Origin of the sequence: Sphingobium sp. TB-6, assembly GCF_012927365.1 — a bacterium.
Lineage (GTDB): Bacteria > Pseudomonadota > Alphaproteobacteria > Sphingomonadales > Sphingomonadaceae > Sphingobium.
On record NZ_JABBGL010000009.1, the window covers coordinates 1 to 209,131 of the forward strand.

Annotated in this window: 202 protein-coding genes, 3 tRNA genes, 1 other RNA gene, 5 pseudogenes and 1 riboswitch; of the genes and pseudogenes, 122 read left to right on the forward strand and 89 right to left on the reverse strand. The window is 63.3% G+C overall.

The window, feature by feature from the left end; translation table 11 throughout:
* Nucleotides 1–142: 142 nt before the first annotated feature.
* Nucleotides 143–364 carry a hypothetical protein gene (locus HHL26_RS13590; protein WP_169576134.1) on the forward strand — a complete coding sequence of 74 codons (222 nt, stop codon included), beginning with the start codon at nucleotides 143–145 and terminating at the stop codon, nucleotides 362–364.
* A 50-nt stretch (nucleotides 365–414) separates the two neighbouring features.
* Here the strand turns inward: HHL26_RS13590 and HHL26_RS13595 are convergent.
* Nucleotides 415–1,300: pseudogene (locus tag HHL26_RS13595) on the reverse strand (IS1595 family transposase).
* A gap of 143 nt (nucleotides 1,301–1,443) precedes the next feature.
* On the opposite strand from HHL26_RS13595, the gene HHL26_RS13600 reads away from it, so the two are divergent.
* The gene (locus tag HHL26_RS13600) at nucleotides 1,444–1,602 is read left to right on the forward strand and encodes a hypothetical protein (RefSeq protein ID WP_169576135.1); all 159 of its coding nucleotides are present in this window, start codon (nucleotides 1,444–1,446) and stop codon (nucleotides 1,600–1,602) included.
* Between the two features lie 108 nt (nucleotides 1,603–1,710).
* On the opposite strand, the gene HHL26_RS13605 is transcribed toward HHL26_RS13600, so the two are convergent.
* The 7 genes from HHL26_RS13605 to HHL26_RS13635 all read right to left on the reverse strand — a co-directional run bounded on the left by HHL26_RS13605 (nucleotide 1,711) and on the right by HHL26_RS13635 (nucleotide 7,486).
* The gene (locus HHL26_RS13605) at nucleotides 1,711–2,892 is read right to left on the reverse strand and encodes a molybdopterin molybdotransferase MoeA (protein WP_066555811.1); all 1,182 of its coding nucleotides are present in this window, start codon (nucleotides 2,890–2,892) and stop codon (nucleotides 1,711–1,713) included.
* Nucleotides 2,889–3,374 (reverse strand): cyclic pyranopterin monophosphate synthase MoaC, encoded by a 486-nt coding sequence (moaC, locus tag HHL26_RS13610; protein WP_066555813.1) that lies wholly within the window; start codon nucleotides 3,372–3,374, stop codon nucleotides 2,889–2,891. The genes HHL26_RS13605 and moaC overlap by 4 nt, the downstream gene beginning before the upstream one ends.
* The gene (gene trpC, locus HHL26_RS13615) at nucleotides 3,371–4,162 is read right to left on the reverse strand and encodes an indole-3-glycerol phosphate synthase TrpC (RefSeq protein ID WP_066555814.1); all 792 of its coding nucleotides are present in this window, start codon (nucleotides 4,160–4,162) and stop codon (nucleotides 3,371–3,373) included. The genes moaC and trpC overlap by 4 nt, the downstream gene beginning before the upstream one ends.
* Nucleotides 4,159–5,151: an anthranilate phosphoribosyltransferase gene (gene trpD / locus HHL26_RS13620; protein WP_066561528.1), complete on the reverse strand. Its 993-nt coding sequence runs from the start codon at nucleotides 5,149–5,151 to the stop codon at nucleotides 4,159–4,161. Before trpD ends, trpC begins: the two co-directional genes overlap by 4 nt.
* Before the next feature lie 93 nt (nucleotides 5,152–5,244).
* Nucleotides 5,245–5,841, reverse strand: a complete 597-nt coding sequence (locus HHL26_RS13625) for an aminodeoxychorismate/anthranilate synthase component II (RefSeq protein ID WP_066555816.1) — start codon at nucleotides 5,839–5,841, stop codon at nucleotides 5,245–5,247.
* Between the two features lie 212 nt (nucleotides 5,842–6,053).
* A complete protein-coding gene (wrbA, locus tag HHL26_RS13630) occupies nucleotides 6,054–6,653 on the reverse strand; it encodes an NAD(P)H:quinone oxidoreductase (protein WP_066555818.1) in 600 nt (199 codons plus the stop codon).
* Between the two features lie 113 nt (nucleotides 6,654–6,766).
* Complete coding sequence (locus HHL26_RS13635) at nucleotides 6,767–7,486, reverse strand: pirin family protein (protein WP_066555819.1); 720 nt, start codon at nucleotides 7,484–7,486, stop codon at nucleotides 6,767–6,769.
* A gap of 122 nt (nucleotides 7,487–7,608) precedes the next feature.
* On the opposite strand from HHL26_RS13635, the gene HHL26_RS13640 reads away from it, so the two are divergent.
* Both HHL26_RS13640 and HHL26_RS13645 read left to right on the forward strand, forming a co-directional pair.
* Nucleotides 7,609–8,502 carry a LysR family transcriptional regulator gene (locus tag HHL26_RS13640; protein ID WP_066555821.1) on the forward strand — a complete coding sequence of 298 codons (894 nt, stop codon included), beginning with the start codon at nucleotides 7,609–7,611 and terminating at the stop codon, nucleotides 8,500–8,502.
* A gap of 209 nt (nucleotides 8,503–8,711) precedes the next feature.
* Entirely contained in the window at nucleotides 8,712–9,419 is a 708-nt protein-coding gene (locus HHL26_RS13645) for a response regulator transcription factor (RefSeq protein WP_007688543.1), read from the forward strand.
* Nucleotides 9,420–9,506: 87 nt separating this feature from the next.
* Here HHL26_RS13645 and HHL26_RS13650 read toward each other — a convergent pair whose 3' ends face one another.
* From HHL26_RS13650 to HHL26_RS13660, 3 genes are all read right to left on the reverse strand, one after another.
* Nucleotides 9,507–9,926: a hypothetical protein gene (locus tag HHL26_RS13650; RefSeq protein WP_066561532.1), complete on the reverse strand. Its 420-nt coding sequence runs from the start codon at nucleotides 9,924–9,926 to the stop codon at nucleotides 9,507–9,509.
* A 275-nt stretch (nucleotides 9,927–10,201) separates the two neighbouring features.
* Nucleotides 10,202–10,864, reverse strand: coding sequence for a hypothetical protein (locus HHL26_RS13655; RefSeq protein WP_066555822.1), 663 nt, complete (start codon nucleotides 10,862–10,864; stop codon nucleotides 10,202–10,204).
* Nucleotides 10,865–10,964: 100 nt separating this feature from the next.
* A complete protein-coding gene (locus HHL26_RS13660) occupies nucleotides 10,965–12,257 on the reverse strand; it encodes a S8 family serine peptidase (RefSeq protein ID WP_066555823.1) in 1,293 nt (430 codons plus the stop codon).
* A 91-nt stretch (nucleotides 12,258–12,348) separates the two neighbouring features.
* Here HHL26_RS13660 and HHL26_RS13665 point away from each other — a divergent pair, with 91 nt between their 5' ends.
* Together HHL26_RS13665 and HHL26_RS13670 are read left to right on the forward strand one after the other, a co-directional pair.
* Nucleotides 12,349–12,837: a sigma-70 family RNA polymerase sigma factor gene (locus tag HHL26_RS13665; protein WP_066555825.1), complete on the forward strand. Its 489-nt coding sequence runs from the start codon at nucleotides 12,349–12,351 to the stop codon at nucleotides 12,835–12,837.
* Nucleotides 12,834–13,529, forward strand: coding sequence for an anti-sigma factor (locus HHL26_RS13670; protein WP_066555830.1), 696 nt, complete (start codon nucleotides 12,834–12,836; stop codon nucleotides 13,527–13,529). Before HHL26_RS13665 ends, HHL26_RS13670 begins: the two co-directional genes overlap by 4 nt.
* Before the next feature lie 417 nt (nucleotides 13,530–13,946).
* On the opposite strand, the gene HHL26_RS13675 is transcribed toward HHL26_RS13670, so the two are convergent.
* Nucleotides 13,947–14,699, reverse strand: a complete 753-nt coding sequence (locus HHL26_RS13675) for an NRDE family protein (protein WP_066561534.1) — start codon at nucleotides 14,697–14,699, stop codon at nucleotides 13,947–13,949.
* Nucleotides 14,700–14,722: 23 nt separating this feature from the next.
* On the opposite strand from HHL26_RS13675, the gene ssrA reads away from it, so the two are divergent.
* The 5 genes from ssrA (at nucleotide 14,723) to HHL26_RS13700 (ending at nucleotide 21,986) form a co-directional block, all read left to right on the forward strand.
* Nucleotides 14,723–15,069, forward strand: a transfer-messenger RNA (tmRNA) gene (gene ssrA / locus HHL26_RS13680).
* A gap of 289 nt (nucleotides 15,070–15,358) precedes the next feature.
* Nucleotides 15,359–15,742 (forward strand): hypothetical protein, encoded by a 384-nt coding sequence (locus HHL26_RS13685; protein ID WP_066555834.1) that lies wholly within the window; start codon nucleotides 15,359–15,361, stop codon nucleotides 15,740–15,742.
* A gap of 281 nt (nucleotides 15,743–16,023) precedes the next feature.
* On the forward strand, nucleotides 16,024–17,616 hold the full coding sequence (locus HHL26_RS13690) for a hypothetical protein (RefSeq protein WP_066555836.1): 1,593 nt from the start codon (nucleotides 16,024–16,026) through the stop codon (nucleotides 17,614–17,616).
* A gap of 89 nt (nucleotides 17,617–17,705) precedes the next feature.
* Nucleotides 17,706–20,390 carry a TonB-dependent receptor gene (locus HHL26_RS13695; RefSeq protein ID WP_066555839.1) on the forward strand — a complete coding sequence of 895 codons (2,685 nt, stop codon included), beginning with the start codon at nucleotides 17,706–17,708 and terminating at the stop codon, nucleotides 20,388–20,390.
* Between the two features lie 156 nt (nucleotides 20,391–20,546).
* The gene (locus HHL26_RS13700) at nucleotides 20,547–21,986 is read left to right on the forward strand and encodes a CHAD domain-containing protein (protein WP_066555841.1); all 1,440 of its coding nucleotides are present in this window, start codon (nucleotides 20,547–20,549) and stop codon (nucleotides 21,984–21,986) included.
* Nucleotides 21,987–21,988: 2 nt separating this feature from the next.
* Here the strand turns inward: HHL26_RS13700 and HHL26_RS13705 are convergent, their stop codons facing one another.
* Nucleotides 21,989–22,636, reverse strand: coding sequence for a 2OG-Fe(II) oxygenase (locus HHL26_RS13705; protein ID WP_169576144.1), 648 nt, complete (start codon nucleotides 22,634–22,636; stop codon nucleotides 21,989–21,991).
* Nucleotides 22,637–22,805: 169 nt separating this feature from the next.
* Between HHL26_RS13705 and HHL26_RS13710 the strand changes: the two genes are divergently transcribed.
* The 15 genes and pseudogenes from HHL26_RS13710 to HHL26_RS24250 all read left to right on the forward strand — a co-directional run.
* Entirely contained in the window at nucleotides 22,806–23,636 is an 831-nt protein-coding gene (locus HHL26_RS13710; protein WP_066555842.1) for a type II secretion system protein N, read from the forward strand.
* The gene (gene gspD / locus HHL26_RS13715) at nucleotides 23,633–25,819 is read left to right on the forward strand and encodes a type II secretion system secretin GspD (RefSeq protein WP_066555844.1); all 2,187 of its coding nucleotides are present in this window, start codon (nucleotides 23,633–23,635) and stop codon (nucleotides 25,817–25,819) included. Before HHL26_RS13710 ends, gspD begins: the two co-directional genes overlap by 4 nt.
* Nucleotides 25,816–27,363, forward strand: coding sequence for a type II secretion system ATPase GspE (gene gspE / locus HHL26_RS13720; RefSeq protein ID WP_269465591.1), 1,548 nt, complete (start codon nucleotides 25,816–25,818; stop codon nucleotides 27,361–27,363). The genes gspD and gspE overlap by 4 nt, the downstream gene beginning before the upstream one ends.
* Nucleotides 27,356–28,573 (forward strand): type II secretion system inner membrane protein GspF, encoded by a 1,218-nt coding sequence (gene gspF, locus HHL26_RS13725; RefSeq protein WP_066555848.1) that lies wholly within the window; start codon nucleotides 27,356–27,358, stop codon nucleotides 28,571–28,573. Before gspE ends, gspF begins: the two co-directional genes overlap by 8 nt.
* Nucleotides 28,574–28,583: 10 nt before the next feature.
* A complete protein-coding gene (gene gspG / locus HHL26_RS13730) occupies nucleotides 28,584–29,057 on the forward strand; it encodes a type II secretion system major pseudopilin GspG (protein ID WP_066555850.1) in 474 nt (157 codons plus the stop codon).
* A gap of 91 nt (nucleotides 29,058–29,148) precedes the next feature.
* A complete protein-coding gene (locus tag HHL26_RS13735; protein ID WP_335339801.1) occupies nucleotides 29,149–29,598 on the forward strand; it encodes a GspH/FimT family pseudopilin in 450 nt (149 codons plus the stop codon).
* A complete protein-coding gene (gspI, locus tag HHL26_RS13740) occupies nucleotides 29,591–29,953 on the forward strand; it encodes a type II secretion system minor pseudopilin GspI (RefSeq protein ID WP_082748478.1) in 363 nt (120 codons plus the stop codon). The genes HHL26_RS13735 and gspI overlap by 8 nt, the downstream gene beginning before the upstream one ends.
* Entirely contained in the window at nucleotides 29,953–30,591 is a 639-nt protein-coding gene (gene gspJ / locus HHL26_RS13745; protein WP_066555852.1) for a type II secretion system minor pseudopilin GspJ, read from the forward strand. Before gspI ends, gspJ begins: the two co-directional genes overlap by 1 nt.
* Nucleotides 30,584–31,573: a type II secretion system minor pseudopilin GspK gene (gene gspK, locus HHL26_RS13750; RefSeq protein ID WP_066555854.1), complete on the forward strand. Its 990-nt coding sequence runs from the start codon at nucleotides 30,584–30,586 to the stop codon at nucleotides 31,571–31,573. The genes gspJ and gspK overlap by 8 nt, the downstream gene beginning before the upstream one ends.
* A complete protein-coding gene (gene gspL / locus HHL26_RS13755) occupies nucleotides 31,570–32,688 on the forward strand; it encodes a type II secretion system protein GspL (protein ID WP_066561536.1) in 1,119 nt (372 codons plus the stop codon). The genes gspK and gspL overlap by 4 nt, the downstream gene beginning before the upstream one ends.
* On the forward strand, nucleotides 32,685–33,173 hold the full coding sequence (locus tag HHL26_RS13760) for a type II secretion system protein M (RefSeq protein WP_066555856.1): 489 nt from the start codon (nucleotides 32,685–32,687) through the stop codon (nucleotides 33,171–33,173). Before gspL ends, HHL26_RS13760 begins: the two co-directional genes overlap by 4 nt.
* The gene (gene gspN, locus HHL26_RS13765; RefSeq protein ID WP_087574148.1) at nucleotides 33,170–33,892 is read left to right on the forward strand and encodes a type II secretion system protein N; all 723 of its coding nucleotides are present in this window, start codon (nucleotides 33,170–33,172) and stop codon (nucleotides 33,890–33,892) included. The genes HHL26_RS13760 and gspN overlap by 4 nt, the downstream gene beginning before the upstream one ends.
* Nucleotides 33,889–34,650 (forward strand): A24 family peptidase, encoded by a 762-nt coding sequence (locus HHL26_RS13770; protein ID WP_066555860.1) that lies wholly within the window; start codon nucleotides 33,889–33,891, stop codon nucleotides 34,648–34,650. Before gspN ends, HHL26_RS13770 begins: the two co-directional genes overlap by 4 nt.
* Nucleotides 34,651–34,757: 107 nt before the next feature.
* Nucleotides 34,758–34,834, forward strand: a tRNA-Met gene (locus HHL26_RS13775).
* A 152-nt stretch (nucleotides 34,835–34,986) separates the two neighbouring features.
* Nucleotides 34,987–35,196: pseudogene (locus HHL26_RS24250) on the forward strand (Arm DNA-binding domain-containing protein); the annotation flags it as partial.
* Nucleotides 35,197–35,322: 126 nt separating this feature from the next.
* Here HHL26_RS24250 and HHL26_RS24595 read toward each other — a convergent pair.
* A complete protein-coding gene (locus tag HHL26_RS24595; RefSeq protein ID WP_346765584.1) occupies nucleotides 35,323–35,703 on the reverse strand; it encodes a DDE-type integrase/transposase/recombinase in 381 nt (126 codons plus the stop codon).
* Nucleotides 35,704–36,123: 420 nt separating this feature from the next.
* On the opposite strand from HHL26_RS24595, the gene HHL26_RS13785 reads away from it, so the two are divergent.
* The 9 genes from HHL26_RS13785 to trxB all read left to right on the forward strand — a co-directional run bounded on the left by HHL26_RS13785 (nucleotide 36,124) and on the right by trxB (nucleotide 45,219).
* Nucleotides 36,124–36,540 (forward strand): MaoC family dehydratase N-terminal domain-containing protein, encoded by a 417-nt coding sequence (locus HHL26_RS13785; protein ID WP_169576136.1) that lies wholly within the window; start codon nucleotides 36,124–36,126, stop codon nucleotides 36,538–36,540.
* A 135-nt stretch (nucleotides 36,541–36,675) separates the two neighbouring features.
* Nucleotides 36,676–38,079, forward strand: a complete 1,404-nt coding sequence (locus tag HHL26_RS13790; RefSeq protein WP_169576137.1) for an MmgE/PrpD family protein — start codon at nucleotides 36,676–36,678, stop codon at nucleotides 38,077–38,079.
* 154 nt (nucleotides 38,080–38,233) lie between these two features.
* Entirely contained in the window at nucleotides 38,234–39,244 is a 1,011-nt protein-coding gene (locus HHL26_RS13795; RefSeq protein WP_169576138.1) for a cytochrome P450, read from the forward strand.
* Between the two features lie 161 nt (nucleotides 39,245–39,405).
* Nucleotides 39,406–39,699, forward strand: a complete 294-nt coding sequence (locus tag HHL26_RS13800; RefSeq protein ID WP_169576139.1) for a hypothetical protein — start codon at nucleotides 39,406–39,408, stop codon at nucleotides 39,697–39,699.
* A 316-nt stretch (nucleotides 39,700–40,015) separates the two neighbouring features.
* Nucleotides 40,016–41,425, forward strand: coding sequence for a circularly permuted type 2 ATP-grasp protein (locus HHL26_RS13805; RefSeq protein ID WP_066555861.1), 1,410 nt, complete (start codon nucleotides 40,016–40,018; stop codon nucleotides 41,423–41,425).
* A gap of 136 nt (nucleotides 41,426–41,561) precedes the next feature.
* On the forward strand, nucleotides 41,562–42,494 hold the full coding sequence (locus tag HHL26_RS13810) for an alpha-E domain-containing protein (RefSeq protein ID WP_066555864.1): 933 nt from the start codon (nucleotides 41,562–41,564) through the stop codon (nucleotides 42,492–42,494).
* Between the two features lie 12 nt (nucleotides 42,495–42,506).
* Entirely contained in the window at nucleotides 42,507–43,376 is an 870-nt protein-coding gene (locus HHL26_RS13815; RefSeq protein WP_066555866.1) for a transglutaminase family protein, read from the forward strand.
* A 24-nt stretch (nucleotides 43,377–43,400) separates the two neighbouring features.
* Nucleotides 43,401–44,138, forward strand: a complete 738-nt coding sequence (locus HHL26_RS13820) for a peptidase (RefSeq protein WP_066555868.1) — start codon at nucleotides 43,401–43,403, stop codon at nucleotides 44,136–44,138.
* Between the two features lie 118 nt (nucleotides 44,139–44,256).
* Entirely contained in the window at nucleotides 44,257–45,219 is a 963-nt protein-coding gene (gene trxB / locus HHL26_RS13825; RefSeq protein WP_066555873.1) for a thioredoxin-disulfide reductase, read from the forward strand.
* Between the two features lie 67 nt (nucleotides 45,220–45,286).
* Here trxB and HHL26_RS13830 read toward each other — a convergent pair whose 3' ends face one another.
* Entirely contained in the window at nucleotides 45,287–45,760 is a 474-nt protein-coding gene (locus HHL26_RS13830) for an Lrp/AsnC family transcriptional regulator (protein WP_066555875.1), read from the reverse strand.
* A 203-nt stretch (nucleotides 45,761–45,963) separates the two neighbouring features.
* Here HHL26_RS13830 and HHL26_RS13835 point away from each other — a divergent pair, with 203 nt between their 5' ends.
* The 8 genes from HHL26_RS13835 (at nucleotide 45,964) to HHL26_RS24510 (ending at nucleotide 53,992) form a co-directional block, all read left to right on the forward strand.
* Entirely contained in the window at nucleotides 45,964–47,670 is a 1,707-nt protein-coding gene (locus HHL26_RS13835) for a HAMP domain-containing sensor histidine kinase (protein ID WP_346765581.1), read from the forward strand.
* A gap of 50 nt (nucleotides 47,671–47,720) precedes the next feature.
* The gene (locus HHL26_RS13840; RefSeq protein ID WP_066555876.1) at nucleotides 47,721–48,758 is read left to right on the forward strand and encodes a polysaccharide deacetylase family protein; all 1,038 of its coding nucleotides are present in this window, start codon (nucleotides 47,721–47,723) and stop codon (nucleotides 48,756–48,758) included.
* A 27-nt stretch (nucleotides 48,759–48,785) separates the two neighbouring features.
* A tRNA-Ile gene (locus HHL26_RS13845) sits at nucleotides 48,786–48,861 on the forward strand.
* Nucleotides 48,862–49,296: 435 nt separating this feature from the next.
* Complete coding sequence (locus HHL26_RS13850) at nucleotides 49,297–50,577, forward strand: CmpA/NrtA family ABC transporter substrate-binding protein (protein ID WP_066555878.1); 1,281 nt, start codon at nucleotides 49,297–49,299, stop codon at nucleotides 50,575–50,577.
* A 17-nt stretch (nucleotides 50,578–50,594) separates the two neighbouring features.
* The gene (gene ntrB / locus HHL26_RS13855; RefSeq protein WP_237229984.1) at nucleotides 50,595–51,572 is read left to right on the forward strand and encodes a nitrate ABC transporter permease; all 978 of its coding nucleotides are present in this window, start codon (nucleotides 50,595–50,597) and stop codon (nucleotides 51,570–51,572) included.
* A 17-nt stretch (nucleotides 51,573–51,589) separates the two neighbouring features.
* Entirely contained in the window at nucleotides 51,590–52,393 is an 804-nt protein-coding gene (locus tag HHL26_RS13860; RefSeq protein ID WP_066555882.1) for an ABC transporter ATP-binding protein, read from the forward strand.
* Nucleotides 52,394–52,461: 68 nt separating this feature from the next.
* Entirely contained in the window at nucleotides 52,462–53,745 is a 1,284-nt protein-coding gene (locus HHL26_RS13865) for an alginate export family protein (RefSeq protein WP_066555884.1), read from the forward strand.
* Nucleotides 53,746–53,866: 121 nt separating this feature from the next.
* On the forward strand, nucleotides 53,867–53,992 hold the full coding sequence (locus tag HHL26_RS24510) for a hypothetical protein (RefSeq protein WP_257721809.1): 126 nt from the start codon (nucleotides 53,867–53,869) through the stop codon (nucleotides 53,990–53,992).
* A gap of 164 nt (nucleotides 53,993–54,156) precedes the next feature.
* Here HHL26_RS24510 and HHL26_RS13870 read toward each other — a convergent pair.
* The 3 genes from HHL26_RS13870 to HHL26_RS13880 form a co-directional block, all read right to left on the reverse strand.
* Nucleotides 54,157–54,233 (reverse strand) — tRNA-Pro (locus HHL26_RS13870).
* A gap of 134 nt (nucleotides 54,234–54,367) precedes the next feature.
* Nucleotides 54,368–54,580 carry a hypothetical protein gene (locus HHL26_RS13875; protein ID WP_046762803.1) on the reverse strand — a complete coding sequence of 71 codons (213 nt, stop codon included), beginning with the start codon at nucleotides 54,578–54,580 and terminating at the stop codon, nucleotides 54,368–54,370.
* 156 nt (nucleotides 54,581–54,736) lie between these two features.
* Entirely contained in the window at nucleotides 54,737–56,113 is a 1,377-nt protein-coding gene (locus tag HHL26_RS13880) for a M28 family peptidase (RefSeq protein WP_066555886.1), read from the reverse strand.
* 100 nt (nucleotides 56,114–56,213) lie between these two features.
* On the opposite strand from HHL26_RS13880, the gene ettA reads away from it, so the two are divergent.
* Entirely contained in the window at nucleotides 56,214–57,899 is a 1,686-nt protein-coding gene (gene ettA, locus HHL26_RS13885) for an energy-dependent translational throttle protein EttA (protein WP_066555887.1), read from the forward strand.
* A gap of 382 nt (nucleotides 57,900–58,281) precedes the next feature.
* Here the strand turns inward: ettA and HHL26_RS13890 are convergent, their stop codons facing one another.
* Nucleotides 58,282–58,572, reverse strand: a complete 291-nt coding sequence (locus HHL26_RS13890) for an acyl carrier protein (protein WP_066555889.1) — start codon at nucleotides 58,570–58,572, stop codon at nucleotides 58,282–58,284.
* A 28-nt stretch (nucleotides 58,573–58,600) separates the two neighbouring features.
* Nucleotides 58,601–59,608 (reverse strand): GNAT family N-acetyltransferase, encoded by a 1,008-nt coding sequence (locus HHL26_RS13895; RefSeq protein WP_066555890.1) that lies wholly within the window; start codon nucleotides 59,606–59,608, stop codon nucleotides 58,601–58,603.
* A 49-nt stretch (nucleotides 59,609–59,657) separates the two neighbouring features.
* On the opposite strand from HHL26_RS13895, the gene HHL26_RS13900 reads away from it, so the two are divergent.
* The 19 genes from HHL26_RS13900 to HHL26_RS13990 all read left to right on the forward strand — a co-directional run bounded on the left by HHL26_RS13900 (nucleotide 59,658) and on the right by HHL26_RS13990 (nucleotide 83,464).
* On the forward strand, nucleotides 59,658–61,211 hold the full coding sequence (locus tag HHL26_RS13900) for an acyl-CoA ligase (AMP-forming), exosortase A system-associated (protein WP_197672771.1): 1,554 nt from the start codon (nucleotides 59,658–59,660) through the stop codon (nucleotides 61,209–61,211).
* On the forward strand, nucleotides 61,208–62,440 hold the full coding sequence (locus HHL26_RS13905) for a pyridoxal-dependent decarboxylase, exosortase A system-associated (RefSeq protein ID WP_066555895.1): 1,233 nt from the start codon (nucleotides 61,208–61,210) through the stop codon (nucleotides 62,438–62,440). Before HHL26_RS13900 ends, HHL26_RS13905 begins: the two co-directional genes overlap by 4 nt.
* A gap of 135 nt (nucleotides 62,441–62,575) precedes the next feature.
* Nucleotides 62,576–63,232: an XrtA/PEP-CTERM system exopolysaccharide export protein gene (locus tag HHL26_RS13910; RefSeq protein ID WP_066561541.1), complete on the forward strand. Its 657-nt coding sequence runs from the start codon at nucleotides 62,576–62,578 to the stop codon at nucleotides 63,230–63,232.
* A 1-nt stretch (nucleotide 63,233) separates the two neighbouring features.
* Nucleotides 63,234–64,745: an XrtA system polysaccharide chain length determinant gene (locus HHL26_RS13915; protein ID WP_066555898.1), complete on the forward strand. Its 1,512-nt coding sequence runs from the start codon at nucleotides 63,234–63,236 to the stop codon at nucleotides 64,743–64,745.
* 13 nt (nucleotides 64,746–64,758) lie between these two features.
* Nucleotides 64,759–65,679 (forward strand): AAA family ATPase, encoded by a 921-nt coding sequence (locus tag HHL26_RS13920; RefSeq protein ID WP_066555901.1) that lies wholly within the window; start codon nucleotides 64,759–64,761, stop codon nucleotides 65,677–65,679.
* A complete protein-coding gene (locus HHL26_RS13925; RefSeq protein WP_066555903.1) occupies nucleotides 65,676–67,265 on the forward strand; it encodes a hypothetical protein in 1,590 nt (529 codons plus the stop codon). Before HHL26_RS13920 ends, HHL26_RS13925 begins: the two co-directional genes overlap by 4 nt.
* A gap of 30 nt (nucleotides 67,266–67,295) precedes the next feature.
* Nucleotides 67,296–68,522 carry an XrtA/PEP-CTERM system-associated ATPase gene (locus tag HHL26_RS13930; RefSeq protein ID WP_066555905.1) on the forward strand — a complete coding sequence of 409 codons (1,227 nt, stop codon included), beginning with the start codon at nucleotides 67,296–67,298 and terminating at the stop codon, nucleotides 68,520–68,522.
* A gap of 7 nt (nucleotides 68,523–68,529) precedes the next feature.
* Nucleotides 68,530–69,375 carry an XrtA system polysaccharide deacetylase gene (locus tag HHL26_RS13935; RefSeq protein WP_066555907.1) on the forward strand — a complete coding sequence of 282 codons (846 nt, stop codon included), beginning with the start codon at nucleotides 68,530–68,532 and terminating at the stop codon, nucleotides 69,373–69,375.
* Nucleotides 69,372–70,433: a FemAB family XrtA/PEP-CTERM system-associated protein gene (locus HHL26_RS13940; protein WP_066555909.1), complete on the forward strand. Its 1,062-nt coding sequence runs from the start codon at nucleotides 69,372–69,374 to the stop codon at nucleotides 70,431–70,433. The genes HHL26_RS13935 and HHL26_RS13940 overlap by 4 nt, the downstream gene beginning before the upstream one ends.
* Complete coding sequence (locus HHL26_RS13945; RefSeq protein WP_169576146.1) at nucleotides 70,430–71,659, forward strand: TIGR03087 family PEP-CTERM/XrtA system glycosyltransferase; 1,230 nt, start codon at nucleotides 70,430–70,432, stop codon at nucleotides 71,657–71,659. Before HHL26_RS13940 ends, HHL26_RS13945 begins: the two co-directional genes overlap by 4 nt.
* Entirely contained in the window at nucleotides 71,656–73,182 is a 1,527-nt protein-coding gene (gene xrtA, locus HHL26_RS13950) for an exosortase A (protein WP_066555913.1), read from the forward strand. The genes HHL26_RS13945 and xrtA overlap by 4 nt, the downstream gene beginning before the upstream one ends.
* Before the next feature lie 10 nt (nucleotides 73,183–73,192).
* Nucleotides 73,193–75,088 carry an XrtA/PEP-CTERM system amidotransferase gene (locus tag HHL26_RS13955; protein ID WP_066555915.1) on the forward strand — a complete coding sequence of 632 codons (1,896 nt, stop codon included), beginning with the start codon at nucleotides 73,193–73,195 and terminating at the stop codon, nucleotides 75,086–75,088.
* Between the two features lie 112 nt (nucleotides 75,089–75,200).
* Nucleotides 75,201–76,550 (forward strand): sugar transferase, encoded by a 1,350-nt coding sequence (locus tag HHL26_RS13960; protein ID WP_066555916.1) that lies wholly within the window; start codon nucleotides 75,201–75,203, stop codon nucleotides 76,548–76,550.
* Nucleotides 76,550–77,683 (forward strand): glycosyltransferase family 2 protein, encoded by a 1,134-nt coding sequence (locus HHL26_RS13965; RefSeq protein ID WP_066555918.1) that lies wholly within the window; start codon nucleotides 76,550–76,552, stop codon nucleotides 77,681–77,683. The genes HHL26_RS13960 and HHL26_RS13965 overlap by 1 nt, the downstream gene beginning before the upstream one ends.
* 61 nt (nucleotides 77,684–77,744) lie before the next feature.
* Nucleotides 77,745–78,488: a class I SAM-dependent methyltransferase gene (locus HHL26_RS13970; protein ID WP_066555919.1), complete on the forward strand. Its 744-nt coding sequence runs from the start codon at nucleotides 77,745–77,747 to the stop codon at nucleotides 78,486–78,488.
* Nucleotides 78,489–78,526: 38 nt separating this feature from the next.
* Nucleotides 78,527–79,813, forward strand: a complete 1,287-nt coding sequence (locus HHL26_RS13975; RefSeq protein ID WP_066561542.1) for a hypothetical protein — start codon at nucleotides 78,527–78,529, stop codon at nucleotides 79,811–79,813.
* Between the two features lie 8 nt (nucleotides 79,814–79,821).
* The gene (locus HHL26_RS13980) at nucleotides 79,822–80,976 is read left to right on the forward strand and encodes a glycosyltransferase family 4 protein (RefSeq protein ID WP_066561545.1); all 1,155 of its coding nucleotides are present in this window, start codon (nucleotides 79,822–79,824) and stop codon (nucleotides 80,974–80,976) included.
* On the forward strand, nucleotides 80,973–81,725 hold the full coding sequence (locus HHL26_RS13985) for an FkbM family methyltransferase (RefSeq protein WP_066555921.1): 753 nt from the start codon (nucleotides 80,973–80,975) through the stop codon (nucleotides 81,723–81,725). Before HHL26_RS13980 ends, HHL26_RS13985 begins: the two co-directional genes overlap by 4 nt.
* Nucleotides 81,725–83,464: an MFS transporter gene (locus HHL26_RS13990; RefSeq protein WP_066555923.1), complete on the forward strand. Its 1,740-nt coding sequence runs from the start codon at nucleotides 81,725–81,727 to the stop codon at nucleotides 83,462–83,464. Before HHL26_RS13985 ends, HHL26_RS13990 begins: the two co-directional genes overlap by 1 nt.
* A 6-nt stretch (nucleotides 83,465–83,470) precedes the next feature.
* On the opposite strand, the gene HHL26_RS13995 is transcribed toward HHL26_RS13990, so the two are convergent.
* Both HHL26_RS13995 and HHL26_RS14000 read right to left on the reverse strand, forming a co-directional pair.
* A complete protein-coding gene (locus HHL26_RS13995; RefSeq protein ID WP_197672773.1) occupies nucleotides 83,471–85,174 on the reverse strand; it encodes an amidohydrolase in 1,704 nt (567 codons plus the stop codon).
* Nucleotides 85,171–86,040: an NAD(P)-dependent oxidoreductase gene (locus HHL26_RS14000; RefSeq protein WP_066555925.1), complete on the reverse strand. Its 870-nt coding sequence runs from the start codon at nucleotides 86,038–86,040 to the stop codon at nucleotides 85,171–85,173. Before HHL26_RS14000 ends, HHL26_RS13995 begins: the two co-directional genes overlap by 4 nt.
* A 97-nt stretch (nucleotides 86,041–86,137) precedes the next feature.
* On the opposite strand from HHL26_RS14000, the gene HHL26_RS14005 reads away from it, so the two are divergent.
* From HHL26_RS14005 to HHL26_RS14015, 3 genes are all read left to right on the forward strand, one after another.
* The gene (locus HHL26_RS14005) at nucleotides 86,138–87,385 is read left to right on the forward strand and encodes a threonine ammonia-lyase (RefSeq protein WP_066555927.1); all 1,248 of its coding nucleotides are present in this window, start codon (nucleotides 86,138–86,140) and stop codon (nucleotides 87,383–87,385) included.
* Between the two features lie 121 nt (nucleotides 87,386–87,506).
* Nucleotides 87,507–88,325: an arginyltransferase gene (locus HHL26_RS14010; protein ID WP_066555928.1), complete on the forward strand. Its 819-nt coding sequence runs from the start codon at nucleotides 87,507–87,509 to the stop codon at nucleotides 88,323–88,325.
* 179 nt (nucleotides 88,326–88,504) lie between these two features.
* On the forward strand, nucleotides 88,505–91,027 hold the full coding sequence (locus HHL26_RS14015) for an EAL domain-containing protein (protein ID WP_066555929.1): 2,523 nt from the start codon (nucleotides 88,505–88,507) through the stop codon (nucleotides 91,025–91,027).
* Nucleotides 91,028–91,036: 9 nt separating this feature from the next.
* On the opposite strand, the gene HHL26_RS14020 is transcribed toward HHL26_RS14015, so the two are convergent.
* The 4 genes from HHL26_RS14020 to HHL26_RS14035 form a co-directional block, all read right to left on the reverse strand.
* Complete coding sequence (locus HHL26_RS14020; protein ID WP_066555930.1) at nucleotides 91,037–91,846, reverse strand: RcnB family protein; 810 nt, start codon at nucleotides 91,844–91,846, stop codon at nucleotides 91,037–91,039.
* A 111-nt stretch (nucleotides 91,847–91,957) separates the two neighbouring features.
* Nucleotides 91,958–92,443: a GAF domain-containing protein gene (locus HHL26_RS14025; RefSeq protein ID WP_066555931.1), complete on the reverse strand. Its 486-nt coding sequence runs from the start codon at nucleotides 92,441–92,443 to the stop codon at nucleotides 91,958–91,960.
* 99 nt (nucleotides 92,444–92,542) lie between these two features.
* On the reverse strand, nucleotides 92,543–92,968 hold the full coding sequence (gene arfB, locus HHL26_RS14030; RefSeq protein WP_066555932.1) for an alternative ribosome rescue aminoacyl-tRNA hydrolase ArfB: 426 nt from the start codon (nucleotides 92,966–92,968) through the stop codon (nucleotides 92,543–92,545).
* A gap of 3 nt (nucleotides 92,969–92,971) precedes the next feature.
* On the reverse strand, nucleotides 92,972–93,649 hold the full coding sequence (locus tag HHL26_RS14035) for an RNA pseudouridine synthase (RefSeq protein ID WP_066561549.1): 678 nt from the start codon (nucleotides 93,647–93,649) through the stop codon (nucleotides 92,972–92,974).
* Between the two features lie 64 nt (nucleotides 93,650–93,713).
* Between HHL26_RS14035 and HHL26_RS14040 the strand changes: the two genes are divergently transcribed.
* On the forward strand, nucleotides 93,714–94,676 hold the full coding sequence (locus tag HHL26_RS14040) for an acyltransferase family protein (protein ID WP_066555935.1): 963 nt from the start codon (nucleotides 93,714–93,716) through the stop codon (nucleotides 94,674–94,676).
* Nucleotides 94,677–94,739: 63 nt separating this feature from the next.
* Here HHL26_RS14040 and HHL26_RS14045 read toward each other — a convergent pair whose 3' ends face one another.
* The 8 genes from HHL26_RS14045 to HHL26_RS14080 all read right to left on the reverse strand — a co-directional run bounded on the left by HHL26_RS14045 (nucleotide 94,740) and on the right by HHL26_RS14080 (nucleotide 102,213).
* Nucleotides 94,740–95,600, reverse strand: coding sequence for a sigma-70 family RNA polymerase sigma factor (locus HHL26_RS14045; RefSeq protein ID WP_066555936.1), 861 nt, complete (start codon nucleotides 95,598–95,600; stop codon nucleotides 94,740–94,742).
* Nucleotides 95,600–96,055, reverse strand: a complete 456-nt coding sequence (locus tag HHL26_RS14050; protein WP_066555938.1) for a carboxymuconolactone decarboxylase family protein — start codon at nucleotides 96,053–96,055, stop codon at nucleotides 95,600–95,602. The genes HHL26_RS14045 and HHL26_RS14050 overlap by 1 nt, the downstream gene beginning before the upstream one ends.
* 184 nt (nucleotides 96,056–96,239) lie before the next feature.
* A complete protein-coding gene (locus HHL26_RS14055; protein WP_066555940.1) occupies nucleotides 96,240–99,026 on the reverse strand; it encodes a TonB-dependent receptor in 2,787 nt (928 codons plus the stop codon).
* 180 nt (nucleotides 99,027–99,206) lie between these two features.
* Nucleotides 99,207–99,971: a metallophosphoesterase gene (locus tag HHL26_RS14060; RefSeq protein ID WP_066555942.1), complete on the reverse strand. Its 765-nt coding sequence runs from the start codon at nucleotides 99,969–99,971 to the stop codon at nucleotides 99,207–99,209.
* Nucleotides 99,972–100,015: 44 nt separating this feature from the next.
* Nucleotides 100,016–100,570 carry a dCTP deaminase gene (gene dcd / locus HHL26_RS14065; protein ID WP_066555945.1) on the reverse strand — a complete coding sequence of 185 codons (555 nt, stop codon included), beginning with the start codon at nucleotides 100,568–100,570 and terminating at the stop codon, nucleotides 100,016–100,018.
* A gap of 7 nt (nucleotides 100,571–100,577) precedes the next feature.
* Entirely contained in the window at nucleotides 100,578–101,036 is a 459-nt protein-coding gene (locus tag HHL26_RS14070; RefSeq protein WP_066561551.1) for a cytidine deaminase, read from the reverse strand.
* Complete coding sequence (locus tag HHL26_RS14075; protein WP_082748783.1) at nucleotides 101,033–101,698, reverse strand: GH25 family lysozyme; 666 nt, start codon at nucleotides 101,696–101,698, stop codon at nucleotides 101,033–101,035. The genes HHL26_RS14070 and HHL26_RS14075 overlap by 4 nt, the downstream gene beginning before the upstream one ends.
* A gap of 32 nt (nucleotides 101,699–101,730) precedes the next feature.
* Nucleotides 101,731–102,213, reverse strand: coding sequence for a UPF0262 family protein (locus HHL26_RS14080; RefSeq protein ID WP_066555948.1), 483 nt, complete (start codon nucleotides 102,211–102,213; stop codon nucleotides 101,731–101,733).
* A 135-nt stretch (nucleotides 102,214–102,348) separates the two neighbouring features.
* Here HHL26_RS14080 and HHL26_RS14085 point away from each other — a divergent pair, with 135 nt between their 5' ends.
* Nucleotides 102,349–103,830 (forward strand): replicative DNA helicase, encoded by a 1,482-nt coding sequence (locus tag HHL26_RS14085; protein ID WP_066555950.1) that lies wholly within the window; start codon nucleotides 102,349–102,351, stop codon nucleotides 103,828–103,830.
* A 54-nt stretch (nucleotides 103,831–103,884) separates the two neighbouring features.
* Here the strand turns inward: HHL26_RS14085 and HHL26_RS14090 are convergent, their stop codons facing one another.
* The 9 genes from HHL26_RS14090 to HHL26_RS14130 form a co-directional block, all read right to left on the reverse strand.
* The gene (locus tag HHL26_RS14090) at nucleotides 103,885–104,280 is read right to left on the reverse strand and encodes an MAPEG family protein (protein WP_066555952.1); all 396 of its coding nucleotides are present in this window, start codon (nucleotides 104,278–104,280) and stop codon (nucleotides 103,885–103,887) included.
* Nucleotides 104,281–104,293: 13 nt separating this feature from the next.
* The gene (locus HHL26_RS14095) at nucleotides 104,294–106,186 is read right to left on the reverse strand and encodes a CocE/NonD family hydrolase (protein ID WP_066555953.1); all 1,893 of its coding nucleotides are present in this window, start codon (nucleotides 106,184–106,186) and stop codon (nucleotides 104,294–104,296) included.
* A 105-nt stretch (nucleotides 106,187–106,291) separates the two neighbouring features.
* On the reverse strand, nucleotides 106,292–107,083 hold the full coding sequence (locus HHL26_RS14100) for a phosphoadenylyl-sulfate reductase (protein WP_066555955.1): 792 nt from the start codon (nucleotides 107,081–107,083) through the stop codon (nucleotides 106,292–106,294).
* A complete protein-coding gene (locus tag HHL26_RS14105; protein WP_066555960.1) occupies nucleotides 107,076–107,516 on the reverse strand; it encodes a DUF934 domain-containing protein in 441 nt (146 codons plus the stop codon). The genes HHL26_RS14100 and HHL26_RS14105 overlap by 8 nt, the downstream gene beginning before the upstream one ends.
* Complete coding sequence (locus tag HHL26_RS14110) at nucleotides 107,509–109,140, reverse strand: nitrite/sulfite reductase (protein WP_066555961.1); 1,632 nt, start codon at nucleotides 109,138–109,140, stop codon at nucleotides 107,509–107,511. The genes HHL26_RS14105 and HHL26_RS14110 overlap by 8 nt, the downstream gene beginning before the upstream one ends.
* Before the next feature lie 2 nt (nucleotides 109,141–109,142).
* Complete coding sequence (locus HHL26_RS14115; protein WP_066555963.1) at nucleotides 109,143–109,439, reverse strand: DUF2849 domain-containing protein; 297 nt, start codon at nucleotides 109,437–109,439, stop codon at nucleotides 109,143–109,145.
* Nucleotides 109,436–110,224 carry a uroporphyrinogen-III C-methyltransferase gene (cobA, locus tag HHL26_RS14120; protein ID WP_066561553.1) on the reverse strand — a complete coding sequence of 263 codons (789 nt, stop codon included), beginning with the start codon at nucleotides 110,222–110,224 and terminating at the stop codon, nucleotides 109,436–109,438. The genes HHL26_RS14115 and cobA overlap by 4 nt, the downstream gene beginning before the upstream one ends.
* A 96-nt stretch (nucleotides 110,225–110,320) precedes the next feature.
* On the reverse strand, nucleotides 110,321–111,754 hold the full coding sequence (astD, locus tag HHL26_RS14125; RefSeq protein WP_066555964.1) for a succinylglutamate-semialdehyde dehydrogenase: 1,434 nt from the start codon (nucleotides 111,752–111,754) through the stop codon (nucleotides 110,321–110,323).
* A 27-nt stretch (nucleotides 111,755–111,781) separates the two neighbouring features.
* The gene (locus tag HHL26_RS14130) at nucleotides 111,782–113,176 is read right to left on the reverse strand and encodes a protein adenylyltransferase SelO (protein ID WP_066555966.1); all 1,395 of its coding nucleotides are present in this window, start codon (nucleotides 113,174–113,176) and stop codon (nucleotides 111,782–111,784) included.
* A 40-nt stretch (nucleotides 113,177–113,216) separates the two neighbouring features.
* Between HHL26_RS14130 and HHL26_RS14135 the strand changes: the two genes are divergently transcribed.
* The 5 genes from HHL26_RS14135 (at nucleotide 113,217) to HHL26_RS14155 (ending at nucleotide 117,691) form a co-directional block, all read left to right on the forward strand.
* A complete protein-coding gene (locus tag HHL26_RS14135; protein WP_066561555.1) occupies nucleotides 113,217–114,086 on the forward strand; it encodes an alpha/beta hydrolase in 870 nt (289 codons plus the stop codon).
* Nucleotides 114,087–114,101: 15 nt separating this feature from the next.
* Entirely contained in the window at nucleotides 114,102–115,253 is a 1,152-nt protein-coding gene (locus HHL26_RS14140) for a glycosyltransferase (RefSeq protein ID WP_169576140.1), read from the forward strand.
* 94 nt (nucleotides 115,254–115,347) lie between these two features.
* Nucleotides 115,348–116,751, forward strand: a complete 1,404-nt coding sequence (locus HHL26_RS14145) for a nitronate monooxygenase (protein ID WP_066561557.1) — start codon at nucleotides 115,348–115,350, stop codon at nucleotides 116,749–116,751.
* The gene (locus HHL26_RS14150) at nucleotides 116,751–116,963 is read left to right on the forward strand and encodes a DUF2093 domain-containing protein (protein WP_066555972.1); all 213 of its coding nucleotides are present in this window, start codon (nucleotides 116,751–116,753) and stop codon (nucleotides 116,961–116,963) included. The genes HHL26_RS14145 and HHL26_RS14150 overlap by 1 nt, the downstream gene beginning before the upstream one ends.
* A gap of 572 nt (nucleotides 116,964–117,535) precedes the next feature.
* On the forward strand, nucleotides 117,536–117,691 hold the full coding sequence (locus HHL26_RS14155) for a hypothetical protein (RefSeq protein WP_169576141.1): 156 nt from the start codon (nucleotides 117,536–117,538) through the stop codon (nucleotides 117,689–117,691).
* 91 nt (nucleotides 117,692–117,782) lie between these two features.
* Here HHL26_RS14155 and HHL26_RS14160 read toward each other — a convergent pair whose 3' ends face one another.
* Nucleotides 117,783–118,529: a glutaminyl-peptide cyclotransferase gene (locus HHL26_RS14160; RefSeq protein ID WP_066555974.1), complete on the reverse strand. Its 747-nt coding sequence runs from the start codon at nucleotides 118,527–118,529 to the stop codon at nucleotides 117,783–117,785.
* Entirely contained in the window at nucleotides 118,526–119,263 is a 738-nt protein-coding gene (locus tag HHL26_RS14165; protein WP_066555975.1) for a folate-binding protein YgfZ, read from the reverse strand. The genes HHL26_RS14160 and HHL26_RS14165 overlap by 4 nt, the downstream gene beginning before the upstream one ends.
* A 61-nt stretch (nucleotides 119,264–119,324) precedes the next feature.
* Between HHL26_RS14165 and HHL26_RS14170 the strand changes: the two genes are divergently transcribed.
* Nucleotides 119,325–120,650, forward strand: coding sequence for a dihydroorotase (locus tag HHL26_RS14170; protein WP_066555976.1), 1,326 nt, complete (start codon nucleotides 119,325–119,327; stop codon nucleotides 120,648–120,650).
* Here HHL26_RS14170 and rarD read toward each other — a convergent pair.
* Entirely contained in the window at nucleotides 120,647–121,531 is an 885-nt protein-coding gene (gene rarD, locus HHL26_RS14175) for an EamA family transporter RarD (protein ID WP_254911364.1), read from the reverse strand. The genes HHL26_RS14170 and rarD overlap by 4 nt on opposite strands.
* A 23-nt stretch (nucleotides 121,532–121,554) precedes the next feature.
* Nucleotides 121,555–121,776 carry a hypothetical protein gene (locus HHL26_RS14180; protein WP_066555978.1) on the reverse strand — a complete coding sequence of 74 codons (222 nt, stop codon included), beginning with the start codon at nucleotides 121,774–121,776 and terminating at the stop codon, nucleotides 121,555–121,557.
* A 160-nt stretch (nucleotides 121,777–121,936) separates the two neighbouring features.
* Between HHL26_RS14180 and HHL26_RS14185 the strand changes: the two genes are divergently transcribed.
* The 6 genes from HHL26_RS14185 to HHL26_RS14210 all read left to right on the forward strand — a co-directional run bounded on the left by HHL26_RS14185 (nucleotide 121,937) and on the right by HHL26_RS14210 (nucleotide 126,158).
* Nucleotides 121,937–122,632 (forward strand): hypothetical protein, encoded by a 696-nt coding sequence (locus tag HHL26_RS14185; protein ID WP_066555979.1) that lies wholly within the window; start codon nucleotides 121,937–121,939, stop codon nucleotides 122,630–122,632.
* A 224-nt stretch (nucleotides 122,633–122,856) separates the two neighbouring features.
* The gene (crcB, locus tag HHL26_RS14190) at nucleotides 122,857–123,240 is read left to right on the forward strand and encodes a fluoride efflux transporter CrcB (RefSeq protein ID WP_066555980.1); all 384 of its coding nucleotides are present in this window, start codon (nucleotides 122,857–122,859) and stop codon (nucleotides 123,238–123,240) included.
* Nucleotides 123,237–124,547, forward strand: coding sequence for an RluA family pseudouridine synthase (locus tag HHL26_RS14195; RefSeq protein WP_066555982.1), 1,311 nt, complete (start codon nucleotides 123,237–123,239; stop codon nucleotides 124,545–124,547). Before crcB ends, HHL26_RS14195 begins: the two co-directional genes overlap by 4 nt.
* The gene (locus HHL26_RS14200) at nucleotides 124,544–125,212 is read left to right on the forward strand and encodes an HAD-IA family hydrolase (protein ID WP_066555984.1); all 669 of its coding nucleotides are present in this window, start codon (nucleotides 124,544–124,546) and stop codon (nucleotides 125,210–125,212) included. The genes HHL26_RS14195 and HHL26_RS14200 overlap by 4 nt, the downstream gene beginning before the upstream one ends.
* Nucleotides 125,209–125,466 (forward strand): hypothetical protein, encoded by a 258-nt coding sequence (locus HHL26_RS14205; RefSeq protein WP_066555985.1) that lies wholly within the window; start codon nucleotides 125,209–125,211, stop codon nucleotides 125,464–125,466. The genes HHL26_RS14200 and HHL26_RS14205 overlap by 4 nt, the downstream gene beginning before the upstream one ends.
* Nucleotides 125,463–126,158 (forward strand): ATP12 family protein, encoded by a 696-nt coding sequence (locus HHL26_RS14210; RefSeq protein ID WP_066555988.1) that lies wholly within the window; start codon nucleotides 125,463–125,465, stop codon nucleotides 126,156–126,158. The genes HHL26_RS14205 and HHL26_RS14210 overlap by 4 nt, the downstream gene beginning before the upstream one ends.
* Before the next feature lie 18 nt (nucleotides 126,159–126,176).
* On the opposite strand, the gene HHL26_RS14215 is transcribed toward HHL26_RS14210, so the two are convergent.
* The 3 genes from HHL26_RS14215 to HHL26_RS14225 form a co-directional block, all read right to left on the reverse strand.
* Complete coding sequence (locus tag HHL26_RS14215; protein ID WP_066555989.1) at nucleotides 126,177–126,857, reverse strand: murein L,D-transpeptidase catalytic domain family protein; 681 nt, start codon at nucleotides 126,855–126,857, stop codon at nucleotides 126,177–126,179.
* A 125-nt stretch (nucleotides 126,858–126,982) separates the two neighbouring features.
* Nucleotides 126,983–127,276, reverse strand: a complete 294-nt coding sequence (locus HHL26_RS14220) for a hypothetical protein (protein ID WP_066555991.1) — start codon at nucleotides 127,274–127,276, stop codon at nucleotides 126,983–126,985.
* 4 nt (nucleotides 127,277–127,280) lie between these two features.
* Nucleotides 127,281–128,753, reverse strand: coding sequence for a L,D-transpeptidase family protein (locus HHL26_RS14225; RefSeq protein ID WP_066555993.1), 1,473 nt, complete (start codon nucleotides 128,751–128,753; stop codon nucleotides 127,281–127,283).
* Between the two features lie 58 nt (nucleotides 128,754–128,811).
* On the opposite strand from HHL26_RS14225, the gene HHL26_RS14230 reads away from it, so the two are divergent.
* Nucleotides 128,812–129,735 carry a histone deacetylase gene (locus HHL26_RS14230; protein WP_066561560.1) on the forward strand — a complete coding sequence of 308 codons (924 nt, stop codon included), beginning with the start codon at nucleotides 128,812–128,814 and terminating at the stop codon, nucleotides 129,733–129,735.
* Here the strand turns inward: HHL26_RS14230 and HHL26_RS14235 are convergent, their stop codons facing one another.
* The 7 genes and pseudogenes from HHL26_RS14235 to hisB form a co-directional block, all read right to left on the reverse strand.
* On the reverse strand, nucleotides 129,736–130,317 hold the full coding sequence (locus tag HHL26_RS14235) for a hypothetical protein (protein WP_066555995.1): 582 nt from the start codon (nucleotides 130,315–130,317) through the stop codon (nucleotides 129,736–129,738). It abuts the gene before it with no gap.
* Between the two features lie 77 nt (nucleotides 130,318–130,394).
* A complete protein-coding gene (locus HHL26_RS14240) occupies nucleotides 130,395–130,715 on the reverse strand; it encodes a phosphoribosyl-ATP diphosphatase (RefSeq protein ID WP_066555996.1) in 321 nt (106 codons plus the stop codon).
* A gap of 42 nt (nucleotides 130,716–130,757) precedes the next feature.
* Nucleotides 130,758–130,907, reverse strand: a pseudogene (locus tag HHL26_RS24260) (PEP-CTERM sorting domain-containing protein); the annotation flags it as partial.
* A gap of 69 nt (nucleotides 130,908–130,976) precedes the next feature.
* A complete protein-coding gene (gene hisF / locus HHL26_RS14250; RefSeq protein WP_066555999.1) occupies nucleotides 130,977–131,741 on the reverse strand; it encodes an imidazole glycerol phosphate synthase subunit HisF in 765 nt (254 codons plus the stop codon).
* A 10-nt stretch (nucleotides 131,742–131,751) separates the two neighbouring features.
* A complete protein-coding gene (gene hisA / locus HHL26_RS14255; protein WP_066556001.1) occupies nucleotides 131,752–132,489 on the reverse strand; it encodes a 1-(5-phosphoribosyl)-5-[(5-phosphoribosylamino)methylideneamino]imidazole-4-carboxamide isomerase in 738 nt (245 codons plus the stop codon).
* Entirely contained in the window at nucleotides 132,486–133,103 is a 618-nt protein-coding gene (hisH, locus tag HHL26_RS14260) for an imidazole glycerol phosphate synthase subunit HisH (protein ID WP_066556003.1), read from the reverse strand. Before hisH ends, hisA begins: the two co-directional genes overlap by 4 nt.
* Nucleotides 133,100–133,687 (reverse strand): imidazoleglycerol-phosphate dehydratase HisB, encoded by a 588-nt coding sequence (gene hisB / locus HHL26_RS14265; protein WP_066556006.1) that lies wholly within the window; start codon nucleotides 133,685–133,687, stop codon nucleotides 133,100–133,102. The genes hisH and hisB overlap by 4 nt, the downstream gene beginning before the upstream one ends.
* A gap of 99 nt (nucleotides 133,688–133,786) precedes the next feature.
* Between hisB and HHL26_RS14270 the strand changes: the two genes are divergently transcribed.
* From HHL26_RS14270 to gmk, 4 genes are all read left to right on the forward strand, one after another.
* Nucleotides 133,787–134,263: a ClpXP protease specificity-enhancing factor SspB gene (locus HHL26_RS14270; RefSeq protein ID WP_066556007.1), complete on the forward strand. Its 477-nt coding sequence runs from the start codon at nucleotides 133,787–133,789 to the stop codon at nucleotides 134,261–134,263.
* A 67-nt stretch (nucleotides 134,264–134,330) separates the two neighbouring features.
* Nucleotides 134,331–135,716 (forward strand): class II fumarate hydratase, encoded by a 1,386-nt coding sequence (gene fumC / locus HHL26_RS14275; protein WP_066556008.1) that lies wholly within the window; start codon nucleotides 134,331–134,333, stop codon nucleotides 135,714–135,716.
* Nucleotides 135,717–135,765: 49 nt separating this feature from the next.
* Nucleotides 135,766–136,107, forward strand: a complete 342-nt coding sequence (locus HHL26_RS14280; RefSeq protein WP_066556010.1) for a hypothetical protein — start codon at nucleotides 135,766–135,768, stop codon at nucleotides 136,105–136,107.
* Between the two features lie 51 nt (nucleotides 136,108–136,158).
* Nucleotides 136,159–136,824, forward strand: a complete 666-nt coding sequence (gene gmk, locus HHL26_RS14285; RefSeq protein ID WP_066561562.1) for a guanylate kinase — start codon at nucleotides 136,159–136,161, stop codon at nucleotides 136,822–136,824.
* A gap of 49 nt (nucleotides 136,825–136,873) precedes the next feature.
* Here gmk and HHL26_RS14290 read toward each other — a convergent pair whose 3' ends face one another.
* The 6 genes from HHL26_RS14290 to rpsF form a co-directional block, all read right to left on the reverse strand.
* Nucleotides 136,874–137,941: an SAM-dependent methyltransferase gene (locus HHL26_RS14290; RefSeq protein WP_066556011.1), complete on the reverse strand. Its 1,068-nt coding sequence runs from the start codon at nucleotides 137,939–137,941 to the stop codon at nucleotides 136,874–136,876.
* A complete protein-coding gene (lgt, locus tag HHL26_RS14295) occupies nucleotides 137,931–138,797 on the reverse strand; it encodes a prolipoprotein diacylglyceryl transferase (protein WP_066556013.1) in 867 nt (288 codons plus the stop codon). Before lgt ends, HHL26_RS14290 begins: the two co-directional genes overlap by 11 nt.
* A gap of 87 nt (nucleotides 138,798–138,884) precedes the next feature.
* Complete coding sequence (locus HHL26_RS14300; RefSeq protein ID WP_066556015.1) at nucleotides 138,885–140,324, reverse strand: hypothetical protein; 1,440 nt, start codon at nucleotides 140,322–140,324, stop codon at nucleotides 138,885–138,887.
* Between the two features lie 172 nt (nucleotides 140,325–140,496).
* On the reverse strand, nucleotides 140,497–141,093 hold the full coding sequence (gene rplI / locus HHL26_RS14305; protein WP_066556016.1) for a 50S ribosomal protein L9: 597 nt from the start codon (nucleotides 141,091–141,093) through the stop codon (nucleotides 140,497–140,499).
* 13 nt (nucleotides 141,094–141,106) lie between these two features.
* Nucleotides 141,107–141,331 (reverse strand): 30S ribosomal protein S18, encoded by a 225-nt coding sequence (gene rpsR / locus HHL26_RS14310; protein ID WP_004212076.1) that lies wholly within the window; start codon nucleotides 141,329–141,331, stop codon nucleotides 141,107–141,109.
* Between the two features lie 13 nt (nucleotides 141,332–141,344).
* The gene (rpsF, locus tag HHL26_RS14315) at nucleotides 141,345–141,785 is read right to left on the reverse strand and encodes a 30S ribosomal protein S6 (RefSeq protein ID WP_066556017.1); all 441 of its coding nucleotides are present in this window, start codon (nucleotides 141,783–141,785) and stop codon (nucleotides 141,345–141,347) included.
* 218 nt (nucleotides 141,786–142,003) lie between these two features.
* On the opposite strand from rpsF, the gene HHL26_RS14320 reads away from it, so the two are divergent.
* Nucleotides 142,004–143,407 (forward strand): GntP family permease, encoded by a 1,404-nt coding sequence (locus tag HHL26_RS14320; RefSeq protein ID WP_066556018.1) that lies wholly within the window; start codon nucleotides 142,004–142,006, stop codon nucleotides 143,405–143,407.
* A 48-nt stretch (nucleotides 143,408–143,455) separates the two neighbouring features.
* Here the strand turns inward: HHL26_RS14320 and HHL26_RS14325 are convergent, their stop codons facing one another.
* A complete protein-coding gene (locus HHL26_RS14325; protein ID WP_066556021.1) occupies nucleotides 143,456–143,827 on the reverse strand; it encodes an RcnB family protein in 372 nt (123 codons plus the stop codon).
* A 412-nt stretch (nucleotides 143,828–144,239) separates the two neighbouring features.
* Here HHL26_RS14325 and fabD point away from each other — a divergent pair, with 412 nt between their 5' ends.
* The 7 genes from fabD (at nucleotide 144,240) to metA (ending at nucleotide 150,823) form a co-directional block, all read left to right on the forward strand.
* Nucleotides 144,240–145,175, forward strand: coding sequence for an ACP S-malonyltransferase (gene fabD / locus HHL26_RS14330; protein WP_066561564.1), 936 nt, complete (start codon nucleotides 144,240–144,242; stop codon nucleotides 145,173–145,175).
* Entirely contained in the window at nucleotides 145,172–145,978 is an 807-nt protein-coding gene (locus HHL26_RS14335) for a crotonase/enoyl-CoA hydratase family protein (protein ID WP_066556023.1), read from the forward strand. The genes fabD and HHL26_RS14335 overlap by 4 nt, the downstream gene beginning before the upstream one ends.
* A gap of 1 nt (nucleotide 145,979) precedes the next feature.
* Entirely contained in the window at nucleotides 145,980–146,720 is a 741-nt protein-coding gene (fabG, locus tag HHL26_RS14340; RefSeq protein WP_066556025.1) for a 3-oxoacyl-[acyl-carrier-protein] reductase, read from the forward strand.
* Nucleotides 146,721–146,935: 215 nt separating this feature from the next.
* Complete coding sequence (locus tag HHL26_RS14345; RefSeq protein ID WP_007689016.1) at nucleotides 146,936–147,169, forward strand: acyl carrier protein; 234 nt, start codon at nucleotides 146,936–146,938, stop codon at nucleotides 147,167–147,169.
* Between the two features lie 194 nt (nucleotides 147,170–147,363).
* Nucleotides 147,364–148,623 (forward strand): beta-ketoacyl-ACP synthase II, encoded by a 1,260-nt coding sequence (gene fabF, locus HHL26_RS14350; protein ID WP_066556027.1) that lies wholly within the window; start codon nucleotides 147,364–147,366, stop codon nucleotides 148,621–148,623.
* A 10-nt stretch (nucleotides 148,624–148,633) separates the two neighbouring features.
* Complete coding sequence (gene mltG / locus HHL26_RS14355) at nucleotides 148,634–149,605, forward strand: endolytic transglycosylase MltG (protein ID WP_066556029.1); 972 nt, start codon at nucleotides 148,634–148,636, stop codon at nucleotides 149,603–149,605.
* A gap of 141 nt (nucleotides 149,606–149,746) precedes the next feature.
* A riboswitch (SAM-I-IV-variant riboswitch) is annotated at nucleotides 149,747–149,853 on the forward strand.
* A gap of 43 nt (nucleotides 149,854–149,896) precedes the next feature.
* The gene (gene metA, locus HHL26_RS14360; RefSeq protein WP_066556031.1) at nucleotides 149,897–150,823 is read left to right on the forward strand and encodes a homoserine O-succinyltransferase; all 927 of its coding nucleotides are present in this window, start codon (nucleotides 149,897–149,899) and stop codon (nucleotides 150,821–150,823) included.
* Here metA and HHL26_RS14365 read toward each other — a convergent pair.
* Nucleotides 150,820–151,239 (reverse strand): sugar transporter, encoded by a 420-nt coding sequence (locus HHL26_RS14365; protein WP_066556033.1) that lies wholly within the window; start codon nucleotides 151,237–151,239, stop codon nucleotides 150,820–150,822. The two genes, metA and HHL26_RS14365, sit on opposite strands and share 4 nt — an antisense overlap.
* 103 nt (nucleotides 151,240–151,342) lie before the next feature.
* Between HHL26_RS14365 and HHL26_RS14370 the strand changes: the two genes are divergently transcribed.
* Nucleotides 151,343–151,846, forward strand: coding sequence for a 2'-5' RNA ligase family protein (locus HHL26_RS14370; protein ID WP_237230046.1), 504 nt, complete (start codon nucleotides 151,343–151,345; stop codon nucleotides 151,844–151,846).
* A 12-nt stretch (nucleotides 151,847–151,858) separates the two neighbouring features.
* Here HHL26_RS14370 and HHL26_RS14375 read toward each other — a convergent pair whose 3' ends face one another.
* Together HHL26_RS14375 and htpG are read right to left on the reverse strand one after the other, a co-directional pair.
* Entirely contained in the window at nucleotides 151,859–153,085 is a 1,227-nt protein-coding gene (locus tag HHL26_RS14375; protein WP_066556034.1) for an FAD/NAD(P)-binding oxidoreductase, read from the reverse strand.
* Nucleotides 153,086–153,213: 128 nt separating this feature from the next.
* Nucleotides 153,214–155,097, reverse strand: a complete 1,884-nt coding sequence (gene htpG, locus HHL26_RS14380) for a molecular chaperone HtpG (RefSeq protein WP_066556036.1) — start codon at nucleotides 155,095–155,097, stop codon at nucleotides 153,214–153,216.
* Nucleotides 155,098–155,206: 109 nt separating this feature from the next.
* Between htpG and HHL26_RS24265 the strand changes: the two are divergent.
* Nucleotides 155,207–155,292: pseudogene (locus HHL26_RS24265) on the forward strand (four-helix bundle copper-binding protein); the annotation flags it as partial.
* Nucleotides 155,293–155,344: 52 nt separating this feature from the next.
* The gene (locus HHL26_RS14390; RefSeq protein WP_169576147.1) at nucleotides 155,345–155,998 is read left to right on the forward strand and encodes a protein-L-isoaspartate(D-aspartate) O-methyltransferase; all 654 of its coding nucleotides are present in this window, start codon (nucleotides 155,345–155,347) and stop codon (nucleotides 155,996–155,998) included.
* A 40-nt stretch (nucleotides 155,999–156,038) separates the two neighbouring features.
* Here HHL26_RS14390 and chrA read toward each other — a convergent pair whose 3' ends face one another.
* Nucleotides 156,039–157,430 carry a chromate efflux transporter gene (gene chrA, locus HHL26_RS14395; protein ID WP_066556041.1) on the reverse strand — a complete coding sequence of 464 codons (1,392 nt, stop codon included), beginning with the start codon at nucleotides 157,428–157,430 and terminating at the stop codon, nucleotides 156,039–156,041.
* Complete coding sequence (locus HHL26_RS14400; protein ID WP_066556044.1) at nucleotides 157,427–158,377, reverse strand: chromate resistance protein ChrB domain-containing protein; 951 nt, start codon at nucleotides 158,375–158,377, stop codon at nucleotides 157,427–157,429. The genes chrA and HHL26_RS14400 overlap by 4 nt, the downstream gene beginning before the upstream one ends.
* A 46-nt stretch (nucleotides 158,378–158,423) precedes the next feature.
* On the opposite strand from HHL26_RS14400, the gene HHL26_RS14405 reads away from it, so the two are divergent.
* On the forward strand, nucleotides 158,424–159,767 hold the full coding sequence (locus tag HHL26_RS14405; RefSeq protein WP_066556045.1) for an alginate export family protein: 1,344 nt from the start codon (nucleotides 158,424–158,426) through the stop codon (nucleotides 159,765–159,767).
* Here the strand turns inward: HHL26_RS14405 and HHL26_RS14410 are convergent.
* The gene (locus tag HHL26_RS14410) at nucleotides 159,764–161,008 is read right to left on the reverse strand and encodes a DUF4010 domain-containing protein (protein WP_066556047.1); all 1,245 of its coding nucleotides are present in this window, start codon (nucleotides 161,006–161,008) and stop codon (nucleotides 159,764–159,766) included. The two genes, HHL26_RS14405 and HHL26_RS14410, sit on opposite strands and share 4 nt — an antisense overlap.
* Nucleotides 161,009–161,011: 3 nt before the next feature.
* Nucleotides 161,012–162,004 carry a zinc-dependent alcohol dehydrogenase family protein gene (locus HHL26_RS14415; RefSeq protein WP_197672796.1) on the reverse strand — a complete coding sequence of 331 codons (993 nt, stop codon included), beginning with the start codon at nucleotides 162,002–162,004 and terminating at the stop codon, nucleotides 161,012–161,014.
* Between the two features lie 209 nt (nucleotides 162,005–162,213).
* On the opposite strand from HHL26_RS14415, the pseudogene HHL26_RS14420 reads away from it, so the two are divergent.
* The 3 genes and pseudogenes from HHL26_RS14420 to HHL26_RS14430 form a co-directional block, all read left to right on the forward strand.
* Nucleotides 162,214–164,331, forward strand: a pseudogene (locus HHL26_RS14420) (copper-translocating P-type ATPase); the annotation flags it as partial.
* A 266-nt stretch (nucleotides 164,332–164,597) separates the two neighbouring features.
* Nucleotides 164,598–166,982, forward strand: a complete 2,385-nt coding sequence (locus HHL26_RS14425) for a TonB-dependent receptor (protein ID WP_066556051.1) — start codon at nucleotides 164,598–164,600, stop codon at nucleotides 166,980–166,982.
* Complete coding sequence (locus HHL26_RS14430) at nucleotides 166,982–168,205, forward strand: dipeptidase (RefSeq protein WP_066556053.1); 1,224 nt, start codon at nucleotides 166,982–166,984, stop codon at nucleotides 168,203–168,205. Before HHL26_RS14425 ends, HHL26_RS14430 begins: the two co-directional genes overlap by 1 nt.
* 104 nt (nucleotides 168,206–168,309) lie before the next feature.
* Here the strand turns inward: HHL26_RS14430 and HHL26_RS14435 are convergent, their stop codons facing one another.
* Nucleotides 168,310–168,927: a hypothetical protein gene (locus HHL26_RS14435; RefSeq protein ID WP_066556054.1), complete on the reverse strand. Its 618-nt coding sequence runs from the start codon at nucleotides 168,925–168,927 to the stop codon at nucleotides 168,310–168,312.
* A gap of 183 nt (nucleotides 168,928–169,110) precedes the next feature.
* Between HHL26_RS14435 and HHL26_RS14440 the strand changes: the two genes are divergently transcribed.
* Nucleotides 169,111–169,440 carry a helix-turn-helix transcriptional regulator gene (locus HHL26_RS14440; protein ID WP_066556056.1) on the forward strand — a complete coding sequence of 110 codons (330 nt, stop codon included), beginning with the start codon at nucleotides 169,111–169,113 and terminating at the stop codon, nucleotides 169,438–169,440.
* Nucleotides 169,427–171,136 (forward strand): SulP family inorganic anion transporter, encoded by a 1,710-nt coding sequence (locus HHL26_RS14445; RefSeq protein WP_237229986.1) that lies wholly within the window; start codon nucleotides 169,427–169,429, stop codon nucleotides 171,134–171,136. Before HHL26_RS14440 ends, HHL26_RS14445 begins: the two co-directional genes overlap by 14 nt.
* Before the next feature lie 281 nt (nucleotides 171,137–171,417).
* Here HHL26_RS14445 and HHL26_RS14450 read toward each other — a convergent pair whose 3' ends face one another.
* The gene (locus HHL26_RS14450; protein ID WP_066556058.1) at nucleotides 171,418–172,035 is read right to left on the reverse strand and encodes a TetR/AcrR family transcriptional regulator; all 618 of its coding nucleotides are present in this window, start codon (nucleotides 172,033–172,035) and stop codon (nucleotides 171,418–171,420) included.
* A 134-nt stretch (nucleotides 172,036–172,169) separates the two neighbouring features.
* On the opposite strand from HHL26_RS14450, the gene HHL26_RS14455 reads away from it, so the two are divergent.
* The 4 genes from HHL26_RS14455 to HHL26_RS14470 are packed head-to-tail and all read left to right on the forward strand — an operon-like array spanning nucleotide 172,170 to nucleotide 175,021.
* Nucleotides 172,170–173,336, forward strand: a complete 1,167-nt coding sequence (locus tag HHL26_RS14455; RefSeq protein ID WP_066556059.1) for a thiolase domain-containing protein — start codon at nucleotides 172,170–172,172, stop codon at nucleotides 173,334–173,336.
* 9 nt (nucleotides 173,337–173,345) lie between these two features.
* Nucleotides 173,346–174,053, forward strand: a complete 708-nt coding sequence (locus HHL26_RS14460) for a CoA transferase subunit A (protein ID WP_066556061.1) — start codon at nucleotides 173,346–173,348, stop codon at nucleotides 174,051–174,053.
* Nucleotides 174,053–174,688: a 3-oxoacid CoA-transferase subunit B gene (locus tag HHL26_RS14465; protein ID WP_066561568.1), complete on the forward strand. Its 636-nt coding sequence runs from the start codon at nucleotides 174,053–174,055 to the stop codon at nucleotides 174,686–174,688. Before HHL26_RS14460 ends, HHL26_RS14465 begins: the two co-directional genes overlap by 1 nt.
* 21 nt (nucleotides 174,689–174,709) lie before the next feature.
* Complete coding sequence (locus tag HHL26_RS14470; RefSeq protein ID WP_066556065.1) at nucleotides 174,710–175,021, forward strand: DUF1330 domain-containing protein; 312 nt, start codon at nucleotides 174,710–174,712, stop codon at nucleotides 175,019–175,021.
* A 120-nt stretch (nucleotides 175,022–175,141) separates the two neighbouring features.
* Here HHL26_RS14470 and HHL26_RS14475 read toward each other — a convergent pair whose 3' ends face one another.
* On the reverse strand, nucleotides 175,142–176,662 hold the full coding sequence (locus HHL26_RS14475) for an FAD-binding protein (protein WP_066556066.1): 1,521 nt from the start codon (nucleotides 176,660–176,662) through the stop codon (nucleotides 175,142–175,144).
* Between the two features lie 347 nt (nucleotides 176,663–177,009).
* Here HHL26_RS14475 and HHL26_RS14480 point away from each other — a divergent pair, with 347 nt between their 5' ends.
* The 8 genes from HHL26_RS14480 to HHL26_RS14515 all read left to right on the forward strand — a co-directional run bounded on the left by HHL26_RS14480 (nucleotide 177,010) and on the right by HHL26_RS14515 (nucleotide 184,852).
* Nucleotides 177,010–177,636 carry a TetR/AcrR family transcriptional regulator gene (locus HHL26_RS14480; RefSeq protein WP_169576142.1) on the forward strand — a complete coding sequence of 209 codons (627 nt, stop codon included), beginning with the start codon at nucleotides 177,010–177,012 and terminating at the stop codon, nucleotides 177,634–177,636.
* Nucleotides 177,637–177,811: 175 nt separating this feature from the next.
* A complete protein-coding gene (locus tag HHL26_RS14485; protein ID WP_066556070.1) occupies nucleotides 177,812–178,303 on the forward strand; it encodes a nuclear transport factor 2 family protein in 492 nt (163 codons plus the stop codon).
* 85 nt (nucleotides 178,304–178,388) lie between these two features.
* Nucleotides 178,389–179,603: an acyl-CoA dehydrogenase family protein gene (locus tag HHL26_RS14490; protein WP_066556071.1), complete on the forward strand. Its 1,215-nt coding sequence runs from the start codon at nucleotides 178,389–178,391 to the stop codon at nucleotides 179,601–179,603.
* A gap of 327 nt (nucleotides 179,604–179,930) precedes the next feature.
* On the forward strand, nucleotides 179,931–182,249 hold the full coding sequence (locus HHL26_RS14495; protein ID WP_082748490.1) for a TonB-dependent receptor: 2,319 nt from the start codon (nucleotides 179,931–179,933) through the stop codon (nucleotides 182,247–182,249).
* Between the two features lie 35 nt (nucleotides 182,250–182,284).
* A complete protein-coding gene (locus HHL26_RS14500; RefSeq protein ID WP_158511731.1) occupies nucleotides 182,285–183,040 on the forward strand; it encodes an EthD domain-containing protein in 756 nt (251 codons plus the stop codon).
* A gap of 53 nt (nucleotides 183,041–183,093) precedes the next feature.
* On the forward strand, nucleotides 183,094–183,507 hold the full coding sequence (locus HHL26_RS14505) for a nuclear transport factor 2 family protein (protein WP_066556075.1): 414 nt from the start codon (nucleotides 183,094–183,096) through the stop codon (nucleotides 183,505–183,507).
* A 61-nt stretch (nucleotides 183,508–183,568) separates the two neighbouring features.
* A complete protein-coding gene (locus tag HHL26_RS14510) occupies nucleotides 183,569–183,886 on the forward strand; it encodes a hypothetical protein (RefSeq protein ID WP_066556076.1) in 318 nt (105 codons plus the stop codon).
* Nucleotides 183,887–183,916: 30 nt separating this feature from the next.
* Nucleotides 183,917–184,852 carry a helix-turn-helix domain-containing protein gene (locus HHL26_RS14515; RefSeq protein ID WP_082748494.1) on the forward strand — a complete coding sequence of 312 codons (936 nt, stop codon included), beginning with the start codon at nucleotides 183,917–183,919 and terminating at the stop codon, nucleotides 184,850–184,852.
* A gap of 406 nt (nucleotides 184,853–185,258) precedes the next feature.
* Here HHL26_RS14515 and HHL26_RS14520 read toward each other — a convergent pair whose 3' ends face one another.
* Together HHL26_RS14520 and HHL26_RS14525 are read right to left on the reverse strand one after the other, a co-directional pair.
* Nucleotides 185,259–185,576: a hypothetical protein gene (locus HHL26_RS14520; RefSeq protein WP_066556080.1), complete on the reverse strand. Its 318-nt coding sequence runs from the start codon at nucleotides 185,574–185,576 to the stop codon at nucleotides 185,259–185,261.
* Between the two features lie 101 nt (nucleotides 185,577–185,677).
* Nucleotides 185,678–186,322, reverse strand: a complete 645-nt coding sequence (locus HHL26_RS14525) for a zinc-binding dehydrogenase (protein ID WP_066556082.1) — start codon at nucleotides 186,320–186,322, stop codon at nucleotides 185,678–185,680.
* 231 nt (nucleotides 186,323–186,553) lie between these two features.
* Here HHL26_RS14525 and HHL26_RS14530 point away from each other — a divergent pair, with 231 nt between their 5' ends.
* Genes HHL26_RS14530 through HHL26_RS14545 form a run of 4 tightly spaced genes read left to right on the forward strand, consistent with a single transcriptional unit; the run spans nucleotide 186,554 to nucleotide 189,599 of the window.
* A complete protein-coding gene (locus tag HHL26_RS14530; protein ID WP_169576143.1) occupies nucleotides 186,554–187,288 on the forward strand; it encodes an SDR family NAD(P)-dependent oxidoreductase in 735 nt (244 codons plus the stop codon).
* Between the two features lie 18 nt (nucleotides 187,289–187,306).
* Nucleotides 187,307–188,380, forward strand: a complete 1,074-nt coding sequence (locus HHL26_RS14535; protein WP_082748497.1) for an MFS transporter — start codon at nucleotides 187,307–187,309, stop codon at nucleotides 188,378–188,380.
* A gap of 18 nt (nucleotides 188,381–188,398) precedes the next feature.
* A complete protein-coding gene (locus HHL26_RS14540; protein ID WP_066556087.1) occupies nucleotides 188,399–188,746 on the forward strand; it encodes a hypothetical protein in 348 nt (115 codons plus the stop codon).
* 10 nt (nucleotides 188,747–188,756) lie between these two features.
* On the forward strand, nucleotides 188,757–189,599 hold the full coding sequence (locus HHL26_RS14545) for a fumarylacetoacetate hydrolase family protein (RefSeq protein ID WP_066556089.1): 843 nt from the start codon (nucleotides 188,757–188,759) through the stop codon (nucleotides 189,597–189,599).
* Nucleotides 189,600–189,735: 136 nt separating this feature from the next.
* Here the strand turns inward: HHL26_RS14545 and HHL26_RS14550 are convergent, their stop codons facing one another.
* The gene (locus HHL26_RS14550) at nucleotides 189,736–190,695 is read right to left on the reverse strand and encodes a transporter (RefSeq protein WP_066561570.1); all 960 of its coding nucleotides are present in this window, start codon (nucleotides 190,693–190,695) and stop codon (nucleotides 189,736–189,738) included.
* Between the two features lie 201 nt (nucleotides 190,696–190,896).
* Here HHL26_RS14550 and HHL26_RS14555 point away from each other — a divergent pair, with 201 nt between their 5' ends.
* The gene (locus HHL26_RS14555) at nucleotides 190,897–191,370 is read left to right on the forward strand and encodes a CYTH domain-containing protein (protein ID WP_066561571.1); all 474 of its coding nucleotides are present in this window, start codon (nucleotides 190,897–190,899) and stop codon (nucleotides 191,368–191,370) included.
* 107 nt (nucleotides 191,371–191,477) lie between these two features.
* On the opposite strand, the gene arsH is transcribed toward HHL26_RS14555, so the two are convergent.
* Genes arsH through HHL26_RS14580 form a run of 5 tightly spaced genes read right to left on the reverse strand, consistent with a single transcriptional unit; the run spans nucleotide 191,478 to nucleotide 193,988 of the window.
* Entirely contained in the window at nucleotides 191,478–192,215 is a 738-nt protein-coding gene (gene arsH / locus HHL26_RS14560) for an arsenical resistance protein ArsH (protein WP_066556092.1), read from the reverse strand.
* On the reverse strand, nucleotides 192,212–192,880 hold the full coding sequence (locus HHL26_RS14565; RefSeq protein WP_066556094.1) for an MIP/aquaporin family protein: 669 nt from the start codon (nucleotides 192,878–192,880) through the stop codon (nucleotides 192,212–192,214). Before HHL26_RS14565 ends, arsH begins: the two co-directional genes overlap by 4 nt.
* Nucleotides 192,877–193,311, reverse strand: coding sequence for an arsenate reductase (glutaredoxin) (arsC, locus tag HHL26_RS14570; RefSeq protein ID WP_066556097.1), 435 nt, complete (start codon nucleotides 193,309–193,311; stop codon nucleotides 192,877–192,879). Before arsC ends, HHL26_RS14565 begins: the two co-directional genes overlap by 4 nt.
* Nucleotides 193,308–193,646: a low molecular weight phosphatase family protein gene (locus HHL26_RS14575; protein ID WP_066556099.1), complete on the reverse strand. Its 339-nt coding sequence runs from the start codon at nucleotides 193,644–193,646 to the stop codon at nucleotides 193,308–193,310. Before HHL26_RS14575 ends, arsC begins: the two co-directional genes overlap by 4 nt.
* A 12-nt stretch (nucleotides 193,647–193,658) precedes the next feature.
* Complete coding sequence (locus HHL26_RS14580; RefSeq protein ID WP_066556102.1) at nucleotides 193,659–193,988, reverse strand: metalloregulator ArsR/SmtB family transcription factor; 330 nt, start codon at nucleotides 193,986–193,988, stop codon at nucleotides 193,659–193,661.
* 295 nt (nucleotides 193,989–194,283) lie between these two features.
* Between HHL26_RS14580 and HHL26_RS14585 the strand changes: the two genes are divergently transcribed.
* Both HHL26_RS14585 and HHL26_RS14590 read left to right on the forward strand, forming a co-directional pair.
* A complete protein-coding gene (locus tag HHL26_RS14585) occupies nucleotides 194,284–194,946 on the forward strand; it encodes a peroxiredoxin (RefSeq protein WP_066556104.1) in 663 nt (220 codons plus the stop codon).
* A gap of 1 nt (nucleotide 194,947) precedes the next feature.
* Complete coding sequence (locus tag HHL26_RS14590; protein ID WP_066556106.1) at nucleotides 194,948–195,991, forward strand: MBL fold metallo-hydrolase; 1,044 nt, start codon at nucleotides 194,948–194,950, stop codon at nucleotides 195,989–195,991.
* 233 nt (nucleotides 195,992–196,224) lie between these two features.
* On the opposite strand, the gene HHL26_RS14595 is transcribed toward HHL26_RS14590, so the two are convergent.
* Nucleotides 196,225–196,848 carry a ParB-like protein gene (locus tag HHL26_RS14595; RefSeq protein WP_237229990.1) on the reverse strand — a complete coding sequence of 208 codons (624 nt, stop codon included), beginning with the start codon at nucleotides 196,846–196,848 and terminating at the stop codon, nucleotides 196,225–196,227.
* Nucleotides 196,826–198,445, reverse strand: a complete 1,620-nt coding sequence (locus HHL26_RS14600) for a SulP family inorganic anion transporter (protein WP_066556108.1) — start codon at nucleotides 198,443–198,445, stop codon at nucleotides 196,826–196,828. The genes HHL26_RS14595 and HHL26_RS14600 overlap by 23 nt, the downstream gene beginning before the upstream one ends.
* A 235-nt stretch (nucleotides 198,446–198,680) precedes the next feature.
* Between HHL26_RS14600 and HHL26_RS14605 the strand changes: the two genes are divergently transcribed.
* Entirely contained in the window at nucleotides 198,681–199,394 is a 714-nt protein-coding gene (locus tag HHL26_RS14605) for a hypothetical protein (RefSeq protein ID WP_066556110.1), read from the forward strand.
* Here HHL26_RS14605 and HHL26_RS14610 read toward each other — a convergent pair.
* The 5 genes from HHL26_RS14610 to HHL26_RS14630 all read right to left on the reverse strand — a co-directional run bounded on the left by HHL26_RS14610 (nucleotide 199,385) and on the right by HHL26_RS14630 (nucleotide 208,712).
* A complete protein-coding gene (locus HHL26_RS14610; protein WP_066556112.1) occupies nucleotides 199,385–202,453 on the reverse strand; it encodes an efflux RND transporter permease subunit in 3,069 nt (1,022 codons plus the stop codon). The two genes, HHL26_RS14605 and HHL26_RS14610, sit on opposite strands and share 10 nt — an antisense overlap.
* A gap of 4 nt (nucleotides 202,454–202,457) precedes the next feature.
* Nucleotides 202,458–203,456 carry a hypothetical protein gene (locus HHL26_RS14615; RefSeq protein WP_066556113.1) on the reverse strand — a complete coding sequence of 333 codons (999 nt, stop codon included), beginning with the start codon at nucleotides 203,454–203,456 and terminating at the stop codon, nucleotides 202,458–202,460.
* On the reverse strand, nucleotides 203,453–204,856 hold the full coding sequence (locus HHL26_RS14620; protein WP_066556114.1) for a TolC family protein: 1,404 nt from the start codon (nucleotides 204,854–204,856) through the stop codon (nucleotides 203,453–203,455). Before HHL26_RS14620 ends, HHL26_RS14615 begins: the two co-directional genes overlap by 4 nt.
* Before the next feature lie 204 nt (nucleotides 204,857–205,060).
* Entirely contained in the window at nucleotides 205,061–206,428 is a 1,368-nt protein-coding gene (locus HHL26_RS14625; RefSeq protein WP_066561575.1) for a metallophosphoesterase, read from the reverse strand.
* 28 nt (nucleotides 206,429–206,456) lie between these two features.
* Nucleotides 206,457–208,712, reverse strand: coding sequence for a TonB-dependent receptor (locus tag HHL26_RS14630; RefSeq protein ID WP_066556115.1), 2,256 nt, complete (start codon nucleotides 208,710–208,712; stop codon nucleotides 206,457–206,459).
* Nucleotides 208,713–209,131 lie beyond the last annotated feature (419 nt).

The window sequence follows — 209,131 nt, forward strand, 5'->3', positions numbered from 1 at the left end:
GCGCGGCTATGATGCACGCGGGCGGTCGGGTTCCACATGATGGCTTCCAAGGTTGGTGTCGCAACCCCTCGGAATCATATCGAAACCCGATCGTCCACCATTACGAGACCGTTCTGACACAGCCTCTAAAAGGATGAGTGTCATGAGTGATTGCAATACCTATGATGTGGATTGCATCGAGATAGACCCAAGCAGCCAGTCAAACTTGGCTATTGGATTTTGGGATTGCGACTTTGAAGGTTGTAACTTTTACCACATGACCTTGCTTTTCATGGGTAGATCCAACGACACGTTAAATTGGATAACTCCTGATTTTCGCCAAGGAAATTTGCTAGAGGCTCAAGAGCATGAACAGCAGAGTTAACGATCGCTTCGACCGCCTGCTAGACGCGATGGCCCACGGCCACGCGCCTGTTAGCGGGAAAAAGAAACCATCAGGCGATCCAGCATCAGATGCGGAACGTCGCGCATATTGTGACGAAACTCAAACTCAGCGAGATACTTCGGGAGATGCTTCGCGCTGACATGAATGTGGGTGCCGTTAATCCCGCGCTTTAGCTGCGCCCAGAAGCCTTCAATGCCGTTCACGGTGGTTCCGGTGGCGCTGACATATTGATCGGCGCTGTGGTTCACGGTCTTGTGCCCGTAGCCCTTGAACTCGCCCAGATCGCGATAGCTGATCAGTTCGTCCGTGTGGATTTCGGTATGCGGCTTTACGTTGGCGAAAACATGCGGCTCCAGCGTAGATTTCTTACGGTTCGGAACGACGCGGGTGATCACGTCGCCGTTGCGCTCACGCATACCGATCACAATGGCCTTGTTGTCGCGGTAGTTGCCCGCGCCTTTACCTTCCTGCTTACCGCCGATGTAGGTTTCATCAACTTCCACGATCTTACCGAAGCCCGCCCACCGGATCGTCGCCGTCAACCTGCCCCATATATTCGCGGATCATGTGGCACATGCGCCAAGCGGTCTTGTAGGTCACGCCTAGCTGACGCTCGACTTCCTTGGCGGCAACGCCGTTTCGCGAGGCGCAGAACTGGAACATGACGAAGAACCAATCGCGCAGGCTCGTGCGAGTGCGGTCAAAGGGGGTGCCAGCGGTCGGGTAAATCTGAGCGCCGCAATATTCGCAAGCGTAGGAGCGGCGGCCCTTCACGCGGTAGAAATGGGCCGACTTGCCGCACTTCTCGCAATTATGGCGATCCCCGTAGCGAACGCGCATCAGGTGATCGAGGCAACTATCTTCGGTCGGGAAGCGATCTTGGAACTGGCGCAGCGTGGGGGCTTTGTTGCTCATGCCCATCATATGCCATATTCGGCTACTTGTTTAAAGGGGATAATCACCAAGCGCCTAACGGTTTGCCGCATTTGCGGGAACGTGGCGGCGGGCGGGCCGTTTAAACGGCTGCCTTTCCCGAAGAAGGCGAATAGGAGAGTAAGATGGCCAACCAGAACAAGCAGGGCGGTGATCAACGCCGCGATCAGCAGGGCGGCGACCGGTCCAGCCAGGGCGGACGCCAGCAGCAGCAGGAGAACCGCCAGGGCCAGATGGGCGACGAACGCCGCCAGGACAAGGCGCCGGGCAAGCAGCAGCGCTGAACAGCCTGGCTGCCATTCAGTATATGATCTGAATGCCGCAACTAGTCATCAGGACTGCACTGGAAGGGGTCGCTCGTCGGCCCCTTTCCTTATGCGAAGAGGATGAGCTTAGGCGAGGGGGAGGACCGTGACGGCCTCGCCCGCCAAGGCTGCGGGTGAGCCGGCGGGGCGCAGGATGAGGCAGTCGGCCATCGCCAGGGCGGCCGTGGCGGCGCTGTCCTGCGAGGTCACGGAAACGATGCCCGCTTCGGTGCGGAAGGCGCGCAGATAATCGTCGCGTTCTCCGGTGGCGGGAAGGGGCGCGGCAAGCGTTGCCAGCGTGGTGCGGGGCAGGGGCGATGCGGAGCCCATCAGATGGCGGACCAGGGGGAGCAGGAACAACGTCGCAGTGACGAAGGCCGATACGGGATTGCCGGGCAGGCCGAGGAAGATGGCGGAGCCCAGCGTGCCAGCCATGAGCGGCTTGCCCGGCCGCATGCGGATCTTCCAGAAATCGAGCGAGCCCCCAGCGCGGGCGAAGGCGGGGCGGACGATGTCATGATCCCCCACCGACGCGCCGCCGGTCGAAACGATGATGTCGGCGTCCCCTGCGCGGGTGAAGGCCTGGGTCACGCTGCCGAGATCGTCGGACACGATCCCCAGATCGATAATATCGCAAGGCAGGCCGCCGAGCAGCGCGGCCAGCATGGGGGCGTTGGAGGAAGGGAGTTGGCCTGGCAGCGCAGGCGCGCCGGGCGGGACCAGTTCATTGCCGGTGGAGAGCAGGGCGATGCGCGCACGCCGGGCGACGGGCAAGCTTCCATGGCCGCCCAGCACGGCAAGGGCGATCTGTGCAGGGCCGAGAGCGGTGCCCGTCTTCAGCAGAAGGCCGCCTTTGCCGAAATCGGATGCAGCGGGGCGAACATTGCGGCCATGGGCCAGAGCGTCGCCCAATCCCTGCAGGATCGTTTCTTCCCGGACCGCATCCTCCTGGATCAGAACGCTGTCCGCGCCTTGCGGCAGGGGCGCGCCGGTAAAGATGCGGCAGGCTTCGCCGGGACCGAGCGGTGGAGGAAGCGGGCCGCCAGCCGCGCTTTCGGCCGTGACTCTCCATGGCCCCGGCCATTCGTCCGCGCGGATCGCATAGCCATCCATGGCGGAAAGATCGGCCCAGGGCTGATCGCGCAGCGCGGCGATATCCTCGGTCAGCCAACGTCCGGCGCAGGCGGGAATGGCCGCCTGCTCGGTCGGCAGGGGCGCCGCGAGCGCCATCAGGCGGCTTTGCGCCTCCGCGACCGGGAGCAGGCTCATGCCGCGCGCCCGTCCCCGGCAGTCCAGTCGCCGGACTTGCCGCCGGTTTTGGCGAGCAGGCGGACGTCGCTGATGACCATGGCTTTATCGAGCGCCTTTGCCATGTCGTAGACGGTCAGCAATGCGACCGACGCGGCGGTGAGCGCTTCCATCTCGACACCCGTCTGGCCTGCGGTTCTGGCGGTGGCGGTGACGGTGACGCCGCTGTCGTCGAGGTCGAATGCGATACTGACGGAACTGAGCGGGATCGGATGACAGAGCGGGATCAGTTCGGCGGTGCGCTTGGCGGCCATGATGCCCGCGACACGGGCGACTGCCAGTACGTCGCCCTTTTTCACCAGGCCTTGGGCGATGGCGGCGGCGGCTTCCCCGCTCATGGTGATGCGGCCGGTGGCGATCGCCTCGCGGGCCGTGACTGCCTTGGCCGAGACATCGACCATATGGGCCGAGCCGTCCTTGTCCAGATGGGTGAGCTTGCTCATTGCCCCGTCAGCAGGTTGCGGGTCGCGGTTTCGACATCGGCCTGCCTCATAAGGGTTTCCCCGACTAGGAAGCAGCGCACCCCATGGTCCGACATGGCGATCAGGTCGTCATGGCTGCCGATCCCGCTTTCCGCGACGAAGGTGCAGCCTTCCGGAGCCTGGCCGACCAGTTCATAGGTGCGGGCGAAATCGACGGTGAAGTCGCGCAGGTCGCGATTGTTGACGCCGATCAGGCGCGATCGGAGCTTCATCGCCCGTTCCAGTTCCTGCGCGTCATGCACTTCGATGAGAGCGTCCATGCCGAGGCCGAGGGCAGCGTCCTCGATTTCCGCCATCTGACCGTCGTCCAGCGCGGCGGCGATGATGAGGATGGCGTCGGCGCCCAGCGAGCGGCTTTCCAGCACCTGCCAGGGGTCGACCATGAAATCCTTGCGAAGCACCGGCAGGGCGCAGGCGGAGCGGGCGGCCATCAGATAATCGTCATGGCCCTGGAAATAAGGCTCGTCGGTCAATACCGACAGGCAGGCCGCGCCGCCCGCCGCATAGGCCTGGGCATGGGCGGGGGGGTCGAAATCGGGACGGATCAGGCCTTTGGACGGGCTGGCCTTCTTGATCTCCGCGATCAGGCCGAAGCCGGAGCGGGCGGCATCGTCCAGCGCCTTGCGGAAACCGCGCGGGGGCGTCTGTTCGGCGGCGCGGGCGTGGAGCGTGGAGACGGTGATCGCGGCCTTGCGCCGGGCGACTTCATCCCGCTTCACATCGCAGATTTCGATCAGCTTGTTGGTCATTGATAGGCAATCCAGCAATTGAGGAGCGCGTTGGCAAGCCCGCGATCGATGGTTTCGGCGGCTTCCTCCACACCTTCGCGAAAATCGGATACGGCATCCGCGACGACAAGGGCTGCGGCGGCGTTCAACAGCACGGCATCCCGATACGGCCCCGTTTCGCCTTGCAGCAGGGCGCGGAGCGCGGCGGCATTATAGGCGGGGTCGCCGCCCCTGATCGCTTCCACCGGATGGGTGGAGAGGCCGAGTTCGGCGGACGTCAGGCGGCGCATCGCGATCAGGCTGTTGCCTTTCACTTCCGCCAGATCATTGCCGCCTGCCAGCGACAGTTCGTCCAGCCCTTCGTCGCCGGAGACGATCATGGCATGGTCGACGCCAAGGTCCGCCAGCGCCTCCGCATAGATGGGGACATAGGCAGGGCGGGCGATGCCGATTAATTGGCGGCGCACTTGGGCTGGATTGGCGAGCGGGCCCATCAGGTTGAAGACGGTGCGTTCGCCTATCGCCTTGCGGATCGGACCGAGGCGTTTGAGCGCGGGGTGGTAGTTCTGCGCAAAGAGGAAGCAGATGCCGAGATCGGCCAGAGTCGCTTCGGCTGTCGCGGCTGCGCGGTCGAGGTCGAGGCCGAGCGCTTCCAGCGTGTCGGCAGCGCCTGCCTTGGAGGAGGCGGCGCGGTTGCCATGCTTGGCCACGGGGATGCCCGCGGCTGCGACCACCAGCGATACGGCTGTCGAGACGTTGAGCGTATGGTGCCCGTCGCCGCCGGTGCCGCAGACATCGATTGCGCCCGCAGGAGCGCTGACCGGGATCATGCGGCTGCGCATGGCGCGGGCGGCGGCGGCGATTTCCGTGGCCGTCTCTCCACGGCGGGCCATGGTGACGAGGAAGCCGGCAATCTCCTCTTCAGGGAGGTCGGCGTCGAACAGCAGGTCGAAGGCTTTGGCGGCCTGTTGCGCGTCGAGGGGGCCAGTAGGATCGGGCAGGCGGGTCATCGACGCTGCCTTAATCATGGGATGGCGCCGGAGTCGAGATGGGCAAGCCTGAAATTCACTATGCGAGCGGCATTCAGGGTGACGCAGGTGGCACTATGAAAGCGCGGCGGCGCGTTCCTGAACCGGGATGCCCGCGATCCGCATGAAGTTCGCCAGCATGTCATGGCCATGTTCGGTGGCGATGCTTTCCGGGTGGAACTGGACCGAATGGATCGGCAGGTCGCGGTGGCGGAAGCCCATGACCGATCCGTCTTCGCTGGTGGCGTTGACGATCAGGCTGTCGGGAATGTCCTCGACGATCAGCGAGTGATAGCGGGTCGCGGTGAAGGGCGAGGGGAGCCCTTCGAACAACCCGGTGCCGTCATGGCTGACGGGGGAGGTCTTGCCATGCATCAGGCCGCCGCGCACCACCTTGCCGCCGAAATGCTGCCCGATCGACTGGTGGCCAAGGCATACGCCCAGCAAAGGCGCGCCCGCGTCCGCGCAGGCGGCGACGAGATCAAGGCTGACGCCCGCCTCATTGGGGGTGCAGGGGCCGGGCGACAGCAGGAAGGCCTGTGCGCCGGTGGAGAGCGCCTGACCGGCGGAAATGGCGTCGTTGCGGACGACCTCCACCTGCGCGCCCAGTTCCATGAGGTAATGGACCAGGTTCCAGGTGAAGCTGTCGTAATTGTCGATGACGAGGATCATGGGGAAGCTTTAGCGCGGGATTGGGAGTTGGGGAAGTGGGGGTGGGGCGTGGGATTTGCCCGTTCGCCTATTTGGCTTGAGGCAAAAAAGAAAGGGAGCCGGCGCGCAGTCCATGCGCCGGCTCCCCCGCTTGCGTTGATGCCTGGCGACCCAAGGCTCTCAACGACTGCACCGCTTAGACGGCGCAGCAATGCATTTTCCGTTCGGCTGTCTTAGCCGTGCAGCTTCAGCGCCGTTTCCGCGATGCGGCGGCCCTGATAGCGCGCGCCTTCCAATTCTTCCTCGCCCGGTTGGCGGCTGCCGTCGCTGTCCGCCAGCGTGGTCGCGCCATAGGGCGATCCACCACGGACCTTGTCGACGCCCATCTGCCCGGCAAAGCCATAGTCGAGGCCGACGATCACCATGCCGAAATGCAGCAGGTTGGTGATGATCGAGAATAAGGTGGTTTCCTGTCCGCCATGCTGGCTGGCGGTTGAGGTGAAGGCTCCGCCGACCTTGCCGTTCAGCGCGCCGCGTACCCAGAGGCCGCCGGCCTGGTCCAGAAAAGCCGCCATCTGGCTCGACATGCGGCCAAAGCGGGTGCCGGTGCCGATGATGATCGCGTCATAATCCGCCAGATCCGCGACGGTCGCGACCGGCGCTTCCTGGTCCAGCTTGAAATGCGCGGCCTGCGCGACTTCCAGCGGCGCCGTTTCGGGGACGCGCTTGATATCGACTTGCGCGCCAGCGGCGGCGGCGCCTTCCGCCACGGCCTTCGCCATCGTCTCGATGTGGCCGTAGGAGGAGTAATAGAGAACCAGAACCTTAGCCATGAGTGTCTCCAATCGCGTTAACGTATTGATCGTAAAAAGGTTTCGAAAAAATTTGGCCGCCCGCGCGGGGAGGGGGGATTGCGCGGGTGGCCTTGGCCCCGGGGGGGAGGAGCCTATTCGCTGTCGACCAGGACGATTTCGGCGTCCTCGATCGCCTTGATGGTGATGGGCGCGCCGCCGATGATCGCGGCGCCATCCCGCGCCTCGAAAATCTGGCCTTCGATCTCGATCCGGCCCGTTGCGGGGACCAGATAGAGGTGACGCCCTTCGCCACTCTCATAGGTCACGCTATCGCCCGCCTTGACGGTGCCGCCCAGCAGGCGGGCGTTGGCGCGGATTCGCAGCGCTTCCTTGTCGTCGTCATGGCCGCTGGCCAGCACCACCAGCTTGCCGGACCGGTCGCCCTTGGGGAAAGGCTTGGCGCCCCAGCTCGGCTGGCCGCCCCGGCTGCGCGGAATGACCCAGATCTGGAAGAGCGTCGTCGTCTCGTCCTCCAGATTATATTCGGCATGGCGGATGCCGGTCCCCGCGCTCATCACCTGGACGTCGCCCGCTTCGGTACGGCCCTTGTTGCCCAGGCTGTCCTGATGGGTGATCGCGCCCTTGCGGACATAGGTGATGATTTCCATGTCCGCATGGGGATGCGGCGGAAAGCCGGACCGCGGGCCGATTTCATCGTCGTTCCATACCCGGATCGCGCCCCAGTGCATGCGGGCGGGATCATGATAGTCCGCGAAGGAAAAATGATGCCGCGCATTCAGCCAGCCATGGTCGGCATGGCCGAGCGAGGCGAAGGGGCGGCGCTCGATGCGGCTCCCGACTGTCGTGCTCATATGCTTGCCTTTCTAATATCTTGCCGTCCGCTTCCCAAACGGGCGCTTCCGGCTTGCTTTCCGATAATCTAGCGATCAGGATCGTTTCTTGAATAAGCAGCATTGAAACGGATTGTTTCCTTATGCGTCTTCCCGATTTCGAGGCCTGGGCGATGTTCGCCGCCGTGGTCGAGCATCGCAGCTTCACCGACGCCGCCAAGGCGCTGAGCGTTTCCAAGGCTACCGTGTCCAAGGCCGTGTCCCGGCTGGAGCAGCATCTCGACACCAGCCTGTTCAGCCGCACCAGCCGCCGCCTTGCCCTGACCGAAAGCGGCAAGCGGCTGGCGGATCATGCCGCGCGCATCCTCTCCGAAGGACAGGCGGCGGAGGAGGCGGCGCGGGATGAAACGGCGGAACTTTCCGGCACGGTTCGTCTGGGCGCGCCGATGACCTTCGGCCTGCTCCGCGTTGCGCCGCTGATCGCGGAATTCACCAAGCAGAATCCGCAGGTGGACATTGATCTGCACCTGTCCGATGCGCAAATCGACCTGGTGGAAATGGGGCTGGACGCCACCATCCGGATTGCCGACATGCCCGACAGTTCGCTCCGCGCCCGGCGGCTAGCGGATGTCAAAGTGCATGCCGTCGCTTCGCCAGCCTATCTGGCGGAGCGGGGGCGCCCGACTCACCCGTCGGACCTCGGCGGCCATGACTGCCTGTGCTATTCCAATACGCCGACGCCCGATGTCTGGCGCTTTTCTGGCCCCGGCCAGCAGAATGTCGTGGTGCAGGTCCGCGCCCGCATCACGGTTAACAGCGGAGAGGCGATGCTGCCCGCCTTGCGCGCTGGCGTTGGCATTGCCCGGCTGCCCGACTTCATCGTCGGCGAAGCGATGGCGTCAGGCGAACTGGAAGAGATTCTGGTGGATTGGCGGCCGCCGCTCTTGGGCATTCATCTGGTCACGCCGCCGTCGCGACTGCGGCCCGCGCGGGTCGACGCCGTGCTCGACTTCCTGACCCGCCATCATGGCTGTTGAAGGCTCGTTTCGAAGACGAATCTATATTGACTCTATCTGAATCATTTCGACCTCAAAACATTGCAAACTGATTCAAAATCGCGCGACTCGTGGATTTCTGCCGGTTAGCGAAAAATTAACCTTTGTCCTTCAGAAGTTTTTTGGTTAATGAATTGGAGCGGCTGCCGTTCTCTGGGGGTGAACGGGACTGCTACGCAAAGGGGCTTCACATGCGCGTGCTGCTAATCGAAGACGAACCGACGACCGCCAAGGCGATTGAGCTGATGCTCACGACCGAGGGGTTCAACGTCTACACGACCGACCTTGGCGAAGAGGGTCTCGACCTCGGCAAGCTCTATGACTACGACATCATCTGCCTGGACCTGAACCTGCCGGACATGCACGGCTATGACGTGCTCAAGAAGCTCCGCGCGGCCAAGGTGCAGACGCCGGTGCTGATCCTGTCCGGCGTGGCGGAGATGGACAGCAAGGTCCGTTCCTTCGGTTTCGGCGCCGACGATTATGTGACCAAGCCGTTCCACCGCGAGGAACTGATCGCCCGCATCCATGCCGTGGTGCGCCGGTCGAAGGGCCATTCGCAGTCCGTCATCCGCACTGGCAAGCTGGCGGTGAATCTGGACGCCAAGACCGTGGAAGTGGACGGCAACCGCGTTCACCTGACCGGCAAGGAATATGCGATGCTGGAGCTGCTCTCGCTCCGCAAGGGCACGACGCTGACCAAGGAAATGTTCCTGAACCACCTCTATGGCGGCATGGACGAACCTGAACTCAAGATCATCGATGTCTTCATCTGCAAGCTGCGCAAGAAGCTGGCGCTGGCCTGCAATGGCGAAAATTATATCGAGACCGTCTGGGGCCGCGGCTATGTGCTGCGCGATCCGGACGAGGCGGAAGAGTTCGCCACCAAGGTCGCCTGACGCATCCCACATTCGTCCCGGAAACAGAAAAGGCCGCCGATCCGCAAAGGATCGGCGGCCTTTTCTATTTACCGCCTCAAAATGGGGTCAATCCCATTTGAAGCGGGTGTCCAGGCCCGGCAATCGGGTTCTGAAACCCGGCCTTTTCGTGTCGACCGAGGGTCGGAAGTTTGCGGGAACCCGATAGGATGTCTCAACCGGCTTGTCGGCCGGGGCGGGGCTTTTTACGCTTGCGGGATTGATCGAAGCGTTGAGATGTACGCCGAAGGCCTGACCCTTGCGCCAGACGATCCTGCCCTCCGCAGGCGCGCAATCGGGCAGTTCGATGATCACGCTGTCGTCCAGGGCCAGTTCCAACTCGCATCGTCCGCCGATGCCCAGTTCCGAAACGTCGCGGACCAATATGTCGATTTCGCCGTGACGCGGATGGCGCATGCGCGCCTTCAGCAGCCGGCGCTGCCGGTCATGCAGGCGCTTTGACAGAAATTCCGGATCGGAATCGGGCATGAACTCCCGCAACTCTTCCTTCTTGGCGTCCTGACGACCCCGATTGCGACCTCATTCCGTTCGGGCCGTCGCCCGGCGGAATGCCTATAACTTTGGTTTAACCCTTTTGCAGGGCAATGGAAAGTTGGATGATGACAACCCAATTGACAGGCCGTTTCGGCCCGATCTGACAGGAAAAGGCCGGCCATCCCGATGGGAGGACCGGCCTTTGGATCGAGCGGTGGGGCGGAAGGGGGGTGGCTGAAAGCCGGCTGTGGGGCCGCCCCGTCGGGATGTTATTGGTCCGCTTGATCCGACGTGGAAGAACCGTGCGATCCTGAAGCTTGGCCCGACGCCTGGCCACTGCCCGAAAGCTGCCCAGCGGCATCGATCGAGGCTGCTCCATTGGCGGTGTTCGCGATGCCGCTTGCAGTCCCGGCCGTGCTGCCGGCTGCGTTGGCGGCCCGATCATGGGTCGCGCTGACCGTGGAGTCCGCACGGGCGCGGGTGTTGGCGACGGCGCTGGCGGTGCGTTCCCTCGCTGCGCCCGCCGTGCTGCCGGCCTGATCGCGCACGCCGCCCACGGCGTTGCTGACGTCGCTGGTGCCCAGCGTATCGGCGGTCAGACTGCCGCCGGCCGATCCGCTCGCGGAGCCGGACGCGCTGCCGCTATGGCTCTTGCCATGACGGCTGACCGATCCCGTGGCGGAACCGCTGCCGCTGCCATGACCCGAACCGCTGGCGCCCACGCGGCCATTTTCCAGGTCGATGCTGCGGTCGAGGCCGATGCCGCCCGAACCGCCAAGCGTGCCGCCCAGCGATCCGCCGACACCACCCAGCGCACCGCCAAGGCCGCCGCCGAGCGCGCCGCCACCCCCGCCGCCCAGCAATTGGGCCGAGGCGGGCGCCGCCGTCAGGGCGGCAAGAGCGGCGGTAGCGAGTAGGAATTTGACTTTCATCGATCGTCTCCTTGTTCGTTGTCGATCCGATGAAAGGACAACGGAAGGGCGATTCAATTTAATCCCAATCCGCCGAAAGAATTTTGCAAAACATTGAAATTCAATCAATATTTCTGCATTCGCTGCAAATGACCGCTGGCCCTGCGCCGCTCTTCGCTTCCGAGCGCAGGGCGCGAACGCTGCCGGTGGCGAACAGCCGCCCTGCCACCAGCGGCGCCGCGAAGGAGGTGCCCCGCACCCTGCCTTTGCCGCCATCGGGACGCGCCGCATTCATGTCCGCTCCCGGCGCGGCGAAATCGACATGGCGCGCTCGCCCGGCTTCGGGCAGGACGCGCCCGCGCCCGTCAATGCCGGTGACGGCGATCACGTCGGGATAGGAGGCGGGATAGGCGGGAGGGGCCGCCGGTCCGTCATTGCCGACCGCCGCGACCACGGTCACGCCCTTGTCCCGCGCCAGACGGATCGCGCCCGCCAGCAGCGGATTATCCGGCCCCACCAGACTGACCGTCACCACGCTGGCCCCACGCGCCGCCATCCATCCGAGCGCCCGCGCTATCGCAAAGGCGCCGCCGCCAGCCGGATCGTCGCCATAGACATCGGCCACCAGCAGCGGCACGCCAGGCGCTGCGCCGCGCACGCTGCCCGCCCCGCTGATGAGCGACGCCACCGCTGTCCCATGGGAGCTGGCGCGGGGAGCGCCACGGGCAAAGCCCTGTTGCTCGACCGGGCCGCTTAGCGCCGGGTGGCGCGCTACGCCTCCATCGATCAGTCCCGCTGCCTTGCCCCGCACCGGACCAGCTTCCGCAAGCGCGGGAGCCGTCATTCCGATCGAGGGACCGCTGGGGAAATAGAGATTGTCGGCGCTGGCCTGCGCTTCGGGGGCGATCGACCGCACCTGTTTCAATGCGCGGGACAGGCTGCGGCCCTGCGGCACGATCAGGCGGGCAATGCTGAGGTCGAGCCCCTCAATCGCCGCATTTTCGACCCCATAGCCCGCTGTGCGCAGCGCCTCGATGCTTTTCACTCCCGCGCCGGTCAGCAATATGACGCCCCGCCGTGCCGGTTCGCGCCGGTCGTCCAGTTCCACCGAGTCCGCATGTCGCCGCAGCAGATCATCGATCCGCGCCGCTCGCACCGCCACCAGCCGGTCTGCCAGACGAGCAGGCGACAGCCGGTCCAGGCCGGACTGGTCCAGCGTTCCTTCCACCCGGTTCAGCACATTGGGCACGATGCCGCCCACCTGCCCCAGCGCGTTGCCGGAGGAAGAGAGCAATTGAGCCTGTGCGCCGGGCGCGGTCAGCAGTAGACCGGCGACGATCCATGGTCGTGCGAATTTCATCTCGACCTCTCTACCACCGGCGCGTCCCGTCCTTTCGCTCTCAAAATGATTCATCGCGAAAAAATTTCCGATACAAGATCCATCTTCAGGGATGAAACGGCGGGCGACGCTCGTTTCATCCCTGACGGACAGAAATGGAGACCGGATGTCGTTCGAAAGCGATCTGTTGGCGATCCTGCCCCGGCTGCGGCGCTTTGCCGCCAGCCTGTCGCGGGACCGCGCCGATGCGGACGATCTCTGTCAGGCGGCGCTGGAAAAGGCGCTCAAGGCACGCGATCAATGGCAGCCGGGGACGAGACTGGATAGCTGGATGTATCGGATCATGCGCAATCTCTGGATCGATGAGGGCCGCTCGCGCCAGCGCGCCGCCCGGACTTTCGCGCCGGAAGAAGCGGGAGAGCATGTCGGCCATGCGGGTGACCGCGATATGGAGGCGCATGTCATGCTGTCCGATGTGGATCGCGCCATGCATGCCTTGCCCGACGAGCAGCGGGAGGCGATCGCGCTCGTGCTGGTCGAGGGGCTGTCCTACAAGGAAGCGGCTGATGTGCTGGGCGTTCCCATGGGGACGCTGACGTCGCGGCTGGTGCGTGGGCGCGGGGCGCTGATCGAACTGCTGGGGGAAGCGGCATGACCGACATCGATGAAGCCATGTTGATCGCCTGGGTCGATGGCGAACTGGACGAAGTCACGCGGCGGCGCGTCGATCGCGCCGTGGCGGAGGATCCGGCCCTGGCCGAGCGGCTGGAGATGCACCGTCGCTTGCGGGAGCGGCTGTCGGGCCATTATGCCCCGGTGGAGGCGGAGCCGGTGCCTGCCGGACTGCGAGCGCTGCTGGAGGGGAATGAGAAGGTCGTCCCGCTCGTTCGTCCTACGGCCCCGCGCTGGCGTCATTGGGGAACAGGCGGCGCCATTGCCGCGAGCCTCCTGCTGGGTCTGGGAATTGGGCATTTGTCGGGCGGGCCCGAAGGGCCGGTCGCGGTCGAGAAGGGCGCCATGGTCGCCAGGGGCGAACTGGCGTCAGCGCTCGAAACCCAACTCGCTTCCGCGCAGGAGGACGCGCCGATCCACATCGGTCTCAGCTTCCGGCGCAAGGGGGGCGGCTGGTGCCGCAGCTTCGAAGGGCAGGCAGTTTCGGGCGTCGCCTGTCGCGAGGGGGAAGGCTGGCAAGTGCAACAACTTGTGCCGGGTGCTGGGCAGCAGACGGCCTATCGTCAGGCATCCTCGGGCGATGCGCGTATCATGGCGACGGTCGATGCGTTGATCGATGGCGCCCCGCTCGACGCCGCGCAGGAGAAGGCGGCAAAGGACAAGAAATGGCGTTAGAATAGCGGCTGCTTTTGGGTGGATTTCGGCCCTTACCATAGTCGTCATTCCCGCGAAGGCGGGAATCCATCTCTTGAACTAACCGCTTGATGCCACGTTGGGAGATGGATTCCCACCTTCGCGGGAATGACGGAAGCAGATAGTCCCCTATTGGCCATTTTCAGACCCTCCTTCCCATCATCCGATCCTGAACGTGGAGGACTGGCTAAGGATCATGCGTTGCCCAATGGCTACGGAATCCAAAAAAAACATCCTATTCCGCCGACGGGGCAGGATTGCACCTGTCCTATTCCGCGCCAACGGGTCTATCCGGCATCCCTCTTTGAAACGTCCGACATATCGCGTGACCACGCATACGCGCGCGCAGGCACGCGCGCGCGTACACCGTGAACTTCGGCGTGAAATGGTCGGTTGTCGTTATTTCTCCGCCGCAGGCCATGCGAAGGGGAAGCTGCTCTCTCCCGTTTGCGTACCCTCCGGATCGAAGCGGCGTTCGGTGATGGTTCCATGGCCTTGCGCGTCGATAGCGATGATCGTGCTGCAGAGGGTGCCATAAGCCGGATTGCGGATGAAGATGGGGGAGATCAGGGCTTCGGCGGGAACGTCGGAGGGGCTGTCGGGAGCGATACCCGCGTGGGGCAGGCTTTCCAGGCGGAGGGCATCGAACAGCGTCAGGGGATCAACGGCCTCAGCCATCAACCAGTCGAGCAGGGCCGATTTAAGCGCCAGCGTCTTGGGCCAGGGCGCGTCGAGCGTGCCGTTGGAGAGGCCGTAGAGGCCGGGGGTGAGTTCAGTCCGCAAGGGGGCGGGGCGATTGGTAAGGAAATGGGCCCGATTCCGGTCGAGCAGGATGAGGTTGAAGGGATTGAAATCCTCCAGCGCAACAGCTTCGCGGCCTGCCAGAAGATCCGTCACCAGCGCGCCGCGAGAGGCGCGATCGGGGCGGGGGTCGCCATAGCCGCGCAAATTGGTGACGATAGCGGCGCGGCCTTGCTCCGACACGCCCAGCCAGGTTCCACCCGAAAGCAGGTCGCGGCCCGCGATCAGATGGTTCGGCGGCTCCCAGCGGGCGAGCGGTGCGGCGGGACGGGCGTGCAGTTCGTCGCGATTGCCGATCAGGATCAGCCGCCAGCGCGGATGTGCTTTCCACGCCATTGCCATGATGCACATGCCTTCATCCTCCTGATCTGCGACGGCTTGATAAACCGTCCGCGCCTCTCCATATAGGCCCGTGCCGGGTTCGCCCGGCTATGGTGATAAATCGTGTCGTGCAATAGGCGCAGCGGACCCGGGGGCGGTACCCGGCGGCTCCACCACATATCCCGGCTTTGCGCGGGGTGTTTGACGGGGCCGAACTAGGATCGACGTGTGTTGAAAAGCGATATTTTCACCCGGCCTGAGTACGCCGTAAAAAGGTTCAAAACACGTAAGTGCCAACGATAACGAGGCTCTTGCTCTTGCTGCGTAATTGATGGCCTCACGGCCGGACATTACTCAAAAAGAACGCGGTTGAACCCACCGGGCAACAGAAGGGAATTCAGCGGCCTCCGGAGGGGCCGGGCAACAGAACCCTCCGGACCTTCAGACATTGTTCGGATTTCGCGGCGCGGGCGCTCAATGGGCCTCATGCGCCCTTTTTGCGATTCGAATCGAGCATCGGATAACCTGTTCATTCGATTACATTTTTATGACACTATTGCGTAAAATTTGTAAGTCATTGTTTTAAAATAAGTAAAAATCCTTTTTTAGCCTTTGTTCGTATCTTGTCCCCATGTCATCAAAGTGAAATACTCATCGCTATTATAGAAAGTTTTTTTGGGAGAATCGGGATGAAGATGGTGGCTGCGACTTTCGGTCTGGCGCTGCTTGCGTTTTCGCCGGCCGTGGCTTTCGCGGCACCTGACGAGGTGGTCGTCGTTGGGGTGCCTGATGGCCACTTGGCCGCGGGCGCTCTGGTATCGGGCGATTATGCCCATGCTGCGCAGCGGTTGGCAGTCGTGCGTCCCGACGCAGCCAACGATCCCGCGCGGCTTATCAATCTGGGTAACGCCTATGCCGGCATGGGCAAGATGAAGGCAGCGCGCGCGGCCTATAAGGCGGCCCGTTTCGCGCCGGATTCACTGCTGGTCACGGCCGATGGCAATGAGTCCTCCTCGCGGGATATCGCGCGGCGGGCGATGGGCCGTCTGGAAGCGCAATACGCCATGCGCTGAAACTGCATGGCGAAGCCCTGGGTGCAGGGAGAGGGGGCGTCATCCCAGCATAGGGGTGGCGCCCCTGCTTTATGTTACGCGCCATGCTCTGTCGCAAAAATGAAATAACTGTCTTTAAACTGTCATTTTAAAGACGCCATTTCGTCACTAAATCAAAATCATGCTGTCATGCGCGCGTCCTAGCTGCCCCCTCTGAGGGCGACAGGGGGCGTTGTCCGATTCGAGTTCCCCTTGCGCTCCGCATCCCATCACAAGCCGGCCTGGGCCGGAGCGGAGACGACATGGCCAAGATTAACCGTTTTCAAACGATCCTGATGGCGGGCTGCGCCTGCGCGGCGCTGAGCGCTTGCGGCGCCGACGACATCGCTTCGCCCGGTGAGGGCACGATCGTCCTGCCGACGCCCACCCCCACGCCGACTCCGACCCCCACGCCGACGCCTACACCGACGGCGGTGACGCCGGCTTCGGGTTGCCCGACGATCGCCGGTTCCGACCAGTTGCAGGATCTGGGCACCATCACCGATGGCAGCAACACCTGGCGGAACTGCGGCTTCCCGGCCCGCTTCAACAGCACGACGGCGATCGCCAAGACCACGGGCGTTATCTACTCGCTGCCCGGCCGCGTCGATGTCGGTACTGACCAGGGCGCCGCGAGCACCGGCACCAACGTCACCCTGTCGATCGATCCGGGCGTCGTGGTCTTCGCCAGCACCGGCAACGCCTATCTGGCGGTCAATCGCGGCAACAAGATCAACGCCGTCGGCACCGCCGCCAGCCCGATCGTCTTCACCAGCCGCGAAAACGTGACCGGCGCCGCGACCGACCAGTCGTCGGGCCAGTGGGGCGGCATCGTGCTGCTCGGCCGCGCGAAGATCACCGATTGCGACGCACCGGCCGCCGCGCCGGGCACCACCGCCTGTACACGTGACACCGAAGGCACCAGCAACGCCATTTTCGGCGGCGCGGACGATGCCGACAACTCCGGCCGCCTGAGCTATATCCAGATCCGCTATTCCGGCTTCGTGCTGGCGAACGGCAAGGAATTGCAGGGTCTGACCCCCTCGGGCGTCGGCACCGGCACGCAGATCGACCATATCCAGGTCCACAACAGCTCCGACGACGGTATCGAGGTCTTCGGCGGTTCGACCCATATGAAATATCTGGTTCTGACCGGCAACGAGGACGACAATCTCGACACCGACGTGGGCTTCCGCGGTACGGCTCAGTTCATCATCTCGATCCAGCGCGCCAACGCCAATATCGGTGACACCTTCACCGAGACGGACTCCAACCCGATTGCCGGCGCGGCCAGCAATGCGAGCGAGGACGCGTTGCCCCGCCAATATCTGAAGGTGGCCAACTTCACCCATATCCAGCGGTCGAACACCGGCGACGATGGCGCGGCCATGATGCTGCGCGGCGGCGCCGACCTCGCCATGGTGAACGGCATCATCGTCAGCCCCGACCAGAGCTGCCTGCGCATCAACAGCGCGTCGACCGTGCGGGATGCCGATCCGGCGCTGCAGGACGCCGGCAAGCCGCGCTACCTGTCGGTGGTGATGCAGTGCAACGCCACGCCGTTCAAGGGCACCGGCGGCGCGGACGTGGCGCTGGTCCAGTCGATCTTCACGACCGATCCGAACAGCAGCTTCAGCTACACGCCGTCGCTGACCAGCCTGTTCATCAACGGCGCGACCGAAACCGCCCGCACCGCGATCGACCCCAAGACGATCGACAGCAACTTCACCACCACCAACTATATTGGCGCGGTGAAGGACAGCAACGACACCTGGTATGCCGGCTGGACCTGCAACTCGGTGACGGCGAGCTTCGGCAGCACCAGCAAGAACTGCACGGCCATTCCGACCACCTGATCGGTTCCTGACCTCAACAGGGGCGGGGAAGCGTGCATCCGGCGCTTCCCCGCCTTCTTTGCACTGAATTTCCTTTGGGGGACATTTTCATGTCACAGCCGCTGAACATGGCGCGCCTGCTCCTGATTTCCACCGCGCTGGTCGCGCCTGCGGCCATGGCCCAGAACGCTGCGCCCACGCCGCCTGTCACCTCCGGCACGCCCACGCAATCCGAGGAAGAAGATGCGCAGGCCGGCCGGATCGACGTTTCCATCCCCGGTTCCGACATCATCGTCACCGGCCGCCGCACCAGCAATGTGTCGCAGGCAGCGCCGCAGGTGGTGAACGTGCTGTCCGCCGCCGACATCAAGCGCACGGGCGAGGGCGATATCGCTGGTTCGCTCCAGCGCGTGACCGGCCTTTCGGTCGTGTCGGGCGGCTATGTCTATGTGCGCGGCCTTGGCGACCGCTATTCGCTGGCGCTGCTCAACGGTTCGCCGCTGCCCAGCCCCGAACCGCTGAAGCGTGTCGTGCCGCTCGACATCTTCCCGACCAGCGTCATCGCCTCGACCCTGGTGCAGAAGAGCTATTCGGCCAACTTCCCCGGCGAATTCGGCGGCGGCGTCATCAACCTCACCACCAAGGCGATTCCGGTAGAGAGCTATCTGGAACTGAGCGTCGGCAGCTCGGCCAATACGGAGACGTCGGGTCAGCTCGGCTATACCTATTATGGCGCCAAGTCGGACTGGACCGGCTTCGACGACAGTTCCCGCGACGTGCCGCCGCTGCTGGCGGAGGCGTTCAAGAGCGGCGTGCCCTTCTCGAACATTCCGCGTGGCGACCTGCAGGCGATCTCGATGCAGTTCCTGAACGCCAAGACCTCCGTGTTGCAGCGGACCAACAGCCTGCCGTTCAATTTCTCCGGGTCGCTGAACGGCGGCACCTCCTTCGACGTTGGCAGCGACGGGCGCATGGGCTTGTTGCTGACCGCCTCCTACAGCAACAAGTGGCGGACGCGCGAAACGCTCCAGCAAGCATCGACCGACCTCAGCCAGGCGCCCGGCAAGACCGGCACGCAGGTCAACACGGACAATGAGATCACCGTAAACGCGCTGTTCGGCGTCGGGCTGGAACTGGGCGAGCAGAAGATTCGCTGGACCAATGTCTATATCCGCGACACGCTGAAGCGCGGCGCGCTTTCGCTCGGCCAGAATAATGGCGAGATCGAGGGCGCGGATTATATGAAGCAGAACACCGCCTGGTATGAACGGCAGTTGATCGACACGCAGTTGGTCGGTGAGTTCAAGCTGGGCGATGCCCTGAGCCTGGACATGCGCGGCGGCTATGCCAATTCGCAGCGCGAGGCGCCCTATGAGCGCGAGTTCGAATATGTGCGGACCAACCGCCCCCTTGCCATCGATCCGGTGGGGGATCGCTTCATCAACGCGCTCAACCGCCAGCGGGGCGACGCGTCGATCACCTTCAGCGATCTGACCGAGGATCTGTGGTCGGCGGGCGCTGACCTCAGCTACAAATTCTCGCCTGCCTTGACGCTGACGGCGGGCTATGCCTTTAGCGATACGAAGCGCAGTTCGTCCCGCTATGAACTGCATTTCGATGCGACCAACCTGCCGATCGGGGCGCAGCAGATGCGGCCCGACTATCTTCTGTCGGACGCCGCGATCCAGCTTTACGATATGACGCTGCTCGATTTCTCGGGCAATTATCCGGTCTATGACGCCGCGCTGCGCGTTCATGCCGGCTATGGCCAGGTGAAGGCGGAGCTGGTGCCGGGCGTCACCGTTGATGCGGGTGTGCGCTATGAAAAGGGCAAGCAGTCGGTCACGGGCATCGACGTCTACAATACGGGCGTGACGCCGGTGAACAAGATCGACAAGAGCTACTGGCTGCCCGCCGCGACAGTGACGTTCGAAGCGGCCAAGGGTCTTCAGTTCCGCATCAGCGGGTCGAAGACCATCGCCCGCCCGCAGTTCCGCGAACTGATCGCGCAACCCTATATCGACACGGAATCCAACCGCTTCTATCGCGGCAACCCGTTCCTGCAGGACAGCATATTGTGGAATGCCGAAGCGCGGGCCGAATGGTATATGGGGCGCGACGAGCGGCTGACGCTGGCGGGTTTCTGGAAGAAGATCGACAATCCGATCGAAACCTACACCACGATCAACGACAAATATGACGTGACCACCAGCTTCGCCAATGCGCCCGAAGCGACACTGTATGGCGCGGAGATCGAGGCGCAGAAATATCTGCCGCTGGACGGCTGGTCGGATGCCGCCTTCTTCCAGAGCCGCCGGATCGTGCTGATCGGCAACTATACCTATACCCAGTCGAAGCTGAAGGTCAGCGACGGCGACACCACCATTCCCTATAGCTACACCACCGGCGCGCTACCGGCGGCATCGGACTATTTCCAGGATGGCGTGCCGCTGACCGGGCAGTCGGATCATCTGGTGAACTTCCAGATCGGTCTGGAGGATACCGACAGGCTGTCGCAGCAGACGCTGTTGCTGACCTATGCCAGCCCACGCGTGACCAGTCGTGGGCCGAACCTTCAGCCCGACATCAAGGAAAAGCCGGGCCTGACCCTTGATTTCGTGGCGCGTCAGGCGGTGAAACTGCCGGGCGGGATCAACAGCGAGTTCAAGTTCGAGGCCCGCAACATCACCGGCCGGAAATTCCAGGAGTTTCAGGAACTGGACGGCAACAAGGTGTTCTATAACCGGTATAAGATCGGCACGACCATAGCCGCCTCACTGACGGTCGCTTTCTAGGCGTAGTTCTTACTTCGCTCCCAAGGCATCGAACGGCCGATCCGCGTCTGGCGGGTCGGCCGTTCTGATTCTGGAACGATTCGCCTGCGCAACCGGTTCATGGTAAAGGCTCCGCTCCATCGGTCATGACCATGGAGTGCGCGGAGGCGGCGGCGCGTGAAACGGGAAGTCGAACTGAAGCTGGAACTGGCGCCTGACGCGGCGGACGCGTTCGGACTGTTGGCTTTTCTTCCGGCGGACAGCGACGTGGCGCATTTGCACGCGATCTATTTCGACACAGCCGATCGGGATCTGGCGGGGCGTGGGATGAGCCTTCGCATCCGGCGGGCGGACGGTGCACGGGTCCAGACGGTCAAGGATGACGGGAAAGGCGGGGCGGGGTTGTTCGCCCGAGCGGAGTGGGAAATGCCGGTCGCGGACGACGTGCCCGTTCTGGATGCGCGCACGCCGGTCGCCGCGCTGCTGGGGGAGGCAGTGCATGCCATCGAACCGGCCTTTCATGTCGATGTCGAACGGCGCAGATGGATCGTCGAGCAGGATGGGGCTGTCATCGAACTGGTGCTCGACCGGGGGCAGGCCAGCGCGGGGGACCGGCAGGCGGCGATTTGTGAGGTCGAGCTGGAATTGAAATCGGGCGCGCCGGATGCCCTCTTCCTCCTGGCGCGGCGGATCGATGCCGAAATTCCGGTGCGGCCCGGCGTGCTGACCAAGGCCGAAAGAGGATATCGGCTGCGCGATGCGGTCGCCGCCTCCGTCAAGGCGGAGCCGGTGGCGCTGGACCCATCGATGACGGCGGAGGAGGCATTTTCACGGATCGCCGGAAGCTGTCTGCGCCATTATCGGCTGAACGAGGCGCTGCTGCTCGATCATTATGACGCCAGGGCGCTGCATCAGGCGCGGGTGGCGGTCCGGCGTCTGCGGTCGGCCCTTTGGCTGTTCAGGCCGATGCTGGAGGAGGCGGACGTTGCGCGCTTTCAGGGCGAGTTGAAATGGTTGGCGGCCATGCTGGGCGAGGCGCGCAATCTGGATGTCCTGGCGGATCGGGCGGAGGAGGGCGATCTGCGCGACCGGCTGGATGCCGCGCGGACAGAAGCGCATGGCCGGGTCAGGCAATGGCTTGAATCGGCGCGGGTGCGGACGTTGCTGATCGATCTGGTCGAATGGCTGACATTGGGGATGGGACAGGCTGAGGGCGAGCGCGCTGAGCCGGCCGTGGACTTCGCCGCGCGCCGGTTGCAGCGGCTGCACAAGCGGATCGCGAAGCAGGGCGCGCATCTTGCGAAGCTGACCGACGAGGCGCGTCATGAAGTGCGCAAGGATGCGAAGAAGCTGCGATATGCCTCCGAATTTTTCGCCGGGCTATTCGCGGGTAGGAGACAGCGGCGGCGGCAGGCGAAGTTCATCGCTGCGTTGGAGGAGGTGCAGACAGGTCTGGGCGAACTGAACGATCTGGTCGCAGCGCCGGGGCTGTTGGCGCATTATGGGCTGAACGGCGAGCACGGGATGCAGGCCCGGCCGAAGAAGAAGCGCAAGCTGATTGCCGAGGCGGCCGACGCTCATGAGCAATTGGTGGAGGCTCCGCGTTTCTGGCGCTGAATTCAGGTCCAGCGCCGTTCGCGATACCATTTGGTGATGACATGCTTGACGCCGCTGCGGACCTTCATGCCGTGATGAATGCTGGCGGAATTATATTCGCCCGGACCTAGCCGGTTGTTCCAGGCGAGCAGCTTGCCGGTTTCGGGCTGCACCGTCTTGCCGATCTTGACGAAGCGGGTTGCGCCGCCTGCCGCCGGTTCATTGAGATAGACCATCAGCGTCCAGGTGCGGTTGCCCGCGACCGTGCAAAAGCGTTCGAAATCGGAGCCTTTTGGTTCGAAATAGTCGGTATGCGCCTTGAATTCCTGGCCCACGGCATAGCGCTGGCCCTGGATCGGTTCGCCATGCGCGGGATCGATGCCTGCAAAGGCCGCCAGTTTCGCGTCGATCGTCGCGACGAACGGATCGGCGGCGTCCAGGTCGCATGTCTCGCTGGTGCGGAAATATCCGTCGCCATTGGCGTCCGCGATAGTGGAAGGGCGCCTGTGAGCGTCGATCCGTTCGATCAGCTTCGCGCATTCCTCCGCCGAGAGGAAATTGCGCTGAATGAACAGGGTGAGATCGCGGTTGGGGACGCGCTGGACGCGGGGATGGGCGGCGATCCAGGCCGGATCGGCGTCCGGGGCGGATGGAGGGGGGCTGTTGGCCATCATGGGTCCAGGATGCGGAAACTGCGCCCGTTGCTATCGCTGGCCGCGCGAAATGCAAGCACCGTCGTTTCCGGCGTTGCGATTGTCATTAAAGCGTCACAATAGTGTCATCCGGCAGTAAAACCAATTTTCTAGCAGGCGCAGATATCAAGGGGGATGAACGACGCGCATGCGTGTGGCTTTTGGCGACAATATCCGGACTATGAGCGGGCGGCTGCGGCCCATCGACTGGTTGTCGCTGGTCGAGAAGCTGCTGCTGGGTTTTCTGGCGTTGCAATGTGCGGCGCTGGTCTGGGCGGTGCTGACGCCCGCCGGCAGCTTCGGCCCGTGGGAAGGGCGTCAGGCGCGCTTCCTGTCCGTCGCGGAGCGGCAGGCGCTGTTTTCTGGCTTCGACCCTTTTTATCGCGGCGGCCCGCAGCAGGCCGGCGGGGGCGTCGTGACCTCTCTGGCGCTGACGGTTTACGGCATTCGGTTGAACGAAGGGTCCGGGCTGGGTTCGGCCATCGTCGCCGGGCCGGACGGGGTGCAGAACAGCTTTGCCGTGGGCGAGGAGATCATGCCCGGAGTGGTGCTGAAGGCCGTGGCCTTCGATCATATCACCATCGATCGCGGCGGGGCGGAGGAGCAGGTGTTCCTCGACCAGTCGCAGCCCGCGCCGACCGCCATACCGGACGGTGGAGCGCCCGCGGGCTCGCTGCCCTCGGCGGTGGTGGGGATGGACAATCCGACCGCCGACATATTGAAGCGCGACGTCGGCTACACCCCCCGGATGCAGAATGGGCGCGTCACCGGCCTTATCCTGACCGCCAAGGGGCCGGGTTTCCAGCAGGCCGGTTTCCAGCCCGGCGACATCGTCACCCAGGTCGACGGCCAGCCGGTCGGATCGGTGAGCGATCTTCAGGCGTTGCAAGGCAAGATCATGCCGGGCGCGCGTATTTCCCTGACGGTGGAGCGCGGCGCTGCCACGTCTTCGGTCAATCTGACACTGCAAGGCCAATGACCAGAAAATTGCTTCTTTCCGCCGCCATGGCCCTCGCTCTGGCGGCTCCCATCGCATCGCCGGTCATGGCGCAGCAGACGCTGAACGTGCGCGATGCCGATATCCGGGCCTTCATCCAGGACGCGGCGCGGGTGACGGGGCGGACCTTCATCATCGACAATCGCGTGGCGGGGAAGGTGTCGGTCGTGACTGATCGGCCCCTGTCGCGGTCCGAATATTTCGAGATTTTCCTGTCGACCTTGCGCGCCAATGGGCTGGTGGCGGTTCCGGCGCCGGGCGGAGCCTATCGGATTCAGTCGGCGGATGGCGCGGCGGGACAGCCTAGCGCCGTCGGGCGGGCGGCCAATCGAAACCAGTTCGTGACGGAGGTGTTCCGGTTACGCTCCATCGATGCGGCGAGCGCGCTGGAAACGCTGCGGCCGCTGGTCAGCAAGGACGGATCGGTGACCGCGAACCGGGCCGGAAACAGCGTGGTCGTGGCGGATTATGCCGACAATATTGGACGTATCCGGCAGGTGATTGCGCGGATCGACCGGGATACGGCCTCGACCACCACGGTCGTGCTGAAAAATGCCGGGGCGCGGGAAATTGCGACCTCTTTGCAGGCTCTGGTGATGACGGGTGGAGAGGGGGCGGCGAAGCCCGCGACCATCGTGCCGATCGATAGCAGCAATGCCGTCGCGATCCGGGGCGACGCCGGGACGGTAGCGCGGCTGGCGCAGATGGCGCGGGAGCTTGACCGGCAGGCGGCAAGCGGGACCGAGATCCGGGTTTATTGGCTGGAACATGCCGATGCCGAAAAGCTTTTGCCGGTGTTGCAGCAGCTTGTCGGGCAATCGACCAGTTCGGCGGTGATGTCTTCAACGCCGGCGGCGGGAGGGGCGCCTTCGGCAGTGCCCGCTGCCGCTTCGTCGGTGGTGGCGAGTGCAGGTGGGGCTGGCGGGAGCGGAATTTCAACCCGTGGCCCAGCGATCGTGACGCGCTATGAGGGCGCCAATGCGATCATCGTCGCCGCCAATAGCGACGTGCAGCGGATGCTGGGCGAGACGATCCGCCAGATCGACACGCGGCGCGAGCAAGTGCTGGTGGAGGCGATCATCGTCGAGATCAGTGATGCCGCCGCCAAGAAGCTGGGCGTGCAATTCCTGATCGGCAGCACCAAGACGGGCTTTGCTGCGACCAATTATTCCAATGCCTCGCCCAATATCCTGACGCTGGCGGGAGCGATTGCGGCCGACAGGCTGGGCGAGACGACGACGACCGTCGTGGCGCCGGACGGTACCCGGACGGAGACGAGGACGCGGGAAAATGGCGACCTTGCCAATACGCTGCAACAGGCGGCGGTCGACAGCCTGATGAATGCGACGGGCGGCTTTGGCGGGGTAGCGACCTCGCTGGGCAGGAACGGGATTTTCGGGGCGATCATCAATGCGGTGAAATCCGATACCGACAGCAATATCCTGTCCACGCCTTCGGTGATGACGCTGGATAACCAGAAGGCGTCCATCCTGGTCGGCCAGCAGGTGCCGGTCACGACGGGCGAGGCGCTTTCCCAGAATTTCGACAACCAGTTCCGCACCGTCCAGCGGCAGGATGTCGGCATCAAGCTGGAGGTGAAGCCCCAGATCAACACCGGCGGCGCGATCAAGCTGTTTCTGAAGCAGGAAGTGTCGAGCGTCGCCGGGCCGGTTTCCAACGGCAACAGCGACCTCATCATCAACAAGCGCGAGATCGAGACGACCGTGACGGTCGATGATGGCGAGATATTGGCGCTGGGCGGCCTGCTGGACGACAATGAGCGCAAGACGATCGAGCGGATTCCGCTGCTGAGCGACATTCCCGGCATTGGCGAGCTGTTCAAGTCGCGCAGCAAGAGCCGGACGAAGACGAACCTCATGGTCTTCATCCGGCCTACCATATTGCGCTCCAAGGAAGACGCGCAAAAGCTGACGCAGCAGCGCTACGGCTATATTCGCGGCATGCAGTTGCAGCGCAATCCGGATCAGGAGCCGAGCATCGATGAGCTGGTGCGCGACTATATGGGCGCGACGCCGCCCGCCGCCACGCCGCAACCGGGCGATGCGGTGGTGCAGCCGCCGGCCGAAATCATCGAGCCGACCGCCCGCCAATCGAGCGGCGTCGTGCGTCCGCTCGAACGCCCTGCAGGCGGAGAGAAACGGTGATTGAAGCAGCCGGACAAGAGCCTGATCCCATTCCCCCGCATATGGCGCCGCGTGCGGTCGACATACCCTATGTCTTTGCGCGCAAGCATGGCGTCGTCATGCTGCCGCTGGAGGGAGAACGGCTGACCATCGCGGTACGCGAGGGCAGCGATCCGCGCGTGCTGCTGGAAGTGCGGCGGCATCTGGCGCGCAGCTTCGATGTCCGTTTCGTAGATGCGCCGCAATTCGACCGGCATCTGTCGGATCATTATGCGATGGAGGGCAGCGCCGCCGCCATGGCGGGTTCGCTCGATGTGGGAGCGGATGAACTGGACATTCTCGCCGCCGATATTCCGACCGCCGACGATCTGCTCGACAGCGCCGACGATGCGCCCGCGATTCGCCTGATCAACGGTATCATTGCCGAGGCGGCGCGGCAGGGCGTGTCGGATATTCATATCGAGCCCTATGAGACGGGCCTGATCGTGCGGATGCGCGTCGATGGAGTGTTGCGTGAGACGCTGCGCATGCCGCCGCATGTCGCGCCGGTCGTCGTCAGCCGCATCAAGGTCATGGCGCGGCTCGATATTGCCGAGCGGCGCGTGCCGCAGGATGGGCGGATCGGGCTGACCCTGGGCGGCAAACTGCTCGACGTGCGCGTGTCGACATTGCCGAGCCGGGCGGGAGAGCGGGTGGTGTTGCGCATTCTCGACAAGGAGAATGCGGGCATGAACCTTGACCTGCTGGGCATGACGGGCGCTCCGGACCGGATTTTCCGGGAAGGTTTGCAGGAGCCCAATGGCATCATTCTCGTCACCGGGCCTACGGGGTCGGGCAAGACGACGACGCTTTATGCAGGGCTGCGGCAGCTCAATGACGGGACGCGCAATATCCTGACCGTCGAGGATCCGGTCGAATATGCGATCGAGGGCGTCGGGCAGACACAGGTGAATGCCAAGGTCGGGCTGACCTTCGCGGCAGGGTTGCGGGCGATTTTGCGGCAGGATCCCGATGTGGTGATGGTGGGCGAAATCCGCGATCGCGAGACGGCGGAGATCGCCGTGCAGGCTTCGCTGACGGGACATCTGGTGCTTTCGACCGTGCATACCAACGATGCCGTGGGCGCGATCACCCGGATGCGCGACATGCGGGTGGAACCGTTTCTGCTGGCCTCGACCCTGCGCGCGGTCATTGCGCAGCGGCTGGTGCGGCGGCTCTGTCAGCATTGCCGGGAGCCGGTGCAGGCGGACAAGTCGGCCAGCGCTTTGCTGGGCTTCGATCCCGGCACGATCATCTACCGGGCGCGTGGGTGTGAGGAGTGCAATGGCTCCGGGTACAAAGGCCGGATCGGCGTGTTCGAGGCGATCCGGGTGGATGATACCATCCGGCGGCTGATCAATGACGGCGGCGATGAATCGCTGATCGCGCGCCATGCTTTCCTGAATGCGCCCAATCTGGGATCGGCGGCGCGGGCTTTGGTGCGCGACGGGCAGACCACGGCGGAGGAGGCCATCCGTGTGTCGCGGCGCGATGCGGCGGAGGCGGAAACCATCGCTGATGGCTGAGTTCGATTATATTGCGATCGACCCCGCGGGGAAGGAGCGCTTGGGGCGGGTCAAGGCCGACACGATGGATGATGCCCGTGCCCGGCTGGATGCGCGCAAGCTGTTCATCGTCCGGATTGAGCCGGGAGCAGTCGAGCGGGCGCGCAAGCGGACGGGGTTGTCGCTGCGATCGCCGCGCCTGTCGGCCAAGGAACTGACGCTCTTCACGAGGCAGCTTTCGACGCTGATCCAGGTCAGCCCGCTGGAGGAAGCGCTGCGCACCATCGGGCGGCAGAGCGAGCAGGCGCATGTGCGCGCCATCGTCGCCAAGGTGCATTCGGGCGTGCTGGAAGGGCGACGGCTGGCGGATGCGCTGGGCGCGGAACCAAAAAGCTTTCCGCCGCTCTATCGCGCGATGGTTTCGGCGGGTGAAAGTTCAGGCAGCCTGCCGACGATCATGGAGCGGTTGTCGGATTTGATGGAACGGCAGGCGGTGATCCGGTCCAAGGTGCTGACCGCCATTGCCTATCCCAGCGTGCTGGCGGCCTTTGCGGTATGCGTGGTCGCGGCGCTGATGATCTTCGTCGTGCCCAAGGTGGTTGAGCAGTTCGATACGGTCGGGCAGCAATTGCCGTTGCTGACGCGGATGGTGATGGGGATTTCGGCCTTTCTTGCCGGTTACTGGTGGCTGTTGCTGATCCTGACCGGGTTGGCGGGTTTGGGCTTCTGGCGGGCGTTGAAGGTCGAGAATTTTCGCTATCGCTTTGATTCCATGCTGCTGCGTCTGCCGCTGTTGGGGCGGCTGATCCGGGATCTTCACGCGGCGCGGATGGCGCGGACGCTCTCGACCATGGTCGCCAGTCGCTTGCCGCTGATGGAGGGGCTGTCGCTGACCACCCAGACCGTCCACAACAGGGTGCTGCGTCAGGCTTCGGAGGAGATTGTCGAGGCCATTCGCGGCGGTGGCAGCCTGTCAGCGGCTTTGCGGCGAGGGGGGGTGTTTCCGCCGCTGCTGGTCTATCTGGCGGCGAGCGGGGAGAGCGCGGGGCGGCTGGATACCATGCTGGAGCGGGCGGCGGATTATCTGGAGCGGGAATTCGACAGCTTCACCTCCACCGCGCTCGCCCTGCTGGAGCCGGTCATCATCATTTTGATGGGCGGAATCGTCGCCGTCATCATCCTGTCCATCCTGCTGCCCATCCTGCAATTGCAGAGCCTTACCGGGGCCTGAAGGAGTGTTTATGCGTAAATTCCTCTCTCTCCGTCATTCCCGCCTTCGCGGGGATGACGAAAATGATGGAGAAAGTGGCTTCACCCTTGTCGAACTGATGGTCGTCATCGTCATCATCGGCCTGTTGGCGACGATCGTGGCGATCAACGTCATCCCGGCGACCGATACGGCGCGGGTCGAGAAGGCCAAGGCCGACATCGCCACCATCGAGCAGGCGCTGGAGCAATATCGGCTGGATAATCTGACCTATCCGGCGGGGACCGATGGCTTGCCGGCGTTGATCAGCCCGCCCGCTTCACTCGCCCAGCCGCAGCGTTACCGGCGCGGAGGCTATATCAAGAAGCTGCCGAACGATCCCTGGGGCCGCCCCTATATTTATGCGGTGCCGGGGCGGAAGGGCGCGTTCGACATCAGTTCGCTGGGCGCGGATGGCCAGCCAGGCGGCGAGAATGAGAATGCCGACATCTATTCCAGCGAGCTTTGATCGCTCGCCGTCAGGATTGAAGTCCTTGAGGCGATCCGCCGAACACGGCTTCGGGCCTTTGAGACGTTCCGCCGAACACGGCTTCGAGTCTTTGAGACGCTTCGCCGAACACGGCTTCACGTTGATCGAGCTGATGGTCGTACTGACGATCATCGGCTTCATTTCGGCTGCGGTCGTGCTCGCCATGCCCGATCCGCGTGGCCGGGTGATCGAGGATGCCGACCGCTTCGCCGCGCGTGTTGCCGCCGCGCGCGACGAAGCGGTCGTCACTGCGCGCCCTATGGGGGTGTGGGTTTCGGCTTCGGGTTATGGTTTCCAGCGCCGCGATGGCGCGCAATGGGTGCCGCTGGAGGACAAACCCTTCGTCACCGCCAACTGGAAAGCGGGAACGCGGGCTCTGGTCGGCAAGGATGGGCGACAACAGATCGGTTTTGACGGCACGGGCCTGCCGACCGATCCGATGACGGTGACGTTGGCGCGTGATGGCGAGCGGGTATCGGTGACGGTCGATATGGCCGGGAAGGTGGCTGTCGGTGGGTAAGCGCGCCAACGGCTTTACGCTTCTGGAGATGCTCGTCGCGCTGGCGGTGTTCAGCCTTGCCGCGCTGGCGCTGGTGCGCTTGCAGGGGGTGACGCTCCACACGGCGGCGGACCTCGACAGCAAGGCCATGGGGCAGATCGTTGCCCGCAATCTGATGGTCGAGTTGCAGACCGATCCCGCGCCGCCTTCGCTCGGCAGCGAGGAGGGCGAGGTCGACAATGGCGGGCGGCGCTGGCACTGGACGCGTGAGGTCAAGGTGACCGATGACAAGCGGCTGTTGCAGGTTAATCTGGCGGTAGATGGGCAGGCGGGATCCTCGCCGGTCGTGCTGAGTTTTGTGCGGGTGGTGCAGTGATGCGCACATTCGCTCATGATGGGGCTGGCTTTACGCTGATCGAACTGCTGGTTGCGCTCATGATCTTCGCCATGTTGGCGGCGGCGGGCGTGCTGCTGCTCGGCAACAGCGTGTCGGCGCAGGCGCAGATCAAGCTGCGACTGGACGATATGGCGGCGGTGCAGCGGGCGGGCGGCGCTCTGGCCGCCGATCTGGGGCAGGCGGTGCCACGCATCAGCCGCACCGAGGCGGGGACGCTCGCGCCAGCCTTCTGGTCGCATCGGGAGGGCGAGAGCGTCCCCCTGCTTCAATTCGTGCGCGGTGGCTGGGACAATCTGGGCGATCTGCCGCGCCCTTCCTTGCAGAAGGTCGAATATTGGGTGCGGCAAGGGCGGCTGGAGCGGCGGACCTATGCGCAGGTCGATGGCGCGGCGGGAGATGAACCGGCGGCGCTGCTGGATCATGTCGAAAATGTCGCGCTGCGCTTTCGCGATGCCAAGGGCGATTGGCGAGACGATTGGGCGCCGACCCAGCCCGACCTGATGCCGCGCGCCGTGGAGATGATGGTGACGCGGACGGGCGAGCCGCCGGTGACTTTGCGCTTTCTGGTCGGGCCGGGTCCGGTGGAGAAGCTGGAAGGGGAGGCCGTCGGTGGCTGATCCCCGGAAAGCGAGCGAGCGCGGCGTGGCGTTGCTGACGGTGCTGCTGCTGGTGGCGGTGATGGCGGTGGTCGCAGCGACCGCGCTGGAGCGGCTGGCGCTGGCGACGCGGATGACGGGCAATGGCGGCGCGGTCGATCAGGCGCGCGCCTTTGCCGATGCCGGAGCGGAGATTGCGCGCCTGCGGATCGGTGATCTGGTGGCGGCCAATCCGGGCAAGACGACGCTGGCCGGGAACTGGATGGGGACGCCTCAGGCGATCGCCGTGCCGGGTGGGATGGCGACGGCGCGGGTGACGGACGGCGGCAATTGCTTCAACCTCAACAGCGTGGTCGCTGGCGAGAATGAGGCCGATCTGAAGGTCCGGCCCGTGGGGGTGTCGCAGTTCCAGGCGCTTTTGCAGGCGCTGGGCGTGGATGCGCGGCAGGCGCAGGTGGCGGCGGCTTCGCTGGCCGACTGGATCGATACCGACAGCGTGCCCCAGCCGGGCGGGGCGGAGGATGAGACCTATGCGCGGGCGGCGCGGCCCTATCGCACGGCGAACCGCTTCATGGTCGATCCCAGCGAGTTACGGGCGGTGAACGGGGTGACGCCAGCGATCTACGATCTGGCGCGGCCCTGGGTGTGCGCGCTGCCGACGGCGGATTTGTCGCCTATCAATATCAACACCTTGCTGCCCAATCAGGCGCCGCTCTTCGCCATGCTGATGCAGGGACAGCTCAGCGTCCCGCAGGCGCGGCAATTGCTGGCGCAGAGGCCTGCGGAGGGATACGGCAGTACGGTGGCGTTCTGGGCCGTGCCCGCGCTGGCAGGGTTGAGCCCGCTGGAAGAAGTGGCGAACCAGGTCAAATTGACGACGGGATTTTTCGGAGTGGAAGTGTCGGTGGATGTTGGGGGGACGCAGGTGGTCGAACGGGCGCTGATCGATGCGCGGCAAAGTCCGGCTACGCTGATACGCCGCAATTGGGGGGCCGGCGCGTGAACCAGGCCGAAGGATTGATCGTGACGCTGGCCGGGGAGCCGGGGGGCGCGCCGCTGTGGATGCGGGTAGCGAACGGCGCCGTGGTGCAGACAGGCGAGGGAGCGAACTGGCTGGCGGCCTGCGGGCTGGCGGCGCTGCCGGACGACATGACGGTGATGCTGGTGCCGCCGGCCGCGTTGGTGACGCTGCATGAAGGGCATTATCCCGATCTGCCTGTGCGGCAGGGACGGGCGGCGGCGCGGCTGGCGGCATTGGCGAAGGGGATCGTGCCCTCCGATCAGCTTTTCGCGGCCGCCAATGAGAATGACGATCCGGCAAGGCCGCATCTGGTCGCCGTAGCGGCGCGGGCCGATATGCAGCATTGGCTGCTCTGGGCGCAGCATCATGGGCTGGACCCCGATATCATCGTCCCTGCGCCGCTGCTGCTGCCGGAGTCGCAGCATGGCTTCCTGCGCGGGATCATTGGCGGCGCGCCGGTGCTGCGCGGTATGGATATGGCACTGGCCGGCGATCTGGCGCTGCCGGAGCTGATCGGTGATGCGGTGGTGCGGGATGTGCCGCATGAGCAGATCGATGCGCGGGCGATTGCTGCGCTGCACGCGCCGCCGCTGGACCTGAGGCAGGGTGATTTCGCGAAAAGGGTGCGCCGGTCGTTCGACAAGCGGACGCTGGCACGGATCGTGCTGTGGAGCGGGTTGATCCTTCTGGTAAGCCTGTTGATCGCGCTGGTTGGCCTGACGAAGCAGCATTTCGCGGCGAGCGGGCTGGATGCGGAAAGCCTGGCGCTGGCGCGGCAGGTGGTGCCCGGCGCGACCGAACTGATTCAGGCGGAGGCCGAGATGGACCGCCAGCTCGCCGCTCGCGGCGCGGGAGGCTATGCCTTCACCGCGCCGGTCGCGGCGGTGCTGAACGCGATGCAGGATGTGCCGGGGGTGTCGCTCACTGCTCTGTCCCGTGATCCGGACGGCATGGTCCGGGCGACGCTAGCGGCGGCGAAGATGGATGACATCAACAGCGTGTTGCTGGCTTTGCAGGCGGCGGGCTTCACGATCACGGCGACGCCGTCGCAAGACCCCGGCGGGCGAATGCTGGCTGACATTACGGTGCGATCATGATGGAACGTCTGAAAGTGCTCTGGGGCGAGCGATCCCCGCGCGAGCAGTGGATGCTGGGCGTGATGTTCGGGTTGCTGGCGGTGGTGATCCTGTGGCTGGGGGTGTTTCTTCCGCTCGATGCGGCGCAGCGTTCGGCCCGTGATGCGCTGCGCGAGGCGACTGATCGCAACGCGGTGATCCGGGCCAGGGTGAAGCTGTTGAAATCCTTGCCGCGTGCAGCCGGAATCGCGGATACGGGCGTGCCGCTGGATCAGTTCATCGGGCAGAGCGCGGGCGAGGCCGGGCTGACGCTGGAACGCGCGCAGGCGCAGGGGGCGGATCGGCTGGACATGGCGATCGCTTCGGTGCGCCCGGTGGCGCTGTTTTCCTGGCTGGCAGCGCTGGAGGCGCAGGGCGTGAGGGTCGAAACGATGAGCGCGCGGCCATCACCGACGGCGGGCAGCGTGTCGGTGCAGGCGGTGCTGGTGCGGGGCGGCGGGCAATGATGGGTTTGTCGCTCTCGCGCCGGATACGCATGGCTTTAATCCTGCTCTTTGCCCTGGGCTTCATCCTTTTCCTGCCGATGCGGATTGCGCTTGGCATGGCCGGGCTGGAGCGATTGGGCGTCGCTGCGCGGGAAGTGCAGGGTACGGTGTGGAGCGGCGGGATCGACCGGCTGATGTTGGGGACGACTTCGCTGGGTTCGGTTCATGCCGGCTTGTCGCCTGTTTCCTTGCTGGTTGGACGGGCCCGGTTCGATATCTGGCGGCGCAACGGCGCGGCTGATGATGTGGCGGGCGCACTGACGGTCGGCTTGGGGCGGATCGGCATCGATGACATGACGGGCGCGGTGCCGCTGGGACGGACATTCGCGCCGCTGCCGGTGAACAGCTTCGTCATGGAAGATGTGTCGGCCTGGTTTTCCGGCGATCGTTGCGGCCATGCGGAGGGGCGGGTGCGAGCGCAGATGGCGGGGCAATTTCCGGGGCTTAATCTGTCGCAGGGTCTTTCGGGCGTGGTGAGTTGCGATGGCGATGCGCTCCTGCTGCCATTGGTGAGCCAGTCGGGGTTGGAGAAGGTCAATCTGCGCATCTGGCGCTCCGGCCGCTATGTGGCGGAAATGCGGGTGGAGACGGCGGACACGACCTTGGGAGACGCTCTGGCCAAGGCAGGTTTTGTCGAAGGCGGCGGCGTGCGCGTGCTGAAGGTCGAAGGGACGCTGTGATCCAGGCCTTTCCCGCCCTGCTGGGCGGCATTGCGGGAGCCATTGCCGGGAGCTTCCTGGCCACGCTCATCCTGCGCTGGCCGCGGGGCCGCGGGATCACGCATGGCCGGTCGGCCTGCGACGAGTGCGGGCGGGTCTTGGGTGTGATCGACCTTGTTCCCATGGTGAGCGCGCTCGTGCAGCGGGGGCGCTGCCGGACCTGCGGCGCGCCGATCGATCCGCTGCATGGGCGGGTGGAGGCGGGGTGCGCGATCATCGGTGCGCTTGCCCTGGGCTTTTCGCCTGAGCTTGGCGGGATGGGATGGGCGTTGCTCGGCTGGCTGTTGCTGACGCTGGCGGTGCTGGACAAGCGGCATTTCTGGCTGCCCGATGCGCTGACCTTGCCGCTGGCGTTTCTGGGCTTCACCATCGGGCTTTGGACCACCGGGGCGACGATGGGGGATAGGGCGATTGGCGCTATGGTCGGTTATCTGGCGCTGTTGCTCGTCGCGCTTGGCTATCGGCGGTTGCGGGGGCGTGAAGGGCTGGGGTTGGGAGACGCCAAGCTGCTGGGCGCGCTGGGCGCCTGGTTCGGTTGGCAGGCCTTGCCTTTCATTCTGTTGCTGGCGGCAAGTCTGGGGCTGCTGGCGGTCCTGGCGGCAATGGCGGTGGGCCGGACGGTCGATGGCGCAACGCGGGTACCTCTAGGGACTTTTCTGGCCGCAGCGGCCATTCCGGGCTGGTGGCTTTCGGTGCTGGCCACCGGGGCAGGAGCCTGACCCGCGCAGAGAATTTTCATGATGCGGTGAAACCCCGTTGACCCATAAGCCTGCTCTGCTTATAGCGCCGCCTCACCGCAGGGCGCCGCCCGGCGGGATGCCCATGGGGCGGAGTAGCTCAGCTGGTTAGAGCAGCGGAATCATAATCCGCGTGTCGGGGGTTCAAGTCCCTCCTCCGCTACCATTCCTTTCCCCACCTCGAACGATGTTTTTTTGGCAGATTTCCGCCGGTTTGAGGTGGTGAAGCAGTCACGAATCGCACAAGCAGGCCGCTTGCCGACTTGGACAAATTTGGTCAGTCTGAACCAGATTTGGACGCCTGTTGTGTCATTATTTGTGTTATCGTTTTATCGCCTCGCATTGCCGAGGTTACGATGGCTTTGTGTCATCGTCAGTGGCACCGGCCGAAAAGTCTGGCAATTTCGCCGCCGGGTCGCGAAGTCTGGCGTGGTTATCACCCTGAAGCTCGGAGCGTTTCCGGCCCACTCGATTGCTGCGGCGCGGCAATGGGCTTCAGGCCTGAACGACGCGATTGAGCGTGGAGACGACCCTCGTGTCGGTATCCGAAGCGAAAAGGCGAAGGGGATCACCGTCAACGACGCTCACACCCTATATATTGCGACCATGAAGGAGGGTGAGCGTAAGATCCTTGCTGTGACGCTTCAAAGACTTCTACATGAAAGTCAAAGATGCAGATTTATCCTGTTTTTTCGTAACGTAGGACTCGAGAACTTCACCCTCGTGATCTACGGCGCGCCAAAGATAGACCATCTCTCCGTTCAGCTTGACGTACATTTCGTCGAGGTTCCAACGCCAATACCGGAAACCACGCATGCGACCGATACGCCGTCGCCGGATGTCCGCTGCGAACATCGGTTCGAACCTGTTCCACCACAGTCGCGCCGTCTCGTGGCAGATATCGTAGCCGCGCTCGAATATCAGGTCTTCGACGTTCCGCAGTGACAGCGGATATCGCACGTAAAGCATCACGACCATGCGGATGATGTCGGGTGATGAGTGGAAGTATCGAAACGGATTATCGGCTTCGCTCATGCCGACCGGCCAGCACGTCGTCCCTCACCAGCCATCCCTTTGACACTGCCCTTTTCAGAGACCGCGCTTTCGCGGAGCGGCATGCTGTATCCGCTGCTGCTGCCTGAGATTTCGGGTTCGAGCCTCCGCTCGTCCATTAGCGGATAACCTGGCAATCCCCGAACGCGACCTGGGGTCGCGGGCGAGGCGCTCGGTTAGCTGCAGCCGGTGAGCGTTTTTGCACGCGGTACTTCAGGCAATTAGTGTTAAAAATCCTCTTGACGGACCAAGCACGCACTTCATTCGCTCCCGTCTCCCTGTACTTAATCGTCGGCGTCGACCTCGGTGGACGGCTGGTTGCGGTGCTCTTCCTGCGGGACCTGGGCCGCATGAACCCGCCACGCGTCCGTTGGCGAGCCGCAAAGATACTGGAAGCTGGGAATGGCGACGGAAGGCATGGTCCTCGGGCTGATCACGGACGAGTCGGTCGCGATGATGAGCCGATGCATCGGATTCCCCAATCCGACCCTGCGTCCCGGGTGGCTGAACAAGCCTCATAACATCTATGCTTCCTACGGCGCATTCCGGCGATTCGCAATCCACGGCGGAAGCGACAATCCGTTCTTCATCGACGAGGATTACCCAAAGGGGACGCGCTGGGGCGAGAGCATCGCGCCACTCGGCTTTGAAGGCACGATGGGCCTCAAGCGGCCCAAGAAGATGGAGCCGGATTTCGAGCGCGAGGTGCGGGGCGCCTTGCGCGGCGTTCGGCTTTTCCATTCCGGCGGTGAGAACTTCGCGGCGCGCGAGCTTCGCGCCGGGGCCGTGCTCACCGTGGACAGCGGACAGAGTTTGTGAATTGTAAGCATTGCTAGTGACCGGAACTGGGCGACAGCACTACGGGAATCATTCTGCCATGCCCGTGCGGCTGCGGTTAGAAATCACGAAGCGCGAGTTGCACGACAGGTCTTGATCAGTGAAGGAAGTGTCTAAATGCCCCCTACCGACATGCTGCTTCGCAATAAATTGAGCGGCAGCGAGCCGATGATCGACATTCTGGCTGACTTCGCCTTCGATCTTTCGCTCGACGCCGTCCCTCAGACTGTGGCGCACCAGGCCCCGCTTTCCATCCTCGACACTGTGGGCTGCATCGTTTCCGGCTCTCGCAACGAAGACGCCGCACGCCTCGCTGATGTTGAGATCAGATCAGGTAGGGCGGGGGCCGCTCGGGTGGTCGGACGGCGCGAGCGCCTGACTGCCGAGGCCGCTTGCCGGATCAACGCATTCTCGGGCGATATTTTCGAGCTTAATGACCTTACTGGCGGCCATTCCGGCATCGCCGTAGTGCCTGCCGCGTTAGCGCTTGCGCAAGAGGAGGAGGTAAGTGGCCGGATTCTGCTAGAGGCCGTGATCAGTGGAGTCGAGTGCATCGCCCGATTGAGCAAGGCTATTGAGGGCCGGACCGATGCCTTCCGATCTGGGACCGTCGGGCTGGGTGTGATGTACACGCTCGGTGCGGCGGCTGCGTCTGCCAAAATCCTTGGGTTGGATCGCGAGGAGACGCGGCAGGCGCTGCGTATCGGCGCCGCAATGGGTCCTTGGTGTCCGACTGAGATACATTTCCGAGAGGGAGGGACGGTAAAGCCCCTCTTTTTCGGTTCAATGCCAGGTAGCACCGGTATCACCGCTGCGCGGTATGCACAGGCGGGCATGACAGGGCCAGCCGGAATACTGGACAGCGATATGGGTTTTCTCACGACTATCGCACCGAGCTGGGATCCGACAGCCGTGCGGGGGGACTTGGGCTGGTTCTTGGCCAACCCGAGGCGCAAGCTCCATGCCTGCTGTGGGCGGATCCATTCGGCGATAGACATTGCCATCGAGATGCGGTTCGCCGGAGCGCCGTTTCATCAGGCCCGGCGCGTGCAAGTCTCAGTCGGCCCACAAAGTTTCCCGCTGATCTCGAAGGGGGGGCGGCTGCCCTCTTCGCCGAACGAAGCTCGTTTCAACTTGGAGTATTGCGTCGCGCTTGCGATGCTTGGCGCTGATTTGATCACGCCCGAGGACAGCGAGAAGGTTGCGGCGCATCTCACCCGGAAGACGCTGAGGGAACTGATAGCCAAGATTGAAGTCGTTAGCGATCCCGATCGGGCCGGCTTTTACGACGCCCGGATCGCCATGATGGACCACGACGGGCGAGAGTATGTCGTCGAGGCTTCCGCGGCAAGAGGATCCTGCGAGAACCCGCTTTCCGATGATGATGTGATAGCTAAGTTCCGGCATCTCACTGTGCCACTATTGAGCGCGGAAGTGATCGATCGCTATATCCAACGAATGGGCCGGCTTTCCGATGCGGAGGAGGTGTCTTGGGTGATAGAAGAGGTTGCCGAGGTGTGAACCGGCAATAACTGAGGCTCGTGCTGCGGGACTATCGAGCCTATTCGTGCGCGCCCGACCAGCCCTCGCCAGAAACGCATTACTCGCCGCAGGGTGCTACAGGTAATCCTGAATCAACGTTCGAACTAAGAGAAGCGCCATGGAGAGTCGATTTATGGAAGATGCAGCACTTGATGTCCTGCCGGCGGAGGGCCTCGATGTCAGCGATCCGGCGATCTTCGCTCAGAACCTGCAGGGACCGATCTTCGAGCGCCTCCGGCGTGAGGATCCGGTGCATTATTGCTCTAAGAGTCCCTACGGACCCTACTGGTCGGTGACACGATACAAGGACATTGTTGAGGTTGACAGTAACCACGGTGTCTTCTCCTCTGCGGGAGCCACGTCTCTGGACGAAGTCCGGGCGAAGGGCGTGGGCGACGATGCCACGCCGATCGGCGGTTTCCTGAACATGGATCCGCCTGGTCACGATACGCAGCGAAAGATCGTCACGCCGGCATTGGCGCCGAGCAATCTCGTCAAGTTCCAGGATCTCATCCGCGCAAGGGCGCGAGGCGTGCTCGGCACATTGCCTATCGGCGAGGAGTTCGACTGGGCGAAGACTGTCTCGGTGGAGCTGACGATGTTGATGCTCGCCACGCTTCTCGGCTTCCCGTCGGAGGGACGGCTGCGGCTCAAGCGCTGGTCCGACATCATCGCTGGTGTGCCTGGCGACGGGGTGGTTGATTCCTGGGAGCAACGCGATCAGGAACTGAAAGAGATGGCGCGGACGTTCCTGATGCTCCGGGACGAGCGGAGGGCGCAGGAGCCTGCCTCCGACCTGATCTCCATCATGGCGCACTCGCCCGAAGGGCAGGCGCTGAGCGACATGGAGTTCGCATCCAACGTTTCCCTCCTGATCGTGGGCGGCAACGACACGACGCGCAACAGCATGTCGGCGACGGTGATGTCGTTCCACGACAATCCGGAAGAATGGGCGAAGCTCAAGGCTAATCCGGCCATGATCGATAGCGCCGTCTCAGAGATCATCCGCTGCCATACGCCCATCATGGCGCAGGGTCGGCGCGCCACGCAGGACTACGAACTCGGCGGCAAGACGATCCGCAAAGGTGACAAGGTCATGATGTGGTACATCTCGGGCAACCGGAAGGGATCGGGAAAAAGGTAATCTCGCCAACATGTTCCGATCGTGCGCTTTGTCGTGAGCGGCAGGATTTTTGGTGTCGCTTTGATTTGCCGCGCTGCCGTGTCGAGGGATTTAGGGATACGGGGCCGAAATTCACGATGGAAACGCGTCCGCTCTGACGGACTCAGCGAACCCGGTCCGATATGGAGCGTGCGGGAACCCATCGGCGGCGGCGAGATGATCCTGCCTTATCGCAGCAAATCGCTGAAATACTCGTCAACCGATTTGCCCCGGTCGTATTTGCTGATTTGCTTCAGCTCGATGATCAGGCGGACCTCATCGGATTCCAGCACATAGTCGGCATTCTTCAACCCTTTTGCGATTTGCGCGATATCCGTGACGCGGCGCCCGCCGCTGAAAGCAATGAAGTCATCGAAAACGGCCTCATAGGCATCGATCCTTCGTATCGAGGGATCGATTTCGAGAAGGCAGCGTAACGCGTTCACCATCCAAGCAGGTTATTGATCACATTGTTCTCGGGCAATTCTTTCCTGATTGGTGTCGGCTCTCTGGAGCAGAGCTGATTGCGGGATCATAATCCGCGTGTCGGGGGTTCAAGTTCCTCCTCCGCTACCATTTTCTTCTCATAAATCAGCCGCTTGCGACTTATTCGTTGCCTTGGCATCTGTTTGCGCTGCGAAAAATATGTGTAAGCCCCGTTAACCCGCTATTTTTTGGGCTTGCAATCCCTCGCGTGCGTTGCACTAATGTTGCAATGCACAACCAGCCTTGGGCTGAGGGAGGATCGACACTTTGCCCTTCCACGAAATGTTTGAGCCGGATGGTTCGATACGCCCCTGCTATGCGGAAGTGCAGAATTGGGTGGAGCGGACCGGCATTGCCGGGCTCAATCGTCGGATGGATGAGGCGGAGGCGATCTTCCGGCGCATCGGCATCACCTTCGCGGTCTATGGCGAGGGAGGCGATCCGGAACGGCTGATCCCCTTCGACCTGTTGCCGCGCATTTTCACCGGGCAGGAATGGCGCGTTCTGGACAAGGGCATCCGCCAGCGGGCGCGGGCGCTGAACGCCTTTCTGCATGACGTCTATCATCGCGGGGAGATTGTGAAGGCGGGGATCATGCCCGCCGACATCATCTACCAGAACAGCGCCTATCTGGCGGAAATGGCCGATTTCACCCCGCCGGGGAAGGTCTACAGCCATATCGTCGGCATCGATATCGTCCGCACCGGGCCGACAAGGTTCGAGGTGCTGGAGGATAATTGCCGTACCCCCTCCGGCGTGTCCTATATGCTGGAAAATCGCGAGATCATGACGCGCATGTTCCCCGAGCTGTTCGCGCAGGGAATTGTCGCGCCGGTCGACGATTATCCGGCGGAATTGCTCAAAAGCCTGAAGGAAGTCGCGCCGCCCGCTTGCAAGGGCGATCCGGTGGTGGTCGTGCTGACGCCGGGGTCGCTCAACAGCGCTTATTATGAGCATAGCTTCCTGGCCGACCTGATGGGCGTGGAACTGGTCGAGCCAGCCGATCTGTTTGTCGACAATGACCGGGTGTGGATGAAGACCACGCTTGGGCCGAAGGCGGTGGACGTCATCTACCGGCGCATCGATGACGAATATATCGATCCGCTGGTGTTTCGGCCAGACAGCCTGCTGGGCGTGCCGGGCATTTTCAACGTCTATCGCAATGGCGGGGTGACGCTGGCTTCCGCGCCGGGATCGGGGATAGCGGACGACAAGGCCGTGTACATTTATGTGCCGGAGATGATCCGCTTCTATCTGGGCGAGCAGCCGATCCTGGACAATATCCAGACCTGGCAATGCGGCAAGCCCGATGAATGCGCCTATGTGCTGGAAAATCTGCACGATCTGGTGGCCAAGGAGGTTCATGGGTCGGGCGGTTACGGCATGCTGATCGGGCCGAAATCGACCAAGGATGAGATCGCTGCCTATGCCGATCGGATCAGGGCCAATCCCGCCGAGTTCATTGCCCAGCCGACATTGGACCTGTCGACCGTGCCGACGCTGGGACCGGCGGCGGTGGTCGGGCGGCATGCGGATTTCCGGCCCTATTGCCTGGTAGGCAAGCAGATCAGGCTGGTGCCGGGAGGCCTCACCCGCGTGGCGCTGACCGAGGGGTCGCTGGTGGTGAACTCCAGCCAGGGTGGCGGGGTCAAGGATACGTGGGTTTTGCAGGATTGATGATGGTGGAGTTGAACCTTTTCTTTCCCCGTCATCCCAGCGAAAGCTGGGATCTCGTGAGGCTATGCCGTGTCTTGTCGCCTGCGATCCCAGCTTTCGCTGGGATGACGGGAAAAGGGGGAGGAGTGGTGCCCCCATGCTGAGCCGGACCGCTGAAAATCTCTTCTGGATGGCCCGCTATATGGAACGGGCCGAGGCTACGGCGCGCCTGCTGACCATGGGCCAGCGCATGGCGATCCTGCCGGGCGCGCATCATCGCGACGAGTGGCGATCGGTGGTGCGGGCGACGGGGGCGCTCAATCATTTCCCCGAAGGCGCGCAGGTGACGGAGAGCGACGCCATCGCCTTCCTGATGCTCGACCTCGACAATCCCTCCTCCATCCGGTCCTGTTTGCTCAAGGCGCGGGCCAATGCCAAGTCGGCGCGCACCATGCTGACGCAGGACATGTGGGAGGCGCTGAACGAAGGCTGGCGCAAGCTCGACAGCTATGATGTGGCGGAGGCGCGGCAGCAGCTTCCGGCGCTGATCGACTGGGTGAAGACGCGGGTGATGACCTTTCGCGGTGCGGCCCATTCGGGGCAGTTGCGCAATGAAGGGCATGATTTCCTGCGCACGGGGTCGGCGCTGGAGCGGGCGCAGATGACGCTCCGCCTCCTGGACGTCAAATATTATGTGCTGCTGCCTGAGACGGAGGTGGTGGGCGGCAATCGCGATCATTATCAGTGGACGTCGGTGCTCTATGCGCTGTCGGGCGCGCGGGCCTTTCACCATATTTATGGCGGCACCTATACACCCTGGCAGATCACGGATTTCCTGGTGCTGAACCGGCTGTTCCCGCGCAGTATCGCTTATTGCTACGACCAGCTTGCCTATCGGCTGAACCGGCTGGCGGGATGGCATGATGCGCGCGCCGCCTGCCATGATACCGTGCGGGAGATGGTGGCGGATCTGGAGAAACTCGACAGCGGCGAGATTTTCAGGGCCGGCCTGCATGAGACGGTGCAGAACGGCCTGATGAGCACCAACCGGCTGGGTGTGGAGATCGCCCAGGCCTATCATTTCGGCTGAGGGGAGGACGCGGTGAAACTGCTCGTCCGTCATCAGACGACCTACCGCTATGAGGCTGCGGCGGGGCGGGTGGCGATGCGGCTGAAGCTGATGCCGGTCGATACGCCCGCGCAGAAGGTGCTGGACTGGCAGGTCAGCGTCAATGGCGAGCCGCTGACCAGCTTTCGTCCCAACAGCTATGGCGAGATGGAGGCGATTTGGGTTCGGCACGACCGGATGGACAATGCCGTGATCGTCGCGGAAGGGCTGGTCGAGACGCGGGAAAGCCACGGCGTGCTGGGCTGGCTGGGTGGCCGGGTGAATCCGGGCTATTTCCTGCGGGAGACGCGACTGACCAAGGCATCCGAGGGGATCAGGGCGATGGCCCTGGCCTTGCCTGATGACGATGGGCCGCTGGCACGGCTCCATGCGTTGTCGGCGGCGGTGAGCGATGCCGTGGCCTATCGCGCGGGCGTGACGACAGCCAGCACCACGGCGGCGGAGGCATTCGCGTTGGGGGCGGGGGTTTGTCAGGACCATGCGCAGGTCTTCATCGCCGGGGCACGGGTCTTGGGGATTCCTGCGCGTTACGTATCTGGTTATCTGCTGGCCGATGATGGCGATGTGCTGCACGAAACCCATGGCTGGGCGGAGGCGTTGGTGCCGGAACTGGGTTGGGTGGGGTTCGATCCGTCCAACCGGGTCTGCGTGACGGAGCGCTATCTGCGGATCGCCTGCGGGCTGGACGCTGATGAGGCTGCCCCGATTCGGGGCTCCGTGACGGTGGCGGGCGATATCTGGATTGACGCGGACGTCCGGATCGCGCAGGCGGAGGAAGGGGTGGAAGAGCGGCAACTGCAACGGCAGCAACAACAAAGCACGCAAACCACCGCGCAGGATTGAACAAATACGGGAGCCCGGTGGGCGATGACCTATTGTGTGGCGGTGCGTGTCGACCAGGGGCTGGTCATGCTGTCCGATACCCGTACCAATGCGGGGATGGATAATATCGCCCGCTTCCGCAAGAGCTTCACCTACAGCGTGCCGGGCGAGCGGGCGATCACCATGATGTGTTCGGGCAATCTGTCGATCACCCAGGGGGTGAAGGCGATGCTGGGCCGCGCGATCAAGGATGCAGCGCTCGATCCGGAGGTGGAGACGATCCTGAACTGTCCCACCATGCACCGCGTCGCGCAGATCGTGGGAGAGGCGATGTGCACCATGCAGGGCCGCTATCGCAGCACGATCGAGATGCAGGGGGCGGCGGCGGATGCCTCCATCCTGATTGCGGGGCAGCGCAAGGGCGGGAAGCCGCGGCTTTACCTCATCTATTCGGCGGGCAATTTCATCGAGGCGACCGAGGATACGCCTTTCTTCCAAATCGGTGAGCATAAATATGGCAAGCCGATCCTGGACCGCATCATCAAGCGCGAAACCAGTCTGGAGGATGCGACCAAGGCGGTGCTGGTGTCGATGGACTCGACGCTGCGGTCGAACCTGTCGGTGGGGATGCCTCTGGACCTGACGGTGATCGAGCACGACAGGTTCGACTTCCGTGTGCGGACGCGGATCGAGGCCGATAATGAGGAGTTCCAGCTCCTCTCGCATAGCTGGTCGGCGGCGCTGCGGAAGGGGTTCGAGGATTTGCCCAACGTCATCGACTAGATTGGCTGCGACGGTCTGATCGTTCAGCTTCTCACCCTTCAAGCAAATCCATGACTTGCGTGCGTGCCCGCGCAGCCTATCTCATCCCGACACACGAATCGCAGCCGGAAAGACGTTCATGACCGCAACCCATTCGACTCGCATGCTGATCCTTGGTTCCGGCCCAGCGGGCCTGTCCGCCGCCATTTACGGCGCGCGCGCGGGTCTGGCGCCGATCGTGGTGCAGGGCATGCAGCCGGGCGGGCAACTCACCATCACCACCGATGTCGAAAATTATCCGGGCTTCCGCGACGTCATCCAGGGGCCGTGGCTGATGGAGCAGATGCAGGCGCAGGCCGAGCATGTTGGCGCGCAGATGATGTACGACCAGATTGTGGACGTGGACCTTTCCGAGCGGCCTTTCCGGCTGAAGGGAGACAGCGGCACGCTTTATTATGCCGACAGCTTGGTGATCGCGACCGGAGCGCAGGCCAAGTGGCTGGGCGCCGAGGGCGAGCAGCTTTTGCAGGGCAAGGGCGTTTCGGCCTGCGCAACCTGCGACGGCTTCTTCTATCGCGGCAAGAAGGTGGTGGTGATCGGCGGCGGCAATACCGCTGTCGAGGAGGCGCTTTATCTCACCAACCACAGTCATGACGTCACGCTGATCCATCGCCGCGATTCGCTGCGGGCGGAGAAGATTTTGCAGCAGCGCCTGTTCGCACATCCGAACATCAAGGTGCTGTGGAACCAGGCGATAGAGCGCTTTGTCGGCGGCGGCAGTCCGGAAGGGCTGGTGGGGGTCGACCTGATCGACACGGTGACCGGCCATAAATCGCATATCGAGACGGATGGCGCTTTCGTCGCCATCGGCCATCAGCCCGCGACGGAACTGTTCGTCGACAAGCTGCCGATGGACGAGGGTTATTTGCTGGTCGAGAAGGGCACCACAAAGACCGCCATTCCTGGCGTGTTCGCGGCGGGCGACGTCAGCGACAAGGTCTACCGACAGGCGGTGACGGCGGCCGGCATGGGCTGCATGGCGGCGCTGGACGTGGAGAAGTTCCTGGCCGAAGCGGACTTCGAGGCGGTCGCTGCGGAGTAAGGCGGGTTTTCTTCCAGCCGTAAATGGCTATCCCAAGATGTCCCCTCCCGCAGGAGGAGGGGGCGGCTCAAACCGGCAGGGGCACGCCTGGCAGGTTCTTCGACATCCGGATGGTGAGGGATGTCTTCACGCTCACCACATTGGGGGCAGGCGTCAGTTTCGACGTCAGGAATTGCTGGAAGCTCTGAAGATCCTTCGCCACCACCTTCAGGATGAAGTCGATTTCGCCGTTCAGCATATAGCATTCCCTGACTTCGGGCAGGGTGGCGATATGATCTTCGAACGCCTTGAGGTCCGCTTCGGCCTGGCTTTTCAGGCTGACCATGGCGAACACCGTGATCGTGTAGCCCAGCATCGATGGGTTCACCACGGCGTGATAGGAATTGATGGCGCCGTTTTCCTCCAATGCGCGGACACGGCGCAGGCAGGGGGGAGCCGTCAGGCCCACCTTGCGGGCCAGCTCCACATTAGTCATCCTGCCGTCGCCCTGCAATTCGCCCAGGATCTGGAGGTCGATATCGTCAATATTGGGGCCGGCCATTATTCCGCTTATTTCCTTGCCTGTTAATATGGCGTTATCATAATAATATTTCAGGACAATGCAATTGTCCCACTATGCGACGTTCGCATAAGAACCCATTTGTGGCCCTTCCCCTTTACGCCGCGAAGCATTATCCCTGTGTAACGATCTTTCCGGTTAATGGTTTTTCCGCGCCGCGCCGGGGCCGGAAATGGGGAATTTGGGTGCGCTTCAACGATCTCATGCAGACGGTTCTCGCCGCGGAAGGCCGAAGTGGTCTTGGCGCCGTGACGCTGTGGCGGCAATGCGTGGATCTGCTGGCGCAAAATGACCGGCATGACAGGTCCATCATGTCCGCTGCCGAACGCGCTGCGCTGCTGGAACGGCTGAACGGACTGCTGCCGAAACTGTCGGAAACGCAGCGGATCGCGACTGTCGTTGAACTGGGCGGGCGGCTGCGTTCGCCCGCGCTGGTCGAATTCTTCGCCAACGACCGTCCGGCCATCACGGCTGCGGCCATGTCCCGCGCGCGCCTGTCCGATGCGGCCTGGGTGGAGATGTTGCCGCGCTTGACGCCGACCGCACGCGGGGTGCTGCGGTCGCGGCGTGACCTCGGGACGGCGACACTGCAAGGGCTGGAGGCTTTTGGCGCGACCGATCTGGTACTGACCAGCGATGTCGCGGCCGAGCAGGAAGACATGCTGCTGACCGAGGCGATGATCGTCCATGCCGATCCGTCGGCCGACCTGCCGCAAAGCGAACCTGCCGAGGAAGAAGCGGAGGACCAGAGCCAAATCCGCAATCTGGTCGATCGGATCGCGCGCTTCACCAGCACGCGTCGGACAGGCGAAGCGGAAGAGGCTCAACCTCGCGCTGATATGGTGGGACCGCGCGCCTTCGCCTTTGAAACCGATGCGGCGGGCACCATCGTCTGGATCGACCAGGGGCCACGGGCGGCGCTGATCGGGCTGGCGCTCAATGAAACCGCGCTGGAGGGCGGCAGCGGTCCCGATGGCCATGTCGCGGGCGCCTTCATGCGGCGCAGCGGTTTCCAGAGCGGCCGCTACACGATCGCCGGCGGCACGATGGCGGGCGAATGGCGCATGTCGGCCACGCCCTTTTTCGATCCGCGCTCAGGCCGGTTTCAGGGTTATCGCGGGCAGGCCCGGCGGCCTTATCTGCATGAGGTCGCTGCCGAGCCGCGGGCGGAGCCGGTCTCGATCGCGGGACTGTCCGCCGATTCCATCCGGCAACTGGTGCATGAATTGCGCACGCCGCTGAACGCGATATTGGGTTTTGCCGAGATCATCGAACAGGAGCTGTTCGGTCCGGCGGGGCATGAATATCGGGACATGGCGGGCAAGATCGCGGTGGATGCGCGGCATTTGCTGACGGCCTTCGACGATCTGGACCTGGCGGCACGCGTGTCGAGAGGCGAGGGCAGCGACGCGCCGCGCGCGGTCGATCCGGCGCTGCTGGTGACGCAGGTTTCGGCGCGCTTCCGCGAGCAGGGCGATGGCGCGCAAATCGACATCGCCATGGCGCGTGGCCTGCCGATGGTGCGAATCGACCCGGTGCAGGGCGAACGGATGGTTCAGCATCTGTTGCGCACGCTGATTTCCGTGGCGCCTGCGGGTGAGGCGTTGACCGGGGCTTGCTGGTATCAGCCTGACGGCGCGGATGGGCGGGTCGTGCTGGCGGTCGATCGGCCGTCCTCTTTGGCGGGGATGGAAGAGGATCGGCTGCTCGATCCCGGCTATATGCCGGATGGCAATTGGGCGGACGGTCCGTTGCTGGGGCTCGGCTTTTCCTTGCGGTTGATCCGCAGCCTGGCCGCGGGATGCGGCGGCGCGCTGGAGATCGAGCCGGGGCGCTTTCTGCTCGCCGTGCCCGCAATCGCTGAAACCGGGGATGCGGTCGGCAGCGCCTGACTTGGGTCAGGGAAACCCTATCGCAACCAAATCCGGATAGCGATGGCGGAATGACCATGCTTTCCCATGACGGCAGCCTGCTCCGCGCGCCTGCGGCAGAGGACAGGATCACGTTCGACCCGGCCTTCGGCACGCGCTTCATGCTGTTCGTAGATACGGAGGAGGAGTTCGACTGGAGCGCGCCCTTCCGCCGGACAGGGCATGGCGTGACGGCGCTTGGCGGCATGGCGCGGGGGCAAGCCTATTTCGCGGCAGCCGACGTCAAGCCCGTCTATGTGACCGATTATCCGGTGGTCGAAAGCGATGCGGCGGCGGAGATGATGGGCCGCTGGCTGGCCGACGGCGCGGCGGACATCGGCGCGCATCTCCATCCCTGGGTCAATCCGCCCCATGTCGAGGAAGTGTCGGCGGCCAACAGCTATGTCGGCTTTCTATCGGAAGCGGTGGAACAGGCCAAGCTGGAGGCGTTGTGCCAGCGGATCGCGGAACGTTTCGGCAGGCGGCCGATCGCTTATCGGGCGGGACGCTATGGCGTGGGGCCGAACAGCGCGCGCTTGCTGGAGGAGGCCGGGTTCCGGCTCGACAGTTCGGTGCGCAGCCGCTTCGATTATAGCGGGCAATATGGACCGGATTTTCAGGGCTTGCCGCAATATCCCTATTGGGCGGGGCCGACGCGTAGCCTGGTGGAACTGCCCTTGTCGACCGCCTTTACCGGCTTGCTGCGCGGGGGCGGGGAGCGGCTTTACCGGGCAGCGCAGCGCATGGGGCCAGTGGCCGGCGCATTGGCGCGGGCGCGGGTGTTGAGCCGGATACCGCTGACGCCCGAGGGGATAACTACGCGCGAGGCGATCGTTGCGATCGACGCGTTGATCGAGGAGGGGGCGCCCGTGTTGAATTTCAGCTTCCATTCTCCCACGCTGGAGCCAGGCCACACGCCCTATGTTCGGGATGATGCCGATCGGACCGCCTTCTATCGCTGGTGGGATACGGTGTTGAATCATCTGGACCGGCGGAACGTTCGGCCTGCGACGCTCGATCAATTACTTGGCGCAGTGCAGGTGCGCGGACGGGCTTGCCAAGCGGCTTGATGCTGCCTATCCGGGCAAAACAAGGTGGGGCCTGTAGCTCAATGGTTAGAGCTGGCCGCTCATAACGGCTAGGTTGCGGGTTCGAGTCCTGCCGGGCCCACCAATTTCCTTTCCTCTTCCCAATCAGGCTGCACATCAGATTCTGCATGATAGTGCACGGTTCGTGCTTGACTTTTGCAAATGCAGAAAAGCGGTGAGCAGTTGCATTTTGTGCAACGCAAAAATTTTGCTTGCGACTCGGACGAATCGGTGACAGCTTCCTATCTGTCGAAGCAGGGGCGCTTCGACGCTTAGGTTGAACCGGCCGATGACGGCAAAGGTTCGATCCAGGTCTTCAAAAGACCGCATGGCAATGACGCCGCCCGGACAGGTTTTACGACCTTCGTCCCGGCGGCTTTTTTATTTGGTTTTTCGCTGGCGGCATGGGTGCTGCCGGGCGGCTCTCTACATCGATTTTCGTGCGCTGGGCAGGCTTCCGGCGATGGCTGGTTGTGCATGTTGCGCAGCGGTGGTGATTAACAAGGAAGGATTTTGGGGAATGGCACAGGGGGATAATCCAGGCGACGTCAGCCGGCGTGGATTGCTCAAGACGAGCGGTACGGCGGCGCTGTTCGCTGCGGTGCAGCAGGCCTTTCCGTCGGGCGCATTCGCGCAGGGCGCTGGGCCGGAAGTGACCGGAGCCAAGCTGGGTTTCATCGCGCTGACCGACGCAGCGCCGCTGATCATCGCCAAGGAACTGGGCTTCTTCGCGAAATATGGCATGCCCGACGTGCAGGTGGCGAAGCAGGCGAGCTGGGGCGCGACGCGCGACAATCTGGTGCTGGGCAGCGGCGGTGGCGGCATCGATGGTGCGCATATCCTGACGCCCATGCCCTATCTGCTGACGCTGGGCGCGATCGGTAAGGCCACGCCGATGAGCATTCTCGCCCGCCTCAACGTCAACGGCCAGGCGATTTCCGTTTCCAAGGAATATCTGGGAGCCAAGGCCGATCTCAACGCCGGCAAGATGAAGGGCGTGATCGCTCAACGCAAGGCGGCGGGCAAGAAGATCACCATGGCCATGACCTTCCCCGGCGGCACGCATGACATGTGGCTGCGTTACTGGCTGGCGGCCGGCGGGATCGATCCGGACAAGGATGTGGAGCTGATCACCGTGCCGCCGCCGCAGATGGTCGCGAACATGAAGGCCGACACCATGGACGCCTTCTGCGTGGGCGAGCCGTGGAATGACCAGCTCGTCGCGCAGCAGCTTGGTTACACCGCCGTTTCCACTGGCCAGATGTGGATGAACCACCCCGAAAAGAGCTTCGCGATGCGCTCCGACTGGGTGGCGAAATATCCCAAAGCGGCACAGGCGATCACGGCGGCGATCATCGAGGCGCAGCGCTGGGCCGACAATCCGGGCAACATCACCCGGCTGGCGGGCACGATTTCGGGCCGCGACTATCTGAAATGCCCGATCACCGACATTGCCGACCGTCTGCAGGGCAATTTCAACATGGGCGACGGGCGGAAATTCCCGAACGCGGCCTTCAAGATGAAGTTCTTCGCGGGCTATGCGTCCTTCCCCTACAAGAGCCATGACCTCTGGTTCCTTACCGAGAACCAGCGCTGGGGCAAGCTGCCCATGACGCTCGATACCAAGGGCACGATCGCCAAGGTCAACCGCTCCGACATCTGGCGCAAGGCGGCCGCGATGCTGGGCGGCAAGGGGCCGGCCAGCGACAGCCGCGGCGTCGAGAAATTCTTCGACGGCAAGACCTTCGATCCTGCCAATCCCAAGGCTTATCTCGCCAGCCTGGCGATCAAGCGGGTCTGATGAGCAAGGAGACGAGCATGGCGTCGCCATCGCACAGCAACGGCAGGACAGGCGGCAAGACAAGCGGACCGTCGGCTTCGGCCGGCGGTGCCACCGCTACCGAATTGGGGGTGATCGTGCCCTATCCCGAAGAGGCCATTGCCCGGCGCAGTTTCGAGCCGGTCGCCGTACCCGTGCATCCGCTCATCCGGGGTGCGCGATCGATGGTGGCGAACGCGCTGCCGACCATGGTGATGATCGCCGCGCTGCTTGCCTTCTGGCAATTGCTTTGCGGATCGCCGGACGCGACTTTCCCCAGCCCGCTCAAGGTCTGGCAGGAAAGCCATGAGGTCATCATCCATCCGTTCAAGGGTGTGGAAATCGGCCTTACCCATTTCAGCATCCAGGACGGCGGCGATGTCGGCATTGCCGGGCATGTGCTGACCAGCCTTAGCCGCGTTTTGATCGGCTACAGCATCGCGGCGGTGATCGGGGTGGCGCTGGGCATATTGATCGGACAGAGCGTCTTTGCCTTCCGCGCGCTCGATCCGCTGTTCCAGGTGTTGCGGACCGTGCCGCCGCTGGCCTGGCTGCCGATCAGTCTGGCGATCTTCCAGCAGGCGCAGCCGTCCGCGATCTTCCTGATCTTCATCACCGCGATCTGGCCGATCATATTGAACACGGCGGCGGGCGTGCAGACCCTCCCGACCGCTTATCGCAATGTCGCCAAGGTGCTGGCGCTCAATCCCTTCGAATATTTCGTGCGGATCATGTTGCCCGCGACCGTGCCGCACATGTTCACCGGGCTGCGCATCGGCGTCGGCATGAGCTGGCTCGCCATCGTCGCCGCCGAAATGGTGCAGGGCGGCACCGGCGTCGGCTTCTTCATCTGGGACAGCTATAACAGCTCGCTGCTGACCGACACCATCGTCGCGCTGATCTGGATCGGCATGGTGGGTTTCACGCTGGACCGTATCGTCGCCTTTGCAGGCCGCATCATCGGCCGCGCCGGCTGAAAAGGGGAGGCAGGACCATGAAACAGCGCAGCTATCTCGCGCTTGAAGGCATCACCGTCGAATTCCCGACCAAGGCAGGGCGCTTCTGTGCGCTCGACGGGATCGATCTGGAAGTCGAAAAGGGGCAGTTCGTGGCGCTGATCGGCCATTCTGGCTGCGGCAAATCGACCCTGCTCAATGCCGTGGCGGGGTTGGTCAAGCCGACCCGCGGCGCCATCTTCCTCGACGGGCAGGTGGTGGATGCGCCGGGGCCGGACCGGGCGGTGGTTTTTCAGGACCATAGCCTGCTGCCCTGGCTGACGGTGGAAGAGAATGTGCGCCTTGCGGTCGACAAGACGGCGGGGGGCAAGAACAAGGCCGAGCGCAAGGATTGGGTCATGCACAATCTGGAACTGGTCCAGATGACCCATGCCGCGGGCAAGCGCCCCGGCGAACTGTCCGGCGGCATGAAGCAGCGCGTCGGGATCGCCCGCGCCATTGCAATGAACCCGCGCGTTCTGCTGATGGACGAGCCTTTCGGAGCGCTCGATGCGCTGACGCGGGCGGCGCTTCAGGATGTGGTGATGGATCTGCAGGCGCGGCTCAACAACACCGTGCTGATGATCACCCATGATGTCGATGAAGCGGTGTTGCTGGCCGATCGGGTCGTCATGATGACCAACGGCCCGGCGGCGCGGATCGGAGAGGATCGGGCCGTATCGCTGGCGCGGCCCCGGAACCGGCTGGAGGCCATCGATACGGTTGAATATGCCGAGGCGCGCTCCGCCGTCATACATTTCCTGCACGAGCGCTACCGCAATCCGGCGACGCTCGCCGCCTGAAAATCAAGAAAATCGAGAGGATGCCCTGAAAGGCCCAAAGAGCCATCGGGAGCAATGAAGGGGGATTTATGCGTAGAGTTTGTTTCTTGTTGTCGGCTTCGGCCCCAATAATGGGGTTGTCCGCGATCGCGGCACCGGCGCTGGCGCAGGACGTGGTGTTCAAGCCGATCGTCGAAGCGCGGCTGCGTTACGAGACGGTCGATCAGGCCGGCCCGGCGCCTCTCACCAGCAGCCGCGACGCTGAAGCGGTGACGATGCGGGTGCGCGCGGGTGGCGAAATTTCCAAGGGGCCATGGGCTTTCCTGGCGGAAGCGGAAGGCACTCTGGCGATCAACGAGGATTATAATAGCGGCGTCAATGGGAAGACGCTCTATCCGATCGTCGCTGATCCGGAAAATGTCGAGGCTAATCGGGTGCAGATCCAGTATCGCACCAAGCCTCTGATCGTGACCGTCGGACGCCAGCGGATCAATCTGGACGATCAGCGTTTTGTCGGATCGGTCGCATGGCGGCAGAATGAACAGACTTTCGATGCGGTGCGCGTCGAATATATGGGCGTGAAGAACCTCAAGGTCGACGTCACCTATGCGATTTCGGCGCGGACCATCTGGGGCATTGACGGCGGCAAGTTCGGATCGACCAACCGGCCGACGAACATCGACGGCGACAATGTCTTCGCCAATGTCTCCTACAAGACGAAGCTGGGGACGCTGACCGGCTTTGCCTATCTGGTGGACGAGGATGAAGCCGTCGTCGCGCTGCGGCGGAACAGCAGCCAGACCTATGGCGCGCGTTTCATGGGCGCCGTGCCGTTCACGAAGAAGGTGAAGCTCAGCTACCTCGCCAGCTATGCGCGGCAGAGCGACTATGCGACCAATCCGGTCGATTATTCGGCGGACTATGTCAGCGCGGAACTGGGGCTGGACGTCGCTGCCTTCAAGCTGACGGGCGGCTATGAACTGTTGGGGTCAGATGCGGGTGCGACCGGGATTGCGGGTGGTTTCGCTTTCCAGACGCCTTTTGCGACGCTGCACAAGTTCAATGGCTGGGCCGACAAGTTCCTGACCACGCCGGGCACGGGCATTCAGGACTATTATGCCGGGATCGCCTATACCGTGCCGAAGCTGGGCAAGGCCGGGCCGCTGGTGGCGTCCTTCACCTATCATCACTTCAGCAGCGACCGGCTGTCGATCCATTATGGCGATGAATATAATGCGCAGGTCACGATGAAGCTGAACAAGCATCTGAGCGCGCTCGTCAAATATGCCGATTATGATCGTAAGGGGATCGCCAGCTACACCGGCGATGCCGACACCAAGAAATTCTGGGCGCAGATCGATTACGCGCTCTGAGTTGTAACGGCGGGGCGACGCCGCCGTTGTCTGGGGCGCCATCGCTGCCGGGTCTTGGAAGGACCGGCCGCGATGGTGTTCTGACTATGTGAGGGCTGCGCTTCGTTCGAAATTGCGCCCAATGAAGAAGCCGCTGCGCCCGCAAGTCGAGCGCCGCGGCTTTTTTATTGGGCGTGATGCATGGGGGGGCAGACAGGCAGCCGCAACCGATGAAATCGCGGAACATCTGCGCAGCTTCGGCAGTTGAATATGCGAGAGAATTAAAAGAGGATCGAGTCAGATGGGCAAAGGCATCTTGCTATGGCTGTTGGGCGTGCCCATCCCCGTCATCATCATTCTTTGGCTGCTGTTTCACTGATATGTGAAAGCCCGGCGTTCCATACCAAGCAAGCGGAAAACCATCGGGAAGGGTGGTCGGGGAGACAGGATTCGAACCTGCGACATCCTGCTCCCAAAGCAGGCGCGCTACCAGACTGCGCTACTCCCCGGCGCTCGCGGGCCTTAGCGGTGAAGCATGCGGCCCGTCAATCTCGCTTTTGACCCTTATGCCGTTGCCAGCATAGAAAAAGGGCGGATCGTACCAAGACGATCCGCCCTTTCGAAAATCTCGCTGAAGCGAAGATTACTTGGCGTTCGCGGCGTTGCCAGCGACGTTTGCAGCGTTCGCAGCGTTGTCGGCAGCGTTAGCAGCGTTGTCAGCAGCGTTAGCAGCGTTCTCGACGACGTTCTCAACAACAGCGTTCGAAGCGTTCGCGGTCTCGTTAGCCGGCTTCTCACCGCAAGCGGCGAGGGCCAGCAGGCCGGCCGAAGCGAAAACAACAGCGATCTTCTTCATTGTGTACGGCTCCCATAGCATTTTGCCGCGTCAGACACGTTAAATTCGTGACCTACGCGAGCGACCCGCATTAACGTGTGCGCTGCACAAATCAATGCTTTTCTGCGTCGGTGAAGCGACAGAATCACGCGACAGGGTGTTGTCTACAATAAAAGTTCAGTTACTGCCTAGCGATTCTGGCGCATTTGCGATTTCGTAAAGTGCAACTGCCCAGGCGGCGACATTCTGTTGAAGCTGTGCCGGATCGATCTTGTCCAACGTATCGTCGGGCGTGTGATGAATGTCGAAATAGCGGGTGCCGTCCTGCTGGAGATCAATTACCGGAACGCCCGCCTTCACCAGCGGTTCGATGTCGGAACCTCCGCCAGCGGGCAAACGACTGGCGCCGATGCCGAGCGGCGCCAGCCCAGCCGTGATCCGCCGGGCGAGAGCGTCTTGCCCCTGCGGCAGCTTGAAGTCGACGCGCCAGACGCGGTCTGCGCCAAAATCCGATTCCATCACCATGGCGTGGGCTTCTTTTCCATGAGCGTCGAAATAGGCGCGGCCGCCATTGCCGCCCACTTCCTCCGCACCCGCCATCAGCAGGCGGATGGTGCGGCGGGGCGTCCCGGCCTTGGCAGCCTGCAGCGCGGCGGCCGCCACGATGCCGCAGCCCGCGCCGTCGTCGATCGCGCCCGTGCCCTGGTCCCAACTGTCGAGATGGCAGGCGGCGACGACAACGCCCGCCTGCGGATCGCTGCCGGGGATTTCCGCGACGACGTTGCCCGAGGGATGGTCCTTCAGCATTTTCGAGGTGAGCGTCAGGTGAAGCCGCACCGGCAGACCGCGCGAGACCATGCGGGCGAGTTGTTCGGCATCAGGCACGCTGAGCGCGGCGGCGGGAATGGGTTTGACGCCATCGGCCCACATCTGGACGCCCGTATGGGGCTGGCGATGATTGTCCGTGCCGATGGAGCGGATCACTATGGCGATGGCGCCCTTTTTCGAGGCGATGCTTGGCCCCTGGCGGCGGGTGGCGCCGAAATAGCCATAGGAGCTGCCGTCCTGGGTCGGGTGCATGGCGTGGCTGACGAAGGCGATCTTGCCTTTTAGGCTCCCTTCGGGTGCGGCTTCAAGGTCGGCAAGGGCAGGAAAATAGACGATTTCGCCTTCGATCCCCTTGTCCGAAGTGGAAGCGCTGTTGCCCAGCGCGGCGAGGACCAGATTTTGCGGGAAGGGCGAGATCACGCGGGCTTCTTCATGGCCACGCAGCCAGACGGGCATGGTGTAGGGTTCGGCACGGACGTTGGAGAAGCCCAGGCTTTTGAGTTTTGCCACGGCCCAGTCCCGCGCGCGGGCTTCCTGTGGCGTGCCTGCGGGGCGGGGCCCTATTTCGGTCGTGAGGCCTTCGGTGAAATCCATCGCGACCCCGTCCGTCAGGGCGGACGCGCGAATCGCGTCCACACCGGAAGGCGCGGCGGTGAGAGGAAGGACGGGGGTGAAGATGCTGCCGAAGAGAAGGGCGGCAAGCGTGCCCGATCGGATTTTCTGCATGGGTGAAGGCTTAGCGAGCCATCCCCCATTTGCCAACGCGTTCCGGCTCCGCTAACTCCGCCCCGATTTTAACGTTTGTCCTTTCGGAGCTGCTTCAGCCATGTCCGCCTCATCGCAATATGCCTTCGTCATGAAAAACATGACCAAGAGCTTCCCCGGCGCCCAGAAACCGGTGCTGAACGGTATCAACCTGCAATTCTACCGCGGTGCCAAGATCGGCATCGTCGGCCCCAACGGCGCGGGCAAGTCGACGCTGATGAAGATCATGGGCGGCATCGACAAGGATTTCACCGGGGAAGCCTGGCCGGGCGAGAATATCACGGTCGGCTATCTGCCGCAGGAGCCGCAGCTCGACACCAGCAAGAACGTCCTTGAAAACGTCAAGGACGGCGCGCGCGAGATCGCGGACAAGATGGACCGCTTCAACGAGATCAGCATGATCATGGCCGACCCGCCGGAGGATGCCGATTTCGACGCGCTCATGGAGGAAATGGGCACGTTGCAGGAGCAGATCGACGCGGTCGACGGCTGGACACTCGACAACCAGCTTGAAATCGCGATGGAAGCGCTGCGCTGCCCGCCGTCGGACTGGTCGGTCGAAAGCCTGTCGGGCGGTGAAAAGCGCCGCATCGCGCTGACCCGGCTGCTGATCCAGAAGCCGGACATCCTGCTGCTCGACGAACCGACCAACCATCTTGATGCCGAGAGCGTCGAATGGCTGGAAAACCACCTCAAGGAATATGCGGGCGCGGTGCTGATGATCACCCACGACCGCTATTTCCTCGACAATGTCGTGGGTTGGATTCTCGAACTCGATCGCGGCAAATATTTTCCCTATGAGGGCAATTATTCGACCTACCTTGAAAAGAAGTCCCAGCGTCTGGAGCAGGAATCCCGCGAGGAATCCGGCCGCCAAAAGGCGATCAAGGACGAGCTGGAGTGGATTCGCGCTGGCGTCAAAGGCCGCCAGACCAAGTCTAAGGCGCGTATCAAGAAGTTCGAGGAACTGGTCGCCGGGCAGGAGAATCGCACGCCGGGCAAGGCGCAGATCGTCATCCAGGTGCCCGAACGTCTCGGCGGCAAGGTGATCGAGTTCAAGGGCATCAGCAAAGCCTATGGCGACAAGCTGCTGTTCGAGGATCTCTCCTTCCTGTTGCCGCCGGGCGGCATCGTTGGCGTGATCGGGCCGAACGGCGCGGGTAAATCCACGCTGTTCCGTATCATCACTGGCCAGGAGACCCCCGATTCGGGTGAGATCGACATCGGTTCGACCGTGCGTCTGGGCTATGTCGACCAGAGCCGCGATCATCTCGACCCGACGAAAAATGTCTGGGAAGAGGTTTCGGATGGCCTCGATTATGTGAAGGTCAACGGCCACGACATGTCGACGCGCGCCTATGTCGGCGCCTTCAACTTCAAGGGGCAGGACCAGCAGAAGAATGTCGGCAAGCTGTCTGGCGGTGAGCGTAATCGCGTCCACATCGCCAAGATGCTGAAGAAGGGCGGCAACGTGCTGCTGCTCGACGAACCGACCAACGACCTCGACGTCGAAACGCTGGCGGCGCTCGAAGAGGCCATCGAGAATTTCGCCGGCTGCGCCGTGGTCATCAGCCACGACCGCTTCTTCCTCGATCGTCTGGCGACTCATATCCTGGCCTTCGAAGGCGACAGCCATGTCGAATGGTTCGAGGGCAATTTCGAAATGTATGAAGAGGACAAACGCCGCCGTCTGGGCGATGCGGCGGACCGTCCGACGCGATTGGCTTACAAGAAGCTGACGCGCTGATTTTTCCGGTGCAGTGCGACGGCGTTAATCAGGTTGCAATGATTGCAATTCCGGTTTCTCATTTCGCACTTGCGAAATAACATGTTGCACTGCATATGGAGGAGGCCTTTCAGGCATCCTCTCCTAAAACTTTCAGGCCGGTCCCATAGGGATCGGCCTTTTTTTCTTTGCGGAAGTGAATGGCGTGTTTTGGCCATTTGCGGACATTTTCGAAGTTCGTCATCCCCGCGAAGGCGGTGATCCATCTCCTGACCTACCGCTTGATGCAACGCTGGGAGATGGATTCCCGCCTTCGCGGGAATGACAAAATAGGAAGCGTCCGCCTTCCACCCATTCGAGAGAATCTGCGAAAATGCAGAAGCGCGCTTTTAAATCCGGAAATTCAGTTCCCGACCTTAGCCCGCGCGAAGGCTACCAGCGAACCGAAAGTCTCGAACGTATCGCCATCAATATCCTCATCTTCGATGAGAATAGCGAAACGGTCTTCCATTTCGGTGAGCAGGCCAGCGACAGCCATGGAATCGAGTTCCGGCAGCGCGCCGAACAGCGGCGTATCCGCCTCGAACGCATCGACCCGGTCCTGGGACAAGGCCAGCACATCGCGCAGCAGCGCGCGCATCATTGTTTCGATATCCATTGCCCGGTCGACCGGTTGTATATTGTCCGCCCGCATGATGGGCGCCTACCTAATCGTTCCGCCGCTAACCTACAAGCGCGGAAATGGCCGTGCGCGCGGCGGGGAGCCAGATGGAGGCGCGCCGGGGGTTGAAGAAATCGAGCCGGTAGAGCGTTTCCCGCTGCTCCATCCAGTCGGTCTTGTAGCCATTGTCGCCGGTGCCATAGTCGATCGTCGCGACATGATCGCGGTCGATGGCATGGGCGAACATGGCATGGCTGAGCAGGCTGCCGGGTGAGGCGCCGTCGAAGGCCTGATCATGGGCCAGCTTGTGGATCAGCGCGGCGCCGTTTTCCACGGTCCAGAGTTGAGTCGCCACCGGCTGATCCTCCAGCCTTGCGAAACCCAGGCGGAGCGTGCCGGCGGCGCTTTCCCGGGCGGCAAGGGCGTGGAGGAAGGATAGGTTCGCTTCAGGCTGTTTCCAGCTTCGGTTATGGACGGCGACATAATCGCGCCACAGCGCATCGGTCAGCCGGTCCGCGATGCTGAGGGTGAAGCGGCTGGCGCGGCTTTTGCGCGTGATCAGCGTGCGCAGGCGGCCGGGTCTTTGCGCCCAATAATCCTCGAAAGTCCGGCCGTTCAGATGCAATATATGCCGTCCACCCATCGGCCGCCGGACGCTGAACCAGCCTGCGCGGCGGAAGGCGTCGAGCAGCAGGCCGGATGTCTCCGTCACCGGATAGAGGCCGATCTGGGCGCTGTCCTTCAGCAGATGCTGGGCGATGACTTCGATCAGGCGGCGGCGGACGGTCCAGTCGGTCGGGCCGAGGAAGATCGGCGTCCAGTCGAAGCTGTACCAGTTGGCAATCGCGCTCAGCCGTCCGGATTTGGGGGAGAGGAGGAATAGCCATGCCTGATGCTGCCCTTCCAACGCCTGGAAGATGCGGACATTGGTGGCGGGGAAGCAATGGGCGTGGAGCGATTCGAACCAGTCGATGCGGTCGAACAGCGATGGGGTGGAGGCGCGGTCGAGCGCAGTCCCGAGCGCTTGGCGCGCTTGTGTGACGCTGCGATATTCCCTTGCGACCAGCAAACCACTATCTCCACGGCGACAGCATGGCGTTTAGGAAAAAAGTCTGGAGATGGAGTTAAGCGATCCCCCAAAGCCGGTAACCGGACCGATGACGGTCGACGGCGCGGAAGTGCGGCCGATCGATCATCTGCTGCTGCGCGGCGATCCGGCGCGGCCGGCGCTGGACGGCCGATCGGGCAAGCAGACCTATGCCGAGCTGGAAGTGACGCTGGGCAGGCTGGCGGCATGGCTGGCGGGGTTTGGGCTGGAAAAGGGCGCGCGAGTCGCGAGCTGGATCGCCAAGGGGCCGGTGGCGGCGCTGATGCCGCTCGCCGCGCCGCGGGCGGGACTGGTGCATGTGCCGGTCAATCCGCTGCTCAAGCACGCGCAGGTGGCGCATATATTGGCCGACAGCGGCGCGTCGCTGCTGATCGGAACGGCGAGTCGGCTGACGACTCTGGGGGCGGGCGACGTGCCCGTGGGGTGCCGCCTGCACCGGGAGGACGATGCGGCATGCGCGATGAGCGGCGGCGAGGCGCTGGAGCCTTCCGACGCCGGATCGGATGACTTGGCGGCGATCCTCTATACCAGCGGCTCCACCGGGCGGCCCAAGGGGGTGATGCTGGGCCATGGCAATTTGTGGCTCGGTGCCGTGGCGGTCGCGGATTATCTGAAGCTGACGGCGGAAGACCGGACACTCTGCGTGCTGCCCTTCAGCTTCGATTATGGGCAGAATCAGTTGCTTTCCACCTGGTTCGCCGGAGGCTGCGTCTATCCGCTCGATTATCTGACGCCGCGCGATGTGGTGAAGTCGGTCGACCGGCGGGATATCACCACGCTGGCAGGCGTGCCGCCGCTCTGGGTGCAACTCGCTGAACTGGATTGGCCGGAGGAGGTGGCGGCGAAGCTCAGGCGGCTTACCAATAGCGGGGGGGCGCTGACCCGGCCTCTCGTGGCGAAATTGCGGGCCCTGTTTCCGCTGGCGGACCTCTATCCCATGTATGGGCTGACCGAGGCCTTCCGCTCGACCTATTTGCCGCCCGCGCTGGTGGACAGCCATCCCGACAGCATGGGATCGGCCATTCCCCATGCGGAGATATTGGTGGTGCGGCCCGACGGCAGCGTTGCGGGCGATGACGAGCCGGGCGAGCTGGTGCATTGCGGGCCGCTGGTGGCGCAGGGCTATTGGCGGGACGAAGCGCGTACGGCGGAGCGGTTCAAGCCGGCTCCCGCAGCGTCGCGCTATGGCGGCATGGCGGTATGGTCGGGCGATACGGTGCGGCGGGACGGCCAAGGCTTGCTTTATTTCGTTGGGCGCGACGATGCGATGATCAAGTCGGCGGGCAATCGCATCAGTCCGACCGAGATCGAGGAAGCCGCCGTCGCTGTCGAGGGTGTGGCCGAAGCGGTGGCGCTGGGCGTCAAGGATGAGCGATTGGGGCAGGCGGTGTTGTTGCTGTTGCGTAGCGCTTCGCCCGAACTAAAGGGCGAAGTTGAAGCGCGGCTCAAGGCTGAGCTGCCCAATTTCATGCAACCGCGCGAGATCGTCATGCTGTCCGAATTTCCCCGCAATCCCAATGGCAAGATCGACCGCGTGGCGCTGGCGAAGGAGTATGCCGCATGAAGCCGTTGGGACCGATCCCGCCCTTTTTCGAGGGCGAGGAGGGCATGTTGCTGATTGGCGGCAGCGGCGCGGCGAGCCTGGTCGATGAAGCGGGCGATACGCCGCTGTTCGTCTATGACATGGGGATCGTGGAGAGGCAGGTGCGCGCTTTTCGCGACGCCATGCCGTCTGCGTTGGCGCTCCATTATGCGGTGAAGGCGAATCCTTATGCGCCCTTGCTGGAGCGGATGGCGAAGCTGGTCGATGGCTTCGATGTGGCGTCGGGCGGGGAACTGGCGCGGGCGCTGGAAGCGGGAATGAGCGCCGCGCATATCAGCTTTGCCGGGCCGGGGAAGCGCGACGATGAATTGCTTGTCGCGATCGACAGCGGTGCGACGATCAACCTGGAATCGGAAGGCGAGGCGCGGCGGGCTATCGCGCTGGGCGAGCGGCGCGGGAAGACGCCGAAGCTGGCGGTGCGGGTGAATCCGGATTTCGACCTGAAAGGCTCCGGCATGCGCATGGGCGGCGGCGCCAAGCCCTTTGGCGTGGATGCGGAGCGGGCGGCGGATCTGGCGCGCTGGGTGATCGGGGCAGGGGCGGACTGGCGGGGATGGCATATCTTTGCCGGGAGTCAGGCTTTGGGTGCGGAAGCGTTGATCGAGACGCAGGCGGCGACCATCGGCCTTGCGACGCGCTTGTCCGAGGGGGTGGGCGTGACGCCGCCGCTGGTCAATCTGGGCGGGGGCTTCGGCATTCCCTATTTTCCGGGTGATGAGCGGCTGGATATTCGGCCCATCGGGGATGCGCTGGCTATGCTGCTCGACCGGCGGGAAGATATTCTGAAGGGCAGCGAGTTCGCCATGGAACTGGGCCGCTGGCTGGTGGGTGAGGCGGGAGTCTATCTGACCCGCGTGGTCGATGTGAAGAAAAGCCAGGGTGAAACCTTCGTCGTGGTCGACGGCGGGCTGCATCACCAATTGGCGGCCAGCGGCAATTTCGGCACGGTGGTCCGGCGCAACTATCCCATCGCCGTCGCCAACCGATTTGGAGAGTCGCCTGCGGAGGAAGCCGTGACGGTTGTCGGGTGCCTTTGCACCCCGATCGACAAGCTGGGGGACAAGGTCGCGCTGCCGCCCGTGGAGGAGGGCGACCTGATCGCGATCTTCCTGGCGGGGGCCTATGGCGCCTCTGCCAGCCCTGCCGCTTTTCTTGGTCATCCAAGTCCTCAAGAGCTTCTACTTGGCTGATTTGCCAATAACTTAACTCCTAACGGTATCTTTACCCTTTGCGGGCAAGAAGGCGGTCAAAGCCCGTGCTTGACGGCCCGCCTTGCCCCCTTGGCGGCCCTTTGCGCGCGGCAAGCAAGCAAGAGGGTGAAGATCATGCGTTTCGTGTCGGTTTCCAGGGCGTTGATCGGCGCATCGCTGCCTGCTGTGGCTCTGTCGGCCATATTCCTGACAGGCTGTGCCGCGGGCGGTGGGCAGCAATTGCCGTCCGCGTCCTTCGTTTCGACCCAGGAGGGGCCGGGCGAGGAATATGTGATCGGGCCGCTGGACGACCTCACCATCTTCGTGTGGCGCAACCCCGATCTCGGCGCGAAGGTTCAGGTGCGGCCCGACGGGCGCATCACCACGCCGCTGATTTCGGACATGTCCGCCGTCGGCAAGACGCCCAAGCAACTGGCCGATGACCTGAAGGTCGCGCTGTCCAAATATATCGAAAATCCGCTGGTGTCGGTGATCGTCAACAATTTCTCCGGCACGTTCAGCCAGCAGGTGCGGATCGTCGGCGCGACGGAAAAGCCGGCCTCGATCCCCTATCGCGCGAACATGACGCTGCTGGATGCGATGATCTCCGTCGGCGGCCTCAGCGAATATGCGGCGGGGAACAAGGCGCGGCTGGTGCGCTTCAACCGCGAAACGGCCAAGCAGCAGGAATATCAGCTCCGCATCGGGGATTTGCTGAAGCGCGGGGACAGCAAGGCGAACGTCATGCTGGCGCCCGGCGACGTCATCATCATTCCCGAAAGCATGTTCTGACATGGCGGCGATCGTCGACGAACTGCTGGTCGTCCTGCATGGCATCTGGACCCGGCGCTGGCTGGCGCTGGGCGTCGCCTGGGGCGTGTGCCTGCTCGGCTGGCTGGGCGTGGCGCTCATCCCCAACAGCTATGAGTCCAGGGCGCGGGTCTATGTGAACACCCAGTCGCTGCTGGAGGACAAGGTGGGCATCACCCAGGTCCAGTCGCAGCAGGATCTGGACCGCGTGCGCCAGACGCTGGCCAGCACGGCCAATCTGGAGCGAGTGGTCAGGGAAACCGACCTGAGCCAAACCGTCGACGGTCCGCGCGACATGGCGGCGAAGATCACCAAGTTGCGCGAAGGCATTACCGTGGTCGCGCAGCTCGACCCCAGCATGATCGACATCAGCGCGACATCGGCGTACTCCGGCCTGTCGGACGGGGCCAATGCGCGCATATCGCAGCAGATCGTGCAGAAGCTGGTCGACATCTTCCAGGAAACCAACCTGTCGTCCGACAAGGTCGAGACGAAGCAGAGCCTGGCCTTTCTCGACCAGCAACTTGCCGAGCGGGGCAAGCAGCTTGCCACCGCCGAACAGCGCCGCGTCGAATTCGAACAGCGCTATGCCGGGATGCTGCCGGGTGCGGGATCGATCGGCCAGCGCATGGATGCGGCGCGGTCGGAGATCAATTCCATCGATTCGCAGCTTGTGCAGGCGCAGAGCGCGCTGGCGGCGATGAACGGGCAGTTGGCGGGTACGCCGCCGACCTTGCCGGGCATGGGCGCTTCGGGCGGGCCTTTGGCGCTGTCGCAGGCGCAGGCCGACCTTGCCTCCATGCGGGCGCGGGGCTTTACCAGCAGCCATCCGGACGTGATCGCGGCGCAGCGGCAGGTCGACCTGCTGCGCGGTCAGGGCAATGGCGGGGCGGGCAGCACCCCCAATCCGGCCTATCTCTCGATCAGGTCGATGCAGGCCGAGCGCGCCGCGACCGTGCAGGGACTTTCCGCACGGAAGGCGCAGTTGCAGGCGGATCTCAATGCCATGGCCTCGCGCCAGACGGATGAGCCGGGCCTTGCCGCAGAGCAGGAGCGGCTCGACCGCGACTATCAGGTGCTCAAGACGCAATATGACAAGATGCTTGGCGACCGCGAGGAAATCCGCCTGCGGGGCGATGTGAAGAGCGAGACGGGGTCGGTCCAGTTCCGCGTGATCAATCCGCCCAGCCTGCCCACAGCACCGGCCGCGCCCAATCGGCCGTTGTTGTTGCTGGCTGTGCTGATCGTCGGGATCGGCGCGGGCGTCGGGACGGCCTTCGCCATGGCGCAGCTCAAGGGCGGTTTCCCCAATGCGGCGCGGCTGGAGAAGGCGCTGGGCGTGCCGGTGATCGGATCGATCAGCCAGACCGTCAGCGCGGCGCAGGTCGCGTTGGAGAAGCAGCGGCTGAAATGGTTTGCGGGGGCCAGCGGTGCATTGGCGGCATTGTGCCTGCTGCTGGTCGTCATCGAATTTATCCAGCGCGGGCTGGCCTGAAGGGGGACGGACGATGAATAAGCACAAGTCCCTGTCCGGCGGCTCGCTGATCGAGCGGGCGACCGAGATTTACGATTTCAGCGCGGCTTTGCGTGGGCGCGCTGCGCCTGCGGTGGAAGTGCCGCAGGATGAAGCGGTCGTTGAGGTTGCTCAGCCTGCGCCGGTTGCCGTCGAGGTGCCGGAACCCGGCTATCGCGCGCCGGACTGGACCGGGCCGGTGCAGCCGATCGACCGGATCGCGTTGGTCGAGGCGGGCTATTTGCTGCCCGATGGCCCGGTCACTGCGATGAGCGAGGAATTCCGGCTGTTGAAGCGCGATCTGCTCGCGGAGCTGGCGGGCAATGCACGGGGCAACCGGGTTCTGATCTGCTCGGCCCATAGCGGCGAGGGCAAGAGCTTTTGCGCGATCAACCTGGCGCTCAGCCTGGCGGCGGAGAAGGAGCGGGAAATCCTGCTGGTCGACGCCGATTTCGGCAAGCCGGGGATTCCGGCAGCTCTGGGGCTGACGGCCGGGGCGGGGCTGATGGATGCGCTGGCCGATCCGGCGATTGCCATAGAGGACTGCGTGTTGCGCACGGACATTCCGTCGCTTTCGGTGCTTCCTGCTGGTCAACGCAGCAACAATGACACTGAATATCTTGCGTCGGCGCGGACGGAGATGTTGCTCAATCGGCTGACCGAAGGGCGGCCCGACCGCATCATCCTGTTCGATTCGCCGCCTCTGCTGGCGGCTTCTCCTGCGGCGGTGCTGGCGAGCCATGCTGCCGTCGCTCTGCTGGTGGTGCGGGCAGACCGGACCACCGAGAGTGCGCTGCGCGATGCGGCGGGACTGCTGAAGGGCGCGTCCAAGGTGAAGCTGCTGCTGAACGGCGTGCGCTTTTCGACCGGGGGGCGACGCTTCGGCAGCTACTATGGGCAGGGGAATGCGGGGTGACGATCTCTCGCTTCTCCCTTGTTCTTGCGGGGATCGCTTTGACCTCGCCTGCCTTTGCGCGGGACGAGCGGCGCAAGGTCGACGTCACGCCCTATCTCGGTATCGATCAGGTCGTGGTCGCGCCGATCAAGGGCGGCGGCGACGTGCTGACCTATACCAATGTCACCGCAGGCGTGACGGCCAGCGTGCAGACGCGCCGCATGGAAGCGTCGGCGGACCTGCAATATGCGCACAGCTTCGGCTGGGGCGATGACCTTAGCGATCAGGATATCATCAGCGGCATCGTCAGCGGGCAATATAGCGTTGCGCGCGGATTGACGCTGAATGCGGGTGGCCTTGCGACGCGGGTGCGGACCGATGGGCTGTCGGGCGCTTCGGTGCGCAACGATGGCTATAGCAGCCAGGTTTATGCTGCTTATGTCGGGCCGTCCTATATGACGCGGCTCGGTGATCTGGATATCAGCGCCTCCTATCGGCTCGGCTATGCGCGGGTGGAGGATGATCTTAGTCTGTCCGCTCCGGGCGCGCCGCAGGGGGGGGGATTTGCCGATTCGACGACGCACGATCTGATGGGTTCCGTCGGTGTCGGACCCGGCGTGTGGATGCCGCTCGGCCTTGTCGCCAGCGCGGGCTACAGCCGGGAGGATGCGAGCCAGCTCGACCAGCGGTTCGAGGACAAATGGGGCCGGATCGACGCGACGCTGCCGGTTTCGCCCACGGTCGCGCTGATCGGCGGCGTCGGCTATGAGAATATGAAGATCAGCCAGCGTTCGCCCTTGCTCGATGGCAATGGCGTGCCGGTGATCTCTTCTAGCGGCCGCTATGTCACCGATGAAAGTTCGCCGCGCCAGCTCATCTATGATTTCGACGACATCATCTGGGACGTCGGCGTGCTCTGGCGGCCGAGTCACCGCACCTCGCTGACCGCGCGGGTGGGCGAGCGCTATGGCGGCATGACCTATTCGGGCAGCTTCATCTGGCAGGGGCGCAACAAGTCCTTCGCTCTGGTGGTGTTCGACGGGATCGATAGCTTCGGACGGGTCATCACCTCCGATGTGGCGGCGCTGTCGGGCAGCAACCTCAATCTGGTGCGCAATCCCTTTACCGGCGACTTCACCGGCTGCGCTTTCTCCACAACCGGCGGCGGGCAGTGCTTCAACGATGCGCTGGCGGGCATAACGGGCGCCAATTTCCGCTATCGCGGCGTCGCGGCGCAATTTGCGGCGGAGCGCGGGCCGTGGGGCATGGGGATCGGCCTTGGCTATTCGCAGCGCAAGTTCGTGACGCCATCGGGTGAGACGGTGTTCGTGCGCGGGACCAAGGACCAGAATTGGTACGGCAATGCCTCGCTTACTTATCGCGTGGACAGCCAGTCGAGCATCGATACGGCGGTCTATGCCAATTATTTCGATGCCAGCGGCAATCGTCTGGACGTGCTGAATCTGGGCGCCTTCACCAGCTATTACCGGCTCGTCACGCGCAATCTTCAGGCGTCGGCCTCGCTCGGCATCGACAGTGCCAAGGCGGATCAGCTGGATGCCGTCATCAATGCCATGGGTCAGCTTGGCCTGCGCTATACATTTTAAGCAAATGCCCGATCGGGTGGAGAATTAGGCATGTACGATCAGTTCTACGGATTGCAGGGACGCCCGTTCCAGCTAACGCCGGACCCGCATTTCTATTTCGAGAGCGCGACCCATCGCAAGGCGCTGTCCTACCTCGGCTATGGTCTGGCGCAAGGGGAGGGCTTCATCGTCATCACCGGCGATATCGGCGCGGGCAAGACCACGCTGGTCGGGCACCTGATGAACACCATCGATCCCTCGCGGCTGACGGCGGTAAAGATCGTCTCGACCCAGGTGGAGGGCGACGACATGCTGCGCCTTGCCGCGCAGAGCTTTGGCCTTGCGGTGGATGCCATGCCCAAGGCGCAGATTTTGCGTCAGATCGAGGGCTATCTGCACACGCAGGCGCGGGCGGGGCGGCGGTCGCTGCTGATCGTGGACGAGGCGCAGAATCTGCCGATTTCCGCGATCGAGGAATTGCGGATGCTCTCCAACTTCCAATTGGGCGGGCAGTCGCTGTTGCAGATTTTCCTGCTGGGCCAGCCGGAGTTTCGCGATCTGCTGAAGTCGCCGGAACTGGAACAGCTTCGCCAGCGCGTGATCGCCACCCATCATCTTGATCCGATGATGCGGCGCGAAGTCGAGCCTTATATCCTCCATCGTCTGTCGCTGGTCGGCTGGAAGGGCGATCCGCAGTTCACGCCGGAGGCCTTCGCCGCCATCTATGCCGCGACGGGCGGCGTGCCGCGCCGGATCAACGTGTTGGTGAGCCGCGTGCTGCTGCTGGGCGCGCTGGACCAGCTTTCGGTGATCGATGGCGAGGTGGTCTATGCGGTCGTGGCCGATATGGGCGCGGACGCCGATGTGACGCCCGAGCCGATGGCGCATAGCGTGCTGGATGAGGCGGAGGAACTGGTCGAGGCGCCTGAAATCGCGCCCGCTCCGATTGTGTCGGATGAAGTTGCCGCGCTGCGGGCTGAGGTCGAAGCGCTGCGCGCTGCGCGGACGGAGCCGGCGATCAGCCTGCTGGATGAGATCGCTTCGCTTCAGGCGGAAATCGAGACGCTGCGGGCGGAGAATGATTTTGCCCGCGCCGCGCCGAGCGTCGATCCCGAAGCGCTCAAGGACTGCTTCACCCTGATCGAGGAAAGGCTCTCCACGCTGGAGTTCCGCGTGACCGAGCAGGATACCGCGCTGCGCCGGGTATTGACGCTGCTGGTCGAGTGGGTCGAGCGCGAGGAACGGATGGGCGACGCGCAGCACAGCGCCGCCGCCTGATCGGGTCATGCTGAACGCCCTGTCGGTCGATGTCGAGGACTGGTTCCAGGTCGGCGCGTTCGAGCGCACGATCCGGCGCGAGGATTGGGCGGGCCTGACCCACCGCGTCGAGCGCAACACCGACGAAGTGCTGGCGCTGTTCGATGAGGCCGGAGTCAAGGCGACCTTCTTCACTTTGGGCTGGGTGGCGGAGCGTTACCCGGCGCTGATGCGGCGGATCGTCGAGGCGGGGCATGAGGTGGCGAGCCACGGTTATGACCATGCGCGGGTGTTCACCTTCGACGGGGCGCAATTCCGCGCCGATCTGCGACGGTCGCGGGCGATATTGGAGGATGCGAGCGGGCAGGCGGTGACCGGCTATCGCGCGCCGAGCTTTTCCATCGACCGGCGCGTGCCCTGGGCGCATGAGGTGCTGGCCGAGGAAGGCTATGCCTATAGCAGCAGCGTCGCGCCGATCCGGCACGACCATTATGGCTGGCCCGAAAGCCCGCGCTTCGCCTGGAAGCCGGTGGCGGGATCGCCGCTGGTGGAACTGCCGGTGACGACGGCCAAGCTGGCTGGGCGGACTCTGGCGGCGGGGGGAGGCGGGTTTTTCCGGCTGCTGCCTTACGGCTTTTCGCGCTGGGCGATCCGGCAGGTGAATGGGCGCGACCAGCGGCCCGCGATCATTTATTTCCATCCGTGGGAGATCGATCCCGACCAACCGCGTGTGGAGGGCGCGCCGCTGCGGTCGCGCTTTCGTCATTACACCAATCTCTCGGTCATGGCCGACAAGCTGCGCCGCCTGACGCGCGATTTTTCCTGGGGCCGTGTGGACGCGCTGGCTGCGCAGGAAGCGGAGCGGGCGGCATGAAGACGGGGGAAGTTCTCGTCACGGCTCTGGACCTTGCCGATCCGGTTCAACGGGAGGCGGCGGATGCGTTTGTCATGGCGCATCCGGAGGGGACGCCCTTTCATCGCCCGGCCTGGTTGTTGGGTGTCGAGCGGGGGACAGGCAATCGCGCGCATATGCTGTCTGCGGTGGCGCCTTCGGGGCAGATCGTAGGCTTGCTGCCGCTGCATCATGTGAAGAGTGCGCTCTTTGGACAGGCTTTGGTGTCGGCGGGTTTTGCCGTCGATGGCGGGATTCTCGCGAGCGATCCGGGGGTGGTGTCCGCACTGGCCGCAGCCTGCGAGGGTGTGGCGCGGGATGGCAGCATTTCTTCGGTCGAGCTGCGCGGCGGGCCGGTGCCGGGCGAGGGTTGGGCTTTGCATGAGGGGAGCCATCTCGGCTTTTCGCGGCCGATTGCGAGCGACGATGAGGCGGAATTGCTGGCCGTGCCGCGCAAGCATCGCGCCGAATTGCGCAAGGCTCTGGCGAATGACGCGCTGCGGGTCGAGATCGGGCGGGAGGCGCGGCACCTGAAGGCGCATTATCGCGTCTATTCGGAAAGCGTGCGCAATCTCGGCACGCCGGTTTTTCCGGCGCGGCTGTTCCGCGAAGTGCTGGCAGCCTTTGGCGAGGATGCCGACATATTGGTGGTTTTGGAGGGCGATCGGCCGGTTTCGGCGGTGCTCACTCTCTATCATCAGGGGCGGGTGATGCCTTTCTGGGGCGGCGGGGTCGCGGATGCGCGGCGGCTGCGGTCCAATGAACTGATGTATTACCGGCTGATGAGTCATGGCCGGGATCGGGGGATGCGTGTCTTCGATTTCGGCCGGTCCAAGACGGGCAGCGGGCAGGCGGCGTGGAAGAAGAGCTTCGGCTTCGATCCTATGCCGCTTTCCTATCATAGCTGGTCAGCGACCGGCGAGCGGCGGGACATCAATCCCAACAGCCCGCAATATCAGCGGCGGATCGAGCTATGGAAAAAGCTGCCCTTGCCGGTCGCAAATTGGGTCGGGCCGTTCATTGCGCGGGGGCTGGGGTGACGGGGGAGATCCTCTTTCTCTGCCACCGCATTCCCTTTCCGCCGGATCGGGGGGACAAGATCCGCTCCTATCATCTGTTGGAGCGGATGGCGCAGATCGCGCCTGTCCATGTCGGCTGTTTTGCCGACGATGATCGGGATATCGGGTTTGCGCCCGACATGGCGAAGATGACGGCCAGCCAGTGCGTGCTGATGCGGGACCGTTCGCGGGCGGTGGCGGGGCTGAAAGGGTTAGCGACGGGGCAATCGCTGCTGGTGTCGCTGTTCGATCATCCCGGGTTACATCGCTGGGTAGCCAAGGTGCTGGCGGAGCGGCCCGTCAAGGCGGTTGTCACTTATTCCGCACAAATGGCGCATTTCGTGCCGGTGCTGCCGGACGGCGTGCGTTTCGTGATGGATTTCGTGGACTTCGATTCGGCCAAATATGCCGCTTATGGTGCGCAGGGGTCTGGCCCGATGGCCTGGATCAACCGGCGCGAGGCGCGGCTGTTGCTCGATTTCGAACGAAAGGTGGCGGAACGCGCCGACCTTTGCGCCTTCGTGAGCGAGGCGGAGGCGGCCCTGTTCCGGCAGGCAAGTGGTCTCGGACCGGATCGCATTGTTGGCATCGATAATGGCGTGGCGCTGGATTATTTCGATCCGGCGGCGGATTTTCCTTCGGTGGAGCGCCGGGGTGGGCCGTTGCTCGTCTTCACCGGGCAAATGGATTATCGCCCCAATATCGAGGCCGTCGAAAGCTTCGCGCGCGAGACGCTGCCCGCCATCCGCGACAAATGTCCGGAGGCGACCTTCGCGATCGTCGGCCGCAATCCCACCAGGCCGGTTCAGGCTTTGGCTGCGCTGCCAGGCGTGATCGTGACCGGGGCCGTGCCCGATGTGCGCGGCTGGCTGGCGGCGGCGGATGTCGTCGTGGCGCCGCTGCGGATCGCGCGAGGCATCCAGAACAAGGTGCTGGAGGCGATGGCGATGGCGCGGCCTGTGGTTGTTTCGCCCCAAGCCGCCGAAGGGATCGATGCGCTGGATGAGGAGCATCTCCTGATCGCCGCCGATCCTGCGCAGGAGGCTGCCAAGATCGTCGCATTGCTGTCGGACAGGGATCGCGCCGAACGTCTCGGTCGGGTTGCGCGGATGCGGATGGAGGAGCGCTATCGCTGGTCCGCGACGCTGGCCAAGCTGCCGGACATGCTGTTCGGATCACCGCCGACCGTCGACATGAGGGCTGCATGATCGATCGCGTCTTGCGGCTGGGGCCAGCCGAATCCGGACTGGCAGGCTGGCGCGGTCATCTGACGGCGCTTGCCATTATCGCCTTCACAATCCTCGCTTTGTTTCATCGCGATGTGCTGGGCATGATGGCGATCTGGTGGACCGCCTCCACCTATGGCCATTGCCTGTTCATTCCGATTCTGGTCGCATGGCTGGTGCAGCAGCGCTTGTCGGGTCTTCGCCAATTGCGGCCGACGGCATGGGCGCCGGGGCTGCTCTGGCTGTCGCTGGGAGCCTTTGCCTGGATGCTGGGCGCAGCTGCCGGGGTGGCGGTTGTGCGTCATGGCGCGCTGATCCTGATGCTTCAGGGAACGGTGGTCGCATTGCTCGGTCCGGCCGTGTCGCGGGCGCTTCTCTTTCCCCTATTCTACGCCTTTTTCATGGTGCCCCTCGGTGAGGAAATCGTCGCGCCCTTGCAGTTGGCGACGGCGCATATCAGCATGGTGCTGCTTGGCCTGACCGGCGTTCCCGCGCAGATGCAGGGCATCTTCATCACTACGCCCGGCGGCTATTTCGAGGTGGCGGAAGCCTGTTCCGGTGCCAAGTTCGTGATCGCCATGACGGCCTATGGCTTGCTGGTCTGTAATGTCTGCTTCAGCAGTTGGAAACGGCGGATCGCCTTCATGGCCGGAGCGCTTTCGCTGTCGATCCTGGCCAATGGGGTGCGGGCGTTCGCCACGATCTTCATCGCGGAGGTGACGACGATCGATGCGGCGGCGGGCTTCGACCATGTCGTCTATGGATGGGTGTTCTTTGCCGTCATTATGACGCTGGTCATGGCCACGGCCTGGCCCTTTTTCGACCGTAAGCCGGGCGATTCCTGGTTCGATTCCGATCGCTTGCGGCAAAGGGGAGGATCGGCCACGGGGGCGATTGCGGGCGGTGCATTGGCGATCATCGTCGCGGCGCCGCTGTGGCTGGCTGCAAGTGCTGCGACGGGAAAGCTGCTGCCCGGCGCGCCCGCCATGCCGCAGGTGAAGGGTTGGGTTCAGACGGATGAAGCATCGCTCCATCCCTGGCGTCCGCGCTTCGACGGCGCCGACTATCTGGCGATGGGGCGCTACCGCAATGCAAAAGGGCAGGTCGTCGACCTCGCCATCGCTACCTTCGACCGGCAGGATGAAGGCCGCGAACTGGTCGGCTTCGCGCAGGGGGCGGCCGATCCCGGCGGCGACTGGACGTGGTCGCAACCCGCGTCGGCCCCCGTCAATGCGCGGGGCGAGCAGATCACCGGCCCCGGTCGCGTGGTGCGCCATGTGGTGAGCTTCTATGTCGTTGGAAATGGTAATCCCACCGGCAGCGGGCATCTCGTGAAGTTGGAAACGATGAAGGCCCGTCTGCTGGGCGGCGACCAGCGTGCTGCCGCTATTTTGGTCTCGGCGGAGGAACGGGAAGGGGGCTCATCCGATGCCGCGATCACCGCTTTTCTCCATGATCTGGGCAATGTGAAGGATTTGGCTGACCGCAGCCTCGGAACCCGCTAAGACCCTTCGCATGTGCGGAATAGCGGGCATCTTCCACCTTGAAACGGCCAAGCCGGTCGATCCGGCGCGGGTCGGGCTGATGCTGGACGCCATGCCGTGGCGCGGGCCGGATGACAGCGGCATCTGGACCGCGCCGGGCGTGGGGCTGGGGCATTTGCGCCTGTCGATCATCGATCTCAGCAGCGGCGCGCAGCCGATGCTGACCGAGGATGAGAGTCTCGCCGTCGTCTTCAACGGTGAAATCTATAATTTCATGGAGGTCCGCGCGGAGCTGGAGGCCAAAGGCCATATCTTCCGCACGCATAGCGACACGGAAGTCATCCTCCACGGCTATCGTCAATGGGGCGAGGCCTGTGTCGAAAAGTTCAACGGCATGTTCGCCTTCGCCCTGTTCGATGCGCGGGCGCAGTCGCTCTGGCTGGTGCGCGACCGATTGGGCGTGAAGCCGCTCCATTATGCGCTGCTGTCGGACGGCAGCCTGATCTTCGGGTCGGAATTGAAGAGCCTGCTCGCCCATCCATTGCTGCGGCGCGCGCCGGACCTGTCGGCGGTCGAGGACTATCTCGCTTACGGTTACGTGCCCGACGATGCCTGCATGGTCGCGGGCGTGCGCAAGCTGGGGGCGGCGGAGACTCTGCGCATCGTGCGCGGGCGTCCCTTGCCGCAGCCGCAGCGCTATTGGGATGTGAGCTTTGCCGACCGTAGCAAGGCATCTCCGCAAGCGCTGGAGGAGGAACTGGTCGCGCTGATGCGGCAGGCGGTGCGATCCCGCATGGTGGCGGACGTGCCGCTTGGCGCATTCCTGTCAGGCGGGGTGGACAGCAGCAGCGTGGTCGCGCTGATGGCCGAGGCATCGAAACAGGCGGTCAAGACCTGCACCATCGGCTTCGATGTCAAGGAACTGGACGAAACCGCCTATGCCGATCGGATCGCGCGGCGCTTCGCCACCGATCATCGCTCGCGGATCGTATCGCCTGACGATTATGGGCTGATCGATACGCTTGCTGCTCATTTCGACGAGCCTTTTGCCGATGCCTCAGCTCTGCCGACCTACCGGGTGTGCGAATTGGCGCGGGAGCAGGTCACGGTCGCGCTTTCGGGAGACGGCGCGGATGAGGCCTTTGCGGGCTATAGGCGGCATCGCTTCCAGATGCAGGGGGAGCGGTTGCGCGGACTGATCCCGGCTTCGGTGCGTCAGCCCTTGTTCGGGACGCTGGGGCGCTATTATCCCAAGGCCGATTGGGCGCCGCGGGCGTTGCGAGCGAAGTCGACCTTGCTCGAACTGGCGGGGGAGGGCGGGGAAGCCTATGCCGCCTCGGTCGGGGTGACGCCGCATGCCTTGCGGCAGAAGCTGTTCAGCCAGGATATGAAGACGCGGCTTGGCGCCTATCGGGCGGAGGACCGTTACATCAAGGCCATGGGGGAGGCGCCTGCCCGCGACCCGCTGGACCGGGCGCAATATGCCGACATCCGCATCTGGCTGCCCGGCGACATCCTGACCAAGACCGACCGGATGAGCATGGCCGTCAGCCTGGAAGCGCGAGAGCCGCTGCTCGACCACCGGCTGGTCGAATTCGCCGCGCGCTTGCCGGTCGCCCAGCGGATCAGGGGCAATAGCGGCAAATATCTCATGAAGAAGGCGATGGAGCCTTATCTGCCGCAGGATATTCTCTACCGGTCGAAAATGGGCTTCGTGACGCCGATCAGCGCCTGGTTTCGGGGGCCGCTCGCCGGGGAGGCGACGGCGATCGCCGGAGGATCGGCGCTGGCGAAGACGGGCTGGTTCGATACCCGGATGCTGGGCAAGGTCGCGGCGGATCACAAGGCCGGGCTGGCCGATCACGGCCGGCTGCTTTGGCAGTTGCTGATGTTGGACAAGGCTTTGGGAAGGCTGTTTGCCCTTTGATCCGGCTTATACGTGCTCCTGCCTTCGCAGGAGCACGATGGATTTCAACCTTGAAAGCTGTTCCAAGGGGTGCCAACGGAGCGGACACGCTAAAGCTGATCAGGGTCCATAGGTGACAGTCTCCAAGGAAATATTGCGGGTGCGCCTGTACCTGCTGTGTCTGCTGGGGGACATGGCGGGGCTTTTCCTGTCCTTTCTGCTGGCCAATCTGCTGGTGTTGGGCGCGTTTTCCGGCGAGCCGGGCAAGCCCCACGGTCTCGTCATGTTCGCGATGATCGCGCCGCTCTACGTGCTGCTGGGGATACAGGGCGGCGCCTATGGCATCCACATGCTGGAGGATCTGCGGCGCGGCATCTTCCGGAGCCTTCTGGCCCTGGCGCAGGCGGCGATGCTGATGCTGCTGATCGTCTATCTGGGCAAGATTGCGGAGCAGCTTTCGCGCCTGACGTTCGTCGTGGGTCTCGGCTTTTCGGCGGTCAGCGTTGCTGTGGTGCGGCTGGCCATCGACCGCCTGGGCGCTCTGCTATTGGGCGAGGTGCCGCATCTGACCGTCGTGATCATGGATGGCGTGGCGATCGACACCGGCCCGCATATGCATGTGATCGAGTCCGCCGTAGCTGGTTTGCATCCCAAGGGGCATGATGCTGACATGGCCGCGCGTCTCGCCGCCGCCGTGGGCATGGCGGAGCGCGTGATCGTCGCCTGTCCGATGGAGCGGATGAGCGACTGGTCGGTGGCGCTGAAGTCGCTCTCCGCACGGGGCGAGATCGTCGTGCCGGAACTGCTGCGCTTCGCCCCGGCGCGAGTGGACGAGTTTGACGGCCAGCCCACGATCATCGTGGCGGGCGGGCCTTTCCAGTTCCGCGATCGGCTGATCAAGCGCTTCTTCGACATTGTGGTGGCGACGGCGGCGACCATCGCTTTGTCGCCGGTGTTGATTGCGGCGGCGCTGGCGGTGAAGCTGACCAGTCCCGGCCCGATCATCTTCCGCCAGCCGCGCATCGGCCGCGATGCCCGGCCGTTCAGCATCTACAAATTCCGATCGATGCGCACCGATGCCAGCGACCGCAAGGCCGATAAGCTGACTGCGCGCGACGATGACCGGGTGACGGCGGTGGGCCGCTTCCTGCGCAAGACCAGCATCGATGAATTGCCGCAACTCTTCAACGTGTTGCGCGGCGACATGAGCATCGTCGGCCCGCGTCCCCATGCCGCCGCCGCCAAGGCGGGGGACAGCCTCTATTGGGAGGTCGACGATCGCTATTGGGAGCGGCATTGCATCAAGCCGGGCATGACCGGCCTTGCGCAGGTGCGCGGGCATCGCGGATCGACCGATCATCATCAGGATTTGATCGACCGCCTCCAGTCGGACCTTGAATATGTGACCAAATGGTCGATCTGGCGCGACCTGCGCATCATCGTGGCGACGATCGGCGTGCTGGTGCATCACAAGGCCTATTGATGAACGCGATCGATCTTGTCGCTGCGCTGGTTTTGCTGCTGTCGCTGGTGGCGGTAGCGTGGCCGTTTCTCCTTTATCCGCTGATCCTGCGGGCCTTGCCGACGCGGCTGGAACGGCCCGTGGCGGGGCCGACGCCTTCTGCGTCGCTGTTGTTCTGCGCCTATAATGAGGCGGCAGCGATGCCGGAAAAGCTCGCCAATCTGGCGATGTTGAAGGCGCGTCATCCGGGCCTTGAAATCCTCGCCTTCGACGATGGTTCGTCGGACGAGACGGCAGCGCTGATCACGGCGCAGGGTGATCTGGTGACGCTGCTGCGCGGGCCGGGGCGCAGCGGCAAGGCGCATGGCATGAAGCTGCTAGCGGCGCGGGCGAAGGGCGACGTGCTGATCTTCACCGACGCCAATGTGATGCTGGATGCGGACGCGATCGACAATTTGCTGGCGCGCTATGCCGACCCGGAGATCGGCGGCGTGCTGGGTTCGCTGCATTATATGGGCGATGGCGAGAGCGCGACGGCCTCGGTCGGTTCGCTCTACTGGCGGATCGAGGAACGGTTGAAGGACGAGGAATCGCGCACCGGCAATGTGCTGGGGGCGGATGGATCGATCTTTTCGATCCGGCGGGCGCTCTATCCCGAATTTCCCGATAGTGTGCTCGACGACCTGACCGTTTCCATGGCGGTGGTCTTTGCGGGCAAGCGGCTGGTGAAGGCGAAGAATGTGATTGCCCGCGAGCGATTGGTCGCGGCGCGGGGCGATGAATATCGCCGCAAGGTCCGGATCGCCGCCCGCGCCTGGCACACGCACAGCCATTTGCGGCCGCAACTACGGCGCATGGGTACGCTGGACCGCTTCAAATATGCCTCGCGTAAGATCGTGCGCTGGTTCGGCGGCCTCTTCATCCTGACGGGGATTATCGCGGCGGGGACGCTGACGATGCGGTTTTCTCCGACGCTCTATATGATCGGCGGATTGACCGGCGTGTTCATCCTCTGGCGCGGCTTGCGCTCCAGGGGCGGCCCGTTCGCGGCGGTGGTGGATATCGTGATCGCCTATTTCGCGACCTTGCAGGGCGTCGTGAAAGCGATGAGCGGCCGCACCGTCACCATCTGGAATCCGGCCAAGTCGCGCTGATCCCTCTCGCCAAAGCGGCGGCATATTGTATAGGCGACCTACCCTTTAGCGGAGCCAAGGCGTGATTACTTACCAGCGGGTGGCGAAAGCCGCCGGCAAGCATCTGACCCGGACCATGCTGGCTGTGCGCAAGGCGCTGGGCGCGCGTGCGAACCGGGGTTGCCCCGCCTGCGGGCAGGCGGTGGTGGGATTCTTCCGCTATGGCGACAATGCCGAATGGGGCTGCCCGAACTGCGGCGCTTCCCCACGCGAGCGGCTGATGAACCATCTGATCGCGGGCGATGTGCTGACGGTGCCAGGGCAGGGCGCGGTGCTGCATATGGCGCCCAATGAAGCCAGCCTCGTGCGCCGCTTTTCCGTTGCCGCCGATTATACGCCCGCCGATCTCGATCCGGGCCGCTACCATGTGCCGAACATGCGGCGCGTCGACCTCATGGCGCTCAATGACAGCGAACGCTACGACCTGTTCTATGCCAGCCATGTGATGGAGCATGTGCCGGACGATCATGCCGTGTTGCGTAACATCCATGGCGCGTTGAAGCCGGGCGGTGAGGCCTGGCTGATCGTGCCGCTGTGGGAGAAGCCGACCGAGGACGGCAGTTTCGACATTCCCCCACGCGAACGCGAGCGGCGCTTCGGCCAGTGGGATCATGTGCGCCAATATGGTTTGGACTTTGCGGACCGCATCCGCGCGGCCGGCTTTGAACTGGAAGAGATCGACGCGAGCGGGATCGATGCCGATACGCGGCATTATTATGCGCTGGACGACCGCCTGTTCCGCGCCCGCAAGCCTGTGCGAGCCTGATCCCGGTGAGCGAACCGCTCGGCAGGGCGCTCGCCCGGATGGAGGCTTCGGCCCGCATCCTTGCCCTTGTCAAGCTCGCAAATGTCGGGCTGACGCTGATCTGGGGCTTTGCCGTCACCTATGTGTTTGTGCGCGCCCTCCCGCTGCGCGAGTTCCAGTCCTTCCTGCTGCTGGTGGCGTTCGGCAATTTCACCATTTCCGCTGAGTTCGGCCTGACCAGCATCATCTATGCGCGGCTGCGGCGGCATTGGCTTGGGCTGGGACAGGATGATGCAGGCGGCTTCCGGCTGGAAGAAATGGGGGTGCTGTTCCTGTTCCTTGGCCTGCTGATCGTCGGCGGCTTTGCGATCCTGTCGGTCGCGCTCGCTCTGGGTGGGCTGCATAGCGGCATGCCGCTGCTGTTCCTGCTGTTCTTCCTCTCCGCCTGTCTCAACCTGCCCGCGCTGCTGGCCAAAAGGGCGTTGGCGGCGGTGGACGGCAATTTCCTTTGGGAAGCGCTCGACTGCCTGCGCCGGGTGATGACGATCGCGCTGCTGCTGTTCATCCTGCAAGGGCTGGACCCGCGCCTGTCGGTGGCCTTGCAGCTTTGCGTGAGCATCGCAGTGATCGGCTATGCCATAGCACTGGTGCATGGGCGCCTGGGTATGGAGGTCCGGCACTGGCTGTCCTTCCGCGTCGGTGGAGGCCATGTCCGCGCCAATTATCTGCGTGACATCGGGGCTTCGGCGGCGTTCACCATTTCCGAAATCCTGGCCTATAACGCGCCATATTTTACGATCGCCGCCGCCACTCATGATGCGCGGCCGATGCTGATCTTCGACTTTTTCTTCAAGATGTCGCGCTCGCTTTCAATGCTCGTCCGGGCGACCGTGGAGGCGGCCTTGCCCCGGATCACGCGGGCCTTTCACGCGGGCGACAGGGCGCGGTTGCGCCAGTTGGTGGGGCGGGCGCTGGGCGTTGCCCTGTTCTTTGCGCTCGGCGCTTCGGGCGCCTTACTTCTGTTTGGGGAGTGGCTGTTCGCCAAGCTGTTCGATGGCCGCGCAGTGATCGACCGCATCGATCTGTTGCTGATCGGCGGTGCGTTGCTGGCGCTCGCGGTGATCTGCGTGTCGGTCTATGTGCAGGGCGCTTTGGGCCGGTTTACCCTGTTGCTGGGGCGGTCGCTGCCTTTTCTCGCCGGTTCGTTGCTCAGTGTGCCGCCGGCAAGGATTTTCGCGCCGGAGCGGTTCGATCTGCTGTTCCTGATCCTCTATACGCTGACCCTGTTCGTGACGGCCGCCATTCATGGCGCTTCCCTCCGCCAATTGGTGGGCAGGCGCGGATGAACGTCGCCCTGAAAGTTGCGATGTGCGATCCATCGCTGTTTACCGGGCGCTATGACGACAGCCTCTGCGCGGCGATGGCGGCGGAGGGGATGGACGTGACCCTGCTTGGCCGCCCCAAGCGCGTGACCGATGCGATCGTGCCGCAGGGCTATCGCTATGATGCGCGCTTCTTCCGCCGGAGCGAAGCGCTGCGCGGGCGGATCGGGGAAGGGCGGGCCTTCCGTCTGCTGAAGGCGGCTGAATATGGGCTGAGTTGTGCCCTGGGCGATCTCGGCATTCTGGGCGATGCCGATGTCGCGCATATGCAATGGCTTCCGCTGGCGCCTGCCGACCGGGTCATGCTGAAGCGGTTGAAGGACAGGACGGCGCTGGTCCATACGGTCCATAATGCCGATGCCTATCATGCCGATGCTGGGGTGCAGGGTAGGGGCTATCGCGACTTGCTCGATATGTTCGACGCGCTGATCGTTCATGGCGAGACGACCCGCTTGGCGCTGGAGCGGCAGGGCGTCGATCCCGGGCGCATCCATGTGACGCCGCATCCGCCGATGCGGCTGGCCCCTGCCGGGCCGGATGATCTGACGCAGGTGCCTGACGCATCCCTGCCGCGCCTGCTCTTTTTCGGTACGATCCGGCCCTATAAGGGCGTCGATCTGCTGGTGGATGCCTGCCTGTCGCTCTGGCGGGCAGGGCATCGCTTCGAACTGGTGCTGGCGGGCAAGCCGTTCATGGACATCGCGCCGCTGCTCGATAGCGTGCATACAGCGGGCTTTAGCGAGCGGCTGATCACCGACCTCGGCTTCCTGACCGAACAACGGCTCGACGCGCATATGGCGAAAGCGGATGTCTTGGTCTTCCCCTATCGGCATATCGACAGCAGCGGCGCTTTCCTGTCGGCGCTGCACCATGGCAAAGCGATGGTGACGTCCGACGCGGGCATGTTCGCGAGCTTGCCCGATGAGGTTGCCGTCAGGGCGTCCGCAGGAAATGCGCCGGCGCTTGCGCAAGCCCTCTTGCCCCTCGTAGAAAGCGCGGCCATCAGGCAGGCTTTGGGAGCGCACGCGCGTACCTATGGAGATTCAATGGGCAATTGGAAGGACATGGCGCTGGCCACCATCGCGATTTACCGCAGTGTGACCCGCGCCAAGGTGACCAGAAGATGAGCCGCTATGTTCGTGAACTGCGCGACCGGGCGCTGGCTGTGCGTCTGGCTCTGGCGGGCCGTGTCCATCAATATCCCGAAATTCAGGCGCTGCGGCGGTTTCTGAGCACCTTCATGGTGGACTGCGTATTCGACGTCGGGGCCAATCGCGGGCAATATGCGACGATGCTGCGCAAGGATGCGGGGTTCCGGGGCATGATCCTCTCTTTCGAACCCAATCCGGAGATTTTCGCGGAACTGGAACGAAGCGCCGCGTCAGACGGCAAGTGGCATGCGTTCAACATGGCGCTGTCCGATTTCGACGGCACGGCCAGCTTCAACATCATGGCCGCCGACCAGTTCAGTTCCTTGAAGAAACCGTCGGGGCAGCAGGACGCGATCTTTGCCGAACGCAACAAGGTGACGCGCACGGTCGACATGCAGTGCCGCCGCCTTGAAAGCGTGCTGCCGGAACTGAAAAGCGCCCATGGCTTTGCCCGGCCCTTTTTGAAGATGGATACGCAGGGGCATGACCTCTCCGTCTGTGAAGGCGCAGGCGGTGTATTGAGCGAAATGGCTGGCGTTCAAACCGAACTCGGCGTCCGGCCGATTTATGAGGACGGCACCGGCTATCGGGACATGATCGACTGGCTGGCGAGCCGCGCTTTCGCGCCTTCGGCCTTCTTCGCCAACAACAAGGGCCATTTCCCGCTGCTGGTCGAGATGGATGGCATTTTCGTCAATCAGGCGTTGTTGCCACAGGAACGTTGATGTTCGATCGGTCGCGTCCCATCAGTGCCACCCGCCTGTTCATCGCGGGCGCGATTGGGCTGACGCTCTGGCTGGGCGCGGCTTTTCTTTGGCATGTGACCTATCGGCAGGGCATCAGCCTGGCCGTCATCCTGTTCCTCGATCAGGATTTTCCGGCACTGTTCGGCGGGCTGCTGTTGCTGACGCTGGCCGCGCCCTTTGCGGAAGGGCTGGGCTGGCGTCTGCCGCTGCCGCGTGCGCGGGTGATGGTGCCGTTGGTCGCGCTGTTTGGCCTTGTCGCCTGGGCGGGGCATTATTGGCTGTTCCAGGACTATTCCATCTCCCGCGATGAGGAGGTGGCACGTTTTGCCGCCGCCTATATGCGGGAGGGTTTTCTGGCGCGGCCGATCCCGATGGAGTGGGAAGCCTATCGCCGGGCGATCATGCCCGAATTCTTCTCGCCCTTCGGCGCGGCGGATTATTGGACGGCGGCCTATCTGCCGGTGAACAGCGCGATCCAGGCGCTGTTCTGGCAGTTGGGCGATCCCAATCTGGCGGGACCGGCGCTGCTGATGGCGGGGTTGTTCGCATTGTGGCGAGTGGCGCTGCATCTCTTCCCCGACCGGCCCGATGCGGTGTGGGTGACTATGCTGCTGGCGCTATCATCGGCGCAGCTTTGGGTCACGGCGATGACGCCCTATGCCATGACCGGGCATTTCGCGCTCAACATGGTCTGGCTGGCGCTGGTGCTGCGCGGAGGGCTGGTCGGGCATCTGAGCGCGGGCGTGGTCGCGCTGGCGGCGGCGGGGCTGCATCAGTGGCATTTTCCGCCGATCTTCATCGCGCCCTTCATCCTCTGGATGCTGCTTGGACGCCGGTGGAAGGTCGCGATTTTCCATATCCTCGTGCTGGCGGCGATCGTCATCGTCTGGGCCAAGCTCTGGCCGGCTTTCCTGAGCCATGTGCTGGGCCAGCCGACCGATGTGCGGCCCTCGGCAGGAGTGGCGGATAAGGTGGGGAGCCTGTTCGAGCGGCTGGGCGACCGCTGGCAGCCTCTGGTAAATCTCAGCCGCTTTGCCGCCTGGAACAATATATTGATGGTGCCGCTGGCCACGCTGGGCGTGTTCGCCATGCGCTGGCGCAAGGCGATCCGGGGGCAGGAGATCGCGCTGCCCTTGGCGCTGGGGTGCTTTGCGGGTTGCGCCTTGGCCTTGGCGCAGGGCTATGGCTGGGGTTATCGCTATGCCCATGGCTTTATCGGGCCTTTTTGCCTGCTTGCGGGCCTGGGTTGGGCGCGGTTCAGAACGGGGGCGATCCGGCCGGTCTTTCTGGGGGTGGCGATCACGCTGCTCGGCAGCGCCTATCTCGTCTGGCGGACGCATGGCTTCGTTGCGCCCTATGCGGCGAGCCATCGGATGATTGATGCGTCGCAGGCGGACGTTGTGCTGGTCGATCCGCGTGGGGGGCTTTACGTCACCGATCTGGTGCGGGGGCGCAATGGCGTGCCGGGCAAGCCGATGGTGATGAACCTGGGCATGTTGACGCTCGATCAGGTCGACAATCTCTGCAAAAATTATGTGGTGGAGCTGTTCGATCGGGCGGAATTCCGGCCCCTGGGCGTGCCCCTGGCGCGCTGGAATCTGGGGCGGATGGACGCCCTGCGCGCACATATGAAGGAAGAGGGCTGCGACAAGCCGGTCCAGCCGCCCTTGCCGGAGACGGAGGAAGAGGCGTTCAACGCGGCGGGCGATGTGTTGTAAGGGGCGTTATTGCCCCTTCACATAGACTCGCTTGCCGCCGATCCATGTTTCCAGCACCTGCGTCGCGCGAATCTCGTTGGCGCTGGCGGCGGAAATATCCCGGTCGATCAGGAGGAAATCCGCTCGCTGGCCGGGAATCAAGCTGCCAAAGCGCTTTTCCGCAAAGCCCGCATAGGCCGCCTGTCGCGTGAACCCGTCCAGCGCCACTTGGAAGTCTATGCGCTGCTCGGGCATCCAGCCGCCGGCCGGTTGCCCCGATGCATCCTCGCGAGTCATGGCGGCGGCGATGCCGGGGAAGGGATTGGGGCTTTCCACCGGCACGTCCGATCCGAAGGCGAGGGGGACGCGATTGTCCAGCATCGCCTTCCACGCATAGGCGCCCTTCAACCGGGCCTCGCCCAGCCGCGCCGTCGCCATGCGCCAGTCGGAGGTCTGATGCACCGGCTGCATCGAAGCGACGATGCCAAATTGCCCGAAGCGCGGCAGCTCGGCCGGATCGACGATCTGGGCATGTTCGATGCGCCAGCGCCGGTCGCCCTTATAGGTTTCGCTCAGTTCCTGAACGGCATCCAGCACTTCGCTATTGGCCGCATCGCCAATGGCGTGAACCGCGATCTGGAAATTGTCCATCGCCGCCCGGCTCATGATATTGCGGAGCTGCGTCGAGGGGATCATCGGTAGCCCGCGCTGCCCCGGCGCATCGGCATAGTCGGCCTTCAGCCACGCCCCGCGCGACCCCAGCGCGCCATCCAGGATCAGCTTGATCCCGCCCATGCGCAGATGGTCGTCATAGAGCCACGGCGTCGGCTCCGGCCCGGCGATCAGCACCATGTTTTCGAGGCCAAGGGCATAGGAGATGATCCGAACCCGCAGCGCCCCGCGATCGGCGGACCGCCGGAAAGCCTGCCAGTCCTCGATGCTGGTGCCCATGTCGGCAATGCCGGTGATGCCCTGTTTGAGCAGCGCCTGCTGCGCCTTCTCCAGCGCGATGTCGCGGTCCTTGGCTGCGGGCGGCGGGACGACCCGCGTCACCAGTTCCATCGCCTTGTCCACGAACACGCCCGCAGGCCTGCCGCCCGCCATTTCGATCCGCCCGCCCGCAGGCGCCTTGGTCGCGGCGGTGATGGCAGCCGCCTTGATCGCCTGCGAATTGGCCCAGCCCGCATGACCGTCGATCCGTTCCAGCCAGACAGGCACGTCGCTCACCGCCGCGTCCAGTTCGGCAGCGGTGGGGAATCGGCCCAGGCCCCAGATTTCCTGGTTCCAGCCCGTCCCGATGATCCACTTTCGTCCCGTATTGGCGGCGGCATAAGCCCTGATCTTCGCCTGCGCCTCCGCCAGTGATTTCGTGTCCGACAGATCGAGGGTGATCAGCGACAGGCCATAGCCCATGACATGCCCATGAGCGTCGATCAGGCCGGGAATCAGCGTCTTGCCGCCCGCGTCCAGTTTGAAGTCGGGACGTTTGGGCTGTGGAGGCTCCGGTTCATTTTTCTTGCGTTTTTTGGGACGGGCGTATTCCGGTTCCTGATAGCGGTCGGACAGCAGCTTCTCGACCTTGCCTTCATCGTCGATGGTCAGCGCCTTGAAGCGCACCAGCCGCCCATTGGCGTCCAGCGCGATCCCGTTCACATTGTCGATCACGCCCGAAGCCAAAGCCGCGCCGGGTAAGGCAAGTGCAGCCGCTGCTGCCAGCAGAGCAGCCTTCATGCCCGCGTGATCCGCCGCACGATAGCGCTGGTATCCTGCCGATGGCCGCCCATCGCCTGCACATCGGCGTAGAATTGATCGATCAGCGCCGTCACCGGCAAGGTCGCGCCATTGGCCCGCGCTTCTTCCAGAGCCAGTCCCAGATCCTTGCGCATCCAGTCGACCGCGAAACCGAAATCGAAGCTGTCCGCCGCCATCGTCTTCCAATAATTATCCATCTGCCAGCTTTGCGCCGCGCCGCCGGAGATCGCATCGAATACCTTGTCCAGATCCAGTTCCGCGGCCTGCGCAAAGCGCAAAGCTTCAGCGAGGCTCTGCACCACGCCCGCGATGCAGATCTGGTTCACCATCTTGGCGGTCTGGCCCGCGCCCGCGCGCCCGACATGGACGATGCGCGGTGCATAGGCCTGCATCACGATCTTCGCCGCCGCGACTGCGGGTTCGCTGCCGCCGCACATCACCGCAAGCCGGCCTTTTTCCGCACCAGCCTGACCGCCTGTCACCGGCGCGTCGACGCAATGCAGCCCCCGGCTTTCGCCCTCCACGAACAATTGCCGCGCGATCCGCGCCGAAACCGTCGTATGGTCGATGAACAGGCCTCCGGGCTTCATCGAGCGAAAAGCGCCGTCGCGGCCCAACGTGATCTGACTGAGATCATCGTCGGTGCCGACGCAACTGATGACGATCTCCGCATCCTCCGCCGCCTTGGCCGGGTTGATCGCGACTTCGCCGCCATAGGCCTCCGCCCAGCGCTTCGCCTTGCCGATGGAGCGGTTGTAGACGGTAAGCTGATGCCCTGCTTTCGCCAGATGCCCCGCAATCGGGCCGCCCATGACGCCCAGGCCGATAAACGCGATTTTAGCCATATGCCTCGATCAGTTAGATGCGCGCGCCAATGCCATAGGCAGAGTTTTCCGTCAGTGCCAGTTCCTTCCGCCGCAATTTTGAGGTAGGGCGCCGCCCATGAACACGCTGACCAAGATCGAGAGCGCCACGCCGCTACCCATTTCCGTCGATGACATATTGGCGGCGCGCGTGCGAATTTCGGGCTCGGTCGTGCATACGCCGACGCTGGTCAGTCAGACACTGTCGGCCATGTTCGGTTGCAAAGTGTATCTGAAGTTCGAAAATCTTCAGTTCACCGCCGCGTACAAGGAGCGCGGCGCGCTCAATCGCCTGCTTCAACTGGACGAGAAAGCGAAGAAGAAGGGCATCATCGCCGCCTCGGCCGGCAATCATGCGCAGGGTCTTGCCTATCATGGCAAGCGCCTGGGCGTGCCCGTCACCATCGTCATGCCCACCACCACCCCGACGGTGAAGGTGACGCAGACGCAAGGGCATGGCGCCACGGTCGTCCAATATGGCGAGAAATTCGACGATGCCTATGCCCATGCCCGCAAGCTGGAGGTGGAGCAGGGTCTGACCTTCGTCCATCCCTTTGACGAGCCGGACATCATGGCCGGGCAGGGCACAGTTGCGCTCGAAATGCTGGAGGACGCGCCGGAGATCGACACGCTGATCATCCCGATCGGCGGAGGCGGCCTGTTTTCGGGCGTGGCGACGGCGGCCAAGGCGATGAAGCCGGATATCAAGATCTATGGCGTGCAGGCGGAACTCTATCCGTCGATGTACGACTATATCAAGGGCGCCAACCTGCCTTGCGACGGCGATACGCTGGCGGAGGGCATCGCCGTCAAGCAGCCGGGCGAACTCACCCGCCGTTTCGTCGAGCGGCTGGCGGACGATGTGCTGCTGGTCAGCGAGCGCCATCTGGAGGAAGCGGTCAGCCTGCTGCTCCAGATCGAAAAGACGGTGGTGGAGGGCGCGGGCGCCGCAGGCCTTGCCGCGCTGTTGACGCATGGGCAGGAATTTGCCGGGCGCAAGGTCGGCCTGATCCTGACCGGCGGCAATATCGACACGCGCCTGCTGGCGAATGTGCTGCTGCGCGATCTGGCGCGTTCGGGCCGCCTGGCGCGGTTGCGGATCATCCTGCAGGATCGGCCGGGCGCGCTGTTCCATGTGGCGCGCATCTTCGACCAGGAAGCGGTCAACATTCTCGAACTGTCGCACCAGCGGATATTTACCAATCTGCCGGCCAAGGGTCTTAGCCTGGACGTCGAATGCGAGACGCGCGACGGCGCTCATCTGGAGCGCCTGATCGCGGCCTTGCGCGCGGTTGGATATGAGGTTGCGCCGATCGAAGTCGCCTGATCGACGCGGCCTCTGCCGCTTAACCAATTTTCGTGGTAAATAATCTTTTCACAGCGGCCCGCGGACGGCATAGTCGTCTCATGAATCAGGGGTCGGGCAACGCTGTGGGGGAGATGCGGTTGTGAGTGCGCCTTTCCGCTTTCCGCGTTTCTTTGTGACAAACCCCAGCCCTTGCCCCTATTTGCCGGGCAAGAGCGAGCGGAAGGTGTTCACCGAACTTAGCGGCGACAATGCTTCGGAGCTGAATGACGCCCTTGGCCGCATCGGCTTCCGGCGTAGCCAGAATGTCGCCTATCGGCCAAGCTGCGCGGATTGCTCCGCCTGCGTGTCGGTGCGCGTCGTCGCGGGCGAGTTCGAACCCAATGCGACCCAGCGCAAATTGCTGCGCAAGAATGAAGACCTCGTCATCACCGCCTGCAAGCCCTGGTCGACCGAGGAGCAGTTCGCGCTGTTGCAGCGCTATTTGCGCGCCCGTCACCCCGGCGGCGGCATGACCGAAATGGACGAGATGGACTTTGCCGACATGGTCGAACAGACCCCGGTGGAAAGCCATGTCGTCGAATATCGCGAACCGGGCGAGGATGGCCGCCCCGGTAAGCTGATCGGTGCCTGCCTGACCGACCGGCAGGGGGATGGCCTCTCGATGATCTACAGCTTCTTCGATACGGAACTGGAGCATCGCAAGGGGCTGGGCAATTTCATCATCATGGATCATATCCTGCGCGCGGCGAAGGCCGGGCTGTCCTATGTCTATCTCGGCTATTGGGTCGAGGGATCGCAGCGGATGCAGTACAAGATTCGCTATCGACCGCTCGAAAGGCTGAGCCGCAACGGCTGGACCCGTTTCGACCCGCAGGAACAGGCGCAGGCCGTGCGGGAGGCGGAAAGCCGCGATGAGCCCGCGCTGCCACGCGAACTGGCGGCGATCTTCCGCAAATAAGACTGCTGGAATTCCCTATTCCTGACCGATGAAAGCCGGGGCGTATCGTCTTGCGGCTGGCGGAACGGTTTGCGCCGTTGCGGATTAATTTCCCACTACCGCATTGGAAAGCTTATTTAACTTTTTCCGTTACTGCATTCGGATGGATTGCAGCAATGGCAATGGATCTGGGTCGGTAGATGGACCGTTTTGCTGATCGCAGATTTGCGGAATTTCGCTCCGAACTGGCTCGGGACGGGCTGGAATGGGACGCGTTGCACTATCGTAATGAGTTGCTGTTCTCTCCGGTCTTCCAACGCGTCTCTCCGCCGCTGATTCGGTGGATCGCGGACTATCGCGGTCGCATATTGTCGCGAGAGATCGCTTCGGACCTGTTCGCCCGCCATTTTTCCTCCGACATGATCGGCAATGGCTGGCGCGCCATGCTGGACCGGCGTGACTGCATGGCGCTGGCCGATGCGGCGAGGCGGTCAAACCGGCCCGGTCCGGTTCCCGTCCGGATGCGCACCATATCGGGCGAGACGAGACCGGGGATCGTGCGCATGACGCTGGTCGCGGAACCCGATGAGGCGCCGCTGTGGTACGGCACGGTCGAGGACATCGATGAGCGTTATGACCGGGATAGCCGCGCATTGGCCGATGCGCTGGCGGAAAGCCGGCAACATTATCGCTGGTCGGTCGAGCTTAGTCCGCAGGTGCCCTGGACCGCAGCCCCCAACGGCGCGATCGAGGAGGTTGGCCCCCGCTGGCAGGATCTGACCGGCATCCCCCCGGCCCAGGCGCGTGGCGTGGGGTGGATCGATTCGCTCCACCCCGACGATGTCGAACGGACGCTGGCCGTCTGGACGGAAAAGCTCCGTACGGGGGATTCGGTGGATGTCGATTATCGGCTGCGCCTGGCCGATGGCGGTCATCGCTGGATGCGATCCCGGGCCTCGGCGCGGCGGGATGCGAAGGGCCGGATCGTGCGCTGGTATGGCACGCTGGAGGATATCCACGCACAGAAACTGGCGCAGCGCGAATTGGCGAATAGTGAGGAACGTTTCCGCCTGGCGGTGCAGTCGGCGCGCCTGGGCATATGGGATTTCGATGCGGTCGCTGGCACCCGGACCTGGTCGCGGGAATTCCGGTCGATGCTGGGCCTGTCCGACACGGAGCCGGCGACGAGCGAGCTGGCGTTGCGGCTGGTGCACCCGGAGGACCGGCCCCGCCTTGCCGAAATGCTCGACGCTGTGGCGAACGAGCGCATGCCGCCGCATTTCGAAGCGAGCCTCCGGGTATACAGGGCTGATACCGGCGCTTTGCGGTGGATCAAAAGCGTCGGATGGAGCAGCTTTTCCGAATCGGGCCGACCGCTGCGCGTCATCGTCACCTTCCAGGACGTCACGGAGGAAAGGAACAGCGAGGAACGCATCCGCTGGGCCGCGACTCATGATCCGATGACCCATATGCCCAATCGGGCGCTGTGGCAGGCGACGCTGGAGGACATGACGGAGCAGGCCCACCGGACCGGCGTAAGCTTCGGCTTGATCCTGGTCGATATCGACGATCTGAAGCGGACCAACGACATGCTCGGCCATGATGCGGGCGACGCGCTGCTGTGCGGGTTTGCGCAGCGCTTCGCTTCTTGCGCGCCTGCCGACGCGATGGTCGGGCGGCTTGGCGGCGATGAATTCGGCATGATCGCGCCTTCGCTCGCCAGTTGCGCGGCGCTCATGGAATGGAGCGCCCAGTTGCTGGGCGGTGTCCGGGCGCCCTATGTTCATAATGGCCGCTCGCTCGATTACGGCATCAGCATGGGCGGCGCGGTCTTTGGCGAACATGGCGACGACGCGGCCGAATTGCTGAAGGCGGCGGACCTGGCGCTTTATGCGTCCAAATCCTCGGGACGAGGACGGCTGACATTGTTCCAGTCGCAATTGCGCGCCGAAGCGCAGCAGCGCAGTTCGATGATCCACATGGCCCGGCAAGCCATAGCGGACGATCTGGTGGTGCCCTATTATCAGCCCAAGGCCGATATGAAGACGGGCCGGATATTGGGATATGAAGCGCTGCTGCGCTGGCAGCACCCCCGCACGGGCATCCATGCGCCCGACAGCATCGCAGCGGCATTCGACAATGCGGAAATCGCCGTCGAACTAACCGAAAAGATGCTGGCGAAGGTGGTCCGCGACGTCGAGCGGTGGTTACGGGCCGGCTATGATCCGGGCCGCGTCGCCATCAACGCTTCGGCCGCGGATTTCATGCAGCACGACTTTGCCGGCTATGTCCTCGACCATCTTGCCCGCTGCGCCATCCCGCCACAACAGTTCGAGATCGAGGTGACGGAGACGGTGTTTCTGGGCCGCGGGGCAGAACAGGTGGAGCAGGCGCTGCATCGCCTGTCGGCGGCGGGCGTGCGGATCGCGCTGGACGATTTCGGCACCGGCTATGCGTCGCTCAGCCATTTGAAGCAATATCCGGTCGATGTGCTGAAGATCGATCGCAGCTTCATCAGCAATATCGAACAGGATGCGGGGGATGCCGTCATCGTCGACGCCATCGTGAAGCTGGGCAGCAGCCTGGGCATGGAGGTCGTGGCCGAAGGCGTGGAAACGGCGGGACAGGTCGAATTGCTGATCGCGCGCGGTTGCATGATCGGTCAGGGCTATCTGATGGGCCGACCGCGTCCCTGGGCGGCGGTGCGATCGCAGGCCGCCTGACAATCTGCCCTAGCGGGCCTTTCGCCTGCGCGCGGGAACCTCCGTCACATAGGTTCGGGTGGTCGTGACGGCCGGCTGGATCACGACGGTCGTGGTGGTCGCGCCCGGATAATAATAGCCGTCCGCTATGAATCCGGGAGTCTGCGTCGTCGTGACCACGGGTTCTCCCGGAGCGCCGGGGCGGCGTATCGGATGCGGTGCGGCGGCATAGGGCGGCGGGTCGAAATCGACGCCGGGACCGCCGTTGACATGGCCTTCGAAGCGGCCTTCATAATCGCCGCTAAAGGTCTTTCCGTCCTTGTCGCGCCAGGTGCCGCTCCAGCGGCCCTCATAGCCCAGTGGCGGTGGAGGAGCTTCGTCCGGCGCGGTGACTTCGTCATCATAGCGCAAGCCGGGTGGAGGCGGCGCATCGTCGCTTCGATCCTGCCAGTCGACGTCGCTGCGATGGTCGTGCACGCGGCCATCGCGGTCGGTCATCACCGCATCGTCATAATAGCGCGACCAGCCATAGCCGCTTGCCGGGGCGGGCAGGCCATACATGCCGTAATTGCGGATATGATAAGCGGGGCCGACCCAGTAGCGGGGCAGCACATAGCCGACCGCCGGCCGACGATAGGCCGCCCAGCCGCCGGGCGCATACCAGCCCGCATACCAGCGGCCATGATGGCTCGGCCCCCAGCGGCGAACGGTCGTTCCCGAATGCGGCATTGCGGGTCGTGCGGCCATGCTGTTCCCCATGGCCGGACCGTTCGCAAAAACGGGCGTCGTCATCCCGATCGTCAGGACGGCGCCTGCCAGGATGGTGCTCCGGATATGCATGCTCGAATCCCCGTTTTCGGCTGATTTGTTAACGGTTTGTTTAGCATGATGGGCCGCGGCGATCCACGCATTGGCGTCCCTGCGCCTGTCCCGAAACGGGGCAGGGCATGCTCAGCCCAGGCGCGATCCGATTCGGGCTACCAGCGTTTCCAGTCCCGCCTTGTCGGCATCGTCGAAACGCGCGGGAACGGGGCTGTCGAGGTCGAGTACCACCGCGACGCGGCCGCCCACGATCACCGGCACGACGATCTCCGAAGCGCTGGCCGCATCGCAGGCGATATGGCCGGGGAAGGCGTGGACATCCTCGACCAGTTGCGTCTCGCCGCTGGCCGCCGCCGTGCCGCACACGCCTTTGCCCAGCGGAATGCGGATGCAGGCCGTCTTGCCCTGAAAAGGGCCGAGAACCAGTTGATCCTCGACCATCCGGTAAAAGCCCGCCCAATTGAGGTTCGGCAGAAACTGCCAGATGAGAGCCGAGATATTGGCCATATTGGCGATGGCATCAGGCTCGCCCGCCGTCAGCGCATCAGCGGCCGAAAGGAGATCGTCATAGAGCGTGGCTTTGTCGGCGTCGGCCGGAGGAGCGAAATCGAACATGGACGGGATATAGGGGGCGACGCGCGTGTCGACCAGTCTGAACCCATCGACATCATTTCGAACGATTGGCGCCTGCGTCCACCCTAGTTTCGATCGATCCTAATCGAACCGAACCTTGCCGCGCCCGGCCTTGACCGAACTGCGCGCTTTCTTGGCGTCGACCCGGCGGGCCTTGGCGGCCTTGCCGGGCTTGGTCGCCTTGCGGGCCTTGGGCACTATGGTCGCTTCCCGGATCAGCTCGACCAGCCGGGCCAGCACCTCCTGCCGGTTCAGGAGCTGCGACCGGGAGCCTTCGGAACGGAGGATCAGCACGCCTTCCGCCGTCATCCGCCGCCCGGCGATCACTGCCAGCCGGCGTTTCACCGCTTCGGGCAGGGAGAGGCTGTTCGCCACGTCGAAGCGCAACTGCACGGCGCTGTCGGTGGTGTTGACATGCTGGCCCCCGGCGCCGGTCGAGCGGACGAATGTTTCCGACAGTTCGTCAGTGTCGATGGCGATCGACCGGGTGACGGGGATGAGGGCCAAGCCTTACAGTCCCGCCTGTTCGAGCAGCTCCTGCCCGAAACCTGCCGCCGCAAAGGTCTCCGGCAGGGGAGCGGTCGCCTCCGCGGGCGCTTTCTCCCCGCGCGGGATGCTGAGAAAACGGCTGTGCAACAGCATGGGTCCGCTGCTGGTCCCATAGACCGGATCGCCCGCAATGCCAAAGCCCAGGCCATGCAGCGCGTGGGTGCGGATTTGGTGGGTCCGTCCCGTGCGCGGGGTGAAGACGATCAGTGCCCGGCCATCCTTTTCCGCGATCTTGCGCCATTCGGTGAGCGCGGCCTTGCCCGCCTTGGCCGGGATCATCCGCCAGCCCTGCGCTTGCGTGCTGACTTTCTTGATCGCGAGCTCGATGGTGCCGCTGTCCTCCGCCGGAACGCCGTCCACCACGGCGACATAGCGCTTTGCGACCGTCCCTGCCTCGAAAGCGGCGGCGAAGCGCTTGTGCGCCTTGGGATTGCGGGCGAGCAACAGGCAGCCGCTGGTGTCCCGGTCCAGCCGATGGACCGGCAGCGGCCAGCGCTGGAAGCCGAAGGTCAGCGAGGAGAGGTGGTTTTCCAGGGAAAGCGACCCGTCGCGCGGCGCGTCGACCGGCAGGCCGGCGGGCTTGTCGAGGATGATGGCCTCGCCATCGATAAACAGGACTCGGTCGTGAAGCAGGGACAAGAGGCGTTTCCGTAAATAGGAGGGCGATTGACGCGCGTGCGGCTTCCTATAGGGCGTGGAGATCATGGAGAACAGGGGGCATGAGGCGCACCCGCCGGGCGGAGGGCGGCTGGAATGGATCGATGTCGCACGCGGCATCGGCATCGTCGCCGTGGTCGTCGGTCATGTATGGACGCGGGGCGCGTTGCGCGACGCAATGTACAGCTTCCACATGCCGCTGTTCTTCCTGCTATCGGGCCTGCTGTCGCGGCCGCAGCCGGTGACGCGCTTCACCTGGCGCCAACTCGCGTCGCAGATGCGGCCCTATGCGGCCTTCCTGATTTTGCTGATCCTTGCCGACCAGATCATCGAAAGGATGAAGGGCGGGCGCCCAATCTTCCATAGCTGGCCGCAGGATGTGGCGCCGGTCCTGTTGGGCGGCTCCTGGCTGCGCGGGCCGTTCACCATTTTCTGGTTCGTGCCCTGCCTGATGATGGCCCGTATCCTGTTCAATATGGCGCTGGCCCGCTGGCCCGATCCGCTTGATCGGCGCTGGACGTTGCTGATGCTGCCCTGCCTGTTGCTCGCTTATGGTGTGGGCAAATTCACCAGCCTGTCGCCGCTTGGCCTGCTCACCGTGCCGATGGCGCTGGTCCTGCTGTGGCTTGGCGCGGTGTGGCGGCTTGTGACGTGGCGAGGCTGGATGCTGGCGCCTCTGATCCCGCTATCGCTGGCGGGGTTGATGGCGCTGCTGCCGACGCTCAATATGAAGGCGGCGGATTATGGCTGGCCGCTCCTGTCGGTCGGCTCGGCAGTGGCCACCAGCTTCCTGCTGTTCCGCCTTTCAGTGCGGATCGCGCCCTTTGGCGGTTGGATCGCGGCGATCGGTCGCGCGTCGCTGGTCATTATGTATCTGCATGTCGCGGTGATCCACTATCTCTCGCCCTATCTCAGCAAGCCGTGGCTGCTGATGCAGGCGCTGTTGCTGCCGATAGCGGCCTATTATCTGATCCGGGCCGTGCCTGGAGCGCGACGGATTTTCCTTTAGGGCTGCCTTATCCTGAAACACGTTCAGCATGACGATGTGCAAAGGATGACCGCCGACAAAAGTTCAATGCAGATGCCGCAGCTTGTCGGGATTCCGCATCACATAGATGCCGGTGACGCGCCCATCCTCGATGTCGAGCGCCGTCGTCTGGAACTCGCCATCCGCCTCGCGGGTGACGAAGCCGGGCAGGCCATTGATCAGCCCCAAGCGCACCAGCGTCGAGCCATATTTGCCGAACAGCACCGCCAGCGCCTTGTGGATCTGCATGACCTGGCCGAAGCCGAGCACCGGAACCACCGCTGCTGGCCGCTTGCCGCCGCCGTCGCTGTGGAGGCTGACATTCTGCGCCAGCATCGCACCCAGCGCCGTCATGTCGCCGCTGCGAGAGGCCGCGAAAAAGGCGCTGGCGATCTCCAGTCCGCGCTGCTTTTCAAGCCGGTAGCGAGGCCGGGCATCCCGCACATGAGCCCGCGCCCGCGCAGCCAATTGACGACAGGCCGCCGGATCGCGATCGACCGTCGCGGCGATTTCCTCAAAGCCGACGCCGAACACGTCATGCAACAGGAAAGCGGCGCGCTCCAGCGGCGAGAGACGTTCGAGGGCGAGCATCAGCGGCAAAGTCACATCCTCCTCTTCCTCAGCATCCTCGATCACCGGATCTGGCAACCAGGGGCCGACATAGGTTTCGCGCTGGTGCCGCGCCGATTTGAGCTGGTCGAGGCACAGCCGCGTCACCGTGCGCCGCAGGAAGGCCTCCGGTTCGCGAACGGCTTCGCGATCCACCCCCATCCAGCGGATAAAGGCCTCCTGCACCATATCCTCGGCATCAGCGACCGATCCCAGCATGCGATAGGCGACGCGGGTCAGGCGGGGACGCAGCGGGTCGAAGCTCTCCGCCGCGTCCGCATGCGTCCCCTGGGCCATCACGCAGCCGCCTTGGCCGGGGTTTCGTACCAGAGGCCGAAACCGACCGCGATGCGGTTCCAGCCGTTGATGACATTGATCATCAGGGTCAGCTTCACCCGTTCCTCCTCCGAAAACTCGGCTGCCAGCGCCGCATAGGCCGCGTCATGGCTGTGCCCTTCGGAGAGGCGCGTCAAGGCTTCCGTCCATTCCAGGGCAGCCCGCTCGCGAGACGTGTAGCAGGGCGCCTCGCGCCAGGCCGACAACAGATAGATGCGCTGCTCGCTCTCACCCTGGGCGCGGGCGTCGGTCGTGTGCATGTTGATGCAATTGGCGCACTGGTTGATCTGCGAAGCGCGTATCTTCACCAGTTCGATAAGGCTCGGCTCCAGGCTGGCATTGACGGCGTTGGATGTTGCGAACCAGCTTTTCATGAGCTGGGGCGCGGCGGCAAAGGGATCGAGCTTGGCAGTCATGGTCGGCACCTTTCTTCCTGGATTGTGCTGACATGACGAGACAGGATCGGCCACTGTGACATGAACTGTGAAAAATTGCAGCGTGCATGACGGAAAAGAGGGGAAGGCAGGCATTTCCGCCTTCGTCATCCGCGCTTCCGCGAGGATGACCAACTTCGAAAATATCCGCGCCCGGCCGGTTCAATCAGAATTCGAAGTTCAACCGGCCGTAATAAAAGCCGCCGCTGGTCCCGTAGGGCGAATATTGGTTGTAGAGGGAGAAGCCATTGCCCTGCAGTACGGGCAGCAATTTATCGGGATAGCTGTTGAACAGATTGTTGGCGCCCGCTGACAGCTTGATGCCCTTGCGCAGTTCCACCCCGGCTTCCAGGTCGACGATGATCTCGGGATCGATTTCCGCATCCAGCGAGGGCGTGGTCGGATGGACCATCGTCACCTTGCCAAAGCGGGTGGCGCGCAGGTTCAGGCTCGCCGGTCCCTTGGTCCAGAGGATATTGGCGATGAACTTGTCGCGCGGCGTGCCCTTGGTGAAGTCGCCCTGCTTCGACCGGCCGATCAGCGCCAGCCCGGAACTGGCCAGTACGCTCGGCACGGCATCGACATGGGTGAAGACGGTCTTGTTGAAATTGGCCGACAGGCTGAACACCGCATGGCCCAGGTCGTTGAAATCGGCGCGCCAGGTGCTGACCACATCGATCCCGCGCGTCCGCGTATCGGCCGCGTTGGAGAAGTAGAAGCCGCCCGCCGAAGAGGTGATGCCCGCCGCCGCCAGCACGCTGCGCACCAGCGGACCCTGCAGGGTTTCGGACAACAGGATGCGATCCTTGATCTTGATCTGATAGGCGTCGACCGTGATGTTGAGGCGCGGCGTCGGCGTGATGACGATGCCGGCGGAAAGGTTCCTCGACTTTTCCGGTTTCAGCGGTGTTGCGCCCAGAGCGATGGCCGCCGCTGAATCCACCGGCAGCGCCGATACGGGCAGCAGCACACCGCCCACATTGATCGTGCTGGCGGAGGAATAATGCTGCTGTTGCAGCGTCGGGGCGCGGAAGCCCGTGCTTGCCGTGCCGCGCAGCGCCAGGCCGCGCACCGGCTCGATACGCAGCGACGCCTTGCCGGTGTCGGTGGTGCCGAAGTCCGAATAATCCTCATGCCGCCCGGCCAGCGCGACCTCGAACCCCTCTATGACCTGCTGTTCCAGGTTCAGATAGGCGCTCCAATTGTCGCGGTGCCATTTTCCGGCGGAGGAGAGGGGGAAACCTGTCACACCCTGCGATCCGGATGTCCGCAGCACCCCTGCATTGGCGCCGCTGGTCGAGCGATATCCGCCGTCGATATAGGATTCGGGGTCGCCCGAACCGATGGCGTAGCTGTTCCAGCGATATTCCACCCCCAGCGCCACCAGCAACGGTTCAGCCAGGCCCAGATCGACCGTCTTTTGAAGGTCGAGATTGGTCGTCCACTCCTTCGACGTGACGGAGCCGATATACATGTCGGCAGGGCTCGCCGGGCCGAGCGACGCGTTGACGACCGAGCTTTCCCGATATTTCACCCAATTGCGGGCAAAGCTGCTGGACAGGTCGTAATGGAATGTGTCGGAGAGATCTCCACGCAGTCCTGCCGCCGTCTGGAAATCCTCGTCATAAATGTGGAGGTGCGGGCTGTAGCCGTTGGGGAAAAGCTCCGGAATATTGTTCGGCGCATCGGGGAAGCGATAGGTCAGCCAGGCGTCGCTATGCCGCCGGGAAGCCGTGCCGAACAGGTAGAACTGTACCGCCTCGCTTACCGGCAGCGACACGTCATAGGCGAAGTTGATGCCCGAAACCTGCGGCTGGCCACCCTTGTTCACGTCGCGGTTGACGGTCGCTTCACGTGGATCGGGCGTGCCAGTGGTCGCTGAATAAGGCTGGCCGAGATATGCATAAAAGCGGCCGGGGTTCAGCGCGCTGCGATAGGTGCGTCCCTGAAGGAAGGCGTCCAGCGTGAAATGGACATGGCCGCCATCACCGATGCCAAAGCCCTTGCTGATCTGGAGCCGGCCCTGTTCGCCGCCGCCGTCCGCCGTGGCGCCGCCCAGGAAGGAAGCCGTGCCGCTGGCGTCATCCTTCAATAAGATATTGACGACGCCTGCAATCGCGTCCGAACCATATTGCGCCGACGCCCCGTCGCGCAGTACCTCTATGCGTTCGATGGAGGAGGAGGGGATGAGGTCCAGGTCCGGCGGCGACTGGCCGTTTTGGGTCGTGCCGTTGATGAAGAGGGTCGCCGTATTGTGGCGCCGCTTGCCGTTCACCAGCACCAGCAACTGGTCGCCCGCAAGCCCGCGCAGCGACAGCGTCTTAACCGCGAAGCTGGCCCCGGCGCCGCTGTTCGACACGTTGATCGACGGCACCAGCGTCCCCAGCAGGTCGCGGACCGATTGCTTGCCGCTCGCTTCCATATCCTTGGCGCTTAGTACGTCGATCGGCGCGAGGCTTTCCGCGACGGTGCGCGTGGTCTGGCGGGTGCCGGTGACGATGATGGGGGCGGACGTCTCCTCCGCTTCGGCGCCCGGTGCCATGGCGACCGGAGCTGCCGCGCCCGCGATGCCGATCTGCGCGAGTTGAACGGCCAGCGGGCGGCGGTGGGCGGCGCTCCGGTTGGCGGGGATCGCGAGCGCAATGACGCCCACGCCCGCCTCGCTATGCTTGAGCGCGGTTCCGGCGAGCAGCCTTTCCAGCGCATCTTCGGTCGATAACCAGCCTTGCACGCGCCGGCTGCGTATCGCGGCTACTTCGTCATAGGGAAACAGGATGCGCACGCCCGACTGCGTCGAAAGCTGGCGCAGGGCGCTGCTCAGCGGCTGCGGTGGAATGTCGAACTTGTGACGCTGCGACAGAGTGGCGTCCGTCTTGGGGGCCGCCAGAAGCTCCGTGGGCGAAACAAGGCAGGTGGCAAGGGCCAACCCTGCCAGCGCATGGCGAAAACGCATTGATTGTTCCCCTGTAGCAGACGGCATTATCGTGCCGTTCCGATTGCATCGAACGAAGCAAAGCTCCCGATCCGCTATCCGGCGGGCGGGAACGATCGATTGCGAGCGATAGATGATCGGAAAATACGCTTAAAATGAGAGTTTCTTATTATAATATTACAACTGCGGCGATGCAGTCGTTCAGGCGCAAGTTTGCAGGAACCAGCGTTGATTTTCCTCCAGCCCGATAGCGGTTAGTCGACCGCTACGGAAAGCGCCGGTGTCGATGCCGATCCGATTGGGCTGAACGTCGACATCCTCGCTGATGCTATGGCCGTGGACGACCATCTTCCCGAACTGTCCCCGGTGGTTCAGGAAATCGCCCCTGATCCAGCGCAGATCGGCGGGAATCTGCGCGTCGAGCCCGATGCGCGGCCGAACCCCGGCATGCACGAACAGATAGTCGCCCACCGGCAGCATGTCGGGAAAATCGTCCAGAAAATCGATATGATCGCGGGGTATATGGGTCAGCATCCATTGGGCCAACGTCTCGTCGCCCATGGTGGCACAATCGTCTGGATCCAGGCCATAGCTGGCCAGCGTCTCGACCCCACCATATCGCCGGAAGAAGCGGGCGGCCTGCGCCCGACCGCGAGCAGCAGCGATGAACATTTCCTCATGATTGCCCTTGATGAAGCGGACATCCTCGCCTGATCGCGCCAGTCCCATCGCCCGTTCGACAACCTGCGCCGATTGCGGTCCGCGATCCACCAGATCGCCCAGCAGGATCAGCAGCCGGGGCAGGGGAGGACGATCCGCTTCATCTCGCCCAATCTTGTCCAGCAATTCGGCAAACAGATCGTCGCGGCCATGAATGTCGCCAATCGCATAGACGCGCGCATCTCCGCCCACGTTGGGGGCTAGCGGTTCGGCAGACGCTTTCCGGCGGCGGAAGGGCATCAGCATGGCGGACAAGGCTCACACATCATGTCCGCCAGTGTCGCATGGCTTCAAAGGCGGGGCAATGTGACGCCCTGCTGCCCCATATATTTGCCCGCGCGGTCGGCATAGCTGGTCTCGCACGGCTCATTGCCCTTGAGGAACAGGAACTGGCAGGCGCCCTCATTGGCGTAGATCTTGGCGGGGAGCGGCGTGGTGTTGGAAAATTCCAGCGTCACATGACCTTCCCAGCCCGGCTCCAGCGGGGTGACGTTCACGATGATGCCGCAACGCGCATAGGTCGATTTGCCGAGGCAGATCACCAGCACGTCACGCGGCACGCGGAAATATTCGACCGTCCGGGCCAGCGCGAAGCTGTTGGGCGGGATGATGCAGACGTCGGTCTTGCGGTCGACGAAACTGTTCGCGGCGAAATCCTTGGGGTCCACCACGGCGCTGTTGACATTGGTGAAGATCTTGAACTCGTCCGCCACCCGCGCATCATAACCATAGGAGGAGAGGCCATAGCTGATGCAGCCGTCACGCCGCTGGCTCTCCACGAACGGTTCGATCATGTTGTGGGTCTGGGCCTGTTCGCGAATCCACTTATCCGACAATATCGACATGGCTGGTTCAGCTCTTTCCTGGGAATATGCCGAGATCCCGGGGACCAAAGGCATGAGGCAATAGTTCAGCGACGCTATGTTCGACCATGGCGTCCCCCTCCGGCGCCGCGCAGTAGATGGCGAGCGTCCGCCCGGCCATCTGCTCGGCTTCGTTCATGATCTGGCGGCACCGGCCGCAGGGCGTGACGATGGCATCGCCTGTGATGGAGCCATCCGCGCCCATGGCGCCCCCAACGACCGCGATCGCCTCCACATCGGCAAAGCGTCCTTGCGCATTCACCGCCGCGAGCGCCACCGTTTCGGCGCAGAGCGACAGGCCATAGCTTGCATTTTCGAAATTGCAGCCGGTGATGATCTGCCCGTCGGTCAACCGCACCGCAGCGCCGACGGCAAAGCGGCTGTATGGCGCATGGGCATGGGCCATAGCCCCGCGCGCCGCCTCGATCAGTTCTTTCGTCGCGCTCATCGCGCCATCGCATCCCATCGCACCGGACCCTCGATGCCGTCGATATGCCGCATATCGCTGGCTGTCCACATCACCCATTTGCGCTTTTCGCTATCAGGGGGAAAGAAATTGCGGTCGAGCCACAGCGTCCGGTTGATCCCCGAGGCAATGCCATATTGCGCGTCGAAATCGTCGCTGACGTTCAGCACCACCGACGTGCCTGCATGGCTCTCGATCAGGTTGATCAGCGTATTCAGTTCTGACAGCACCGCATCCTGCCCCAGCCGCGCCCGGCAGCCAGGCTCGAACGCCAGCCGGATCACCGGGGGCAAGGCGGCATTGTCGCGGGGCACCATGGTCATGAACCCGGTCGCCTGATCGGAAGCCTTCGCACACAGGCTGAATTCGAGCACCGCGCCATAGCGCATTCCGGCCGCTCGCGCCGCCGCCCAATTGGCCTCAAACGCCGGATCGCGAAAATGTCCGCCGCTGGCTGCGCGGATATAGGCGAAATCCGCCCCCTGTGCCGCCAGCGTACCCCATTCGATGGTCCCGTCGGCGGATGATACGGAGACGCCCTGGGTCGGAAATTCTTCGCGGCTCGGCGCCCAGTCGCGGGCATAAAGCCACCCGCCCAGAGCCAACAGGCCCAGAACGGCACAAACCACGCCAAAACGGGCCAGCAAATGGCCGGCACTGATGATACGGATGCCCCTTACCCCTTGATATGCAGGACGCAAATCAGCGTGAAGAGGCGACGGGCCGTATCGAAGTCGACCTTGATCTTGCCCTCCAGCCGCTCGATCAGCGTCTCGGCGGCGGCATTGTGGATGCCGCGGCGCGCCATGTCCACTGTCTCGATCTGCGCGGGCGACGCATTGCTGATCGCCTGGAAATAGCTGTCGCAGATCGCGAAATAGTCCCGGATCGGGCGGCGGAAGCGACCCAGGCTCAGGATGATCGCCTCCAGCGGATCGCCATTGTCCCGCCGGATTTCGATGACCAGCCGCCCTTCCTCGACGCGCAGATGCACCTTGTAGGGACCGGCATAGCCGTCCTCATGGACGCGCTGGGGTTCGAAATAATTATCTTCCAGCAGGTCGAAAATGGCTATGCGCCGTTCCTGCTCGACATCGGCATTGCGCCAGAGGATCGTCCGCTCGTCGAGCGTGATATCGATGATGCGCGGATCGGCCATGGACGCTATGGTCAGTGCGGCGGCGCACAAGGAAATGCAACCGGGAAAAGCAATGGCGACTCTTGTCCACAGCTTTTCCAAATGCTTTCAACGTTCCACCTTGCAAGGGCAGGTCTGCGGCGCGATGAGGGGGCCATGGTCGAACTCGTGCAATTCAACGCCGCCGCGGAATCTGGCATCACTGAACTCCCCCGCAATGTCGAGGCGGAGGCGGCGCTGCTGGGCGCATTGATGATCGACAACCGCATTGCCGAAGATGTGCAGCTAAAGCTCAAGCCCGAGCATTTCTTCGAGCCTCTGCACGGCCGCATCTATGAATCCGTGATGAGGCTGGTCGAGCGCGACATGATCGCGAACCCGGTGACGCTCAAGCCCATGCTGGAGCAGGACCCGGCGCTCAAGGAACTGGGCGGCGTGGGCTATCTGGCGCAATTGACGGGCAATGGCGCCGCGCTGCTGGGCGCGCGCGATTTCGCGACCCAGATTTACGACCTGGCCCTGTTGCGGCAGCTTGTTCATGTCGGTCGTGAACTGGTTGAAAATGCACTGGATACCAGTGAAGATGTCAATCCGCGCGAGCAGATCGAACAGGCCGAAGTCGCGCTCTACAAGGTTTCGGGAGGCGAGGGCGAAAGCGGCTCGGTCAAGAGCTTTGCTGCCGCCACCACCATGGCGGTCCAGATCGCGGAGCGCGCACTCAACAGCGGCGGCCATGTGTCGGGCATCACCACCGGCATTAACAGCCTGAACGAAAAAATCGGCGGCATGCACAATTCGGACTTGATGATCCTCGCGGGTCGTCCGGGCATGGGCAAGACCTCGCTCGCCACCAATATCGCCTATAATGCTGCCTCACGCTGGCTGCGCGATCATGCCGACGGCATTCCACCCGAAAAGAATATGGGCGCCAAGACCGCGTTCTTCAGCCTCGAAATGTCCGCCGACCAGCTCGCTACCCGCGTATTGGCCGAACAGTCGGGCATCAGCGGCGAAGCGCTGCGCATGGGTAAGATCAGCCGCGCGGACTTTCAGAACCTCTCCCGCGCGGCGCGGGAGTTGCAGGAATTGCCGCTCTTCATCGACGATACGCCCGGCCTTACCATCGCCGCGCTGCGCACCCGCGCCCGCCGGTTGAAGCGCCGTCATGACATCGGCTTCGTCGTGGTCGACTATCTCCAACTGCTCCAGGGCACTGGCAAGGGCGATAACCGCGTCAACGAAATTTCAGAAATTTCCCGTGGTTTGAAGACCTTGGCGAAAGAACTTAATTGTCCGGTTCTGGCGCTTTCGCAGCTCAGCCGCGCCGTCGAACAGCGCGAGGACAAGCGCCCGCAGCTCTCCGACCTTCGTGAATCAGGCTCTATTGAGCAAGACGCGGACATGGTCTGGTTCGTGTTCCGCGAGGATTATTATGTTGCCGCCAAGGAGCCGGGGAACAAGGAAAGCTCCGAGCATCTGGAATGGGCGCAGGAAATGGAGCGCATTTACGGTTTGGCCGAGGTGATCGTGGCGAAACAGCGTCACGGCTCCACCGGTCGCATCCGCATGAAGTTCGACGCCAGGATCACCCGCTTCTCTGATCTGGCGGAGGGCAGCTATCTTGAGGATATTGAATAGGGGAAAAGGTGTCCGATCCCCGTTCGTTTCGAGCCTAGTCGAAAAACCTTCGCGCTACCCCGAAACAAAAGCCTGAAAAACCAGCGCCAGCCCCACCATGCTGACCAGATAGGCGACAGTCCGCACCACCGGCACGCCCATGCCGTAAAGCGGCAGATACACAGCCCGAGCCCCCAGCCACATCCATCCGCCAACCGCGGTCAACCCGCTGGTTTTCGCGGCAACCACCACGCCCAGCAGCGTGATGATCGCAATCGGATAGGTCTCCAGAAAATTCGCCTGCGCGCGCACCAATCGCCCGCCCACAGGGTCGAGGGGCGGCAACTCCTCATCACGCGCCCCCATATTCCATTTGGTGCCATATTGCCGCGTCTTGATATGCGCCGCCGCGAAGATGTGGACCAACAGCAACACACAGCTCCACGCCAATATCTTCAGCTCAACGGCCATATCATTTCCCCTTTCAGTCACCCATTGTCGGCAACCATATCGCGCTTGCATGGCCCGCGCCATAATGCACGCTCTGCGTCGCGATCCTGTAGTCGCTCTTCTTCGCCTCAAAGATCGACGGCACGAAACTCTGCGGATTGCGGTCATAGAGGGGGAACAGGCTCGACTGAACCGTCACCATGATCCGGTGGCCTGGCTGGAACACATGGTTCACATTGGGCAGGCCGAATTTGTAATTTTCGATCCTACCCGGCACCAGCGCCTCCGGCTCGTCGAAGCCATGGACATAGCGCCCGCGATAAATCTCCATCCCGATCGGCAGTTCATAGCCCGCCATCTTGGGGACATTGCTATATTGGTCGGGATAGACGTCGATCAGCTTCACCACCCAGTCGCTGTCCGTGCCGGATGTCGCCGCGAACAGATCAACCATCGGCTGTCCGGCAATATGCACGGGCTTGTCCAGCACCGGCGTCATATAGCTCAGCACATCGGTCCGTCCGGACACGAAACGCTGGTCCTTCACCAGCCAGGTCTTCCACGCATCATCCTTGTTCGGCAGCACCGGGCGGGGGAGATAGGGCACCGGCTTTGCCGGATCGGAGACGTAGCTGTCGCTTCCTTCGGCGCCCGGCTTGCTCCAGCTCAGCCCATTGCCGCCAGCCAGATACAGCGCCTTGGGCGAGCCGCCCGGCCACTTCGCCATCACCTGCCATTTGTCCGCCCCGGTGGCGTAGGTAAGCGCCCCCGGTACTTTATATCCCTTGGGAGGATTGTCCTTTAAATAATGGTCTAGAAAGGGTTTCATGGTATCGCGCCGGAACTGAAGCCCAGTGTCGCCCGCGAAGTCCAGATCGCCCAGATGTGACCCGTCATAGTTGACGCCACTATGCCGCCACGGCCCGATGACCAAGCTCACCATGTCGTTAGTCTTGTCCTGCGGTTCCAGCGCTTTGTAGACTGCCGGCGCGCCATAGCTGTCTTCCTGGTCCCACTGTCCCACGACCAGCATGGTCGGCACGGTCAGCTTGCGCTTGGCGAGCAGCTTGTCGAGTGCCTGTTCCTGCCAATAGCTGTCATAGGCCGGATGCTGCATCAGCTTCTGGGAAAAGGGAAAGCCGTCCAGCCCATAGGCGCGCGCGAAATCGCCCGCCGACCCTTCCTTCAGATAGGCATCATATTCATCGCCCGTTCCAAAGGGCACGGCCCCGCCGCCCTTCTTCGCGGTCTGGCCCAGCACATAGTTGAAATTGGGTTGGCGAAAGGCGCCATTGTGGAACCAGTCGTCCCCGATCCAGCCATCCACCATCGGGCTTTGCGGCACGGCGGCCTTGAGCGCCGGATGCGGGTCTATGAGCGCCATCAACGAGGTGAAGCCCAGATAGGACGATCCAGTTATCCCAACCTTTCCATTGCTTTCCGGGACATTTTTCACGAGCCAATCGATGGTGTCATAGGCATCGGTGCTGTGATCGACCTCTGTGTGATTCAACGGCCCCCGTAAAGGCCGGGTCATCACATAGTCACCCTCTGAGCCATCCAGCCCGCGCACATCCTGATAGACGCGGATATAGCCGTCATCGACGAACTCGGCATCGGAAACGGGCAGGATTTCCTCGATCTTCTGGCTGCGGTTGCGGGAGGTCGCCTTGCCCGCATTATAAGGCGTGCGGCTGAGCAATATGGGGCCGCGAGTGGTGCCCTTGCGCATGACGATCACGGTGAACAGCTTCACCCCGTCGCGCATCGGGATCATCACTTCGCGCCGGATATAATCGGCCTGGGGGCGTGCCGGATCGTAAGTCTTGACCGTATCCGGTGTCATCGGATCGATCTGCGCGCCGAGCGGCGGTCCGAACGCCGTCAGGGTCAGAGCGAGGATGGAAATCCGCGCGAATGTTCTCATGGCTTCTTGCTCCCTTGCAGGTGGCAAGGGGTAGTCATTGAACGACTGTATAGCAATATCTGCCAAAATCCTCCCTACGCGAAGCGCGGGGAGGATTGGGAAAGATCAGAACACCGGCTGGTTTGCTGGATCGTCCGGATCGACGGCAGGCGTCGGGATCGGCGTCACTGGCGAGTGGATGCCGCATTCCACCTTGTCCCACCCGCGCCAGCGTCCGGCGCGCGGGTCTTCGCCCGGCAGCACCTTGGACGTGCAGGGTTCGCAACCGATGGACAGATAACCCTGCGCTTCCAGCGGATGGCGGGGCAGGTTTTCCGCCTCGAACCAAGCCTCCAGATCGTCCTTGGTCCAATCGCCCAGCGGATTGATCTTAAGCCGCCCATCCTCGATCTCGAAGCGGGGCAGGTTCTGCCGCGTCACCGACTGGAACGCCTTGCGCCCGGAAATCCAGGCATCCAGGCCTTCCTTGGCGCGGTGCATCGGTTCAACTTTGCGGATTTCGCAGCAGCCGTCGGGGTCGTAGGACCAGCGCAGGCCGGTTTCGTCCTTCTTTGCCAGCACTTCCGCATTGGGTACCACGGCCCGGCTGTCGGTAAAGCCCAGCGTGTTGATCAGCGTCTCGCGATAGTCCAGCGTCTCGCCAAACATCTTGAGCGTATCGACGAAGATCACCGGCACCGTCTTGTCCGCCTTGGCGATCAGCGACAGCAGCACCGCGCTTTCCGTGCCGAAGGAGGACACGACCGCCACATTGCCCGCTAGCCCTTCGGCAAAGACGGTCTTGAGCATCGACAGCGTGTCGACGCCTTCGAAACGCGCGTTGAGCGCGTCCGCGTCCGCCTGGGTAAAGGCGGGGCGGGCGTCGATCACGTCAAGCTTGCGGGCAGGTTCAGCCATTCACAGTCTCCGGGTGCCGTTTCGCCCACAGCGGGCGGCGGCCGTCGACCGTCTTTTGATAGACGTCGGCATAACGATTAAGGGCGCGCTCCACGGCGGCATCGTCCAGCGCCTTGTCGGGCCGGAAACTGTCGAAACCGCAGCGGCGCATAGCATTGAGCTGGTCCACCAGCACATCGCCTACGGCGCGCAGTTCGCCCTGATATCCCGCCTCACGCAGGATACGCGCCGCCGAATAGCCGCGCCCGTCGCCATAGGCGGGGAAGTTCACCTCGACCAGCGACAGCCGGTCGATATAGGGCAGCAATTCGCGCGCATCCTCGCCCGCTTCGATCCGCACGGCGGTCGAGTTGGACTGGCCGGTGAAGGATTCGACCGTCACAGCCGGTTCCTGCGTGGCTTCGCCTTCGCGGAAGGTCAGGAACTCAACCATAGATCGCCTCCTTGAAGGGCTTCATGCCAAGACGGCGATAGGTGTCGAGGAAGCGTTCGCCTTCCTCCCGCTGCGAAAGATACAGGTCAGTGACCTTCTCGATGGCATCGACCACGCCGTCCTCCGAGAAGCCGGGGCCAGTGATCTGGCCGACGCTGGCATCCTCCGCGCCCGATCCGCCGAGCGAGAGCTGGAAATTCTCCACGCCTTTCCGGTCCACGCCCAGCACGCCGATATGACCGGCATGATGGTGGCCGCAGGCATTGATGCAGCCGGAAATCTTGACCTTCAGCTCGCCCAGATCCTTCTGGCGCTCCACAGAACCGAAGCGCTCCGACAGCTTCTGCGCCAGCGGGATCGAGCGTGCGTTGGCGAGGCTGCAATAGTCCAGGCCAGGGCAGGCGATGATGTCCGTGATCAGGTCCAGATTGGCCTCGGCCAGCCCGGCTTCGTCCAGCTTCTGCCAGATGGCGTAGAGATCGGCCTGCCTGACATGCGGCAGGACGAGGTTCTGCGCATGGGTCACGCGCAGTTCGTCGAAAGAATAGGTTTCGGCCAGATCGGCAGCCAGTTCGATCTGCTCTGCCGACGCGTCGCCCGGAATCCCGCCCTTGGGCTTGAGGCTGATATTGACGATGGCATAGCCCGGCTGCTTGTGCGCGGCGACCTGCCGGTCGACCCATAGGGCGAAGGCCGGATCGGTCCGGTCAATCTCGTCGCTCAACCCCTGCTCATAGGCCGGATTGGCAAAGAAGGGCCGGATGCGGTCCAGTTCCTCGGTAGGCGGGTTGAGGCCGAGTTCGCGCATATGCGCATATTCTTCCTCGACCTGCCGCTTATATTCCTCGACGCCCAGTTCATGGACCAGGATCTTGATCCGCGCCTTGTACTTGTTGTCGCGGCGACCGTAGCGGTTATAGACGCGCAGGCAGGCCTCCAGATAAGAGACGATCTCATCTTCGGGCACGAAGTCCTTGATCTGCGGCGCGACCATCGGCGTACGGCCCATGCCGCCGCCGGCATAGACTTCCGCGCCGATCTGGCCATCGCGCAGCACCAGCTTGAGGCCGATATCATGCAGCCGCATCGCCGCCCGGTCTTCCTCATTGGCGATCACGCAAATCTTGAACTTGCGCGGCAGATAGGTGAATTCAGGGTGGAAGGTCGACCACTGGCGCAGCAGTTCCGCCCACGGGCGCGGATCGGTCACTTCATCCGCCGAAACGCCCGCATATTGGTCGGACGAGATATTGCGGATGCAGTTGCCGCTGGTCTGGATGGCATGCATCTCGACCGTCGCCAGTTCGGCCAGGATGTCCGGCGCATCGGCCAGCTTGATCCAGTTATATTGCAGATTCTGGCGCGTGGTGAAATGGCCATAGCCCTTGTCATACTTCGCCGCGATCTCGCCCAGCTTGCGCATCTGCTTGCCGGAGAGGGTGCCATAGGGGATCGCCACGCGCAGCATATAGGCGTGCAACTGGAGGTAGAGTCCGTTCATCAGCCGCAGCGGCTTGAACTGATCCTCGGTCAGATGCCCGGCCAGGCGGCGCTGCACCTGATCGCGAAACTCCTCGACGCGGGCGTCGACGATGGACTGGTCGTAGCTGTCGTAACGATACATGGTCAGATCACCCAGTTGCCGGCATCGGCGTCATTCGGTTTCAGCGTCAGGTCAGGGCGAACAGTCGGCCCCAGAGCGCGGATACGGTCCTTGATATGGGCCGGACGGACGCCTTCGTCGGTCACGGTCGCATCGATCACATAAGCGCCGACAACGCGCAGCGCGGCTTCCTCGGCTCGGGCCAGTTCGTCGCCCTTGTCGCCCACGTCGACGGAGTCCCCGACCTGCCGCGACCAGCCGTCGCCCGCCCACCAGATCACGTCCCCGGTGCCGAGGTCATTGCCGGTCAAAATCTTCACGAAAGCATCTCCGCCCCATTATTTGCCTGCGCGGCCCACCCGGCCAGCACATCCTGCGCCAGCGCATAGGCCGTTACGTCCCCAACGACAATCAGCGCCGGGCTCTCAACCTTTTCCCGCACCACCATGTCGCCCAGATCGGCGAGCAAGGTGCGCAAAGTCCGCATGTCGGCGCGCGTGCCATTTTCCAGCACCGCCACCGGAATTCCCGGCGATACGCCATCCGCGATCAGCTTGTCGGCAATATCCGCCGCCGTCGCCACGCCCATATAGATAACGAGCGTGCGGCCCGCGCCCGCCAGTCCCGACCAGTCCTGATCGGTCAGCCCCTTGCATTGCCCCGCGACGAAGGTGACGGCGCTGGCCGCATTGCGATGGGTGAGGGGCAATTGCGCCTGCGCCGCGCAACCGATCGCCGCGCTGATGCCCGGCACGATTTCGACCGGCACGCCGGCAGCGCGGCAGGCTTCCATTTCCTCGCCGCCGCGCCCGAAGATGAAGGGATCGCCGCCTTTCAGCCGCACCACCTTCCGCCCGGCGAGCGCCAGTTCGACCAGCAGGGCGTTGATCCCGTCCTGCGGCACGGAATGGCGGCTGCGCTGCTTGGCGACCGAAATCAGCTCGGCATACGGAGAGGCGAGCGCCAATATCTCGGTCGAGACCAGCCCGTCATGCACGATCACCTCCGCCTCACCGATCAGGCGCGCCGCGCGCAGAGTCAGCAGTTCCGGATCGCCCGGACCGGCGCCGACAAGGGTGACAGTGGCAGGTGGAGTTTCAGCCATGTTGGGCAAATGGCGAAAGCGGCCAACGGTTTCAATCCAGAATGCTTTGGCCAAGGCGAAGGAAAATTTGGGGGAAGGCTAATTAAACTCCGCCGCTCACTCCCCCATCGTGGCGGTATCGATATCCTTCAGCCCCACGCCAATGGACGCGCGAGGCTGTTCTATTTCCACCGAAGCCACCGGATAGGCGCAATAGTCCGCCGCATAATAAGCGCTCGGCCGATGGTTTCCCGAAATCCCGACGCCGCCGAAGGGGGCTGAGGAAGAGGCGCCGTTGGTCGGCCGGTTCCAATTGACGATCCCCGCCCGGATATTCGCCCAGAACTGGTTATATTGCTCCGGCGTGCCGCCGATTAGCGCCGCCGACAGCCCAAAGCGGGTATTGTTCGCCTCCCTTATCGCAGATTCGAAGTCGGGCACCCGGATGACCTGAAGCAAAGGCCCGAACAGCTCCGTATCCGGTCGTTCCGTCATGGCGGTCACATCGATGATCGCCGGGGTCACGAAGGGCAGACCCTTGGTCGTGCGAACCATATGCTTGATGGGCTTGCCGCCATTGCTCATCAGGTAGAGGAAGCTCTCCGTCAGATGGTCCGCCGCCTGATTGTCGATCACCGGCCCCATATAGGGCGCGGGGTCGGCATGGGGATGCTCGACGATCAGCCGGTCGGCCAGCTTCTTGACCTCCGCGATCAGCGTGTCGGCCAGATCCTCCTTGACGATCAGCCGGCTCGCCGCCGTGCAGCGTTGCCCGCTCGACAGGAAGGCGGATTGCACGATCAGCGTTGCCGCGCTGGCCATATCCGCCGTGTCCCAGGCCAGGATCGGGTTGTTCCCCCCCATTTCGAGGGCCAATATCTTGCCCGGATTGGCCGCGAATTGCCGGTTGATGGCGATCCCCGTCTGCGCCGATCCGGTGAAGAGCACGCCGCCCACATCGGGATGCGCGGCCAGCGCCTTGCCCTCGTCCGGTCCGCCCAGCACCAGCCGCACGGCATCCTCCGGCACGCCCGCTTCATGATAGAAGCGCACCAGCATCTCGCCCACGGCAGGCGTCTTTTCCGAAGGCTTGAAGACCACTGCATTGCCCGCCAGCAGGGCAGGCACGATATGGCCATTGGGCAGATGCGCGGGGAAGTTGTACGGCCCCAGCACGGCCATCACGCCATGGGGCTTGTGCCGTACGGACTGGCGCGCGCCCATGGCTGCCTCCAGCCGCCGCTGTCCGGTGCGTTCGGAAAAAGCCGCGACGGAAATGTCGACCTTGTTCATCACCGCCGTCACTTCGGTGCGCGCATCCCACAGCGGCTTGCCGGTTTCGCGCGCGATCAGGTCGGCCAGCGCTTCCTCATTGGCGCGTACGACATTGACGAAGCGGCGCAGCGTCTCGATGCGATAGGCGATGGGCTGCGCGGCCCATTTGGGCCAGGCGGCACGGGCGCGGGCGACTTCCGCCTCCACCTCGCTGGCAGTCCCCTGCCACAAGAGAGCGCCAGTGGCGGGTTCTATCGAAGTCAGCGCGGCGGACATGGTCCCGATATGGAGGATAATTGGGCGTTAGGGAAGAGGTGGCGCGTCTCCCAACGCATCGCCCATGTCCCGGATCGACGCGACCTTGGCATGGAGCGGTCCCCAGTCATCGTCCTTATCGATAGCGCCCCAGATCGCCTCGACCTCATCGATGTGCATGGAGCAAGGCGAAGGCGCGCTCCAATAGAGGTGATCCTTCGGCCCGCTGGCCTCAAATCCGGCAATGGCTTCGCGGAACCCGGCCCATTCCTCGCCCGTATAGGGAGCGCCCTGACGAGAATCGCCACCGCGCCAGTCCTGAAAGAAGCGATCGATCGGCCTTTGTGTGCCGACCATCCCCCGCACCGCTGCCTCGATCATGGCCGACGCATCGCCGCTCTGCACGACGCCCAAACGCCAGCAGAAGCGCCGGACCATCGCCTCGCCATACAGCGCTGGAAAGCGCTCCAACTGCGCGATCAGCGGTTCCGCCTCCACCAAGGGCCGCAGCGATACGGCGAGTTGCGCCACGTCCCAGTGGATCGCCTCCGCCTGCCGCCCAAAGGCATATAGACCCGCATGATCGAAATAGGCGGCGGTGAAGCCCGGCTCCCACAGCGGCGTGAAGCGCCAGGGGCCGTAATCGAAGCTTTCGCCCGTCACATTGATATTGTCGCTGTTGAGCACGCCATGGACGAAGCCCGCGACCATATAGCTCGCCGCCAGATCGGCGGCGCGCTCGACCACGCGGCCCAGCAATTGCGCGGGCGGGTTATCCCCCGGCACCTCGCCATAAAGCTTCGTCAGCGCATAATCGGTCAGCCGCTCCAGCAAGGCCTTGTCATCGAAATAGGCCGCCCGCTGGAATGACCCGATGCGGACATGCGAATGGCTGAGGCGCACCATCACGGCGCCACGGGTAGGGGATGGCTCGTCATTGCGCTCCAGAGCCTCGCCCGTTTCGATGATGGAGAAGGTCTTGGACGTGTTGACGCCCAGCGCCTCCAGCATCTCGGTCGCCAATATCTCCCGCACCCCGCCTTTCAGTGTCAGTCGTCCGTCCCCGAACCGGCTGTAAGGCGTCTGGCCCGACCCCTTGGTGCCAAGGTCGAGCAACCGTCCGGCGCCGTCCCGCAACTGCGCGAACAGGAAGCCGCGTCCGTCGCCAATATCCGGATTATACACCCGGAACTGGTGCCCGTGATAACGCAGCGCCAGCGGCCCCGGCAGCGATCCCTCCAGCGGCTGAAACCGCCCGAAATGCGCCACCCATTGCTCATCGCTCAGATCGCCAAGTCCCACCGTCGGCGCCCAGCGGTCATTGCGGAACCGCAGGATCGTCTGCGGGAAGTCCGCCGCCGTGACTGGATCGGCAAAATCGGGTTGCAGCGCGGCGATTTCATTCGCGGGGCTGAATTTGGCGGGTTGCAGGGTAGAGCGCATGCGGCGATATGGGGGATGCAGGGCGGAAGGATCAAGCAGCTTGAGCAGCTATAGCGACGGATATTGGTGGTCCCCCGATGGGCTGAGGCTCCATTATCGCGATTATGCAGGGGGGGAGGATGGCCGTCCGCCCTTGCTCTGCCTGCCGGGCCTGACACGCAACGCCCGCGATTTCGAGCCGCTCGCCGCCCGTCTGGCCGGGCAATGGCGTCTGATCTGCCCGGACATGCGCGGCCGCGCCGAAAGCGCGCAGGCGAAGGATCCGATGACCTATGTCCCGCTTACTTATTTGCAGGACATCAGCCGCCTGTTGGCCGACCTGGCCATCACCCGTTGCGTCGCCGTCGGCACGTCGCTGGGCGGCATCATCACCATGCTGATCGCCGCGACCCATGGTGAATGGCTGGCGGGTGCGCTGCTCAATGACGTGGGGCCCACGCTGGAGGAGCCAGGCCTCGCCCGCATCCGTACCTATGTCGGCATCGGCCAATCGCATCCAAGCTGGGTCCATGCGGCGCGCGCGCTGGAAGAAGCCAATCGCGACGTCTATCCCGGCTATGGCCTCGACCAATGGCTGGCTATGGCCAAGCGCCTTTATCGCCTCAACAGCGCGGGGCGCGTCGTCCTGGACTATGACATGCGCATAGCCGAGCCGCTGCGCGTTGCGGGCAGTGAGGCAGGCGTCGACATGTGGCCGGTCATGCAGAGCTTTCGCGGAATTCCGACGCTGATCCTGCGCGGTGAGCGTTCCGACCTGTTGTCCGCCGCCACGACCGCCCGCATGGTGGAGGAAATCGGCCCGGATGCCGAGTACGCCACCATCTCCAATGTCGGCCATGCCCCTGTTCTCGACGAACCGGAATCCGCCGCCGCCATCGACCGGCTGCTTGCGCGGGTTCTGAATGGCTGAAGTGATTTGAGTGAAATGGAAGATTTCACGGCTCGACAATCACGGCAGACAGATGAGCCGCCCCGGTTGCTTCACGTCCACGGCAGCTTCTCCCTGGGTGGCAAGGAAGCGCGGGCCGTCCGCCTCATGAATCTTTGGGGAGAGCGCGCCCATCACAGCATCGTCAGCGCGGCGCCTCATCTGATGAGCGCTCGCGACGCCATTGATCCGGCAACGCCGGTCGATTTTCCCGAGCCGCCTCCACTCGCGGGCAAGCCCGGCATCAAGCGCTTCAGGGCGATCGCGCGGTTCCTGTCGGGATATGACCTGATCCTCAGCTATAATTGGGGTGCGATGGACGCGGTGATGGCGCATCGCATCCATGGCGGCCCTCCGCTGATCCACCATGAAGACGGCTTCAACGCGGACGAGGCGGCTGGGCTCAAGCCCCAGCGCAACCTCTATCGCCGCCTCGCGCTCCAGCGCGCCCATGCGCTGGTGATCCCGTCGATCCGTCTCGACGCCATCGCCCGCATGGTGTGGCGTCAGCCCGTCGCCAAGGTGCACCTGATCCGCAACGGCATAGACACGGTACGCTATGCGCAGCCACCTCTGCCCAACGCCATTCCCGCCCTTCATCGCACGCCCGGCAAGCTGCTGGTCGGCACGGTTGCGGGTCTGCGCGCCGTCAAGAATATTCGCCGCCTCGTCCGCGCCGTCGCCCCGCATCGCAACCACCTGCAACTGGTGGTGGTGGGGGAGGGGCCGGAACGCGATGCCATATTGGCCGAAGCCAAAGCCCATGGCCTGGACGATATCTGCATGGCTGGCTTCATGAGCGAGCCCTGGCGCTTCATGGGGCTATTCGACATTTTCGCGCTATCCTCCGACAGCGAGCAATTTCCGATCTCGCTGATCGAGGCGATGGCGGCGGGCCTCCCCATCGCATCGATGGATGTAGGCGACGTCGCCAATATGGTTGCGCCGGAAAACCGGGCGTTCGTCGTTCCGGATGAGGCGGCTCTGGCCTCCGCCCTCGAAGCCCTGGCCAGCGACCCCGACATTCGCCAACGGTTGGGTGAAGCCAACCGCCAGCGCGCCCGGCGCGATTTCACGGAAGCCGCCATGGTCGACGCCTATGCAAGCCTTTATGGGCAGGCACTATCCAGCCCCCATATTTTGCGGTAGGGCGCCCCCAAATATTCGTCATCCGACCGTAAAGCTGCTATAGGGCCGCATTTAAGTGGTCGGGGGCCACTGGATTTTTGCGCGGGAGATTGCGTTGTTCAAGGGGTTGAAGCCCATCATTTACGGCGGCCGTGAAGTCTGGCCGCTGGTAGAGGGCGGCAAGGGCGTAGCTGTTTCCAACCATGCCAGCTCCGGCGCCTGGGCGGCGGCCGGCGGCATCGGCACGGTGTCGGCGGTCAACGCGGACAGCTATGACAGCTTCGGCAACGTCATCCCCCAAATCTATCATGGCCGCACCCGCCGCGACCGGCATGAGGAGCTGATCGCCTATGCCGTTGACGGCGCGGTCGAGCAGGTGAAGCGCGCTTTCGAAATCGCGGGCGGCAAGGGCGCGATCAATATCAACGTGCTGTGGGAAATGGGCGGCGCGCAGCGTGTTCTCCACGGCGTATTGGAAAAGACCAGGGGCATGGTCGCGGGCGTCACCTGCGGCGCGGGCATGCCGTACAAGCTGTCGGAGATCGCCGCCTCCTATGGCGTCAATTATCTCCCCATCGTCAGCTCCGGCCGCGCCTTCCGCGCACTGTGGAAGCGCGCCTATTCCAAGGCGTCGGAATGGCTGGCGGCGGTAGTCTATGAAGACCCGTGGCTGGCGGGCGGCCATAATGGCCTCTCCAACGCCGAAGATCCCAAGGTGCCGCAGGACCCTTATCCTCGCGTCCGGGATTTGCGCGCCACCATGCGCGAAGGCGGCATTTCGGATGACGTGCCGATCGTCATGGCAGGCGGCGTCTGGCATTTGAAGGACTGGAACGACTGGATCGACAATCCGGAACTGGGCGCCATCGCCTTCCAGTTCGGCACCCGTCCGCTGCTGACGCAGGAAAGCCCGATCCCTGAGGAATGGAAACAGCGCCTGACCCAGCTTGAACCGGGCGACGTGCTGCTGCATCGCTTCTCACCCACCGGTTTCTATAGCTCGGCGGTCCGCAATCCTTTTCTGCGCCAGCTCGAAGCCCGCTCCGAACGGCAGATTCCGTTCAGCACGGAACAGGCGGGCGACCATACGCACCAGCTTGACGCGGGCGTGAAGGGCAAGAATTTCTGGGTGACGCGGGGCGACCTGCTGCGCGCCCGCGAATGGGTGGGACAGGGCTTCACCTCGGCGCTCAAGACGCCGGACAACACGCTGGTTTTCGTGACCGAAGAGGAAAAGGCCGAAATCCGCAAAGATCAGACCGACTGCATGGGCTGCCTCAGCCAGTGCGCTTTTTCGAGCTGGATGGACAGCGAAACCAACTCGACCGGCCGCCTGGCCGATCCGCGCAGCTTCTGCATCCAGAAATCGCTGCAGGAGGCCGTCCATGGCGGCGACCTCGACAAGAATCTGCTCTTCGCGGGCCATGGCGCCTATAAGTTCAAGCAGGACCCCTTCTATTCCAACGGGTTCGTGCCGACCGTGAAGCAACTCGTCGATCGCATCCTGACCGGCGACTGATGGCGGATATTCAGGGACTGGCGGTGCTGCATTACGACACGCCGCATTTCGACATCGTGCGCCCGGGGCAGTTCGTGCTCTGTGCCGTTTCGGGTGCGCGGATCGAGCTGGACGACCTCAAATATTGGAGCGCGGAGTTCCAGGAGGCCTATCGCGGGCCGGAAGAGGCGACACAGTCCTTTTTGAAGCATCGGGGTTCGACATTCCGATAAGCATCTGATTAAAAAGAAGATGAGTGGATTTTTGCGATAAACGGGCGATTGTCCGCCCGACTGCGCAACCTGAGTTCAAGGTGTGGCTCTTTCAGTCTGGCGTTTATGTGCGCCATTTCGCCGCACTTATCCTGTTTCTTTGCTCGCACTAATGGTTTATCCTTCTTCAACGAAGCGACGAAGATCGCTCGATTGAGGAAGGATGAGAGCGATGTCGCGTATCGACATTTTCGGTGACCGTATATGCGTGGTGACGAGCTTGCTGATTGTGGGCTGGTTTATCTACAATGTAGCGTTCTGACGGACGCATCGCACCCCCTCTTCCTTGCAAGGTTTGCGCTTCCCGTCCGTTCAAGGCGAACATAATGTCCGCCATGCCGTGAAACTTGTCGTCCTGATGCCTTAAGCAAAGCTATCTTCCCTCTCTCTATAAATGAGTAGATATAGGCTTGAGCATGAATGCTCCGCGGCTTTTGAAGGATGTCAGCTTGCTCCGCGTCACCAACGGCTAAAGCGCACGGTACTGAAGCGACCACGCAAGGTTTCGTGTTCCTCCTCAACAGGAGAAGACGATGACCCAGAATGCATCTCGTACCCGCCGGTCGCGCCGCGTGGCCGCCAGCCCACAAATCCATATCCCCCATTCGTCGTGGAACCGCGTGGAACGCGTGCCCGAAAGCGCCGCGCCGGTGAAGCCGGATGAATTCTGGAGCCGCCTGGGGCTTTAGGGTGGTGGTTGTCGTGAGTTGGAGCCTACGACCACCATGATTTCCCGCTTTCAGCCGGAGCCGAGAGTGACCAAAACGCCACCCGGCATCCTCACTTCACAACCTTTATCTCGAACAGCTTGGCCCAATTCTTCCCCGTCACGAACAGGCGATCGGCTTTTGCGTCATAGGCGATGCCGTTCGCCACTGCCTCGCTGTCTTTCGCGCCGCTGGCTTTCAGAAGCGGCGCGATGTCCAGCCAGTCGATGACAGCTCCTGTGCGTGGATCGATCCGCGCAATATGGGTGTCGTACCAGATATTGGCCCAGATCTCGCCTTTCACATATTCCAGTTCGTTGAGCCGATCGACCGGGCGACCGTTCCACGTCACCGTGATCCGCCGCTCCACAGTCAGCTTATCGGGGTTCAGGAACCGCAACTGCGCGGTTCCGTCGCTCATGATGAGGCTGCGCCCATCCTGCGTCAGCCCCCAGCCTTCGCCTTCATAGCGAAACTGGGAAACCGGCGAAAAATCATTCAGCTTCCAGACGAAACCTTGCCTATGCCGCCAGGTCAGGCTGATCAGCCGATCCTTCCAGTTGACGATCCCCTCGCCAAAATAGGGGCGGGGGATGGTTCGGCGGTCCAGTAGCTTGCCGTTCTTGAGATCGACCTTGCGGATCTCGGATTCGCCCTCCAGCCCGGTGCTCTCGTACAGCGCGCCGTCATGGTAGAAGAGCCCCTCGGTAAATGCAGCCGGATCATGCGGATAGCTTCGGACGAGTTTCCACCGCGTCTCCGCCTGCGCCGGAGCGATCAGCAACCATGCGCCCAGCAGCGCAACAAGGGCGCGCCTCATTCGGCGGCCTGCTCCGCCATCGCGCCGGAGAGCCAGCCGGGCAAGGCGGCGGGATCGATATCCTCCACCCGCCGCAATTCGATCGACAGGCCAAGGTCGGGCAGCGCTGCTTTCTGGCGCTTCTCATCGGCTTCAGCGATCGGCACAGCCACCAGGCGCCGGTTCACCTTGTTGCGATAATGCATGCGGGCGGTGTTTTCCTGCCCGACATAGCAGCCCTTGTCATAATCGACGCCGCCCAGTTCCGCGGCATTGGTTTCGAGCCATAAAATCTGGTCCTGCCCCAGTTCGCCGGCCCCTTCGAACACGCCCAGCGACAGCCGGTGCGCCCGGAATGCCGCCGAAGCGTCGCCCTCATCCGGCGGCGCGATCCAGCGATGTCCGAGTTGGGGTAGGCGTGGATCGAAGGGCTTATCCTGTGCCGCCAGCGCCCAGTGCACGGCCAGAGCCTCCTCTCGCGCGATCACGACCTTGCGCCGCAGCCGATAGAGTGTCAGGCGCTTGGCCAGCGCATCGACCTGCGCGGCTTCACAATCGATCAAGACATCATCCCCATCAGCCCAAAGGATGAAGTCGAACAGCGCCTTGCCCTGCGGCGTCAGCAGCGCGGTCCAGCGCGGTTCGCCCTCCTTCAGCCCCGGCACATCTCGCGTCAGCAGGCCTTGCAGAAAGATTTTCGCTTCCTCGCCCGAAATTCTGAGGAGCGCGCGGTCGGTTAGGGTGGTGCCGGTCATCGGCTTTAGGTAGGACACTCGGCAATCATATCCAAGCCCACCCTAAGCAGGCGACACCGACATGACTTTCGACCTCCTTCTCAAGAACGGCACCGTCCACACCCCCGGCGGCGCGGAAAGCGCGGATGTGGGCGTATGCGGCGGCAGAATCGTCGCCATCGGCACATCGCTGGGCGGGGCGGGAGAGGTGATCGATTGCGCCGGACTCGACGTGCTGCCCGGCTGCATCGACAGCCAGGTCCATTTCCGCGAACCGGGGCTGGAGCATAAGGAAGATCTGGAATCGGGCAGCCGCGCCGCGGTGCTGGGCGGCATCACCGCCGTGTTCGAGATGCCGAACACCAACCCCAACACCGACACCGCCGACCGCGTGCACGACAAGCTGAAGCGCGCCCATCACCGCATGTGGTGCGACCATGCCTTCTATGTCGGCGCCACCGCCGACAATGCCGAGCAGTTGAAGGAACTGGAGCGCATTCCCGGCACGTCGGGCGTCAAGATCTTCATGGGCGCCTCGACCGGCAGCCTGCTGGTGGATGATGACGATGCCCTGTCACGCGTCCTTGCGAGCGGCACCCGCCGCGTCGCCATTCATGCGGAAGACGAAGCGCGCATGAACGCCCGCAAGGACTTGCGCGTGGAGGGCGACCCGTCCTCCCACCCCGTCTGGCGCGACGATGAAAGCGCCATGATCGCGACGAAGCGCATCATCGACCTGGCCCGCAAGGCCCGCCGCCGCATCCACATATTGCATGTGACTACCCCCGCCGAGCTGGAATATATCGCCCAGCACAAGGATATCGCGACCTGCGAGGTCACGCCACAGCATCTCACCCTGGCGGCGGAGGATGCCTATCCGCGCCTGGGCACCTATGCGCAGATGAACCCGCCGATCCGGTCCGGGGCGCATCGCGACGGCCTTTGGCACTGGCTGAACCAAGGCGTGCCCGATGTCCTGGGCAGCGATCACGCCCCCCATACGATCGAGGAAAAGGCGAAGGCCTATCCCGCATCGCCCAGCGGCATGCCCGGCGTCCAGACGCTGGTGCCGCTGCTGCTCAACCATGTCGCGGAGGGGCGCCTGTCGCTTCGCCGGTTCATCGAACTGACCTCTTCGGGCCCGCAGCGCGTCTTTGGCCTGGTCGGAAAGGGGCGCATCGCGCTTGGCTATGACGCCGATTTCACCGTGGTCGACCTGAAGAAGCGTTGGACCGTCGGCAGCGACTGGCTGGCCTCGCGCTGCAACTGGTCGCCCTTCGAGGGGATGGACCTGACCGGCAAGGCTGTCGGCACCATCATCCGCGGCCATCGCGTCATGTGGGAAGACACGCTCGCCAACCAAGCGGTGGGCGAGGCTGTCCGTTTCGAGGCGACCGAGTTCGCCTAAACGGTTGCCAGCCGATTGCGGCGGGCAGCGGTCAGGCTGTCCGTCGCGAACAGGATCAGGCTCAGCCAGATCAGTGCAAAGCTTGCCATCTGCCCAGCCGTCAGCTTTTCCCCGAAAAGCAGGGTGCCGCACAGAAATTGCAGCGTCGGCGCCAGATATTGCAGCAGGCCGAGCGTCGTCATCGACAGACGCTGGGCGGCGGTCGCGAACAGCACCAGCGGCACCGTCGTCACTGCGCCGGCAATGATCAGCAAGATGGTCGTCATCATGTCCTGTCCGAAACTGACTCCGCCATGCGCCGACAGCCAGAACAGATAGCCGATGGCAGGCGGCGTCAGCAGCAGCGTCTCCACGCCCAGGCCCATCATCGGCGCTACAGGAGTCAGCTTGCGGATCAGCCCGTAGAAAGCGAAGGTCAGCGCCAGCGTGACGCTGATCCAAAGCGTGGTCAGCGCGGTCGCCGCCATGATGGCGACGCCGACCGCCGCGATCCCGATCGCCGCCATTTGTCCCCGCCGCAGTTTTTCATGGAGCAGCAGCACGCCAAGTCCGACATTCACCAGTGGATTGAGGAAATAACCGAGGCTGGTGGCGATCACATGGCCTGCATTCACCGCCCAGACATAGATCAGCCAGTTCATGCCGATCATCAGGGCCGATCCCGCGAGCGGCAGCATGAGCCGGCGATCCCGTAATATGGTCGACAGCCCGGGAAGGCTCTGCCGTGCCAGCAGGAGCGCCATGACCAACAGCAGCGACCAGAGGATGCGCTGGCCGACGATCTCCACCGGGTTCACATGATGCAGCAGCCGGAAAAAGATCGGCAGCAGACCCCATGCGCCATAGGCGGCAACTGCGGCGAGCAAACCCCGACGGATCACCTGTTCGGATGTGGGCAGGGGACTCAGAGGATGCCTCCGCCCAGGAACAGCCGCAGCGCTCCGAATGCCGCCACGATCAGACAGAAATTGCGTCCGCCATTCTTGGCCGAGAGCATGCCGACAAATGCGCCGAACAGCGCGACCGGCACGAGCAGCCAGTTGAGCGCGCCCAGCAGCGGAAACACTGCCGGGATCATCAGGATCAGGGTGAAAAGGCCGATCAGCGCTGACAGGATGTTAAGCATGGCCGCACAAATGGTGCTTCTGCTCCTTCGCGGCAAGCCGGATGGCGATGCCACTTGGCGGAGACTGGCCCGGACAAAGGAAAAATTCCGGGATTCACCAAAATCCCTAACGGAAAATTAACCTCTGCTCTTCATCCCTTGTTTACGAAGGAGTGAAGCCATGGCGCCTGTTCGATCTTTCTGTGTTCTTGCGCTACTTGCCGCCATGCCGCTGGCGGGTTGCGGCAAGAAGGAGGATGATCTGAACGCGCTGGACGCGCAACTCACCAACAATGCGGTCGACGCGCTGGCCGGTCAGATCATGGTCGACCCCAGGCTTGCAGGTCAGTCGCAGCGGGCTGCGAAGCTGCCGGTGTTGACGGGAGCGGCTGGCAAGGCGCTGGCTGATTCGGTGAAGCTGGCGGGCGGCACCTTGCTCGCCACACCCGCGCCTGTGCAGGAGGAGGCGAAGGAATCCGCGTCCATGCTCGCCGCCGTGGCCAGCGAACAGAAAAAGCCCGGCGGGAACGCCTTCTGCCGCGAGCGACTGATCTATGGCGCCCAATGGGCCAGCCGCTTGCCCGAACCCTTTACCGTCTATCCCGGCGCGCAACTTGTCGAAGCGGCAGGGGCGGAAAAGGACGGATGCACGCTGCGCGCCGCGACTTTCGTGACGCTGGTGCCACGGCAGAGCGTGATGGATTTTTATTACACCCAGGCTCGCCGCGCCGGTTTCGACGCCGAGCATAAGGTGATGGGCGGCGACCATGTGCTGGGAGGATCGCGCAAGGATGACGGCAGCGCCTTCCTACTGCTGTTCACCGAAGCGCCCGGCGGCAAGACCAGCGTGGACGTGCTCGCGGATAACGGCCGCTAGGGGTCGCCGGGGCTGTATTTCGGCCAGAAGTGGACGTTGATAATATCGTCATCCCAGCGAAAGCTGGCATCTCGTGAGGTTAGGTCGTGCGCCATCGCCTGAGATCCCAGCTTTCGCTGGGATGACGGAAATGAGGTCCGATCTCCACCTCATCCGCCGGCCCGTCATTTCCCAAACCAATGACCGCTTCCCAATCCTTGCAAAAATGCTCTAGGGCGGGCGGCATGACCAATATCTTTCTCGTCATGACAGGCGGTGCCGTCGGATCGGCGTTGCGCTACCTGCTCGGACGTCTCTCGGGCCATCTGGCCCCCGGCGCGCTGTGGCCATGGGGCACCTTCGGGGCCAATATCATCGGCGGTTTCGCCATGGGCCTGCTGGCCGGGTGGCTGGCGCGCTTCAGCACGGGCTCAGGCGAACCGATCCGCTTGCTGCTCGCTGTCGGCGTGCTCGGCGGTTTCACCACCTTCTCCTCGTTCAGCCTGGAAACCGTACTGATGATGGAACGCGGCCAATTCGGCATGGCGCTGGCCTATGCCGCCTTTTCGGTCATTGGTGCGGTCGGCGCGCTGGCCGGTGGCCTCGCTGTCATGAGGAGCGTCGCATGAAAGGTCGTCCTCCCGGCAAATCATCCGGCCCTCGCAAGCCCGGCGCCGTTCCCCAGGGTCGCGCTCGAGGCGCCGTCAAGGCCGCTCGCGCTCGCAAGCCCGACGCGCCCAAATCCGCTCCGAAGCCACCGGCTGCCAAGCCGGCCACGGCAAAGCCAGCAGTCCGGCCCGCCAAATCGTCCCCGGCCAAGGGTGTTTCGCTCGACGTCCGGCAATTCCGCGTGGGGGCTGACGATGACGGCATCCGGCTCGACCGCTGGTTCCAGCGGCATCTGCCCGATGTCGGCTTCAATATCGTGTCGCGCTGGGCGCGCACCGGCCAGTTGCGCGTGGACGGAGCGCGCGCCGCGCCGGGCGACCGGGTTGCGGAAGGCCAGAGCATCCGCGTGCCTCCCGCCGAGCCCAAGGCCGTCGAAACCGCCAAGCCCAAGCGCGTCCGCCCGGAACTGAGCGACGATCAGGTCGCCTTCGCCCAGGGACTGGTCATCCACCGCGACGCGCAAGCCATCGTCATCAACAAGCCGCCGGGCCTGGCGACGCAGGGCGGCACCAAGACCGAAGATCATGTCGACGGCCTGCTCGATGCGCTGGAATATGAGCTCGACCAACGGCCCAAGCTGGTCCATCGGCTCGACAAGGACACGTCGGGCGCGCTCCTCATTGCCCGCACCGCCCGGTCTGCCGCCTTTTTCGCCAAGGCCTTCTCCAGCCGCACCGCGCGCAAGGTCTATTGGGCCATCGTCATGGGCGTCCCCTCGATCGAGGACGGCATGGTCGAGCTGCCCATCGCCAAGCAGCCCGGCACCGGCGGCGAGAAAATGCATGTGGATCAGGAGGAGGGGCTTCCCTCCCGTTCGCGCTACCGCGTGATCGAACGCGCAGGCAATCGCGCCGCCTGGGTCGAACTGCAACCCTATACCGGCCGTACCCACCAGTTGCGCGTCCATATGGCGGCAATCGGCCATCCGATCGTGGGTGACGGCAAATATGGCGGCAAGGAGGCCTTTTTGAGCGGCGCGATCAGCCGCAAGATGCACCTCCACGCCCGCCGCATCCGCGTCGATCATCCCGATGGCGGCCGTGTGGATGTTCGCGCCGAACTGCCCGATCATTTCGCCTCCAGCCTTGCCTCGCTGGGTTTCGACCTGTCCGCCGGCGATCTGCCGCTGGACGAGGAAATCGCGCGCGCTCCCACCCGCGAGGATGAGAAGAAGGCGGCCCGAGCCCATGCCAAGCAGATCCGCAAGGGCCGCAAGGGCGAAAGGCGCGCGCGGGGCTCCGGCGGGGGACCGCGCAAGAAGTCATGACGAACAAGCTCGCCGTATTCGACTGCGACGGCACATTGGTCGACAGTCAGCATAGCATCTGCACGGCCATGATTCGTGCATTCGAGGGGGAAAAGCTGCTCGCGCCGGATCGCGCGACGATCCTCTCGGTCGTCGGCCTGTCGCTGCCGCTTGCCATGGCGCGGCTGCTGCCGGAGGCGGAGGCTGATTATCATGACTATCTCTCCGAAAGCTACAAGCTTGCTTTCCAGCAGCTTCGCCGGGAAAATGCGGTGTCGGAGCCGCTTTATCCGGGCATAGCCGAACTCATCCGCCAACTGGATGCCGATGGCTGGCTGTTGGGTGTCGCGACCGGCAAATCGGACAGGGGGCTCCAACTTTGCCTCACCCATCACGGCATCCACGCTCATTTCGTGACATTGCAGACCGCCGACCGCCATCCGTCCAAGCCGCATCCCTCCATGCTGCTCGCCGCCATGGCCGAAGCGGGGGCCGCGCCCGAAACCACGGTGATGATCGGTGACACCAGCTTCGACATCGACATGGCTCTGACCGCTGGCGCGCGTGCCCTTGGCGTCGGCTGGGGCTATCACACGCCGCAGGATCTGATCGCGGCGGGCGCGCATAGCGTAGCGATGGACAGCGCGGAATTGCATGGCCATATCCACGCCTCCGACATCAAATGACCGACCTGCCTCCACTTCCGCCAGCCGACCCTGAAAAGGTCGCCCGCCAGCGCTTCTTCGCGCTCGGCCTGTTCCGCCTGTCGGGCGCTTTGCTGGTGATGTTCGGCTTCCTCATATTGATGCAACGCTTCCATTGGGTGCAGGGGAGCAAGGCCAAGGCGATGGGCGCGATCTTCGTCGTCGTCGGCTTGTTCCAGTTCGTGATCGTGCCGCGCCTGCTGCTCGCATTGTTCAGGAAACCGCCGCAATCATGAAACGCTTCTACAAGGACGTCACGGTCGTTCCGGGTGAAACCGGTTTCGAGCTTCGGCTCGATGGCCGCCCGGTCCGCACGCCAGCCCGCGCCGCTTTGGCTCTGCCCAATGTACGCCTTGCCGAAGCGATCGCGGACGAATGGCGCGCCCAGGGCGATATGATCGATCCGCGCTCCATGCCCTTCACTGGCCTTGCCAATGGCGCCATCGACCAGATCGCGCCCAATCGCGAAAGCTTCGCCGCGGATATTGCGCGCTATGGGGAGAGTGATCTGCTCTGCTACCGCGCGGAAGGGCCGGCCGAACTGAACGCCCGCGAAGCTGCGGCCTGGGATCCGCTGCTGGATTGGGCCCGTGGCCGCTATGACGTTGCTTTCCGGGTGACGCAGGGCATCATCCCGGTCGAACAGCCCGCCGAGACTCTGGAACGGCTGGGCGGGGCGGTGGCTGTCTTCGACCCCTTCACCCTTGCGGGCCTCTCGACATTGGTGACGCTGTCCGGATCGCTGGTTTGCGGGCTCGCGATCGTGGAAGGCGGCTATGATGGCGATATGGTCTGGACCGCTTCCGAAATCGACGAGGCGTGGGAAGTCGAGCAATGGGGCGACGATGCCGAAGCCGCTGCCCGGTCGGCACGGCGGAAAGAGGAATTTGCCATGGCAGTGGCGTTTTGCGGGATGACTCGTGCCTGACGGGTTACGGCAAAGGCCTCAAGCCACCCCGCCGATGATCTTGTCGGCAAAGAGCAGCCTGCCCGGACCCATCAGCCCGATAAATTGCGGCAACATATGACGCGCCAGCGCGAAGCACCCTTCGCTGCGGCCAATCTTGCCCCAGGTCGCGATGTGATCTTCGCTCACATAATCCGCGCCATGCACGACGATGGCGCGCATTTCCGCATTGTTGTTCTGCGGGTCCAGCCCCGCCAGGCGCATCGCCCGGCCATGCTGGCCTTCGTAGATTTCGCCCGTCTTGAAGGCGCCCGAACAACTCGCTAGCGAATTGGGCTCGTTGGAAAATGTCTGGAGCCAGCCTGAATGTTCGGGGTCGGAACCGCGGCCATGGGCGACCAGATAGGAACTGGCCTGTCCGCCGATCAGATCGACCACATGGAAACGCAATTCCCGCGAGGGCGCGTTGAAGTCGGCCAATCCCACCCGGTCGCGCAGCGTGAACATATGGCCGTGCTGGTCGAGTGCAGCCTTGGCGCGCTCCAGCAGTTTCGCATAGGGCTGGGTAGCAAGCGGCCCTGCTGAGACCGGACGCGGTGCCGGCGGAGCAGCAGGCTGCGGCGGCGTTTCACCGAACGACGCAGCGCGCCCGGCACTGTCGGCAAGGAATGAAAAAGCCAGCCCGCTCAAAGCGAGCTTGGTGAAACTACGACGATCCATGAATCGCAATATAGCAAAGGAGCGGGGCCGGTCCAAGGGGAACGCCGGATTGCCACCGTCGTCCGTCCCACTCTTTGCTGCAAAACCGCCGTGCCGCCTCGTTTCCGGGGCGGGACGCGCCGATCCTATTGGGTGGCGTTCGCGCCCTCGTCCGCGCCTTCCCGATTCAGGCGCGCGGTCATGCCGGTGGCTGCGGCGTCGTCCTCGATTTGCTGCTGTTCGGAAATGGTCGGGGCGGGGGCAGGAGCGGGCGCGGCGTTATTGCTCGGCTCGGGAGCAGGAGCCTCCGGCTCCTCAACGATCACATTCTCGACCGGCGGTTCGACCAGATTGTTGGTCACCGGCGCCTCTTCCTCCTTCTTCCCGCAGGCGGCGAGGGCGAGCGCGCCGGCAAGGGCGATGAGGGCGAATTTGCGCATGAAATCAGTCCTTGGATGCGATGGAGGCCGCAGGCGCGGCGGTCGGGTCGACACGGCGGCTGGATGCTTCGATCTTTTCCGCAAGCAGCTTGTCCCAGCCATAGGGATCGGAACGGAAGCTCATCGTGCCGTTATTGCTGGCGAAAGCAGTCCAGTAAAGCAGATACACCGCCACTTCCTTGGGCAGCGAAACCCGCTGGGTTTTGCCGGTGTCGATCAGCGACTGGATCTGCCCGGCAAGGTCGGGGTTGCCCGCCACCATCAATTCCGCCAGCGGCACCGGCTTTTCCAGGCGAATGCAGCCATGGCTCGCCAGGCGGTCATAGCTTGAAAATTTCGCCCGCGACGGCGTGTCGTGCAGATAGACGGCAAAGGGATTGTTGAAGTCGAACTTCAACCGTCCCAGCGCGCTGTTGGGCCCGGCGGGTTGTACGATCCGCTCGCCCGTCTCCGGCGTGCCGACGATCTTGTAGCCCTGACGGATCAGCGTCGCGCGCCCCTTGGGCCATAATTCGCGCTTGGCGATGGAGGTGGGGACGTTCCACGGCGGATTGACCACGATCGAATGGATGCTGGATGACAGCATCGGCGTCGCATTGTCCGGCGCCCCCGTCACGGCGCGCATCGACGTCACCGGCTGATCGCCCTCGAACACCGTCAGCACGGCGGCGGCGATGTTTACCTGCACCCGGTTCACTGGCAATTGGCGCGGCATCCAGCGCCAGCGCTCCATATTCGCCATGATCGCGGCGATGCGGTCGTCGACCGGCACGTTCAGTTCCCTGAGCGTCCGCGCATCCAGCAAGCCGGTGGGGTTGAGGCCATAGCGCCGCTGCGCCCGTTGCAGCACGTCGGTCAGCTTTTCGCTCGCCGTGACGCTCTTGTCCTCTATGGCGATGCGGGCGCGCACGGTAACGGGCGAGGATTGCGCCGTCAGCGCAGGCCAACCTCCCGCGTCGCGAATCCGCTCATAATTGGCCAAACCTTTGCGCAGCCCGTCATAGCCCGCATAGGGCGGCGTCAAATTGAGCGCCCATTGCGGCAACCGATCCTCGCTGATCGCCTTGGCCAGGCCCGGTCGCGGATCGAACGGGGCAGGGCGCAACGCCCAGATCGCCAGAAAGTCCGCCGTGTCGACGCGCCCCGTGCTGAGCGCCCTGGCCCGGTCCAATGCTGCCGAAAGCAGGGCATCGCCCGTCAGGTCGCTGGTTGCCTTGCTGCGCGCCATCAGCCCTTGCTGCGTGCCGCCCTTCAGCCAGTCGTTGAGCCAGCGTTCCTGCGTGGCGGACAGGGGGGGCAGCGGTACAGGGGGAGGCGGCGTCACGATGGACGGCGGCAGGATCACCTGCGGAGCAGGGGGGGAGGATGGGGGCGCGGGCAGGATCGGCGCAACCGCCGGAGGCTGCGCCACGGACGGCACCGCGGCCGCACCCAGCAGACAAAAAACGGAAAAACGGATCAATTTGGGACGGTTCATGCTGGACCAGATAGCGCAAAGCCCGCATCGTTCAAACTCGAAGATAGCGGAAAAGATGATGCTGCACGTCGTTCACCATCCAGCCTATGTCTCTCCGGCAACAGCGGGCAGTTCCTTTCGCTTCGACAAATATGGGCTGGTGATGGAAGCGCTGACCATGGCCGCGGCGCCCTTTACCGTGCATGAACCCGCCCCCATGCCGCGCCAATGGATAGAGGCGGTCCATGATCCCGCCTATGTCGATCAGGTCGCGACGCTGAGCCTGCCGCCCGAAAAGGAAAGACGCATCGGCTTTCCCGTGACGGAGCGGGTGATGCACCGCTCCATGCTCTCGCCCGGCGGCACATGGCTAGCGGCCCGGCTGGCGCTGCGTCATGGCTATGCCGCCAACGCGGCGGGGGGCAGCCATCATGCGCTGGCTGACAGCGGCGCGGGCTATTGCGTGTTCAACGACCTTGCCATTGCGGCCAATCGATTGATCGGGGAAGGGGATGCACGGCGGATATTGATCCTGGATCTCGACGTGCATCAGGGCGACGGCACCGCCGTGCTGACGAGCGGGCGCGGGGATATCTTCACCCTCTCGATCCACGCGGAACGCAATTTCCCTGTGCGCAAGGCGCGTTCGACGCTCGACATCGGCCTGCCCGATGGAACGGGCGATGATGGCTATATGGATGCCCTGATGGAGGCGATGCCGCCTGTGCTGGACGATTTCCGGCCCGACTTGATTCTCTATCAGGCGGGGGTCGATCCCCATGCAGACGACCGTCTGGGTCGCCTTGCGCTCAGCGATGCAGGTCTGGACCGCCGCGACCGCGCCGTGATGCGCGCCGCGCGCAGCCGGGGCATAGCGCTCGCCAGCACCATGGGGGGAGGCTATGGCGCGGATCGCATGACGATCGCCCGGCGGCATGCCGACTGCATGATCCGGCTGGCGGAAGAAGTTGCTCCGGAAGGGGATGCCGGTGCGCAATCCTGATTAGTGCACCGTTTCATCCACGACGGGGTCGAAGCCGGTCGGGCGCCCGCCTTCCATGATCTTTGCCGCCACCAGTCCTGCTGCGACTAACGCGACAAAATCGCTGAAGGCCAGATAAAGACTATATCCCCAGGGCGTATGGTTGAACACGGCTTGCCCGACATGCAGCCACAGCACGGCCGTGAGCGCGAACAATATCGTCACTCTGGCCCTTTCGCCCAGATCGCCACTGATGAAGCGCAGCATCAGCGCGATCAGTACCCCGACCACCAGCGCCAGGATCAGGCCGCCGATCAAGGCGCCGGCGTCCGTCACCGGAAAACCACTGCTGTTGTAGAAGACCATCGCGACCGGCCCCTTGCCATAAAGCACCGTGCCTTCGGCGGTCGCCGGATCGGGGATCACATAGACGCCGGTGCCCGACGGCGTCAGCGCCTGCGCCATGGCAGCCTGCAAATTGCTGCCGGCTCCGGATTCCGCGCGATGAAAGGCGAGGGCGCTCAGCGGCGTCCCCCAGAAGATGAAGCCGACCAGATACATCGCCACACCGCCGATCAGGCCGCCCAACAGGGTTTTGAACATATGCCCTCCTGTCCTCTCGATGGCTTGAGAGGCTGACGGACAAACGCCGATGCGGCAATATCTTTCCGGAAAAGACCTCAATCGGCCTTGCGCGAAGCTTTTTCCGCGATGCCGGGCACGCCTTCGCGCCGGTCCAACTCGTCCAGCACATCGTCCAGACTGATGTCGAGATCGGCCAGCAGCACCAGTAGGTGGAACAGCAGGTCCGCGCTTTCACCGATCGCCCCCTCCCGGTCGGACGCCATGGCGGCGATCACCGTTTCGACGGCTTCCTCACCGACCTTCTGGGCGATCTTGCCGCGCCCCCTGGCGGTCAGCTTGGCCACATAGGATTGGCTGGGATCGGCCTGCCGCCGCTGACGGATGGTCTGTTCAAGATCGAATAGGGTCGCGCGCATGGCGCCATCAAGCGCCGCGCACGCGACCCGTCAAATGAAAACTTACTTCCGCTTGCGGCGCGCGGCGAAAACTCGCGCGCCGAGCACTGCAGCGCCAAGGTCGAACAGAGCCATCTGTTCCGGTTCCGGCACAGGAGTGGGTGCGCCGTCGGACGAAGAGCCGCCCGAGCTGCTGGAGCCGGGGCAGGGCCGTGATGGTTAACGATACCCTGCCGCTACTGGTTAATGTAAGCGCAACCGACGTTTTGCCGAGAAACAGGGTCAGCCTGCCCGAACCGGCACGCCCGCGGCAGCGAGCGCCTGATGCGCTTCAGCAATACTGTGTTGACCGAAGTGAAATATCGATGCCGCCAGCACGGCACTGGCGTGGCCTTCGATCACGCCTTCGACCAGATGCTCCAGCGTACCGACGCCGCCGCTGGCAATCACCGGGATGGATACCGCATCGGCGATGGCGCGGGTCAACGCCAGGTCATAGCCCGCCTTGGTGCCGTCTCCGTCCATCGACGTGACCAACAGTTCGCCTGCGCCCAGCGTGGCGAGTCGAACCGCATGCTCCAGCGCATCGATACCCGTGGGCTTGCGCCCGCCATGGGTGAAGATTTTCCAACGATTCTCGCCCACGCGCCGGGCGTCGACCGAGCCGACGACGCACTGGCTGCCGAAACGGTCGGCAATATCCGCCACCACCTCCGGCCGGACGACCGCCGCGCTGTTCACCGCCACCTTGTCCGCGCCTGCGAGCAGCAGCGCCCGCGCATCCTCCGGACTGCGCACGCCGCCGCCGACCGTCACCGGCATGAAGCAGACCTCAGCGGTCCGCCGCACCACGTCCAATATCGTCCCGCGCGCCTCATGCGTCGCGGTGATGTCGAGGAAGCACAGCTCATCCGCGCCCGCCGCGTCGTAGATCTTGGCCTGCTCGACCGGATCGCCTGCATCGCGCAGATCGACGAAGTTCACGCCCTTGACCACGCGCCCATTGGCGACGTCCAGACAGGGGATGACGCGGGTGCGGACCGTCATGGCTGTTCTCCTAGGCCGCAGCCCGCGCCACAGCCAGCGCTGCCTTCAGGTCCAGCCGACCGTCATAGAGGGCACGGCCCGTGATCACGCCTTCGATCCCTTCATCGGCATGCAGGCTGAGTATCCGGATATCCGCGATCCCCGCGACTCCGCCGCTTGCTATCACCGGAATGTCTGTCGCCCGCGCCAGATCGACGGTCGCGTCGATATTGCAGCCCTTGAGCAGCCCGTCGCGGCCGACATCAGTGAAGAGCAGGCTGGCGACGCCCGCATCCTCGAACCGGCGGGCGAGGTCGACCACCGGCATGTCCGATTTCTCGGCCCAGCCATCGGTCGCGACGAAACCGTCGCGGGCATCGACCGCCACCACGATTCCTCCAGGGAAGTCCCGCGCCGCGGCCTTGACGAAATCCGGATCCTTGAGCGCCGCCGTGCCGATTACGATGCGCGATACGCCAAGATCGAACCAGCGCTCCACCGCCTCCCGGTTGCGGATGCCGCCGCCCAGTTGCACATGGCCGGGGAAAGCCGCGACAATGGCCTCAACCGCTTCGGCATTGACCGCATGGCCCGCGAAGCTGCCGTCCAGATCGACCACATGCAGATGCTGCGCGCCCGCCTCGGCAAAGAGCAGCGCCTGCGCCGCCGGATTGTCGCCATAGACGGTGGCGCGGTTCATGTCGCCCTCCGCCAGACGGACGACCTGGCCGCCTTTTAGGTCGATGGCAGGGAAAACGATCAGGCTCATGGACGCCATTCCAGAAAGCGGGAAAGGAAGGAAAGGCCGTAGCTCTGGCTCTTTTCCGGGTGAAACTGGCAGCCGATGATCGTATCCCGCGCAACTGCGGCGACCAGAGGTCCGCCATGATCGGTGACGGCGGCGATATGATCCTCTTGCGCCACGTCGAAATGATAGCTGTGCAGGAAATAGGCCTCGCCCGCTTCCAGCAGCGGCGGATTGCCGCGCAGGGTCACGTCGTTCCAGCCCATATGCGGCACCTTGATCGCCGGATCATGAGGCTCGATCAGGCGCACGGTGCCGGGAATCCAGCCCAGTCCCTCATGCCGTCCGAATTCTTCCCCGGCGTCGGCCAGCAATTGCATGCCCACGCACACGCCCAGAAAGGGCACGCCGCGCTCTAACACCGCCTCGTTCATCGCCTCGACCATGCCGGGGATGGCGACCAGCGCATCGCGGCAGGCGCGAAAAGCGCCGACACCAGGCAGGACGATCCGATCCGCCTTCGCCACCAGTTCGGCATCGGCGGTGATGACGGCATTGTCCGCTCCCGCCTTGCGCAGGGCGTTATGCACCGAATGAAGGTTACCCGCGCCGTAATCGATGAGGGCAAGCGCGGTCACAATATCCCCTTGGTCGACGGAATGGCGTCGGCCTTGCGCGGGTCGATCTCCACCGCCTGCCGCAGCGCGCGGGCGAGCCCCTTGAAGCAGCTTTCGACGATATGATGGTTGTTGCTGCCGTAAAGATTTTCGATGTGCAGCGTAATCCCCGCAGCCTGGGCGAAGCTGTGGAAGAAATGCTCGACCATCTCCGTATCCCATTCCCCGATGCGCTGCACGGTGAAGGGGGCCTTGAACACCAGCCAGGGGCGGCCGGAAATATCCAGCGACACGCGGGTCAGTGTCTCGTCCATCGGGGAATAGACGCTGCCGTAGCGGGAAATGCCGCGCTTGTCGCCCAGCGCCTTGGCCACCGCCTCGCCAATGGCGATCGCCGTGTCTTCTGTGGTGTGGTGCTGGTCGACATGCAGGTCACCGACCGTCTTCACATCCATGTCGATCAGCGAGTGGCGGGACAGTTGCTCGATCATGTGATCGAAAAAGCCAATGCCCGTCGAAACGGTATAGATGCCGGTGCCGTCGAGGTTGACGGTCACGTCGATCTGCGTTTCCGCAGTGTTGCGGTGAATGTCGGCCGTGCGCATGGCTGCGCCCTATACCGAAGTGGCCCCACGTTGCAATGTGCCCCAGCAATCTATGGCGCGCTCTTGACCCGCGCCGCCGCGCCGCTAGGACATTGGCGCATGAGTGAAGACCTGCCCGACAGCCTGATTCCCTATGACGAAATCGTGCAGGAGGCTCTGCGCGCTGTGGTCGGCCGTGTTCTGGGAGAAATCGAGCGTTCAGGTGGGCTTCCCGGCGCGCATCATTTCTATATCACCTTTAAGACTCAGGCGGCCGGAGTCGATATCCCGCGTCACCTGGTCGAGCGATTCCCCGACGAGATGACCGTCGTGCTCCAGAATAAATTCTGGGATCTCAAGGTCAGCGATGACGCCTTTGGGGTCAGCCTGACCTTCAATCAGGTCGCCGCGCATCTGTATATTCCCTTTGCCGCGATTACGGCCTTCGTCGATCCTGCGGTGAATTTCGCCCTGCAATTCCAGGCGCAGGCCGACATTGCGCCCGAACCGCATGAAGAAGCGGAAAATGACGCCCCCCAAGTGATGACGGAAGACGGCTCCAATGTCGTCACCGTGGATTTCGGCAAGAAGAAATAAGCTCTGGAATAGGGGGGCGAGCTTCCCCAGATTGGTGGCACTCCAGCAATTTCAGGGAGTGGCTGATTTGAGCGAGACTCGTACCGAAACCGACAGCATTGGCGCCATCGAAGTGCCTGCCGACGCTTATTGGGGCGCGCAAACCCAACGCAGCATCGAAAATTTCCCTTTCGGTCCGGACGAACGCATGCCCGTTGGCATCGTCCATGCCCTGGCGATCGTGAAGCAGGCGGCGGCGCGGGTGAACCGCGGCCATGGCCTCGATTCGGGGCTGGCCGATGCGGTCGAGGCGGCCGCTGCCGAAGTGATTGCGGGCCGCCACGACGACCAGTTCCCTCTCGTCATCTGGCAGACCGGCAGCGGCACCCAGTCGAACATGAACGTCAATGAGGTGATCGCGGGCATCGCCAATGAGGCGCTGACCGGTAAGCGCGGCGGCAAGAGTCCGGTCCATCCCAACGACCATGTGAATATGGGGCAGTCGTCCAATGACAGCTTTCCGACGGCACTGCATATCGCGGCGGCGCGGGCGGTGACCGGGCATCTATTTCCCGCGCTGGACCGGCTGCATGCCGCGCTCGACGCCAAGGCGAAGGCGTGGGCGGGCATCGTCAAGATCGGCCGCACCCATTTGCAGGATGCGACGCCGCTGACGCTGGGACAGGAATTTTCCGGCTATGCGCATCAACTCTACCGGAGCCGCAAGCGGATCGAACCGGCCACCATGTATGGCATGATGGCGCTGGCGCAGGGCGGCACGGCGGTCGGCACGGGCCTTAATGCGCCCAAGGATTTCGATGTCGCCGTCGCAAGGGAGATCGCAACGCTGACCGGATTGTCGTTCCGGACGGCGGACAACAAGTTCGAAGCGCTCGCCTCCAATGATCCGCTGGTGCATCTGTCCTCGACCTTGGCGACGCTGGCGGTGGCGTTGACCAAGATCGCCAATGACATCCGCCTGCTGGGCAGCGGTCCGCGTTCGGGCCTTGGCGAACTCGACCTGCCCGCCAATGAGCCGGGCAGTTCCATCATGCCGGGCAAGGTCAACCCGACGCAGTGCGAGATGCTGACCATGGTCGCCGCCCAGGTCATTGGCAATCATCAGGCGGTAACGGTCGGCGGCTTGCAGGGGCATCTGGAACTTAATGTCTTCAAGCCGCTGATCGGCGCGGCGGTGCTGCGGTCGATCCATTTGTTGAGCGTCGGCATGGACAGCTTTGCCGAACGCTGCGTCGAAGGGCTGGAGGCGAATGAAAGGCGGATAGCCGAACTGGTTGATCGGTCGCTGATGCTGGTGACGGCGTTGGCGCCGGAGATCGGCTATGACAATGCCGCGAAGATCGCCAAACATGCCCATGCCGAAGGGCTGACGTTGAAGGAGGCGGGCTTGGCGTTGGGACTGGTCGATGAAGCCACCTTCGACCGGCTGGTCCGGCCGGAAAATATGGTCTGATTCAGATCGACATGGCGGAACCTGCCGCGCTGCGGTACATTGACACCCCATGAGGAAAAAATCGCCCGACCAGCCGCTGATCGCCGTCCGTCCGCCGCGTAAGGATAGCTTGCTCAAAAAGGCGGCCCGTGTCGGAGCGACGGTCGTCGCGGCCCGCGTTGCGGCGGATACCGGCAAGAAGGGCGTGATCGGCCTGCTCGCGGGAATGGGCGCCAAGCGGCTCATCATGCGCTATCCGGCGGGCGCTCTGTTCGTGACGGGCGCCTATATGGCGGGCAAGATCTACGAAGCGAAGCGCGAAGCGGACCGTAAGCGCAAGGCCAAGACCCTGCCGGACAAAAGCGCGCAGCCGATATTGATCGAGGAGGCGCGCAAGGCCCGCAAAGGCTGAAGCGCGGATTGTCCCTCTTGCCAAATGGCGTTCATGGCGGCACTAGCGGCCATGGCCGACAGCACCTCCATCGAGACGCCCGATTTCAAGCGCCGCGGCGTCCTGTTCGTTCTTTCCTCGCCTTCGGGCGCCGGTAAATCCACCATTGCGCGCAAGCTGCTTGCGGCTGAGCCGGATCTGGCGATGTCGGTGTCCGCGACGACGCGGCCGATGCGACCGGGGGAGGTCGAGGGCAAGGATTATCATTTCGTCGATCTGGAGGAATTCCGGCGGATGACCGCCGATCATGAATTTCTGGAATGGGCGCATGTCTTCGGCCAGCGCTACGGCACGCCCCGCGAGCCGGTGGAGGCGATGCTGAAGTCTGGGCGCGACGTGCTGTTCGACATCGACTGGCAGGGCGCGCAGCAGCTTCACCAGATTGCGGGGGGCGATGTCGTGCGCATATTCATTCTGCCTCCCTCGATGGAGGAGCTGGAGCGCCGTCTACGGGGCCGGGCGACGGACAGCAATGAAGTGATCGAAGGCCGCATGTCCCGCGCCGCCGGAGAGATCGCGCATTGGGACGGCTATGATTATGTCCTCTGCAATGTCGATGCGGAGGATTGTTTCCAGCGCGTCCAGACCATCCTGCATGCCGAGCGCATGAAGCGCAGCCGCCAGACGGGGCTGATCGGCTTTATCCGCAAGCTCAGCCGTTATCATCAGGACGATTGAGGGTCTGGCTGGCTGAAACCTGCTCCTGCGTAGGCAGGAGCACGGTAATTTATCCCTCAAATCCCGCCGGGTCGGCCCAGTCCGGGTGAACCCAGGCCATGGCCTTGAACAGCGTTCCCATGGCGTCGTCAGCGGTCAGCCGATGACGGGCGGCCTCCACTTCCTCTGCGCGGGTGGGCGCGGTGCGGCTCAACTGATCGGCGCGGGCGTCGATGCCGAGCTGGCGCAGAAAGGCACCTTGACCGACCGTTCGCGTCACGTGCAGCCCGGCTTGCCGCGCCATATTGCCAATCATGGTGAAATCGACATGGGTGGTTAGGTCACTCTCGCCTGGTTCGAAGAAAGGATCAGCGAACCGATGCGCTCTGACGGCCTGGAGCGTGTCGCCGGTGGCCGGGCCTTCATAGCCATAGTCGACGATGATCGCGGCGCCGCCCTGCCGCGCGATGCGATGCGCCAGTTCCAGCGCGATGGCCGATCCGGCGAGCGGCATTTCAAGGATCGTGCCTTCCGGCGCGTCGGCGGCCATGGCGGGGATGCCGGATTCGACTCGGCGGTAACCGGGCATTGGGGCGAAATGCGCGGGCTGTTCGGGATCGGGGCGTACGACCACCCGCTCGCGCCATTCCTGACCGACGCGGACAAGCTGGCGGACGGGAAGGGCATCGAAAAATTCATTGGCGACGACCAGCAGCGGCCCCTGCTCTGGCAGGCTTGAAACGGCGTCGTGGTGTGAGACATTGGGTATCAGCGCCCTTTGCCGTTCCCGCAGGCTGGGGCTGGTTTCGACGAAATGAACGCGGGGATGGAGCGATGCGCTGGCCATGGCGCGCAGCGCGTCGGAGGCAAGCGTGCCGCGGCCGGGCCCCAACTCGACATAATGCACCTCCGGACGGCTGCCCGATCTCATCCACATGTCCGCGAGGCAGAGTCCGATCAGTTCCCCGAACATCTGGCTGATTTCGGGCGCGGTGGTGAAGTCGCCCGCCGCGCCCAGGGGGTCGCGGGTGCCGTAATAATGCTGGTTCGCCTCCGCCATATAATGGGCGACGGAGATCGGGCCGCCTGCCGCGATCTGGCGCGACAGGCGTTCCGAAAGACTGAGTTCAACTGACACTCGCACTGCCTGCAATGGGCTCCACCCGGACACGGCGGCCCTTGGCCGTGACGATCAGGTAGAGGCCGCCCAGGATCATCGGCACGCAGAGCCACTGGCCCATATGAAGGCCGGTGCGGGCGGCGAATTCCATGAGCTGGGCGTCGGCTTCGCGGAAATATTCGATGCCGAAGCGGAAGATGCCGTAGCAGAAGAGGAAGAGGCCCACGAGCATGCCGGGCTTGTAGCGGGCGCGGGTCTTCCAGAAGGCGAAGGCCAGAATGAGGAAGAGGATGATGCCTTCGAAAAAGGCTTCGTAAAGCTGGCTGGGATGGCGGCGGAAGGGGCCGCCGGTCGGGAAGATGATTGCCCAGGCCACGTCGGTTTCCTTGCCCCACAATTCCCCGTTCACGAAATTGGCGAGGCGGCCGAAGAACAGGCCGAAGGGGACGCAACAGGCCACGAAATCATGGATACGCAGCCAGGAGAGATTCTCCTTGCGCGCCATGTAGAGGATGCCGAGCGACACGCCGATCGCGCCGCCATGGAAGGACATGCCGCCGTTCCAGAGCTTGAAGATATCGAGCGGATGCTGGAGGATTTCGGGCTGGTAGAAGAAGACATAGGCCAGCCGCCCGCCAATGATGATGCCTAGCGTCGCATAGAAGATCATGTCGTCGGCATGGCGGCGCGCCATGGGCGATCCGGGCTGGGCGATGAGCTTCAGCAGATACCAGTAGCCGATCAATATGCCGGCCAGATAGGCGAGGCTGTACCATTTCAGCGTGAAGAAGCCGAGGTCGAGCGCGACCGGGCTGAGGCCGAGCTGGTCGAAACGGATGGCGCCCGAAGCGGCGGCGGCAAGGTCAAGGATCAAGTTGTCGTTCCCTTTGGGAAAATCGGACCCGCCATAGAGCAGGTTGGGGGGAAGATGAAAGGGGGCGTTTGATGGGCGCCGGTCCGGCTACAGCTCCGCATAATGGGGCGGCACCGGCGGCAGGGTGAAACGGGCGACGCCGCCGCAGAGCAGCAGCAGCGCGATGGTCAGTCCCGCCCCGCGCCGCCTGCGCAGGGGCGAACGGCCCAGGATCAGCCAGCCGATCGCCGTCGCCAGCATGGGCCAGAGATGATAGCGCAGATCCGACGATATGCTGATGACCGCGAAGCTGGCCTCCTGAAACAGGGCGGAGGCGAAGAGGGCAAGCGCCAAATCCCTGGCACTATTTCCGGCGCTATCCTTGGTCCTTCCGGATGCCAGGGCAAGGCTGGCCCACAGGCCCCAAAGAGCGGCTGCGGTCCACAGGATCGGCCAGGCCAGCGGCGTTTCCGTCAGCCATGCCGCCAGACGCTGCCATGCCGCGACCAGAGGGCTTTGAGGGTTGGCGAGGCCAAGGTCATTGGGTTCGGCCCGAGCCGGCGGCGCGGCGAGCGGCCAGTGGAGGGGAACCAGCCAGCGCTCGGTCGAATTGAGATGGGCGGCGCGATGGGCAAGATAGGCGATCGGATGGCGCGCCGCCGCCATGGCGAGCTGGAGATAGAGCGGGCCGATCGGCGCCTTTTCCATATGCCCGATGGCGGACTGGCAGGCGGGGGTGGCGCTCAGCGAGTCCCAGAACAGCGGACGGACGCAATCATCTTGTCTCAGCGCCTCGATCGCCGCCGTGGAGAGGCCGCTGTCTGCTCCGTCCCCTGCCCGCACGGCAATGCCCGCCAGGTCGTACATCGGCTGGGTGCGGCGGACGCCGCTGTCCTCCGCGTCGAACAGACCGTGGTTGATTGGCTGGGAGAGGAGCAGGATGGCCGGGATGGCGGCGATCATCAGGGCAAAGCGGGCAGCGCCGGATTGCGGCCGGGCAAGCAGCAGCATCGCCAGCGGAACGGTCGAGAAGACCGCATTGGCGCGAACCAGCGTTGCGTAGATCAGGCAGAGGATGATGACGATCAGGGCCGGCGCCGGGATGGGCTGGTGGCGCAGGCGGAAATGGCCGACAAGGCCGGTAGCGAGGGCCAGTGCGCCGATCATCTGGCTGTCCTTGATCACGACGGCGATCCATCCGCTGAGGAACGGCGTCGCGCCGACGGCAAGCAGGACGATGGCCCTCCGGCCGCCGACAGCCTGGGCCAGCAGGCCAAGGCCGATCCAGTAGCCGCTCAGTTGCAGCGCGAACATGGGCGCTGTGCCATGCTGAGCGAAGGGCAGGATCGACCAGAGCCGGGCCATGACCGGCGGATGCCAATCGTCATAGCTTCCGCTCAAAAATTGTTGATATTGAACGACTGTGTCGTAGCTCGCAATGCCCGGCCAGAAGAGAAGCAAAGAGCAGATCAGGAGAATGGCAGCGACGGTGAGTGGCCATGGCCTGGAGGTAATGGCGGCACCGGAAGAGTCGGCATTGATCTGCATGGTTCCCCCTTCAAGGCCTTGATAGCTGCCTGCAATTGCGGTCACTGTCGAGAGGGGGGAGCGGTGAGATCGGATGGGAAGCCGTCATTCCTGCGTTGATCTTTGGCCGTCATATCCAACAAAAAAGCCGCCCGGTGAGGGGCGGCTTCTCTGTTCAGGCCGAAGCTGAAACTCAGGCTTCTTCAGCCGGGGCTTCTTCGGCTTCCACGGCGATTTCGCCGGGTTCCGCGTTCGGATCATAATCTTCGGTGAAGCCGCTCTCGTCCTTTTCGAACAGATCGGCCATCACGTCCACGCCCTGCGACTGCAGTTCGGCTTCTTCCGGCGAGCGGGCGACGTTCACCGTGATGGTGACCGCGACTTCGGGATGCAGCGCAACCTTGACGTCGAACACGCCCAGGGTCTTGATCGGGCGTTCCAGCACGACCATCGCCTTGGTGACGTTGGTGACGCCATCAGCGTGCAGCGCTTCGACGACGTCGCGAACGGCGACCGAACCATAGAGGTGGCCGGCGTTGGACGACTGGCGGATCAGGACGATCTGCTTGCCGTTGACGCCTTCGGCAGCCTTTTCAGCGTCCGTGCGGCGGGCGGCGTTGTCGGCTTCGATCTTCGCGCGGTTGGCTTCGAAGACCTTCTTGTTGGCGTTGTTGGAGCGCAGCGCCTTCTTGTTGGGCAGCAGATAGTTACGCGCGTAACCGTCCTTCACGGTGACGACGTCACCGATGGCGCCCAGCTTCTCGATCCGTTCGAGGAGAATGATTTCCATGAGTCTTACTCCCTCACTTCACGATGTAGGGCAGCAGGCCCAGATGACGGGCGCGCTTGATGGCCTGGGCCAGCTCGCGCTGCTTCTTGGCGGACACCGCGGTGATGCGGCTGGGGACGATCTTGCCGCGCTCGGACACGAAGCCCTGCAGCAGACGGACGTCCTTATAATCGATCTTCGGCGCATCCTTGGCGGCGAAGGGGCAGCTCTTGCGGCGGCGGAAAAACGGGCGTGCCATTGGTCAGATCTCCTTATTCGCCGGCGGCGGCTTCTTCGCGCTCACGGCGCGGGCCACGGTCGCCACGATCTTCGCGGGGGCCACGATCGCCACGGTCACCGCGGGGGCCGCGATCACCACGCTCGGAGCGTTCCTGCTTGCGCATCATGACCGACGGGCCACCTTCCAGCTCATCGACCTTGATGGTCATGTAGCGGATGATGTCTTCGTTGATCTGGGTCTGGCGCTCCAGCTCGGCCACGACGCCGGCAGGGGCATCGATGTTGAGCATGACATAGTGCGCCTTGCGGTTCTTGGCGATCTTGTACGCGAGGCTGCGCAGACCCCAGGTTTCCACCTTGGTCACCTTGCCAGCATTTTCCTCGACGATCTTGGTGGCGGTTTCCGCCAGAGCGTCCACCTGCGCTTGTGCCAGATCCTGGCGCGCAAGGAACACATGCTCATAAAGAGCCATGGGTATTGCCTCATCTGTTGGCCGATCGCTGACGCCCACCCCATGTGGAACGCCCCTCCGGCTGTCGTCTCAAGCATTGATCCGCGCAGCCGCGAGTCACCCCGTGGCCGTGCGAAGCGGCGCCTATGACGGAAATGCGGATGAAAGGCAAGGGAGACTTGGCGTCCTGCCGCGGGTTGCATAGAGGTTGATGCAAGAGACGCAAAGGGGAGAGTGGGATGGCGGTCGGGATCGCGGCCTTGTCGCTGATATTGCTGATGATTGCGGCCTATCGGGGGATGAGCGTCATCGTGATGGCGCCGCTGCTGGCGATGCTGGCGGTGTTTCTGACCGATCCTTCCGCCGTGCCTGCGGTGTTTTCGGGGCTTTTCATGGAGAAGGTGGGGAGTTTTCTGAAGCTCTATTTCCCGGTGTTTTTGCTTGGGGCGCTGTTCGGGAAGCTGATCGAGATTTCGGGCTTTTCGCGCTCGATTGTCTCGGCGGTGATCGGGCTGGTGGGCGCGCAAAGGGCGATCCCGGCGATCATGCTGGTGACGGCGCTGCTGACCTATGGCGGGGTTTCCGTCTTTGTGGCGGTATTTGCGGTTTATCCCTTCGCCGCAGAGATGTTCCAGCAGGGGGATATTCCCAAGCGATTGGTGCCCGCGACCATTGGCCTCGGCGCGATCACCTTCACCATGGATGCGATGCCGGGGACGCCGCAGATCCAGAATATCATTCCGACCAGCTTCTTCGGCACGACGGCCTGGGCAGCGCCGTCGCTGGGGCTGATCGGATCGGCCTGCATCATGGGGATGGGGCTGGCCTATCTCGGCTGGCGGCGGCGGGCGATGAAGGCAGCGGGAGAGGGCTATGGCGCGCCGGAAACCCTGGTGAACGAGCCGGAAGCGGTGGATGGGGGCGAGAAGGTTGCGCATCCTTTGATCGCATTGCTGCCGCTGTTGGTGGTGGGGCTGGGAAATCTGGCTTTGACCATCATGATCCCGCGCATGGTGTCGGGGGAGGAGGTCAGCGTGTCGCTGATCGGCCTTGCCGAGCCGGTGGTGGTGAAGGTGGCGCAGGTGGCGGCGCTCTGGGCCGTGGAGGGCGCGTTGTTGCTGGGGATCGGGACGATCCTGCTCTTCGCCTTTGCGCGGGTGGCGCGGCGCTTTGCCGATGGGTCGAGGGCGGCCGTGGGCGGGGCGTTGCTCGCGGGGATGAATACGGCAGTGGAATATGGGTTCGGAGCGGTGATCGCGGCGCTGCCGGGCTTTCTGGTGGTGAAGGAGGCGCTGAAGGCCGTGCCCAATCCGCTGGTCAATGAGGCGATTACCGTGACCTCGCTCGCCGGGATTACGGGATCGGCTTCGGGCGGGCTGTCGATCGCGCTGGCGGCGATGGCCGAGCAGTTCGCAGCGGCGGGCGATGCTGCGGGCATCCCGCGCGAGGTGCTGCATCGGGTGGCGTCCATGGCGAGCGGCGGGATGGACAGCCTGCCGCATAATGGCGCGATCATCACGTTGTTGGCGGTGACGGGGCTGACCCATAGGCAGGCCTATAAGGATATTTTTGCGCTGACGTTGATCAAGACGTTCACCGTTTTCCTGGTGATCGCAGTCTATTATCTGACGGGACTGGCATAGAAGACGCCCCGGAATTGCCTCCGGGGCGTCAGCTGCTTTGATCCGGTTTTAACGGATGGCGCCGGTGATGACCGAGGCGATGATGCCGCTGGCAAGGGCGACCAGCACTGCGTCATTGCCTGAACTGACCCAGTGATAGCCGCGCGGCGGAGCCTTCAGGCGGTAGCCGCGATAATTGTCGATCACGCGATAGTTGTTCGCATAGCGGCGGTCGAAACGCTGGCCCTTGGCCCAGCGGCGGTGATTGTCGCGGCGGTCGTCCTTGCGAATGACGGTCGTCCGGGTGACGGTGCGGCCATGGGAGCCTTGCTTCACGGTCTGATGGACTTCGCGGTGCGGCGCGGCCTGAGCTTCCGCAGCGACCATCGGGCTCGCCATCATGGTGGTGGCGGTGAGAGCCATCAGCAACTTCTTGAACATCATCATGCTCCTTCTTTCTATGTCTTGCCGCCGTTCCCGGCGTCGCAAACAGAGATAGGACGCATTTGTCGCAGGACTGTGCCGGATCGCGGCAAAGCTGTCGCGAAGTGTAATCCCTATTCGTGACGCAGCGCGTCGATGGGGAGCAGGTTTACGCGCATATGTGCTTGTGCTGAACGGAGGTTGGCGAGACCGGCTTCATCGATCGGCGCGGGCCGAGAGCGCCAGTGCCGTTCCAGCGATCCATGCAATGCGATATCGCACCTTTTCCTTATACTCCGTCATCGTTAAAGGCGGTCCTCCGATGAGGACTGCCGAAATGGGCCGGGGGCTCAACGGCATTTGTGTCTCAAAGGTGTAACGGCTTTGAAAAATTGCGCTTTTGCTGGGCGCGCATGTCAGAAGGTGGATGATGAGGGCATTTCTTTTTCCGGGGCAGGGCAGCCAGTCGGTCGGCATGGGCAAGGCGCTGGCCGAAGCGAGCCCGGCGGCGAAGGAGCTGTTTCAGGAGGTCGATGACGCCCTGAAACAGCATTTGTTCCGCATCATGGTGGAGGGGCCGGAAAGCGACCTGACGCTGACGGAAAATGCGCAGCCCGCGATCATGGCCAATGCGCTGGCGACGCTGCGAGTGATGCAGAAGGAAGGCGGCTTTTCGCTGGCCGAGAAGGGCGATTTCGTCGCCGGGCATTCGCTGGGCGAATATAGCGCCCTCTGTGCGGCGGAGGCTTTCGACATCGGCACAACGGCGAAGCTGCTCAAGCTGCGCGGACGGGCGATGCAGGCTGCCGTGCCGGTGGGCGAAGGCGCGATGGCGGCTCTGCTGGGCGCGGATATCGAGAAGGCTTTGAGGCTGGCCGAGGCGGCTGCCCAGGGCGAGGTCTGCACCGTCGCCAACGACAATGACCCGACCCAGGTGGTGATTTCCGGCCATCGCGGCGCGATCGAGCGGGCGGTGGCGCTGGTCAAGGATCATGGCATCAAGCGGGGCGTGCTGCTGCCGGTGTCGGCTCCCTTCCACTGTCCGCTGATGCAGCCCGCCGCCGAGGCGATGGAGGAGGCTTTGGGCAAGGCGGCGATCAACACGCCGCTGCTGCCGGTCTATGCCAATGTGCTGGCAAGCGCGATCGCCGATCCCGAAGAAATCAAGCTGCGGCTGGTGGAGCAGGTGACGGGCCGGGTGCGCTGGCGCGAATCCGTCGCGGCCATGTGGGACGCGGGCGTGACCGAGTTCGTCGAGCTGGGCGGCAAGGTGCTGGGGCCGATGGTCAAGCGGATCGCGCCCGACGCGACCGTGCGCAGCATCGTGACGATGGATGATATCGAGGCCGCCCTGGGGGCGATGTGAGCGGCGCTCCTGTTCTGACCAGCCGTGACGGGGCCGTGTTGACGGTCACGCTCAACATGCCGGACCGGCGCAATCCGATCTCCGATCCGGCGATGGTCGATGCTCTGTGCGCCGTGTTCGAGGAGGCTGAGCGCGACCTGTCGGTGCATGTGGCTATCCTGACCGGGTCTGGAAGCGCCTTTTCTTCCGGCGGGGATTTGAACGCGATGCGGCCCGATGCGGGTGGTTTGCGGGCAGGTTTGCCTGCGCAGACGCGGCGCAACTATCGGGCGGGAATCCAGCGTCTGCCGCTGCTGTTTCAGGGGATCGAACTGCCGGTGATCGCGGCGGTCAACGGGCCTGCCATCGGCGCGGGCTGCGATCTGACGCTGATGTGCGATGTCAGGATTGCGGCACAATCGGCTAAATTTGCTGAATCTTTTGTGAAGCTGGGGATTGTTTCCGGCGACGGCGGGGCTTGGTTGCTGCCGCGGATCGTGGGTTTTTCCAAGGCGACCGAACTGGCGCTGACCGGCGAGACGATCGATGCGGCGGAGGCGCTGCGGATCGGGCTGGTGGGGCAGGTGGTGCCGGACGCCGACCTTCTGACCGCAGCGCGCAAGTTGGCGGACAAGATCGCCGCCAATCCGCCGCATGCGACGCGGATGACCAAGCGGCTGTTGCGCGCGGCGCAGACGGCGGAATTGAACCAGATCATGGAAATGGCGGGCGCGATGCAGGCGCTGGCCCATGCGACGGCGGATCATGATGAGGCGATCGACGCCTTTTTCGAGCGCCGGACGCCGAATTTCAAGGGAGACTGACATGTTCGATCTGACAGGCATGACCGCGCTGGTGACGGGCGCTTCGGGGGGCATCGGTTCCGCCATCGCAAAAGCCCTCGCCGCGCAGGGTGCCACGCTCGCCCTTTCGGGGAGCAATGAGGAGAAGCTCAAGGCCTTTGCGGCGGAACTGGGCGGGAATCACAAGATTCTGGTCTGCAACCTCAGCGATCCGGCGGCGGTGGACGCGCTGGTGCCGCAGGCGGTCGAAGCGCTGGGCGGCAAGCTCGACATTCTGGTCAACAATGCCGGCATCACCCGCGATAACCTGATCCTGCGCATGAAGGATGAGGAATGGTCGAACGTGATCTCCGTCAATCTGGAGGCGGCGTTCCGGCTGGCCCGCGCTGCTGCGAAGCCGATGATGAAGGCGCGCTTCGGGCGGATCATCTCCATCACTTCGGTCGTGGGCGTCACCGGCAATCCCGGCCAGGCCAATTATGCCGCGTCCAAGGCGGGCATTATCGGCATGTCGAAATCGCTGGGCCAGGAACTGGCGAGCCGCGGAATCACGGTGAACTGCGTTGCGCCGGGCTTCATTCGTTCGGCCATGACCGACGCGTTGAATGACGCGCAGAAGGGCGCGATCCTGACCAGGATTCCGGCGGGTGATCTGGGCGCGGGCGAGGATATCGGCGCGGCGGTCGTGTATCTTGCGAGCAAGGAAGCGGGCTATGTGACCGGCCAGACGCTGCACGTAAATGGCGGCATGGCGATGATCTGAACCGGTCGGGCGCGACGGGTTATTCCCTTGCGCCCGAAAAATTTTGGGCATTTGCAAAGCGGCCGCCTTGTGCCATCGGGGCGAATGAGTCGAATGCAGGCGGGGGCGTGCTTCCCGATTGCCTCTTGCCTCTTGCCTCTTATGGGGCTTGCCTCTAGGGCATGCCTTAACAAATATTCAGAACCATCAACGATACCCAGTAAGAAGGACCACTCATGAGTGAGACCGCGGATCGCGTAAAGAAAATCGTCGTCGAGCATCTGGGCGTCGAAGCCGAAAAGGTGACCGAGGATGCGAGCTTCATTGACGATCTGGGCGCTGACAGCCTGGACATCGTTGAGCTGGTGATGGCGTTCGAGGAAGAATTCGGCGTCGAAATCCCTGACGATGCGGCGGAGAAGATCGCCACCGTCAAGGACGCCATCGATTATATCGACAGCAAGCAGTAAGAGCGTCGGGCGGCCTGCCTTTTTGGGGTTTGGCCGCCGCGTTTGAAGGAATTGGCTCCTCCTGTCCGGCAAAAACCGGGTCTTGGGGAGCCTTTTCGTATCTGGTTCCCGTTCATGTTTTGGCTGTTCACAGGGGCACTTCGAATGGCTAGATGGACGGCGTTGAGCCAAAGAGAATTTTTCGGAGCAAGCATATGCGTCGTGTTGTCGTAACCGGCCTTGGCATGGTCAGCCCGCTCGGCGGGGATGTGGAAACGACCTGGAAGAACATCATCGCGTCCAAATCCGGCGCGGCGACGATCGCGCGCTTTGACGCCAGTGAATATAAGTGCCGCATCGCCTGCGAAGTGAAGCCGGCGGATCATGAATATGGCTATGATGCCGGGCTGGATGTCGATCACAAGATCCAGCGGCAGGTCGACCCGTTCATCGTCTACGGCATTTCCGCCGCCAGCCAGGCGCTGCGCGACGCGGGCCTCGACAATATGAGCGAGGAGGAGCGTCTGCGCGCCGGTTGCTCGATCGGTTCGGGCATTGGCGGCTTGCCGGGCATCGAGAGCGAATCGCTGGTGCTGGCGAACAAGGGGCCGGGCCGCGTGTCGCCGCACTTCGTCCATGGGCGGCTGATCAACCTGATCTCGGGTCAGGTCTCGATCAAATATGGGCTGATGGGGCCGAACCATGCGGTCGTGACGGCTTGCTCGACGGGCGCACATTCCATCGGGGACGCCGCGCGGATGATTGCGATGGACGATGCCGACGTGATGCTGGCCGGCGGTGCGGAAAGCGCGATCTGTCCGATCGGCATTGCCGGTTTCGCGCAGGCTCGGGCGCTGTCGACGGCTTTCAACGACGCGCCGGAAAAGGCTTCGAGGCCCTATGACGTCAACCGTGACGGCTTCGTCATGGGCGAAGGCGCGGGTGTGGTTGTGCTGGAAGAATATGAGCGGGCCAAGGCGCGTGGTGCCAAGATCTATGCCGAAGTCATCGGCTACGGTCTGTCGGGCGACGCCTATCACGTCACTGCTCCCCATCCGGAGGGCAATGGCGGCTATCGCTCGATGCAGATGGCGCTCAAGAAGTCGGGGCTTTCGCTGGCGGATATCGACTATGTGAACGCGCATGGCACCTCGACCCCGCTGGGCGACGAGCTGGAACTGGGCGCGGTGAAGCGGCTGTTCGGTGAACATCTGTCGACCATGTCGATGAGTTCGACCAAGTCGGCCATCGGCCACTTGCTGGGCGGCGCGGGCGCGGTGGAGAGCATCTTCTGCATCCTGGCGATGCGCGACCAGATCGTGCCGCCGACGCTGAACCTCGATGAGCCGAGCGAAAGCTGCAAGGGCGTGGACCTGGTTCCGCACGTCGCCAAGGAGCGCAAGGTGCGCGCGGTGCTGAACAACTCGTTCGGCTTCGGTGGCACCAACGCTTCGCTGATCATGAAGGCGGTCTGAGACACGACGCATGCGGCGGCTTGGCTCTGGCATATTGCTGATCGGCCTGGCCGTCGCGGCTTTCGTTGCATTCCGCTTCGTCTATGGATGGACAGAGGCGGGACCGGCGACGAGGGATATAGAGATCGTGGTGCCCGAAGGCGCGACGATTGCGGATGCGGCGGTACTGCTCAAGCAGAAGGGCGCGGTGCGCTCCGCCGACGCTTTCCTGACCCGCGCCAAGGTTTTCGGGCGCGGCAAGTCGATCAAGGCGGGCGAGTTCCTGATCCCCAAGGGCGCCAGCAACAGCGATATCTTCGGCATTCTCCAGGGCGGCAAGACGCTGACCCGGCTCGTGGCCATACCGGAGGGGATGCCCTCGATCCTGGTCTATGAGCGGTTGAAGGCGAATGAGGAGTTGACCGGCGATATCCCGGTGCCGGCGGAGGGAAGCGTGCTGCCCGACAGCTATGCCTTCGACAAGGGCGAGAGCCGGGCGGCGGTGCTGGGGCGCATGCAGGGCGCCATGGACAAGGCGCTCACGAAGCTGTGGGCGGAGCGGGCGCCCAATAGCGTCGCCAAGACGCCCAAGCAGGCCATCATATTGGCCAGCATCGTCGAGAAAGAAACCGGCGTGCCGTCCGAGCGGCCGATGGTGGCGGGGGTCTATGGCAACAGGCTGAAGGTCGGCATGATGCTGCAGGCGGACCCGACGATCATCTACCCGATCACCAAGGGCAAGCCGCTGGGACGCAGGATCAAGAAGTCGGAGATCGCGGCTGTCAACGATTATAATACCTATGCGATGACCGGGCTGCCCAAGGGGCCGATCGCCAATCCCGGGCGGTTGTCGATATTGGCGGTCTTGCATCCCGCGGAGACGAAGGCGCTCTACTTCGTCGCGGATGGCAAGGGCGGGCATATCTTTGCCGATACGCTGCAAGAACATAATGAGAATGTGCGGAAATGGTTTGAAATCCGGCGGGCTCGGGGAGAGCTTTAGCCTGCACAGGTCTATAGGTTGTTTGGGTGGAAGGTGGACGTCATTTCCGTCAAACGTCCGCTTCTGGTCATTAGCAGGCGAAGTTTTCCTTTTCTTCCGTAAAGCAGCGATTGCCAAACGCCACTTACCCGCCTATCCAGCCATCAGCATCAAGAGTTGGGGCGACGCCCAACGCCAACCTGCCGATCCGGGCAAGGTGGCACTCCGTAAAGGAGGATGTGGCCGATCCGGCAACCAAGCGGACCCAAGCCACATCGTTAAGCGTCGCTCCGAAGCAAGGAATGACGTGACGTGCCGATCAAGATAGCCGACGATCTTCCCGCCCGCCGCACGCTGGAGGCCGAAGGCGTCGTTGTCATGCGCGAGGCCGATGCGGTGCGGCAGGACATCCGGCCTCTTCGGATCGCCTTGCTCAACCTCATGCCCAACAAGATCAGCACGGAAACCCAGCTCGCCCGGCTGCTGGGGGCGACGCCGCTGCAGGTGGAACTGACGCTGGTGCGGATCAGCGACCATGTTTCGCGCAACACCTCCGCCGATCATATGGCGTCCTTCTATCGCCCATGGAGCGATGTACGGGATGAACGGTTCGACGGCTTCATCATCACCGGCGCGCCGGTGGAAACGCTGCCGTTCGAAGAGGTCAGCTATTGGGATGAATTGCGTGCCATTTTCGACTGGACGCAGACCCATGTGCATCGTTCCTTGAGCATCTGCTGGGCGGCGCAGGCAGCGCTGCATCATTTCCACGGCGTGGAAAAGCATGCGCTGGAGCGCAAGGCCTTCGGCGTGTTCCGGCATCACAATCATCTGCCGTCGTCGCCCTGGATGCGTGGCTTTTCCGACGATTTCTGCGTGCCGGTGTCCCGCTGGTCGGAAGTGCGGCAGGAGGATATCCCCGACGGGCGCGGCTTGCAGATTCTGGCCGATAGCGCGGAATCGGGCCTTTGTTTGATCGGTGATCCGGGGCGCGGCTTCCTGCATATGTTCAACCATCTGGAATATGACAGGCTGACGCTGGCCGACGAATATGCGCGTGACGGGGCAAGGCAGTTGCCGGCCCATTATTTTCCTGGCGATGACCCGGCGCAGGCTCCGCTAAATCACTGGCGCAGCCATGCGCATCTGCTGTTCGGCAACTGGATCAACGAAATCTACCAGACCGCGCCCTTCGATCTGGGGGTGGTCGGACAGCAGCCGGCGCTGACCGCGGCTTAGCGGAGGATGCTCTTTGCAATCAGGCTGCGGGCATAGCGCCATTGGAAGATAGCGATGATCAGGATCACAACAGGGAAGATCGCCGCCGTAATGTCCTTCACCGCCAGTAGGTCGGTATGGATGAAGCTGTAGCCGAACTGCACGATCACCGCGACGATCGAGAGCAGGAACAAGGGCGCAGCGGCGGCCTTGCGGAGCAGCAGCAGGGTCGCGCCCAGCGTGCCTGCGCCGACAGCGACCGCATAGGTAGCCCAGGCCCAGACCGGCATGGCGGCGAAGATATTTGCCGTATAAGGATCGGTCTTCGCCAATTGGCCGAGGTCGGCGGTATATTGTATGATGAAGGCGGCGACCCCCATCAGGTTCCAGAGCAGCAATATGATCCCGATGGCCCGAAAGGATCGCGGTGCGGTCATGACTTTCCCCCTCTGTCGGCGGCCTGCCTACCGAGGCCGTGGGGGGATCATAGGGCTGGCGGGATTTTGCGAAAGGATATGCCGGGTTTTGGCAAATGAGGCTTTGGCGGCGCCGATCGTCGTGACGGCTTTGATGGGCGCGGCGGATTTCGGCTGGGCGGAAGGCTTGCGCCGCGCGCATTTTCCGGCCGAACGCAATCTGGTGCCGGCGCATATCACGCTGTTCCATCATCTACCCCCCTCCGCTCTGGGGGAAGTGGCGCGGCGTTTGAAGCGGCTCTGCGCAGGTCCGCCGCCCGGTGCGAGGCTGACCGAGGTGATGCTGCTGGGGCGGGGTGTCGCCTATCGGGTGGAAAGCCCGGACCTGATGGCGATGCGCCATGAACTGGGGGAAGCTTTTGCCGGATTGCTGGTGCCGCAGGATCAGGGGCGGCCGCGTCTCCACATCACGGTGCAGAACAAGGTCGAACCGGCGGAGGCAAAGAAACTGGCGACGGCGTTACGACGCGATTTCCGCCCGAGGCCGCTCGCGATCGCTGGCCTTGCGGCTTGGCATTATCGCGGCGGGCCTTGGGAATTGGCGGTGAAGGCCAGCTTTCGGGGCTGACCTTCATCTCGATCAGGCGAGGCCGACTTCCTTGAGCGGAACCGAGGCGTCCGCCAACTGCGCCTGATCCAGCACCGCGCCGGAAATGACATGGGCGCGGCCCTGCACATAATCCTTGACCGCATTGACGCAGTCGAGCGCGATCAGCTTGCCCCCCTTGAGATAGAGGACGGAGAAGCTGCGGGTCGCCGGATCGCCGCGCAGGATCGCCTGATCATGCCCGGTCGAAAGCCCCACGGTCTGGAGCTTCAGATCATATTGGTTCGACCAGAACCAGGGAACCGCATGATAGGCTTCTTCCTTGCCCATGATGTGGTTGACCGCCGTTTTCGCCTGGTCATTGGCGTTCTGCACCGACTCAAGCCGGATCTGCGCGCCCCGGGCGAAGCTGTTGGCATGGGCGGCGCAATCGCCCACCGCATAGATGTCGGGCAGGCTGGTGCGGCAATATTCGTCCACGTCCACGCCATTGCCGCCCGCCGCGCCCGCCGCGATCAACGGGCCGGTTTCGGGGATGATGCCGATGCCGACGATCACCATGTCGGTCTCGATCCGCTCGCCATCTTCCATCAGCACGGCAGTCGCCTGGCCATCGGTGACTTCGATGCAGTCCATCCGCGCGCCGGTGCGGAGATCAACGCCATGGGCGCGATGCTCGGCCTCGTAGAAGCGTGACAGTTCCTCGCCCGCCACGCGTGCCAGCACGCGGTCGAGCGCTTCGAGCAGCACGACCTTCTTGCCGAATTTCGACAGGACCGCCGCCGCCTCCAGGCCGATATAGCCGCCGCCGATCACGGTCACATGGCTGATCTGGTCGAGCTTCGCCATCATGGCGTCGACATCGTCGCGGCGGCGCACGGCATGGACGTTAGGCGCGTCGGCACCGGCGCAGCTCAGCATGCGTGGGGAACCGCCAGTGCACCAGATCAGCTTGCCATAGCTGATTTCCCGGTCGCCCGCGGTCACGAACTTGCCCACGGGATCGACGGCCTTCACCCGCAGGCCGAGCAGCATGTCGATCTTGCGCTCTTCCCAGAAGCTCGCGGGGCGGATCAGGATGCGATCGAAGCTCTTGTCGCCCGCGAAATATTCCTTGGACAGCGGCGGACGCTCATAAGGTGGATCCTTTTCATCGCCCACCATCGCGATCGAGCCCTCGAAACCAAGCTGGCGCAGCGAAATGCCCGCCTGTGCCCCGGCATGTCCCGCACCCACGATCAGAACGTCATAATAGCTCATCGACGCGCTATCCCCTCATTTTCCTGTTGCCGCGTGCTTGGCGCGCTTTCGCGAGGCTGGCAAGCGGATTGTCGTCCGATACTGTTATCATTGGGGCGGCGGCCGGGCGCGACCCGGCCGCCGGAGGCTTATCCGATTGCCCCGCCGATCATGCGAGCGAGGCGTGCGGAAAAGGCGCGCGGGTCGGTCGGAAGCTCGCCGTCCGCGATCCGGGCCTCATCCAGCAGCAGTTTCGCCGCGTCCTCGCGCAGGTCGCTGTCTTCGGCCAGCGTACCGAGCTTTGCGATCAACGCATGGCGCGGATTGATCTCCAGCACGGGCTTGGCCGCATTGTCGAGTCGTCCGGCGCCCGCCAGCAGCTTTTCGAGCTGGCGGTCCATCGTATTGTCGGGCGCGACCAGGCAGACAGCGCTTTCCGTCAGACGTTCCGATGCCCGGACGTCGGAGACTTCCTCGCCCAGTACCGTCTTCACATAGGCGATGAAGCCGTCGACCTCTGCCGATGCCTGCGTCGCGGGCGCTTCGCCGTCGGCCAGCGGGATCAGGCTGAGGTCGGCCAGACCCTGTGTCACCGACTTGAACGGCTTGCCCTGATAATCGACCCCGGCGGTGACCCAGAAGCTGTCGACCTGATCGGTGAGCAGCAGCACCTCGATCCCGCGCGCGCGGAAACCCTCAAGCTGGGGCGAGGAGGCGAGGCGGTCGAGATCGGTGCCGGTGGCGTAGTAGATCGCGGTCTGATTGTCCTTGATCGCCCCGACATAATCCTTGAGCGAGCGCCAATCCTCTCCGCCAGCGGTGGATTTGAAGCGGGCGAGGCCAAGCAGCGTCTCGCGCCGTGCGAAGTCCTCGAACAGGCCTTCCTTCAGGACCGCGCCGAAATTCTCCCAGAAGCTGCGATAGGCTTCCGCGTCCTTGTCCGCCAGCTTGTCCAGTTCGGACAGGATGCGGTTGGCCACGCCCTTCTGGATGGCGGCGAGCACCGGGCTTTCCTGGATCATCTCGCGGGAGACGTTGAGCGGCAGGTCGTTGCTGTCGACCAGCCCGCGCACGAAGCGCAGATAGCGCGGCAATATCTGCGCCTCATCGGTGATGAAGACGCGGCGGACATAGAGCTTCATCCGGCCTGCGCGATCCGGGTCGAACAGGTCGAAGGGGCGCATGGAGGGCAGGAAGGCGAGGACCGAATATTCGTGCAGCCCCTCGGCGCGGTAGTGGAGCGTCAGGGCGGGTTCATCGAACTGACCGGCGGCGCTGCGGTAGAAGTCGGTATATTCCTCCGCCGTGATGTCCGATTTCGGACGGGTCCAGAGCGCCGCGCCGTCCGCGATCTGCTTTTCCTCGGCGTTCGGCTTTTCCTTGAGGAAGATGGGGACGGGGACATGGCCGGATTGCGCGGTGATGATGCGCTGGGTGGTGAAATGCTCGGTATAATTGGCGGCGTCTTCCTTCAGATGGAGGACAATGCGGGTGCCACGAGCAGGAGCCTGCGCCAGCTCGACAAGCTGGATGGTGTAGCTGCCCATGCCGTCCGACGCCCAATGCGCGGCGGTGTCGGCACCGGCGCGGCGAGAGAAGACGTCGACACTGTCCGCGACCATGAAGGCGGAATAAAAGCCGACGCCGAATTGGCCAATGAGTTGCGCGCCTTCACCTTCCTTGGCTGCCGTGACGCGCTCCATGAAGGCGCGGGTGCCGGACCGTGCAATGGTGCCCAGCGCTTCGGCCAGTTCGACCTCGCTCATGCCGATGCCATTATCCTCGACGATGAGCTGGCGCGCTTCGGGGTCGAGCGTGACGGTGATGCGGGGTTGGCCGTCGTCGCCTGCGATCGCGGGATCACTCAGCAGTTCGTAGCGCAGCTTTTCGCAGGCGTCGGCCGCGTTCGAGATCAACTCGCGCAGGAAGACGTCCTTGTCCGAATAGACCGAGTGCACCATCATGTGCAGCAGCCGGGCGACATCGGCCTCGAAGGAACGGGTTTCGGGTGCGGTGCCGGTCGTGATGGTCATGGCGGTATCGAAATCTCTCCCTAATGGAATCCGGCCAGTGGAATCCGAACCGTCAGATGGCGGGAGCCGGGGCGGCTTTCAAGCCCTGATCCCCGTCTTCGTCTGCGGTATGCGGGCGGAGGAACGGTCGCCACCCCTTCATAAACATTGTAAGCTTTGCGCCGAAATGTGCCGCGAATGCGCGAATGGCTGCCGAAACGCGGCGCTGGCTGTGCATGAGGGGCCAACCGGTCGGAAAGGCAGTGCCATGACCGATTATCAGCAGTTGCGTGACAGGATGGTCGATCGCCAGATCGCCCGGCGCGGCATTCGCGATCCCCGCCTTCTCGCGGCCATGCGGGCCGTTCCGCGCGAACGCTTCGTGCGTGAAGGGCTGGAAGACTATGCCTATGAGGATTCCGCCCTGCCGATCGAAGAGGAGCAGAGCATTTCCCAACCCTATATCGTCGCCGCCATGCTGGAGGCGGCGGAGATCGGGCCGCAATCCCGCGTGCTGGAGGTCGGTGCGGGATCGGGCTATGCGGCTGCGCTGCTGGGCCAGCTTGCGGGCCGGGTCTTCGCGATCGAGCGGCATGAGGCGCTGGGCAGGCTGGCGGAAAGGCGGATGGCGGCGCTTGGCTATGCCAATGTCGAGATTCGCATAGGCGACGGCACGCGAGGATTGCCCGAGGAGGCGCCCTTCGACGCCATCCTGGTCGCCGCCGCCGCGCCCGTCGTGCCGCAGGCGCTGCGCCAGCAGTTGAAGATCGGGGGACATCTGATCATCCCGGTCGGCGCTTCCGGCGGGCAGAGGCTGTGCAAGGTGACGCGGGAAGGCGAGGACCGTTATGTCGAGCATGATCTGGGCGCGGTCATGTTCGTGCCGCTGATCGGTGAACAGGGCTGGCGGGAGGAGGAATAGCGCCTAGAGCCTGATCTTGCCCGCATCGGCGTCGATGGGGTCAGGCGATGAAGACATAGGCCGCGCCAAGGGCTGCGCATGCCCCCAGCACTGGCAGCACGCCGACCTTGAACCGGAACACCGCGATCATCGCGCCGATCGACAGCAGCAGGGCAGGAATATTGACGCTGGACAGCACTGGCAGGTCTACCCCCGCGATCCGCTGGACCTGCCCGAACAGGGTGTGGATGGCGAACCAGATGGCGAGATTGAGGATCACGCCGACGACGGCTGCGGTGATCGCTGTCAGCGCCGCCGAAAGCGCCGGATTGCCGCGCAGCCGCTCGATGAAGGGCGCGCCCGCGAAAATCCAGAGGAAGCAGGGGACGAACGTGACCCAGGTGGTAAGGATCGCGCCCAGGGTCGCGGCGATCAGCGGATGCAGCACCCCGGAATCACGGAAGGCGGCCAGGAATCCCACGAACTGCGTCACCATGATCAGCGGCCCCGGCGTCGTTTCCGCCATACCCAGGCCGTCGAGCATTTCGCCTGGCTTGAGCCAACCGAATGTGCCGACCGCCTCCTGCGCGACATAGGCCAGCACCGCATAGGCGCCGCCGAAGGTGACGACCGCCATCTGGCTGAAGAAGCTGGCGATATGGGTGAACACATTATCCGGTCCCAGGGTCAGGAACAGCGCCAGCACCGGCCCCAGCCAGAGGATCAGAAACACTGCCGAGATGCGCAACGACCAGCCCGGATGAGGGCGGGCATGGTCGGGCAATTGCTCGCCCAATGCGGTGTCGCGGTCATGGACGACATCGCCGCTCGCCGGGCCATGACCGCCGCCGCCCTGGAACGCCGCGATGCCGCTACGCCCGCCGATGAAGCCGCCCAGGCCCGCCGCCAGGATAATCAACGGGAAGGGCGCGCCAAGGAAGAAGATCGCCACGAAGGCTGCGGCGGCGATCCCGCGCATGACGTTGTTCTTCAGCGCCCGCGATCCGACCCGGACCACCGCCTGCATCACGATCGCCAGCACCGCCGCCTTCAGGCCGAAGAACAGTCCTTCGATGATCTGCACATGGCCCAGCAGGACATAGATATAGCTAAGGCCCAATATGGCGAGGAAGCCGGGCAGCACGAACAATATGCCCGCGATCAGCCCGCCCTTGGTCTTGTGCAGCAGCCAGCCGATATAGATGGCGAGTTGCTGCGCCTCCGGTCCCGGCAGCAGCATGCAATAGTTGAGCGCGTGGAGGAAACGTTCCTCACCGATCCAGCGCTTTTCCTCGACCAGCAGCCGGTGCATCACGGCGATCTGCCCCGCCGGGCCCCCGAAACTGAGCGCCGCGATCCGCGCCCAGACGCGCGTCGCTTCGCCCAGTGAAATGCCGTGATCGCCGTTGGACGGGGAGGCCGCAGGAGTGGTGGAAGATAGGCTGGCCGTCATCGGTCCGTCTTTCTGTTGCTGAAAAAGGCGTGAAACTGGTTCAGGGCGTCGCTCGCCATGGCGATGCGCTGGTTGTCGTCGTCGGTGGAGGCGCAGACGCCCGACAATATGGCGCTCAGGCCCGGCGTTTCGGGCCGCGCGAACTTGCCGTCGCCAATGTCGAGATCATGGATGATCTCCCCGATCGCGACCAGTGCGGGGTCGTCTTGCAGCCTCGCCCGCAGCAGCAATGTTTCGAAACTGCACCGATCGCCTTCATGGGTGAATTCGGCATCGGCCATGTCGAAGCGCAGTTCGCCCTCCGCCGGATCATGATAGCGGCTGTCGACGAATGTGAAGCGGGCGTCGGGATCGATGAAGCGGCGGATCAGCCAGGCGCAGGCGATGCGATCGACATGGACGCCGCTGCGCGTCACCCAGATCCGGTTCGTCAGATCATTCGCGCCGATCCCGTCCACAGGATCGGTGCGGCTGACGTCTGGATGCTGGTAACGCTGGCGGTCCAGTTCCGCGAGCGCGGCCTCCGCCTCCTGCCGTCCATGCGCGCCGAAGAAATCGAGCCGGCCGATGTCCTCAAGCCGCTTTTGCAACCGGGCGATGTCCGGTCCGCTGGCGGGGCCGGTTTCCAGCAGGCGGCGGGCGGCCAGCGCGATCTCGTCATAATCGGCATTGCGGGCGGTATCGAACAGGGCGCGGACGTCGCCGTCCGACTGGCCCGCCAGCAGATGCGCCTCGATCAATATCGCCTCGCCGCCATTGGTGGTGATCTCCGCCATGAGGTCACGGAAGGCCGCTGCTCCCTCTGCCGAATGGGGCAGGACGTGGACGGCGTTCTTCAGCGGCACCGCGCCGATGGCCTGCAGGCGCCGCCAGATCTTGACCCGCAAATAAGGTGGCTTCGCAGGAAGCTGGTGAAGCAAGGCAAGCCAGGGGGTGGCGTTCGACATGATGCATATGTATCAAGAATAAGGATTCGAAGAAATAGGAATATCAATGAAGCGGGCTTTCCCCTTTGCAATGATCGGCGCGACGGCGCTCTCTGGAGCCGCGCCTGCATCGGCACAGAATGACGGTCTTGCCCTCAGCGGCAGCGTGCGGTTGCGCTTTGAAGAGATTGAGGGGCAGCCACGCGCCGGGTTCGATCGCGACGACAGCCTGTTCAACGTCCGCACCCAGATTCTGGCTGAATATCGGTCGGGCGCGTTCAGGGTGGGAGCGGAACTGTTCGACAGCCGGGCCTATGGCGCTGATCCCGGCACGCCGATCTCGACCAATGAGGTCAATGCGATGGAACTGGTCCAGGCCTATGTCGCTGGCGACATAGCCGAGCCGCTGGGCAAAGGCAGCAAGCTCAGCCTGATGGCGGGGCGGTTTATGCTCAACCTTGGTTCACGCCGCCTCGTCGCGGCCGACGATTATCGCAACACGACCAACGGCTATACAGGCTTGCGCGCCGATCTGACCGCGCCGCAGGGGGTGAAGGCGGTTTTCATCTACACCCTGCCGCAGCAGCGGCGTCCGGACGACTCCGATGGCGTCCGTAACAAGCGGGTGAGGATCGATCATGAAGGCTTCGATCTGGTGCTGTGGGGCGGCATCGTCAGCAAGGCCAGGGCGATCGGTCCGGCCATGGCGGAACTGTCCTATTTCCATCTGGGGGAACGCGACGAACCGGGACGGCCGACGCGGGACCGTTCGCTCGATACCTTTGGCGGGCGGATCATCCGCGAACCGGAAACCGGCCGGTTCGACTATGAGGTCGAGGCTTTTTATCAAACCGGCCAGATCAGCGCATCGCTCGCGCCGTCGGCGGCACGGCAATCCGTCGGCGCGAGCTTTCTGCACGCCGATGCGGGATATAGTTTCGCAGGCTCCTGGAAACCGCGTCTCTCGGTCGAATTCGACCGGGCGAGCGGAGACAAAAGGGGAGGGCGCTATGGCCGGTTCGACACGCTGTTCGGCATGCGCCGGGCGGATTTGGCTCCCGCCGGCCTGTATAATGCCGTGGCGCGGACGAATATCATGACGCCGGGCATCAGACTGGAGGCGACACCGGATAAAAGGTGGGATTGGTTTGCGGCCTATCGCGCCCTGTGGCTGGCATCACGGACGGACGCCTTCTCGACGACCGGCGTGAGGGACGCCGCCGGGCGGTCGGGCCGTTTTGCCGGCCATCAGATGGAGGCGCGGCTGCGCTATTGGGTGGTTCCTTCGCGTCTGCGCTTCGAGTTCGACGGGCTGCTGCTCGCCAAGAGCCGGTTTCTGCGGGACGCGCCCAATGCGCCTGCAGGAAAATGGACGCGCTATACTTCGTTCAATTTGACCGCGAGCTTTTAGATTGCAGTCCAGCCCGCAAGGCTGATGGCAGCCGCCACCAGAGCGGCGAACAGCGGCATGGCGGCCCTGATGCCGCCGTGGCCCCAGCCGATGACCACAGTCATGACCGCCTTGGCGAGCGTGTTGGCGAGGACCGCGCTTCCTAAAATCAACCCGGCGGTGCGATTGTCGAGCAGGCCGGGCGGCAGGCCCGCCATGGTCATGACCGCCGCGTCGACGTCCGATATGCCGGTCAGCGTCAGGACGACCGCCATGCCCTGCTGCCCGAAATGCTCCAGCGCCCATCGCGCGGCGAGCGACAGTCCCGCCACGATGGCGGCCAGCATAAGCGCCGGTCCGAAGCCGAGCGGATTGGCGATCCCCATGCCGTCGCTTCCTTCGCCATGCCGCCGCCAGGCGATCAGGGCGAAGATAACGCCAACGAGTGTCGCGGGCGCCATCGTTAGCGCCAGTGTAGGGACGGCGCGGGGAATGAGGACGAGCGCCACCAACTGGACCCGCACGAACATGACGATAGAGGCCACCGCGATGCCAGCCGACAATAAGGTTCGCGCCGCCGGTTCATCGCGCAGCCGCCGCGCATAATCGGCTGTCACCGCGGTGGAGGAAACGATGGCGCCGGTCAGCGCCACCAGCAAAATCCCTCGCTCACGCCCGAAGCGTCGCGAAATGGCATAGCCCGCAAAGGACAGGCCCATCACGAACACGACCACCATCCAGATCTTTCGCGGATTCCAGGCGTCATAGGGACCGTAGGCTGCATCCGGCAGCAATGGCAGGATGATGAGGGCGACCAGCAGGAAGCGGGAGACGCTCTCTATCTCGCTCTCGTCCATGCCCCTCAGCATGGCGTGCATCGATTGCCGGGAGCTCAATATCGCAAAGGTCGCCGCGCCCATGGCCAGGCCAAGCGCGGGCGAGAGTCGCGTGGCGCAGAAACTCGCCCCGAAGGTTAAAAGGCCCGCGAGCGTGGTCGTCGCGGACAGATGGTCCGGATCGGCGCTGCGGGAATAGCCGACGGCCAGAATGACCGCGACTCCCGCGCCGAGGGTGGCCGCGACCATATCTGGCGCCAATCCTCCCATCCCTCCCAGCAGGCCGATCAGGCCGAAGGTTCGAAAACCGGCGACCCTGTGGCCTTTGCCCAGATCCCGCTGGGTCCAGCCGCGCTCAATCCCCACGAGCAGTCCGATCGCGATGGAGGCGATCATGGACAGATAGGGCTGGCCGATGTCGGGCATGCGTTATGCGACCTGTGGCGGCACGATCACCGCCGCGCCCTTCACCTTGCCTGTTCGCAGGCGGTGGAGCGCTTCACCCGCATCCTCCAGCCGGAATGTTTCCGTCACGGTGTGGAGTGCGATGTTGCTTGCCAGTTCGAAGAAAGAGGTGCCGTCCTCGCGGGTCAGATTGGCGACGGAGAGCAATATTCTCTCTTCCCACAAATCGGCGTAGGGGAAGGAGGGGATATCGCTCATATGGATGCCCGCGCACACGACCCTGCCGCCCTTGCGCGCGGCGCGTAATGCCAGCGGGACGAGATCGCCAACGGGGGCGAAGATCAACGCCGCGTCCAGCGGCTCCGGCGGGGTCTGCGATGAACCGCCCGCCCAGGCGCAGCCCAGCGACCGCGCAAAAGCCTGCCCCTCATCGTCGCCATCCTTGGTGAAGGCGTACACGGTGCGGCCTTGAGCCCGTGCGACCTGCGCCAGAATATGGGCCGCCGCCCCGAAGCCGTAGAGTCCGATCACAGGCGCTTCGCCCGCCAGCCGCAGAGCGCGCCAACCGATGAGACCGGCACAGAGCAGCGGCGCGGCTTCGACATCGGAAAACCGCTCAGGCAGGATGAAACAATAGCGCGCATCGGCAATCGCGTGGGTCGCATAGCCGCCATCGCGCGTCGCGCCGGTAAACAGTGGCGCGTCGCAGAGATTTTCGCGATCCGCCCGGCAATAGGCGCATTGGCCGCATGTATGTCCCAGCCAGGGAACGCCGACCCGTTGCCCGATGGCAAAGCCTTCCACGCCTTGCCCGATCGCAGCGACCCGGCCGACGATCTCATGCCCCGGTATGATCGGATAATGCGCGGGGATTTCGCCGTCCAGCACATGCAGATCGGTCCGGCAAACCCCGCAAGCGGCGACTTGGACAAGCAATTCCCCCGCGCCCGGCGCGGGCACGGCGCGCTCGATCTTCTCCAGCGGCTGGCCGGGGGCGCTGATCTGCATGGCGACCATCTGTTGCATCGAAAGCCTCCTGTTGCGCCGTCTTCATCATCCATAGATCATATCAGGGCCGGAGGACTCCGTATTTATCCTGATGGACGGGTGGGCGGAGCATGTCGACATTTTCGCCGGTCCATCCGTACCATCCTGCAAGGGCAAGGGAGCAGCATCTGATGTCCGGTATCGAATGGGATCGCAAGGAAGCCTTATCCCAAGCGGCTGCGGCGCCTGCGATCTGGACCTGTCCCATGCACCCGGAAATCCGGCAGGACCATCCCGGCGCCTGCCCGCTTTGCGGCATGGCGCTGGAGCCCGAAGTCGCCACCGCCCATGCCGGTCACAGCGCGGAGCTGGTCGACATGACGCGCCGCTTCCGAATCAGCCTCCTGCTTGCCATTCCGGTGTTTGTGCTCGAAATGGGCGGGCATCTTTTTCCGGCGCTCCATCACCTCGTTTCCGATCATGTCTCGATCTGGATTCAACTCCTGCTCGCGACCCCGGTCGTGCTGTGGGGCGGCTGGCCCTTTTTCGAAAGGGGCTGGCGGTCGCTCCAGACCCGCAACCTCAACATGTTCACGCTGATCGCCATGGGAACCGGGGTGGCATGGACCTACAGCATGGCGGCGGCGCTGGCGCCGGGCATTTTTCCGGCGGCTTTCCGGGAACATGGAAGCGTCGCGGTCTATTTCGAGGCGGCCGCCGTCATCACCGTGTTGGTGCTGCTGGGCCAGGTGCTTGAACTTGGGGCGCGGGAACGGACTTCGGGCGCGATCAAGGCGTTGCTCAACCTGGCGCCCAAGACCGCACGGCGCCTGCGCGACGACGGCAATGACGAGGAAATTCCGCTTGATCTGGTAGCGGTTGGCGACAAGCTGCGCGTTCGCCCGGGCGAGAAGGTGCCGGTCGACGCGGTGGTCGAGGACGGTCGCTCCGCCATTGATGAGTCGATGGTGACCGGCGAATCCATGCCCGTCACTAAGGCGGCCGGGGACCATGTGATCGGCGGCACGCTCAACCGGAGCGGTCAGCTCCTCGTCAGGGCGGAGAAAGTCGGCCATGACACTATGCTCGCCCGCATCGTCCGGATGGTGGCCGATGCTCAGCGCTCCCGTGCGCCGATCCAGCGCCTGGCCGATCAGGTCGCGGGCTGGTTCGTCCCCGCCGTGCTGCTGGTTGCGATCGCTGCCTTCGCTATCTGGGCGCTCTGGGGGCCAGAGCCGCGCTTCGCCCACGGCTTGATCGTGGCGGTGGCCGTGCTCATCATCGCATGCCCCTGCGCGCTTGGTCTTGCCACGCCCATGTCGATTATGGTCGGCGTCGGCCGTGGCGCAGGCCTCGGCGTGCTGATCAAGAATGCCGAGGCGCTGGAGCGGATGGAAAAGGTCGACATGCTGGTCGTCGACAAGACCGGCACGCTCACGGAGGGCAAGCCGTCGCTCACCGGCATCGTTACGGCTCCGGGCTTTGAGGAAAATGCTCTGCTTCGGCTCGCTGCCGGGGTCGAGCGCGTTTCCGAGCATCCCCTGGCGCTCGCCATCGTGGCGGCGGCAGAGGCGAGGGGTCTGGCGCTGCCGCAGGTCAGCGAATTCGATTCCCCCACCGGCAAGGGCGCGATCGGAACGGTGGAAGGCAAGCGCATCCTGCTTGGCAATGCCCGTTTCCTCGAAGAATATGGCATTTCGGCCGATCCGCTGGGCGAGCAAGCCGATGCCCTGCGCCGCGATGGCGCCACCGCCATTTTCATCGGCATCGACGGCATGGTCGCAGGCGTCTTCGCCATTGCCGATGCGATCAAGCAGACCACGCCCGAGGCGCTCGCCGCGCTGCGCAGGAAGGGCATCACGGTCGTCATGCTCACCGGCGACAATCGCACGACGGCGCAGGCGGTTGCGCGGCGCCTGGGGATCGATCAGGTGGAGGCGGAGGTTCTGCCCGATCAGAAGAGCGCCGTTGTCGCCCGCCTCAAGAGCGAAGGCCATGTGGTGGCGATGGCGGGCGACGGGGTCAACGACGCCCCGGCGCTGGCCGCCGCCGATGTCGGCATAGCCATGGGTTCGGGCACCGATGTCGCGATCGAAAGCGCCGGAGTGACGCTGCTCCAGGGCGACCTCACCGGCATAGCGCGGGCGCGGGCGCTGAGCGAAGCGACCATGTCCAACATCCGGCAGAATCTGTTCTTCGCCTTCGTCTACAATGCAGCCGGTGTGCCGATTGCGGCCGGTTTGCTCTATCCCTTTTTCGGAATCCTGCTCTCGCCGGTCATCGCGGCCGCCGCGATGGCCTTGTCCTCGGTCAGCGTGGTCGGCAATGCGCTGCGTTTGAATAGGGCAAGGATTTAGAAGGGCTTGGGCGAAGTTTCTCTTGGCATGCCGGGCGTAAGGCGGACGGTCTCGATCAGAAAATTCGTTGCGGATTGAGAATTACTCGTTTGTCCTTGGCGGATTTCCACCATCATTTCGTTTCACAAGAAAACTGAGAAAACCGGCTGGGCGTATGATGCGCCCGGCTTCCCTGTTCTTTGGAGAGATGCCGCGCTGCGTGCCACGGCCCGCCGTGCGCCTGAACGGCCTATAACTGCCCGAAAAGGGCCGAAAGGGAGCCATTTATGCAGAAATTCTCGTCCGTTCGTCGTGCCGCACTGCTGCTGTCATGCTGCATCGGCGCCGTATCGCCTCATGCCTGGGCGCAACAGCCGGATACGGAAGAAGATGCCGGCACGATCACCGTCACCGGCCGGCGTATCTCCCAATCGGCGGAGGCCATTGGCGAGGACAAGGTCAGCAATGTCGTGGCGATCACGCGGGAAGCTCTGCTGTCGGCGCCATCGGGCATTTCGGGCCTGAAGATGCTGGAGCAACTGCCCGGCTTCAACGTTCAGACCGACGGCGCGCTGGGCCTCTATGAATTCGGCAACAGCGTCCAGACCCGCGCCTTCAACCTCGATCAGATCGGTTTCGTGGTCGACGGCATTCCGACGGGCCGCAGCGACGCCTTCGGCGGCAGCCCGGTGTTCCGCTATGTCGACAATGAAAATCTGGGCGTGGTCGAGGCCGCGGTCGGGGCAGGGGACGTCGGCCTGCCGAGCTATTCCACGCTTGGGCCGGTGGTGCAGTATAACAGCATCGCGCCGCAGGATGAGATGGGCCTGTTCGTATCGCAGAGCTTTGGCGATTTCGGCATGAAGCGCACCTTCATCCGCGCCAGCACCGGGCGGGTCGGCCCGTTCAAGGCCTATGTCAGCCGCACCAAGCTGGACAGCGACCTGTGGCGCGGCCCCGGATCGGTCGACCGCGAACATTGGGAAGGGCAGATCCACGCCGATCTGGGCGGCGATAGCTGGGCGCGGTTCAAATTCGTGTCGAACGACTTCTTCGACTATGACTCGCCCACCATCTCTCGCGCCCAATATAATTGCACGGTGAAAAGCGTGGTCGGCGCCTGCGGCCGTGATTTCGCCTATATCGAGAATGTGCCGAACACGACGGTCATCAACGGCACGATGCCATTCGCGCCGACGGTCCCAGGCGTCTATTATTCCAACCCCAATTATGCGCAGGTCTACAACCTCGCCATCAACGTGCGGAAGGACAAGCTTTACGGCGCGACCTTCCACGCGGGCATCGTGGACGGCGTGTGGGCCGAATCGACGCTCTATTGGGAAGATAAGGGCGGCTATGGCGTGTCGCCCGACACCTACTCCAACTCCTTGACCCGCTATAATGGTCAGGTCGCTGTCGGCCTGCCGGTCACGCGGCCCAAGGGGATCGAGTTCGGCCGGTCCGGCGTGGGGGGCGACCGTTATGGCATCACCACCAAGCTGCACTGGGAAATGGGCGCTAATACCGTCGAAGCAGGCGTTTGGGCAGAGGTAGACAAATATCACCGCACCCAGGCCCGCTACAACACGACCGACGGCGCACCTGACAGTGAGCCCAATCTCAATGAACTGGTCTATCTGCGCCGCGACTATCATTCCCAGCGCGACACGCTTCAGGTGTTCCTGAAGGATACGCTGAAGCTGGCGGACGATAAACTGGTACTGGACTTCGGCTTCAAGGGGCTGATGCTCGACTATCGCTATAATGGCTATCGCGACTTCGACGATTATTACCGGATCGTCGGTGGCGTGGCGCGCGCGGGCTATGGCCCGAGCATCAACACCGCCCATTACAAGGATATGTTCCTGCCGATGGCGGGCCTGCTCTACAAGATCGACGAGCGCACCCAGCTCTTCGCCTCCTATGCCGAGAATATGGCCCTGCCCAAGGGGATGGACGACATCTACTCCGTCATCCGTCCCGGCGGCCTGCGGGTGCCGCAGCCGGATGCCGAACGCTCGCAGAACATGGAAATCGGCGTCCGCACCAATCAGGGGCAGCTCTATGCCTCGCTCGCGGGCTTCTACACCAAGTTCAAGAACCGCATCCAGTCGATCACGACCATCCTGCCGGGCAGCGGCGGCGCCGCGACCGAGACATTCTATCAGAATGTCGGGCGGGTGCGGGCCTATGGCGCGGAGTTCAGCGGCACTTACAAGCCGTCCTTCCTGAACGGCCTTGCCTATACCAACCTCAACGTCACCTATAACAACGCCAAGTTCCAGGATGACATTCCGGCCGCCACGCCGATCCTGATCGCGGACAAATATATTCCCGACAGCGCGAAATGGATCGTCAGTGGTGGCGTGACGGTCGAACCGGCAAGCTGGTTGGTCGCCAACGTCTCGGGCAAATATACCGGCAAGCGCTGGTCGACCTTCACCAATCAGGCCGGATCGAGCGTGCCGGGCTTCACCGTGTTCAACGCCTATGTCGACATTGGTGACGGCTGGAGCTTCGGGCCGGTCAAGAGCGTCAAGGCGCGGTTCAACATCGATAATATCTTCGACAAGGACAGATTGTCCTATATCTCCTCCTCCGTGACCGGCGACGGCTTCTTCCGGCCGCTGTCGCCGCGCACGTTCCAGTTCACCATTTCGGGCGAGATTTGATGCGGAAAAGGATGATGGCGGGGGCGGCGCTGATCGCGCTGCTCCCGATTGCGGCGCCAGCGCAGGAGGTGCCGAAGAAAGTCTACCAGCTTCATCAGAGATTGCTGACGCTCGACAGCCATCTCGATACGCCCGCCTCGCTGGACCTGCCCGGCTGGTCGATCGAGGAGGAGCATGGGGTTCATAGCGACTATACCCAGGTCGACCTGCCGCGCATGAAGAAGGGCGGCCTCGACGGTGGTTTCTTTGCGATCTACACGCCGCAGGGACCGCTGACCGAGGAAGGCTTCCGCAAATCGCGCGACTTCGCGCTGCTGCGCGGCGTGTCGATCCGGGAGATGGTGGCGGCGGACCCGGCGAATTTCACGCTGGCGCTGGAGGCGAAGGACGCCGCGAAGATCGCGGCCTCGGGCAAGCGGGTCGTCTTCATGTCGATCGAGAACGCCTATCCGCTGGGCGAGGATGTGTCGCTGCTCAAGACCTTCTACGACATGGGCGTGCGGGTGTCGGGCTTCGCCCATTTCGCGCACAACCAGTTTGCCGACAGCTCCACCGATCCGTCGAAGAAGCCGCGCTATGGCGGCCTCAGCCCGCTGGGCAAGGAGCTGTTGAAGGAGATGAACCGCCTCGGCATCGTGCCGGACGCGTCGCACAGCAGCGATCAGGTGCTGGACGATCTGCTGGCGCTGTCCACCTCGCCGGTCCTGCTGACCCATTCGGGCTGCAAGGCGGTCTATGACCATCCGCGCAACATTGATGACGAGCATTTGAAGGCGCTGGCCGCCAAGGGCGGGGTGATCCAGATGAACGCCTATGGCGTCTATCTGCGCGCCTCCAAGCCCAATCCGCAGCGGCAGGAAGCGTTGAAGGCGCTCTTCGGCCAGTTGCGCGAGGACGCAAAGCTGTCGCCGGAAAAGCGCGCCGAATTGCTGGCCAAGCGGCAGGAAATCGACCGGCTCTATCCGGAAACGGACCGGGCGACCTTCGACGATTTCATGGCGCATATGCTCCATGCGCTCAAGGTGGCGGGGCCGGATCATGTCGGTATTGGCCTTGACTGGGACGGCGGCGGCGGCGTTGTCGGCCTGGAGGATGTGCTCGACCTGCCCAGGATCACCGCTGCCCTGTTGAAGGCGGGTTATAGTGAGGCGGATGTCCAGAAGATCTGGTCGGGCAACGTCCTGAGGGTTCTGGCCGCGGCTGAAGCAGCGAAGGGGTCGTAGAGCGACGGGCCGCAGCAGGGGCCGCCTGAATGAATGGCGCCCCTTGTCCTATGATGACGGTCCTTGGCGTTGCGTGGACGCCGCCGTCGCTTGTGTAGGGGCTGTCAGTCCGGCTTTTTCCTGCGGCCGGAAATGTGGCGCGACAATTCCAGGCCGAATTCTTCGGCAAGCTTCTCCCGGACGCCGCCGCCACGCACGATCATCTGCGCCCACCCGCTATGTCCGTTGCGAACCTCGACCCGGAAACTGCCCAGAGCTTGCGCGGATGCGGCATCGACCACGTTTACCGTGCCTTCCAACATGTCCGAGCTGGCGGCCAGCATCGCCATGGCGGCATCGGCGGTCTTCAGCCGGTCCAATGTGATCCGCAGGATGATGGGCGTGCCGTCGTTCAGCTTCCATTCCCGGGTGACGTCACGGATGACCAGCGGAAACATCTGCTTGAAAGGCATGGTGGCGTATAGTGCCCCATCTTGCGGTCCGGTTGGGTAGCTGGCGGGATCGAGCGGAGGCAAGCCGGCGTTGGCTCGCTTGCGCGCTGCCTTGGCATCGCTCTCCTGGAGTTCGGTGAGCATATCGGGTGCGAAATCCAGATCCATGCCGGTGATCCTGACCGGCTGACCGGCTGACAGGGCGAGCGGTTGGATTATCGTCACTTGCCGAGCCTGAGCGGCTTGCGCGAACAGCAATATCGGCAGCACGAACATCAGACGGCGATACATGGCGGTTCCCCCTGTCAACCGTTCCGCGATGACAGGGCTGACTTAAAACCCGCTTTCCGGTCATGATTAATGCCCTCTTGGGCGGGCTTCATCTATCCGGCGCACTTATGCTTATCCATATAGAAAATAGAATAAATGAAGCTTATGATTGCAATTTGATATATAATATATCATAAATCGACGATGATCACCTCGCAGCAAATGCGCGCCGCCCGCGCCCTTCTTGGCATCGACCAGCGCCAGCTCGCTGCGCTGGCCGGGGTGTCTCTGCCGACGATCCAGCGCATGGAAGCCTCTGATGGACAGGTTCGCAGCGTCGTTGACACGCTGGTGAAGGTCATCAACGCGCTCGAGATCGCCGGCGTCGAGATCATTGGTGAGAATGCAGTTTCCAATGGAATAGGGCGCGGAGTGCGCTTGAAGGAGACTGCGGCGGGCAAGCAGCCCCGGCGCACGCTTTCAATGCTGTTCGATCAAGCCGAATTGCCAGCGGACCAAGATGATGCATCGTGATGCGCGGCTTGCCGCCTTCACGCCGAAGCTCTTTACCGTCATAGGCACTGGCTATTCGTTCGATAATTTCCGCCGGGATGCCGTTGCGGGCCTGACGGTCGCGATCGTAGCGCTCCCGCTCGCCATGGCCCTGGCGATCGCGAGCGGAGCCTCGCCGGACAAGGGTCTTATCACATCCGTCATCGCCGGTTTTCTGATCTCCGCTCTTGGCGGTTCGCGGGTGCAGGTCGGCGGCCCCACCGGCGCCTTCGTGGTCGTCGTCTTCAACGTCATCGCGCAACATGGCTATGACGGGCTGCTGCTGGCCACGTTGATGGCGGGGCTGATATTGATCGTCGCGGGCTATTCTGGCCTTGGCAGTCTCGTACGGTTCATCCCCCAGCCCGTGGTGATCGGCTTCACTGCGGGGATTGCGGTCATCATCGCGTCCAGCCAGGTGAAGGATTTTCTCGGGCTGTCGATGAAGAGCGTGCCGGCGGATTTCATCCCCAAATGGCAGGCTTATTGGGATGCGCTGGGCAGCATCCGTCCCGACGCCCTGATGGTCGGCGTCGGATCGCTGGCGCTGATCATCGCCCTGCGGCTATGGGCGCCGCGACTGCCCGGTTTCCTGATTGCCATCATAATTGCTGCGGGGCTTGTAACGTTATTGCACCTGCCGGTCGCGACGATCGGATCGCGCTTTCCGAACCTGCCGACCGGGCTGCCTGCTCCGGCGCTGCCCGACATTTCGTTCGCCAAGTTGCAGTCGGTCATGTCCTCGGCCTTCATCATCGCCTTTCTCGCCGGGATAGAAGCGCTGCTTTCGGCGGTCGTGGCCGACGGGATGATCGGGTCCCGGCATCGGTCGAACCAGGAACTGGTTGGCCAGGGCGTCGCCAATCTGGCCTCGGCTCTGTTCGGCGGCCTGCCGGCGACCGGGGCCATCGCGCGCACGGCGACCAACATCAAGGCCGGTGCCATCTCGCCCGTCGCCGGCATGATGCATGCGATATTCCTGCTGCTGTTCGTCCTCTTCGCTTCCGATCTCATGGCCTATGTGCCCTTGGCGGCGCTTGCGGCGATCCTGTTCATGGTCGCCTGGGGCATGAGTGAACATCATCGCTTCATCCAATTGCTCCGCATGCCCAATGGGGATCGCGGCCTGCTGTTGCTCACCTTCGGCCTCACGGTGCTGGTCGATCTCACGGTAGCGATCGGCGTGGGCGTGACGCTGGCCTCGCTCCTCTTCATGATGCGCATGAGCAAGACGGTGGAGATTGCGAGCGACAATGATCGTCCGGCGCCAGATCGGGAGGAGGAAGATGAGGACATTCACCAGCGTGATGCGTTGCCCATGGGTGTCGAGGTGTTCCGGATCGACGGACCAGTCTTCTTTGGCGTCGCGAACGAATTGCTCGACACGCTGCGCCGTATCGGGCACGCGCCCAAAGTCATCGTCCTGCGGATGAGGCGCGTTCCCCTGCTCGATGCAAGCGGAGTTACCGCGATCGAGGAAATCGTCCGGCAAGCGACATCTACCGGCACGCAGATCATCCTTTCCGGTGTGCAGGCGCAACCAAAGGCGATGTTGGAGCGTGTCTGTCTGGGACCGGCGAGCCGCCGGGTCATCCATAGTGAGGACTTCCCCGAAGCGTTACGCATCGCCGCAGCGATCAGCGATGCGCCAGCGGTGGGTGGTGCCCGTCTCAATTGACCATCACCGATCTGAATTTCGCCATGAGTTAGCGGCGCAGCTGGGCCGTTCTGCGTTTCGATCGCAAGACGCACCGCTACAAATCGGTCCGAGGCGACCAAGCGCGCCAAGAACCCCGGCCGATGAAGCGCCGGATCTCTCGTTCTCGCCGGTGGCAAATCCGGGACAGGGTCAGTCCATGAAATCTGTAACATCGCTGCCCGGAGCCATTTACTCCGGGTGGTTCCAGATGCCGTGGAAATGAGTCGACGACTGCCGTCGAAAACAGGGTTTACGACAGATCACGCATCATCAGATTGAATTGCCTGAAGGCCCCACATCAGCAAACGATAGAGTTCGGCGAACGCAGTGTGGAAAGTGAGCCCGGCCTCCCGCAAAAAGATCGGGTCGTTGATTCGGGTGATTCCCGCGAGGCACACGCCGGCGACGAGATGAGCGTGCAGCGCCGCAAAGCGGCCCTCGCGAATGCCGTCTTCGACAATGGTGCGCAGCATGTCCATGCGTTCGCGCTGATGCTTGTCCAGCAGGGCACGCGCGGCGGGGAGGCTCTGGATGTCGGTGAGAAAATTTTCGGTCAGTCCGACCGTCTGGGTCACGCCCGGCGCCAAAAATGCTTCCAGCCGCGCTTTAGGATCCTGTTCCTGCTCGGCGCCCGCCTGGCCCAAGATGCGAATTCGCTCGGACCATCGTCCGACGATCAACAGAAACAGCGCACGCCGACTGGACGCAATCTCATAAAGAGCGCGTTTTGAGCAGTGCAACTCGGCGGCAAGATCATCCATCGTGACAGCGCGATAGCCGCGCGCGAAGAAAATAGCTTCGATTCCGGCGAGCAGTTCCAGCTGCCGTGGGCGCCAAGCTGAACCGGGGGGGGCTCCCGATTGTGGGGGATTATTCATGGTATGATCCAGACCGTCATGCAGCCCGATAACGCAGCCTCTAAGCGAAAGGCAATCTATACCCGATTGACAGTGAATTCAGATTGGTACAATTAAATTGAAATATGTACCACCTGGAAAGAGGAAGTCGGATCATGGATGCCTTCATCGTCGGCACGGGGCACACGCGGTTCGGCAAGCTCGACAGGCTCGGCCTGGAGGAGTTGATCAAGGATGCTGCGCAGGAGGCATTGGTAGATGCAGGTATCGAGGGGGCGGATGTCGATGGCGTCTGGCTAGGTCATTTCAATTCCGGTCTGGTGCCGGACGGCTTCTGCTCTTCGATGATCCTGCATGCGGACCCCGGCCTGCGGTTCAAGCCGGCTATCCGTTGCGAAAATGCCTGCGCCTCGGGCAGCGCTGCTCTTTATTCGGCGCTGGATGCGGTCGCGAGCGGCCGTTGTCGCGTGGCGCTGGTTGTTGGTGTCGAGAAAATGACGGGGCTCGATACGGTTGGCGTCACTGCTGCACTCAGTGGCGCCAGCTATCAGGCAGAAGAAGCGGGGCTTTCCTTTCCGCAAATCTTCGCTCGCTTCGCCCAAGCCTATGCGCAGGCCTATGAAGACCCCACTGAAGCGATGGCACGCATTGCGGTGAAGAACCACGCCAATGCGATGCGTAACCCCTTGGCGCATATGCGAAGGCCGATCGAGCTCGATTATGCTCTGAGCGTCTCTGATCGAAACCCGATGATCGCGCCGCCGCTCAAGCTGAGCGACTGTTCGCTGATCTCGGATGGCGCGGCGGCGGTCGTGATCGCGCATCGCTCGGAACTTGGCCGGTTCGATCGTGCCGTGGCATTCCGCGCCGCAGAGATGGTAAGCGACTATCTGCCGCTGTCGGCGAAGCGGCCCGAAACGTTCGAGGGGCCCGCGCGCGCCGTCGCCCAGGCTTATCTAACCGCCGGCGTCACAGTGGCCGATATCGGCTTGGCCGAAGTGCATGATTGTTTCACCATTGCCGAACTGCTGTCGGTCGAGGCACTCGGCCTGGCGCCTGGCGGGCACGGCTCCGGGGTCGTATGTGAAGGTCAGACGGAGCGGGGCGGCCGCCTGCCGATCAATCTGTCGGGCGGTCTCAAGGCCAAGGGACATCCCGTCGGCGCGACCGGCGTGTCGATGCACGTCATGATCGCGCGCCAGCTGCTCGGTGAAGCGGAAGATCTTCAGATCGAGACGTCGCCGGCGCTTGGCCTGTGCCTCAACATGGGTGGCGGCGCGGTCAATAGCGCCGTCTCCATCCTCGAAACTGCAAAGGCCTAAGGACGTTCGATGAACAAGACCTATTCGAGCGCGCAAGACGCCCTGTCGGGCCTGTTGAGAGACGGGATGACCCTGTGCGTGGGCGGCTTCGGGCTCGCCGGCATTCCTGAGCGGCTGATCGATGCCATTTTGGAATCCGGCGTTCGCGATCTCACGATCGTTTCGAACAATTGCGGAATCGACGATGTCGGTCTCGGAAAGCTGCTGCGCAATCGCCAAATCAAGAAAATGATCGCTTCCTATGTCGGGGAAAATAAAGAGTTCGAGCGGCAATATCTGGCCGGAGAACTGGAACTGGAATTCAATCCGCAGGGCACGCTTGCCGAGCGCATCCGGGCGGGCGGAGCAGGCATTCCCGGCTTCTACACGAAGACCGGCATTGGCACCCTTGTCACCGAGGGCAAGGAAATCAAGGAATTTGACGGACAGGCCTATGTCCTTGAACGCTGCATCCGTGCCGATCTGGCGATTGTCAAGGGGTGGAAGGCGGATGAAGCGGGTAACATGACGTTCCGCAAGACCGCGCGCAATTTCAACCCGGTCATGGCAACCGCGGCGCCGGTCTGCGTCGCGGAAGTGGAAGAGGTCGTGCCGGTGGGGAGCTTCGATCCGGATCATGTCCACCTGCCCGGCATCTATGTTAAGCGGCTGATTGTCGGCGCGCCTTATGACAAGCAGATCGAGTTCCGTACCGTGCGGCAGAAGGAGACGGCATGATGGGTTGGGATCGCAACCAGATGGCGGCGCGGGCGGCGCGCGAACTGCAGGACGGCTATTACGTGAATCTGGGCATCGGCATTCCGACCCTGGTGGCTAATAACATCCCCGATGGCATGACCGTCACGCTCCAGTCGGAAAATGGCATGCTGGGCATCGGCCCTTTTCCCTATGAGGGGGAAGAGGATGCCGATCTGATCAATGCGGGCAAGCAGACGATTAGCCAGCTTGCATCTTCAAGCTTCTTTTCCTCGGCTGACAGTTTCGCGATGATCCGGGGCGGGCATATCGATCTTACTGTGCTGGGCGCGATGGAGGTTTCCGAAGGCGGTGACATCGCCAATTGGATGATTCCGGGCAAGATGATCAAGGGCATGGGCGGCGCGATGGACTTGGTCGCAGGTGTGAGGAAGATCATCGTGGCGATGGAGCACAGCGCCAAGGACGGTAGCCCTAAATTCATTCCTCAATGCACCCTGCCGCTGACCGGCAAGAATGTCGTCGACATGATCATCACCGACCTGGCGGTGTTTCAGCGGACCGATCACGCTCAGGCCTTCCGATTGATCGAGATGGCGCCTGGCGTCACGGCCGACGAGATCGCTGCGAAAACCACCGCCCATTACATCGTCTGAATAACAGCGGAGGAGCATGTCATGTCCGCAATCATGATCGTCTGCATGACCATGTTGGATGAAGGTTGGACGCAACGCTATTTTGCCGAAGTGCCCGCGCTGCTGGCGGCCCATGGCGCGCGCCAGCTGAGCGGCGGACGCGGCGTGGAGCGGCTTGAAGGCGAGGGGCCAGCGCCCGATCGCGCCGCCGTGTTCGAATTTCCCGATTTGGCGGCCGCTCGCAGCTTCATGGCGGACCTGCGTTATCAGCCTTATCTGGCATCCCGTCGGGCCGGATCGCGGTCCGACATCTATCTGTTCGAAAATGCTCTGGTCTCGGGGCAGATCGCCTGAAGTGCCGAACGGTAGGGCAAACCGCTTTCAAATCATCTTTTCCACGCCAGCAGTATGACCCAGATCCGCCGTTTCAACACGAGCGTATTTTCGTTGTGACCGGATCAAGATGACCGCTTCTCACGGCAGCAGTTCATGCACCAAATTCTTCCTCGATCGCCGCGCGATATTCTTGGCGGCTATATAGCCGAAGGTCATCGCAGGACCGATCGCCAGCCCGCCAGCTGGATAATGTCCACGTACCAGGGAATTCATGTCGAGACCGGCGGCATATAGCCCTTCTATCGGTGCACCCTCCGCTCCGATGACACGAGCCTCGCCATCGGCCTCCAGCCCACTGACTGTGCACAGATCACCCGGATGAAGGGTGATTGCGTAGAAGGGGCCATCCTTGATTGGGGCGACATTGGGGTTGGGCGTGTGATCGAGATCGCCCATGGCCGTCGAATAGACGTCTTCACCTCGACGGAATTCAGGGTCTGCGCCCCGGCGCGCGCCATCATTATAGCGTGCGACGGTGCTTGCCAAGGCGCCAGGAGGAAGGTCCAGCATTCGGGAAAGTTCCAATATCGACCGTCCACGCATCAGATAGCCGGAGCGAAGATGCTTGCCGAACCGAAACGGCGCCGGGCGGACAAGGCCGGCGCCATAGCGTCGCAGGAAGCGGTGGTCCATGATCAGATAGGCGCGCTTGAGTCCCAGTGTGTTCATCGTGTTGACGAAATGCTGGTAGTGAAAGGCTTCGTTGACGAACCGGATGCCTTTGTCGTTCACTGCGATGGCACCTGGAAGGTGGCGGTCGAGCGCGAAATGCGCGAAGGTCCGATCCTCGCCCGTGGGATTGTGTTCGACCGACATGGGCATCCAGATCGCATTGGCTGCGTTATCGGTGATATGCCGTCCCCCCAGGCGTTGCGCCATGCTGATGCCATCGCCGCTACATTCTCGGGGTTGATAGGACCAGGCCTCATCCGGTTGCACCAGATGCATCCGGCGCATGGCATCGTTGGCGCCGTAGCCGCCGGACGCAAGCACGACGCCGAAGCGCGCCCTGACCGGAGACCGTTTGCCTTGGTGCTCTACCATGAGACCCCGAACAGCCCCTTCTTCCTCTATCAGCTCGACGGCGGCGGTCTCCGCGCGCAGGGCGACCCCGCATTCCGCCGCAGACAGAAGCAGGCGCGCCGCCAGGGCGTTGCCGCCGACCAGACGTGTCGTGCGGCCATGGCGCAGCTTGTCGGTGATGAAGCGTCCGAGCAGTCGCAGCATGTAGAGGGCCGCCTTCGGCGAGCGCGTCACCTTCATGGCGATGGCCGCGTCAGCGAAATTGAACTGCATGCCCTGAAGGGTCAGTTCCGCGCGAGCCGGCCGCAGCCTGCGTAACAGGGCGCCCATCTCACGCCCGTCAAAGTCCTTCGTAAACATCGTTCGTCCGACATGCGCGCCAGCGTGGGATGGCTCGTAGTCAGGCAGAAGGCTGGGTTCGAAGCGGACATGGGTGTTGGCTTCGACGAAGCGGACCATTTCGGGTGCCGCTTCCAGATAGGCGCGTACAAGCGCGTCATTGTAATCTGGCCCAAGCGCGTTTTCGAGATAGTGACGCGCGTCCTCCAGATCATCGGCGAGATCTATTTCCGCCATGTGAGGGTCGTCCAGCCAAGTGCTCTTTTCACTTTTGTTCGGAAACGCACAGCCGCTTTCCCTCCTTATCGCTGCCTGTCCTTTCTGTTCATCTATCATCGGCTTGCCGTGCGAGCCTTGTCCGAGAGACTTCAAACTCTTGCACCTCAGACGTCATGCCGGGTCGTCGGTCGTCGTCGCACAATGTATAGACGCCCGTCGCGGCGCGACTCATCGTGCCGCTGTTGAGAGAAGGGGCACCGGAACGTTGCCCATTTTCGAAATCGGGTTGGGACAAGAGCGTGAACCAGGCATCGGCTGCACAGGAAGATCATAGGGTCACGTTTGCGCGCGCCCGCCGCGAACGGATGCGCAGCCGGCTGCTGCAGGCGACGTTCGACGTTTATACTGCCGATCGGGGGATAAACGATCCGGCGGTGATCGACGACGTCATCCGAGCGGCCGGAGTTTCGCGCGCGACCTTCTACAAATATTTCTCATCTCTCGAAGAGGCTGCGGCGGAGCTCGGGCATCAACTGGCGGACGAGATGGTGCGCGTGCTTGATCCCATTCAGGATCCGCTCACTGAACCGCTGATTCGCGCGAGCGTCGGCATCCAGTTCTTCCTGTGGCGTGCGGTGGATGAACCCAATTGGGGTAATTTCGTTGCGCGAAGCAGGCATGTCGTGAGCGAGACGTCGCCCTTCATGCGTCGCGTCACAGGCGACGTCGACGATTTGGTCCGGGCGGGAGTGCTGAGTTTCGCGCGGCTCGATGCGGCGGTTACCTTCAATAATGGTGCGTTGATGAACGGCATAAGCACGATCAGCCAGGGCGTGGAGCGCCCTGCTGAGTTCATCGAATCGCTGACCATCATGATGCTTTGCGGATTTGGTGCCACGCAGGACAGTGCCATCGATGGTCAGAAAAGGGGCTCCGATTTTCTGCGCAGAACAGCACCCAGCCATTATGAATGGTGGCGCGCTCATCGCTGAGCGCTGCCTAGAATAACGCATATATCTTTGAAATCTATTGCGTTTCGTCCTTGGCGTGCGGCGGTTTCGTCGCGCGACGGAACGCCGTGGCGGCGCGCAACGAAGCTATTGACGCTACTAGAATCTAATAGTAGACAAAATGTCACTATTAAAAATGACGACATCGGGAGAAGGTATGGCGACCACTATAGCCAATAGCGCGGACGTGCTTGACCGGCGCTTCCTCAACAAGACGCCGCAGGAAGAAATCGAATATGCGCTGGACCTCGTCGAGCAGCATTTCCATGAAGAAAACCCTTCACAGATCGATGCTTGCATGCGTCTCTATAGCGACGACGCTATATGGGACGCACCGGCTCGCGGGGTGTCGTACAAGGGCAAGGAACAGATCCGGAAAAATTATCTGGGCGTGTTTGAAGCTGCCGAGGGTATCCAGTTCTTCCCGATTGATCGCTTTGGCACTGCGGATCGGGTTGTTGACGACATGTGGGTGACGTTCAAGGTTCGCGGGCCGGGTTTCGAAAACTGCCCTTATCCGGTCGGAACCCATGTCAAGATGCGGCTCGTCCATATCTTCCATATCCGTGACGGGTTGATCAGCCGCGAGGGCGGTTACGAGAGCTGGGCGATCGATCCCCGGCCAGGCGTAAGCCCCCTCGATTATTGAGCAGACCGCCCGACAGGGCGGCTCCGCGGCATCGTAAAATCAAACAACGGACAGTCGTAACGACTGTTCGAGCAGGAGAGCTATTATGGCGACGCATCCGGTTCAGGCCGGGCCGGGCGGCGACCCGGTCAATCCGGTCATGGCCGCGACCGCATTGGTTGCAGAACTCAGGAAGAGAACGCCCGAGATCAATGCGCTTGGTCGACTGCCCAACGATCTGGTCGACAAGATGGTGGAGGCGGGTCTGTTTTCCCTCACCATCCCACGCCAATATGGCGGGCAGGAGATCGATTGGCGGACCTATATGGAGGTTCTCGTCCAGGTCGGGCGCGGAAACGGGTCGGCGTCTTGGGTGCTGGCGATCTTGAACACCGTCAATTGGATGGTGGCGGCGATGTTCCCGAAGTCGGTGGCCGACAGGGTCTTCGCAACGCCGGGCGGATTTCGCGCGGCAGCAGTCCAGACGCCGCGGCAGTATAATATCCGCAAGGTCGATGGCGGCATTCATATCGAGCAGGGCCGCTGGCCGTTCAATTCGGGCATCTATCACGCAAATTGGGATGGGCTCGGCGTACCGAGCTTCGACGCTGATGGTAATGAGGTCGCGCTCGACTGTCTTGCGCTGGTTCCCGCCGACAAGGTGAAGATCCTTGATGACTGGAATGTCGTTGCGATGCGTGGCACGGGAAGTTCGACCGTCATCGTCGAAGACCTGTTCGTGCCGGACGAATATATCACATCCATGTCCGACGCCGGCAGAGGCATTTACAATTCGCCGCATCTGGCCGGGCAGCCCTCTTATCGTTCGCCTTTCATGCCGTTGTTCACGGCGACGCTGGGCTTCCCTGTCCTGGGCATGGGTTATGGTGCGCTCGACATCTTCATCGAGCAGATGAAGACCAAGAAGCTGTTTTATTCGCGGTATGACGACCAGCGGGACGCGCCTATTACCCATTTGCAGTTGGGAGAGGCTTCCGCCAAGCTCGATGCCTGTCGTTATCTGCTTGGAAACGCAGTCGACGAAATCCAGGATTCGGCCGAGCGCGGTGGCGATATGGCGCTGGATGACCGGGCTCGGCTGAAGCGCGATATCGGTTTCAGCAACCGCATGGTCTGTGAGGCGATCGACCTGTTGGCTACGGCATCAGGTGCTTCACTGGGCGGGGCGTCTAATGCGTTTACGGCCGTGTGGCAGGATATTCGCGTCGGCCATGTCCATGCCACTCTGGCGCCGAATACCAATCTTGAAACCTATGGTCGTTTGCTCGTGGGACTTGATCCAGGGCATCCTTTCGTTTGAATGGATCGTCGCTCAAAGGATGTGCGGCTCGGCCTCCCGCTGATTTTCTGGAAAAGGCGATCCGGCGGACAGCTTTTGAGTTTCGCCTTAGCTGATGGCACGGGCCGCATTTGAGAGAAAATGTTGTCCCCAAGCCAATGTCGGCCTGCATATGCCGCCGGCACATTCCGGCCGCGGGCCGAACTCGACAGGCAATAAAATTTGAGGATTTACTCAATTTTGTTGACGATCGAGCAGGCGCGATCATACACCAAAGAGACTGAGAATTCATTCAGAATGCGCTGCGAGCGCATCGCTCTCAGATAATCGAAATAAAGGGAGGATATCATGTCGAAGCAACTGCGCATCCCTCGTCCTATGCTGCTGGCCGGCCTGCCGCTCGCGATGGTCAGCACATATGGGCCGGCATGGGCCCAATCCGGGGCGGGATCTGCATCCAGAGACGTTGGCATCGGCGATATTGTGGTGACGGCGCAGCGCCGGTCGGAAAAGCTGAACGATGTCGGGATCTCGGTCGTTGCAGCATCAGGCGACAGCTTGCTTGCGAAAGGTGTCGCCAGTACGGCGGATCTCACCAAGATCGTTCCTGGGCTTACCGCGACCGAAACCCCCTATGGCACGCCGGTGCTGACCTTGCGCGGCGTTGGCTTCTATGAATCAAGCCTTGCTGCAAGTTCGCCGGTTGCAGCTTATGTCGATGAAATTCCGCTCCCCTATACCCGGATGGCGCTGGGCACATCGCTCGACATTCAACGTGTGGAGGTCCTCAAGGGGCCGCAAGGTACACTTTACGGCCAGAACTCGACTGGCGGCGCGATCAATTTCATCATGAACAAGCCGACCGATGAATTCAAGGCGGGGTTCGATGCCAGCCTCGGTCGCTTCATGGACACAGATGTGCAAGGCTTCATCAGTGGTCCGCTGTCCAACACCGTGCGCGCTCGCCTGGCAGTACGTACGCACCAGAGCGGGGACTGGCAGAAGAGCGTGTCGCGTGATGATACGACCGGTTCCACGCATGTGACCATGGGCCGCATGCTGATCGACTGGCAGGCCAGCGAGGCTCTCACGTTCGAACTCAACCTCAACGGATTCATCGACAAGTCCGATAGTCAGGCCTTGGCTGCGACCAGTTTTCAGCCCAATAATCCCCAGGCGGTCCAGCCCGAAGAACTGGCCGCGGTCTTTACACCACCGGGTGACAATCGACTGGCCGACTGGGATGCCGACAAGAATTTTCGCCGGAACAACTGGTATTATCAGGCCGCGTTGAAGACGACCTTCGCGATCGGTGACAGTGCCGACGTCATCGCCATCACGGCCTATCAGCACTTCAAGCAAGATCAATTCGTAGATTCCGATGGAACGAATGCGGAGGCCGTCGGAAGTACGCAGGACGGCTATGTAAAAAGCTTCTCGCAGGAGCTGCGTTTGCAAGGCCAGGCCGGCCGGCTGAAATATGTGCTTGGCGGTAATTATTCTTATGACAGAATCTACGACAATACGCTTTATATCATCCGCCACGGCTCTCAGGCACATGGTCTTGACGCGCTCGGCCTGGATATCGGGATCGGTCGGACCCATTCACGACAGTCCGCCAAAACCTATGCCGGCTTTGGCAATCTGGACTATGAACTGACCAGCGGTCTAAATCTGCAGGCGGGCATTCGCTACACCAAGCAGACCCGCAAATTCGAAGGATGCCTGGGCGATCCGGGGCCGATCGGTGGCGGGAAATGGGCCAATCTTTTCAGCTATATTTACGGAACCACCATTCCGGTCGGTGGATGTACCACGCTCAATCCCGCGACCGGCTTTATCGGCATGGAGCGGGATAGCAGCAGCGAAGACAATATTTCATGGCGCGGGGCGATCAACTACAAGCCCTCGCCTGGGACTCTTCTCTACGCCAGTGTCGCGCAAGGCTATAAGCAGGGAAGTTTTCCGACTGTCGGCGGCAATTCGAGCACGCAATATACGCCAGCGAAACAGGAAGGCATTCTGGCCTATGAAATCGGCACGAAACTGTCGCTGCTGGATCGTCACCTTCAGCTAAACGGCGCGCTCTTCTACTATGACTACAGCGACAAGCAATTGCGCGGCAAGGTGTCGGACATCATCTTCGGCACGATCGAGCAGCTGTTCAACATTCCCAAGTCCCAGGTAAAGGGCGCGGAACTGCAGATTATCGCGGCGCCTGTGACCGGTCTGACGCTGGAAGGAAATTTGACCTATTCGGACTCGAAGGTAAAATCCGACTTTCCCAGCCTCACGCCGATCGGCGTTGCCACCAATTTGAAGGGAGAGTCCTTCGAACTGACCCCGAAATGGGCAGCGAACGCGAGTGTCAACTATGATGCTCCGATCAGCGATACGATCAACGGCTTTGCCGGTGTCGACGTCAATTATCAGGGCCGGACCCATGCGGGATACGGCGGAGATCCGCTGTTCACGATCGCCCCCTACACGCTCATCGATCTGCGAATCGGCATCCACGCCCGGGATGATGCATGGCGGGGCCAGCTGTGGATACGCAATCTGACCGACAAATATTATTGGACCAACGCCAATTATCTCGGCGAGTTCACCTATCGACAGACCGGACGACCTCGCACTTATGGCGTTTCTGTCAGCTATCGGTTCTGACGCTTCCCGCAGGCATGGTTTCGGAGGACGGCAAGATGTTGAAGTTCATGCCGGTATTCACCAATCGGAAGGATATCAGCCGGCAACGCTGCCTGGATCATTATCGCTGTCGGCATGGCAAGCTGGCCGCGTCCGTCCCCGAATTTAGTCGGCACATGGTGAAATATGTGCAGAATTTCCTCATGGAGGAGGATCGCGACAAGGGTGTTGCAGGAAGTGCCTATGTTGGTGTTTCCGAATGCTGGTTCTATAGCCTGGACGCTTTCTGGACGGCCTTTGCCGAGCCCCGCTATGCCGAGTTGCGCGAAGACGAGAAGCGCTTCCTCGACTTGGATGATCTCCTCCTCGTTGCCGCTTCGCCGTCGCACATTTTCGGACCGACCGAGGACTGTGCGGTGAAGCTTTTCCGCTTCATGGCATTGGATTCCACGGCCGATCCCGCTGCCGCGAAAATCTATTGGGAAACAGGATATAGTGCGGCGGTACGCGACGATCGCCGCCTACGGCGCGTCATCCGCTCCTATGTGCAAAATCGGCCCATGGAAGGGTTCGTGCATAATTTCCCAGCGGCAAAGGGCTGCGACGCGGCGGACGAGTTCTGGTTCGATCATGCCGACGCACTGCCCGATTTTTTTGCGGCGGAGGCCGCGCTGCGGCAGCGATCCGGCCACGACCGACATTTCGATGCGGCGCGGACGATCCAGTTCGCGACGACCACCAAGCTGCTGTGGGATCTGGGAGAAGATCCGGCGGTCGGTTGCTTCCGCGTCCCACTTGTCGGGGAAGGCTGAAGAAAGTTCGCTTCGGTCAGCCCGAGGCGATTATCATGAAGAAAGGAGAGAGGATGAGCGTGCAGGATAATAAAAAAGTCGTGAAGGACTTGTTTGACGCCATTTCCAAAGGTGACGTTGCTGCAATCAGCGCGCTGACGACGGACGATGTGACTTGGTGGGTAGCGCCGAACAACAAATTTTCGGGTTTGCACTCGAAAAGCGCGTGGCTCGAGATCATTCCCCAACTGTTCGCTGGAGCTGCGGGCCCGCTGACATTTCGTATCGACGAGGTGACAGCCGAGGATGATCGCGTCAGCATGACCGCCAAGGGCCATCTGCTGCTGCGCAGCGGCAAGGTCTATGAAAGCGACTATCATTTCCTTCTGTGGGTACGCGACGGCAAGGTGTCGGCGTGCAAGGAATATGCGGACTCCGTTCATATTGGCCAAATCTTCGGCTTCCCGGAAGAGCTGGCCGTCGCGTGAAGGGAACGGTCACCGCGCCGCTCGAGAACTGGCGCTCGTGGATCTATTGAGGAGGACGGTCATGTGGATTAGAAGCGCTTTCTTCGAGGGGCCGCCGGCGCAGGAGAATGCCGCGGCGTTCCGCGATGCGATCGAGCGGGAGGTCGCTCCGGCGATCGCCTGTCTCGACGGCGTTCGCGACGTGGAAACCTTATGGCCGCGCGCGATCGAGGATAGAAACGATGACATGCTCTGTCAGATGCTCGTTCATTTCGACGATGAGAGCGGTATTGCTCGCATGATGGCCAGCGAGGGGCGCGCCGACGTGCGCGCCAAGGTTGCTGAACTGACGAAGGTGATGGAGATTAGGATCAGCCACATCAATTATGAAGTGACCTGAATAGGCGAGAAACCGCCGCAGGAGGGTATCATGGCGAACGCGATCCAGTGGACAACTCCCGATGCCGATGTCCGGACATCGGTTCGTCTTTGGTGTGAATCGATTGGCAGTGAGATATTTGGCATGGCCGTCGACACGCTGTGCCCCGATCATTTCGCGGCGCGGTTCGATGTCAGGAGCTTTGGAGGAAGCGACATCATCCGCGTCGCCAGCAGCCCGCAGCATTTGCAGCGCACGAAGACGGCGATCACTTCGGACGGAAGTGATGACATCATCGTGAACCTGTTGCTGGAAGGAGAAGTCAGGTTCGGCCAGTTCGGTCGGGAAGATATCGCGTGCGCGGGCGACTGTTTCGTCGCGGATTCAGCCATGCCATATTTTCACCATTTCTCTCTGCCGTTGCGCACGTTGAGCTTCCGGCTACCCCGGCCGTGGGTCGAGCGTCATTCGCCCCATGTCGAGGATCTTTCCGCGCGTCGTATTGACGGGGCAAGCTCTTGGGGACGAGCGCTGGCCGCCTATCTCCTGGCGATTGATGAGGGCGGCGATAGCGGCGAGGTCGACCCCACAGTCATGCTGGAACAAGGACTGCAACTATTGCTCATGGCGCTGGCCCCGGCGCGCCGCGAGACTACCACGCATCAGGTTGCGTTACTGCGCCGGGCCTATGGCGCGATTCGCGAACGGCTGGGCGAGGAGGGGCTGAAGCCTGCCGACGTGGCGCGTACGCTCGGCATTTCAAGGAGCTATCTTCATGCCCTTTTCGCGCGGGAATCGAGCAGTTTTTGCACGGTACTTGAAAATATGCGCATAGCGCATTCCATGACCCTGCTTGACGGCGGTGACGCGCGGTTGACAATCGCAGAGGTCGCTGCGCGATCGGGTTTCGCCAGTGCAGCGCATTTTTCGCGGAAGTTTCACCTTGCCAAGGCCATGACGCCGACCGAATATCGAAGACGCCATTGATGCATACATGAATGGAGGGCAGGGCAGCGCCAGATATGATCGGGACCGGGAATATCAGTCGACCTTCTTGACGGAACGTCTGTTCTTGGCTGCCGGTTCGAGGGTTATAAGATATGGGAGGACGTCATGGTCTCCCGCGCAGTGCGCCATGGGAAGATTAGTCAGCCGCGGAGCCTCCACTTCGGGAACGCCTAGCATATGCAGGGAGGAGGCGATCGCCAAATGGCCGGTCGCAGAAAAGCGGCAGGTGAGGCGCTCGCATTTCCGGCAAGAATGTTTTGCGACGATCACAGCGACTTCATCCGCTGCCTCGCGCGCGCAAGCGAGTGCCTTGGTCCCGGATCGATAATGACGGCGATCCGTTCATGCTTGCCCGCCGTCTCAGCAGGCAGGTGCGTCTAATGGTTTAAACGACCTGATAGTTGATGTGACTGATGTGCACATCGATCAGTTGGGACAGTTGGGCCACCCTGGCACGTACGGCGGCCCGGCCTTCACTAGCCAGCATGCGGGCGATGCCGCTTTCGGCGTCGAAGCGGACCAGCATCTGGCCCAGCATATGATCCGAGCGGTCCTCGATCGACTGCGGCCAGAGCATTTCGACCGACATCACCCCGTCCAGGTGCGCAATCGCAGGGACGATCTCCTGTTCGATTGCGGTACGAAAGGCCGACTCCTGCTGCTGGCCGGATGGTCCTTCAAAGAAAGCGCTTCTGATCCACATAAATCCTCCCTTGCTGGTCGACGATGAGTTGGAAATTGCCGTGGAAGCGGGAAGGTCAGCCCTCAGGGGATGACGACGATACGAGCTCGCGAACCGTTGATCTAGGCCCGCCATGCCTCTTCAAACTTATCCAGGGGATGGGAGCGTATCGCGATCTGAATATCGCCTAAGAGCGCATGCTCGCACAGCCGGCCATAGGCCTCTATCTGCTGCTTCCGAGGAGCGTGATAATAGGCAAAGCCCAGGACATCGAGGGATTGCATCCGCGCGGGTTGCGCATCGCGCCTGAGACTGGGGGACAGCGGCGACCCAATCTGGACCATCCGTCCGCCATGGCGCATGGCCGTCAGGGCCGCTTCGGCAGGAGCGCCATTGAGATAATCAACGACAATGTCGGCCCCACCCTCCGCTGCATCGAGCATTCGTTCCGCAAGAGAATGCGGATCGTTCAGATCGATGATCGCATCGGCGCCCAGCGAAAGGGTCTGCTGAAGCGCGGCCGCATGTCTTCCTGCCGCTACGATGCGACCGGCACCCAGCAGGCGCGCTGCTGCCACCGCTATGAGGCCCGAGATGCCCGTGGCGCCAAGGATGACTATGGTCTCCCCCGCCTGCATCCGCGCTCGCCACGACAAGGGAAGCCATGCGGCCAGTCCCGCATTGCCCAGAGCGGCGGCCAGATCATCCGGCACAGGCTCGGGCACCGGAAGCCCCCTGCCGGCATGGACGAGCGCATATTCCGCCATCGATCCATAGGGGGCGACCAGCGGGAGGCGCCAAGGTCATCCCAGCCGGGATGCGGCACAATATCGTGAATGTCTCCGACCAGCCATTTCGTTCGATCGATATTGATATCAAGTCGACCGAGCGCCCGCTGACCGATCCTTCGGACAGTCGGCTATTGACCAGCCCTGAGCAGGCGCGCGCATGAGCGGCCGTCTCTTAAGAATATTGTACAGGAAGCGAATGGTGTGAACTTGATCGGTAAAGTCATCGTCGTGACCGGCGCGGAATCCGGGATCGGTCGTGAGATAGCCAAGACATGCAGTGCGGAAGGGGCGACACTGGTTCTGGCGGGGCTCAGCCTGTCGGGGATGGAGGAAACGGCGGCGCAGTGTGGAGGCGATCACATCTCCTGCTGCACGACGGACATTTCCGATGAAGCGCAGGTCACGTCATTGGTGGCTCACGCCGTACAGCGCCATGGCGCCATGCACGGATTGGTCGCCAATGCCGGCATCACCGGGCCACGAAACGCGCTTGTCGACATAGCGTTGCATGACTGGCGGAGCGTCATCGACATCGACCTGACGGGCACATTCCTGACCGTGCGCGAAGCCGCCCGTCACATGATAGAACAGGGGCAGGGCGGTTCGATCGTCATCACCGGATCGTCGACGGCCATTCGTCCTCTGTCTGGATTCCTGCCCTATATCGCAGCCAAGGGTGGCCTGCATGCGATGGCCGAAGCGTTGGCGCTGGAACTGGGCTCTCACAGGATTCGTGTGAACACGCTCGTTCCGGGAACGACCGCGACGCCTCTCACCCACGCGATGGATGGCTATCTGGCCAAGGCGGCTCTGGCGCTGCCGCTCGGCGAGGTCACCGAAGCCGCGGAATTGGGGCGCTATGTTGCCTTCGCACTGAGCGATGCTGTGCCACATATGACCGGGAGCCTGCTGAAAGTGGACTCCGGTCGCACCGTGGCCTGAGTTGGAGTGCCCCTCAGGATGACGGATCCTCAAGTGCACATGCCACCTTCCGGCGTAGCCGACGCGGCACCTTCGCGCCGATTGGCCAAGGCGCAAGCCTGGACCGTTACGGCCCTCTTGACGCTGTTGACCGTGGTGTCCTTTGTCGATCGGCAGGTGCTGGCACTGCTGGTCGACGATCTGAAGGCTGATCTCAAGATCAGCGATATCCAGTTTGGCGTGCTGATTGGCCCGGCCTTCATCATCACATATAACCTGCTGCTGATGCCAGCGGCGTTCCTTATCGATCGCTGGAACCGCAAACTGCTCCTGATCTTCGGCTGTGTGCTCTGGACGGCCATGACCGCCTTGTCCGCCTTTGCCCAAAGCTATGAGCAACTTGTGACGTTGCGCCTAGGACTGGCTGTGGGAGAGGCGTTTCTTGGACCGATTGCGATATCGATCATCGGAGACTTGTTCTCCCGCGACGAGCGCTCGCTGCCAACTGCGGTTTTCGTCGCAGGGGGAACGGTCGGAACGACCAGCGCTACCTTCTTCAGCGCGCTGGCGTATGAATGGGCGATGTCGATCCATCTGGTCCTGCTCACGATCGGCGTTGCCGCGCCCTGGCGGCTGACACTGATCGCGGTTGCAATGCCGGCGGCCATACTGGGCGTGTTGTTCACTCTTTTTGCGCGCGAGCCGATGCGGGACACTGCCGACCCTGGCGATAGACCCGACGCCGTGTCTCTGGGCACCCATACGCGAAGCCACGGGGTAATCTATCTGCCAGCCTGTCTGGCGGCCGGGTTGGTGCTCATGAGCAGTTCCGCGATCAACATCTGGGGGCCGGCATTCCTGATGCGGGCCCATGGTCTGACACAGGTGGAGGCAGGATATCTGCTGGGAGCGACATCGCTTGTCGTCAGCGTGACGGGGCTGCTCAGCTTTCCCATACTTGCCCGATGGCGCGCCCGATCACGTCCGCGCAGCACCGCCATGACGGAGATATCCGCTGCGGCCACAGCATGCGCGATACCCGGTTTGGCTCTGGCGGGCCTGTCAGGCACGCTCTGGATATCCATGGCCGGCGTGGGGATGTCGCTGGGCTGACTGGCTTGTGCCCTTGCCTTGCCGACGCAATTGATCCAGCTTCACACGCCGTCTTCGATCAAGGCCAGGGTCACTGCCTTTGCCTTGTTCGTGATGTTCCTTATTTCTATCGGCATCGGACCGGTGCTCATACCCATCGTCGCGCAGGCGGTCTTTGCTGGCCCCTTCGCCCTCGGTCGGGCGCTCGCCGTCAGTGGCGTGCTGGCCTGTGGCGGGGCGCTTCTGTTAAAGCTGTGGTTGCATCGTCAACTTATGCTCATGCGTGGCGACGGACCTTTGCTGAGGGCGGACGCGTCGGCAGAAGCAAGCGCGCCGCAATACCACTTCATGCAGAGTAAGAACGGCCTGGGAGCCGAACCAGAATAGGAGAAGAGGGATGAAGATTGCGCGTATCGGCCCTTCCGGCGGCGAGAAGCCCGCAGTGATCGACGAGCAGGGCATCGTCCGCGATGCCAGCGGCCTGATCGGTGAATGGTCGGGGGCGACCCTGGTTGAGGAGCTCAGGAAGCTGGAGACGGTCGACCTTTCGCGGCTTCCGGTCATCTCTCCTCCGTTCCGATATGGGCCGCCCGTCAGCGGCATCGGGAAGATAATCGGGATTGGCCTCAACTATCGGTCGCATGCCGAAGAAGCCGGAATGGCGCTTCCTGCCGAGCCGGCCTTTTTCCTGAAGGCGACCTCGTCGATCATCGGTCCGAACGACGATGTCATGTTGCCCAGGGGGAGCGTAAAGGGTGATTGGGAAATCGAGCTTGGTGTCGTGATCGGAAAGGCGGCGCGATATGTCAGGGAGGCCGATGCCATGGATCATGTCGCCGGCTATTGTATCGTCAACGACGTTTCGGAACGTGAACTACAGCTTGAACGCGGCACGCAATGGACGAAGGGAAAGTCCTGCGATACGTTCGGCCCAATCGGCCCCTGGCTGGTGACCCGTGACGAGATAGCCGATCCGCACAACCTGCGCTTGATACTCACCCTCAACGATGAGGTGATGCAGGATGGTCATACCGATGATCTCGTCTTCACCGTACCTCAATTGATAGCGCGAATGAGCGAGATTTTTACGTTGCATCCCGGCGATATCATATCGACCGGAACGCCCGGTGGTGTGGGGCTGGGCATGCGTCCCTCGCGGTTCCTGAAGGCCGACGACGAGATGCATTTGCAGATCGGGGGGCTCGGCGAGCAACGGCAAAAGGTCATGGCCCATCAATGAAGAGCAGCCATATTCGATGCTCCCCCGCATCGTCATAAAAAGGGACGAGCTATCGGATCGGGCTGGACGAGGCTGCCGAGTCCGATATGTCGAAGGTTTTGCAACTGTTCGCCGTTTCCCTGGGCCAGTCCGAAAGTCAGCGCCGCATGAAGCCCATCCAGCGCAGTAGCGCATAGGTGATGGCGGCCGCACCGGCTGCCAGAGCGGTCGCGTGCCATGTCCCCCAGGGGTCTTGCGCGAAGGGCAGGCCGCCCGTGTTCATGCCGAAAATGCCCGTCACCAGTGTCGCGGGCAGCATCAGCGCCGTCACGATCGAGAGGATGTAGAGATTCTGGTTGGTGCGCTGCGCCTCCTGAATATCCAGTTCCTCCCGCAGCAGGCGAAGCTGACCCTGGACGCCCAGAATATCGGCGTCGAGCGACTGGAGCCGCTGCGCCACCTTCTCGACACTGGGCAAAAGTGCGGTGGGCAGTTCCTGATCCTTTTCCAGCCGCTGGAAGACGCTGCGCATACCCGACAGCAGCCGGTGAAGCTGCGCCAGCCTGCGCCGGATGCCGATGAGGTCGCGGGCCGAAGGGGGGTGATGGCCGTCGAGAAACGCGTCCTCGGCCCGCTGGACGTCCAGGCTGAGCGTACGGCTGATGTCGGCGATATTGTCCGCGATGGAATCGACCAGCAGTTCCAGCGCCCGTGCGGGATCGATGGCGGTAGTGGCATGCTCCAGCCGTTGGCGCGCGATATCGGCGGACCGCAAGGGGTGCATGCGCGTCGTCAGCATCAACTCGGGCGTCAGGGCAATCCGCAGCGCGCCGATGCGGGCCGTGTCGATCACGTCGAAATCCCGTTCGAAATCGTGCAGCACGCATCCGACCGCCCTGCCGTCGACCAGCGAGCGCTGATGCGTGTCGGGGGAAAGCAGCATTTCCCGCAGGGAGGACGGCAGGCCAGCCTCCCGCTCTATCCAGGCGCGGGTGCCGCGATCGGCCAGGTTGAGATGCAGCCAGCGGAAGGCGCCGGCGCGATCAGCCTCGCACCGGTCCACAGGCCGCGATCCTCCTGCCGTGAAATCCAGACCCCATATGAGTCCCGGACCCATATCCGCCATCGGCACGGAGATGCGAAAGAGGGGATCCTGCTGAACAGTCGTGGCGCACATCTCCCGTCGAACCGGCCCTATAAAGCGGCAGGATGACATTATGGTGGCATTACTGGTGAATTACGGGACTCGCCTTCGCCCGGCGGCATCGCTAACATGGATCAGCCGCTTTCTTTCCGGCGATCCCATGTCAGGATATTTATGCCAATAGAGATTGAGCGCAAATTCCTTGTCGTGGGCGATGCATGGCGGCAGAGGGCCGATAAGGGGCGCTGCCTTCGTCAAGGCTATGTCGCGCATGAGGCGCATGCGAGCGTGCGTGTCCGCCTGTCCGATGAGGGAGCCTGGCTCACGTTGAAGAGCGGGCGAGCGGGCATCGTGCGGGACGAATTCGAATATGAGATTTCGCGCATCGATGCGGAGGATATGCTCGACAGGCTGTGCGTCGGCCCGGTGATCGAGAAGACGCGCTACCGCGTGCCCCATGGCGGCAAGATCTGGGAGGTAGATGTTTTTGCCGGCCGGGCGGAAGGGCTGGTTCTGGCCGAAATCGAACTGGCTGCCACGGATGAACCGTTCGATCTGCCCGACTGGGCGGGCAAGGAAGTCACCGACGATCCCCGCTTCCGCAATTCGGCTATCGCTCTGATCCCGATGGCCGAAGTGGCCGCCTGAAAAGGCCTGCCGCTAACAGCGCACCAATGTCACCGGCACCGGCTCTATGCCGTGCGCCAAGGCCCGTCCTTCTGACCGGGGCGCCCCTTGCTTCCCCGGTCAACCCATCAGGCCCGTGCAGCCGTGATGGAGGGATGTTCCGTAGCCCGGATTCCAGCGGCCTTGCGTTCGGAATAGCGGTCGACCAACTGCGCGGCATGGGGCCGCATCAGCACGGTGATGCGAACCAGCTCCTCCATCACGTCGACAATGCGATCATAATAGCTGGATGGCCGCATCCGACCCTCTTCATCGAACTCCTTATAGGCCATGGCTACCGACGACTGATTGGGGATGGTGAACATCCGCATCCACCGCCCCAGAAGGCGAAGGGTGTTCACCGCGTTGAAAGACTGCGAACCGCCGGACACCTGCATGACCGCCAGGGTTCGGCCCTGGGTCGGGCGCAGTCCCTTCATCTCCAGCGGCAGATGGTCGATCTGCGCCTTCATGATGCCGGTGATCTGCCCATGGCGCTCCGGGCTGCACCACAGCATGCCCTCGGACCACAGGGCATGTTCGCGTAGCTCGTGGACCGCCGGATGATCGTCGCCCTTGACCTGATCGGGGAGCGGAAGGTCCGATGGATCGAAAATCCGCGTCTCTGCGCCGAAATATTCCAGCAGCCGCGCGGCTTCCTCAACGGCCAGCCGGGAGAAAGATCGCTCCCGCAGCGATCCGTAAAGCAGCAGGATACGGGGTGGATGCTGGTCGTTTCCCAAACCGAGGGCAGGGCGGCGGTGGACAAACTCCTGTTGCAATGCCGGCAGGTGATCGGCGGCCAACAGCGGGCGCAAGCGGTTCATGCAATGTCTTTCCGATTCTCACCGAAGATGGCTTCGGAGGCCAGATGGGCGACAAGGGCGCCGGCGAATTGCGCGGCAATGAAGCCGGGCACGCTGGTCGGGGCGATACCCGCAAAGCTGTTGCTGAGCGACCGGGCGATGGTGATCGCCGGATTGGCGAAACTGGTCGACGATGTGAACCAATAGGCAGCCGTGATGTAGAGCGCGACGCTGGCCGGCACCCATTGCGGATGCGTCTTCGCGGTTCCGATAATGGTCAACACCAGGCCGAAGGTCGCGATGCCTTCTCCGGCCCATTGGCCGATGCCGCTGCGAACCTTTTCCGAAACCTCCCAGATCGGCGCGCCGAACATGATATGCGCGGCCCAGACGCCGAGAATGCCGCCGATCAACTGAGCGCACATATATTGCAGGGCCGTGCTTGTCCCAATGTGGCCGCGCAAGCGCATCACCAGCGTCACCGCCGGATTGAAATGCGCTCCCGAAACCGGCCCCAACATGGTGATGAGAACGAAGAGGATTGCGCCTGTCGCTAGCGTGTTCCCGAGCAGAGCGACCGCGCCATTCCCGCCAGAGAGCGTCTCTGCCATGATGCCCGAACCGATGACGGTCGCGAACAGCATGAAGCTGCCGAGCGCCTCTGACCAAAGTGCCGAACGATTCATCCGTGCAGCAGGCGATGGCCGGATGCGTCGATGACCTGCTCTCCATCTTCCTTGGCAAAGGCGGCTTTTTGCGCTTGCGGGAGCAGGTCCAGAACCGCCTCGGACGGGCGGCACAGTTTCACGCCCAAGGGCGAGACAACCAGGGGGCGGTTGATCAGAATGGGATGCGCCATCATGGCATCGATCAGCGCGTCATCGGACAGCGTTTCATCGCCAAGGCCCAATTCGGCATAGGGCGTGCCTTTTTCGCGCAACAGCGCGCGAGGGGCAATCCCGGCGCGAGCGATCAGGCTTTCCAGCATGGCGCGCGAAGGGGGCGTCTTGAGATATTCCACGACGTGCGGCTCGATCCCGGCATTGCGGATCATCGCCAGCGCGTTGCGTGACGTGCCGCATTCAGGATTGTGGTAGATGATGATGTCGGTGGTCATTCGGTGGCTCCCGCCTTGCTACTGGCGCCGTCGCCCTGACCGATCTCCCTGAACTGACGGCGCGTTGCCATCTCATCGAGGCTGGCGAGGGGCAGCGCGAGGAAAAGGGAAATGCGGTTTCGCAGATAGTGGAGCGCGCGCATGCCCGCAGTATCGAAGCCAAGATCCTCCAGCACGGCGATCGCCATGGGATGCACCGCGCCTTTGGGCTGGCTCCCGGCGCTATAGGCGCGAAAGCGGCCTTCTCCCAGCTTGTTCATCAGCGCCTCGCCCAGAATGGAGCGGGCCGAATTGCCGGTGCACAGAAAGAGGACGTTATAGATTTTGTCGGTCATGGCCTGATACCTTCAGCAGCAGGTGAGTTCAGCGATCAGAGGCTCGCAGAGCTCGCGGCGGCCCTCGCAACAATCCTTGGCGAGATAGAGCATCAGGTCGCGCAATTTGGCGATGTTCGCACGCTGGATCATCTGTCGGCCGCGCTTCTCGGCCAGGACCAGCTCCGCCGCGACGAGGACGGCCAGATGCGTGGAAAAGGTGCTCTGGCTCAGTCCCGATGCGTCGACAAGCTGCCCGGTGGAAAGACCCTCGGGTTCCGCGCGGACGAGGCGTTGAAATGCCTCCAGGCGAGTGGGATGGGAAAGGGCAGCAAGGGCGCCGAGTGCGTCTTCGATTTCCATTCATCGTCTATTACCGATGAATTGGCTGTCGTCAATATCTATCGAAATTATCCGATGCGTTTAATATTCCAGAGACATGGCTTGCGCTTATCCTTGGCGGACGCTGTCGATGACGCGCCGGATATTCCCAGCGCCGCCAGGGTGCCGGCGACATCCCGACAGTCCCGGGACAAACCGCTCAGTGCCGATCCGCAAGAACACGGAACCCCAAGAAATAATCGCCTTGCCTGCCCCGCCATGATAGATTTCCCTGCCCGCCGATCCAGGTAGGCGCGAGTCTTTGCAGGGAGGAACCATGACACTCTCGATCGGCAGCAAGGCCCCCGACTTCACGGCGCAGACCACCAAGGGCGAAATCCGCTTCCACGAATGGCTGGACGAAAGCTGGGGCATCCTCTTTTCGCACCCCAAGGACTTCACCCCCGTCTGCACGACGGAGCTGGGCTATCTCGCCCGGCTGACCCCCGAATTCGCCAGCCGCAACTGCAAGGTGATCGGCCTGTCGGTTGACCCCGTCGGCAATCATGAGCGCTGGCTGGCCGACATCAAAGCCGCGACCGGTGGCGACGTCACCTATCCCATCATTGGCGACAGCGACCTGAAAGTCGCCCAAGCCTATGAAATGCTCCCCGCCAGCGCCGGAGATAGTAGCGAAGGCCGCACCGCCGCCGACAATCAGACGGTCCGCACCGTCTACCTGATCGGCCCTGACAAGCTCATCAAGGCGATGCTGAGCTATCCCATGAGCAGCGGCCGCAATTTCGACGAGGTGATGCGCCTGCTCGATAGTTGCCAACTGACGGCAAAGCACAAGGTCGCGACCCCGGTGAACTGGAAATGGGGAGAGGATGTCATCATCGTCCCCGCCGTGTCCGACGAGGAGGCGAAGGAACGCTTCCCCGAAGGCTGGACCAGCGTCACGCCCTACATGCGCGTCGTCCCCCAGCCCCAAGACTAATATGTTCTTCGCGGTCTTTCAGGATGGCGAAGGATGCAAATCCTATATCATCGCCAATGAGGCGTGCTGCGCGGCGGCCATCATCGACCCGGCGCTGGATCTGGTCGACCGCTATCTGGGCGAGGTGAACCGGCAAGGCTTACGCGTCCGCTACATCATCGACACGCACACCCATGCCGATCATTTCTCCGGCGCGCGGGCGCTGCGGGAGGTGCTGCACGCTCCCATCGTCATGCACCGCTTCTCCCCCGCGCCCTATGTCGACATGCATGTGGAGGACGGCCATTCGCTGCCGCTGGGCGACATGCGGATGCGCATCCTCCACACCCCCGGCCACACCCGCGATTCCATGTGCATCCATGTCGAGGATCGCCTGTTCACTGGCGATACGCTGCTGATCGGCGGCACCGGGCGCAGCGACCTGCCCAGCGGCGACCCGGTGCAGTTGCATGACAGCCTGTTCCACAAACTGCTCGACCTGCCCGACGACACGCTGGTTTTCCCGGCCCATGATTATAAGGGTCGCGAAGGCTCTACTATAGGGGCCGAGCGCGCCAGCAATCCCCGCCTCGCCAAGACCGATCAAGGCGAGTTCGTCACGTTGATGAACAGCCTCAACCTGTCGGCTCCCACCCACCTCACCGAAGCGCTGCGCACCAACATGTCCGGCGGCAAGACCGTGCGCCAGTTGCTGGCCGAAGCGGGCGCCAAAGTGCCCTTCATGGCGATGGACGAACTGCTCCGCCGTTTCGAACTGCGGGCCAATGATTTCGTCATCCTCGACGTGCGCGAAAAGGACGCCTTCGCCGCCGGCCATGTGCCGGGCGCCATTCACCTGCCACGCGGTCAACTCGAACTGCGCGTCAACGAAGTCCTCCCCGACCCCAGCGTGGAGGTGCTGACCGTGTGCGAACTGGGCAAGATTTCCACGCTGGCGGCGGCCACGCTGCACGAACTGGGCTTCCACCGCGCCACCGCGCTCGACGGCGGCATGGCGGCATGGCGAGAGAAGGGGCATCCGCTTGAAAAAGCCGGGCCAGCCTGACCGCGGGTTCCTGCATGGGAGGCTTTCGTACGAAGGCGCCCGAAACCCTTCACCATTCCGGTTACTCGGCTGTGGGGTTGTCGATCCTGGAAGCTACCGTTCGTGGAAAGACGTGCCAATAGGTCTGAGAGGCCGAATCCGGGGTATTCCGGCTTGGGCAGTTTGGAGCAAGCATCTCGGTAAAACCGCTGCTCGCGAATGGCGTATACGCGCCTTCAGTTTTCTAGAAATCCTTATTCGGTGCACCCCGCCCAGCCGGGGAGATGCGCTGCTTCCCTGGATCGCGCCAAAGCGAGCGCTTTGCGCAGGCAGGCATCGAAATCATCACGCAGGCGGGCAAGCTTGATCCTTTGACGAAGGAAATTGGCCCAGAGAAATTCGGCATAGAGAATGTCGGCTTTTGCATAGCCGCCTGCCCTTCGTAGTGCTCCGGCCAGGGATCGATAGGGATCGTCGGCAAGCCTGCCGATATGTTTGGGCAGCGCTTCATAGTCGTGCCGCAGTCCCTTTTCGTCAAAGGGATGCAGCCAGTTGCGATTGTCCATATAGGTGAGGAAGGCCGCCCTGTTGAGATGGCCAAGGTCGGCCACCACGCTGACCAGGATATGGACGACCCCCTCTTCATGAAGGGCGCGGGCAAGGTGGTGGTGATCGACCATCCAGCGTCTGCCCTTGGGGCCGATCACGACCGGGATCATATGGCGTCCCAGGAAATCGGGCCGGTCGCGATCCGCGCGGATGCTCCATTCATGCCGTTTGCGCGCCACCTCGATCAAACCGACCGTCATCTGCGTGGGGCGCAGTGCGGCCAGTTCGACCGAATGCAACAGGGGTTCAGGGCTGACATGCGGCATCATCTTTTTCCCGTTTCAGTGCTTGCACGGCATCGTCCACACTATAGCTGCTGCGCGCGATCAGATCGGTGGCGCCCGCGGTGCGCATCAGGTCGCGGACATGGTCACGCACCCGCGCCAGTTGCACGGTGATGCCGCTCGCCCGCATCATGGCGTCGAATTCGGTCAGGGCATCCAGCGCGGTGCTGTCGATGTCGAAGCTTTCCTCCAGGCTGAGTATCAGCATACGCCTGTCGGGCTCCGCGCGCAGCAGGTCCGCGACACGCCCCAACACCCGCTCGGCATTGGCGAAGAACAGCGGCTCGGCGGGGCGCAGGATCATCATGCCATCCGGGCTGACCGCATCGCGGTGGCGCAGCAGGTCGACATAGTCATGCCCTGACCCCAACTGGCCGAGTTGGCTGAGCTGCGGCGCCGCCAGACGCTGGATCAGCAGTGCAAGCGACAGGGCTATGGCAAAGAGCATGCCGTCCAGCACGCCCAATATCAGCACACCAGCCGCGGCTCCAAAGGCCGTCAGACTATCCCGGCGGATGCGCCAGAGCCGAAGCAGCGGGCCGGGGTTAAGCGCATGGAGCAGTGCCGCGATGACCACCGCCGCCAGCACCGGCTGCGGCAGCCGTGCGACCAGCGGCATGGCGAAGATCACCAGAGCCCCGAGCGCGCCTGCCGCCACCAGTCCGGCCCAGCGGCTGCGCACGCCGGCTGCCTCCGCGGCCGATCCGGCGGAAAAGCCCGCACCCACCGGCATGCCTTGCACCATGGCGGCGGCGAGATTGGCGACGCCCAATGCCGCCATTTCCCGATTGGGGTCCACCCGGTCGCCATGGCGCAGCGCCAGGCTGCGCATCGTACCCCAGCTTTCGGCAAGGAGGATGAGGACGATCGGGGCCGCCAGCTGGACAAGCCGGGACAAGTGTTGCCAGTCCGGTAGAGTGATCCCTTCCCAGCGGGGGATCAGGTCGATCGTCCCGACGCTGGCCACCCCCCGGCCTGGCAGGTCGAACAGCACCGACGCGCCGATCCCGCCCGCCAGGACCAGGAGGGCGCCCGGCAGGGACGGCGTCCGCTTCAGCGCCAGCAGTGCGGCCAGGGCGGCAAGGGCGGTGGCGATGCTCGCCATGTGCCAGCCACCCATATTGTCGAGCAGCGCCAGCAGCAGCGTGCCGATCGCCGGTCGATGCAGTGGAAGGCCGACGATGATCGGCAATTGCTTGATGATGATCGTGATCGCCAGGCCAAAGGCGAAGCCACGCAGGACGGGACGCGATATGAAACTGGCCAGCCCGCCCAGCCGCGCCGCCGCCATGACGCAGAAGATCAAGCCGGCCATGGCGACGATCAGCGTTGCGGCAGCGCTGCTGGCGCCTGCCTGCATAGGAAGGGCGGCGAGTGCCGCGGCCAGTATCGCGGCCGAGGAAGAGGTAGGGGAAATGATGGCAAAGCGGCTGCGGCCAAGGATCAGATAGGCACAGGCACCGGCGATGGCCGCCAATATGGCGCGCTGCGGCGGCAGGCCCGCTATGCCCGCATAGGCGATCGCTTCGGGCAGCATCAGGCCCGCAATCGAAAGCCCGGCGATGGCATCGCGCCCCTGCATGGTTGGACATCCTCTGCACAGCCCGTCCCAAGGGCGTGGCGCCATGTTTCGCAAGCCATGCGCCGGACGGCAAGAGCCTGTTGGAGCCAGATATGATTTCTGCGTGCCAACTGAGGCTGGCCGCTTCCGCGCCGTCTTCTTCATGAGCGGGGAGGCTGGACAGATGTCGGGACACGCACCCTTTCTATCGGCGATAGCTGTTGGATGGCTCGGTCTGACATGGCCGGTTTCCGCTGTGGCGGGAACGGACCTGGTGCCGCGAGCGGACAATGTGCTGATGGCCCAACTGGAGGCCCGTCTTGCAGACAAGGATTTGTCTGCATCGAAACGCCCGCCGGGATTGACCCTGGGCAACGGCCTGAGCGCCGAAGATCGCTTCGACCTTGCAAACAGGAAAGTCCGTTCAAAGACGCTCGGCATTGGACCTGTGGAACTTGCGCTGACGGCGGGCAGGGCGGCCAATTTCGCACAGCGTTATGATATGCCCTATGCGGTGGATCGCTGGACACTCAAATTCGTCGGTGCCAGCGCGTCCTTGTCTCTTCTGTCCGGCGTCGACTTCGTCCTGGACGCGGAATATGCGCGCATGGCCCGAAGATTGTCGGTTCTGGAGGTGACGCCGCACCGGCTGGCAACCGGGATGGCCCGGCTGGGCGGCGGCTTTTCGTTCGGTGAGAACGCCCGGCTGATGCTGGATTATATATCCGTCGCGCGGTCAAGGCACCAGGATGATTTGACGCGGATGGCTGAAGCTCTTGGTGGTGCCCCCGTGACCGGGCGTGGGCCGGAATTGTCCTTCGCCCTGGGCTCAGGCACGGAAAGCGGGCAAGGCAATTGGCGTTTTTCGCTGGCCTCCCTCCAGCGCCCGATGAGCGATCTGGGACTGGCCGCGGATGGCGATATCCGCACCGATGCCCGCGCCATGTTGAGCTTCACCCTTCATCTTTGAGCGTGCCGCCAGCGCAGGATGAGGACCGGCAGCAGCAGCAGGCTCATCATCGTCGAACTGATCAGGCCGCCCAGGATCACCACCGCCATCGGTCCCTGAATCTCGCGACCGGCCTGGCCGGAATCGATCGCGAGCGGCGCAAGGCCAAGGGCGGTGACGAGCGCGGTCATCAGGATCGGCGTGACCCTCTCCCTGGTGGCCCTCAACACGGTGTCGAGCGACCAGGGCGCGCCTTCCGTCTCGACGAGATGGTCGGTGTGGGACAGTAGCAATATGGCGTTGCGCGCGGCAATGCCGAACAGGGTGACAAAGCCCACCAGCGCCCCCAGCGACAGGGTGCCGCCGGTCAGCAGCACGGCGACGACACCGCCCGCCAACGCGAAGGGGGCGCCGGACAGAATCAGTCCGGCCGGCCGCGCCCCGCCAAAGACGAGCGACAGCAGCCCGACCATGGCGATGGCCGCGAAGGCGACGTTCAGCAGTAATTGGTTCGAAGCCGCTGCCTGTCCTTCGGCCGCACCGGCATAGTCCACATAGACGCCCGGCGGCAGATGGATCTGCGCCGCGATGCGGGCGCTGGCGGCGCGGACGAAGCCGCTGACGTCCGAGCGCGTCGGATTCACGGTGACAACCTGCCGCCGCTGGCCGCCATCATGGACGATGGTGGAGCGGCCTTCCTCCTCCCGGATCGTGGCAATATCGCCAAGGCGCGTCGCGGTGCCGTCAGCGGCGCGGACAAGCATGTCACCGATGCCCTCCGGGTCCTGTCTCAGTGACGGCGGCAGAGCGAGCGCAATGTCCACGGTGCGGTTGGCATCGCTGGTCTGCGCGACGACATGGCCCTGAAAGGCGATCTCTATGGCATCAAAGGCGTCGTTGGCGGTGATGCCGTGCAGCGCCATGCGGTCATGGTCGAGGCGGATGCGCAGCACGGGCGTTCCGGCAGGCGCCTTCACCTGCACATCGGCGGCGCCCGGCACCTGGCCAACCACCCGCGCAATCTGTGCGGCGACACGATCCAGCGTGTCGAGATCGGCGCCGTAGACACTGATAGCCACCGCCGCCGTTTCGCCCGACAGGCTTTCGCCGATGCGGTCGCCCAGGAAAGTCAGCACCTCGGTCTGGATGCCGGGATAGCGGGCCAGAACGGCGCGGATGCCCGTCTGCGCTGCTTCCTCGCCCGCGCCGTTGACGGGCTTCAGTTTGACATGGAACTCGCTGTGATTGGGGAGGAATGTGTCCTCGCCCGCTTCGGCGCGGCCCATCTGCTGCTCAACCGTCGCGACCTGCGGCAAGGTCAGCAGGTCGTGCGCAATGCCCGCGCCGGTCCGGCGCATCCAGTCCATCGACGCGCCGGTGGGTCCGATCACCTGCAACACATAATGCCGCTCGCGAAAGGCGGGGAGCAGTTCGTTGCCCAGCGACAGGAACAGCAGGCTGCCGACGATCCCCGTCAGGGCGGTGGCGAGGGCAACCGGACGCGGATGGGCGCAGAGGCGGCGCACGAGCCGCTCATGACCCGCCTTGATGCGGGCGATGAAGCGAGGCTCGTCGCGGTGCGCTACATTGCGCAGCAGCAGATAGGCAAGCGCTGGCGTGACACTGACCGCCACCAGCAGCGATGCCGTCACGGCCAGCGCAAAGGCCAGCGCCAGCGGGCGGAAAAAGGCGCCATGCAGGCCGGTCAGCATCAGGATCGGCGCCATGGTCAGCAACAGCACATAAGTCGCATAGACCACAGGCGCCCGCACCTCGACCGAAGCGGCCTCCACCACGGCGGATCGCGGCATGTCCGTCGGGGCGAGGCGCAGGCGGCGGGCGATATTCTCTATGTCGACAATGGCGTCGTCGATCACCACGCCCAGCGCCACGGCAAGGCCGCCCAGCGTCATGGTGTTGATCGTCTGCCCGAAATGATCGAGTACCAATATCGCAGCCAGCAGCGACAGCGGAATGGAGAGAAAGGCGATCAGCGCCACGCGCAGGCTGCGCATGAAGGCGATCAGCACGAAACCGATCAACAGCCCACCGACAGCCAAGTCATGGCGGATGCCCGCCAGCGCCGTCTCGATGAAATTGGCGGGGCGGTGGAGCGCGGGATAAAGCGTCACCCCCTGCGCCGCCAGCGCCGGTCGCATGTCCTGCAACGTCTTCTCGACCGCCAGCGTGGTGTCGAGCGTATTGGCGCCATACTGGCTCGACAGCGCGAGCAGCACGCCCGGCTTCCCCATGATGAGCGCATCGCCAAATTGCGGGGCGGGCGCATCGACCACATCGGCGACGTCACCCAGCCGCAGCGATCCGCCATTGGTCGGCGTCAGCACCGATTGGGCAAGGCTTTTCGCGGTCACCGCGCCATTGTCAGGCTGTACCAAAATGCGTTGATTGGGCGTGTCGGCAAAGCCGCCGCCGCGCACGGCGGCGCTCGCCTGAATGGCACTCGACAGGTCGCTGATGGACAGGTTGCGGGCGATCAGGTCGGCGGGGCGCAGGCGGATTTCGATGCGCCGCTGCTCCCCGCCGAAGACATTCGCGCGCGCCACCCCCGGCACGGCAAGCAGGCGCGGCCGCACCGTCCATTGCACCAGATCGCGCAGCGCCAGCGGGCTGATCCGCCGCGAAGTGAAGCCGATCTTCAGCAGGTCCATGGTCGAGGAGGTGAGCGGCGTCAGTTGCGGCGTTCCCACGCCTGCGGGCAGGCGCGCGGCGGCATCGCCCAGCGCTTCGGCCACCACCTGCCGCGCGCGATAGGGGTCTGATCCTTCCTTGAAGGTGACAGTGATGACCGACAGACCCTGGATCGATTCCGACCGCACGGATTCCACGCCATTGGCGCCGTTGACCACGGTTTCGAGCGGACGGGTGACCAGCGCCTCGACCTGTTCGGGCACATAGCCGGGCGCTTCGGTCTGGATCGTGGCCTGCGGCGGCACGAAATCGGGAAAGACGTCATAGGCCGCGCTGTGCAGCGCAAGTCCGCCGATCAGCAGCAGGAGCAAGGCGGCGGTCAGCACCGTCCAGGGATGGCGCACACTCTGGCGGACGATGATGGCGAGCATGACGTCAGTCGTCCTCGCCCGCCGCTTCGCCGCCGCGCTCGATGGAAAGCAGTACAGCCGCGCCGTCGGCCGCCACGCGATCGCCGGGTTTCAGACCGTTGTTCAGGCCGTCGCGCACGAACCAGCCATCGGCCTGCGCGCGCGCATCGGTCAGCTCGACCCGCCGATAGCCGCCGCCCGGCTCGGCGCGATAGACCCAAAGCCCGCCCTGATAGCGCAACAGCGCGGCTCGGGGCACGATGACGCCGCTTTCCCTACCCTGCGTTTGGGCCATGCTGGCCGGCAGCACGCGGCCCGTGCCCAGTTCCCGCGCCAGAGCGCCATATATGATCGCGAGCGAACCCGCGCTTTGCAGACGGGTATCGGCAGCGGCGGCGGGACCGATCAGGCGGACAGGCATCACCGCCGCGCCCTCACCGATCCGCGCCACGCCGGTCCCAGGTGCCGCGCCATCGGCAAAGTCCACCCGGATCAGACTGGCCTGGCCTGCGGCGACGGCCCTGACCAGATCGCCCAGCGCAGCGGATGACAGCCGCGCCAGACCGGGACCATATTCCAGCCCCACGCGCTGCGTGGCGGCGGCCAGCCGCGCTCGATCGGCCACGGCCTGCGCGCGGGCGCTTTCCACCGCTTTTGTGGAGGCGCTCTGATCGGCGGCCGCGAGCGCGCGTTGCCGGGCGTCATCCGCCTGCGAGGCAGTCAGGGCCGCCCGGGCGCTGACGATCTCGCTCTGGATAGCGGACAGGGCGCTGATGTCGAGCGCACGGGCAAGGCCATGCCGGGCCGCGCTTGTCTGCGCGGGGAGAAGCGTTACGGCATGAATGCCCGCTCGGGACGCCTGCGCTGGGTCGAGCGCCACCACGCCTTCGGGCGTGGCTGGTGCGGTAGCGGATGGTGATGCATCGTCCGCGTCTGGCGTCAGCGCGGGCCAGGCAAGGAACAAGGCCGACGCAAGCGCCGCGCCCGACAAGGCAGAGCCAGCGGCAAGGAACAGCGGTTTCATGCGGCAGGCTCCAGCGCACCGGGTTTCAGCATCAATTCAGGCCCTTCAAGGGGCCGACGCAGCGCATCTTCCAGCGCCGCGTCGGCAGTATGGACCCGGGCCAATGCAGCCCATTCCGCCAGCTCGGCTTGCGGCACCCCGCCCTGCGCGGCGGCCCAGTCGGTGCGGTCAATCTGGCCTTGGCGCAGTAGCGCGTCAGCCTGTGCCGCAAGGCGGCGGGCGATAGGCAGGTCGGCGCTCCGTACCCGCGCCAGCGCCGCGCGGGCCAGGCGGCATTCCATGATCGCGGCGTCCAGCGCGGCATTGGCGGCGGCGACCACCGCCTCCAATTTACGCCCGGCCTCCGCCCGCTTCGCCTGCGCGGCGGCGATGGCATGGCGGTTGAGGTCAAGCGGCGGCAATGTGAGGCCGATCGACAGGGGCAGCTTGGTGAGACCCCGTTCCCACATATAGCCCGGCGAAAGGGAGATGGCCGGATATTGTTTGGCGATTTCGCCGCGCAGGTCGCTTTCCGCCTGATCATAGGCGGCGATGGCCTTGAGGATGTCGGCCCGCGCCACGGTCGCACCGATGCGATCCCCTATGGCCCCCATCGGCTCCGGCGCCGGTTCGTCGAAATCCGCCCAATCGAAAGCGATGGTGGCCAGTGCTTCGACGGGCAACCCAATGGCGGTGGCGAGCGTCTGCCGCGCACCGGCGGTCCTGCCGCGTGCATCATCGGCGGTTGCTGCGGCGGTCGCGACATCGGCCCGCACCCGTTCCAGATCGGCGCGGGCCACCGCGCCAGCCTTCAGACGCCTTTCCATCGCCGCCTGCTGCTGATGGCGGAAGGCGAGGAGCCGGGTCGCCGCATCGGCCTCGCGCATGGCGACCAGCATGTCGGCCAGCGCACGGCGTGCCTGCATCCGTGCGGCCCAGACCGTATCGGCAAAGTCATAGCGCGCAATGGCTACGCCGATGGCTGCGCTGGTGATGCGCGCTTCGCGGCGTCCTCCCGTGTCGAGCGGCACATCGATCGCGCCGCCGAGCAGCCAGGGCGAATGGGTCGAAGGATCATTCGCATATTCGCTGCTCAGCGTCAGCGTCGCGCCGGGGGCTTGTCGCGCGGCGGCCTCTTGCGCGCTCGCGGTGACCATGGCGGCCCGCGCGACGGCGACATCGGGATTATGGACCAGCAGTGCCGCCAACAGCGAAAGCCGGGTCCAATGCGTGGCGTCATAGGATGCCGCCGGGGCTATCTGTGCCTGTTCGGCCTGCACGGCTCCGGCGTCGATGGGGCGTTGCTGGCGCGCAAGGGCCAGCGCCGCCGCGTCCATGGGCGCGGGGTGGTAGGACTGGCACCCGCCAAGCGGCCAGGCGCATAGCGACAAAAACAGGAAGAAAACCGGCCTGCGCATCATGATGAGGGCTCTAGGCTCGCGCTGGACAAGCGCCTAATTGCAATATGGTAAGGTTAGGACCAATCGACATTCAGCCCTGACGGCCTGCAAATGACGCTTTTTCGTGCTTCCGGTGCTCACGTACTTTTAGTACGCTGCGCTCCGGGTCACGAAAAACCATCATTTTCGGCACGTCATCATCTGAATGTCGATTGGCCCTAGGCTTTAGGCTCCGCAGGCGGAGCGTCGGCCCTTGACGACGCAACGGCGGATGATCTGCCCGGTCAGGTCATGAACCTCGACCCGCCAGCGCCGCCTGCCCGTCCGCTCCAGCGTCATGAAGCCGAAATGGTCCGTCCAACTGTCGAACCGAAAAACCTTGGCGCCGGGCACAGGCTCCTGCCCCAAGGCTCTGTCGGCGGGCACCTGCGTCACATCCTCCTGCGTTCCCGCCATGCCGGAAATGAACTGACTGGGGTGTCGGGGGCCAAGATCGGCCTGCTGCCATTCATGGACATGGCCTGCGACCAGCATGTCGATACCGGCAAGGGTCAGGGAGGGGTCGGCAGCGCCGAAAGTGAACCGCACCGAAGCATAGCCCGCCTGGATGCGCAGCAGGCCCCGCTTGTTGGAGGCGGCAAGGCCCAGAAGTGGATAGTGATCGGTTGCAAGGGTGAAGCGATGACCCTTCGCCATGTCGGCAATGGCCTGCTGGATCGCCCGGATCTGCCCGTAACGTGGATCGCCTGGCGGGATCGCGTCCTCGCCCATGATGGCAAGGTCGATGGCGATGACCTGCGCGCCGCCGCCCAGCGGCACGGCGAAGGGCGCACTTTCGTCGCCACGCGCATCATTCTCTCCATCATTGCAGTCTTGCCCCGCGACGAACGGCTGCGCGGCCAGCAGGCGCCACCAACCCTGCCCGGCGCGCAGGCAGCTTTCATGATTGCCGCGCACCATCACCCAGGGCGCAGCCGCCAGCAATGGCGCGGCCGGCGTGAAGAAATCCGCGTCCCATGCGTCCCAGCCATAACCCCACGGACTGCCCACGCAGCCCGAATGATCGGCGCAGGGGTTTTCGCGATAAAGATAATCGCCCACATGCAGCACAAGGTCCGGCTTCCAGGCGGCCGCCTGCCGCGCGATCCGGGCGAAAGGCCATGCCTCTGGATCATCGCACGCCTGATAGGCATTGTCCGACGCCTTGATGCGGCAGCCCGTGTCACCAATCACCACGATGCGGCGGGCGGACGCATGGGGCGCCGGAAGAAGGCGGTCAGCAACATGGACGGTTCGCGCATTCGCCGGAATTCGCGCTTCACATATCCGCACTGGAAAGCGGGAAGCCTTGCTGTTTTCAACGCTCGATCTGGTCGGGCGCTGCGGCAGGTCAGCGGGCTCTGCGCGCACGCTCATCGCCTCGCGCCTTCCGTCGATGGACAGAAGGGGGCAGGCATCCGTCCCCGCCATCACAGTGCGGGCCACCGGTCCGTCACCCGTCATTACCATATAGGCCGAGAGTGGCGACGGTTGATCCGCCGCCGCCCCGGTCGCGCCCCAACAGGCCAGACCGGCGACAAATACCCATTTCATCACGCCGCCGGCCATCGTCCCGTTTTCGTCAGAAGGTGATCGTCACATCGCCCATGACCGAGCGGCCGGGCTGGTAGAAATATTGGTCATAGGGCGCGGTCTTGCCCTGGTTGATATTGGTGATTTTTGTCGAGTTGAAGAGGTCGTTCACCTCGACGCCGATCCGCACCGGACCGATTTCGTAACGGGCCGACAGGATGGCGCTATTGTAACCGGCGATGCGATAGGCGGCAGGTTCGCCCTCAGCCGCATATTGCGGGCCGGTATATTTGTCGATCAGCGAGAATTTGACCGGCCCTTGCTTGAACAGCACGCCGCCGGCCGCCGTCCACATCGGGGCATTGGCGATCTGGGTATGTTTCACCTCATTGTCATTGTTCGTCTTGGCATAGTTGCGCGACGCATTAGCGAAGACCGCGAAACCATTGTCGAACGCATAGGTCACCTGGCCTTCGACGCCCTTGTAGACCACCTTGCCCGCATTGATGAAGATCGTGCCTTCGCTCTGGACTGGCGAGTTGAAGGAAAAGAATTTATTGTTGAAGTTGATGTAATAGACATCGGCATCGAGGCTTAGATGAGAGCCATGGTAGACGAAACCAGCTTGATAATTGGTCGATTTCTGCGGTTCTACCGATGAAAGCTGGGGATTGACCACATAGAGCACGCTGAGCGGCGGAGCCAGGAAGCCCTTGGCGAACTGCCCATAGACTGACAGCCGGTCGTTGACCGCATAGTTGGCGGTCAGGAAGGGCAGGTCGGCCTGATAATCGTCGCTGATATTCTGCGCGAAACGGGTGGTCTGGTTGTAGGCGGCGTTGATCCGGCGCTCGAAATCGACATGCTTGAAGCCGGGCGTGATGGTCAGGCCCGGCAGGGGGCGCAATTCCAGTTCGGTGAACAGTTCGCTGTGGTTGGTATGGCTGTCCTGATCGAACTTGATGTTCGCGGGCGGCTGGATGGTGCCAGTCGGATATTTGGTCAGGTCGATCTTCTTTTCGATATAGTTGGGCGACATGGTGATCAGATCGACGTCACGCTGCTGGCGATAGGTGTTCGCCCGCTCCAGCCACAGGCCCGCGGTCAACGTGGCGAAATCGGTCAGTTGGAGGCGCACTTTGGCGATGTCGCCCCAGACGCGATATTTGTTGGTCTTGGTATAGCCCGGCACGCCGAAGACTGGTTTGCCGCCGGGGGTAAGCGTGACGGTATTGGCGTTCGTGATCTGCACCGGCGTCGCCGTCGCGAACAGCGTCACGTCATTGCCGCTCAACGTTTCATTGTCATAGCTGTAGGTATAAGCGCGGTTTTCGAAGGTGGAACCGGGCGCGATATTCGCCTCCAGCTTGACGATCTCGAAATCGGTCGTCTTGTGGGTGTGGTTATAGCCATAATAGGTCTGACTGCCCGGATCATTGTTCAGGCTGAAATTCTTGCCGTACAGCGCTACCTGGCTGAGCGTCGCGCCATCCTTGTCCGGCTGGTTGAAGCGGTTTTCATTATAGGTGCCAAGCAGCGTCAGCTTCACGTCAGGGCTGATCGGGATCATTATCTTGCCGAAGATATTGTTCGACCGGAAGGGACTGTAGCTGCGGGCGCCGTCCGATTCGACATGCTGGCCCGACAGCATGATTTCCGTGCCGCCTAGCTGCTTGATGGCACCGCTTTGCAGCACAGCGCGGGTCAGCCACGTGTTCCATGTGCCATAGCTGCCCTTCAGTTCCGCGCTCGCATCCTCGCGGGTGGCGCGGGAAAAGAGGTTCATGCTGCCGCCAAAGGTGGCGATGCCCAGATTGGAAGCGTTGCCGGGGCCGCGGTCCACCACCAGCGTTTCGATCGTGTTCGACGGGAAGAAGGTGTTGCTATGGTGCGACGGGTCATTGGTGTCGCCAAAGGGAACGCCGTCATAGGTGATATTATATTCGGCGTCCTGAAAGCCGCGGATCTGCGCCTTGGATTCCGATAGGCCCGCGCCGTTGGTGCCGCCAAAATTGGAAACGCTGGGCGAAATCAGCGCGATCTGGTTGAAATCGGCGGTCGCGGGCAGCGAGTCCTCGATGAAGGAGCGCGAGATGATCGCCTGCGGCTGCGTCGTCTGGAGCGAGGCGGTGACAGGTGCGATCTCGTTGACCCTGGTTGCGGTGACGAGGATGTTGGAACCCTCGGCAATGCCTTGATCCTCGGCCGCGCTGGCCTCCGTCGCAGCCATCGCGTGGCCGGCGATGCAGGGAAGGGTCGCGATGGTGCCAAGCAACAGCGCCCGGCGAAGCGTGGAAATGGTCATGAATCAGTCCCCTTTCAGCCATTTTGGCGTCGTGGGACCGGCTATGGGTGCGTCATGACGGATCGGTGACGCTTTGGTAACAGTTCAAAGTGTGGGGAAATGTAAGGTTTCCAGCACAGCCTGCCGCCCTTACAGTTGCGGCGACGGTCGGACATGAGGGCTGAGAGTCTGTTTGGAAATGCGCGGAAGAGCGCATTTCGGGCACCGCACCAGCCCTCTCCCCCACCCGGCCACCCAACGGCAGTATCATATGGGTGGCCAGGTGGGGGAGAGGGCTGGTGCGGCTATGCGCCCAAAGGCGCATTTCCAAACAGATGGGGTGATTGGGGCTCACCACCGAGTCGGTGGGGTGGCTGCTCCTCGCAGATGGTAAGACGTGGTCCGTATCGAGCGGCCACAACCATGAGGAGGAGCAACCA

Bases quoted from the DNA above. Each gene is read 5' to 3' on its own strand.
- HHL26_RS13590 (WP_169576134.1), top strand. From the start codon at position 143: ATGAGTGATTGCAATACCTATGATGTGGATTGCATCGAGATAGACCCA.
- HHL26_RS13600 (WP_169576135.1), top strand. From the start codon at position 1,444: ATGGCCAACCAGAACAAGCAGGGCGGTGATCAACGCCGCGATCAGCAG.
- HHL26_RS13605 (WP_066555811.1), bottom strand. From the start codon at position 2,892: ATGAGCCTGCTCCCGGTCGCGGAGGCGCAAAGCCGCCTGATGGCGCTC.
- moaC (WP_066555813.1), bottom strand. From the start codon at position 3,374: ATGAGCAAGCTCACCCATCTGGACAAGGACGGCTCGGCCCATATGGTC.
- trpC (WP_066555814.1), bottom strand. From the start codon at position 4,162: ATGACCAACAAGCTGATCGAAATCTGCGATGTGAAGCGGGATGAAGTC.
- trpD (WP_066561528.1), bottom strand. From the start codon at position 5,151: ATGACCCGCCTGCCCGATCCTACTGGCCCCCTCGACGCGCAACAGGCC.
- HHL26_RS13625 (WP_066555816.1), bottom strand. From the start codon at position 5,841: ATGATCCTCGTCATCGACAATTACGACAGCTTCACCTGGAACCTGGTC.
- wrbA (WP_066555818.1), bottom strand. From the start codon at position 6,653: ATGGCTAAGGTTCTGGTTCTCTATTACTCCTCCTACGGCCACATCGAG.
- HHL26_RS13635 (WP_066555819.1), bottom strand. From the start codon at position 7,486: ATGAGCACGACAGTCGGGAGCCGCATCGAGCGCCGCCCCTTCGCCTCG.
- HHL26_RS13640 (WP_066555821.1), top strand. From the start codon at position 7,609: ATGCGTCTTCCCGATTTCGAGGCCTGGGCGATGTTCGCCGCCGTGGTC.
- HHL26_RS13645 (WP_007688543.1), top strand. From the start codon at position 8,712: ATGCGCGTGCTGCTAATCGAAGACGAACCGACGACCGCCAAGGCGATT.
- HHL26_RS13650 (WP_066561532.1), bottom strand. From the start codon at position 9,926: ATGCCCGATTCCGATCCGGAATTTCTGTCAAAGCGCCTGCATGACCGG.
- HHL26_RS13655 (WP_066555822.1), bottom strand. From the start codon at position 10,864: ATGAAAGTCAAATTCCTACTCGCTACCGCCGCTCTTGCCGCCCTGACG.
- HHL26_RS13660 (WP_066555823.1), bottom strand. From the start codon at position 12,257: ATGAATCATTTTGAGAGCGAAAGGACGGGACGCGCCGGTGGTAGAGAG.
- HHL26_RS13665 (WP_066555825.1), top strand. From the start codon at position 12,349: ATGTCGTTCGAAAGCGATCTGTTGGCGATCCTGCCCCGGCTGCGGCGC.
- HHL26_RS13670 (WP_066555830.1), top strand. From the start codon at position 12,834: ATGACCGACATCGATGAAGCCATGTTGATCGCCTGGGTCGATGGCGAA.
- HHL26_RS13675 (WP_066561534.1), bottom strand. From the start codon at position 14,699: ATGTGCATCATGGCAATGGCGTGGAAAGCACATCCGCGCTGGCGGCTG.
- HHL26_RS13685 (WP_066555834.1), top strand. From the start codon at position 15,359: ATGAAGATGGTGGCTGCGACTTTCGGTCTGGCGCTGCTTGCGTTTTCG.
- HHL26_RS13690 (WP_066555836.1), top strand. From the start codon at position 16,024: ATGGCCAAGATTAACCGTTTTCAAACGATCCTGATGGCGGGCTGCGCC.
- HHL26_RS13695 (WP_066555839.1), top strand. From the start codon at position 17,706: ATGTCACAGCCGCTGAACATGGCGCGCCTGCTCCTGATTTCCACCGCG.
- HHL26_RS13705 (WP_169576144.1), bottom strand. From the start codon at position 22,636: ATGGCCAACAGCCCCCCTCCATCCGCCCCGGACGCCGATCCGGCCTGG.
- HHL26_RS13710 (WP_066555842.1), top strand. From the start codon at position 22,806: ATGCGTGTGGCTTTTGGCGACAATATCCGGACTATGAGCGGGCGGCTG.
- gspD (WP_066555844.1), top strand. From the start codon at position 23,633: ATGACCAGAAAATTGCTTCTTTCCGCCGCCATGGCCCTCGCTCTGGCG.
- gspF (WP_066555848.1), top strand. From the start codon at position 27,356: ATGGCTGAGTTCGATTATATTGCGATCGACCCCGCGGGGAAGGAGCGC.
- gspG (WP_066555850.1), top strand. From the start codon at position 28,584: ATGCGTAAATTCCTCTCTCTCCGTCATTCCCGCCTTCGCGGGGATGAC.
- gspJ (WP_066555852.1), top strand. From the start codon at position 29,953: ATGCGCACATTCGCTCATGATGGGGCTGGCTTTACGCTGATCGAACTG.
- HHL26_RS13760 (WP_066555856.1), top strand. From the start codon at position 32,685: ATGATGGAACGTCTGAAAGTGCTCTGGGGCGAGCGATCCCCGCGCGAG.
- gspN (WP_087574148.1), top strand. From the start codon at position 33,170: ATGATGGGTTTGTCGCTCTCGCGCCGGATACGCATGGCTTTAATCCTG.
- HHL26_RS24595 (WP_346765584.1), bottom strand. From the start codon at position 35,703: ATGAGCGAAGCCGATAATCCGTTTCGATACTTCCACTCATCACCCGAC.
- HHL26_RS13785 (WP_169576136.1), top strand. From the start codon at position 36,124: ATGGCGACGGAAGGCATGGTCCTCGGGCTGATCACGGACGAGTCGGTC.
- HHL26_RS13790 (WP_169576137.1), top strand. From the start codon at position 36,676: ATGCCCCCTACCGACATGCTGCTTCGCAATAAATTGAGCGGCAGCGAG.
- HHL26_RS13795 (WP_169576138.1), top strand. From the start codon at position 38,234: ATGGAAGATGCAGCACTTGATGTCCTGCCGGCGGAGGGCCTCGATGTC.
- HHL26_RS13800 (WP_169576139.1), top strand. From the start codon at position 39,406: ATGGAGCGTGCGGGAACCCATCGGCGGCGGCGAGATGATCCTGCCTTA.
- HHL26_RS13810 (WP_066555864.1), top strand. From the start codon at position 41,562: ATGCTGAGCCGGACCGCTGAAAATCTCTTCTGGATGGCCCGCTATATG.
- HHL26_RS13820 (WP_066555868.1), top strand. From the start codon at position 43,401: ATGACCTATTGTGTGGCGGTGCGTGTCGACCAGGGGCTGGTCATGCTG.
- trxB (WP_066555873.1), top strand. From the start codon at position 44,257: ATGACCGCAACCCATTCGACTCGCATGCTGATCCTTGGTTCCGGCCCA.
- HHL26_RS13830 (WP_066555875.1), bottom strand. From the start codon at position 45,760: ATGGCCGGCCCCAATATTGACGATATCGACCTCCAGATCCTGGGCGAA.
- HHL26_RS13840 (WP_066555876.1), top strand. From the start codon at position 47,721: ATGACCATGCTTTCCCATGACGGCAGCCTGCTCCGCGCGCCTGCGGCA.
- HHL26_RS13850 (WP_066555878.1), top strand. From the start codon at position 49,297: ATGGCACAGGGGGATAATCCAGGCGACGTCAGCCGGCGTGGATTGCTC.
- ntrB (WP_237229984.1), top strand. From the start codon at position 50,595: ATGGCGTCGCCATCGCACAGCAACGGCAGGACAGGCGGCAAGACAAGC.
- HHL26_RS13860 (WP_066555882.1), top strand. From the start codon at position 51,590: ATGAAACAGCGCAGCTATCTCGCGCTTGAAGGCATCACCGTCGAATTC.
- HHL26_RS13865 (WP_066555884.1), top strand. From the start codon at position 52,462: ATGCGTAGAGTTTGTTTCTTGTTGTCGGCTTCGGCCCCAATAATGGGG.
- HHL26_RS24510 (WP_257721809.1), top strand. From the start codon at position 53,867: ATGAAGAAGCCGCTGCGCCCGCAAGTCGAGCGCCGCGGCTTTTTTATT.
- HHL26_RS13875 (WP_046762803.1), bottom strand. From the start codon at position 54,580: ATGAAGAAGATCGCTGTTGTTTTCGCTTCGGCCGGCCTGCTGGCCCTC.
- HHL26_RS13880 (WP_066555886.1), bottom strand. From the start codon at position 56,113: ATGCAGAAAATCCGATCGGGCACGCTTGCCGCCCTTCTCTTCGGCAGC.
- ettA (WP_066555887.1), top strand. From the start codon at position 56,214: ATGTCCGCCTCATCGCAATATGCCTTCGTCATGAAAAACATGACCAAG.
- HHL26_RS13890 (WP_066555889.1), bottom strand. From the start codon at position 58,572: ATGCGGGCGGACAATATACAACCGGTCGACCGGGCAATGGATATCGAA.
- HHL26_RS13900 (WP_197672771.1), top strand. From the start codon at position 59,658: ATGGAGTTAAGCGATCCCCCAAAGCCGGTAACCGGACCGATGACGGTC.
- HHL26_RS13905 (WP_066555895.1), top strand. From the start codon at position 61,208: ATGAAGCCGTTGGGACCGATCCCGCCCTTTTTCGAGGGCGAGGAGGGC.
- HHL26_RS13910 (WP_066561541.1), top strand. From the start codon at position 62,576: ATGCGTTTCGTGTCGGTTTCCAGGGCGTTGATCGGCGCATCGCTGCCT.
- HHL26_RS13915 (WP_066555898.1), top strand. From the start codon at position 63,234: ATGGCGGCGATCGTCGACGAACTGCTGGTCGTCCTGCATGGCATCTGG.
- HHL26_RS13920 (WP_066555901.1), top strand. From the start codon at position 64,759: ATGAATAAGCACAAGTCCCTGTCCGGCGGCTCGCTGATCGAGCGGGCG.
- HHL26_RS13930 (WP_066555905.1), top strand. From the start codon at position 67,296: ATGTACGATCAGTTCTACGGATTGCAGGGACGCCCGTTCCAGCTAACG.
- HHL26_RS13935 (WP_066555907.1), top strand. From the start codon at position 68,530: ATGCTGAACGCCCTGTCGGTCGATGTCGAGGACTGGTTCCAGGTCGGC.
- HHL26_RS13940 (WP_066555909.1), top strand. From the start codon at position 69,372: ATGAAGACGGGGGAAGTTCTCGTCACGGCTCTGGACCTTGCCGATCCG.
- xrtA (WP_066555913.1), top strand. From the start codon at position 71,656: ATGATCGATCGCGTCTTGCGGCTGGGGCCAGCCGAATCCGGACTGGCA.
- HHL26_RS13955 (WP_066555915.1), top strand. From the start codon at position 73,193: ATGTGCGGAATAGCGGGCATCTTCCACCTTGAAACGGCCAAGCCGGTC.
- HHL26_RS13965 (WP_066555918.1), top strand. From the start codon at position 76,550: ATGAACGCGATCGATCTTGTCGCTGCGCTGGTTTTGCTGCTGTCGCTG.
- HHL26_RS13975 (WP_066561542.1), top strand. From the start codon at position 78,527: ATGGAGGCTTCGGCCCGCATCCTTGCCCTTGTCAAGCTCGCAAATGTC.
- HHL26_RS13985 (WP_066555921.1), top strand. From the start codon at position 80,973: ATGAGCCGCTATGTTCGTGAACTGCGCGACCGGGCGCTGGCTGTGCGT.
- HHL26_RS13990 (WP_066555923.1), top strand. From the start codon at position 81,725: ATGTTCGATCGGTCGCGTCCCATCAGTGCCACCCGCCTGTTCATCGCG.
- HHL26_RS13995 (WP_197672773.1), bottom strand. From the start codon at position 85,174: ATGAAGGCTGCTCTGCTGGCAGCAGCGGCTGCACTTGCCTTACCCGGC.
- HHL26_RS14000 (WP_066555925.1), bottom strand. From the start codon at position 86,040: ATGGCTAAAATCGCGTTTATCGGCCTGGGCGTCATGGGCGGCCCGATT.
- HHL26_RS14005 (WP_066555927.1), top strand. From the start codon at position 86,138: ATGAACACGCTGACCAAGATCGAGAGCGCCACGCCGCTACCCATTTCC.
- HHL26_RS14015 (WP_066555929.1), top strand. From the start codon at position 88,505: ATGGACCGTTTTGCTGATCGCAGATTTGCGGAATTTCGCTCCGAACTG.
- HHL26_RS14020 (WP_066555930.1), bottom strand. From the start codon at position 91,846: ATGCATATCCGGAGCACCATCCTGGCAGGCGCCGTCCTGACGATCGGG.
- HHL26_RS14025 (WP_066555931.1), bottom strand. From the start codon at position 92,443: ATGTTCGATTTCGCTCCTCCGGCCGACGCCGACAAAGCCACGCTCTAT.
- HHL26_RS14040 (WP_066555935.1), top strand. From the start codon at position 93,714: ATGGAGAACAGGGGGCATGAGGCGCACCCGCCGGGCGGAGGGCGGCTG.
- HHL26_RS14045 (WP_066555936.1), bottom strand. From the start codon at position 95,600: ATGGCCCAGGGGACGCATGCGGACGCGGCGGAGAGCTTCGACCCGCTG.
- HHL26_RS14050 (WP_066555938.1), bottom strand. From the start codon at position 96,055: ATGACTGCCAAGCTCGATCCCTTTGCCGCCGCGCCCCAGCTCATGAAA.
- HHL26_RS14055 (WP_066555940.1), bottom strand. From the start codon at position 99,026: ATGCGTTTTCGCCATGCGCTGGCAGGGTTGGCCCTTGCCACCTGCCTT.
- HHL26_RS14060 (WP_066555942.1), bottom strand. From the start codon at position 99,971: ATGCTGATGCCCTTCCGCCGCCGGAAAGCGTCTGCCGAACCGCTAGCC.
- dcd (WP_066555945.1), bottom strand. From the start codon at position 100,570: ATGTCGATATTGTCGGATAAGTGGATTCGCGAACAGGCCCAGACCCAC.
- HHL26_RS14070 (WP_066561551.1), bottom strand. From the start codon at position 101,036: ATGAGCGCGACGAAAGAACTGATCGAGGCGGCGCGCGGGGCTATGGCC.
- HHL26_RS14080 (WP_066555948.1), bottom strand. From the start codon at position 102,213: ATGGCCGATCCGCGCATCATCGATATCACGCTCGACGAGCGGACGATC.
- HHL26_RS14085 (WP_066555950.1), top strand. From the start codon at position 102,349: ATGGTCGAACTCGTGCAATTCAACGCCGCCGCGGAATCTGGCATCACT.
- HHL26_RS14090 (WP_066555952.1), bottom strand. From the start codon at position 104,280: ATGGCCGTTGAGCTGAAGATATTGGCGTGGAGCTGTGTGTTGCTGTTG.
- HHL26_RS14095 (WP_066555953.1), bottom strand. From the start codon at position 106,186: ATGAGAACATTCGCGCGGATTTCCATCCTCGCTCTGACCCTGACGGCG.
- HHL26_RS14100 (WP_066555955.1), bottom strand. From the start codon at position 107,083: ATGGCTGAACCTGCCCGCAAGCTTGACGTGATCGACGCCCGCCCCGCC.
- HHL26_RS14105 (WP_066555960.1), bottom strand. From the start codon at position 107,516: ATGGTTGAGTTCCTGACCTTCCGCGAAGGCGAAGCCACGCAGGAACCG.
- HHL26_RS14110 (WP_066555961.1), bottom strand. From the start codon at position 109,140: ATGTATCGTTACGACAGCTACGACCAGTCCATCGTCGACGCCCGCGTC.
- cobA (WP_066561553.1), bottom strand. From the start codon at position 110,224: ATGGCTGAAACTCCACCTGCCACTGTCACCCTTGTCGGCGCCGGTCCG.
- astD (WP_066555964.1), bottom strand. From the start codon at position 111,754: ATGTCCGCCGCGCTGACTTCGATAGAACCCGCCACTGGCGCTCTCTTG.
- HHL26_RS14130 (WP_066555966.1), bottom strand. From the start codon at position 113,176: ATGCGCTCTACCCTGCAACCCGCCAAATTCAGCCCCGCGAATGAAATC.
- HHL26_RS14140 (WP_169576140.1), top strand. From the start codon at position 114,102: ATGGAAGATTTCACGGCTCGACAATCACGGCAGACAGATGAGCCGCCC.
- HHL26_RS14150 (WP_066555972.1), top strand. From the start codon at position 116,751: ATGGCGGATATTCAGGGACTGGCGGTGCTGCATTACGACACGCCGCAT.
- HHL26_RS14155 (WP_169576141.1), top strand. From the start codon at position 117,536: ATGACCCAGAATGCATCTCGTACCCGCCGGTCGCGCCGCGTGGCCGCC.
- HHL26_RS14160 (WP_066555974.1), bottom strand. From the start codon at position 118,529: ATGAGGCGCGCCCTTGTTGCGCTGCTGGGCGCATGGTTGCTGATCGCT.
- HHL26_RS14165 (WP_066555975.1), bottom strand. From the start codon at position 119,263: ATGACCGGCACCACCCTAACCGACCGCGCGCTCCTCAGAATTTCGGGC.
- HHL26_RS14170 (WP_066555976.1), top strand. From the start codon at position 119,325: ATGACTTTCGACCTCCTTCTCAAGAACGGCACCGTCCACACCCCCGGC.
- HHL26_RS14180 (WP_066555978.1), bottom strand. From the start codon at position 121,776: ATGCTTAACATCCTGTCAGCGCTGATCGGCCTTTTCACCCTGATCCTG.
- HHL26_RS14185 (WP_066555979.1), top strand. From the start codon at position 121,937: ATGGCGCCTGTTCGATCTTTCTGTGTTCTTGCGCTACTTGCCGCCATG.
- crcB (WP_066555980.1), top strand. From the start codon at position 122,857: ATGACCAATATCTTTCTCGTCATGACAGGCGGTGCCGTCGGATCGGCG.
- HHL26_RS14195 (WP_066555982.1), top strand. From the start codon at position 123,237: ATGAAAGGTCGTCCTCCCGGCAAATCATCCGGCCCTCGCAAGCCCGGC.
- HHL26_RS14200 (WP_066555984.1), top strand. From the start codon at position 124,544: ATGACGAACAAGCTCGCCGTATTCGACTGCGACGGCACATTGGTCGAC.
- HHL26_RS14205 (WP_066555985.1), top strand. From the start codon at position 125,209: ATGACCGACCTGCCTCCACTTCCGCCAGCCGACCCTGAAAAGGTCGCC.
- HHL26_RS14210 (WP_066555988.1), top strand. From the start codon at position 125,463: ATGAAACGCTTCTACAAGGACGTCACGGTCGTTCCGGGTGAAACCGGT.
- HHL26_RS14215 (WP_066555989.1), bottom strand. From the start codon at position 126,857: ATGGATCGTCGTAGTTTCACCAAGCTCGCTTTGAGCGGGCTGGCTTTT.
- HHL26_RS14220 (WP_066555991.1), bottom strand. From the start codon at position 127,276: ATGCGCAAATTCGCCCTCATCGCCCTTGCCGGCGCGCTCGCCCTCGCC.
- HHL26_RS14225 (WP_066555993.1), bottom strand. From the start codon at position 128,753: ATGAACCGTCCCAAATTGATCCGTTTTTCCGTTTTTTGTCTGCTGGGT.
- HHL26_RS14230 (WP_066561560.1), top strand. From the start codon at position 128,812: ATGCTGCACGTCGTTCACCATCCAGCCTATGTCTCTCCGGCAACAGCG.
- HHL26_RS14235 (WP_066555995.1), bottom strand. From the start codon at position 130,317: ATGTTCAAAACCCTGTTGGGCGGCCTGATCGGCGGTGTGGCGATGTAT.
- HHL26_RS14240 (WP_066555996.1), bottom strand. From the start codon at position 130,715: ATGCGCGCGACCCTATTCGATCTTGAACAGACCATCCGTCAGCGGCGG.
- hisF (WP_066555999.1), bottom strand. From the start codon at position 131,741: ATGACGGTCCGCACCCGCGTCATCCCCTGTCTGGACGTCGCCAATGGG.
- hisA (WP_066556001.1), bottom strand. From the start codon at position 132,489: ATGAGCCTGATCGTTTTCCCTGCCATCGACCTAAAAGGCGGCCAGGTC.
- hisB (WP_066556006.1), bottom strand. From the start codon at position 133,687: ATGCGCACGGCCGACATTCACCGCAACACTGCGGAAACGCAGATCGAC.
- HHL26_RS14270 (WP_066556007.1), top strand. From the start codon at position 133,787: ATGAGTGAAGACCTGCCCGACAGCCTGATTCCCTATGACGAAATCGTG.
- HHL26_RS14280 (WP_066556010.1), top strand. From the start codon at position 135,766: ATGAGGAAAAAATCGCCCGACCAGCCGCTGATCGCCGTCCGTCCGCCG.
- gmk (WP_066561562.1), top strand. From the start codon at position 136,159: ATGGCCGACAGCACCTCCATCGAGACGCCCGATTTCAAGCGCCGCGGC.
- HHL26_RS14300 (WP_066556015.1), bottom strand. From the start codon at position 140,324: ATGCAGATCAATGCCGACTCTTCCGGTGCCGCCATTACCTCCAGGCCA.
- rplI (WP_066556016.1), bottom strand. From the start codon at position 141,093: ATGGAAATCATTCTCCTCGAACGGATCGAGAAGCTGGGCGCCATCGGT.
- rpsR (WP_004212076.1), bottom strand. From the start codon at position 141,331: ATGGCACGCCCGTTTTTCCGCCGCCGCAAGAGCTGCCCCTTCGCCGCC.
- rpsF (WP_066556017.1), bottom strand. From the start codon at position 141,785: ATGGCTCTTTATGAGCATGTGTTCCTTGCGCGCCAGGATCTGGCACAA.
- HHL26_RS14320 (WP_066556018.1), top strand. From the start codon at position 142,004: ATGGCGGTCGGGATCGCGGCCTTGTCGCTGATATTGCTGATGATTGCG.
- HHL26_RS14325 (WP_066556021.1), bottom strand. From the start codon at position 143,827: ATGTTCAAGAAGTTGCTGATGGCTCTCACCGCCACCACCATGATGGCG.
- fabD (WP_066561564.1), top strand. From the start codon at position 144,240: ATGAGGGCATTTCTTTTTCCGGGGCAGGGCAGCCAGTCGGTCGGCATG.
- fabG (WP_066556025.1), top strand. From the start codon at position 145,980: ATGTTCGATCTGACAGGCATGACCGCGCTGGTGACGGGCGCTTCGGGG.
- HHL26_RS14345 (WP_007689016.1), top strand. From the start codon at position 146,936: ATGAGTGAGACCGCGGATCGCGTAAAGAAAATCGTCGTCGAGCATCTG.
- fabF (WP_066556027.1), top strand. From the start codon at position 147,364: ATGCGTCGTGTTGTCGTAACCGGCCTTGGCATGGTCAGCCCGCTCGGC.
- mltG (WP_066556029.1), top strand. From the start codon at position 148,634: ATGCGGCGGCTTGGCTCTGGCATATTGCTGATCGGCCTGGCCGTCGCG.
- HHL26_RS14365 (WP_066556033.1), bottom strand. From the start codon at position 151,239: ATGACCGCACCGCGATCCTTTCGGGCCATCGGGATCATATTGCTGCTC.
- HHL26_RS14375 (WP_066556034.1), bottom strand. From the start codon at position 153,085: ATGAGCTATTATGACGTTCTGATCGTGGGTGCGGGACATGCCGGGGCA.
- htpG (WP_066556036.1), bottom strand. From the start codon at position 155,097: ATGACCATCACGACCGGCACCGCACCCGAAACCCGTTCCTTCGAGGCC.
- HHL26_RS14390 (WP_169576147.1), top strand. From the start codon at position 155,345: ATGACCGATTATCAGCAGTTGCGTGACAGGATGGTCGATCGCCAGATC.
- chrA (WP_066556041.1), bottom strand. From the start codon at position 157,430: ATGACGGCCAGCCTATCTTCCACCACTCCTGCGGCCTCCCCGTCCAAC.
- HHL26_RS14400 (WP_066556044.1), bottom strand. From the start codon at position 158,377: ATGTCGAACGCCACCCCCTGGCTTGCCTTGCTTCACCAGCTTCCTGCG.
- HHL26_RS14405 (WP_066556045.1), top strand. From the start codon at position 158,424: ATGAAGCGGGCTTTCCCCTTTGCAATGATCGGCGCGACGGCGCTCTCT.
- HHL26_RS14410 (WP_066556047.1), bottom strand. From the start codon at position 161,008: ATGCCCGACATCGGCCAGCCCTATCTGTCCATGATCGCCTCCATCGCG.
- HHL26_RS14415 (WP_197672796.1), bottom strand. From the start codon at position 162,004: ATGGTCGCCATGCAGATCAGCGCCCCCGGCCAGCCGCTGGAGAAGATC.
- HHL26_RS14425 (WP_066556051.1), top strand. From the start codon at position 164,598: ATGCAGAAATTCTCGTCCGTTCGTCGTGCCGCACTGCTGCTGTCATGC.
- HHL26_RS14430 (WP_066556053.1), top strand. From the start codon at position 166,982: ATGCGGAAAAGGATGATGGCGGGGGCGGCGCTGATCGCGCTGCTCCCG.
- HHL26_RS14435 (WP_066556054.1), bottom strand. From the start codon at position 168,927: ATGTATCGCCGTCTGATGTTCGTGCTGCCGATATTGCTGTTCGCGCAA.
- HHL26_RS14440 (WP_066556056.1), top strand. From the start codon at position 169,111: ATGATCACCTCGCAGCAAATGCGCGCCGCCCGCGCCCTTCTTGGCATC.
- HHL26_RS14445 (WP_237229986.1), top strand. From the start codon at position 169,427: ATGATGCATCGTGATGCGCGGCTTGCCGCCTTCACGCCGAAGCTCTTT.
- HHL26_RS14450 (WP_066556058.1), bottom strand. From the start codon at position 172,035: ATGAATAATCCCCCACAATCGGGAGCCCCCCCCGGTTCAGCTTGGCGC.
- HHL26_RS14455 (WP_066556059.1), top strand. From the start codon at position 172,170: ATGGATGCCTTCATCGTCGGCACGGGGCACACGCGGTTCGGCAAGCTC.
- HHL26_RS14460 (WP_066556061.1), top strand. From the start codon at position 173,346: ATGAACAAGACCTATTCGAGCGCGCAAGACGCCCTGTCGGGCCTGTTG.
- HHL26_RS14465 (WP_066561568.1), top strand. From the start codon at position 174,053: ATGGGTTGGGATCGCAACCAGATGGCGGCGCGGGCGGCGCGCGAACTG.
- HHL26_RS14470 (WP_066556065.1), top strand. From the start codon at position 174,710: ATGTCCGCAATCATGATCGTCTGCATGACCATGTTGGATGAAGGTTGG.
- HHL26_RS14475 (WP_066556066.1), bottom strand. From the start codon at position 176,662: ATGGCGGAAATAGATCTCGCCGATGATCTGGAGGACGCGCGTCACTAT.
- HHL26_RS14480 (WP_169576142.1), top strand. From the start codon at position 177,010: ATGCGCAGCCGGCTGCTGCAGGCGACGTTCGACGTTTATACTGCCGAT.
- HHL26_RS14485 (WP_066556070.1), top strand. From the start codon at position 177,812: ATGGCGACCACTATAGCCAATAGCGCGGACGTGCTTGACCGGCGCTTC.
- HHL26_RS14490 (WP_066556071.1), top strand. From the start codon at position 178,389: ATGGCGACGCATCCGGTTCAGGCCGGGCCGGGCGGCGACCCGGTCAAT.
- HHL26_RS14495 (WP_082748490.1), top strand. From the start codon at position 179,931: ATGTCGAAGCAACTGCGCATCCCTCGTCCTATGCTGCTGGCCGGCCTG.
- HHL26_RS14500 (WP_158511731.1), top strand. From the start codon at position 182,285: ATGTTGAAGTTCATGCCGGTATTCACCAATCGGAAGGATATCAGCCGG.
- HHL26_RS14505 (WP_066556075.1), top strand. From the start codon at position 183,094: ATGAGCGTGCAGGATAATAAAAAAGTCGTGAAGGACTTGTTTGACGCC.
- HHL26_RS14510 (WP_066556076.1), top strand. From the start codon at position 183,569: ATGTGGATTAGAAGCGCTTTCTTCGAGGGGCCGCCGGCGCAGGAGAAT.
- HHL26_RS14515 (WP_082748494.1), top strand. From the start codon at position 183,917: ATGGCGAACGCGATCCAGTGGACAACTCCCGATGCCGATGTCCGGACA.
- HHL26_RS14520 (WP_066556080.1), bottom strand. From the start codon at position 185,576: ATGTGGATCAGAAGCGCTTTCTTTGAAGGACCATCCGGCCAGCAGCAG.
- HHL26_RS14525 (WP_066556082.1), bottom strand. From the start codon at position 186,322: ATGGCGGAATATGCGCTCGTCCATGCCGGCAGGGGGCTTCCGGTGCCC.
- HHL26_RS14535 (WP_082748497.1), top strand. From the start codon at position 187,307: ATGACGGATCCTCAAGTGCACATGCCACCTTCCGGCGTAGCCGACGCG.
- HHL26_RS14545 (WP_066556089.1), top strand. From the start codon at position 188,757: ATGAAGATTGCGCGTATCGGCCCTTCCGGCGGCGAGAAGCCCGCAGTG.
- HHL26_RS14550 (WP_066561570.1), bottom strand. From the start codon at position 190,695: ATGGGTCCGGGACTCATATGGGGTCTGGATTTCACGGCAGGAGGATCG.
- HHL26_RS14555 (WP_066561571.1), top strand. From the start codon at position 190,897: ATGCCAATAGAGATTGAGCGCAAATTCCTTGTCGTGGGCGATGCATGG.
- arsH (WP_066556092.1), bottom strand. From the start codon at position 192,215: ATGAACCGCTTGCGCCCGCTGTTGGCCGCCGATCACCTGCCGGCATTG.
- HHL26_RS14565 (WP_066556094.1), bottom strand. From the start codon at position 192,880: ATGAATCGTTCGGCACTTTGGTCAGAGGCGCTCGGCAGCTTCATGCTG.
- arsC (WP_066556097.1), bottom strand. From the start codon at position 193,311: ATGACCACCGACATCATCATCTACCACAATCCTGAATGCGGCACGTCA.
- HHL26_RS14575 (WP_066556099.1), bottom strand. From the start codon at position 193,646: ATGACCGACAAAATCTATAACGTCCTCTTTCTGTGCACCGGCAATTCG.
- HHL26_RS14580 (WP_066556102.1), bottom strand. From the start codon at position 193,988: ATGGAAATCGAAGACGCACTCGGCGCCCTTGCTGCCCTTTCCCATCCC.
- HHL26_RS14585 (WP_066556104.1), top strand. From the start codon at position 194,284: ATGACACTCTCGATCGGCAGCAAGGCCCCCGACTTCACGGCGCAGACC.
- HHL26_RS14590 (WP_066556106.1), top strand. From the start codon at position 194,948: ATGTTCTTCGCGGTCTTTCAGGATGGCGAAGGATGCAAATCCTATATC.
- HHL26_RS14595 (WP_237229990.1), bottom strand. From the start codon at position 196,848: ATGATGCCGCATGTCAGCCCTGAACCCCTGTTGCATTCGGTCGAACTG.
- HHL26_RS14600 (WP_066556108.1), bottom strand. From the start codon at position 198,445: ATGCAGGGGCGCGATGCCATCGCCGGGCTTTCGATTGCGGGCCTGATG.
- HHL26_RS14610 (WP_066556112.1), bottom strand. From the start codon at position 202,453: ATGCTCGCCATCATCGTCCGCCAGAGTGTGCGCCATCCCTGGACGGTG.
- HHL26_RS14615 (WP_066556113.1), bottom strand. From the start codon at position 203,456: ATGAAACCGCTGTTCCTTGCCGCTGGCTCTGCCTTGTCGGGCGCGGCG.
- HHL26_RS14620 (WP_066556114.1), bottom strand. From the start codon at position 204,856: ATGATGCGCAGGCCGGTTTTCTTCCTGTTTTTGTCGCTATGCGCCTGG.
- HHL26_RS14625 (WP_066561575.1), bottom strand. From the start codon at position 206,428: ATGAAATGGGTATTTGTCGCCGGTCTGGCCTGTTGGGGCGCGACCGGG.
- HHL26_RS14630 (WP_066556115.1), bottom strand. From the start codon at position 208,712: ATGACCATTTCCACGCTTCGCCGGGCGCTGTTGCTTGGCACCATCGCG.